This window comes from Nocardioides nitrophenolicus, from assembly GCF_016907515.1.
Lineage (GTDB): Bacteria > Actinomycetota > Actinomycetes > Propionibacteriales > Nocardioidaceae > Nocardioides > Nocardioides nitrophenolicus.
Genome location: NZ_JAFBBY010000001.1, coordinates 4444022 through 4671621, shown reverse-complemented (window position 1 = coordinate 4671621; position 227600 = coordinate 4444022). Strand labels below are relative to the sequence as shown.

Below are 227600 nucleotides of genomic sequence, written 5' to 3'. Positions count from 1 at the left end.
TCACCGCGGGCGGCGTCATAGATCAGCCGCTCGTAGGCCTCCAGCACGGAGCCCGCCCAGGTGGTGTCGGTCATCGCGAACTGCATCGACAGCTTGTCGAGCCTCATCCCCGGGCCAGGTCGCTTGCCGTAGAAGGACAGCGACATCTTCGCCTTGTCGGCGAGGTCGAAGGTGAGGTGGTCGGGGCCGTGGTCGCCGACGCCCGAGTTCTTGGGGAACATCGAGCGGGGTGGCTCCTTGAACGCGATCGAGATGATCCGGGCCCCCTCGGCGAGCCGCTTGCCGGTGCGCAGGTAGAAGGGCACCCCCGCCCAGCGCCAGTTGTCGATGAAGCACTTGAGCGCGATGAAGGTCTCGGTCTCCGACTCGGGCGCGACACCCTCGATGTCGCGATAGCCCTGGTACTGCCCGCGCACCACGTTGGCCGGGTCGATCGGCATCATCGAGCGGAAGACCTTGTTCTTCTCCTCGTTGATGGCGTCGGGATGCAGCGAGGTCGGCGGCTCCATCGCGGTGAACGCGAGCACCTGGAACAGGTGGGTGACGACCATGTCCTTGTAGGCGCCGGTCGACTCGTAGAAGTTGGCGCGCTGCTCGAGCCCGAGCTCCTCGGGTACGTCGATCTGCACGTGGTCGATGTTGTTGCGGTGCCAGATCGGCTCGAAGAGGCCGTTGGCGAAGCGGAAGGCGAGGATGTTCTGCGCGGCCTCCTTCCCGAGGAAGTGGTCGATCCGGTAGATCTGCGACTCCGCGAAGGTCTTGTGGAGCTCGGCGTTGAGCGCCTTCGCCGAGGCGAGGTCGACGCCGAACGGCTTCTCCATGATGATCCGGCTGCCCTCGGCCAGGCCGGCGTCGTCGAGGGTCTTCACGACCGACAGCGCGGCCTTGGGCGGCACGCTCAGGTAGTGGAGCCGCACCCGGTCGCCGGTCCACTCCGACTCCGCCTTCTCCACCGCCGCCCGCAGCCCGGCCGGCCCCTCGGCGCCGGGCGCCCAGTGGAGCAGCCGGGAGAACTCCGGCCACGCCGCCATGTCACCGTCGTCACCGGAGAACTCCTGGACGGCCTCGTGCACGAACTGCACGAAGGAGTCGGTCGTGTGCTCGTCGAGGGAGGTGCCGACGATCTGCAGCTGAGGCAGCAGGCCGGTCTCGAACAGGTGGAGCAGGCCCGGGAGCAGCTTGCGGCGGGCCAGGTCGCCCGTCGCGCCGAAGAGCACGACCGTCACGGGCTTCTGGGTCTTCGGTGCCATGTCGTCCACTGTGCCTCCTCGTCGTTACTGCCACGATAACGAGAGGCGACGAGTGGCGGCTCCCGCGCCGCGCATCTGACGATCGGGTCGCGGATCCGGCGAATCCACGACCCGTTCGTCAGATACGCGGTTCAGACCAGCCGCGCGCGCAGGCCGGAGAGCAGCAGGTCGAGGCCCCGCGCGAAGTCGGGGTCGGTCACGTCCTCGTGAGCCAGGACGTAGCGCAGCAGGGCGCGCGCGCCGACCCGGGCCAGGTCGGCGTCGGCACCGGCCCGCTCGATGGCCTCGCGCAGCGGGCGCTCCAGCGCCTCGGAGTCGGCCCGGTTGACCTGCGCGATGAGGACCGCGCCGTCGCGGTGGCGGCGCATCGCGTCGCGCAGGCCGAGGCAGAGCAGCTGCACCTCGGCGTCCCAGGCCATGATCTCGGCCGGACGCCGGCCGCGGCGCAGGATCTCGTCGGCGATGGCGGCGAGCAGCGCGTCCTTGTTGGTGAAGTGGTGGTAGAGCGCGCCGGGCTGAACACCCAGGTCGCCGGCGAGGCGGCGCATCGACAGCGCGTCGAGGCCGTGGGCGTCGAGGACCTCGATCGCACGGGCGACCACGTCATCCCTCCGGTAGCGCACCCGCTCCTCCTCGTCTCGCCCTCCGGGCCGCGTTGACCCGGATCGGGCACCCAGCCTAACCTGAACACCGTTCAACTGCGCGCCCGCGCTCCCCCGAACCGAGAGTGACCCGATGACCCGCCGCACCCCCACCACCGACGTCGCCCTGATCGCCGGCTTCGCCGCGCTCATCGCGGTGTGCGCCATCCTGCCGGACATCAAGACCGGGATCGGCGTCCCGTACTCGCTGCAGACCTTCGGCGTGCTGCTCACGGGCGCCGCGCTCGGCCCGGTACGCGGGTTCCTGAGCGTGCTGCTCTACCTGGTCGCCGGGCTGGTGCTGCCGATCTACTCCGGCGGCGCGTCCGGCATCTCCCACTACAGCGGCGTCACGGCCGGCTACCTCGTCGCGTTCCCGATCGCGGCCGCGCTGTGCGGCTACCTCGTCTACCGCAACCGCCACGGCGCCACCCAGTTCACCTTCGTCTTCACCTGCGGCCTGCTCAGCAGCTTCCTCGTCGTCCACACCCTCGGCCCGCTGAACCTGGCCTGGCGCGCGGACCTCAGCCTCAAGGAGGCGTTCAGCTTCGACGCCGCGTACTTCCCCGGCGACATCGCCAAGAACGTCGTGATGGCGCTCGTCGCGACCGCCGTGCACCGCGCGTTCCCCGACCTCGCCGCCCGCAAGCGCCCCGCCCGGGTCGAGGAGACCTCCGCGGCGTGAGCCGGATCGAGCTCGACCGGGTCGTCGTCCGGGCCGCGACGCCCGGCGGCCCGGTCCCCGAGGTCACCGTGCTGCGCGAGACGACCCTCGACCTCACCGAGCCGCGGATCGCACTGATCGGCCCCAACGGCTCGGGCAAGTCCACCCTCGCGCGCCTGGTCAACGGCCTGGTCGAGCCGACGACCGGGCGGGTCACCGTCGACGGCCTGGACGTGGCGAGGAAGGGCCGCGAGGTACGCCGCCGGGTCGGCTTCGTGTTCACCGACCCCAGCGCGCAGCTGGTGATGCCGACCGTCGTCGAGGACGTCGCGCTGTCCCTGCGGCACCAGGTGCGCGGGCGCGAGGAGCGGGCCGACGCCGCGCGGGCGGTGCTCGAGACGTACGGACTCGCGGAGCTGGCCGACCGCAGCGTGCACACCCTCTCCGGTGGCCAGCGCCAGCTGCTCGCGCTGGCCGGCGTCCTCGCCACCGATCCCGCGATCCTGGTCGCCGACGAGCCGACCACGCTGCTCGACCTGCGCAATGCCCGGATGATCGGCGACCTGCTGCTCGGCCTGCCGCAGCAGCTGGTGCTCGCCACCCACGACCTCGACCTGGCCCTGCGCTGCGACCGGGCCCTGCTCGTCGACGACGGCGCCGTGGTCGCCGACGGCGCCCCCGCCGAGGTCGTCGACCACTACCGGGCGAGCGCGGGATGAGCGCCGGCCCGCTCGGCGACTACCAGCCGGGCACCTCGGTCTTCCACCGGCTGCCCGTCGGCGCGAAGCTGCTCGGACTGCTGGTGATCAGCGTGGTCGCCGTCGCCTTCCGCGGCGTCGCGACGACGGCGGGCCTGCTCGTGCTGGCGGTGCTGTGCTGCGCGATCGCGAGGGTCCGCCTGGGCCGGGCGCTGCGGGCGCTGCGCGGGGTGCTCGTCGCGATGACCCTGCTGGCGGCGTACCAGACCTGGCAGCGGGGTGCCGAGCACGCCTTCGTCGTCGTCGGCGCCCTGATCGCGCTGCTCCTGCTCGCCACGGTCTTCACCACGACCACCTCCGTCGAGCGGATGGTCGACGCGATCACCCGATGGCTCGGCCCGTGGCGCCGCTTCGGCGTCAACCCGGAGCTGGTCGCGCTCGCCTTCTCGCTCATGATCCGCGGCATCCCGCTCACCCTCGCCATCGCCGGCGAGACCCGTGACGCCGCCCGGGCACGGGGGCTCGAGCGGAACCCGCGGGCCTATCTCACGCCGCTCGTGATCCGGGTCGTCGCGCACGCCCGGGCGACCGGGGACGCGCTGCACGCGCGCGGGCTGGGCGACTGAACCATCTTGGCGCTCGCTGCGTCATTTGGCGCTCGCTGCGCTCGCGCATGTCGGGCGCGCTTTGGCGCGTTGCCTTCCTCCGCTCCGCTCGCTGGCGCTCGCTGCGCTTCGTCCAGGCAACGCGGCGCGCCCGACGAGAAGAGCCCGCGACCCGGCTGCGTCATTTGGCGCTCGCTGCGCTTCGTCCAGGCAACGCGGCGCGCCCGACGAGAAACCCCCGCGGCCCGCGCACGCAGCGGTGCGACCTGGCGCCCGCCGTGCCCCTGCGGCCAGCCGTGGCGGAGCGGCTCGATCCCGGCTATCCTGAGCGACCTGAACACTGTTCAGGTCGGACCCAGGACCCGCACGAGGAGCACCATGACCACGACGACCGCACCGAGCTTCGACGAGCTGGCGACCCGCATCCTCGCCGGCGGGTCCGCCACCGAGGCCGACGCCCTCGCCGTCCTCCAGGCGCCCGACAGCGAGCTGATGGCCCTGGTGGCGGCCGGCGGGCGGCTGCGACGCGCGCACTTCGGCACCACGGTCAAGGTCAACTACCTGGTCAACCTCAAGTCCGGCCTGTGCCCGGAGAACTGCAACTACTGCTCGCAGGCGCTGGGCTCGCAGGCGCCGATCCTCAAGTACTCCTGGCTCTCCAAGGAGGAGACCCTCGCGCAGGCCGGCGCCGGGCTGCGCGGCGGCGCGACCCGGGTCTGCATGGTCTCCTCGGGCCGAGGCCCCTCGGAGCGCGACATCGACCGGGTCGTGGAGATGACCGAGGCTCTCAAGGACGAGTACGACGGCGTCGAGGTCTGCGCGTGTCTCGGGCTGCTCAAGGACGGGCAGGCCGCACGGCTCAAGGCGGCCGGGGTGGACGCCTACAACCACAACATCAACACCGCCGCGTCCCACCACGACAACATCGTCCAGACCCACACCTACGACGACCGGGTCGACACCATCGGCAAGGCCAAGGAGGCCGGGCTCTCGCCGTGCTCGGGGCTGATCGCCGGGCTGGGCGAGACCGACGAGCAGCTGGTCGAGGCCCTGTTCGCACTGAAGGCACTGGACACCGACTCGATCCCGGTCAACTTCCTGATGCCGTTCGACGGGACGCCGTACCAGAACACCTGGGAGCTCTCCCCCCTCCGCTGCGTGAAGATCCTGGCCATGGCGCGGTTCGTGTGCCCCGACAAGGAGATCCGGATCGCGGGCGGGCGCGAGCTGCACCTTCGTACCCTGCAGGCCACCGCGCTGCAGGTCGCGAACTCGATCTTCCTCGGCGACTACCTCACCTCCGAGGGACAGGACGCGCGGGCCGACCTGGAGATGCTGCGCGACAACGGCTTCACCATCCTGGGCCTCGACGCCGCCGCCTTCGACGAGCTGATCGCGGCCCACGACCGCCCGGTGGAGTCCCACGCCTGCGGCGACGGGTGCGGCGGATGCTCCTCCGGGGGCACCTGCGGGCCGCAGATCCGGACCCGCGGCGCGGGCACCGAGGTCCCGGCGAACGCCTGAGATGAGCGTCGCCGAGGCCACCGGGCTGCTCGCGTTCGACCGCGAGCACCTGTGGCATCCCTACACCTCGATGACCGAGCCGACGCCGGTCCGGCTGGTCACCGGCGCCCGCGGCTGCGAGCTGGAGGTCGAAGGCCGCTGGGTGGTCGACGGGATGTCCTCGTGGTGGTCGGCGATCCACGGCTACCGGCACCCCGCGCTCGACGCCGCGCTGGCCGAGCAGGCCGGCCGGTTCAGCCATGTCATGTTCGGCGGGCTCACCCACGAGCCGGCCGTCGAGCTGGGCCGGCGCCTGGTCGCCATCACGCCGGAGCCGCTGGAGCGGGTCTTCCTCGCCGACTCGGGCTCGGTGAGCGTCGAGGTCGCGCTGAAGATGGTGCTCCAGTACCAGCGGGGCGTCGGCCGCCCCGATCGCACCCGGATGCTCACCGTCCGCGGCGGCTACCACGGCGACACCTTCCACCCGATGAGCGTCACCGACCCCGACGGCGGGATGCACAGCCTGTGGGCGGGCACGCTCCCGCGCCAGGTGTTCGCGCCCCAGCCACCGGCGTACGACGCGGGCCCGGCCGCCGTCGCGACCTGGGCCGACGACGTCCGGGAGATCGCCGCCCGCCATGCCCACGAGCTGGCCGGGATCGTCGTCGAGCCGCTGCTGCAGGGCGCGGGCGGGATGCACCCCTACCCCGAGGCGTGCCTCCACCTGCTCCGCGAGGTCGCCGACGACCACGGCCTGCTGCTGGTGTTCGACGAGATCGCCACCGGCTTCGGCCGCACGGGGCACCTGTTCGTCAGCGAGCTGGTCGTCCCCGACGTGCTCTGCGTCGGGAAGGCGCTCACCGGCGGGTACCTCACCCTCGCCGCCGTACTCACGACCGACGCCGTCGCCCGCGGGATCTCCGGCAGCGAGGCCGGCGTGGTCATGCACGGCCCCACCTTCATGGCCAACCCGCTGGCCTGCGCGGTCGCCGGTGCGTCGATCGACCTCCTGCTCGCCTCCGACTGGAGGGCCACGGTCACGGCGATCGGCGAGCGGCTCCGTGTCGGCCTGGGCCCGCTGCGCGACCTCCCGGGCGTCGCCGACGTGCGCACCCTCGGCACGGTGGGCGTCGTCCAGCTCGACCATCCGGTCGACGTGGTCGCGGCGACCGACGCCGCGCTCGCGGCGGGCGTGTGGCTGCGGCCGTTCCGCGACCTGGTGTACGCGATGCCGCCCTACGTCGCCGGGCCGGACGCCATCGACCGCATCGTGGGCGGCATCACGGAGGCGGTGAAGGCCGGATGACCACCTGGGAGCGCTGGCTCGGGGCGCAGGCCGAGCAACGCGAGGCCGCGGGCCTGACCCGCCGGCTGCGACCCCGGGTCGCCGACGACGCGACCGTCGACCTCGCGGGCAACGACTACCTCGGCCTGGCCCGCGACCCCGCCGTCCGACGCGCGGCCGCGGATGCCGCACTGGCGTGGGGATCCAGCGCCAGCGCCTCGCGCCTGGTCACCGGCACCCTCAGCCTCCACGAGGAGCTGGAGCGCGAGCTCGCCGACTATCTCCGGCAGCCCGCCGCGCTGGTCTTCTCGACCGGCTACCACGCCAACCTGGCCGTCGTGGCCGCGCTCGCGGACCGCACCACCCGGATCCTCTCCGACGCGCACGTCCACGCCTCCCTGGTCGACGGGGTCCGGCTCTCCCGGGCCCGGCTCAGCGTCGTACCGCACAGCGACGTCGAGGCCGTCCGCACCGGCCTGGTCGCCGCGGCGGCGGCGGGTGAGCGGGCGCTGGTGCTCGTCGAGTCGGTCTACTCGGTGCTCGGCGACGCGGCGCCGCTGGTCGAGCTGGCCGCGCTGTGCGCGGAGTACGACGCACTGCTGGTCGTCGACGAGGCCCACGCCGTCGGGGTGCACGGCCCGGGCCTGGTGGCCGGCCTGGGACTCGCCGGCCGGCCCCAGGTCGTCGTGACCGCGACGCTGTCGAAGTCGCTCGGCGCGCAGGGCGGCGCCGTCCTCGGCTCCCGGGCGCTGCGTGAGCACCTGGTCAACCGGGCCCGGCCGTTCATCTTCGACACCGGCCTGGCGCCGGCGCCGACCGCGGGCGCCCTGGCCGCGCTGCGCGCGATCCGGGCGCGGCCGGAGCTTGGGGCCACGGTGCGCTCCCGGGTCGCCGCGCTGGCCGACACCCTCGGCGTCGCGGCTCCCGCCGGGGCGGTGCTGTCGGTCCCGATGTCCTCACCCCGGGCCGCCGTCGCCGCGCAGGCGGCTGCCCTGGAGGCCGGGCTGCGGGTGGGCTGCTTCCGCCCGCCGTCGGTTCCCGACGGCATCTCGCGGTTGCGGATCACCGTCACGGCCGGGGTTCCCGAGGACGACTGGGACCGTGCTGTCGTGGTCCTCGCCGACCTCGTGAAGGAGCACCAGTGACCCGGGTCGTCGTGGTGACGGGCACCGACACCGGCGTCGGGAAGACCGTCGCCACGGCAGCACTGGCCGCGACCGCACCCGGACGGGTGCTCGTCGTCAAGCCGGTGCAGACCGGCATCGGCCCGGACAGCGTCGAACTCGCCGACGTGGACACGGTCGCGGCGCTCGCCGGCGTCGACGCGCTCGAGCTCGCGCGCCTGCGCGACCCTCTGGCCCCCGACACCGCGGCCCAGCGCGAGGGCGCGAGCCTGCCGACCGTCCGCGAGCACGTCAGCACGATCCGGGAGCAGCTGTCGTCCTACGACCTCGTGCTCGTCGAGGGCGCGGGCGGCCTGCTGGTCCGCCTCGACCTCGACGGCGGCACCCTGCTCGACCTCGCCGTCGCCCTCGACGCCGAGGTCGTCGTCGTGACCCGAGCCGGGCTCGGCACGCTCAACCACACCGAGCTCACCGTCGCCGCGCTGCGCGCCGCCGCGGTCGAGCCCACCGGGCTCATCATCGGGTCCTGGCCGACCGACCCCGGCCTCGCCGAGGACTGCAACCGCACCGACCTGCCGCACGGCACCGGCGTCCCGCTCCTCGCCGTCATCCCCGAGGGCGCCGGTGCGCTCGCACCCGAGGCGTTCCGGGCGGCGGCGCCCACCTGGTTCGGCTGACCGCTCACCACAGCGGCAGGCGGCGATCCCTCCACGGCGCGGCGGCCTCCACCTGGGCGGCCAACGAGATCAGCAGCTCCTCCTCGGCGGGCCGGGCGGCGAGCATCACGCCGACCGGAAGACCCTCGGGAGTCTGGTGCAGGGGCAGCGAGACGGCGGGCATGCCGGTGACATTCCATGCGGACGTCCACGGCGTGAAGCGCTTCTGCGCCTCGAAGTCGGCGGCCGGGTCCGCGTCGTCGCGGATCGCGCCGACGGGCAGCGGCGGAGTGGCCAGGGTGGGGGTGAGCACGATGTCGTACGGCGCCAGCGCCACCAGCGCGTCAGCGGCGTGCCGCCGCATCGCCCCGATCGCCAGCCCGAACTCGGGGCCCGACACCTGCTCGCCGCGCTCCCCGAGCCAGCGGGTGAGCGGGCGGATGCCGGTGCGCTGCTCGAGAGAGAGCGGCACCGTCGACAGCGCCGTGAGGACAGCCCAGCAGGTCTCGAAGACGCCGACCGCCTCGGGCGGGAGCGGCACCTGGACGTCCTCGATGACGTGACCGAGGGAGGCGAGCAGCCGCGAGGCGTCGTCGTAGGCCCGCTGGACCTCGGGGTGCACCTCGACGTCGGCGATGACCGGCCGGTCGAAGCGTGCGATCCGAAGCCGGCCGGGCTCGCGACCCGCGGCGGACAGGAAGCTGCCGCCCGGCTCCGGCGCCCACGACGGGTCGCCCGCCCGGCGGCCGGCGAGCACGTCGAGCAGTGCGGCGGCGTCGGCGACGGTCCGGGCGATCGGCCCGGCGACGGCCAGTCCGACCGGGTCGCCGTACATCGGGAAGCCGCTGATCCGGCCCCGGCTCGGCTTGAGCCCGACCAGGCCGCAGCAGGAGGCCGGGATCCGGATCGAGCCGCCGCCGTCGGAGCCCTGGGCGACCGGGACCAGGCCGGCGGCCACCGCGGCGGCGGCCCCGCCCGAGGAGCCACCCGCCATCCGGGTGGTGTCCCACGGCGTGACGGCCGGCGGGCGTCCCTCCGGCTCGGTGTAGCAGGGCGAGCCGAACTCGGGCGTGCTCGTCTTCCCGAGGCTCACCATCCCGGCGTCCTCGATCGCCAGCGCGACCCCGTCGGACACGTCGGGGACGTAGCCGTCGAACACCGCCGAGCCGAAGGCCGTGGGCACGCCCCGGGTCAGGTTGAGGTCCTTGATCGCGGTCGGTACGCCGGCCAGCGGCGAGGCGCCCTCCCCCACCGGCCCGACGGCCGCGACCTCCCGCGCCCGGCGCCGCGCGGCGTCCGGGTCGAGGAAGGCGAACGCGCCGTCGACGTACTCCCGAGGGAGACGCGCGGCGCGTTCGAGGTAGTGCTCGGTGAGCTCGACGGGGCTGATCTCGCCGGAGCGGATCAGCGCGCCCTGCTCGAGGGCGGTCAGGTCGTGGAGGTCGGCCACGACCCGACCCTAGCCACCCGGGTTCAGGCGGCGGTCACCTCGGGGGCGAACTCGACCAGGGTGCCCAGAGCGGCGAGCAGCTTGGCGCGCACCTCCGGGTCGGTGGTCGGGTCGACATCGACGGCGGGCTGGGAGACGGTGACGTCCTCGACCACGATCGCACCGGCGATCCCGGCGGAGCGGGCGGTGTCGCCGTGGGCCCACTTGCCGCCGTACGGCGTGGGGGTGGCGCCGATGACGCCGAACGGCTTGCCGACCACGGCGCCGGCGCCGTACGGGCGCGAGATCCAGTCGATGGCGTTGTTGAGGACGGCCGGCATGGTGCCGTTGTACTCGGGGGTCACCGCGAGCACGCGGTCGGCGGCGCCGACCCGCTCGCGCAGCGCGACCGCGGCGGCCGGGGCGTTGGCGCCGTCGATGTCCTCGTTGTAGAACGGGACCTGGTCCAGGCCCTCGACGATGTCCAGCGTGACGCCGGCGGGCGCCTCGTCGCGCAGGATCTCGGCGAGCTTGCGGTTGAGGGAGTCGGCCCGCAGGGAACCGACGAGCACGGCGACGCGAGTGTTCTGGGTGTCAGTCATGAGGGTCGAAACGGACCGTGGTCCGCTTTCATTCCCGGGTCCGGAGAAAGTTTTCGCGAGCGACCGTCGGTGCCGCGACCTAGGGTGGCCTCACCATGTCCAGGGATCTGCCGCTGCTCACCACCGCGCCCGTCGTACGCCGCGACGCCGCGCGCAACCGCGAGGCCCTGCTGCGGGCGGCGGCCGAGCTGATCGAGTCCTGCGGGGTCGACCACCTGACGACCGAGGCGGTCGCGACCCGGGCCGGGGTCGGCAAGGGCACGGTGTTCCGGCGCTTCGGCAGCCGTGAGGGGCTGATGGCCTCGCTGCTCAACCATCGCGAGGAGGAGTGGCAGGCGAGCGTGATCAGCGGGCCCCCGCCGCTCGGCCCCGGCGCGCCGCCGCTGGAGCGGCTGCTCGCGTTCGGCGCGTCCCGGCTGCGCCACCACCGCGAGCAGGCCGCGCTGATCGAGGCGGCCGGCACGACCTGGGGCGAGAACTACGCCGTGCTCGGGTTCGTCGCGCTCCACGTCCGGATGCTGCTGGCCGAGCTCGGCGTCCAGGGCGACCTCGGCTACCTCTCGACCGCCCTGGTCGCCCCGCTGGCCGTCCCGGTGCTGCGCCAGCAGATGGACGCCGGCGGGATGAGCGAGGCGCAGGTCGTCGCCGGGTGGAACGACCTGGTCGCCCGGGTGGTCGCTCCACCCGCGTGAGATCGCGCCTGACCTGCTGTCGGCACGCATCTGGTGCGTGGCACGGGCAGGTGACGTGCTCGACGAGCGCTCCTCCACAGGTACGCCGGCACGCCCTTGAGCCACCCGATCGTCGGTGCCAGCATGCGGCCGTGCCGCGTCATCTCGACTTCTCTCACCCGGAGCTGCAGATCATCCTGCGCCGCGAGCAGGACGGCGTGGTCACCCGCGCACAGCTGCTGGAGCTCGGCGCCACCGATCACGACATCGCCCGGATGACGCGGCGCCGTGAGCTGCGCGCCGTCGAGCCCGGGGTCTACGTCGACCACACCGGCGCGCTGACCCGGCGCCAACGGGAGTGGGTGGCACTGTTCGCGTACGCCCCGGCCGCGCTCTCGCATGAGTCCGCCATGCCGGGAGGCGAACCGCGAGTCGTCCACGTGTGCGTCGGCCCCGACCGCACCCTGCGCCCGATCGCCGGAGTCGTCGTCCACCGCAGCGCACATCTGGCATCCCGGGTCGACTGGCGCCGGCGCCCGCCCCGGACGACTCCGCACCACGCGACCCTCGATGTGATGGAGGACCGGATCCGGGCAGACGACGTCCCAGGGGCGTACGCCGCCCTGACCCAGGCCTGCTTCACCCGTGAGGTCGTCCCTCGCCTGCTGCGCACGGCCCTCGCCGAACGCGCCAGGGTCACCCGTCGTGCCCTGGTCGCCGGCATGATCGACGACGTCGAGCAGGGTGCCAACTCGGTGCTCGAGCGCGGCTACCTCCACCTCGTCGAGCGCGCCCACGGGCTGCCTGCGGGCCGGCGTCAACGCACCAGTCACGCCACGGGGAGGCGGACCGACCAGGATGTCCGGTACGAGGATCTCGGGGTGGTCATCGAGCTCGACGGCCGGGCGTATCACGACGGCTCCCGGGCGCGCGACGCCGATGCGCGGCGCGACCTGGCCGAGGCCGCGTCGAACGACGCGATCACCTTGCGGGTCACCTACGGCCTGGTGTTCGGCGAACCCTGCCGCACCACGCGGTGGGTCGCTCGGGTGCTCCAGCGGCGCGGCTGGTCCGGCGAGCCGCGGTGCTGCCCGCGCTGCGCCGACCCCTGCGCCTGACCTGCTGGCGGCACTCACCGGATGCGTGCCGGCAGCAGGTCTCGCTCAGTTGTGGTGCCGCAGCAGCCCGTAGGTGAGGCTGTCGGCGAGGGCCTCCCACGACGCCTCGATCACGTTCGCGCCGACCCCGACGGTGACCCACGACGACGCGCCGTCGGTGGTCTCGATGAGCACCCGGGTGATCGCGTCGGTGCCGTGCCCCTGGTCGAGGATGCGCACCTTGAAGTCGATCAGCTCGAACTTCGCGATCTCCGGGTACGCCTGCTCGATCGCCGAGCGCAGCGCCTGGTCCAGGGCGTTGACCGGTCCGTTGCCCTCCCCCGTCACCACGTAGCGCACCCCGGCCGCGGTCAGCTTCACGGTGGCCTCGGAGACCGCCTCGTCCCCGGGCCGGGCGTGGGTGAGCGTCTCGGTGATCACCCGCCAGCTCTCGACGTCGAAGTACGACGGCCGGTGGCCGTCGACCTCCTCGGCGAGGAGCAGCTCGAAGGAGGCGTCCGCGGCCTCGAAGGTGTAGCCGCGCAGCTCCAGCTCCTTGACCCGGTTGGTCACCCGGGTCACCAGCTCGGGGTTGTCGGAGAGGTCGAAGCCCAGCTCCTTGCCCTTGAGCTCGATGGTCGCCCGGCCGGCCATGTCGGAGACCAGCAGGCGCATGTCGTTGCCGACGCCGGCGGGGTCCATGTGCTGGTAGAGGTCGGGGTCGACCTTGATCGCGCTGGCGTGCAGGCCGGCCTTGTGGGCGAAGGCCGACGCGCCGACGTAGGGCTGGCGGGCGGCCGGCGGGACGTTGGTGACCTCGGCGACGGCGTGCGCGATCCGGGTGGCCTCGGTGAGCAGGCCCGGCGGGAGCACCTGCTGGTCGAGCTTGAGCTCCAGGTTGGCCACGACGTTGATCAGGTCGGCGTTGCCGGTGCGCTCGCCGTAGCCGTTGATGCAGCCCTGGACGTGGGTCGCGCCCGCCTCCACCGCCGCCAGGGTGTTGGCGACGGCGAGGCCGGTGTCGTTGTGGCAGTGGATGCCGACCCGCACCTGGGTGCTCTCGAGGACGTCGTGGACGACGTCGGAGACCCAGCCCGGCAGCATGCCGCCGTTGGTGTCGCACAGCGCGACCACCTCCGCGCCCGCGTCGTACGCCGTGCGGAGCACCTCGAGCGCATAGGCCCGGTCGAGGCGGTAGCCGTCGAAGAAGTGCTCGGCGTCGAGGAAGACCTGCTGGCCCTCGCCGCGCAGGTGGCTGACGGTGTCGCGGATCATCGCGAGGTTCTCCTCGAGCGTGGTCCGCAGCGCCTTCTCGACGTGGCCGACGTGGGACTTCGCGACCAGGGTGACCACGCCCGCGCCGCTGTCGCGCAGCGCCGCGACCTGCGGGTCGTCGGCGGCGAGCAGGCCGGCGCGGCGGGTGGAGCCGAAGGCGGCGAGCCGCGCGTGCTTGAGATCGAGCTCCTGGGCGGCGCGACGGAAGAACTCGGTGTCCTTGGGGTTCGCACCCGGCCAGCCGCCCTCGATGTAGCCGACGCCGAGCCCGTCCAGGTGTCGCGCGATGGCGAGCTTGTCGGCCACCGTGGGGTTGAGCCCCTCCTGCTGCATGCCGTCGCGCAGGGTGGTGTCGTAGACGTGGAAGGAGCCGTGGAGGTCGAGCTGCTGGGTCATCGGGGATCTCTCGCTGGGTGTCACCTGGGCAAAACAAAAGCCTCCCGACAACGAGAGGCTGGCGCGTCCGACGGGCGTCGGACGCGCTAACTAATGATCGTGGTGAAGGTGCTCACGAGGTCAGTGTGCCACGAACGGCCGAGCATCCCGCCCGGAGTCCACGGGCTCACAGCCCGAAGGGGCCGTCGGTCCACGGGAACCAGGACACGCCGTTGCCGACGACGAGCACGCCGAGCCCGGCGGCGAGCGCCAGCAGCAGGGCGCAGGTGAGCAGCCACGGGACCGGCCGGCGCGACAGCGGGTCGAGCACCCGCGACACCGGCGAGCGGAACCGGCTGCTGCCCGGCCCCGACCACAGCGCGATGCCGAGCACGGTGCCGCCGGCGAGCAGGGTGGTGGGGACGTCGAGCGCCAGCGCGTAGCCGAGCAGCCCGGCCGCCACGCCGAGGCCGGCGCTCCACGACACGAGCACGACGGTTCCGGTCACGGCCCGCACCAGGTGCCACGGGCTGGTGGTGACCCAGCGCAGGCCGTCGTACCACTTCACGCCACGGACCGTACGCCGGCTCGCCACCGCCGACGCGGCCAGCGAGCCCGCGCGCAGCAGCCAGACCGTCAGCACGACCACGACCGCGGCGACCCACGGCGCCGCGGCGAAGCCGGCGCCCAGCCCGGCCGCGCCGAGACCGACCGCGGTCCAGCGCCGCAGCCGCTCGCCCAGCGGCGGCTTCGGCTGCACGACGAACGCCTGCTCGAGATCCCAGGCCTGGTCGAACTGCTGCTCCATCCGCGCCATCGCGGCCGGCGGCGGGGCCGGCGGCAGGGCGGGCGAGGTGGGTCCGGCCGTGGTGGGCGGCGCGGGCGGAGGCGGCGGCACCGGCGCCTCGACGGCGGTCGGCAGCATCTGGGTGCCGGGCGCGGCGGGCTCGGGCACCGTCGGCGGCGTCACCGGGCCGGGCGCGACCGGGGCGCCGGCCTGAGCGGCGAGCGCCAGCGGCAGCGTGAAGTCGTCGGCCACCGGGCCGGCCCCGGTGAAGAGCGCTCCCGGCGGGGGTACCGCCGGCAGCTCGGGGCGGGTGCTCTGCGGGCGCAGCCACGCCAACAGCTCCTCGAGCAGGGGTCGCTCGAGCGGATCCGGGTCGAGCGCGGCGGCGAGCACCTCGGCCAGCGGGCTCTCGATCCCGGCGAGGTCGTGCTGCCCGCGCCGGGTGCGGTCCATGACGGCCATCGCCGGCCCGCGTCCGTACGGCGCCCGCCCGCTCGCGGCGTAGGCGACCGTCGCCGCCCAGGCGTGGACGTCGGCCGCGGGCGTCGCCTCGTCGCCGTACAGGATCTCGGGGGCGAGGTAGCCGGGCGTGCCGAGCAGCCAGCCGGTCTGGGTGAGCCGCACGTCGTCGGCGACCCGGGCCAGCCCGAAGTCGATGAGGATCGGGGTGCGGCCCTCCATCAGCACGTTGCCCGGCTTGACGTCGCGGTGCAGCACGCCGGCCGCATGGACCGCGGCCAGGCCCTCGGCGAGGCAGCCGGCCAGCCAGAGCAGGTCGCGCCCGGAGATCGGGCCCTCGGTGGCGACGTGCTCGTGGAGCGAGAAGCCCGGGACGTAGCGGGTGACGACGTACGGCACCTCGGCCCACGGGTCGGCGTCGAGCATCTCCGCGACCCACGGACTGCGCACCCGGGTCAGCGAGCCGACCTCGCGGGCCAGCCGGTTGCGCGCCTCCTGGTCGCCGACGACCTGCGGGCGCAGCACCTTGAGCGCGACCCGCTGCCCGTCGGGGCCCTGGGCGAGGTGGACGATGCCCATCCCACCCTCCCCCAGCTTGGTGAGCAGCGCGTAGTGGCCCACGTGGGTGGGCGCGCTGCTCTCGGGGCGGAGGGTCACACCCCGAGGCTACCCGCGGGGACGCCCGCGCCTCACCGGACGCGCGGCCGGGCGACGGTGAGCACGCCCACCAGGAGCGCGAGCAGGCCGAGGAAGAGGATGCCCACCCCGGCGAGCGGGATGTCGGCGCCGTCGGAGGGCAGGTTGAGCAGGTAGGCCTCCGCACCCGCGACCGCCAGTCCGCCGGCGGCGGTCACCACGGCGGCGGGCACCCGGGCGGCGCCGCCCCGGACCGCGAGACCGAGGCTCCCCGCCAGGAGCATGGCGACCACGGCCGTGGCGGCGACGGTCACCCGGTCACCGCTGCGGGGCAGCGCGACCACGACGGGGAAGGAGGCGAGGACGAGGACGGCGAGGACACGGACGAGGACGATCAGTCGCTGGGGGGTCATGTCCGGATCGTCGCCGCGCTCGCGCCGGTCCGGCAGAGTGCGGCTACTCAGATCGCGCGTCCAGCTCCGCGAGCAGCCGCTTCGGCGCGACCCGGCGGTACGACGCGTCGGCCAGCTCGGCGATCTCGGTCCAGTCCACCGCGGGGTCGGCGAGGTCGATCGCGCGGCCGCCGTAGGGACCGTAGTAGGCGGGCACGAAGAAGCGCGGGTCCTCGTCGATGGCGGGCAGGTCGACGGCGTCGGGGGTGAAGATGAACGCGCTCGGCACCCTCCGGTGCTCGCCGGGCCGAATCTTCTCGGAGCCGCCGAACGCGGCGAAGATCTTGCCGGCCCGGAAGGTCGGCCGGCCGTGGCTGACGCGCTCCTCGGCGCCGGGGAGGGCCAGGCAGATCGCCCGCAGCTCGGCCAGCCCCGGGTCGTCGTCGCGGAACATGATCGGGTGCGCCATGGCAGCCAGTATCGCCTGCTCACCCACACGACTCGGTCAGTCGATGCGGCGCATCCAGCCGAAGGTGTCCTCGGCGCGGCCCAGCTGGACGCCGACCAGCGCCTCGCGGATCCGCATGGTGAGGTCCTGGCTGGCGGGCGCCGGGATCTCGCCGCCGGCGTACTTCAGCGAGCCGACCGGCGTCACGACGGCGGCGGTGCCGCAGGCGAAGATCTCGGTGATCCGGCCGCTGGCGACCCCGCCGCGCCACTCGTCGATGCCGAACTTCCGCTCGGTGACCTGGTGGCCCATCTTGCCGGCGAGCTCGATGATCGAGGAGCGGGTGATCCCCTCGAGGATGGTGCCGGTCTCGGGGGTCACGATCGAGCCGTCGTCGAAGACGAAGTACATGTTCATCCCGCCGAGCTCCTCGACGTACGTGCCCTCCTGGGCGTCGAGGAAGACCACCTGGTCGCAGCCCTGGGCGTACGCCTCCTGCTGGGCGACCAGGGAGGAGGCGTAGTTGCCGCCGGTCTTGGCCGCGCCCATGCCGCCGCGGCCGGCGCGGGTGTACTCCTCGGTGAGCCACAGCGTGACCGGCTTGATGCCGCCCTTGAAGTAGGCGCCGGCCGGGCTCGCGATCACCATGAAGGTGACGTGCTGCGAGGGCCGCACCCCGAGGAACTTCTCCGAGGCGAACATGAACGGGCGCAGGTAGAGGCTCTTCTCGCCGCCGTCGGGGTTGCCGGGGACGAAGCGCTCGTCGACCTTCACCAGCTCCTCGACGGCCTGGAGGAAGTCGGGCACCTCGAGCACCGGCAGCGCCAGCCGGTGGCTGGAGCGCTTCATCCGCTCGGCGTTGGCCTCGGGGCGGAACAGCCACAGCGAGTCGTCGTCGTGGCGGTAGGCCTTCATCCCCTCGAAGGTCTCCTGCGCGTAGTGCAGGACCGCGGCCGCGGGGTCGAGGGTGATCGGGCCGTACGGCGTGATCCGGGCGTCGTACCAACCCCGCTCCGGCGTCCACTCGACGGTGAACATGTGGTCGGAGAAGTGCACCCCGAAGCCCGGGTTGGCCAGGATCTCGGCCAGCCGGGCGTCGTCGGTCGGGGTCGCAGAGAGGGTGGTGGTGATCTGCATGGTCATCAGGTTAGTCCTCGTTAACGCGGGTCGGGAGTGGGCCGTCTGCCCGCGCTGCCGGGCGAGGTGCCCAGCGCGCGGACTAGCCGGCTACTCGGGCCGCGATGGCGTCGCCCACCTCGGGCGTACGACGCTGCGAGCCCGGCGCACGCGCCTCGAGGTCGGCGAGCACCGCCGCCTCGATCTTCGCCGCGGCCTCCGGGTGGCCGAGGTGGTCGAGCAGGAGCGCGCCGGAGAGGATCGCGGCGGTCGGGTCGGCGATGAGCTGACCGGCGATGTCGGGCGCCGAGCCGTGGACCGGCTCGAACATCGACGGCGCGGTGCGGTCGGGGTTCACGTTGCCCGACGCCGCCAGGCCGATGCCACCGCTGATCGCGGCGGCGAGGTCGGTGACGATGTCGCCGAACAGGTTGTCGGTGACGATCACGTCGAAGCGCTGCGGGTCGGTGGTCAGGTAGATCATCACCGCGTCGATGTGGCTGTAGTCGGTGGTGACGTCCGGGTACTCCTCGGCGACCTGCTGGAACAGCCGCCACCACACCTGGCCGGCGTGCACCAGCACGTTGGTCTTGTGGACCAGGGTGAGCTTCTTGCGGGGGCGCTTGCGGGCGCGCTCGAAGGCGTCGCGGATCACCCGCTCGACGCCGTACGCCGTGTTGACCGACACCTCGGTGGCGACCTCGGCCGGGGTGCCGACCCGCAGCGCGCCGCCGTTGCCGGTGTAGGGACCCTCGGTGCCCTCGCGGACCACGACGAAGTCGACCTCGCCCTTGCTCAGCACCGCCTCGGACAGCGGCGACACCGAGCCCGGGTAGATGCGCGAGGGGCGCAGGTTGACGTAGTGGTCGAGCTCGAAGCGCAGCTTGAGCAGCAGGCCCCGCTCCAGGATGCCCGGGGGCAGGTTCGGGTCGTTGGGCTTGCCGCCGACGGCGCCGAGCAGCAGGGCGTCCTGGCCGCGGATCTCCTCCAGCACGCTGTCGGGCAGCACCTCGCCGGTGCGCAGGTAGCGCTCCGCGCCGAGGTCGTAGGAGGTCTGCGCGAACTTCAGGTCGGCCGGCGCCGCGACCTCGAGGACCTTGAGCGCCTCGGCGGTCACCTCGGGGCCGATCCCGTCACCGGGGATGACGCCGAGAGCGACCTGGCCGGTGGTGACGGGGGCTGCAGCGGAGGAGTCGGTCATGGGAGGAAAACCTAGTTGTCGTCGGGGAGCGCGGCGTCACCGTCTCGCAGGTCAGTCCCCGCGGCGGGCGTGTCGAGCTGGGCGAGGTGGAAGGGGTGCTCCGGGTCGTGCTTGGCCGGACCCCACTCCCGGGCGTCGCGGTAGTGGGTCGAGCGGGAGGTGGTGGTGCTGAACATGGCTGGCGTCCTTCGGAACGTCGGGAACGAGGGAGGGCGGTGCTGACGGGTGCTGGTCAGTCCTGGCCGCTCCCACCGCGACGGGTGGGCGTCAGCTCGTGGATCTCACGGGAGCTCGACTGCGACGGGGATGCGGATCGCGCGATATGCCGATCGGTGGGCCCGCCGCGGTGTACTGCGGAGACGTGCCGGGACTTCAGCTGATCGAGAAGCCCGACGCGGTATCGGGGAACGCCGCGTTCACCGCGGCGAGGTGGCCTCTCTCAGGCCTCGCCGCGGCGCACGATTACGAGAAGGGCGCTCCGCATGATGGGACGACTGTACGGCAGGGCGGGTGGGTGTGTCCGCGGTTCGTCCAGCATGCGAACGCTCGGGTGCAGGAATAACCGGTCAACCGGCGATTCCTGCACCCCGCCCACCCCGCCACGCCCACGATCCGAGACCTGCGTCCCGGTCCTTGACCGCCGGGTGAGACTCAAGACATGAGCGCGCCCCCCGAGCTGCCCGACGTGGTCTACCGCGCGTTCGACGTGTCCCGGCGCGCCGGGTACGTGTCGTTCTGCCGCAACGAGACCGGTCGGCTGCTCGCCGCGCTGGCGGCGACCCGCGAGGGCACCATGGCCGAGTTCGGGACCGGGTGCGGGGTCGGCACCGCCTGGCTGCGCTCAGGCGTGCGCAACGACAAGGCGCGGATCCTCACCGCGGAGCTCGACCCCAAGCTGGCGGCGGCCGCGATCGAGATCTTCGACGACGACCCGCTGGTCGACGTCCTCGAGGCGGACTGGTCGACGCTGATGGACAAGGGCCCGTTCTCGCTGCTGTTCCTCGACTCCGGCGACCGCTCGGCGGTCGGCGTCGACAAGATCGCCGACCTGGTCGAGCCGGGCGGCATCGTGGTGCTCGACGACTTCTTCCCCTGCGAGATGTGGCCGCCGATCACGGGCGGCCGGGTCGACACCCTGCGCGAGGAGTGGCTCACCGACGAGCGGTTCACGACCGTCGAGGTGATGGTCGCGCCCGACGCCTCGGCGCTGATCGCCACCCGTCGCTGACCCCTCCGCGCACGCCGTGAGCCCGCCAGGGGGCGAGCGGTGCGTCGTACCCGGCATGCGGGTCGCGATTCGACCGGAACCGCGACCCATCTGCCGGGTACGACGAGGAGACCCGTCCCGGACGACGAGGAGACCCGTCCCGGACGACGAGCAGACCCGGCCCGGACCCGGAGGCTCAGACCTCGCCGGGCTGGGCCCGCCGGATCACGATCCGGGTCCACGCGCCGAGATAGACCCGCGCGTCGGGCGCGATCTCGCGCTTCTCCCCCGCCGGCAGCGGGTCCTTGGGCAGCGGGCCGACGGCCGAGCCGAGGTAGGTGCCGTTGGACGAGCCGAGGTCCTCGACCCACCAGCGGGTGCCGTCGGTGGTCAGCTGGCAGTGGCGCCGGCTGATGCCGTTGTCGGCGGCGAGGTCGATGTCGGGGTGGATGCCGCGACTGCGGGAGGTGCGGCCGACCAGGACCGACGTCGCGCGCAGGGGTACGACGGTCGGCACCCCCGCGGACGGGAGCGGGTCGGTCGACTCCTGGTCGGCGTACCAGTCGGGGTCGATCCAGACCTCGGCCACCCAGGCCTCGGCGAGCGGCGGCGCGATCGAGGTCCCCGCGGCGGCCGGCTGCTTCGCGTCGGAGGTGCCGGGGTCGTCGACGCCGGCGGGAGCGGCCGGGGCGGACGGGACGCCCGCGCCGAGGTCGAGCACCGACGGCGTGACCGGACGGGGCATCGAGCCGGTGGTGAAGTCGTAGCCGCAGGCCTCGCAGAACAGCGCGTTCGGCGGGTTGGCCGCCTGGCAGTTGGGGCACTCGGCCGTCGAGGGCGCGGCGGGCGCGGGCGGAGCCGCCGGAGCCGCCGGAGCGGCGGGAGCGGCGGGCGCGGCCGGGGCACCCGACCCGTCCGGGGCCGGCGTACCGCCGCCCGCCGGGATCGGCAGGCCGCAGACGTCGCAGTAGTCGTCCGAGGCCGACTCGTGCCCGGACGGGCAGGTGCTCATGCGGTGGGCTCCTTGCGGATCCGCGTGGTCTTGGTGGACGCGGTGTCGAGGGCCATCTCGTCGGCCTTCTCCACGGTGCGCTTGAGCCGGACGGTGCCGGTCTCCTCGTTGTCGACGTCGACGACCTTGCGCAGCTTGGAGGTGGCCTCGTCGTTGCCGGTCTCGGCGGCGAGCTGGACGGCGCGGCCCAGCTTGGTGGTCGCGGTCGCCTCGTCGCCGGCCGCCTTCGCGGCCAGGCCCTCCTGGATCACCTGCGCGAGCTCGGCCTGTCCGGTGTAGTGGGCGACCTGCTGGTCGATGCGGGTGGTGAGCTCGGAGTTGTTGGACCAGGTCGCCTTGACCAGGCCCTGCGCTACCACGTCGCTGCCGAGCGCGAGCTGGACCCGGGCGGCGAGCTGCTCCTGGCCGATCGCCTTGGCCGGCACCCGGACGGCGACGTGGTAGTCGCGGGACTCGTCGGACCAGGCGCCGGTCGGGTAGTCGCCGGTCAGCGGGTTGACCGGCGTACGACGGTTGGTCAGGTCCTCGACGGTCGGCGAGACCTGGCGCACGAAGAGCACCTCGGCACCCTGCGGGGTCCACACCCGCAGGGAGGCGTCGGCGACGCCGCGGGCCATGGCGTTGCGCATGATCTCCTGGAACTGCGCCTTCATCTCGGCCGGGCTCGGGATGATGTCGACGGTGCCGAGCAGGGCCTGCGCGATCCGGCGGATCTCGGCGACCTGCCAGTCGGTGCCGGCTCCGCGGCAGTCGGCCTGGAAGTAGCCGGTGGCGCGGTTGATCGCGTCGTCGAGACGGCCGGGACGCTCGCGGTTCTCTCCGTCGGTGAGCAGCAGCACGTGGCGCTGGGTGACCGCGCTGACCGAGGAGAAGAGCTGGCCGGCGAGGTCGAGCCAGGTGCTGATGGCCGTGCCGCCGCTGCCGACGAAGCGGTCGATCGCCGCGGAGGCCTCCTGGCGGGTGCGGGCGTCCATCGGGACCATGCCGGGGCCGCTGGAGACCTGCGGGTAGGCCAGCATCGCCCGGTCGGCACCGGCGATCACGGCGAAGTAGGTGCCGTCGACGATCTCGGCGAGCGCGGCCTGCGCGCCCTCCTTGGCGGCGGCCATCGTCGCCGGGCCCATCGAGCCCGAGGTGTCGACGATGATGATCTCGCCCGCGCTGCCCGCCCCGGACTGGCCGGCGGTGCCGGCGCCCTGGCAGGTGATCGTGACGATCGCGTTGACGTCGGTCCCGCCGTCGGGCAGGAACTCGTTCTGGTAGACGGCGGCGCTGAACTCAGCCATCGCTCGGCTCTCCTCCTGGGGTCGGCGTCTGGTCATTGTGCCCGAGGCCCGGAATCTCGACCCGGGCCAGGGCGGCGGTGATGTTGTCGTGACCGCCCGCGTCGTTCGCGAACGCGACCAGCGCGAGGGCGAGCTGAAGCGGGTCGGTGGTGGCGGCGGCGCGCACCTGGGCGGCCAGCGCCTCGGGCTCGGAGGCGTAGTTCCACAGCCCGTCGGAGCAGGCCAGCAGCCAGCCGCCGCGGTCCACCTCGAGTGCGCCCACGGTGGGCTTCTGGTCCTCGGAGTCGCGGCCCAGCCACTTGGTGATGGCGTGCGCCTGCGGCCCGGTCTCGGCCACCTCCCGCGCGACGCCGGAGGCGATCTGGGCCTGGGCGACGGAGTCGTCGACGGTGAGCTGGACGGGGGTGCCGTCGTCGGGCAGCCAGTAGGAGCGCGAGTCGCCGATGTTGGCCCAGGTGATCCGCCTGCCCTCGAGGACCGCGGCCGTGAAGGTCGCCGAGGCCGGGTTGGGCGAGTCGGGGTCGGTGACCGCGACGATCGCGGTGTTGGCGGCGGCCGCGGCATCGGTGAACACCTTGCGTACGGCGGCGTCGCGGCTCTCCGGCGTACCCATCCCCGCCGGCAGCGGCATCCGCAGCACCTCCCGCGCGGCGCGCGCGCCGGCCAGCGACGCGACGTCGGAGTCGATGGAGTTGGACACCCCGTCCATCACGATGAGCACGGCCCGCGAGCCGGGCTCGGCGCCGGCGAGCAGCGCCATCGCATCCTCGTTGCGGTTCTTGCGGATCGCCTTGTCGCACACGCCGGCGACCCAGGGGGCGGGCTGCTCCTGGAAGTGGTCGCGCTCGCTGGGCGCCTTGGTGCCGCACTCGAGGCAGTAGAGGTCGGGGCCGACCTCTCCCCCGCACTCCGCGCAGGGACGCCGCCCGGCCGGTGCCGGCGGATCGGGCAGCGCGGCCGCCGGCTTGCGGGTCGGCGCGCTGATCGGCGCGTCGCCGAGCGGGTCGTCGGCGGAGGCCACCGCCGCCGGCACCGGGGCCGCCGCCGCGGCACCCACCTGGGCGCCGCAGTTCTCGCAGAACCGCGCCCCGGGGGCCAGCGCGGCCTGGCAGGAGGGACAGTTCACGTGAGGCTCCAGTTCCTGACGGCGTTGGCCTGGTTGACCAGGGTGACCCGCTCCTTGAGGTCGACCGCGTCGCGCGCGAGCAGCCGCAGCGCGTTCTCGATCCCGTCGCGCACCCCGGCCTCGGTCGCCTCGACGGCGCCGATCCGGGCTCCCGCCGGGACCTTGCCCGCCGTCACGACGGGCAGCGCCTCGCTGAGGATGCGCACGGTGAACCGCTGCCGGGTGGCCTGGTCCACGCTCGAGGAGTCGATGGTGCGCATCGCCTGGTCGAGCACGGTGACGTCCTGGGCGCTGCCGGACAGCAGCACCTCCGCACGCTGCTGGCGGCTCTCGGTGTAGCCCCGGCTCGTGGTCGGCACCAGGTCGAGCGCAGCCACGGCACCCGCGACGTCGTGACGCTCGGCGCGGACCCGGGCCATGCCGAAGGCCGCCGGCGGCACGTACGCCGCATCGGTCGACGCGCAGACGAGGTAGAGCCCCTCGGCCACCTCGGGCAGCCGGCCGCGCTCGCAGGCGAAGGCCAGGGCCAGCTTGGGCGCGAGCTCGCCGGGCACCTGTTGGTAGACCGCGTTGAACGACGCCTTCGCGGTCTCCCAGTCGCCGGCCTGGACCGCGGCCAGGCCCTCGATCCACAGTGCCCGCCACTCCCACGGGTCGTCGGTGAGCAGCCGCTGCGCGTGGCTCTTGGCGAGCACCGGGTCGCCGAGGTCGAGCGCGGCGTGCGCTCGCGCCAGCCACACCTCGGCGGTGTCCTCGGGCGCCGTCTCGAGGTCCTTGAGCCGCTGCTTGGGGTCGTCGTCGGCGATCGTGCTCAGCCAGCCGTACTGCGGGTCGGTGGTGTCGGTGCGCAGGTCGGGCAGCTGGCTCCACTCGGTGATCGGGCGAGCGGTCGCGGGCGACTCGAAGAGGACCGAGGCGGCCGACGTGGTCGCCGTACCCTGCCGCTTGCGGGCCACCACCTCGCGCAGCACGCCCAGCACCTGGGTGCGCATCTCGTCGACCGACGCGAACCGGTCGGCCGGGTCGGGCGCACAGCACTTCGCGATCAGCTGGTAGAGCGAGTCGTACTCCTGGAACAGCGGCGTCGCGTCGACCGGCGGCAGGCTGTGGAGGTAGGTGCCCTGGTAGCCGCGGAACTCCATGCACAGCACCACGAGGGTGCGGCCGATCGTGTAGATGTCGGAGGCGACCGACGGCCCGACCTCGGCGACCTCGGGCGCCTGGTAGCCGACGGTGCCGTAGATCGCCGACTCCTCGTCGTCGATGCGTCGTACGCCGCCGAGGTCGATCAGCTTCATCGCGTCGCCGACCTGGATCATGTTGTCGGGCTTGAAGTCGCAGTAGACCAGGCCGAGGTCGTGGAGGTACTGGAACGCCGGCAGCAGCTCGAGGATGTAGGCCAGCGCCTGGTCGACCGGCAGCGGGTCGTAGGCGCCGTTGTTGGCGACCATCCGCTGCTTGAGGATCTGCTTGAGCGACTTGCCGCCGACGTACTCCATCACGATGTAGCCGGCGCCGTCGTGGGTGACGAAGTTGTAGATCTCGACGATCAGCGGGTGCTCGACCTGGGCGAGGAACTGCTGCTCGGCGATCGCCGCGGCGAGCGCGTCGGGGTCGCCGGAGTTGAGCAGGCCCTTGAGCACGACCCAGCGGTTGGAGACGTTGCGGTCGCGGGCGAGGTAGATCCAGCCGAGTCCGCCGTGGGCGAGCGCGCCCGCGACCTCGTACTGACCGGCGACCAGGTCGCCCTGCTTGAGCTTCGGCGTGAACGAGAACTGCTGGCCGCAGTTGGGGCAGAAGCCCTCGCTGCGCCCGGGCTGGCCGTCGATGCTGCGGCCCACGGCGTTGCCGCACTTGGCGCAGCTGCGCTTGTCCTCCGGCACCTGCGGGTTGGCCATGATCGCCTTCGCGGCGTCGACCGGCGGCGCGGGAGGTACGACGGTCAGCCCGGCGCCGATCCGGGCCGCCCGCATCCGCTGCGAGCCGGTGCGGGTCCGTCGGGTGGAGGTGCTGCCGCTCGCACCGGCGCGCTTGGAGCCGATCGCGGCGGACTGGACCCGGCTGGCGGCGGTGGCGGAGGTGCCCTCGCGCCCCGAGAGCGGCTGCGACTCGGCCAGCGCGGTCACCTCGGCGACCTTCGCGCCGGGGACGGCGGGAGTGCCGCAGACGTCGCAGTAGCCGTCGAGGATGGTGCCGGTGCAGCCGGGCTGCTGGCAGGTCGAGGCCGCGACGCTGGCCGGGTTGCCGGCGACCGCGGCGGCGATCGGGGCCTTGACCGTGCCGGAGTCGGCGATGGGCGAGGCCGCGCCGGGCATGCCGCAGACGTCGCAGTAGCCGTCGACGATGCTGCCCGTGCAGCCGGGTTGGGTGCAGGCACCTGCGCTCATGGCGTCGTCTCCTTGGTCAGCCAGGTCTGGTACGTCGTGACGAGCTGCCGCGCGACCACCATCGGCGTCGGGCGGCGCTCGAGCAGGTCGCGCGCGGACTTCTCGCTCGCGACCAGGTCGGGATGGTCGGCCACGCCCGCGGCGCGCGCCTTGGCGAGGTACGCGTCCAGCAGGGCCACCAGCTGGGAGTGCTCGTCGAGCGCCGCGGCGTAGGCGTGCTGGGCCACCTCGAGGGCCTGCGAAACCCGGTCCAGGCGCTCGCGGTAGGGGCCGATCGCGTCGGGCGTGACCGGCACCGGGCCGAGCGCCGCGACGTCGGGGACGGCGTACCGCGGCGCGGGGTCGACCGTCACCACGCAGGTGCCGGCCAGCTTCTCCAGCGCCGCCGCACGGGCCTCCAGGTCGGCCCGCAGCTCGCGCGCCGAGATCACCTGGTCGCGCGCGTCGCGGCGCCGGGCGTTCCCGACGATCAGGTCGCGCTCGAAGGTGGTCGCCTCGACCTCCAGCGGCCCGAGCATGCCGCCCGCGTCGCCCCCGCGCTCGGCCTTGGCGGTGATCCCCTCGAGCCGCGACATCAGCTCTGCCAGGCGGTTCACGGCGCCGTCACGGGTGAGCGCCGGCTCCAGCCCCACCTGGTCGCGGATCCGCTCCAGCTGCGCCCGCAGCTCCCGGATCCGCGCCGCCTGCTCGTCGGCACCCGGCACCAGCGCCAGCCGGCTGCGCAGCTGCCCGGTCAGCGCGTCGCACAGCCGCCCCGCCTCGGGCAGCGACACCGCCAGCCCACCCGGCAGCTCGGTCGCCCCGTCGAGCCGGCCCCAGATCAGCGCCGAGATCCGCTCCCGCTCCTGCTGGAGCACCCGGCCGCCGTCCCACGTCGCGAAGACCAGCTGGTAGCGGTCCGCGATCGCCTTCCACAGCGCCAGCGCCAGCGACATGTCCCCCGCCAGCTCCCCGCCCCGGCCGACCGCCAGCGCGGCCTGGTCGAGCTCGTCGAGCTCGGAGCGTCGTACGCGCAGCCAGGTGTCGAGCTCGCCCAGGTAGGCCTGGATCACGGCAGGCTCCAACGCGTCCCCGAGCCTGCCGGGGGCGGTGGGTGCCGTGGTGGTCATGGTGGCCTGCACGCTCACCGGCCGTAGACCGGAGTGGGCGGCGTCGCGTCGACCGTCAGCGTGGGCTTGAGCCACTGGTCGTAGATCTCGGTCCAGCGACCGTTCGCGCGCATCTGGTCGAGCACGGAGTTGACGAAGCGGACCAGCGCGACGTCGCCCTTGTTGAACGCCAGGCCGTAGGGCTCGTCGGTGAGCTTCTCCTGCTGCGGGACCGCGGTGTAGGGATCCTGCGCGGCCAGCCCCGCGAGCACGGTGTCGTCGCCCGTGATCGCGTCGACCTCGCTGTTCTGGAACTTGATGAGGCAGCCGGTGTGGGTGCCCGCCTCGACGGCGACCACGTCGGGCTCGATCTTCTTGATGTTGGCAACGCTCGTCGTCGAGGCCGGAGCACAGACCCGCTTGCCGGCGAGGTCCGCGGGGCCGGTGTACGTGTCGGCCTCGTCGCTGCCGACCAGCACCTTCTGGGTCGCGTTGTAGTAGACGGCCGAGAAGGCGACCTGGGTCCAGCGGTCGCAGTTGACCGTCATGTTGCGGGCCACCATGTCGATCCGACCGTCATCGAGCATCGTGATCCGGTCGGAGGCCTGGATCACGCGGTACTCGACCGGGACGCCGAGCGCCTTGCCGATCTCCTCGGCGAAGGCGATGTCGAAACCCTTGAGCTTGCCGTCGGTCGGGTCGGTGAAGCCCATCTTGTACGTGTCGCCGGAGACGCCCACGACCAGCCGGCCCTTGTTGGTGAGCTGCTTGACCGCGGCTGCCTTGTCGCCGCTCGGGTCGTAGGACTGGGTGGGGTTGGTGCACTCGACCGGGGTGGCCGCGGCACCCGGGGCCGCCGGCGTGCTGTTCTCGGCCTTCGGCAGCGGGGTGGCGTCGTAGCCGCACCCCGCGAGCAGGGCGGCCGTCGCGGTCAGCGTGACCGCCAGGACTCGGATCCTCATCAGGAGAACTCCCTCCGTCGCTCGCCGATACCTCGGGCCACGGACAGCGCGGCCGCGACTCCGAGGAGCAGCGTCAGTCCGCTCAGCACCAGCGCGAACCAGCGACCGCTGCGCAGGTCGTCGGTCGCCACCGCACCGTTCTCGTCGATCGCGGCCCGGGTGGCGTCGTCGAAGGGCTGGAACGCCGCGCCGCTCTCGTCGCCGGCCTTCTGGCGGGCCTGCTCCCATTCGCCGGCGTCGTCGAGCGCCACGATCTCGTCGTGGACCTTGGTGTAGGCGTTCCAGTCGCTGCCGGCGCGTGTCCCGGAGGCGTCGACCGCCGCAGCGGCCTCCTTCCACTTGGGCTCGTTGGTCGGTCCCGAGCCGCGTTGGATCAATCGCAGACTCTCGAGCGCCTTCGCGTCGTTGCCGGCGGTCCGCGCGTCGGCCTCGTGGACAGCGGTGGCGAACTCACCGTCGCGCAGACTGTCGTTGGAGCTGTCCCGGATCCAGGCGCCGGCCACGGTCACCAGGGTGACGACGAGGACGATGACGGCCGCGACCGCGATTCCCTTGTTGATCCGCCGGCGGAAGTGGCGGGCCAGCTCTCGGTTGAGCCACACCAGCGCCACCAGGACCACGACGCCGAGCAGGAACAGCCAGATCGGGTGCTGTCCGCCCATCGCATCCTCGGCCCGCTGCTGGTTGGCCTTGATCAGCTCGTCGAGGATCGGCAGGGCGCTCGCGCGCAGCTCGGCACTGGCGGTCTTCAGGTACTCGGCCCCGATCGGGAAGTTCTGCCGGTTGTTGTCACGGCCCTGCGCCACACCGGTGGTGTACTCGGAGATCTCGACGTTGAGCGCCGCGAGCGCCTTGCGGTCCGCGGGCTGCGCCTCGGCCGCGTCGGCGATGTCCTCGAGCACCCCGTCGATCGCGTCGTCGTACTCCTTGCGCTGGGCGGGATCCTCGAGGCCGCCCTTGAGGAAGGCGTTCGTCGCGAGCGCGTCCGCGCGCAGCAACGAGGTCTTGACCTCCTGCACCCGCAGCAGCTGCTCGGTGTCGTCGGCCGCCCGTCCGTCGGACTGCCAGCCCACGAACTGCACGAGCGCACTCACGATGCCGAACACGATCGCCACGCTCATGCCGATCAGCTGCCAGCGGTTGAGCAGCGCCGGCGTGTCGACGTACGACGGCGCGGGCTGGGCGGCCTGGACCGCGGGGACCGCCGCGGCGGGTGCGGGTGCGGCAGCCGGTGGCGGCGGGGCGGCCGCGGGGGTGGCGGTCTGGCTCACGACTCCTCCTCGGGGGTCTCGGCCTGGGGGTCCTTCGGCTTGCGGGCGACGGTGGCGTCGTCGCCGAACGGGTCGACAGGCTCTGCCGGCGGCGCGTCCGCGGGCGGGAGGACCTCGCCCTCGACGGCGGGCTCGGCGGGCCCGGCGGGCTCGGCGTTCGGGTCCACGACGAGGTCCTCGGGCTCGAGGGCGCGCAGCTGCTCCACGGTCGGCTCGGCGATGTCGCGCAGCCGCCAGGCGTGGTGGCCGATCGCGGCCTCCATCAGGTTGCGCACGAACCGGGCGTTGCCGAACGACGGCCCGCGCTCGGTGCCGCCGAGGATCTCGCGCAGCCGCGCCAGCACCGGCTCACCCGCGTCGTAGTCGGCGCCCTTCACCATCGACTCGAAGATCGCGGTGAGCTCGTCGTCGGTGTAGTCGGCGAAGTCGATGGTGGTGCGGAACCGGCTCTCGAGGCCCGGGTTCTCGGAGATGAAGATCGCCATGGGGAGCGGGTATCCGGCGACGATGACGACGAGGTCGTCGCGCTTGTCCTCCATCTCCTTGACCAGCGTGTCGATGGCCTCCTTGCCGTACTGGTCGCCGGAGAGGGAGTACGCCTCGTCGATGAACAGCACACCGCCCTCGGCGGACTTCACCACCTCGGCGGTCTTCGCGGCGGTCTGGCCGAGATACCCGGCCACCAGCTCGGAGCGGTCCACCTCGACCAGCTGGCCCTTGCTGAGCAGGCCGAGCGCGCGGTAGATGCCGGCGACCAGGCGGGCGACGGTGGTCTTGCCGGTGCCGGGGTTGCCGTTGAAGACGAGGTGGCGGGTGATCGTCGGGCTCTCCAGGCCGGCCTTCTTGCGCAGGCCCTCGACCCGCAGCACCGCGGCCTGGCGGTGGATCTCGCCCTTCACGTTGGCCAGCCCGATCAGCCCGTCGAGCTCGGCGAGCAGTTCCTCGACCGTCTTGGTGGGTTGGTCCGGCTCCGGCTCCTCGACGGGCGGGGTCTCCGGCTCTTGAGCCTGGGTCTGCACGCCGGACGAGCCACGTGCTGCCGGGTCAGCAGCGTTCGGCAGGCCACTTTCTGCCGGGTCGGCGCTCAGGGAGGGCGTGGCGTCGTTCAGCGCGCCGAGCTGACGGCGCACCTGCTCGCCCACCCGGCGTACCTGGTCGAGCATCTGGTCCCCGAGGCCGGGCACCGGCTGGCGGGTGGGCAGGTCGAACGCGCCGGGCGCGCTCGACGACGGGGTCAGCCCCGCCGCTCCCCCGCCGAGCTGGGCGGTGGTGACGGTGGTGGCGGCACCGACGGCGTCGGGTCCGGGCTCGCCGAGCGCCGAGCCGGCGAGGGCGACGTCGGCGAGAGCACCGGCGTAGTCGGCCGAGGCGGCGGACTTCTCCAGCAGCAGCTGGGCCATGAGCGGCGTCGGGCCGGCTCGGAACCGGTTGCCTCGCTTGGCGGCCAGCATGTGCTCCTCCGCGGAGCGCTCGCGCCCGGTCTGGGCGCACCAGTCGACGAACGCGCCGCGCGAGCGCTCGGAGACGGTGGCGGCGACCGCCTCGCCCTCGGCGCGGGCGACGGACTCGTCGAGCCCGGCCGCGCGGGCCGTGGCGACGAGGGCGTCGAGGGCTTCGGTGAGCGTCGTCATGGGGTTCCCAGCGTGAGGTCGGGGCCGCCCGAGGAGGAGTGGCCGAACTTGGCGTCGAGGAAGCGGCTGTGGGCGATCAGTGCCTGGGCGTCGGCGCGGTTGGCGGCGTCGAGGATCTGGTCCATCGTCGCGCCGAGCAGCTCGAGGGTCTCGATGAGCACCAGCAGCGCCGTCTTCGGCCCGTCGATCGGCCGGGTGTCGGCCCAGTCGCGGGGCAGCCGGAGATAGGACTGCAGCGCCTCAGGGAGGTAGTCGGTCGCGGTCGCCACCACCGAGTAGCTCTCCTCGCTGCCGAGCCCGAGCTGGCTCAGCCGCGGCAGCGTCTGGTTGATGGTGCGCGCGATCCGCTGCACCCGCGAGACGACCACCGGCGGCGCGTTGTTGTCGGTGAGCATCGCCGCCACCTGGTTGAGCGCGGCGCGGATGTCCTGCTCGGTCGGCGCCGGCGGCACGACGTACGCCGGCTCCTGCGCGGCGCCTCGCGACCTGCGCCACCACGACTTCAGCCCCACCCGGATTGTGTCCTGTCCCCTGTGCTGTCAGCTCAGCCGAGGTCCAGCGTGCCGGCGGCGTTGCGGGCGTCGTGCTGCTGGACCCGGTCGAGGTACGCCTTGGACTTCTGCACCTCGTTCTCCAGCACGCCGATCGTGGTCGACATGTTGTCGAGCGCCTTGAGCTTGAACTCGTCGATCGAGTCCATGGTGGCGTAGATGTTGGCGAACGCCGCCTGCAGCTGCTCGATGCCGATGGTCGAGGACGCGGCCTGCTCCTGGATCGCGGCGGAGTTCTCCTTGAGCATCTCGGAGGTGCGCTGGATCATCGCCGAGGTGGTGGTGTTGAGCGCCGTGATCTGGTCGAGGACCAGCTTCTGGTTGCTCAGCGCCTGGGCGACGATGACCGCCGTACGCAGGGCGGAGATGGTCGTGGTGGTGGCCCGGTCGACGCCCTTGATCAGCTCGATGTTGTTCTTGATGATGATGTCGATCGCGAGATAGGCCTGGATCGACACCGCGAGCTGGGTGAGCAGGTCCTGGTGCTTCTGGCGGACGTAGAACAGCACGTCCTGCGACAGGGTCTTGGCCGTCTCGGGGTCGCTCAGCTCCAGCTCGGCGATCTTGGCCGAGAGCTTCGCGTCGAGCTTCTCGGCGACGTAGATGTACTGGTTGAGCCGGCCCATCACGCCCCAGAGGTTGGTCTTCTCCAGGTTGAGCGCGACGTTGTCGCGGGTCAGCTCGTCCTGCCCGCTGCGCAGCGAGTGGAGGATGCCGTTGAGCTGGCTCTGGGAGGACTGGTACTTGCGGAAGTAGTCCTCGATCTTGTCGTTGAAGGGCAGCTTGTCCCACCACTTCTTCACGCCGGTCGCCTGGCCCGGGTCGAGGTCCTCGACCGTGCGGCGCAGCTCCAGCAGCGTCTTGCCGACCGTCGAGCCCTGGGCGATGCCGCCGGACCGGAGCGCCGTCACCGGCTTGTCGAGCATCCGGTTCGACGTCTCGGCGGCCTTGCGGATGTCGGCGTCGCCCATGGTGCGCACGTTCTCGGCCTGCGCCGCGAACTCCGGGCTGCCGGCCTTGGCCGCCGCGAGCGAGGTCAGGAAGTTGTCGACCTTGGCGTCGAGCTCGGGCACCATCGACGCCTCGACCTGGGGCGCCATCTTGGGCGCCTGGGTCTCCACGACCGGCGCCGGCGCCTCGGGGGCCGTCAGCTGGATGACGGGCTCGGGAGGGGCGAGCGGGGCGGGCTCGGGGGCAGCGGCCTGGGAACCGTCGGTGGTCATGGGAGCGAGCCTATCCAGCCGACCCGACGTTCATGCAGGGTCAGCGGCCAAGTTCAGGGTCCGGCTCAGGGATCCCACCGACCTGCGCGGTACCCGGGAGCTCGACGAGGAACCAGGGCATCATCCACTGCGCGATCGGCCCGATGGTGAGCGCGTAGACGACCGTGCCGATGCCGAGGGTGCCGCCGAGGACCAGGCCGACGAGGACGACGGTGATCTCGATGCCGGTGCGCACCAGCCGGATGGAGAGTCCGCTGCGGCGCACGATCCCGGTCATCAGCCCGTCCCGGGGGCCGCGACCGAGCTGGGCGCCGATGTAGAGCGCGGTGGCGAGGCCGCACAGCACGATGCCGCCGACCATGAGCGCGATCCGGGCGGCCAGGTTGCCGGGCGCGTCGACCATGCCGAGCGTGGCGTCGGCGGCGAGGCCGACCACGATCGCGTTGGAGATCGTGCCGAGGCCGGGCTTCTCGCGCAGCGGGATCCACAGCACCAGCACCACGAAGCTGAACAGGACGACCGCCTGGCCGAGGGTGATGGGGACGTGCCGGATGAAGCCGGAGTGCAGCACGTCCCACGGCGCCAGGCCGATGTCGCCGAGCACCATCAGCGCCAGGCTGACGCCGTAGAGCCACAGGCCGGCGTACAGCTGGACGAGACGGCGCGGCAGCCGCCCGGCGCGGAGCTGGGCGACGGGGCCCAGGTCGGCGAGCTGGACGGCGGCCCGAGGGGCGGACGCGGCGATCGACATGACACCAGGGTGACCGGGATTGGACTGTTCCGAAATAGCCAATCGTGAGAGAGTGGCCTGCATGGTGCAGTCCACTTTGACCGCGACCCGGCTGGCGAGCCTCGTCGGCGGGTTCGACAGGTCGCCGGCGTACGTCGGGCTCGCCGACGCGCTGCGCGAGCTGATCGGCGACGGCCGGATCGGCTACGGCACCCGGCTGCCGAGTGAGCGCGACCTCACCGAGGCGCTCGGGGTGTCGCGGACGACGGTGACCCGGGCCTACGCGCTGCTGCGCGAGTCCTCCTACGCCGAGGCCCGCCAGGGCGCCGGCACCTTCACCCGGCTGCCCGGCGGACGCACCCGCGCGCTCGACCGTGCGCTGTGGCCGAGCGACGTCGGCAACGGCGTCATCGACCTGGTCTGCGCGGCGGCGACCGCTCCCCCGGGCATCGCGGCGGTGTACGCCGAGGCGGCCGCCGACCTGCCCGCGCACCTCGGCGGGCACGGCTACTTCCCCGCGGGGATGCCGGACCTGCAGGCCGCCATCGCCGCGACGTACGACGCCCGCGGGCTGCCGACCGCGCCCGAGCAGATCATCGTCACCCCGGGTGCGCTGGCGGCGACCGCGGTGGTCGGGAGCGCGCTCGCGGGGCCGCGGGACCGGGTGCTGATGGAGTCGCCCACCTATCCGAACGCGGTCCGGGCGCTGCGCGCCGGCGGCGGGCGGCTCACCACGATCCCGCTGGACCCCTCCGGCTGGGACCTCGACGCCGTCGCGGCGACCCTGGCCCGGCAGCGGCCGCGGCTGGTGCACCTGATGCCGGACTTCCACAACCCGACCGGCCTGGTGATGACCGAGGCGGAGCGGGAGACCTACGCCCGGCTGCTCGCGCGGCACGACGCCGTCGCCGTCGTCGACGAGGCGCACTACCTCGTCACCCTCGACGACGGCGCCACCGCCGGCACACCCCTCGCCGCCCTCGCGAAGGACGCGGTCTGCGTCGGCAGCGCGAGCAAGAGCATCTGGGGCGGGCTGCGGCTGGGCTGGATCCGGGCGCCGCACGCCCTCATCGACCGGCTCACCCGCGCCCGGGTGGGGCTCGACCTCGGCGTACCCGTGCTCGAACAGCTGGTGCTGACCCGGCTGCTGTCCGGCGACCTCGAGCCCGTCCTGCGGGTCCAGCGGGCCCGGCTGCGCGAGCAGCGCGACGCGATGGCCGGCGCGCTCGCCGAGCACCTGCCCGACTGGGAGTTCCGGCCACCGGCCGGCGGGATGGTGCTCTGGTGCCACCTGCCCGTCGCCGGCGCGACCGCCCTGTCCACCGAGGCCGAGCGACACGGCGTACTCCTCGCCCCCGGGCCGTCCTTCGCGCCCGAGGGCGGCCTGGACCGCTACGTCCGGCTGCCCTACGCCGTCGCCGCGCCCGACCTGGTCGAGGCCGTACGCCGGATCGCGGACGCCTGGGCGGTCGTCACCTCCGGGCGGGTCGGCGTCGCTGCGCCGCCGACGGGGGCCGAGCCGGTGCTGGTGGCCTGAGGCGTCGTACTTGTCGGGTGTTACTTGCACTTGTCGGGCGTTGCAACGCCCGACAAGTGCCGGAATCGCCGGTCGACCGGCGATTCCTGCAGCCCGCTCAGGCCAGGTCGACCGCCCGGATCGACGTCGCCTCGATCGCGGCCTCGATCTGCGCGAGCGCGTCGGCGGGGATCGCGGAGTCGACGGACAGCGCGACCAGCGCATCGCCGCCCTTGGTCTCCCGGGAGACCTGCATGCCGGCGATGTTGATCTGGGCGTCGCCGAGGATCTGGCCGACGGTGCCGACCATGCCGGGCCGGTCGACGTAGGTGAAGAACGCGAGGTGCTCGGTGGGCTCGATGTCGACGAGGTAGCCGTTCACCTCGACCAGCCGCTCCTTCTGCGCGATGCCGACCAGGGTGCCGCTGACCGAGACCTGGGTGCCGTCGGCGAGGGTGCCGCGCAGGGTGATCAGGTTGCGGTGGTCGCCGCTCTCGCCGTCCATGACCAGGCGGACCACGATCCCGCGCTCGGCCGCGAGCAGGGGCGCGTTGACGTAGGACACCTGGTCCTCGACCACGCCGCTGAACACGCCCTTGAGGGCGGCCAGCTCGAGCACCTTCACGTCGTGGTCGGCGATCTCGCCGCGCACCTCGACGTCGAGCTGCTGGGCGACCTCGCCGGCCACGGCGGTGAAGATCTGGCCGAGCTTCTCGGTGAGCGGGATGCCGGGGCGGACGTCCTCGGCGATCACGCCGCCCTGGACGTTGACCGCGTCGGGCACGAGCTCGCCGGACAGCGCGAGCCGCACCGACTTGGCCACGGCGACGCCGGCCTTCTCCTGGGCCTCGTCGGTGGAGGCGCCGAGGTGGGGCGTGGCGACGACGTTCTCGAGCTCGAAGAGCGGGCTGTCGGTGCACGGCTCCTGGGCGAACACGTCGAGCCCCGCGGCCGCGATCCGGCCGGTCTTGAGGGCGTCGTAGAGCGCGCCCTCGTCGACGATGCCGCCCCGCGCGGCGTTGACCAGCACCAGACTGGGCTTGGCCTTCGCGAGCGCCTCGGCGTCGATCAGCCCGGTCGTCTCGGCGGTCTTGGGCAGGTGGACCGACATGAAGTCCGACTCGGTCATCAGCGTGTCGAGGTCGACCAGACGGACGCCGACCTGGGCGGCGCGGCCGGCCTGGACGTAGGGGTCGTAGGCGATCACGTTCATGCCGAAGGCCGCCAGCCGCTGGGCGACGAGGACGCCGATCCGGCCCAGGCCGACGATGCCGACGGTCTTCTCGAACAGCTCGATCCCGGTGAACTTCGACCGCTTCCACTCGCCGTTGCGCAGTGCGGCGTGCGCCGGCGAGACGTGGCGGGCGGCGGCGAGCATGAGCGCGATCGCCAGCTCGGCCGCGGAGATGATGTTGGACGTCGGGGCGTTCACGACCATCACGCCGGACTGGGTGGCGGCCTTGACGTCGACGTTGTCGAGGCCGACCCCGGCCCGCGCGACGACCTTGAGCCGGGTCCCGGCCGCGAGCGCCTCGGCGTCCATCTTGGTCGCGGAGCGGACCAGGATCGCGTCGGCGTCCGCGATCGCCGCCAGCAGCTCGCCACGGTCCGCGCCGTCGCAGTGCCGGATCTCGAAGTCCGGCCCGAGCGCCTCGACGGTGGCGGGGCTGAGCTCTTCGGCGATGAGGACGACGGGGCGCGCGGTCGGGTCGGTCACAGCGGGTCCTTCGCAGGTGCGGTTCGAGAAGGGGCGCACGGCGCTGTGCGGGCGCGGCCAGCCTACCCCTCGAAGAGCGCCTGTCCGACGTACTCCCCCTCGCCGACACCGGGTGGTACGGCGAACAGCGCCTGGCCGGTGAACCGGAGGTACTCCATGAGCGCGTCGGACTTCGACATCGCCCGCTGCAGCGGGATGAAGTGGGTGCGCGGGTCGCGCAGGTAGGCGATGAAGAACAGCCCGGCGTCGAGGCCGCCGACGTCATTGCTGCCGTCGACGAAGTTGTAGCCACGGCGCAGGATCCGGACCCCGTCGTTGGTGTCCGGGTGGACCACGCGCACGTGGGAGTCGACGGGGATGATCGGCCCGGCGCTGCCCTGCATCGAGAAGTCCGGTTCGGTCATCTCCTCGCCGCCGGAGAGCGGGGCGCCGGTGCCCTTGGTGCGGCCGATGAACTGCTCCTGGGCGTCCAGCGACTGCCGGTCCCAGACCTCGATGGTCATGTTGATCCGGCGGGTCACGAGGTACGAGCCGCCGACCAGCCAGGCCGCCTTGGCGTCGTCCTGCGCGCCGACCCAGACGTGCTGGTCGAGGGCCTCGGTCTCCTCCGCCTTGATGTTGGCGGTGCCGTCCTTGAAGCCGAACAGGTTGCGCGGCGTGGACTGGCTGGTCGAGGTGGTCGAGGTGCGGCCGAAGCCGAGCTGGGACCAGCGCACGGTCGTCGTACCGAAGCCGATCCGGACCAGGTTGCGGATGGCGTGGACGGCGACCTGGGGGTCGTCGGCGCACGCCTGGATGCAGAGGTCGCCGTCGCTGCGGGCGGGATCGAGGACGTCGGCCGAGAACCGCGGCAGCCGCTCCAGCGCCTCGGGGCGGCGCTCCGCCAGTCCGAACCGGTCCTTGCCGTCGGCGTCGACGAACAGGCCCGGGCCGAAGCCGAAGGTGATGGTGAGCCGGCCCGGCGGCAGGTCCAGCGCCTCGCCGGTGTCGTCGGGCGGGGCGTTGCCCGGCCCGTCGACCGCGCCCACCGGCCCGGCCGAGCCACCGCCGGTCATCCGGGCGGCGGCGTCGGTCCACGCCTTCAGCAGCGCGACCAGCTCGTCGCGGTCCTCGGTCGTCACGTCGAGCGCGACGAAGTGGAGCCGATCCTGGGCGGGCGTGACGATGCCCGCCTGGCGCTCGCCGTGGAACGGGTACGACGCGGCCGGCGCCGCGACCCGCTCGGGGTCGGGCGCCGCGAGCCGGCCCGCCGCGAAGGCGCCCGCCACGCCGGCGGCGGCCGCGCCGCCGCCGAGGAGGCCGCGCCTGCTGAGGCGACCCCCGGTCAGGAGGTCACCGCCGCGGTGAGCTTCGAGAGCGGCTCGGACAGCGCGTTGACCGCGTCGGTCATCTTCTTGGTGTCGGCCGGCGTGAGGTCGGTGTAGAGCACGAAGCCGTCGCCGTCGCGGTACTGGTCGAGCACCGACTGCAGCGCCGCGAACTTCGCGGTCAGCTCCTTCGCCAGCTCCGGGTCCTTGCCCTCGAGCAGGCCCTGGACGCCCTCGTAGGCGACCCGGGCGCCGTCGACGTTGGCCTGGAAGTCCCACAGGTCGGTGTGGGACCAGGCCTCCTCCTCACCGGTGATCTTGCCGTTCGCGACCTCCTCGAGCAGGCCGATCGAGCCGTTGGCGATCGCGTCGATCGGGTAGGTCAGCGCGTCGGAGCCGGTGGCCTGGATCCGGCCGTCGAGCTCGGTGACATTGGCGAGCAGGTCGTCGCCGTACGTCGTGCGCTCGGCGCTGGTGAGGGCGGTGTAGCCCTTCGCGTCCTGCGGCCACAGGTCCTTCTCGATCCGGTGCCAGCCGGTCCACTTCTCGCCCGCGGCGAAGTCGACGTCGGCCTCGCGGGCGTCGGTCAGCGGGTCGAGGTCGCCGAACGACTCGGCGACGGTCTCGATCCGCTCCCAGTGCTCCCGCGCCACGGGGTAGAGCGCCCGGGCCTCGTCGTCCTTGCCGCCCTCGTAGAGCTGGACGAACTCCTTGGTCTTCACCAGCAGCTGGGCGGACTGGTCCTGGACGTAGGCCCGGTAGTTGGTCTGCGCCTGGTCGATCAGCTCCTGGTCGGACGCACTGACCGCCTGCTCGTCCTCCGAGTGGGTGACCTTGAACGCGGCCCGGATGCCCTCGCCGACCATGCCCGGCTTGCAGGCCGTGAAGTAGTCGCCCTCGGGCGCGTTGACGGTGAGCTTCTTCGTCAGGTTCGGGCCGATGTTCTCGACCTCGCCCACGATGCGCAGGCCGTCGCTGCCGAGCAGGTAGAACTCGGTGACGTCCGAGCCGGTGTTGGTGACGTCGAAGCTCAAGGTGCCGGCCGGAGCCTCCGTCGCCGACAGCTCGCAGGCATCGGCGCTGGAGCCCACGGTCAGCGCCCGGGCGTCCGCCTTCGCGTCACCGCCGCCGGAGGAGGCGTTCTCGGTGCAGGCGGAGAGCATCGGTACGACGGCCAGGGCGGCCGCCGACGCGAGCAGGGTCTTGATGCGCATGGATCAGTGCTCCTGAAGCTGACGGGTGGGACGGACGAAGCGGGTGCGGAACAGGAAGAGCCCGCCCACGGGGACGACGTACAACAGCCAGGCGGCGGCCTCGAGCCAGGTCGTCGCGGGCGAGAAGTTGAAGACGCCCTTGAGGAGGGTGCCGTACCAGGACGACGGCGGGATCGCGTCGGAGACGTCGAAGGCCAGGGTGTGCAGGCCCGGGAGGATGCCGGCCTCCTGGAGGTCGTGGATGCCGTAGGCGAGCACGCCGCCGGCGACCAGGATCAGGAAGGCGCCGGTCCAGGTGAAGAACACGGTGAGGTTGAGGCGGATCGCGCCGCGGTAGATCAGGTAGCCGAGCGCGACGGCGACCAGGATGCCGAGCAGCGCGCCGACCAGCGGCTCCCAGGTCGGCGTCACCGTGCCGACCGTGTCGCGGGTGCCGGCCTGGGTGGCGGCCCACAGGAAGAGCGCCGTCTCCAGCCCCTCGCGGCCCACGGCCAGCATCGCCACGACCACGAGCGACCAGCGTCCGCCCTCGGCCGCCCGGTCGATCTGGCCGCGCAGCTCGGTGCCGAGGCCGCGCGCCGCGGTCGACATCCAGAAGATCATCCAGGTCACGAACGCGACGGCGACGATCGACAGGGTGCCGCCGATCGCCTCCTGGGCCTCGAAGGTCAGCCCGCGGGGACCGAAGGTCAGCGCCGCCCCGAACGCCAGCGCCACCGCGACCGCGATGCCGACGCCGGCCCAGATCCGCGGCAGCAGCTCACGGCGCTCCGACTTCACCAGATAGGCCACCAGGATGCTGACGACCAGCGCGGCCTCGAGGCCTTCGCGCAGTCCGATCAGGAAGTTGGCGAGCACGAATGTCGAGAGTACTCCGCATGGTTAGCCTTGCCTAATGCGGGGGCGGTGGTCGTCGTACCCGGGGGCGGGTTCGCGCCAGACGCTGCCTGTCGCGGCACCAGGGCTCTAAGGTCGGGAGCACCAGGTTCGCCGTCGACGAAGGAGTCAGGCCATGCGCGTTTTCACGACGTTCGAGGAGCTCACCGAGGCCGCCGGGACCGATCTCGGGTCCAGCGACTGGGTCACCATCGACCAGCGCCGGGTCAACCAGTTCGCCGACGCGACCGGCGACCACCAGTGGATCCACGTCGACCTGGAGCGCGCGAAGGAGGGACCCTTCGGCGGCACCATCGCCCACGGCTACCTGACCCTGTCGCTCGTGCCGTGGCTGGGCTCGCAGGTGTTCACCCTGCGTACCCCCGGCGCCAAGCTCAACTACGGCGTCAACAAGGTCCGCTTCCCCACTCCCCTGCTGGTCGGCAAGCGGATCCGGCTGCACGTCCGGCTGGGCGAGGTCGTCGACATCGCGAGCGGGAAGCAGCTGACCGTCCAGCACACCGTCGAGATCGAGGACGAGGCCAAGCCGGCCTGCGTCGCGGAGACCGTGGTGCTGCTGCTGCCGTAGGGCGTGGTCGGAATCGCCGGTCGACCGGTGATTCCTGCACTTGTCGGCCGTTGCAACGCCCGTCAAGTGCAAGAAACGCAGGACAAGTCAGCCGACCCGCGACTCCCAGGCCTGCGCGAGCGCCTGCTCGAACACCTCGGTGGGCTGCGCGCCCGAAATCCCGAAGCGCCCGTCGAGCACGAAGAACGGCACGCCGCTCGATCCGTACGCGCGCGCCTGCGCGACGTCGGCCATCACCTCGTCGCGGAACTCGTCGCTGCCGAGCACCTCCTCGACCCGCTCGGCGTCCAGCCCCGCCGCGGTGGCGGCGCGACGCAGTACGTCGTGGTCGCCGAGCGACTCCCCGCGGGTGAAGTACGCCGCCAGCACCTGCTCCATCAGCTCGTGCTGCCGGCCCTCGGACGCGGCCAGGTGGAGCAGCCGGTGCGCGGTGAGGGTGCGGGCGTGCAGCGCGTCGGCGTGGGCGAACTCGAGGCCCTCGCCGGCGGCGACCTCGTCGGCGCGGGCCATCATCGCGCGGGTGCCGGCCTCGTCGGAGCCGAACTTGCGGGCCAGCACCTGCACCGTGGTCTCGGTGCCGACCTCGGGCGCGAACGGGTCCAACTCGTAGGAGCGGTAGACCACCTCGACCTCGTCGCGGTGCTCGAAGGATGACAGCGCGCCCTCCAGGCGGCGCTTGCCGATGTAGCACCACGGACACACGACGTCGGCCCAGATCTCGATACGCACGACGGCTCCAACGCGACGTACCCCTGATTGCTTCCCCGGACATCCCCTAGGGGCCCCGGGGGCGAGGTCAGGGAAGGGTCAAGGGATCTGCCCGAAGCGGCGCGGGGCCCGCGGACGACAGGCTTCGGGACATGATCACAGTCGAGTCCCTCAGCAAGTCGTACGGCAGCTTCACCGCCGTCGACGACGTGTCGTTCACCGCCGCACCGGGCCGCGTCACCGGGTTCCTCGGGCCCAACGGAGCCGGCAAGTCCACCACCATGCGGGTCATGGTCGGCCTGACCGCGCCGGGCAGCGGCGAGGTCCGGGTCCTCGGGCGCCGGTTCGCCGACCTGCCCGACCCGGGCCGCGAGGTCGGCGTCCTGCTCGACGCGTCGGCGCAGCACGCCGGTCGCACCGGGCGCGAGATCCTCACCATCGCCGCGCTCACCATGGGCCTGCCGCGCACCCGCGTCGACGAGATGCTCGAGCGGGTCAGCCTGACCCCGGACGAGGCCAGCCGCCGGGTACGCAACTACTCCCTCGGCATGCGCCAGCGCCTGGGCATCGGTACGGCGCTCCTCGGCAACCCCGAGGTGCTGATCCTCGACGAGCCCGCCAACGGTCTCGACCCGGCCGGCATCCGCTGGATGCGCGACCTGCTGCGCGGCTTCGCGGACCAGGGCGGCACCGTCCTGCTGTCCAGCCACCTCCTGCACGAGATCGAGGTGATCGCCGACGACCTGGTCGTCATCGGCAACGGCCGGATCGTCGCCCAGGGCACCAAGGAGGAGCTGCTCGCCGGCGCCGGCACCCTGGTCCGCGCGGCCGACGGCGCCGCCCTCGCCGGGGCGCTCACCGCGGCCGGGATCACCGCCCGGCCCACCTCCGGCGGCGCCGTGCTCGCCGAGGCCGACCTCACCCGGGTCGGCAACGCCGCCTTCGCCGCCGGCATCGCCGTCACCGAGCTGCGCCCCGCCGACGGCGCCGGCCTCGAGGAGATGTTCCTGGCGCTCACCGCCGAGAGCCAGCGCGAGAGCGTCACCCACGCCACCACCACCCAAGGAGCAGCGGCATGACCGCCACGACCGTGTCCAGTCCCGAGACCGTCTCGACGGTCGCCACCGCGGAGCGGAGCCGCCCGGCCCCCGCGCGTACGCCCTTCCGCCGGATCCAGTACGTCGAGCTGCGCAAGATGTTCGACACCCGCTCGGGCTTCTGGCTGATGGCGAGCATCGTGATCACCGCCGCGATCGCCACCACCATCACCCTGCTCGTGGGCGACCGCGACGACCTGACCTTCGAGTCCTTCGCCGCCGCCATCGGCAGCCCGATGTCGGTGATCCTCCCGGTCATCGGCGTCCTCGCCGTCACCAGCGAGTGGAGCCAGCGCACCACGCTGACCACCTTCACCCTGGTGCCGGGTCGCTCCCGGGTGCTGGCGGCCAAGGTGCTCAACACCCTGGCCATCGGCTTCGTCGGCATGCTGATCGCCCTCGGCGTCGGCGCGCTCGGGAACCTGGTCACCTCGATGATCACCGGCGTCGACCCGGTGTGGGACATCTCGGTGTCGTCCTTCGCCCAGATCGTGCTCGCCAACGAGCTCGGCATGCTGGTCGGCTTCGCCCTGGGCCTGCTGTTCCGCAGCTCGCCGGCCGCGATCGTCGGCTACTTCGTGGTCAGCCTGGTGCTGCCCGGCCTGTCCGGCGCCCTCGCCGCCGCCCAGGACTGGTGGGCCGACAACTCCGGCTGGTTCGACCTGAACGAGTCCCGCTTCCTGCTCTTCGACGGCGGCCTCACCGGCCAGGACTGGGCCCAGCTCGGCGTCACCTCCGTGCTGTGGATCGTGCTCCCGCTGCTGATCGGCACCCGGCTCGTCCTGCGCTCCGAGGTCAAGTAGCCGACCCGGCTCGAAAGTGCAGAGAAAACCCGCCGACCCGGCGCGAAGTGACGGCCCCGACGTCACTTCGCGCCGGGTCGGCGCATTTCCCGAGCCAGTTTCTGCCGGGTCGGCGGACAGATGCCCCAAATGGGTGAGTCGCCGGGCTGGGAAAGGTGCGAACGTCGTGCCGTCTCGGCCGAGTCAACTGGGGGAACCGTGCGTCGTGGACATCGTCGGACCGGCATCGTCGTCCTGCTGCTGGCACTGGTTGCCGCGCTGTTCGCCGCCGAGGCCTCCGGGCCAACGGCGCTGGCGGCCCCGGCGCACCAGCGGCTGATCCCGTCGGCGGTGCCGGGACGCACGCCCAACCTCCTGGACGGCCGGACCCTGGCGATCGCCGAGGTCGGGAGCCGGGTGTTCGTCGGCGGCACCTTCACCCTGGCCCAGAACCCGGACACGAGCGCGCAGCTGTCGACGCCGTACCTGCTCGCCTACGACCGCGGCACCGGTGTCGTCGACCAGGCGTTCGCGCCGGCCCTCGACGGCAGCGTGACCGCGATCGTGGCCACGCCCGACGGGAGCGCGCTGTACGTCGCCGGCACCTTCAAGCTGGCCGGCACCACCAAGGTGCGCAACCTGATCAAGATCAGCACCAGCACCGGAGCACTGGTGCCGGGCTTCAAGAACCCCAGCCCCAACGGCAGCGTCCTCGACCTGGCGCTCGTGGGCAGCCGGCTGCTCGTGGCCGGCACGTTCACCACCGTGGCCACCCTGCCGCGGGCCGGCCTGGCGTCGCTCGACGCGACGACCGGCGACGTGGACGAGTACCTGAAGGTCGCCGTCGACACCAACCACAACTGGCCCTCCGGTACGGCGAAGGCCCCCGTCGGCGTCGGCAAGCTGGCCGCCAGCCCCGACGGGACCCGGCTGGTCGCGATCGGCAACTTCAAGCACGCCGACGGCCTGGACCGCGACCAGGTCGTGATGATCCGGCTCGGCGCGGACAGCGCCGTGGTCGACCCCGACTGGAAGACGCTGCGCTACACGCCGGCGTGCAGCAAGAACTCCTTCGACTCCTACGTCCGCGACGTCGACTTCTCCCCTGACGGCTCCTACTTCGTGGTGGCGTCCAGCGGCGCCGGCTACAACGGCACCCTGTGCGACTCAGCCGCACGCTTCGACGTGGCGACGACCGGACAGGACGTGCAGCCGACCTGGCAGGCCGCCACCGGACAGGACTCGCTGCTCTCGGTCTCGATCGCCGACAACGTGGTGTACGTCGGCGGCCACCAGAAGTGGATGAACGCCATCCAGAGCGGCGCCGACGAGCAGGCCGGCCAGGTGCCGCGCCCCGGCCTGGCCGCCCTCGACCCGCAGAACGGCATGCCGTTGAGCTGGAACCCGGGTCGGCACCCGCGCGGGATCGGTGCCGAGGAGCTGCTCGCGACCGACAGCGGCGTGTACGTCGGCAGCGACACCGAGTACATCGGCAATGGCGAGTACCGCCGGGCCCGGCTCGCCTTCTTCCCTGTGGAGGGCGGGTCGGCCCCGGTCACCCAGGCTGACCCGGTGCTGCCGCGCAGCCTCTACCGGCTCTCCGGCACGACCGTCACCACCCGGCAGTTCGCGGGCAGCTCGATCACCGCACCGACCACGGTCACCACGACCGGTGGCGCCAACTGGAACAACGTCCGGGGCGCGTTCATGATCGGCTCCAAGCTGGTCTACGGGTCGACCGACAGCAAGCTGCACTACCGCACCTTCGACGGCGCGGCGTTCGGCCCGGACACCGTCATCGACCCCTACAACGATCCGTACTGGAGCAGTGTCACCACCAGCGGCGGCACCCAGACCTACCGCGGCCGGGTGCCCACCCTCTACGGACAGCTCTCCAACGTCACCGGCATGGCGTACGCCGACGGCCGGATCTACTACACCCGCAGCCTGCAGGGGAAGGTGTTCTGGCGCTGGTTCTCGCCGCAGAGCCTGATCGTCGGGGCCGCCGAGTTCACGGTGCCGTCGTCGAACTTCCCGCTGCTCCAGGACGTGCGCAACCTCGTGTACGCCGACGGCCAGCTGTGGGCGGGCATGTCGACCAACCAGCTGTGGCGCCTGCCCGTGACCGACGGCGTCGCCGGTGGCGCCTGGACCCGGGTGAGCGGCAGCGGCATCGACACCAGCCCGGTGTGGTCGAGCGGCACCATGTTCCTCGGCCCGCTGGCCAACCAGCAGCCCACGGCGGCGTTCACGTCCTCCTGTGCCGGCCAGGCCTGCGCCTTCGACGGCCGCGGCTCGGTCGACGCCGACGGCACGGTCACCTCGTGGGCGTGGACCTTCGGCGACGGCGGGACCGCGACCGGCCCCCAGCCCAGCCACGTGTACGCCGCCCCGGGCAGCTACGACGTGACCCTCACCGTGACCGACGAGAACGGCGGCACCGGCACCACGACGCAGCCCGTGGTGATCCAGGGCGGCACCAGCCAGGTCGGGTACCGCGACTCGACGGGCAAGGCCACCAATGCGACCAGCATCGTCTCGCCCATCCCGGCGACCACCCAGCCCGGCGACGGACTGGTCGCGGTGGTCTCGGCCGCCACGACCGTCGTACCGGCGGCGCCGGCGGGCTGGGTCCAGGTCGGCTCCCCGGTCGCCACCGACGCGATGACCACGGTCGTGTGGCAGCGGGTCGCGGCCGCCGACGACGCCGGGCGCAATGTGACCGTCTCCTTCGGCGCGACCGCGGTCAAGGCGACGCTGAGCGTGCTGGCCTACTCCGGCACCGACCCCGGCGGCCCGGTCGCCGCCGTCGCCGGCTCCGCCGAGACCACTGCGACGACCAGCCATCACAGCCCGCTGGTCACCACGCCCGGCAACTGGGTGGTGACCGTGTGGGCCGACCGCTCCTCGGCGACCACGACCTTCGCCGAGCCCGCGGGCTCCACCGTGCGGCAGCGGCTGATCGGCGTGGGCGGCGCCCACGCGGACCAGCTGGTCGCGGACACCGGAGGACCGGTCGCCGCGGGCCAGTACGGCGACCAGGTCGCCACCGCCGACGCCGCCGCGAAGGGGACCAGCGTGACGATCGCCCTGCACTGAGGCCTGCACGTGCGAGGATCCCGGCATGGAGCTGACCTCGGCCTGGTGGTTCTGGGCTCTGCTGTCCGCGGTCTTCGCCGCGCTCACCGCGATCTTCGCCAAGGTCGGCGTGAAGGAGATCGACTCCGACGTCGCGACCTTCGTGCGGACCGTGGTCATCTTGGTGACCCTCGGCCTGATCCTGCTCGCGCTCGGCAAGTTCCACTCCCCCGGGCCGGTCGGGATCCGGACCTGGGTGTTCCTCGTGCTGTCCGGCCTCGCGACCGGCGCCTCCTGGATCTGCTACTTCCGCGCGCTGAAGGTCGGCGACGCCTCGCTGGTCGCCCCGGTCGACAAGCTGAGCGTCGTGCTGGTCGCGGTGTTCGGGGTGACCCTGCTCGGCGAGCGGCTCTCGGCCCTGCAGTGGGGCGGGGTGGCACTCGTCGGCGCGGGGGCGGTGCTGCTCGTGCTCAGTGGCTGATCAGTGGGTGAACAGGCAGAAGGTGTGCCCGGCCGGGTCGGCGTAGACGCGCAGCGGCTCCTCGGGGTCCTCGGACCGGTCGAGGCGCAGCACGGCACCGAGCTCGAGGGCGCGCCGGTGGCCCTCGTCGAGCTCGTCGTGCCCGTCGACCTGGAAGTCGAGGTGGAGCTGCTGCGGCACCTCGGGGCTCGGCCAGGTCGTCGGCGCCAGCTCGTCGACCTGCTGGAACGAGAGCCGCTCGCCGGACGGTCCGACGATCGAGCGCCAGTCGGTGAACTCGTCGATGTCGTAGCCCTCGGGATAGGACCAGCCGAGCAGGCGGCGGTAGAACTCGGCCAGCGTGGGGACGTCGGTGGTGTCGAGGACGGTGCTGCGCAGTCGTGGGTAGCCCATGGCAGTCACGGTGCCATCAGACGCCGACACCCCCGGACCGCGCGGGTCCGGGGGTGTCGGTCGGGTACGACGCGAGGTCAGCGCGCGGCCGAGCCCTCGGTGTAGTCGTCGTCGCTCTGGGCCCACGAGAAGTGCGAGCGCAGGGTCTTGCCGACGGCCTCGATCGGGTGCTGGGCACCCTTCTCGCGCAGCGCCATGAACTCCGGCGCGCCGGCGTCCTGGTCGGCGATGAACCGCTCCGCGAACGCGCCGCTCTGGATGTCGGCGAGAACGGCCTGCATGTTCTCCTTGACGCGGGCGTCGATGACGCGCGGGCCCGAGACGTAGTCGCCGTACTCGGCCGTGTCGGAGACCGACCAGCGCTGCTTGGCGATGCCGCCCTCCCACATCAGGTCGACGATGAGCTTGAGCTCGTGGAGGACCTCGAAGTAGGCGATCTCGCCCTGGTAGCCGGCCTCGGTGAGGGTCTCGTAGCCGTACTGGATCAGCTGGGAGACGCCACCGCACAGGACGGACTGCTCACCGAACAGGTCGGTCTCGGTCTCCTCGGTGAAGGTGGTCTTGATGACGCCGGCGCGGGTGCCGCCGATGCCCTTCGCGTAGGACTTCGCCAGGTCCCAGGCCTTGCCCGAGGCGTCCTGCTCGACGGCGATGATGTCCGGGATGCCGCGGCCGGCGACGTACTCGCGGCGCACGGTGTGGCCCGGGGCCTTCGGGGCGACCAGGATGACGTCGACACCGGCCGGCGGCTGGATGTAGCCGAAGCGGATGTTGAAGCCGTGGCCGAAGACCAGGGTGTCGCCCTCGGCGAGCGCGGGGGCGATGTCGTCGGCGTACAGGTGACGCTGGACCTGGTCGGGGGCCAGGATGACGATGACGTCGGCCTCCTCCGCGGCCTCGCGCGGGGTGAGGACGCGCAGGCCCTCCTCCTCCGCCTTGGCGCGGCTCTTCGAGCCCTCCTTGAGGCCGACGCGGACGTCGACGCCGGAGTCGCGCAGGTTCAGCGCGTGGGCGTGGCCCTGGCTGCCGTAACCGATGACGGCGACGTGCTTGCCCTGGATGAGGGACAGGTCGGCGTCGTCGTCGTAGTAGATCTCAGCCACGTCGGGCTTCTCCTTGCTGGTTGGTGATGGGGTGGTTTCAGGCGTTGGCGGCAGGCGGCACCGGGACGGCGACGGGCTTGCTGCGCTCCGAGATGGAGCGCGGCCCGCGGCCGATGGCCACCATGCCGGACTGCACGAGCTCGCGGATCCCGAAGGGCTCCAGCACGCGCAGGAAGTCGGCGATCTTGCCGTCGTTGCCGACGATCTGCATCGTGATCGCGTCCGAGGCGACGTCGATGACCTTCGCCCGGAAGAGCTGCACCACGTCGAGGACCTCGCCGCGGGTCTCCGCGGTGGCCGCGACCTTGACCAGGACCAGCTCGCGGTTGACCGAGGCGGCAGCGTCCAGCTCGACGATCTTGATCACCTCGACCAGCTTGTTGAGCTGCTTGGTGACCTGCTCGAGGGGCGAGGACTCGACGTTGACCACGATCGTCATCCGGGAGATCTCGGCGTGCTCGGTCGGGCCGACGGCGAGGGACTCGATGTTGAAGCCACGGCGGCTGAACAGCGCCGAGATCCGCGCCAGGACTCCGGGCTTGTCCTCGACGAGGACCGACAGGGTGTGCTTGGCCATCACAGATCGTCCTCGTCGAACTGGGGCGCGAGGTCGCGCGCGTACTTGATGTCGTCATTGCTCGTGCCGGCCGCGACCATCGGCCACACCATGGCGTCGCGGTGCACCCGGAAGTCGACGACGACGGGCACGTCGTTGATCTCCATCGCCTTCTGGATCGTCGCGTCGACGTCGCCGGGCGTCTCGCAGGACAGGCCGACGCAGCCGTACGCCTCGGCGAGCTTGACGAAGTCGGGGATCCGCTTGGAGTGCAGGTCGGTGTTGGAGTAGCGCTCGTTGTAGAACAGCGTCTGCCACTGCCGGACCATGCCGAGCGACTCGTTGTTGATGATGGCGACCTTGATCGGGATGTCGTTGATCGCGCAGGTGGCGAGCTCCTGGTTGGTCATCTGGAAGCAGCCGTCGCCGTCGACCGACCACACCGTCTGGCCGGGCATCGCGACCTTCGCGCCCATCGCGGCGGGCACCGAGAAGCCCATGGTGCCGAGGCCGCCGGAGTTGATCCAGGTGTTGGGGCGCTCGTAGCCGATGAACTGCGCGGCCCACATCTGGTGCTGCCCCACGCCCGCGGTGTAGATCGTGTCGGGGCCGGAGATGGCGCTGAGCCGCTCCAGGACGTACTGCGGCGCCAGGCCGCCGTCGGCGGGCGTCTCGTAGCCGAGCGCGTACCTGCGCTTCACGCCGGCGCAGAACTCGACCCAGCCCTCGTAGTCGCCGGTGTTGCCGGCCTCCTGCTCGGTGCGCAGGGTGGTGATCAGGTCGACCAGCACCTCGCGGACGTCGCCCACGATGGGCACGTCGGCGTAGCGGTTCTTGCCGATCTCGGCCGGGTCGATGTCGGCGTGGATCACCTTGGCGCCGGGCGCGAAGGAGTCGAGGTTGCCGGTCACCCGGTCGTCGAAGCGGGCGCCGAGGCTGATGATCAGGTCGCTCTTCTGCAGCGCCGCGACCGCCGCGACGGTGCCATGCATGCCGGGCATACCGAGGTGCTGCGGGTGGCTGTCGGGGAACGCGCCGCGCGCCATCAGGGTGGTGATGACGGGGATGCCGGTCAGCTCGGCGAGGGCGAGCAGCTCCTGGGACGCCCCGGAGCGGATCGTGCCGCCGCCGACGTAGAGCACCGGCTTGCGGGACTCCAGCATCAGCCGGGCCGCCTCCCGGATCTGCTTCGCGTGGGGCCGGGTCACCGGCCGGTAGCCCGGCAGGTTGAGCTCGGTCGGCCAGCTGAAGCTCGTGGTCGACTGCAGCGCCGACTTGGTGACGTCGACCAGCACCGGTCCGGGACGACCGGTCGAGGCGATGTGGAAGGCCTCGGCGATCTTGGTGGGGATCTCCGCGGGGTCGGTGACCATGAAGCTGTGCTTGGTGATCGGCATCGTGATGCCGCGGATGTCGGCCTCCTGGAAGGCGTCCGTGCCGATCAGCGAGGCGCCGACCTGGCCGGTGATCGCGACCATCGGGAGGGAGTCCATGTGGGCGTCGGCCAGCGGCGTCACCAGGTTGGTCGCCCCCGGGCCCGAGGTCGCCATGCAGACGCCGACCCGGCCGGACGCCGCGGCGTAGCCCTGCGCGGCGTGTCCGGCACCCTGCTCGTGGCGCACCAGGATGTGGCGGATGCTGCTGTCCATCAGCGGGTCGTACGCCGGGAGGATCGCGCCGCCCGGGATGCCGAAGATGTCGGTGACCCCGGCCGCCTCGAGGGACCGGACCAGGCTCTGTGCTCCGGTGATGCCGTCTGCCTTGGAATCGGCACTCGAGCCCTGCTGCTCACTCATCCGAGTCGTTCCTTGTCTGCTCTGGTGGGGCTGAACTGCTGGTGGCTACTCAACAAAAAACCCCTCGGTTGCTGGGCAACGAGGGGTGGACGCGCTGGCGGGGTGACTGACGGAAGGTCCTGGTCAGGCTCAGCCGGCGCGTCCGGTGCGTACGAGAAGCAGGTCATGCATGGAATCACCGTAGCCGCCGCACGTCGTGCCGTCGAACCAGTGTCGCACACGTCTCATATGGCAAGACTCCGGTCTCAGGATCCGTCGCGCTCACGAAGCACGGCAAGCACCTCCGGCAGCCCCTCGAGCGCCCGGCTCGCGGCCGCCTCCACCCGGGCGACCACCACCGCCGGGGCACCCGCCGACCACAGGTGGCTCGCGAGCAGCAGCGCGTCGCGGTGGTCGCCGAGCCGGCCCTGGACGTCCTTGCCCGCTCGCGCCAGACCGGGGTCCCCCACCGCCTCGGCGACATGGCGCAGCCGGCGCGCGGCCTTGCGCACGTCGTGGGAGGTCTCGCCCTCGGCCGCCCGGTCGAGGACCCTCCGCACCTCGGCACGCAGCACCGCCGCCGTCACCTTGCCGGCCGACCGACCGGCCCGGCCGGTCAGCGGGACGTCGTCGGCCCACCGCGCGAGCAGGCGGTCGAGCATCCCGGCGTCGGGCGACGCGTGCCAGTCACGCAGCACCCGGTGGGCGCCGTCGTGGGCCGCCACGAGCGGCGCCACCAGGACCGGCTCCAGGTCGGAGCGGCCCAGCTCCGCGAGCAACCGGCGGCAGTCCTCGGCCCGCACCTCCAGGTCGCGCCCCGTCCCCAGGAGCGCGCCGTACGACGCCAGGTGGGCGCGCAGCTCCCGCGCCGGCCGACGCTCGACGTAGCGACCGAAGCCCGCCAGCACGTTGCGCAGCCGACGCACCGACGTCCGCAGCAGGTGCACCGCGTCCGGCTCGTCGGCCAGCGCCGGCTCCCGCCCGCCACGGACGTCGGCGACAAGGTCGCCGATCACGCGGGTCAGCAGGTCGCCCGCCGGGGTGTCCGCCACGCCTCCCAGTCTGCCGGACGGACACCCGGTGAGCTCACCGCAGCGAGCCGAGCAGCAGTCGCACCCCCACCGGCATCGACCGACCCCAGTCGCCGTCGAGCGCGGTCACCGGGATGTCGTTGTCGGCCAGCGCCGTGGTGTCGGCGTTGCGGCGGGTCTCCACGGCCGGGGCGCCGGCCGACAGCAGGTAGGTGCCGCCGCTCGCCGGCACCTCTCCCGCGAAGGTCAGGCCCAGGTCGCTGCTGCGCCCCACCTCGGCGTTCACCGCACGGCCGAGCCGCTCGCCGGCACCCACGAACGGGTAGTTGACGTTGAGCACCAGGTCGTCGCGGAGCAGCCCGCGCCGCACCAGGCCACCGAGGAGGCGGACCGCGAAGTCCGCCGCGGCCGCGAACGGCACGTTCGGGATCTGCGCCAGGTCCCGCGGCACCTCCGCGCTCACCGCGACCGCCGGCACGGCGTACTCGTGCGCCGTGATCGCCGCGCCGACCGTGCCCGAGTGATTGAGCGTCGCTCCGATGTTCTGGCCGAAGTTCGTGCCCGACAGCACCACGTCGGGGCCGCCGCTCCAGTAGTTCCTCGCGAACCGGCTCAGCGCGACGTTGACCGCGTCGGCGGGCGAGGCCGACGGGGTCGTGGAGCCGCAGGGGCCGGCCGCGGCACACACGCCGAACACCGCCCCGCCCGCCGCTCCGCCCGCGCAGTCCCCGGCGTACGCCGTCGGCACGCTCACCGCCTGCACCGTCAGCGGCACCGGCGCGAACCCCGGCGTGGTCATCCGCGCCCCCGCGCCGCTCTGCTGGGACCACGGCGCGACCACCAGCACGTCGGCGCCCGCGGCGCACAGCGCCCGCCGCAGCACGTAGAGCCCCTTGCCGTCGGTGCCGAAGCCGGCATCGGCCCCGCGGGCGCTGTCGTCGTTGGTCAGGAGGACCTTCAGGCCGGCCAGGGGCGTGGTGGCGGGCTTCGGGGCGGCCGGCTTCGCGGCGGAGATCGCGAGCGGCGGCGAGGGGGCGGCGGTGACCGGGGCGGCGGCGACGATGCCGGCGACACCGGCCGCCAGGCCGACGCCGATCGCCAGCAGGCGCGGGAGCAGAGGGACGGAGGGGACAGGACGCATCGCGGACTCCTCGTGAGGGGTGGCAACCGAGTGGAACGCGTTCTACATTCGGGGCCCGGGTGGACACCCGTCCAAGACCCGTTCGGCATGGCACCGACCCCCGAGGCGAGATGAACATCCAACAGCTGCGGTACGTCGTCGCGACCGCCGAGCACGGCAGCATGACCGCCGCCGCCGCCGCACTGTTCGTCGCCCAGCCCGCCCTGAGCCGCGCCGTCCGCCAGCTCGAACGCGAGCTCGACCTGGCGCTGTTCGCCCGCGCCGGACGCGGCGTCGCCCTCACCCCGGCCGGCGAGACCTTCGTCCACCGCGCCCGGGCGGCGTTGGGCAGCATCGACCGGCTGCGCACCACCGCCTCGGCCGACCAGGACTCCGCGCCCCTCGTCATCGCCGCCTCGCCGACCCTGCAGGCCGCGCTCGCCATCCCGATCCTCGCCGGGCTGCGTGAGCACGGCGCGCGGATCCACGCCCGCCTGCTCGGCGCCAGCAGCTCGGCCGAGGTCGCCGAGCTGGTCGCCGCCGGACGCGCCGACCTCGGGCTCTGTGACAGCGCGGTCTCCGCCGAGCCGGCCGGCTTGGTCCGGGTCGCGATCGGCCGGGCGGAGGTGCGGCTCTACTCCCCCGCCGGCCTCGACCTGCCGGACCGGGTGACCTTCGCCGACCTGGCCGCAGTGCCGCTGGTGCTGCCGACGGCCGGGTCGGACCGGCGGGCCAGCCTCGACGCCTTCTTCGAGGGCTGCGGGATCACGCCCGAGGTGGCCGTCGAGACCGACGAGCGGCATGCCTGGCTGGCCGCCGTCAGCAGCGGCGTGGCGTCCTGCCTGTGGCACAGCCTCGATCCGCGGCGGGCGCCCCTGCCGGGCGTGGTGTCGCGGGGGTTCGACCCGCCGATGCACCGGACACTGGTCGCGGTGCAGCGGGGAGCCGACGAGCGGGCGGTCTCGCGGCACCTGCTGGAGGTGTTGCGGCAGGTCGGTGAGCTGGTGGCGTGAGTCACGCGGCGGCGTCCGGGCCGGGCGGGCAGGCCGGGCGGGCAGGCCGGGCCGGGCGGGCGCGACGTCCTTCAGGCCTCCACTGTTGAGTTGTGGCCGATCTCGCGGGAACCGGTCAGGGCAGCACCACCTCCCCCACCGGGCCGGGGTTGTAGGCGACTTCCCAGCGGTAGCCGTCGGGGTCGGCGAAGTAGCCGGAGTAGCCGCCCCAGTCACGCTGCACGGCGTCGTGGACGACGGGCGCGCCGGCGGCGCGCGCCGCGTCGAGCACCTCGTCGACGCCGGCGGGGGTGGGCAGGTTGTGGGCGATGGTGATCGGCGCGACGCCGGGGCCGCGCATGGTGACGCCGACCTCGGCCTCGAAGTGGCTGCGCTCCCACAGCGACAGCACGAGCAGCTGACCGGTCTTGAACATGAGCACCTCGCCGGGCACGTCGAGCTCGGGCACCCAGCCGAGGCCGTCGCGGTAGAAGCGCCGGGTGGCGTCGAGGTCGTCGACGGCGAGGGTGATGAAGCTGATCCGCTGATCCATGTCGAGAGCAAAGCACGGACCCCCGACAGATCCCGGGCCGGTGATCCAGAGTGACCGTCGTCACATCGACTCGTTGAGAGGGCATGCTCCCGCGTCGCTTCTCACCCCTGCTCCGCCTGCTCGGCGCGCTCACGCTCGCCGCCCCCGCCCTGGCCGTGAGCGGCCCCGCCCTGGCGGCCGGCTCCCCGACGAGCGACACGTACGACGAGTACGACGAGTACGTCGCGCTGGGCGACTCGTGGTCGGCCGACGTGGTGCTCTTCGACAAGGACGGCCTGCCGGACACGACGTACGTCCCGATCGACTGCGCGCAGTCGCACAGCAACTACCCGAAGCTGGTGGCGCGGCAGCTCGGAGTGACGACCTTCCGGGACGCGACGTGCGGGTCGGCGACGACCGACGACTTCACGCAGCCGCAGCGGCTGCCGCTCGGCGGGGTGAACCCGCCGCAGTTCGACCGGCTCACACCCACGACCGACCTGGTGACGGTGGGCATCGGCGGCAACGACGCGGGGATCGCGAGCGGGGCGATGTCGTGCATCTCGCTCTCGCCGATCGGGATCCCGGCGCCGAGCCTGCCGGTGCCGAACGTGCTGCCCCTCGTCGACCTCGGGCAGCCGCCGCTGGGCGCGTGCAAGGAGCGGTTCACCGCGGGAGGCGTCGACCGGCTGGCACAGAACATCGCGGCGTCCGAGGACAAGGTGGTCGCGGCCCTGCAGGAGATCCACCGCCGCTCGCCCGCCGCCCGGGTGCTGCTGGTCAACTACCTGGACGCGATCCCGGAGCGCGGCTGCTGGCCGGTGGTGCCGATCACGAACCCCGACATGGCCTACCTGCACGACACCTTCGCGAAGCTGAACGCGATGCTCGCCCGGGCGGCCGGTCGCGGCGGCGCCGAGCTGGTCGACACCCACCCGCTGAGCAGCGGACACCACGTGTGCACCGGCCCCCTCACGAGGTACGTCGAGGGCCTGGGCGTGGTCTCGCTCAACGGCCTCGCGGTGGCCGTGCCCGCGCACCCGAACTCCGCGGGAGCCCGAGCGCAGGCTCGGTCGGTGCTGGCCGCGCTGGGACGCTAGCGCGACAGCGGGCTGCGCTGGACGCCCGCGGCGTCGAAGTTCGCCGGGTCCAGCCACCGCTCGTGAGCCGCCCGGACGGCGGGCCACTCGGCGTCGGTGACCGAGAACCAGTCGGTGTCGCGGTTGCGGCCCTGGGTGACCATGTGGTTGCGGAAGCGCCCCTCCTCGACGAACCCGAGGCGCTGCGCGGCCCGCCGCGAGGGCTCGTTGAGGCTGTCGCACTTCCACTCGAAGCGGCGGTAGCCGAGGTCGAAGGCGTGCCTCATCAGCAGGTGGATCGCCTCGGTGGCGGCGCGGGTGCGCTGCAGCGCGCGGCCGAAGAGCACCCCGGCGACCTCGACCTGGCCGTGGCGTGGCTCGATCCGGGTGTAGGACGCGATGCCGGCCGCCGTACCGGCCGCCTCGCCCTCCAGCGGCACCAGCGCGAAGGTCTCCAGGCCGGGATCGTCGAGGTGCGCGGCGAGGTGCATCCACAGCTCGGGGAGGGTGCGCGGCTTCGGGATCGGGCGATAGGTCCACAGGTCGGCGTCCGCCTCGCCGCAGGTGGCGGCGAACAGCTCGGCGTAGCGGGCCGAGCCGAGCGGCTCGACGGTGACATAGCGGCCGGCTAGGACGACCGGGTCGGGCCAGGGACGCGGCTCCCAGTCCGGCACCGGCGCGCCGATCCGCTGACCGTGCTCGTTGGTCTCCATCGCTCGTCCCTCTCCCGATCCGGTCACTGGTAGGACACGAAGCGGACCCGCGGACGGATCTTGTGGACCGCCTTCGCGCCCATCCGGTTGAAGTCCTCGTCGTAGAACAGCTTGAACCCCATCGCGAAGAGGTCGGGGCGCGCGACGGCACGGTAGGTGGCGAGCTTCTGGGCACGGTTGCCGAAGCCGTCGACGTGCTGGACCAGCTGCAGGCCGTCGCGGGCCTTGACCCGGCCGATGTGGCGCACCATCGAGGTGCGGAACTGGTGCACGACGAGCAGCTTCTCCGGGAGGTCGTGCTCGACGACCAGCCGCGAGAGCCAGGCGCTGGTGCGGTTGACCTCACCGGCACCGACGCTGCCGATCACCCGCGCCGGGCGCTGCCCGCGGCGGACTCGCCACTCGGGGTCGATGGCCAGGCTGACATGCGGCTCGAGCAGCGCCCACTCCCAGCGCCGGGCGACCTCGAGGAAGTCCGTGCGCCCGGTCTGGAGGTCGAGCACGAGCAGCGCGCCGAGGTCGCGGGCCGCGTCGACGTACTCCTGGACGGCGGCCCGGCCGACGTCGTGGCTGAAGTCGCGGTCCTTGCCGGGATGGCCGTCGGCGACGCTGACGATCAGCTCGAACACCGGCCGGACCGGGCGGCCGGGCCGCTCGAACGGTGCGGCGGCGCGTTGGAGGCGGCGGAACGCCTTCGCCGGCGAGGTCTCGCCGAGGACGCCGAGGGAGCCGGTGCCGGGGGTGCCGTAGTAGGCGACGAGCATCCCGCGGTCCGGCAGCACCGGCTCGCTCCGCCAGCGCGGGGTGCCGGTCGGGAGCGCCGGCGCCGACGGGGCAGGTGGCTGCGGCCGGGTCGTGGCCTTCGGCGTCGCCGTGGGTACGCCGGCCCGGGGCGCGCGGTCGCGGCTGCCGTGCCCCGGGTCGGTGAACGCGGCCAGCAGCAGGGCCAGCCCCAGGATGAGGACGGCGGCGATGCGGTGCGGTCCGGTCACCAGCGGGCGCGCAGGGCGGCGTCGGTGGCGGAGGACTCCGGGTCGGTGGCGTCGCGCACGAAGACCGCGGTGATCGCGCCGCCGCGCTCGTCGTGCGCCGTGCGCAGCGCCCGCCAGGAGGCGAGGTTGGGATGCTCGACCTCGGTGCAGGCGCTCGCCGGGGCGAGCGCGGTGATCGCCTCGTCGAGCTGCTGACGGCTCAGCTCGAGGGTCGCGGTGGCGCCGTCGTACTTGAGGACGGTCGCGAGGACCACCGCCGCCAGGGCGTGCTGGCCGCCGGGGAGGTTGACGTGGCCGGGCTCGCCGTCGAGCGCCACCGTCCAGGAGTACGGCGCCCGCCAGCCGTCGATCTGGCCGGCCAGCCGCTCCCGGATCCGGCCGAGGCCGGCGAGGGTCGTCCACTCGTCGAGCGGGTCGAAGTCGAAGGCCGGCAGCCCGTCGATGCTGGTGCGGTTCTTGCGGCGGCGGTAGTCGGCCGAGCCCTCGACGCCCTTGCGGCCGAAGTAGCGCGGCAGCAGGTCGCGCTCGCCGACGTAGTCCATCAGCGGGACGCCGTAGCCGCACGCGTCGGAGATCCGCTCGATGTCGACCACGATCACCGCCCGGGCGCCGGGCACGTCCTCGAAGCGGGCGGCCAGGTCGGCGTACTCCTCGTCGTAGCGCGACACCACGCGGCCCCGGCCGTGGAAGCGGACGATGTTGGGCGCGCCGTCGAAGGCACAGAACATGACGACGATCCGCCCGTTCTCACGCAGGTGGGCGATGGTCTCGCTGCCACTGCCCGACGTGTCGACCCAGGCGAAGGTCCGCTCGTCGACGAGCCCGAAGGTGCCGGGGATGCCGCGGGGCGAGACGTTGACGTGACCCTCGGCGGCGAGCGGCGAGGTGCCGACGAAGAACACGTGCTGGCGCTCGACGAACGACCGCAGCCGCCCGTCGACGGTCGCGTAGACCTTGCCCACGGCTCAGTCCGGGACGCGGCGGTACGCGCCGTCGGAGGCCGCGGTGGCCATCGACGCGTAGGCCCGCAGCGCGGCGGAGACGTAGCGGTCGCGGTCGAGCGGGGTGTACGGCTTGTCGCGCTTCTCCTGCAGCACCCGGCGCTCGGCGAGGACGTGGTCGTCGACGTCGAGGTGGATGCTGCGGTTGGGGATGTCGATCGAGATCGGGTCGCCGTCCTCGATGAGCGCGATCACGCCGCCGCCGGCGGCCTCGGGTGAGATGTGGCCGATGGACAGCCCGCTGGTGCCGCCGGAGAACCGGCCGTCGGTGATCAGCGCGCACTTCGCGCCCAAGCCGCGGCCCTTGAGGAAGGCCGTCGGGTAGAGCATCTCCTGCATGCCGGGACCGCCCTTGGGGCCCTCGTAGCGGATGACGACGACGTGCCCGGCCTCGACCTTCTTGCTCAAGATGCCCTCGACGGCGGCGTCCTGGGACTCGAAGACGATCGCGGTGCCGTGGAAGACCAGCGCCTCCTCGGCGACGCCCGCGGTCTTGACGACGCAGCCGTCGACGGCGACGTTGCCGCTGAGGATCGCCAACCCGCCGTCGGCGGAGTAGGCGTGCGCGAAGTCGCGGATGCAGCCCTCGGCCGCGTCGGTGTCGAGCTCGCCCCAGCGGTTCTCGGTGGAGAACGGCTCGGTCGTGCGGACCCCGCCGGGGGCGGCCTGGAACAGCTCGAGCGCCTCGGCCGAGGGGCTCTCGCCGCGGATGTCCCACGCGCCGAGCCAGGTGTCGAGGTCGGGCGAGTGGACCGAGTGGACGTTCTCGTGGAGCGCGCCGCCGCGGCGCAGCTCGCCGAGCAGGGCCGGGATGCCGCCGGCGCGGTGGACGTCCTCCATGTGGAACTTCGGGGAGTTGGGCGCGACCTTGGACAGGCACGGCACCCGGCGCGAGATCGCGTCGATGTCGTGGACGTTGAAGTCGAGCTCGGCCTCGCGGGCCGCGGCCAGCAGGTGCAGCACCGTGTTGGTCGAGCCGCCCATCGCGACGTCGAGCGCGACGGCGTTCTCGAACGCCTCGCGGGTGGCGATGTTGCGCGGCAGGACCGACTCGTCGTCGTTGTCGTAGTAGGCGCGGCACAGGTCCATCACGACCCGCCCGGCCTCCTCGAACAGCGCCCGGCGCTTGGCGTGGGTCGCCAGGGTGGAGCCGTTGCCGGGCAGGGAGAGCCCGATCGCCTCGGTCAGGCAGTTCATCGAGTTGGCCGTGAACATGCCCGAGCAGGACCCGCAGGTCGGGCACGCCGAGCGCTCGATCACGTCGAGCTGCTCGTCGCTGACCGCGTCGTTGGCCGACGCCGACATCGCGTCGACCAGGTCGAGCTTGCTGTGGACGATGCCCTCGATGGCCACCGTCTTGCCGGCCTCCATCGGGCCGCCGGAGACGAAGACGACGGGGATGTTGAGTCGCAGGGCGGCCAGCAGCATGCCGGGCGTGATCTTGTCGCAGTTGGAGATGCACACGATCGCGTCGGCGCAGTGGGCCTGGACCATGTACTCGACCGCGTCGGCGATCAGCTCGCGGCTGGGCAGCGAGTAGAGCATGCCGCCGTGGCCCATCGCGATGCCGTCGTCGACCGCGATCGTGTTGAACTCCTTCGCGACACCGCCGGCGGCGACGACCGACTCCGCGACGATCTTGCCGAGGTCACGCAGGTGGACGTGACCGGGGACGAACTCGGTGAACGAGTTCGCGATGGCGATGATCGGCTTGCCGAAGTCCGAGTCGGTCATGCCGGTCGCGCGCCACAAGGCGCGCGCGCCGGCCATGTTGCGGCCCGAGGTGGACGTCGCGGAACGAAGGGTGGCCATGGCGCAAGGCTACGCCTGTGGGCCATGCCACCCGGACCCGATCTCAGCCTTGGTCCACGCTCAGCCCTGCTCGGCCGCGGCCTTCAGCGAGGCCAGCCCCTTCTCGAAGTCCTTGGCGATCGCCTTGTCGAAGAACAGCCGACCCAGGACGGCGAAGAGCAGGTTGCGCCGACCGCTCATGGTCCACGCCACCCGGGTGGCGTCGCCGACCGGCGTGAGGTCGAAGGTGACCACATTGGTCGCCTTGAAGGGCTTGAGGAACTCCAGGTCGACGACGACCTGCTCGGGGGTGAGGGAGGTGAGCGTCATCCGGCCCTCGCCGGCCTGCTTGTTCCCCGCCCAGGCGTACGTCGACCCGACCCCGGCGCCGTCGTAGGTGCGCCTCAGGTCGGGGTCGAGTCCCTCCCAGGGCGACCACCTCACCCAGGCGCGGAAGTCGTCGATGAGCGCGTGCACGGTGGCGGGCGGCGCGGCGATCGTGGTCTCGTGGGTCTGGGAGAAGGCGGGCACGGCGTCAGCCTAGAAGTCCCCGACCTTGACCGACATCACGTCGGGCAGGTCGGCGGCGATCTGGCGCCACGACTCGCCGTCGTCGGCGGAGGCCCACACCGAGCCGTTGCGGGCGCCGAAGTAGAGCCCGGCGGGGTCGTGGGAGTCGACGCAGAGGGCGTCGCGCATGACGCCGACGTAGAAGGCGTCGGGCAGGCCGGGGCCGTAGGGGGTCCAGCTCTCCCCCGCGTCGTCGGAGCGCCAGACCCGGGCCCGGGCGTCGGGCGGGTAGCGGCGGTCGCCGCCGCCCAGTGGGAACACCCAGATCGTGTCGGGCCGGTGGGGGTGGACCACGATCGGGAACCCGAAGTCGCTGGGCAGGTCGTCGCCGATCGAGGTCCACGAGCCGCCCTCGTCGTCGGAGCGGTAGACGCCACCGTGGTTCTGGGCGTAGAGCCGCTCGGGCCGGCTCGGGTGGCGGGTGACCTTGTGGACGCACTGGCCGAACGCGGGATAGCGCTGGTCCTCGGGCAGGAAGTCGGCACGGATGCCCTGGTTGCGCGGCTCCCACGAGGCGCCGCCGTCGGTGGTGCGGTAGACCCCGCCGGTGGAGATCGCGACGGTCATCGAGGCGGGGTCGGTGGGATGGGGCAGCACGGTGTGGAACGCCTGGCCGCCGAAGCCGGCGCCCCACTCGGGGCGGTGGGGGTGGTTCCACAGCGCCTCCTCGAGCGCGAAGCTGGCGCCGCCGTCGCGGGAGGTGAAGACCGCGCCGGGCTCGGTGCCGGCGTGGAGGACGCCCTCGCCGACGCCGGGGACGACCTGCCAGATCCGCTCGACCGTCGCGCCCGCGCCCTCCGGGAACCGGATCGCGCCGTTGGGGGTCTCCTGCCAGCTCTCGCCGAGGTCGTCGGACCAGCGCAGCTGGGGACCGAGCCAGCTCGACGAGGCGCCGGCGAACAGCCGCGGGGCCGCGCCGCGGGTGTCGACGAGGCAGGAGTAGACCTCCTCCATGTCGTGGTGGGGCCCGGTGAACTCCCAGTCGTCGCGGTCCTCGGACCGGCCCACCCAGAGCCCCTTGCGGGTGCCCGCCATCACGATCGTGGTCATCGTTCCTCCTGGTCTCCGGCGCGGCTCGAGCTCGTCTCCGTCTGCTCCCACCCACTGTGACCCCGACCCCCGACGGAAATCATCGCCACTCGGGAATTTCTTGTGTCCGTACCGGCCACGGATGTAGCCGGACCGGTCCGGCCAGCACGCTGGGCCCATGACGACGCTGCTCGCCACCCTGGTGCTCGTGCCCGACCGCAGCGACGAGGTTCTCACCCGGCTGCGCAGCGAGGTGGCGCCCTGGCTGCGCCGGCTGCCCGGGTTCGTGACCAGCCGGTGGCTGCTGGCCGCCGACCACGATCGCTGCACCGTGCTGGTCGAGCTGGCCGACGCGGCCGCCGTGCCCGACCTCGAGGCGGCGCTCGAGCCGGGCGCCCACGACACCGCCCGGTCGTGGTGGTGCGAGCGGCTGGAGGCGGTGGAGGACCTCGGCCTGGCCGCCCGGCCCGGCATCACGTTGTAGGGGCCTCCAGCTGCGCGGCCAGCTCGCCGCGGTCGGCGCAGCCGGTGCGCTGCAGCAGCCGCGCGACGTGCGTCTCCACGGTGCGCACGGACAGGTAGAGCCGCTCCGCGATCTGCTTGTTCTGCAGCCCCTCGGCGACCAGCCGCAGCACGTCGTGCTCGCGTGCGGTCACCCCCAGCCGGTGCAGGTGGGCGGGCACGGCGGCCGCACCCGCCGCCTTCCGCGGTACGGCGAAGCCCGCCTCGCGCATGGCCACCCGGCATCCCGACGCGGCCTCGGTGAGGTCGTAGCCGACCAGGCCGTCGAGGCAGTGCCGGAACCAGGCCTCGGGACTCCCCCAGCCGTCGCGGGCGGCGGCGACCGCGACGAGCAGCCGCGCGTGCAGCTCGGGCCACGGCTCGCGGCCGGGCAGGCCCCACTCGGCGTCCGCGAACACCCGCTCGGCACCGGCGCGGTCGCCGGCGCGGCCCAGGGCGATCGCGTCGGCGTACCCGAGGGCGAAGGCGTTGTGGGGGCTGTTGGCCTGGGGTCCGGCGCGCACCTCCTCGCGCGCCGCCGTCCCGTCGCCGTGCGCTGTCTCCAGGAGCGCCCAGAAGCCGCGCAGCGAGAACGGCATGCTGGGCGTGCGGCGGTGGTACTCCATGGCGGTCGCGAGCTGGCCCCGCGCGTCGTCGTAGCGCCCGTGGGCGAGGGCGACGAAGGAGCGGACGTGCCCCGGGATCCCCACCAGCCGCAGCGCCTCGTCCATCGGCAGCGCCCCCGCCGTCGCGATGTCGGCCTCCATCTCCTCGGCGCGGCCGGCGAGGCCGTGGGTCGCGGCGCGCAGCAGGTAGGCCATCGGCAGCTCGGGGAGCCGCAGCCGGTCCATCATCGAGATCGCGTTGTCGATCGCGGCCATCGCCTCGTCGAGGTCGAGATAGCGGATCCGCACCAGGTTGAGATCGATCTCGATCCGCGCGGCGACCGCGATCGCGCCCGCGTCGAGCGCGACCCGCCGGGCGGCGACCAACCGCTCCTCGGTGGGGCGCCGCGCGGCCAGGTCGAGGGCGCCGAGGGCCGCGAGCAGCCGGCACCGCCACAACGGCAGGTCGTGGGCGTCGGCGATCCGGTAGCCGGCCTCGAACGCCTCCTCGCCGGCGACGTGGTCGCGGGCCCGGGTGGCGCGGCCGAGCACCTCCCAGGCCTCGCACGCGATCTCCGGACGGTCCTCCCCGACCGCCGCCAGCACCGCGGTGGCCCGCTCGGCCGCGGCCCGGTCGTCCTCGCGGCCCAGCGCGAGCCGCGCGGCCAGCACGTCCTCCTGCACCGGGTCGTGGCCCGCGGCGACGGCCAGCATCGCCTCCGCCTCGTCCCACCGGCCCCCGGCCAGCAGCGCCCGCCCCAACCGGATCCGTACGGCGGCCAGCCGGCCCGGATCGCCGGCCAGCTCCTCGGCGAGCCGCTCCCCCGCCTCCAGCGCGTGGGGGACGTCGCCCGCGAGCGCGTGCACCTCGACCTCGGCCTCGCGCACCCGGCTCTCCGGCTCGGTGCCGGGCGCGCACCCCCGCAGCGCGCGGCGGATCGCCTCCCCGGCACTGACCAGGGCGCCGCGGCCGATGGCGTCGCGCGCCGTCGCCAGCCACAGCTCGACGGCGCGGGCGTCGTCCCCCGCGGCCTCGAACAGCTCGGCGAGCTGGTGGTGGTCGTCCGCGGAGTCGGTCGAGCGGCCGGCCAGCGCGGCTGCGAGCAGCCCGGCCAGGCGGGCCCGCTCGGGCGCGAGCAGCCCGGACAGCACGGCCTCCCGGGTCAGCGCGTGCCGGAAGCCGAACCGGTCGGGCGGGACGGCCACGACCAGCCGCTGGTCGCGCAGCTCCCGGAGCGCGGTCGCGACGTCGGTGTCGGACAGGGCCAGCGCCTCGGCGACCAGCCGCCAGTCGAACTCGGCCCCGAGCATCGCGGCGGCGGTCGCGAGCTCCCGCCCGGCGGGGCCCACCTCGGCGAGCCGGGCCTCGACCGAGCGCGCGAAGGGGCGCGGCACCAGCACCGGGAGCGGTCCGTCGAGCTGCCCGGCGTCGCTGAGGTCGGCGAGCATCTCCTCGACGAAGAGCGGGTACCCGGCGCTGTAGCGCTGCAGCCACGCCACCACCGCGTCGCTGGGCTCGTCGCCGAGACAGGCGCGGGCCAGCGCGGCCACGTCGTCGTCGGCCAGCGGGAGCAGGTCGACGATCTCGGTGGAGTGGCGCCACTGCAGCGCGGTGACCAGCTCGTTGGCGGCGGGCGACTCGTGCAGCCGGCTGGTGACCAGCACCAGCAGCGGCACCTCCCGGGTGTTGTCGGCGAGGTACTCGACCAGGGCCAGCGTCTCCGGGTCGGCCCAGTGCAGGTCCTCGATGAGCAGGAGCAGGCCCCGCGCGGGCACGGTCCGGGCCAGCCGCAGCAGCGCCTCGCCGAGCAGCATGACCGAGGAGGCGGCGTCGGGCGCGACCGGACCGAGCTGCGGCGCGAGCCGCGCGAGGGTGGGCAGGTAGGGCGCCAGCAGCCGGTCGTCGGGCACCTCGTGGGTGCGCAGCCAGCCGAGGAGGGCCTCGCTGAGCGGTCGGAGTGGGGTCGGCGTACCGGAGGGGACGGCGCGACCGGACAGCACCTCGACGCCGGCCTCGGCGGCATCGGCGGCCAGTGCGCTCGCGAGCCGCGACTTCCCGATCCCGGGGTCTCCGCGGAGCACCCACAGCCCGCCCCGGCCCTCGCCGAGCTCGTCGAGCGCACCACGCAGGCGCGCGCGTTCGGCGGTCCGAGACACGAGCACCGGGGAGCGCACGTCGGCATCGTAGGGCGTTCGCTGCGCCTTGGCTCGGTGTTCGCTCCGTGCTGCCCGGCGTTGGTTGCGTGGTGCGCGCGGATGTGGCCGCACCCTCGTCGCGACGAACGTAGGAGTCACCGGGCCACCGGAGCTCCGCGGAGAAAGTCCTCGGAAATCTGCAAGGTCCTGCCGGCGGGTCGCTCCTATCCCCGTCGATTCCCCCCTTCAGCGAAAGGCAGCACCATGCGTACCCACCTTCTCGGTCTCACCACCGCCGCACTCGCCGTCGGCACGCTCGCCCTCACCGGCAGCCCCGCCCAGGCCGTGGACGGCATCGACGGCGGCAACATCAGCGGCTCCGGCGACGTGCCCACCTCGGTCGACGTCGCCGCCTTCGGCTCCGGTGACGCACTGGCCGCCTGGACCAAGGAGGTCGTCGGCGGCACCAAGGTGTACGCCGCCATCGCCACCGACGGCGTCTGGGGCGCCCCCAAGCAGGTCACCGCCGCCGCGGTCACCGACGCCCACGACGTGCACGCCGTCGCCAACGACAACGGGGACCTCGCCGTGGTGTGGAACCAGACGATCGGCGGTGAGCAGAAGGTCCGTGGCTCGCGCTATCTCGCCAACGGCAGCTGGGACGGCTCGACCCTGCTCAGCGCCAGCACCGACATCACCACGATCAACGCCATCGACGCGGGCATCGACGGCAGCGGACGCGTGCACGTCGCCTTCGGCACCGAGCACGTGAACGTGGACCGGGTCCAGACCTCGGCCTGGCCCAAGGGCGGGAGCCCCGTCATCGACACCTTCGGGTTCCACACCTACGACCCGTCGCTGGACGTGAACCCGGCCGGCGACGTGCTGATGTCGTACTACTCGAACGAGGGCGGCCAGGACACGATCCTGGTCACCCGTCGGAACGCCGCGGTGGGCTGGCTCGGCCCGAAGCCGGTGGTCTGGCTCGGCGACACCCAGAACGAGACCCGGGCCGAGCTGGCCGACGACGGCAGCGGAGCGGTGCTGCTCGGCGGCATCGAGGCCGCCAAGACCCGGGCCCTCGTGGTGCGGGTGAGCGCCAACGGCACGCTCGGCAACACCGAGCTGGTCTCGCCGGCCGGAGTGCCCACGTCGCACCGCGACCTCGCCGTCAGCCCCAACGGCACGATGCAGGCGACCTGGAGCGCGTTCGAGAACGGCAACACCTACGTGATCCGCTCCGCCGTGGCCAAGCCCGGCCAGGTCTTCGGCACCGGCGCGCTCGCCGAGCCGAAGACGATCACCAGCCAGGCGCACCGCGGCCTGATCTCCGACCGCGGCCACCAGGTCGTCGTCCACAACGACGCCGACGAGCTCACCCTGCGCTACCGCACCAACCCGGCCTTCCTGTTCAACGAGTACGACGGCGGCGCCGCCGACGGCCCGTTCGCGGCCGACCTGGACCGCGAGGGCAACGCCGTGGCGGTCGGCGTGGTGGAGAACGGCTTCAACTCCTTCGTCCAGGCCGACTTCCTCGACCTGACCGGTCCGGTCGCGACGGTCACCGCCCCCGGTCCGGTCGCCGCCGGCCCCGGCTTCGACGTCGCCTGGACGGTCACCGACTCGCTGTCGGGCGTGAAGAGCACCGACGTGCTGGTCCGCTCCGCGGCCTGGAACGGCGGCTTCGGCCCCCAGCAGGTGATCGCGAACGACGTCACCACGTCCTCGCAGCCCTTCGCCGGCGCCTTCGGCGGCACCTACTGCTTCGAGGCCCAGGGCAGCGACAAGGCCAACAACCTCGGCTTCCGCTCCGCGGAGCGGTGCACCACCGTCCCGCTCGACGACACCGCCCTGGCCGGCAAGAAGTGGAAGCGGGCCGCCCAGGCCGGCGCCTTCAACGGCACCGCCACCAGCACCAAGAAGAAGGGCCGCAAGCTGGTCCTGGCCGGCGTCCAGGCCCGTCAGGTCGACCTGATGGTCGGCACCGCCAAGAAGGGCGGCAAGGTCAAGGTCTACTGGAACGGCAAGGTCGTGAGGACCGTCAGCCTCAAGGGCAAGGCCGGCCGCGCGAACGTGCGGGTGCTGGACCTCGGCAGCGTCCAGACCGGCACCCTCAAGGTCAAGGTCGTCAGCAAGAACGGCCGCAAGGTCACCATCGACGGCGTCGTCGCCGCGAAGTAGTCATCGCATCCAGCAGCACCGCGGGAGCGACGGACCGCCGGCCAGTGGGGGCCGGCGGTTCGTCGCATCCGGCTGAGACGTCCTACCTTTCTCCCGTGCAGACGACGCCCCGCCACGGCCCGCCCCTCGGGCTGGCGATCGGGCTGGTCCTGCTCGGGATCGGGTCGGTGCAGCTCGGAGCCGGATTCGCGAAGCTGCTCTTCGACGACATCGCCCCCAACGGGGTGGTGTGGCTGCGGCTGGCGACCAGCTCGCTGGTGCTGCTGCTGTGGGCCCGGCCCCGGCTGCGCGGACGCAGTCGGGAGGACTGGCTGGTCGCGGCCCGGTACGGCGCCTGCCTGGGGGCGATGAACTGGGGCATCTACCAGTCGTTCTCCAGGATCCCGATCGGCGTCGCGGTCACCATCGAGTTCATCGGCCCCCTGGTCCTCGCCGCGATCGGCTTCCGCCGGCCCCGCGACCTCGGCTGGGTGGTGCTGGCGGCGCTCGGGGTGCTGCTGCTCGGCTTCGAGCGGGGCCACCTCGACCCGCTCGGCGTCCTGTACGCCGTCCTCGCGGGCGCGGCCTGGGCCGGCTACATCCTGTCCAGCGCGGCGACCGGCCGGCGCTGGGAGGGGATCGACGGGCTCGGCGTGGCCAGCCTGGTCGCCGTGCTGCTGCTCACCCCGCTGCTGCTCACCGTCGACACCGCGGACCTGGCCGACCAGCGGGTGCTGCTGCTGGGCGCAGCGGTCGGCCTGCTCAGCTCGGTGGTGCCCTACAGCGCGGAGCTGGCCGCTCTGCGCACCCTGCCGGCCGCCACCTTCGGGGTGCTGATGAGCCTGGAGCCGGCGGCCGCGGCGCTGGCCGGGCTGGCCGTCGTCGGCGAGTCGCTGGCCCCCGTGCAGTGGGCGGCGATCGGGTGCGTGGTGGTCGCCAGCGTGGGCGCGACCCGGGCCACCCGGGCGGAGGTTCATCCAGATGTCACTCCGACGTGACCTCCACCGCCCACCGCGGTCGTAGATTCGGTACTCCGCCGTCCCCCATCCGGAGCTGACACCCCCATGTCACTGCCTGAGCCCCTGACCCGTCTCGTCCACACCTGGTCCGTCGCCCTCCAGCAGCAGGCCCGCCGCAACGCCATGGTCGCGCTCACCGCGTGCACCCAGCGCCGCGCCGAGCGCGAGGACGTCGAGACCTTCCTCGCCGCCCGAGCCGGCGCCCGTCGTACCGTCCTCGGCGAGGGCTCCGTCTCGCTGCACGCCTGACGTCCGCGCTCCCGGGCCCGGGGTCCGGCACAATCGGCGCCATGTCGACCTCCGCTCCCCGGCCCGAGCAGCGCGTTCGGACGGCGTCGATCGCCTTCCGCGACATCCTGTCCGACGACGGGACCCACGTCCGCGCCTGGACCAACGACCCCGACGGGGAGATCGACGGGCCCACCGTCGTGCTCTGCAACGGGCTGGGCACCAACCCCTACCTGTGGCCCTGGCTGCTCGAGCCCGACTGCGGCGTGCGCGTGGTGTCGTGGAACCACCGCGGCGTCGGCGGCTCGGAGCGCCCGGCCGACCCGAAGCACGTCGAGATCGAGCACTTCGTCCAGGACGGGCTCTCCGTCATGGACCACTTCGGCATCGACAGCGCCGTGCTCATGGGCTGGTCGATGGGCGTCAACACCGCCTTCGAGCTGACCTACCGCCACCCCGAGCGGGTCCGCGGCATCTTCGCGATGTGCGGCGTCCCCGGCGACACCTTCGCCACCATGCTCGGCCCGCTGCACCTGCCCCGGCTGATCGCCCGCGCCGTGACCGTCAACGCGTGCCGGGTCGCCCGCCACGCCGGCTGGGCGGTCAACCCGATCGTGCGCAACCTGCCGATGACGCCGGGCGTGGTCCGGCTCCTCGGCCGGACCGGGTTCATGTTCCCGATGGCCGACCCCGAGGCCGCCGCGGTCGGCCTCCAGGAGTTCCTCACCACGCCGGTCGACTGGTACGCCCACCTGGCGATCAGCACCTCCCGGCACCCGCGGGTGCGGCTGAGCCGGATCAACGTGCCGACCATGTTCGTCGCGGCGACCTGGGACGTGCTGGCCGGTGCCCGCGACATGGCCAGCGCGTCCGAGCGACTGACCGAGACCGGCAAGCAGAGCTCGTACGTCGAGCTGCGCGGCTCCCACTTCGTCCAGCTGGAGCAGCCCGAGCGGGTGCACGGCCTGCTGCTGGAGTTCCTGGAGCAGCTGTCGTGAGGCGCCTGGCCGGGGCCGCCGGGCTCGCCGCGCTGGCGGTCCTCGCCGCCGGCTGCGGCCAGGGCGGCAACGTCAGCGAGGTCGACGTGAGCGGCACCGCCACCGCCGCCCCGACCGGGTCGGTCGTCGACGGGAAGGTCATCTTCACCATCGACGGCGTCCCCGACGTCGTCGCCACGGTGGCGAGCGGGCTGGCGACGCCGTGGGGCATCGACTTCCTTCCCGACGGCCGCGGCGTGGTGACCGAGCGCGACAGCGGCCGGGTGCTGCTCGTCACCCCGCCGGCCGTCGCTGGCAACGGCGAGACGACCGAGGACGAGGGCGAGGTGGTCGAGGTCGGCACCATCCCCGAGACCGCACCCGGCGGCGAGGCCGGCCTGCTCGGCGTCGCGGTCTCCCCCGCCTTCGCCTCCGACCACCTGGTCTACTTCTACGTCTGCACCGACGACGACAACCGCGTGGTCCGGGCCACGCTGACCGCGGACGGCCTCGGTCCGGTCGAGCCGGTCCTCACCGGCATCCCCAACGGCCGGATCCACGACGGCGGCCGGCTGGCGTTCGGCCCCGACGGCTTCCTCTACGTCTCCACCGGTGAGACCGGCGACGAGGAGCTCGCCCGCGACCGGAAGTCGTACGCCGGGAAGATCCTGCGGATCACCGCCGACGGGCAGCCCGCCCCCGGCAACCCCTTCGGCGACGCCGTGTGGTCCTGGGGTCATCGCAACGTCCAAGGCCTCGCCTGGGACGACGAGGGCCTGCTCTGGGCCTCCGAGTTCGGCGACGCCGAGGCCGACGAGCTCAACCGGATCGTGCCCGGTGAGGACTACGGCTGGCCGGTCGTCGAGGGCACGGGCGGCCCCGCGAAGTACGCCCAGCCGCTGCTCACCTGGTCTCCCGACGAGGCGTCCCCGTCCGGGCTCGCCTACGCCGGCGGATACCTCTGGATGGCCGCGCTCAACGGCGAGCGACTGTGGCGGATCAAGGTCGCCGACGGCCAGGTGAGCGACCCGACGGCGTACTTCACCGGGGAGGGCGCGAAGGCCGCCGGCGAGTACGGCCGACTGCGGACCGTCGTCCGCGCGCCCGACGGCCGGCTCTGGCTGAGCACCAGCAACGAGGACGGCCGCGGCGAGCCCGGTCCCGACGACGACCGGATCCTGCTCATCGAGCCGTAGGGGTTCCGCTCCGGTCGATCCTGGCCCGGCGGGCCGCGCGGCGCAGGGTGACCAGCACCGCGGGGCCGAGCAGCACGATCGCCAGGGCGTTGGTGACCGCCCGCCCGGTGTCCCAGCCGCCGGTGGAGGTCAGCAGCGTGTAGACGACGAAGTGGTGCAGGTTCTCGAGCACCCCCGCGCCGGGGACGTACGAGATCTCGGTCGAGTCCTGCCCGGGGACCTGGATGCCGGCCATGAACGGCCACCCCTGCAGGTTCATGAGCAGCCCGTAGAGGTACGCCGAGAGCACGCCGTACGCCGCCAGCAGGGCGATCTCCGCGCGCCCGCGGACCCGGCGCGGGAGCAGTCCGGCGCCCATGCCGACCCAGGCCGCGACGAGCATCTGGAAGGGCAGCCAGGGACCGACGCCGGCGGTCATCAGGGCGGAGGCGAACAGCGAGGTGCAGCCGAGCACGAAGCCGAAGCCGGCCCCGAAGACCCGTCCACCGAGGATCAGCAGGAAGAAGACCAGCTCCAGCCCCGCCGTACCGGCGCTGACCAGGCGGAGCACGGCGTTGACCGCGCTGAGGACGCCGAGCACGGCCAGCACCCGGGCGTCCATCCCGCCCTCGCTCATCTCGGCCAGCACCACGCCCAGGATCACCGGCAGGAGGAGCAGGAAGAGGAACGGCGGGTCGACCCGCTCGGCGTCGGCCGGCACGTCGAGCAGCAGCGGCCAGGCCAGCATGAGCAGGCCGATCACCGAGGTGATCGCGAGGACCACGCCGGACCGCAGCCGCAGGGGCACGGCGGCCGTGCGGGTCCGGCTCGTCTGGCTCACCGGGCTCACCGGGCTCACCGGGCGACCTCGGCGGCCAGGCTCGCCGCCACGTCCTCGACCCGCAGCCAGCCGGCGCCGAGCACCTTGGTCACCTGGGGCGCGAACGCCGGCGACTCCAAGACGGTGGGCACCACGGGCCCGGCGGACACCACCTCGCCGTCGGCGAGCACGACCAGGTCGTCGGCGACCTGAGCGACGAACTCGACGTCGTGGGTCGCGACGAGCACGGCCCGGGCCGCCTCCGGCTCCCCCGCGAGCTCGCGCAGCAGCGCCGCGAGAGCGCGCTTGGCCGGGTAGTCGAGGCCACGGGTCGGCTCGTCGAGCAGCAGCACCGGCGGCCGGGAGGTGAGCACGATCGCCACCGCGAGCGCGAGCCGCTGCCCCTCCGAGAGGTCGCGCGGGTGGCGGTCGGGGTCGATGCCGGGGGCGAGGCGGTCGAGCAGGCCGCGACACGTCCCGGCGGCGGCTCCGGCCGACCGGTCGGCCGCGGCGCACTCCTCGGCCACGGTCTCCAGGTAGAGCAGGTCGGCGGGGCTCTGCGGCACCAGGCCGGTGGTACTCCTGCGCTCCTCGGGCCTGAGGGCCGCGGGCTCCCGGCCGGCCACGCGCACCGTGCCGGAGGCGGCGGCGTGGCGGCCCTGCAGCGCCCACAGCAGCGTGGACTTCCCGGCGCCGTTGCGGCCCATCAGGGCGGTGACGGTGCCGGGCCGCAGGCTCAAGTCGACCTCGCGCAGGACCGGGGTGCGGCCGTGGGCGAGCACCAGGCGGCGCACGTCGACGACGGGCTCCGCGGTGCCGGGCTGCTCGCGGTCGGGCGGCGCGCCCAGCCGCTCCCTCAGCGCGGGCGCGCGGCGCCGGGCGTCGCGCACGGTGAGCGGCAGCGGCTCCCAGCCGGCGAGCCGGCCCAGCTCGACGAGCGGCGGCGCGATCGGCGCGTCCCGGAGCACCACGGCGGGCTCGCCGACCTCGACCCGGCCACCCCGGTGGAGCAGGCAGAGCCGATCGGCGAAGGGCACCACCCGCTCGAGGCGGTGCTCGGCGACCAGCACCGAGACGCCGAGGTCGTGGACCAGCCGGGTGAGCGTCGCCAGCACGTCCTCGGCCGCGGTCGGGTCCAGCGCGGAGGTGGGCTCGTCGAGCACCAGCAGCCGGGGATGGGTGGTGAGCACGGCCCCGATCGCGACCCGCTGCTGCTGGCCGCCGGAGAGGGTGCGCAGGTCGCGGTGGCGCAGGTCGGCGATGCCGAGCAGGTCGAGCGTCTCCTCGACCCGGCGGCGCATGGTCGGCGCGGGCAGCCCCAGCTGCTCCATCCCGAACGCCAGCTCCTCCTCCACGGTGTCGGTGACGAACCACGCCGCGGGGTTCTGGCCGACGTACCCGATGGCGTGGGCACGCTCCCGGGCGGGCTGCTCGACGATGCTGGCGCCGTCGAGGAGCACGTCGCCGGTGAGCGTGCCGCCGGAGTACGACGGCACCAGGCCGGCCACGACGCCGAGCAGGGTCGACTTGCCGACCCCGGTCGGGCCGGCCAGGACCACCAGCTCGCCGTCGGCGACGGTCAGGTCGACGCCGTCGAGGACGGTGGCACTCGCGCCCGTCTCGGGGTCGTCGTACGTCAGGGTGATCGCGCGCAGCTCGAGCATCAGGCCAGGGCCTCCTCGCGCCGCCCGGCGGTCACGGGCAGCGGGGCCGCCCAGACCGGCAGGACGGCGACCAGAGCGGCCACCAGGGCGAGCAGCGAGACCTCCGGGCGGACCAGGACGCCGGGGTGCGCGATCGCGCTCTCCCAGCGCTGCAGCGCCCACATCCCCGCGCCCGCGGCGATGCCGGACGCCGCGACCACCAGCTCGGGGAGCCGCCAGCGGTCCGGGCGGTAACGGGTGCGCTGCACCCGCCGGCCCGCCAGCGCGAAGCCACCGAGGGCGAGCAGCATGCCGAGCACCAGCATCGGCAGCGCCAGCAGCCGCGGCGCGGTGCTGTCGAGGAAGGCGTAGACGCCGACGCAGACGCCGATCAGGCCGGCGATGATCAGCGCGCCGGTGGCGCGCCGCTGCCGGGCGCTCAGCTCGCCGGTGCGGCCGTAGCCGCGCGCATCCATCCCGGCCGCGAGGGCGAGGGACCGGTCGAAGGCGTCCTCGAGGATCGGCACCAGCAGCCGCCGAACGCCACGGATCCGCCGCCACCGCCCCGTCGGCCCCCCGCGCAGCTGCTGCGCGGCCCGCACCCGGCGCGCACTGTCGGCGAGCTGCGGGACCACGCTGATGGCGACGGTCATCGCCGTGCCGATCTCGTAGAGGGCGGGCGGCAGCGACTTCATCAGCCGCTTGGGGTTGGCCAGGGCGTTGGCGGCCCCGACCGCGATCAGCAGGGTCGCCAGGCGCAGCCCCTCGTACGTCGCCGCCAGCAGCTCCTCGCGGGTGAACGGCCCGAGGAGGGAGATCCCCGCCGCCCAGTCCGGCAGCGGGATCGTGGGGAGGGTGAACAGCACGTGCCCCGGCGCGTCCCCGCCGAGGAGCACCCGGAACAGGATCCGGACCACCAGCACCACCACCCCCAGCCAGACGTAGAGGCGGAACGAGCGGGCCCACGGCTGGTCGGAGCGGCAGGTCAGCACGACCAGGGTGACGGCGCCGAGCAGGACCAGGAGCAGCAGCGGGTTGGTCGTGCAGGAGGCGGCCACCGCGAGGCCCACCGCCCACACCCACCACGCCACGGGGTGGAGGTCCCGCGCCAGTCTCATCGCCCTCGCCGACGCAGCACGGGTACGGCGCCCGCCGCCCCGAGCACCACCACGACCAGCCCGATCCCGAGCCACGCCGGGAACCCGCCGCCGTCGTCCGTGCCGTCGGTGCTGGCCGCCGTCGCCTCGGGACCGTCGGTGATCTCGTCGATCGACGGCACGTCCGCGGTCGTCGTCGGGGTCGGCACCGCCGACGTCTCGGTCGGCATCTCGGTCGGCTGCTCGCTCGGCTGGTCGCTCGGCAGCTCGGAGGGCGTGGGGGTGCTGCTCGAGGCCGGGCTCGTGGTCGGCGTCGCCGACGTCGGTGCCGCCGACGGCTTGGCGGTGGGCTTCGGCGTGGGCTTGGTGCTCGGCTTCGGCTTCGTCGACTTGGTCGCGCCGGGTGTCGGGCTCGGAGCGACCCGCGGCGTGGGCGTCACGTCGGGCGGGGTGGCGCGACCGCTGCCCTGGTGCCAGGCGAAGGCGACGTAGCCGCCGTCGGGGACGGTGAGGTTCCCGGCCCCGGCGTCGGCGTACCACCAGGTGCCCGACTTGCCGTCGGACCACCAGAGGCTCCAGTAGGCGGTCGCGGGCGGCATGTTCACGCAGCCAGCGTCCTCCGGATAGCCGCTCACCTTGCAGATCGCACCGGCTTCGCCCGTGACGGGACTCAGCTTGTAGCCCGCAGTGTCGAACAGCGTCGCGGCTGTCTTGCCACCGCCGTTGCCGACGCATGCCGCGGAGAGGGATCCGCCGTTGAGCTCGTTGAAGTCGACGACCACGGAGACGCCCGACGAGCCGGCACAGCCTGCGGCGTGGGCCGTTGCCTGGGGAAGAAGTGCCACGGTGGCCGCGACGAGGATCGTCGCGGCCGCCGTGCGCAGTGACCTGATCGGCATCGTCACACGACCCGGGTCGTGGCCTTGCCCTTGCGGTCGGGGAACTGGCCGACGACCTTGACCGCGGCCTTGCCCTTCTTCTTGGCCTTGATCTTCACCTTGGCCACGCCCTTGGCATTGGCCGTTCCGGTGACCTTCTTCTTGCCGATCTTGACCGTCACGGACTCCCCCGCGGCGAGCCCCTTGACCTTGATCGTCGCCTTCTTGTTCGCCTTGAGCTTGGCGGCGACCTTGACCTTGAGCTTCTTGGCGTCGAGGGCCTTCAACGTCGCGGTCGCGCTCCCCCCGGCGTACGTCAGCGTGACGGTGTGGTCGGCGGTACCCGCAGGGACGGTGAGCTTGGCCAGAGCCGGAGAGGTGACGCGCTGAGATGCGCCCAGCCCCGAGACACAGACCTGCTGGCCGGGGTAGGTGCCCTGGATCGGCAGCTGGGCGGTCGTACCGGCGTCCACGAACGTCGTCAGGCTCGGCGAGCTGGACGGCAGGTAGGCAAGCGCGGGCAGGGCCGCTGCGGTCGAGCGGATCCACTGCCCCTCGGCGGTCGCCGTGATGCCGCTGGCCAGCCCCGTGGCGAGGGCGTTGTCGGAGTAGGCAACGGCACCGTTCTCGGCGTCGAGTCCGCTCGCGCAGCCGGCCAACCGGAGCGCCTGGTGAGCGGCGAGCCAGCCAGCGGCACGTGCGGCGGCGTCGGCCTTGCCGGCCTTGCCGAGAGCCCAGCCGGCCAGGCCGGTCTCGTTGGCGTTGGGGCCGAAGAGCCCGGTGGCTCCGAAGCTGCCGTCGGACGCCTGGTTCGCCACCAGCCAGGCGATGCCCTTGGCGATCGCGGCGGTGGTGGGTGCCTGCAGGCCGCTCGACGGCTGGATCTGCTGAAGCTGCAGGATGGCGATGGCCGTCGCGTCGGCCGCCGGGTCGGGCGCGGGCTGAGTGCCGCCGACGAGACGCAGGTCCTGGTTCCAGCTGCCGTCGCCGTTCTGCTGGCCCAGCAGGTAGGTCAGGGCTGCGTCCTCCTCGGGGCTTCCGACCGCGTCCAGCGCACGGACCGCGAAGGCCTGACCGAAGACGTTGGCGTAGTCGCAGTCCGGCCGCGAGACACCACCCTGGGTGGTGGTGTCCGAGATCCGGCCGGCGTCAGCACCGCTGTCGATGGTGATCGTCTCGAGCTGCGCCTCGAGCCCATCGACCGTGGCGCCGCTCCTGCCTGCCGCCTTGAGGCCGGCAAGCGCCTTCGCCGTAGCGTTCGCGTAGTACGTGTCCACCGTCGTGGAGGAGACCGGGCCGTAGGGATACGCGCAGTCGAAGGTCGTCGGGTAGCTGTCGTGAGCGGCGTAGGTCGACGCCTTGGTCTCGACCGCACTGGCGATCTGGCTCACGACCGTCGCGTCCGTGCCGCGCTCGATCAGGTCGAGCATGAGGTCGATCGAGAGTCCGACATCCGTCGACGAGGAGCCGTAGTTCTCGTAGGTGAAGAGGTGCTGGTCGTCGAGCCGGTCCACCAGCCAGGCGGCGGACAGGTCGGCAGGGGCTGTTGAAGCGGCGGCGTGCGCCACCGGCGCCGGCGCGACCGCCAGCAGGCCACCGGCGACGACGGCACCACCGGCGACGGCGGCGACCGCTCGGCGTACGAACGTGGAAGTGGACATGTGGGGCCTTCCCGCTGCAGACGGCGGGCGGGCCCAGAGGGTTCTGTGCCACTGACCCGCTGCTCTCCACGACAGCGTTGTGTCAGGACGCGCCATGACGGGTGCTCCGGCTCACCGCTCCCCGAGGGGCGGTCCACGGTTGCGGGTCAGCGCCGGGATTCGACCGGCTTCCCCCACCACGGGCGTGATCTCGATGTGTCCAGCGGAGTCTAACTCCGCGGATCCGGCTCCTCGTCATCGGGAAGAACCTGCAGGCCGAGGGAGCGGGCGGCGGCGCGCAGGCCGGCGTCGAAGGTGGCGACGGCGGCGCCCGACTGCTGGGCGGTCAGGAGGACACAGCAGTCGGGGATACTCAGCCGGGTCGTCAGGCGAAGGTGTGCGAGACGGGTCGCGGCATCGGCGGGGAAGGCGACCTCCGTGACTCCGATCGCTGACAAGCCCCGCATGAACTCCTCGACTCGTGCCTGCTTCGTCGGACCGACGAGAGCCTCCGCGAGATTCAACGTGCCGATGACCAGCGGTTTGTCGCCGCGACGAGCCATGAGTCCCTTGGCCGCGCGGTGATGGGCGTCGTTCGCGTCACCAACGGCGATCAGCACGCTCGCGTCGAGAGCGATCATTCCGGCCAACCCTCACGGATCTCCTCGAGGTATCCCGGCCAATAGACCCCGGTGAAGGAGCCGGCGAACTCCTCGAGCGCCTGCTGACGCTTGAGGGCGGCTTCGTCGAGCTCGACCTCGATCGTGTGGAAGCCGACGTCGACCAGGCGCGCGAGCAGCCGAGCGGGCCGGTCCCGGTCCTCCGGCCACCTTCGGGCAGCGGCCTCGATCGCAGCCGCGACCGCGGGGGTCTCGGTGATCGCGTGGCGGCGCAGCGTGGTGGGCATGCGCCAAGTGTAACACCGCGAGAACGGTGTCACACCTGGCGCACGACCCGCCTCAGGCGAGCTTCTCCAGGATCAGCTCGCGCACCCGCGCGGCGTCGGCCTGGCCGCGGGTGGCCTTCATGACCGCGCCGATGACGGCACCAGCGGCGGCGTGGTTGCCGCCCCGGATCTTCTCGGCGATGTCGGGCTGGGCGGCCAGCGCCTCGTCGATGGCGGCGAGCAGCGGGCCGTCGTCGGAGACCAGGGCCAGGCCGCGCTTCTCGATCACCTCGGCGGCGGTGCCCTCGCCGGCGATCAGGCCGTCGAAGACCTGGCGGGCGAGCTTGTCGTTGATCGTCTTGGCGTCGACCAGCGCCTGCACCTCGGCGACCTGCTTCGGCGTCACGCCGACCTCGGCCAGCTCGACGCCGGCGTCGTTGGCGCGGCGCAGCAGCTCGGCCACCCACCACTTGCGCGCCGACTGCGGAGCGGTGCCCTCGGCGACCGTGGCCTCGATCAGCGGCAGCGCGCCGGCGGCCCAGACGTCGCGCATCTCGAGGTCGGAGAAGCCGTACTCCTCCTGCAGCCGGGCCCGCTTCTGGGTCGGGTTCTCGGGCAGGGTGCCGCGCAGCTCCTCGACCCACTCGCGCGACGGGGCGACAGGCACCAGGTCGGGCTCGGGGAAGTAGCGGTAGTCCTCGGCGTCGGACTTCTCACGCCCCGAGGAGGTGGTGCCGGTGTCCTCGTGGAAGTGCCGCGTCTCCTGCAGCACGGCGCCCCCGGCGTCGAGGATCCCGGCGTGCCGCGACATCTCGAAGCGGACCGCGCGCTCGACCGAGCGCAGCGAGTTGACGTTCTTCGTCTCCGAGCGGGTGCCGAGCTTGTCGGCACCCTTCGGCGCCAGCGAGAGGTTCACGTCGGCGCGGATCGAGCCCTGGTCCATCCGGGCGTCGGAGACGCCGAGGGCGAGGATCAGGTCGCGGAGCTGACCGACGTACGCGCGGGCCACCGCGGGCGCCTTCTCGGCCGGCACCAGGATCGGGCGGGTGACGATCTCGATCAGCGGGATGCCGGCGCGGTTGTAGTCGACGAGGGAGTACTCCGCGCCGTGGATGCGCCCCGTGGCGCCGCCGACATGGGTGGACTTGCCGGTGTCCTCCTCCATGTGGGCGCGCTCGATCTCGACCCGGAAGGTCTCGCCCTCGACCTCGACGTCGAGCCAGCCGTCGAACGCGATCGGCTCGTCGTACTGGGAGGTCTGGAAGTTCTTCGGCATGTCCGGGTAGAAGTAGTTCTTCCGCGCGAACCGGCACCACTCGGCGATCGAGCAGTTGAGCGCCAGCCCGATCCGGATCGCCGACTCGACGGCCTTGCCGTTGACGACGGGCATCGCGCCGGGCAGGCCCAGGCAGGTCGGGCAGACCTGGGTGTTGGGCTCGCCGCCGAAGACGGTCGGGCAGCCGCAGAACATCTTGGTGTTGGTGTTGAGCTCGACGTGCACCTCGAGGCCGAGGGCGGGGTCGTACTTCGCGATCACCTCGTCGAACGGGACCAGGGTCTCCATCAGATCGCTCCGTTCTGCGCAAGGATCGGACCGCCCCAGCGGGAGGTCAGGGCCGCCTCGACGGCGGCGCCGACGCGGTAGAGCCGGTCGTCGGCGAGCGCCGGCGCCAGCACCTGGAAGCCGACCGGCAGGCCGTCCTCGTCGGCGAGTCCGGCGGGCACCGAGATGCCGGGTACGCCGGCCAGGTTGGCCGGGATGGTGGCGAGGTCCTGCAGGTACATCGCCAGCGGGTCGTCGAGCTTGTCGCCCAGCGGGAACGCGGTCGTCGGCGAGGTCGGCGAGACCAGGACGTCGACGTTCTCGAAGGCTGCGGCGAAGTCGCGCGAGATGAGGGTGCGGACCTTCTGCGCCTGGCCGTAGTAGGCGTCGTAGTAGCCGCTCGACAGCGCGTAGGTGCCGATCATGATCCGGCGCTTGACCTCGTCGCCGAAGCCGGCGTCACGGGTCGCCTTCATCACGGCCTCGGCGCTCGGGTCGCCCTCGGGTACGACGCGCAGGCCGTAGCGCATGGCGTCGAACTTGGCGAGGTTGGAGGAGCACTCCGCCGGCAGGATGAGGTAGTAGGTCGCCATCGCGTGCACGAAGGTCGGGCAGGACACCTCGGTGACCTCGGCGCCCAGCTCCTTCAGCAGGTCGACGGTCTCGGCGAAGCGCTGCATCACGCCGGCCTGCCAGCCGTCGCCGGCCAGCTCCTTGATGACGCCGACGCGCAGGCCGGAGAGGTCGCCGGTCGCACCCTGGCGGGCGGCGTCGTAGAGCGCGCCGACCGGCTCGCGGACCGACGTCGAGTCGAGCGGGTCGTGACCGCCGATCAGCTCGTGGAGCAGCGCCGAGTCGGCGACGGTCCGGGTGACCGGACCGACCTGGTCGAGGCTGTTGGCGAGCGCGACCAGGCCGTGGCGCGAGACCCCGCCGTAGGTCGGCTTCACGCCGACCGTGCCCGTGACCGCGCCGGGCTGGCGGATCGAGCCGCCGGTGTCGGTGCCGAGGGCCAGCGGGGCCTCGAAGGCCGCCACGGCGGCGGCCGAGCCACCGCCGGAGCCGCCCGGGATCCGGGTCTGGTCCCACGGGTTGCGGGTCGGGCCGTACGCCGAGTGCTCGGTCGAGGAGCCCATCGCGAACTCGTCCATGTTGGTCTTGCCGAGGATCGGCAGCCCGGCGGCCTTCACCTTGCGGACCACGGTGGCGTCGTACGGCGGCACCCAGCCCTCGAGGATCTTCGAGCCGCACGTCGTGGGCAGGCCCTGGGTGGCCAGCACGTCCTTGACGGCGATCGGGACGCCGTCGAGGTAGGCCAGCGTCTGGCCCGCGGCGCGGCGGGCGTCGGACTCGGCGGCCTGCGCGAGCGCGCCCTCGGCGTCGACGTGGAGGAAGGCGTGCACGCCGGACTCGGCGTCGCCGTCGACCGCGGCGATCCGGTCGAGGTGCGCCTGGGTGACCTCCACCGAGGTGACCTCGCCGGCACGGAGCGCCTCGGCCAGCTCGACCGCGGTCTTCTTGATCAGCTCGCTCACTGCTCGTCCCCCAGGATCCGCGGCACCCGGAAGCGCTGCTCCTCGGCCTCGGGCGCGCCGGAGAGCGCCTGCTCGGCGGTCAGGCCCGGGACCACGACGTCCTCGCGGAAGACGTTGGTGAGCGGGACCGGGTGGGAGGTCGGCGGCACGTCGTCGCCGGCCACACCGCTGATGGACGCGACCGCCTCGAGGATCACGTTGAGCTGGGGCGCCAGGTGGTCCAGCTCGGCGTCGTCGAGGTCGATCCGGGCGAGGTCGGCCAGGTGGGCCACCTCGTCGCGGGTGAGTTGAGACATGCCCCTGAGTCTAGGCGGGACAAGGGTCCCTAGAATCCGCCGGGTGCACGCCCCCGTCCTCGCTCCGCGCCACCTCCCTCAGCGCGTCGTGGTGGCCGGCACCCCGGGCGACCAGCTGACCGGCTTCCTGGAGCGGCTCGCGGCCACCCTCGACGTCCCCCTCGTCCCGCTCGCCGACCTCTCCGGACCGAGCGAGGTGGCTCGGCTGGCCGCCTTCGACGGCTGGGTGACCACCGCCGAGGATGCCTGGGCCCGGCCGCTGCTCCTCGAGCGCGCCGAGCTGCTGGTGCGGGCCGAGCTGGCCGCGGCGTCCTTCGCCGGGCGGGTACGCCGTACCCTGCGCCGGATCCGCTCCGAGGTCCGCGAGCCCGACCACGGCTGGGTCGACGGCGCGTCCCTGGTCCACCCGCGCCTGGCCGTGGTCCGGCTGCCCGACCCGGCCGCCGCGGAGGCCTGGCTGCGCTCGCTCGAGGGGTAGGAGATCGTGACCGACGTACCCGCCGACTTCCTGAACAGCATGGGCACCGGCCCCTCGCCCTTCGGGGATCTCACGCCGTCGGCCCGACAGCGCCGGGCCATCTCCTTCGACACCGCTGACGCGTGCACCAACCTGCTGGTCAAGGCCGCCACGGCGCTACGGAACGGGGACGAGGTGGCGGCGCAACGTTTCGTACACCGTGCGGCCAGCAAGCCCTTCGACCGGCGAGAGGGTGCGTGGCCGGCCCTCTACGCGGCGCACATGATGATCTTCAACCTGGTGGTCGACGCGCTCGAGGGGTCTGCGCAGGATGACGACAGCTGGCTGGATGTCTGCCTCGCGGTCCTCGAGCGTACCGAGGGCACGGCACGCGACGAGATGAGAAGGGTGCTGGCGATCGTCGGCTCCGACTGCGAGCTGACCCGGCGCGAGCACGACCGCCTGACGTCGGCGCTCGGCACCGCGCCGCTCGTCCACTGGGACGAGGACGCGCAGCTGGACGAGGAGCAGGTGGCCCGGCTCGCCGCCTCCATCGTCGGCCTCTGCCTCGCATTCATCGATGAGGCTGAGGCGGCGGGGCTCGCTCTGCCGATGTAACACGCTGTCCACCCGGCTACCCGCCAGGTGTCAGCGGCAGGTACGGCGTGTCGCCGACGCTACGCGCTGACAAGTGGCGACCAGTGACGCGGACAACGTGTTACAGCCGGCGGCCAGCCGCCCCCGTCAGGCCAGGTGCCGGCGCAGGAACCGCTCGGTGCGCTCCATCGACAGCGCCCACCGCGGCCCGAAGGCGTGCTCCTCGCCGGGATAGGTCCGCAGCGTGACCTCGACCCCCGCCCGTGCCAGCCACCGAGCCGTCGCCCGGCTCCACCGGATCGGGCAGGAGTCGTCGGAGGTGCCGTGATGGATGAGCACCGGCTCGGTGATGTCGTCGAAGTAGGTCCGGGCGCTGATCCCCTGCCAGAACGCCGGCTGCGCCGCGGGCTCGCCGTACTCACGCAGGATCCGGCGCGCCAGGCTCCCCCGGCTCGGGTCGGGCCGGATCCACCGCTCGAAGTTGTCGACCGCGTCGGAGCTGACCGGCGCGAAGACCACCGCCGCGTCGACCAGTCCGGGCCGCGCGACGAGGGCGTTGTAGACGACCCCGCCGCCCATCGACCTGCCCACGAGAGCGATCCGGCCGTCGTCGACGGGTCCGTCCCACGCCCGCAGCGCGAGCACCGCGTTGATCACGTCCTCGGTGTAGCCCAGTCGCATGTCGAGCCCGCCGCTCGGGTCGGGATCGGACTCGGCGTGCCCGCGGTAGTCGACGTGCAGCGCGACATACCCGTGGTCGCCGAACCACGAGCGCTCCCGGGTCATCCCCTGCCCGTTCACGTAGACCGCCGGATCGATGTAGCCATGCGCGAGCACCACCGTCGGGAACGGCCCGGGCCCCTCCGGCACGGCCAGCCGGCCGGACACGGTGAGCTTACCGCTGCGCCAGGTGACGGCGTACTGACGATGGCGGGGCGTCCGCGCGACCTCCTCGCCCAGCCGCAGGCCGCGGCCGTCGAAGTCCTTCTGGGCGAGCGCGGGCAGCGACACCGGGTGGGGTACGGCGGCCGGCGGCTGCGACGACGGTGCGACCGTCCCGGTCGGGCGGCTCGTGGGCGGGTCCGGCCGCTCGGCGCCACTGCATGCCCCGACGAGCAGCGCGAGCAGCGCGACGGGGACGGCGCGACCGAGCAGCCTCACCCGGCCAGTGTGCCAGCCAACCCTTTCGGGACCCCGCCGCATCTAGCAGGGTGACGACGAGAGGATGTCGATGCCGCGAGCACTGAGCGACGACGAGTTCGCCGAGCTGATGCACGGGTGCTGGGCCGGGCTGTACCGGACCGCGTACCTGCTGGTCGGCGACCATGCCGAGGCCGAGGACCTCGTCCAGACCGCGCTGGCGAAGACCTATGCGAACTGGCACCGGGTGCGGAGCCTGGAGTCCGCCGCCGGCTACGCCCGGACCACGCTGGTCAACACGGCGGCGTCGTGGTTCCGCAAGAAGGGCTGGCGCAACGAGCGGCCGACCGATCGGGTGCCCGACGCCCCGGTCCCGAGGTCGATCGGAGCACCCGCCCGGACCTGATGGCCGCGCTCGCCCAGCTGCCGCCGGGCCAGCGGGCGGTCGTGGTGCTCCGGTTCTACGAGGACCAGAGCATCGCCCAGGTCGCCCACGCCCTCGGCGTCACCGAGGGCACCGTCAAGAGCCAGACCTCGCAGGCACTCGCCAAGCTGCGCACCAGCCTCGGCGACGCCGTGATCCCCCAAGGAGCCGACCGTGACTGAACGCCTCGCCGCCCTGCTGCACGAGGAGGCCGAGACCGTTGCCGTGCCGCCGCTGCCCGCCACCGCCGTCGTACGACGGGGGCGCGGCCTGCGCGTCCGGCGCCGGGTCCGGCTCGGCGGGACCGTCCTCGGGGTCGCCGCCGTCGTCGCCGTGACCGTCGCCGGCACCCGGCTCGACGGCGATCAGCGGCCGTCGGGGCGCGACCTCGCGGCCGCCGTACCGGCCACGGACGCCGACTGGGCGGTCGCGCAGGGCTCGACCGTCCACGTCGGCACCGGCGCCACCGCGGACCTGCCCGGCCAGGTCAAGGCGCTCTACTACACCTCCGCCGGCATGCTCGCGCGGATCGGGACGTCGTCCGCCACCGATGCCCCCGACTCGGCGTACTGGCTCGTCGACTCCGACGGATCGTCCTCCGACTTCGACCTGCACCTCGGCGACCGGGTGCCCGGCACCGACCCGACGCTGCCCTATCTCGCCTACGCCACCGCCGGCGACGACGCCGCGCACTGGACGGTCGTGCTGCGCGACGTCCGCACCGGCGAGGTCGCCGCCCGGATCCCGATCGAGGGCGCGTTCACCTGGGGCGGCTGGGTGGCTCCTCCGGTCGCGCTGTCCGGCGACCACGTGTACGTCGGCGTGGACGGCACCCTGCTCGACGTGCGCTGGCGCACCGGCGAGGTGCGCACCACGACGATCCCGACCCACCTGCCGGAGACGGCGGGCGGGCGCGACATCGTGTTCCGCCAGGCGGACAAGGTCGTCGACATCATCGAGACAGCGACCGGAGCGGTCGTCCGGTCCCTGCCCTACGACCCGGAGCACTCCGACGACCCGTGGCCCCGGTTCTCGCCCGACGGCTCGCACGTGCTGCTGCCGCCCACGGGAGTCTGCTCCGCCGACACCGGCCAGTGCCGGTACGACGACCCCGAGACCGTCGTGATCGACCTCGCGACCGGCTCCCGCACCACCTTCGAGCTGGCGTACGGCGGCTACGGCTGGACCGCGACGGGCCGGCTGCTCCTGGTCGACGGCACCACGGTGCGGTCCTGCGACCCCGACACCCGCGCCTGCACGACGACGCCGGTGACCCTCACCGACGACACCGGGCTCAAGGTCAGCGGGAACTCCTACGAGTCCTGATCGTCCCCGGCTTCGTCGGCTTCGTCGGCGGCCGGCGGTCCCTGCGCCAGCAGCCTCTTGAACCCGTCCTCGTCGAGGATCGGGACGCCGAGCTGCTCGGCCTTGTCGGCCTTCGAGCCGGCGTTCTCGCCGATGACCACGAAGTCGGTCTTCTTCGAGACCGAGCCGGCGGCCTTGCCGCCGCGGGACAGGATCGCCTCCTTGGCGGAGTCGCGGGAGAAGTCCTGCAGGGAGCCGGTGACCACGACGGTCAGGCCCTCGAGGGTGCGTGCGACGGACTCGTCGCGCTCGTCGGCCATGGACACCCCGGCGGCGGTCCACTTCTCGACGATCGCGACATGCCACGGCACCTCGAACCACTCGATGACCGCGCGGGCGATCGTGGGGCCGACGCCCTCGGCGGCCGCGAGCTCCTCCTCCGTCGCCGTCCGGATGGCCGCCATCGAGCCGAACTCCTGGGCGAGCGCGCGCGACGCGCTCGGACCGGTGTGGCGGATGGAGAGGGCGACGATCACCCGCCACAGGGGGACGTCCTTGCGGGCGTCGAGGTTGGCGAGCAGCTTGGCACCGTTGGCGGTGAGCTGGGGGCCGTCCTCGTCCTTCTTCGGCGCCCGGGTGAACAGCTCGGTGGCGCGCAGCTGGTCGGCGGTGAGGTCGAAGACGTCGCCCTCGTTGGTGATCACGCCCGCGTCGAGCAGCGCGACCGCGGCCTCGTAGCCCAGGCCCTCGATGTCGAAGGCGCTGCGGCCGGCGACGAAGAACACCCGCTCGCGGACCTGGCCCGGGCACTTCTCGTGGTTGGGGCAGCGCCGGTCCTTGTCGCCCTCCTTCTGCTCCACCAGCTCGGTGCCGCAGGCCGGGCAGGTCGTCGGCGGGACCCACGGCGCCAGTCCCTCGGGCCGCAGCGGCAGCACCGGACCGACGATCTCGGGGATCACGTCGCCGGCCTTGCGCAGGATCACGGTGTCGCCGGGCCGCACGTCCTTGCGCTCGACCTCGTGGAAGTTGTGGAGCGTGGCGTTCTCGACCGTGGAGCCGGCGACCTTGGTCGGCTCCATGATCCCGTAGGGCGTCACCCGGCCCGTGCGGCCGACGTTGACCGCGATGTCGAGGAGCTTGGTGTTGACCTCCTCGGGCGGGTACTTGTAGGCGATCGCCCAGCGCGGCGCGCGGCTCGTGGAGCCCAGCCGGCGTTGCAGGGCGACCTCGTCGACCTTCACCACGACCCCGTCGATCTCGTAGGGGACGATGGTGTGGCGGTTCGCGCCGGCGTTCGCGACGTACTGCTCGACGTCGGCGAGGGTCGGCAGCACCCGGACCTGCTCGGAGACCGGCAGCCCCCAGGCGGCCAGCGCGTCGTAGGCCTGCGACTGGGTCCGGGGCTCGAAGCCCTCGCGGGCGCCGATGCCGTGGCAGACCATCCCGAGCGCACGGGACGCGGTGACCCGGGGGTCCTTCTGGCGCAGCGAGCCGGCGGCGGCGTTGCGCGGGTTGGCGAAGGCGGGCTTGCCGGCCTCGGTCATCGCGACGTTGAGCGCCTCGAAGGCCGCGACCGGGAGGAAGACCTCGCCCCGCACCTCGACCAGCGCCGGCACCGGGAACTCGTCGGTGCCGGTGAGCCGGTGGGGCACGGCGGCGATGGTCTTCACGTTGGGCGTGACGTCCTCGCCCGTGCGCCCGTCGCCGCGGGTCAGCGCCCGGACCAGGCGGCCGTCCTCGTAGAGCAGGTTGATCGCCAGGCCGTCGACCTTGAGCTCGCACAGCAGCGCCGGCGCCTCGACGCCGTCGCGCCCGAGCCGGGCGTACCAGGCGCCGAGATCCTCGAAGGAGAAGGCGTTGTCGAGGCTCTCCATCCGCTGCAGGTGGTCGACGGCCGTGAAGTCGGTGGCCACCGCCCCACCGACCTTCTGGGTCGGCGAGTCGGGGGTGCGCAGTTCGGCGTACGCCTCCTCGAGCTCCTCGAGCCGGCGCATGCGCTGGTCGAAGTCGGCGTCGGAGAGGGTCGGCTGGTCGAGCACGTAGTAGCGCCAGCGCGCCTCCTCGACCTCGTCGACGAGCCGGGCGTGCTCGTCACGGGCCTCGGGCGGGACGGCGGGGAGCTCGGCGGCGTCGGTCATGACCCGCATTCTCCACCGCGGTGCCGACAGCGGGCGGCGCCGGCGCACGGAGCGTGGCGCGCGTCACCAATTCAGGGTCTTGCCATCAGACGAAACGAAACCGTACCGTTTCATCTATGGTCCCCCGTCGCAGCCGCCGTGAGGCGCCGACCCGACCCCGTGTGGAGGGCGACCGGGAGCAGGAGATCCTCGACGCGACGCTGGCCGTGCTGGTCGACGTCGGGTACGACCGCCTCACCATGGACGCGGTCGCCACGAAGGCCAAGGCGTCGAAGGCCACGCTCTACCGCAAGTGGGACGGCAAGGCCGCGCTCGTCATCGACGCGCTCATGTCCCAGAAGACACCGTTGGAGCTGCCCCGAGACACGGGCAGCCTGCGCGGAGACCTGCTCAGCGTGTTCTGCGCGCCGGGTGGGCTCACCGACGAGCACCAGACCGCCATCCTCGGGAGCGTGGTCACCGCGATCGGACGCGACGCCGAGTTCGCCGCCGCGTTCCGGGAGCGGTTCATCGCCCCCAAGGTGGCCATCGCCCAGCAGATCTACGAGCGGGCCCACCAGCGGGGCGAGCTCCGCGACGGCCTCGACCTCGAGATCCTCTCCGCCGCCCTGCCCGGGATCGTGCTCCACCGCATGTTCCTCATCGGCGACCAGCCGACTCCCGACCTGATCGCCCGCGTCGTCGACCAGGTCATCCTCCCGGCCGCCACCCGCGGCTGACCGTTCTCACACAACTCCTCACATCCAAGGAAGCACTGTGGCCGAAATGACCGCCTCCGACCTGCCCGAGAAGGAGCAGGCCGCCCCCGGCTCGAAGCATCTGGGCTGGGCGCTCGTCCTCATCTGCGTGGCGCAGCTGATGGTGGTGCTCGACAGCACCATCGCCAACATCGCCCTGCCCTACATCGGCACCGACCTCAAGATCGACGCCTCCAACCTGTCGTGGGTCGTCACCGGCTACGCGCTCGCCTTCGGCGGCCTGCTGCTGCTCGGCGGCCGCCTCGGTGACCTCTACGGTCGCCGCCGGGTCTTCATGATCGGCGTCGCGCTGTTCGCCGTCGCCTCCGCCCTCGGCGGCATCGCCCAGAACGAGGCCATGCTGCTCGGCTCGCGGGGCCTCCAGGGCCTCGGCGCCGCGCTCGCCTCGCCGACCGCGCTGGCCCTGATCACCACGACCTTCCCGGCCGGCCCGGCCCGCAACCGGGCGTTCTCCGTCTTCGCCATGATGTCCGGCGTCGGCGCCGCGATCGGCCTGATCCTCGGTGGCTGGCTGACCGACCTCGACCCGAACTGGGGCTGGCGGCTGACCTTCCTGATCAACGTCCCGATCGGCCTCGGCGCGGCGTTCTTCGCCCCGCGGCTGCTGCCCGACACCGACCACCACGCCGGCACCCTCGACCTGCCCGGCGCCGTGCTCGGCACCGGCGGCCTGCTCGCGCTGGTCTACGGCATCACCCGCACCAGCAACGTCGACCCCGACACGATCTCCGCGGTCAACCCGAACGGCACCAGCTACGGCTGGGGCGACCCGCTCGCACTGACCGCCATCGCCCTCGGCGTCGTCGCGCTGATCGCGTTCGTCTTCGCCGAGACCCGGGTGAAGAGCCCGCTCATGCCGCTGTCGATCTTCGCCAGCCGCACCCGCGCGGTGGCCTTCGTGTCGATGATGATCACGCCGGCCGCGATGTTCGCGATGTTCTTCTTCCTCTCGCTCTACGTCCAGAACATCATGGGCTACTCGCCGCTCAAGGCCGGCTTCGCGTTCCTGCCGTTCTGCGTCGGCATGGTGTTCGGAGCGACCCTGTCGTCCAAGCTGATCGCCAAGATGGACCCGCGCTTCCTCTCCGGCACCGGCACCCTGATCGCCGGGTTCGCGCTGTTCATGTTCTCCCGCCTCGAGTTCGGCTCGGTGAACTACTGGACCGACATCGCGCCGTACATCGTTCTCATGTCACTCGGCATGGGCCTGACCTTCGTCCCGATGACGCTGGTCGCCGTCCACGGCGTGCGCACCCAGGACGCCGGCATCGGCTCGGGTGTCCTCAACACCATGCAGCAGGTCGGCGGCGCGCTCGGTCTGGCCACCCTCTCGGCCGTGGCCGCGCACTTCACCACCTCGAAGCTGGGTGAGCTGATGACGGCCAACCCGACCAGCCAGCTCAACGGCCCGATGGCCTTCGCCGACGGCGCCACCCACGCCTTCCTGGTCGGCGCGTTCATGATGTGGGCCGCCTCGCTGATCGTGTGGCTGCTGCTGAACGTCAAGCACACCGAGCTCGCGGGCGACGTACCCGAGGGGGTCCACGTCGGCTGACCCCGGCCTCCCCCGCCGACCCGGCGCAAAAGTGCCACTTTTGCGCCGGGTCGGTGCTTTTTTCGAGCCACTTCACGCCGGGTCGGCGCATTTCCGGAGCCAGTTCGCGCCGGGTCGGCGGAATCACCAGGCCGGGACGCCGGCGGCGAACTCCTTGGTCGTGGTCAGCGTGAACGCGGCGAAGCCGTCCGCCAGGGCCAGATAGTCGGCCGCGGCCGCACCACCGGAACGCCGACCGACCGGCCCGTCGATGCCGTCGGCGCGGACGGTGACCAGTACGACGGCGTCGGGGGTCCGGCGGATGGCGATCGCGACGCCCGGCTGCCAGCCCCGTACGACGTCGCGCCGGGTCTCGCAGTGCCAGTCCGCACCGCAGGTCGGCACCGTCGGGCTGTCCTTCGGCACCAGCACCACGCTCGTCGTGTGGTCGCGCGCGGCCAGCTCGGCGCCGACCGCGCCGTCGCCGTACGCGCCGGTGTCGGCGGGGCGCTGGTCCGCGACCTCGCGCACCCCGTCCTCGACCATCCACTGCGCGACGATCTCGGGCGTGGTCGGGACCGGGTCACCGGCCGTGTCGTCCTCCGGCCACTTCGGCAGGTCGGCCTCGACCATCGCCCGGGTGGTGGTCGCGGAGAGGCGGTCGTCGGTGAGCAGCCGCACCAGGTCGCCCTCGACGCTGAGCGGCAGCTCCTGCTCCCGCGGGTCGCCGGTGAGCTGCTCGCCGGCGTAGGTGACGCTGCGCTCCTCCCCCGCGACGCGGAAGGTCAGGGTGAGGATGCCGGGATCCTCCTCGGGCTGCTCCTCCTGCCAGGACAGGTGGAACCGGCCGCCGTGGTCCTCCCAGTCGGCGCACTCGTAGTACTCCCTGCACTCCTCTGCCTGCCCCTCCGGCCGCACCCCGACGTGGAGATAGTGGGAGTCGCCCTCCTCCCCCGGCGGCCGGAAGCGGATCTCGACGCCCAGCGGGTCCGGCGTGTCGTAGGAGGGGTTCACCTCGAAGGACGTGACGCGCAGGTCGAGGACGTCGACGGCCACGGCCGCGATCGCCTTCTTGGTCGCGGGCGCCGGGCCGCCGTCGGGACCGCCGTCGGGACCGTCGTCGGAGCCGGAGAGCCAGCGGCCGAGCGCGGTGACGGCCACGAGCACGCCGAGCACGACGAGTGCGGCGGCCAGGCTCTTGAGCAGGAAGCCCCGAGTGCTGATCACCCGATCAGCCTGACAGAGCGCTCGCAACCCGTCGGGCCAGCTCGAGCGCGCGGCGGGCGTCGGCGGCGGAGCTGCCGGCGAGTCCGCAGGTGGGCGTGACCACCAGGCCGGCGCCGGCCCGCTCCGGGTCGAGGCCCAGCAGGTCCAGCCAGCGCAGCCCCCGCTCCACGAGCGCCTTGTCGCCGGGCAGCGGTCCGGTCGTCGGCACCACGCCGAGTCCGATGGTGTCGCCCGCCTCCAGCGCCTCGGCCGCGGCGTCGTGACCGTCGGCGTCGAGCTGGTCGAGGTCGACCAGCACGCCCCGCGCGCCGGCGCCGCGGAGCAGCGCGATCGGCGCGTCGGCCGCGCAGCAGTGCACCCACGGCGTCGCACCCGCGTCGGCGGCCGCGGCGAGCACCCAGCCCAGTGCCTCGCTCGCCTCGGGCGGATGGACGGCGCGGTGCTTGCCGAACCCCGACGCCGTCGGTACGCCGGCCGCCAGCACCGCGGGCAGCGCCGGTTCGTCGAGCTGGAGCACCAGCTCGGCGGCGTCCGGCAGCCGGCGGCGGACGTCGGCCAGGTGGTCGCCCACCGCGACGGCGAGCGCCTGGGCGAGCTCGCGGCGGGCACCGTGGTCGGCGAGCAGCTTGTCGCCCCGCGGGCGCTCGACGGTGGCGGCGAGGGTCCACGGACCGGCGACCTGCACCTTGACCGGCCCGGCGTGCCCGGCGGCCCGCTCCTCCAGCGCGTCGAGGTCCTGGGCGAGCAGGCTGCGCGCGCGGCGCTGGTCGAGCGCCGGCGCGCCGGAGGTGCCGGTGAGCCGCCAGCCCTCGGGCTGCAGGTCGGCGTCGAGCTCGGTGACCAGGCCCAGGGTGCGGCCGGTCAGCGCGGCTCCGGCGCCGCGGCCGGGCACCTCGGGCACGAAGGCCAGCCCGTGCTCGTCGGAGGCGAGCTCGCCGAGCACCACGGACAGCGCCTCGTCGTAGTCGCGCTGGGTGTCGCCCGGGAAGGAGCCGACGCCGGTGCCCCTCACGCCGCCGCTCACGCCGCCACCCGCCGGGTGCGGGTGATCGCGGCGGAGCCGACGACCCGGGTGCCGTCGTAGACGACGACGGCCTGGCCGGGCGCGATCCCCTCGGCGTGCTCGAGCAGGTCGACGTCCAGCGTGTCGGCGCCGACACGGACGACCGCGCGGTGCTCGGCGCCGTGGGCGCGCAGCTGGACCGTCACCCCGGGGCCGTCGAGGACGCTGCCGGCGTCGAGCGGACGGCCGCACCAGCGCACCCGGTCGCCCTCGACCCGGTCGACCGCGAGCCGCTCGCGCGGCCCGACGGTCACCGTGCCCGAGACCGGCTCGATGTCGAGGACGTAGCGCGGCCGGCCGTCGGCGGCGGGATGCCCGAGCCGCAGCCCCTTGCGCTGCCCGATCGTGAACCCGTAGGTCCCGGTGTGCTCGCCGAGCACCGCCCCGGTGACGTCGTCGACGATCTCGCCGCCGTGGTTGGGCGCGCGGTCGCCGAGCTTCTCGCGCAGCCAGCCGGTGCTGTCGCCGTCGGCGACGAAGCAGATGTCGTGGCTGTCGGGCTTGTCGGCGACCAGCAGCCCACGCGCGGCCGCCTCGGCCCGCACCTGCGGCTTGGGCGTGTCGCCGAGCGGGAAGAGCGAGTGCCGCAGCTGCTGCTCGTCGAGCACCCCGAGCACATAGGACTGGTCCTTGGCCCCGTCGACCGCCCGGTGCAGCTCGACGTCGCCACCGGCCGACGTCCGGACCGTCGCGTAGTGCCCGGTCGCGACGGAGTCGAAGCCCAGCGCGAGCGCCCGGTCGAGGACCGCGGCGAACTTGATCCGCTCGTTGCAGCGCAGGCAGGGGTTGGGCGTCTGCCCGGCCGCGTAGGTGTCCATGAAGTCCTCGACCACGTCGGCGTGGAAGCGGTCGGAGAGGTCCCAGACGTAGAACGGGATGCCGATCACGTCGGCCGCGCGGCGGGCGTCGTTGGCGTCCTCGATGGTGCAGCAGCCGCGGGCACCGGTGCGGTACGACTTCGGGTTGCGCGAGAGGGCCAGGTGGATGCCGGTGACCTCGTGGCCGGCCTCGGCGGCGCGCGCGGCGGCCACCGCGGAGTCCACTCCGCCCGACATGGCGGCGACGACCTTCATCGGCTGCTCACCTCCGGACGTCAGGCACGAGCCGCGCGGGCCCGCTCGACGCAGGCGGCGATCGCCTCGCCGACCGCCTCGACGTCGGCGGACGTGCTGGTGTGGCCCAGGCTGAACCGCAGGGAGCTGCGGGCGCCGTCGCTCGTGCGGCCCATCGCCAGCAGCACGTGGGAGGGCTGGGGCACGCCGGCCGAGCAGGCCGATCCGGTCGAGCACTCGATGCCGCGGGCGTCGAGCAGCATCAGCAGCGAGTCGCCCTCGCAGCCCGGGAAGCTGAGGTGGGCGTTGCCGGGCAGTCGGTCGACCGGGTCGCCGTTGAGCACGGCGTCCGGCACCGCCCGTCGTACGGCGGCGACCAGGTCGTCGCGCAGAGCCGTGAGCCGGGCGGCGTGCTCGCTCTGCTGCTTGACCGCGAGCTCGACCGCGGCGGCGAAGCCCGCGATCGCCGGGACGTCGAGGGTGCCGCTGCGCACGTCGCGCTCCTGCCCGCCGCCGTGGACGAGCGCGGCCAGCTCGACCTCCCGGCGTACGACGAGCGCGCCGACGCCCTGGGGCCCGCCGACCTTGTGTCCGGACAGCGAGAGCGCGTCGACGCCGGAGGCCGCGAAGTCGACGGGGGTCGCGCCGACCGCCTGGACGGCGTCGGTGTGGACGGGGATGCCGTGGGGGTGCGCGAGGGCGACGACGTCGCCGATCGGCTGGAGGGTGCCGACCTCGTTGTTGGCCCACATCACCGTGACCAGCGCGATCGACGCGGGGTCACGCTCGATCGCCGCTCGCAGCGCGGCGACGTCGAGCCGGCCCAGCTCGTCGACGGGCAGCAGCTCGACCTCGGCGCCTTCGTGCTCCTCGAGCCACGCCAGCGCGTCGAGCACGGCGTGGTGCTCGACGGCGGTCGCGAGGATCCGCACCCGGCGGGGGTCGGCGTCGCGGCGCGACCAGTACAGCCCCTTGACGGCGAGGTTGTCGGCCTCGGTGCCGCCGGAGGTGAACACCACCTCGCCGGGACGGCAGCCCAGGGCCTGCGCCACGGTCTCGCGCGACTCCTCGACGACCCGACGGGCCCGGCGGCCGGACGCGTGCAGCGAGCTGGCGTTGCCGACCTCGCGCAGGTGGGCGGTCATCGCCTCCACCGCGACGTCGGTCATCGGCGTCGTCGCGGCGTGGTCGAGGTAGACCGTGCGGGCGTCGTTCATGGCGCCTCCAAGATTAGCCTCCGGTCGTGGCGGGCCAGCTCACGGTCACCTTCCGTTCACGCCGGCTCCCTAGCCTCCAGCCATGCTGCAGGACGTCCGTGCCTACATCGACCGCCTCGGCGTCGAGGGCCACACCATCGGCGACGACCACGACGACGACCCGGTGCTCATCGACCCGGTCGGCCGGGCGGTCGACACCTGGCGGGAGAACTACCCCTACGACGAGCGGCTCCAGCGCGAGGAGTACGACGAGCAGAAGTACCTGCTCCAGGTCGAGCTGCTCAAGTTCCAGGCGTGGGCCCAGGCCCGTGGCTCCAAGCACGTGCTGGTCTTCGAGGGCCGCGACGCCGCCGGCAAGGGCGGCACCATCAAGAGGTTCATGGAGCACCTCAACCCCCGCCACGCGCGCGTGGTCGCGCTGACCAAGCCGAGCGACCGCGAGGCCGGGCAGTGGTACTTCCAGCGCTACGTCCAGCACCTCCCGACCGCCGGCGAGATGGCCCTGTTCGACCGCAGCTGGTACAACCGCGCCGTCGTCGAGCGGGTGATGGGCTTCTGCTCGCCCGACGAGTACGAGACCTTCATGCGGCAGGTGCCCTCCTTCGAGGCGATGCTCGTCGAGTCCGGCATCACGCTCACCAAGTACTGGTTCTCGGTGACCCGCTCGGAGCAGCGCACCCGCTTCATCATCCGCCAGGTCGACCCGGTCCGGCAGTGGAAGCTGTCCCCCATGGACCTGGAGTCCCTCGACCGGTGGGAGGCCTACACCGAGGCCAAGGAGGCGATGATCCGCCGCACCGACACCGACGTGGCGCCGTGGACGACGGTCAAGTCCAACGACAAGAAGCGGGCCCGGATCAACGCGATGCGGCACTTCCTGTCCCGGTTCGACTACGACGGCAGGGACGCCGGCATCGTGGGCGCTCCCGACCCGCTGATCGTCCGGCGCGGGATCGACGCGGTCGGCGACTGAGCGGCTCCGGCCGCTACCGTGGCCGGGTGAGCGAGGAGCTGGTGATCGCCGGGGCCGGCATCGCCGGGCTCGCCCTCGCGGCCGCGCTGCGGCACGCCGGCTCGGCGTGGTCGTGCCGGCTGCTCGACGAGCGACCGGCCCTCGGCAGCACCGGCGGCGCGATCACCCTCTGGCCGCAGGCCCTGGCCGCGCTGGACCGGATCGGCATCGGCGCCGCCGTGCGCGCCGCCGGCCACCCCGTCGGCCCCGGGACGGTCCGCACCCGCTCCGGCCGGGTGCTCCGCACGCTCGACCTGCCGCTGCTCGCCGTCCGCCGCGGGGTGCTCGTCGAGCTGCTGTACGCCGGCCTGGCGCCGGGCAGCGTGACCTTCGGGTGCGCGGTCACCGGCTACCAGCGAGCCGGGGCGGGCGTCCGGGTGCAGACGTCCACCAGGCCCCTCGACGCCGCGGCCCTGGTCGGCGCCGACGGCTTCCGGTCGCGGGTGGCGCGCACCCTGCAGCCCGGCCTGCGGGAGCGGTACGCCGGCTATCCCGCCTGGCGCGGCCTGACCACCGCCCCGGGACTGACCGCAGTGCAGCTGTGGGGTGAGCGTCAGGAGCTCGGGGTGGTGCCGCTGGGCGCGGACCTGGCCTACTGGTTCGCCACCGCCCGCGAGCCCGCCGGCGCCACCGGCCACGGCACCGCGCCGGACCAGCTCGCCCACCTGGCCCGGGCGTTCCGGGACTGGCCGGACCCGGTCGCCCGGGTGCTGGCCGCGACCGACCCGGCGACGGTCAGCCGGGTCGACGTCCTCGACCGCGAGCGGCTGCGCCGCTGGACCGACGGCCCGGTGGTGGTGCTGGGCGACGCCGCGCACCCGATGCGCCCCCACCTCGGCCAGGGCGGCGGTCAGGCGCTGGTCGACGCGGCACTGCTGGCCGGGCTGCTCGGCGTACCGGGGACGCCGGCAGGTCGGCCGGCAGCCGCCTTCGCGGCGTTCGAGCGGCACCGCCGCCGCCCCACCGAACGCGTGGTCCGGGCCTCCCGCGCGGCCAGCCTGCTCGTCGACGCACCGGCCGTCGTACACCGGCTCTCGGCGCTCGTGCCCGACCGATGGGTGCGGCGCGCGCTGCGAGGGTGACCAGGGCCTCGTGGTGGGGTGGGCTGGGGCTGGTCGGGAACCGCTGTAACACGTTGTCCGCCGGCCTACCGGACGTCGGTCGTATGTCCCGGACCCGTACGGACACCGTTTCGCGACGTCCTGGGTCCGGAACAGCAGCGAACTGCGTGTTACAGCGCCGAACGGACCCGCCCACCGGATGGATGCGTCGGGAGGCGCTGTAACACGTTGTCCGCCGGCCTACCCGACCTCGGTCGTATGTCCCGGACCCGTACAGACACCGTTTCGCGACGTCCCGGGTCCGGAACAGCAGCGAACTGCGTGTTACAGCGCGAAGCAGACCCATCCGCTCCCCCCACCCAGCGCCGGGCCACCCGACGACCGCGGGTGTCAGGTGAGCACCACCAGGTCGTCGCGGTGGATGATCTCGCGCTCGTACGCCGCGCCGAGCTCGCGCTTGAGTTCCTTCGACGAGCGCCCGAGCAGGTTCGGCACCTCGGCGGCGTCGAAGTTGACCAGGCCGCGGGCCACGACGGCTCCGTCGGGGTCGAGCAGGTCGACCGGGTCGCCCGCGCTGAAGTCGCCCTGGACGCCGGTCACACCCGCCGCGAGGAGCGAGGCCCGTCGCTCGACCACCGCGCGGACCGCACCGGCGTCGAGCACCAGTGCGCCCTTGGCCTCGGTGGCGTGGCGCAGCCAGAGCAGCCGGGTGGGCCGGCGCTTGCCGGTGGGATGGAACAGCGTCCCGACCGGCTTCCCCGCCAGCGCCTCCCCCGCACGGTCCGCGGAGGTCAGCACCACCGGGATGCCGGAGCCGGTGGCGATCGCGGCGGCGTCGACCTTGGTCACCATGCCGCCGGTGCCGACCCCGGCGGCGCCCACGGAGCCGACGACGACGTCGGCGAGGTCGGCCGAGCCGTGCACGTCGGGGATCAGCCGCGCGCCGGGTCGGCTGGGCGGGCCGTCGTACAGGCCGTCGACGTCGGACAGGAGCACCAGCAGGTCGGCATGGACCAGGTGGGCGACCAGGGCCGCCAGCCGGTCGTTGTCGCCGAACCGGATCTCGGTGGTCGCGACCGTGTCGTTCTCGTTGACGATCGGGATCACACCGAGCTCGAGGAGCTGGGCGAAGGTCTGGTGGGCGTTGCGGTAGTGGGAGCGCCGGGTGACGTCGTCGAGCGTGAGCAGCACCTGCCCGGCGATCAGGCCGTGGCGGGCGAGCTCCTCGGTGTAGCGGTGCACCAGCAGCCCCTGGCCGACGCTGGCGGCGGCCTGCTGGGCGGCCAGGCCGCGCGGGCGCCTGCGCAGGCCCAGCGGAGCCAGGCCGGCGGCGATCGCGCCGGAGGACACCAGGACCACCTCCGCGCCCCGCGCCCGGGCGGCGGCGAGGACGTCGACCAGGGCACTCATCCGCTCCGGAGCGATGCCGCCCGCGGCCGTGGTCAGCGACGACGAGCCGACCTTGACCACGATCCGGCGCGCCCCGGTCACCAGGGCCCGCTCACTCACCGGGGTCGTCCTCCAGCCAGTCGTCGTCGAAGCTCGGCGCCGGCTTCGCGTCGGGGTCCTCCTCGGAGCCGATCTCGAAGGAGCTCGGACCGTAGGCCTCCGGCTGGTCGATGCGGCGCGCGACGTCTGCGCGGGTCTCGCCCTCGGCCCGCTCGTCCATGTGCTCCTGGATCTCGCGACGCCGGGCCGCGGCGGGCCGCTCGGCGTGGAAGCGGTCGTCCTCGCCACGGCGCGACAGGTTCTCGGCGCCGGCGTCGATGCCGGGCTTGAAGTCGAAGACGACGGCGTTCTCGGTCGGCCCGATGAGGACGGCGTCGCCCTCCTCCGCGCCGAGCTCCAGCAGCTTGGTCTCGACGCCGAGCCGGTTGAGCCGGTCGGCGAGGTAGCCGACCGCCTCGTCGTTGCTGAAGTCGGTCTGGCGCACCCAGCGCTCGGGCTTCGCCCCCCGCACCCGCCAGCCGGCGCCGGTGCGCTTGACGGTGAAGCCGTCGTCGTCGACCGCCTTGGGGCGTACGACGATCCGCGCCGGGATCTCGGTCGCCTTGGCGCGGCGGGCCTCGAGCACGATCTCGGCCATCGCGTAGATCAGCTCGCGGGTGCCCTCGCCGGACACCGCGGAGATCTCGAAGACCCGCAGGCCGCGCTCGCGCAGCTCCTCGACGACCAGCTCGGCGATGCCGCGGCCGTCGGGCACGTCCACCTTGTTGAGCGCGACCAGGCGCGGCCGGTCGTCGAGGCCGCCGTAGCGGCGCAGCTCGTCCTCGATCACGTCGAGGTCGTCGAGCGGGTTGCGGCCCGGCTCGAGGGTGGCGGTGTCGAGGACGTGGACGATCGCCGCGCAGCGCTCGATGTGGCGCAGGAAGTCGTGGCCCAGCCCGCGGCCCTCGGCCGCTCCCTCGATCAGGCCGGGCACGTCGGCGACGGTGAACACGGTCTCGCCGGCGGTGACCACGCCGAGATTGGGGACCAGCGTGGTGAACGGGTAGTCGGCGATCTTCGGCCGGGCCCGCGAGATCGCGGCGATCAGGCTGGACTTGCCGGCGCTGGGGTAGCCGACCAGGCCGACGTCGGCGACCACCTTGAGCTCGAGGACCACCTCCAGCTCGTCACCCGGCTCGCCCAGCAGCGCGAACCCGGGCGCCTTGCGGGTCTTGGACGCCAGCGCGGCGTTGCCGAGGCCGCCGCGGCCGCCCTGGGCGACCACCAGCTCGGCGCCGGGCGTCACCAGGTCGGCGATCATCTCGCCGTTGCGCTGCTTGACGACCGTGCCCGCGGGTACGGCGAGCACCAGGTCGGCGCCGTGGGATCCGTTGCGCCGGTCACCGGCGCCGTGGCCGCCGTGCTCTGCCTTGCGGCGCGGGCTGTGGTGGTAGTCGAGCAGCGTCGTCACGTCGGGGTCGACACGCAGGATGACCGAGCCACCCGGACCGCCGTTGCCACCGTCGGGACCGCCGAGCGGCTTGAACTTCTCGCGGTGCACGGACGCGACGCCGTTGCCGCCGCGGCCGGCGGACACGGACAGGACCACGCGGTCGACGAAGGTGGGCACGGCCATGGGATCAGTCTTTCAGTAGAAATGGGCGAAGGGCGCCCCGAACCGGGACGCCCTTCGAAGCCTCAGGTCGGAGTGAGCGTCGCTCACTCACCCGGGACGATGTTGACGACCTTGCGGCCGCGCTTCCGGCCGAACTCGACCGCACCGGGGATCAGCGCGAACAGCGTGTCGTCGCCGCCACGGCCGACGCCGGAGCCCGGGTGGAAGTGGGTGCCACGCTGGCGGACGATGATCTCGCCGGCGTTGACCAGCTGGCCGCCGAAGCGCTTCACGCCGAGGCGCTGGGCGTTGGAGTCGCGGCCGTTCTTGGTGGACGCCGCGCCCTTCTTGTGTGCCATGTTTCAGTCCTTGGGGTGTCGTGCTGACCGGGGGTCAGAGCTTGATGTCGGTGACCTTGACCTGGGTGTACTTCTGGCGGTGACCCTGGCGCTTCTTGTAGCCGGTCTTGTTCTTGTACTTCTGGATGACGATCTTCGGGCCCTTGGCGGCACCGAGGACCTCGACCGTCACGGCCGCCTTGTCGAGGCCGGTGGCCGTCACCTTGTCGCCGTCGACGGCGAGCACGACCGGCAGGGTCAGGGTGTCGCCGACCGGCGTGGAGACCTTGTCGATCTCGATGACGTCGCCGACAGCGACCTTCTCCTGCTTCGCGCCTGCGCGCACGATCGCGTACACCACCGGGCTCCTTCTGGTTCAACGTCTGGGTCTACGGCACACTGCGGATCCTCCCGCGTCGCGATCGCTACGCCTCGCGAGATGCCGGGTGCCAGCAGAACGGAACGCCTCGGCGGCGCACCGACGAACAATGTTACGCAGCCGGGTCGGAATCCGCCAAAACGGGGCCTCCGACCCGGCCGCACGGCGGCTAGCGCTTGCGCGAGCCGCCCTTGCGCTTGATCGGGACGTGCTCGACGTGCGGCTCCTCGGCCTCGGCGTCCGCCCCGGTCTCCGCGGCCGGCTCCGGAGCCGGCTCGGGGGCCTCGGTCGGCGGACCCGCGGGGCGGGTGGCCGCGCGCCGGCGGGTCCGGGTCACCACGGTCGTGGTGGCCACGGGTGCGGGCTCGGGCGCGGGCTCCGGCTCGGGCTCCGGCTCGGGCGTCGGCTCGGGCTCCGGCTCGGGCGTCGGCTCGGGCTCCGGCGTCGGCTCGGGCGCGGCCGCCGGCGGCTCGACGACCGGGGTCTCCACGACCGGGGTGTCCTCGACCACCTCGTCGACGACCGGGGCCTCGGGCTCGTGCTCGTGGTCGGCCGGCTTGGCCATCGCGGCGATGTCCTTCGGCGACGGAACCGCCTTGGGCGTCTCAGCCGGAGCCTCGGCCGACGCGCCGCCCTTGCCCTTGCGGCGGCGGCTGGTGCGGCGGGACTCCTCCTGCTGCTCCCCTCCCCCGCGTTTGGGCTCGACCGGGAGGTCGTGGACCACGATGCCGCGGCCCTGGCAGTGACTGCAGTTCTCGCTGAACGCCTCGAGCAGACCGGTGCCGATCCGCTTGCGGGTCATCTGGACCAGGCCCAGCGAGGTGACCTCGGCGACCTGGTGGCGGGTCCGGTCGCGGCCCAGGCACTCCACCAGCCTGCGCAGCACGAGGTCGCGGTTGGACTCGAGCACCATGTCGATGAAGTCGACGACGATGATGCCGCCGATGTCGCGCAGCCGGAGCTGGCGGACGATCTCCTCGGCGGCCTCGAGGTTGTTCTTGGTGACGGTCTCCTCGAGGTTTCCGCCGGAGCCGGTGAACTTGCCGGTGTTGACGTCGACGACGGTCATCGCCTCGGTGCGGTCGATGATCAGCGAGCCGCCGGAGGGCAGCCAGACCTTGCGGTCCAGGCCCTTGGCGATCTGCTCGTCGATGCGGTACGTCGAGAACAGGTCCGGCGCGCCGTCACCCGGCTGGTGGTGCTCGAGACGCTCGATGAGGTCGGGGGCGACCTGCTCGACGTAGTCCTTGACCATCGACCAGGCGTCGTCGCCCTGGACGACGAGCTTGGCGAAGTCCTCGGTGAACAGGTCACGGACCACCTTGAGGGTGAGGTCCGGCTCGCCGTAGAGCAGCTGGGGGGCGTTGCCCTTGGCGACCTTGCCCTCGATGTCCTCCCAGCGCGCCTTGAGCCGCTCGACGTCGCGGGTCAGCTCCTCCTCCGAGGCGCCCTCGGCGGCGGTGCGCACGATCACGCCAGCGGTGTCGGGGACGATCTCCTTGAGCAGGGTCTTGAGCCGCGAGCGCTCGGTGTCGGGCAGCTTGCGGGAGATGCCGGAGGTGGTGCCGTCGGGCACGTAGACCAGGAACCGGCCCGCGAGGCTGACCTGGCTGGTGAGCCGGGCTCCCTTGTGGCCGATCGGGTCCTTGGTGACCTGCACCAGCACCGTCTGGCCGGACTGCAGGACCGACTCGATCTTGCGCGGCTCGCCGTCCTTGTGGCCCAGCGCGGACCAGTTGACCTCGCCGGCGTACAGCACGGCGTTGCGGCCCTTGCCGATGTCGATGAACGCGGCCTCCATCGAGGGCAGCACGTTCTGGACCCGGCCGAGGTAGACGTTGCCGATGAGCGAGGTCTGCGACTCGCGCGCGACGTAGTGCTCGACGAGCACCTTGTCCTCGAGGACGGCGATCTGGGTCAGGTCCTTGCGCTGCCGGACCGCCATCACCCGCTCGACCGACTCGCGGCGGGCCAGGAACTCGGCCTCGCTCACGATCGGCGCACGTCGGCGGCCGGCCTCGCGGCCCTCGCGCCGGCGCTGCTTCTTGGCCTCGAGGCGGGTCGAGCCGGAGATCGAGGTGATCTCGTCCTCGGACGTGCGTGCCTTGCGGACCCGGGTGACGGTGTTCTCGGGGTCGTCGCCCTCGTTGTCGCCGCCGCCCTCACCGGCCCGACGGCGGCGCCGACGCCGGCGCGACGAGGGAGAGCCGCCGGAGCCCGCGCCGTCGCTGTCCTCACTGTCGTCGCCCTCGGCCGCCGACTGCTCGCCCTCGGCGGGCTGGGCGTCCTGGTCGGACTCGGCGCCGTCGGCGTCGGATCCCTCGGTGGCGTCCTCGCCCTCGGCGGCGGGCTTGCGGCGGCGCCGGCCGCCACGGCGGCGACGGCGGCGCGCGGCGCCGGTGCCCGAGCCGGACTCGTCGCCCTCGGTGTCGTCGGTGTCGTCGGTGTCCTCGGTCTCCTCGTCCGACTTCTCGGCGGCCGGCTCCTCGGCGGCCGGCTCCTCGGCGGCCGGCTCCTCGGCCGGCTCCTCCGGGGCGGCGGGCTCCTCAGCCGGCGCCTCCTCGGCGGCGGGCTCCTCCTCGGCCGGCTCCTCCTCGGCGGCGGGCTCCTCGACGGGCGCGACCGGCGGCTGGAACAGCAGCGCGGTCGCCGGGGCCGCGGCCGTCTCGACGACGGGGGCCGCCACCTCGGGAGCCTCGGCCTCGGGCGTGAGCTCGAGCTGCTCGGAGGTGGGTGCGGGGGCCGCCTTGGCCTTGGCCCGGCTGGCGGTCGTCTTCTTGGCCGCGGTGGTCTTCTTGGCGGTGGTCTTCTTCGCCGCGGTCTTCTTCGCGGCCGTCTTCTTGGCCGCGGTCTTCTTCGCGGCCGTCTTCTTCGCCGCGGTCTTCTTGGCCGCCGCCTTCTTGGCGGGCTTCTTGGCCGCCGCCTTCTCCGCCTTCGGGGACTGCTCGGCCTGCGCCGTCTCCGCGGGCGGCTCGGCCCGCTCGGCGGGAGTCTCGGTCGGGATCTCGGTGGGCGCGTCGGTCATTGCGCTACTCCTCCACCCGGGCGTTCGCGCCCGGGGTGTCATCGGCGCTCGCACGGGGCGGCACCACAAGCCTGCGTGGGACGACACCCTCCGCGGTCGTGCGTCGCCGGAGTCGGGCCCCTCGCCTGCCGCGGTCGCCGTATGCGTCGCGTCGGGCGGTGGTCCGTCTCCACCGTGCCGGGCGGTCAGTCACCTGCCGTCCGGCGAGAACGTCGTCGATCTCTCCGCTCGCCGTCCTGTGGGACGCGCGCGGGTGGAAATCTGTGGCGAGTATCGCACACGGCCCTCACCGAGCCGGCATCCCTGGCGCGTCAGCGGGTCGCGAGCGGGTCGCCGATCGACTCGGTGGCCCGGTCCAGCACGCCCTGGGCGACCCGGGTGAGCAGCCCGGTCGCGCTGACCTCGAGCCCGCTGACCTCGCGCAGGCCGGTGAGCACGTCGTCGGGACGTACGGCGGGCACGGTGTGCTCGAGGAGGAGGTCCAGGTCGCCCTCCGGGGTGACCCGCAGCCGCACCACCGCCGCGCGGCAGTCGAAGGAGCGCAGCCCCTTCTTGGTCATCCGCTCGACCGTCACCGAGTCGGTGGCCAAGAACGCCTCGACCGCGGTGCGGGCCACCTCGGGCGCCGCTCCCCCGAGGTCGATCAGCCAGTGGCTGGCGGTGAGCAGGTCCGCGAGCGAGCCGGCGGTCGTCGCGGCCGCGTCGACCGCGACCACGACGTCGAGCCCGTCGGGCAGCACGGCGTCCAGCGCCGCTCCCACGGCTCCCGGCTCCCGCACCTCGGCCAGGCCCAGCTCGACGTACTCCGACTCGCTGGCGGCGCCGGTCGGCGAGGCGCCGGCGTACGAGATCCGGGGGTGGGGGTGGAAGCCCGAGGAGTACGCCATCGGGATGCCGGCCCGGACGACGGCCCGCTCGATCGCGCGGCTGACGTCGCGGTGGCTGGTGAAGCGCAGCCGACCGCGCTTGGCGTACCGGATCCGGATCCGCTGGACCGGCGGTGCCTGCTGTTCGGGTTGCTGTCGAGCCACGCGGGGAGGCTACCGAGCCGCACGCGCCGCGGCCGAACCGTCGTGACCGGCGCCCCGACGGAGCGCGACGAGTTCACGCTCACTCGCGCGGCCCGTAGACTGCCGCGCGTCCATGGTCCGGCACCTCGGACGCCCCAACGGAACGGAGACCACCTTGCCTCGCGCCCTCATCACCGGAATCACCGGCCAGGACGGCTTGTACCTCGCCGAACTCCTGCTCGAGAAGGGCTACGAGGTCTTCGGCCTCATCCGCGGCCAGAACAACCCGAAGGCCGACCTGGTCAGCCGGACGGTGCCCGGTGTCACCCTGCTGCCCGGCGACCTGACCGACATGTCCAGCCTGCTGCGCGCCCTGCAGACGGCGCAGCCCGACGAGGTCTACAACCTCGGCGCGATCAGCTTCGTCGCCTACTCCTGGGAGCAGGCGGCGCTGACCACCGACGTCACCGCCAAGGGCGTCCTCAACATGCTCGAGGCGATCCGCGTGTGGTCGCAGGGCGACCTCTCCAAGATCCGCTTCTACCAGGCGTCGTCCTCCGAGATGTTCGGTCGCGTCCAGGAGGTCCCGCAGCGGGAGACCACCCTGCTGTGGCCGCGCTCGCCGTACGGCGTCTCCAAGGTCTACGGCCACTACCTCACCATCAACTACCGCGAGTCCTACGGCATGCACGCCTCCAGCGGCATCCTGTTCAACCACGAGTCGCCGCGCCGGGGCCCCGAGTTCGTGACCCGCAAGGTGTCCCTCGCCGTGGCGTCGATCAAGCTCGGCCTGCAGGACAAGATCGTGATGGGCAACCTCGACGCCCAGCGCGACTGGGGCTTCGCGGGCGACTACGTCGAGGCGATGTGGCGCATGCTGCAGCAGCCCACCGCCGACGACTACGTCATCGCGACGGGCGAGACGCACTCCATCAAGGAGCTCCTCGACATCGCGTTCGACAGCGTCGGCATCGCCGACTGGGCTCCGTACGTCGAGCAGAACGAGGCCTTCTTCCGTCCCGCCGAGGTCGACCTCCTCATCGGCGACCCGGCGAAGGCCAAGGAGACCCTGGGCTGGGAGCCCAAGGTCGGCTTCCAGGAGCTCGTCCAGATGATGGTCGAGTCCGACCTGAAGCTGCTGAGCGAGAAGTCCTGACCGATGACCCGCGCCCTGATCACCGGTATCACCGGCCAGGACGGTGGCTATCTGGCGGAGCAGCTCCTCGCTGAGGGCGTCGAGGTCTTCGGCCTCGCCGCCGACGACGGCTGGATCCCCGACGGCGTCCAGCGTCTGCAGGTCGACCTGCGGTCGGGCGAGGACGTCGATCGCGCCGTGGCCGAGGTGGTTCCCGACGAGGTCTACCACCTCGCCGGGCTGTCCTCGGTCGCCCGCTCCTGGGAGGCCACCGAGCTGACCCTGGACATCAACTTCCTCGGTCTGGTCCGGGTCGTCGAGGCGGTGCGTGAGCACGCCCCCAAGGCCCGGATCGTGCACGCCAGCAGCTCGGAGATCTTCACCGAGGACGTGACCCTGCAGGACGAGACCACGCCGATCCGCCCGCGCAACCCGTACGGGCTCTCGAAGGCCGTGGCGCACGAGGCCGTGCAGTTCTACCGCGACCTCGGGGTCTCGATCAGCTCGGTGATCCTGTTCAACCACGAGTCCGTACGACGTCCCGACGTCTTCGTCACCCGGCGGATCACCAAGGCGGTCGCCCAGATCGCCCGCGGCTCGTCCGAGCCACTGACGCTCGGCAACCTCGACGCCCGCCGCGACTGGGGGCACGCCCTCGACGTGGTGCGCGCGCTCCGCCTGGTCGCGCGACACGAGGTCGCCGACGACTTCGTGATCGCCACCGGCACCAGCCGCAGCGTCGCCGACTTCGTGGCCGCGGCGTTCGCCCACGTCGGCATCGAGAACTGGCGCGATCACGTCGAGGTCGACGACGACCTGCTCCGACCGACCGATGCGCCGGACCGGCGCGGCAACGCGGCCAAGGCCGCCGCGGAGCTGGGCTGGGCCCCGGAGATCTCGTTCGAGGACATGGTCGCCGAGATGGTCGACGCCGACCTCGCGCGGCTCGACCAGCAGAGCTGAGCGGAACGACGGACCGTACGCGGCCCCTGCCTCACGACGAGGCGGGGGCCGTCGCCGTCTCCGCCGCGATCTCCGCGAGCCGCGTCGCCATCGCCCGGCCGACCGCGAGCGGGCCGGCGACCTCGCGGATGTGGGTCGCGGCGCGCTCCCCCATCGCCCGGCGCAGGTCCGGGTCGTCGGCGAGCAGCCGCAGCCAGGCTGCGGCCTGGTCGACATCGGGCTCCGCCCACCACCGGCCGGGCCGGTAGACCCGCCGGTAGGCCGGCTGGAGCACGTGGTCGGCCTCGACGATCTCGCGCATGTCGAAGCCGACCAGACCGGCGGTGTCCATCGTCATGAAGGACGTGTTGCCACCGAACGCCGTCGCGACGACCGCCTTGCCGAGACTCATCGCCTCGGCCATCCCGAGGCCGAAGCCCTCGGACCGATGCAGCGAGAGGTAGATGTCGCACGAATCGAGCAGCGCGTCCATCTGGGGCCGCGGCAGGTCGTCGCTGATCAGCGTGCCGGCGACGGAGGCGACGGCCTCGGCCAGCTCGCCGGACAGGCCCGGGTAGTTGTCGCTGGACAGCGCCTTCACGACCAGGTGGGCGCTGCTGCCCCGCTCACCGGGGCCGAACGCGCGCCGGAACGCCTCGACGCACGCGAACGGGTTCTTGCGCGCCACGCTCGAGTTGGCGTCGAAGGTGAAGAGCACCCGCAGCCCGTCGGGAAGACGGGCGATCTCCGGGTCCAGGGGTGGTGCCTCGACCGGCGGGACGACGGCCGGGATCATCCGCACCGGCTTGCTGCCGAGGGCCCGGAAGGTGCCGGCCACCAGGTCCGACGCCGCCCAGACCTCGTCCACGCGGTCGTACTGGGTGAGGTGAGCCGCGTCGAGCTCGAGCAGCTCCCAGTACCACAGGCCGATCGTGTAGCGGTCGAGCTCGGCGTCGGTGAGCGTCTTCATCTCGTTGACGTTGAGCAGCACCAGGTCGATGGGGTGGCGCTTGCCCGTCGGCAGCGCGTCGAGGGCGGCGCTGCGACGGCTGGGGTCGCGAGGGGCTCCACTGCGCGCGTCGACGATCGAGACGTCGACGCCGGCCAGGACGAGCGCGTCGACGACGCGGCGCGACGCCTCGGCGAGGCCGTGGACGGCGCTGAAGTCGCCGACGAGGTTGACCCCGACCGTCACGAGCCGCGGTTCTCCTGAGCAAGCCGGGCGATCTCCAGCTGCAGGGCACTCAGGTCGCGGCGCAGGGCCCCTTCGGTGTCGTAGAGCTGTTCCCGCACCGCGACCGCCCCGCTCTCGCGGTGGGTCGCGGCGTCCTCCTGCTGGGCGCGGGCGAGCTTGTCGAGCCGCTTCTCCAGGCGGCGCACCGCCTCCGCCAGCCCGTCGACGGCCTCCGCGGTCGCCCGGTTGAACTCGACCTGCCGACCGACGAACATCCGCCAGGGCAGGTGCATGAGCGCCCGCCGGAACACCTGCTTGCTCTGATAGGGGAGGCCGAGGTCTGCCCGACCCACCAGGTCGCGTGCTCGCGAAGTCACCGGCTCACCCTACCGAGGCGACCGCGTGCCGCGGCCGTCCTCCTCGACGAGGAAGTCCCAGACCTGCTCGGCGTAGTCGTCCCACGACCCCAGCTCGTGCTTCGCCGTCTCGGCCTTCATCCGGTCGTAGGCCTCACGGTCGGTGAGCATGGTCCGCAGCGCGTCGACGATGGCGTGGTCGTCGCGGGGATCCACGAGCAGCCCGCCCAGCGGTACGCCGTCGGGCGCCAGGATGTCGCGCGTGCTGCCGAAGTTGCTCGTGATGACCGGGGTGCCGGCGGCCAGCGACTCGGCCACAGGGAGGCCGAAGCCCTCGTTGAGCGAGGGGAACACAGTGCAGTGAGCCAGCTCGAGCGCCGCCCAGAGCTGGGTGTCGGGTAGGCCTCGCACCGAGTGGACGGGCCGGCCCGCACCTTGGAGATCGCCGATCACCTCGTAGAACTCCTCTGCCTTCCACGACGCCGCACCGACCAGCGTGAGGGTGAATCGCAGTCCCTCACGCCACAGCAGCTCGGCCGCGTGCAGGATGGCGAGGTGGTTCTTGCGGGGCTCATGGCTGCCGACGACCAGCACCATGGGCGCCGAGGAGAGGCCGAGGGCATGCTCGGTCTCCCGGAGTGCATCCTCCGTCGCGACCTGACCGGTCACCGGCAGAGTGATCCCCTTGACCACCGGGCCGTCCTCTCGGACCCCGGCGAGCATCTCCCGCCAGCCGCCGTACTCGATCGCCGCGGCATCGGAGATCGCTGCGATCCGGTCGACGCTGCGACACGACGCGAGATAGCGGGCGAACATGCCGGTCATGCCGGGTGCCACCGAGCTGGCCGTCGTCAGAGGGATGCAGTCATAGCCGATCAGCCCGACGCGGCACCGCGCATAGCGGCTCAGGGCCATGATCCGCGAGATCCGCTCGGGGGCGCCGGCGAGCTCCGGCACGAGATGGGTGCCGGACCAGGGCACGACCACTTCGACGTTCTCGTCGTCCCGATCCTCGTCGTCGGCGTCGTCCGAGCCGACGACACCCTCGAAGATCCGCGCGTGGTTGACGGCGGAGAGCGACCGCAACGCCTTGAGGTCTGAGGTCCACCCCAGGAACTCGATGCCCTCCTTCTGGGCCCAACGGACGGCAACCGCTCGCACGACCCGTTGAATCCCAGAGACGAAGTCGGTACGCGCCGTGTCATGGATGTCGCAGGTCACAGCGCCGGCGACGACCCGCACCTCGGCGACGGGCGCCTCGCGACGGATACCGCGCAATGCCGGTAGCAGCGCTGCCCAGGGACCGTCCAGCCGGGCTGTACGCAGCGCGGTCGCCATCTGCTCGGCCGTGGGCAGTCGGGCAGCCACCACCGAGCGCGCGAGCCAGAGAGCCTCGGGGTCGCAGTCGGCCAGGGCATCGCCGACCTGGGCCACGAGAGCGCTCTCGTCGGACTCCGGGACGTGTCCCAGCGTCGTGAGGACCAGTCGGAACCGGCTGCGAGCAGCCTGGCGCCGGCGGTCGTCGAGTTTGCCGAGGACGACTGCTGCGCGCTCGCGGCACTCCTCTTCGAGCTGCGCGGCCACGGGATCGAGTCTCCGGCTCATGGAACGAGAACCTCCCACACCTCGGCGGCGTATTCATCCCACGAGCGGGTTGATCGCTGCCGGGCCAGACTGACGAGCTGGGCATGCAGCTCGTCGTCGGTCAACAGGCGGCGCATCGCATCGGCGATGGCGTAGACGTCCTGGGGATCGACCAACAGCGCGCCGTTGCCCTCCGCGATCTCCCGCGTGCTGCCGAAGTCGCTCGTGATGACCGGCACGCCGTACGACAGCGCCTCGGCGACAGGAAGCCCGAAGCCTTCGTGCAGCGACGGGAAGACGACCATCCGAGCGGTGCGGTAGACGGCGTCGAGAATCGCATCCGAGACCTCGCGGTCGAGATAGATCGGCCGGCCGTCCGTGTTGAGCCGTTCGGCAAGCTTCCTCATCTCGTCGGTCTGGCCATGCGACGGTCCGACGAGCCGCAGCTGGAACTTCAGGCCCTCCCGCCACAGGTGCTCCGCCGCCTCGACGAGCGCCATCTGGTTCTTGCGGCGGTCGACCGTGCCGACGCAGATGACCTCGGGAAGTGGTGGACGGGACACGGCATCGCCGCCAGTGACCGTCCCGGCTGTCGGCAGCCCGCACGTGACCACCTGCGGGCCGGTCAGCCCCTGAGCCGGCAACGTGGACGCGAAGCCGCGGAACTCGGCCGCGGCGCTGCCGCTGATCGCCGCGACGACGTCGACGTACTTCACCATCTCGAGATACTCGGCGAACTTCTCGCGGTCCAGCTCGGTCACGAGCTCGGCGCTCACCGCCGGGATGCAGTCATAGCCGATCACTGCCACTCGGTTCGGCGAGAACTCGGCCAGGCTCGCCAGACGCACGCCCTGCTCCGCGACAGGAACCTCGAGCAGCACGACGGGCACCTGCCACGGGATCACCCGCCGACCGTCGGCACTGGGCTCGGCGGCACTCTCCAGCCCCATCACCCGGCGGTGCTCGCGACCGGAGAGGCCGCGCAGCGCCTTGTCGTCGTCCCATCGCACCATCAGCACGTCGTGAGACTGCGCCCACAGGGGAAGCACCCGCCGCACGACCCGTTGAATGCCGGTCGAGAGGTCGCTGCCCGCCGTGAAGTGCACGTCAACGACCGGGCGATCGGTCACCAGCTCCACCTCGGCCGCCGCATCCGCGGATGTCATCACGGCAGCGGACTCGTTCAGGAGCCAGGTCATGGCGTCACGCGTCGAGAGCAGCTCCAGGCGACGACGGGCACGGCGTACGGCGTCGGCCGGGGGCAGTCCAGCCGTCATGGCGGCGAGCAGGAGCCAGACCCGGCTGGAGTCGAGGTCCTGTCGGACGCCGGCCACCAGCGCCTCCATCAGCTCGGCGGCGTCCGTGGCGGGATCGCCGGATGCCTGCGGAGGATCGCTGAGCAACGCCGGCGCGACCGATCGGAGTCGCTGGTCGAGCGCCCGCAGCATTGCCTCCCGAGTCGGCGATGTCACTGACCGGGCGCCTTCGATCGGGCCCATCGCAGCGGCTTGGTGACCCGCCACGATGAGCTGTTCTCGATCCGGCTGATCCGCTCCCGCAGCTCCTTGAGCTCGCGTCGGTGGGCAGCGGATCGGTCGAGATTGCGCTTCTTGACCGCCGTCAGGCGGTTCTCGAGCCGCTCGCGCTCCTTGAATCCCTGAGTCCAGCGGTCGAGGGCCACCGCACGCCAATGGACGAGGTCCTGCCATACCCGAGCGAGCTCCGCGGACACCCGGTCGTGGGCGTCCCGCGCCGCGGCCAGCTCCTCGCCCTGCTCGACCTGGGCGAACGTGGTGTACCGGTCGAAGACGCAGACGGGGTAGCTCAGTGCATCCTTGAGCTCGGGGTGCTCGGCGGCCACGTAGTAGCGGGACAGCCCGTCGAAGATGGCGAACTCGTAGCCGGCCGACAGCAACAGCCCCTCCCACTCCTCGTGGGTCGGCACCGTGGAGTTTGGCCTGGTCGCCTCGACCACGACGACCCACGGTCGGTGCCGCTTGAAGTCCATCGACCGCAGCGCGTCGGCCTCCGCCCCCTCCACGTCGACCTTCAGGAAGTGGATGGTGCCGGCCAGGATCTCCGCATCGCAGACTGCGGCCAGGCTCGTCGTCGGCACGACGACCTCCTCGACCTCGAAGCCCTCCCCGGAGTGCTCGTACGCGATGTCGTCGAGCAGGGTCGACAGGCCTGTGGTGTCGCCGCCGCCATTGGTCGCGACGACCTGGTGCAGCACGAGCTCAGTCGCCTCCTCCGAGGACACCGCGGCCTGGATCACCAGGTCGCCACGGCGCGCGTCGCGGAGCGCATCGGCCAATTGCGGGACCGGCTCGACGTTGACTCCTCGCCATCCCCGGTCGTAGAAGGCCTTGGTCACGGAGTCGCTGACCGGGTCCCAAGCACCGACATCGACGTAGCGACCATGTGGAATGTGTCCGAGAGCCCGCCACAACAGCACGTCCTCGCCGTTTTGGGCATAGGAGACGAAGGTGTCACCGTTCACCCGCGGCATGGTACCGGGGTCCCCACGCTCTTCCCGCTTCGCCGCGGCCCTCACCGGGGCAGTTACGATCTGGGCCGCAGACTGGAGGTTGGATGACGAGCGAGGTTGCCCTGATGGTGCGGCTGCAGGCCGCCGCGGGCCGGCCCGGCACCGCTGCGGCGCGCGCCTACTCGACCTGGGGCGAACATGCGTTCGGCTGGATGGGGCTCGGTCTGGCCGGAGCGCTCGTCGACGCCCGCCGGCGCAGGGACTGGCTGGCCGTCACCGGAGGAGCCTTCCTCGCCCACGGTGGCGCCGTGGTGATCAAGCGAGTGGTCCGCCGTCGTCGCCCCTTCGACCCTCGCGTCGAGGTCCGGGTGCCCACTCCGTCCGACCTGAGCTTCCCGTCGGCCCACACGTCGTCGACGACGGCGGCCGCCGTGGCCCTCGCCCCGATGATCGGTGCGCCGGCGGCCACCGGCCTGGCCGCCACCATGGCCCTGGGCCGGGTCGCACTCGGGGTCCACTACCCGTCGGACGTCCTGACCGGGGTCGCCGTCGGAGTTGCCGCAGGCACGATCGCACGGCGCTGCGTCGAGAGCGCGGACCGGTGAGCGCGTCGAGCGCCGCACGCGGCCTGGTGCGTACCGCCCGGCCCCGCCAGTGGGTGAAGAACGTCCTGGTGGTCGCCGGTCCGCTCGCCGCCGGCAACCTCTTCTCGCCCGACCCGGCCCGGGCGGTGCTGGTCGCCTTCGTCAGCTTCTGCATCGCCGCGTCGTCGGTCTACTTGATCAACGACGCCCTCGACGTCGAGGCGGACCGGGCGCACCCGACCAAGCGCAACCGCCCGATCGCCGCCGGCCTGGTCTCCGTCCGCTCGGCCTACGTCACCGCTGCCGCGCTGATCGTCGTGGTGCTCGCCGCGACCTTCGCGCTCGGCTATGCCGAGCTGACCCTGCTGCTGGCCGTCTACATCGCGCTCCAGCTGGCCTACTGCATCTTCCTCAAGCACCAGCCGGTCCTCGACCTCGCTGTCGTCTCCTCCGGCTTCCTGCTGCGTGCCGTCGCTGGAGGCGTCGCGGCCGACGTCGAGCTGTCGCCCTGGTTCCTCCTGGTCGCCGCGTTCGGCTCGCTCTTCATGGTCGCCGGCAAGCGCTACTCCGAGGTGCACGTCGTCGGCGAGGGCAACGCGACCACCCGCCCGAGCCTGGAGCTCTACTCCCAGAGCTACCTCCGGTTCGTGTGGAGCATCGCGGCGGCCGCGACCGTGGTCTTCTACAGCCTGTGGGCCGTCGGCGGCGAGACCGTCCCGACCACGCTCGCGGAGCTGTCGATCGTCCCGTTCGTGCTCGCGATGCTCAGGTATGCCGTCGACATCGACCGCGGCGCCGCCGGCGAGCCGGAGGCGATCGTCCTCGGCGACCGCGTCCTCCAGTTCCTCGGCGTCCTCTGGCTGGTGGTCTTCGCCGCAGGAGTGCTCACACGTTGACCCCGTCCGACCACGAAGGAGCCACCGTGCCAGACACCCGACACCACGACTACGACGTCGTCGTCGCCCTGAACTACTACACGCCGTACGTCTCCGGCGTCACGGAGGCGGCCAGGGTGACCGCGGAAGGCCTCGCGACCCGGGGTTGGAAGGTCCTCGTGGTCTGCGGACGGCACGAGCCCGGCACCCCCACGCACGAGACCATCAACGGCGTCGACGTGATCCGCACCCGGGTCGCGGCCCGGATCGGCAAGGGCATCATCAGCCCCGGCTTCGTGCCGACCGTCGCCCGTTGGGCGCGACGGGCCCGCCTGGTCCACCTCCACGCCCCCATGCTGGAGGCGGGGGCGATCGCGAAGGCGATCGGCAAGGACGTGCCGCTGGTCGTGACCTACCAGTGCGACGTCGACCTGCCCGACTCGGCCTTCAACCGGTTCCAGGTGCGCGCGCTCGACCGCTCCCACCGGATGGCCGTGCGCCGCTCGGCCACGGTGTGCGTCACGAGCGAGGACTACGCCGAGTCGAGCCGACTCGCCGACGACCTGCGTGGGCGCACGACCGAGCTCCCCGCCCCGTCGCTGCTCCGCACCGGCGGCTCGCCCGCGTACCGCGACGGCGAGGGCCTGCACGTCGGCTTCCTCGGCCGGATCGTCGAGGAGAAGGGGCTCGAGTACCTCGTCCGCGGGTTCCGCGAGCTCGGCCCCGACGCCCGGCTGGTGATCGGCGGCGACTTCGCGAAGGTGGCCGGCGGCAGCGTCGTGGAGAAGGTGCGCGCCGCCATCGACGACGACCCGCGGGTACGGATGCTCGGCTTCGTCCCCAACGAGGCAGTGCCCGACTTCTACGCCTCCATCGACGTCTTCGCGCTCCCCTCGATCAACTCGCTCGAGGCGTTCGGGATCGTGCAGGTGGAGGCCATGATGCTCGGCGTCCCGTCGCTCGCCTCCGACCTGCCCGGCGTGCGGATGCCTGTGCGCCACACCGGCTTCGGTGCGATCGTCCCGCCGCGCGACAGTGGGGCGATCGCCGCGGCCCTTCGCGAGATCGAGGCTGCGGACTTCGACCGCGAGGCCGGAAGCGCGCGGGCTCGCGAGCTGTACCTCGCCGAGAACGTGGTGGAGCGGCACGCCGAGCTGTTCGACCGGATCGCGCCGACGTCGCCCTAGGGACTGGCCGAGCCGCTGAGCTCGGGGATGTCGTAGACCACGACCCCCTCGGTCGCCCGCCCCACGCCGGGGTAGATCTCATCCATGACGCCACGCCAGAACCGGTCCGCGGCGTCGATGAGCACGAGCTCGACCTCGGTCCGCTGGAGGAAGCCAGGCAGGTTCGTCTTCCAGTCGTAGTCGATGGTGGGGTCGAACTGTGCCTGGAACAGTGCCATGCCGGTCGGATCCTCGAGGGCCTCCGGAAGACTCGCACCACCGCCGTTGCCTGTGGGCGTGTTGAACGCGAAGCCGGTCGCCTCGCTCCACCGCAGACCCGGCCCCATCTCGCCGGGCGCGAGCACGAGGACGTTGTCGCCGGCATCGATGTCCTTGCGCCAGTGGCCGTCGGCGAAGTAGGCAGGCACTGAAGTGTCGACGGGGAAGGTCATCGCTGTCAGATTCGGCAGGACGAGGACCACTGCCAAGACTGCGAGGACACCGGTCAGCAGCCTCGGCAGCTGTCGGCTGGTCCAGACCAGGGCGACGAGCAGGGCGGCAGCCATCCAGACGAACGACGAGAACCGGACCGGCAGCGCGTGCTCGATGACGGGTAGATGAGTGGCCACGAGCCACGGCATGTCCACCGTCGGCTTGCCGGCGATGGTCAGCGACGGCCCGAAGCTGCAGACGAGGGCGATCGCCCCGAAGACGAGGAGCGCCACGAGCCGGCGGCTGCCCCGGGCGACCCAGAGCACGCACAACACGAACACGATGAGGGGCACCGTCAGGTAGGCGGTGTTCTCGGCGCCATTGCCCAGCCAGGTGCTGCGTAGGGGGGCGAAGGTCCTGGACCCGAACTCCATGAGCTCCGTCGGTGCCAGCAGGTTCGTCAGGTCCGCCGGATAGCTGCGCACGGGGTTCGCGGCAGTCTCGGGGATTCCCGACCTGAACGAGGCGTAGATGACCGGAGCGCCCAGGACCAGACCGCCGATTCCACCGCACACGGTCGCGATGCCGGCCCGCACCAGTGGCCGCCGGTGGCGCTGCTCGGCGATGACCAGCGCCACCGCCCAAGCAACGAGGCCGAAGGCGATCTGGGTGACGAACAGCTCGGACGACGACGCGAGGGTAAACGCGATCACGACAGCCACCCCGCAGGCGAGCCAGCGTAGGCGAAGGCGGCCGTTGACATGGCGCGCCACCAGCCAAGCGATGGCCGGGAGACCGAAGATCCACATCAGGTTCATGTGACCGAGCCCATGGCCTGCGAAGTACGGCGCCACGACGACCAGGCTGCCGGCCAGGAGCGCGCCGATCCGGTTCGCTCCGAGCTCGATGGCCAGGAGATAGGTCGCCACGGCCGCGAGCACGATGGGCAGGAGGAAGGCGACGTTGTAGCCGGCCGTCCCGCCGAACAGCAGCGTGACCGGGGCCACCAGGAGGGAGGGGCCCGGGATCGAGATCGCGTTGCCGAGGTCCAGGCCCTCGGGCGCGTACATGACGTGGGTGTAGAACGGATCCTGCCCGTTGACGAGGGCGTGCACGTTCCACGCGAGGTAGAACTCGAACGCGTTCGAGTCGCCGGGGTTCGAGAGTCGGAGGTGTCCGAAGCCACCGAGCACCGGACGGGCCCACACTCCTACGGTGAAGACGGCGAGCCACAGCATCGAGAGAAGATGCGCGACTCGAGGACTGGGGCGCCACGTCGGTTTGAACATCGCGGCGGATCCTAGTCGCTGGCCCCGTCGATACCGGCACCGACACGGCCCGCCGAACCGCGGACGCGGCGGCTCGCAGATTAGGGTGGCCCTTCCGCCGTCTAGCTCCAGGAGGTTCCCTTGCTCGCGCTCGAGTGCCCGACCCAGTCCTACGACTGGGGATCGGCCGACGCCATCCCTGGATTCCAGCGGCGCCAGCCCGAGGGCGGGCCCGTGGCCGAGGTGTGGGTCGGCACGCACCCACTCGGCACCGCCCAGTACGTCGACGAGCAGGGCGAGAAGCGCCCGCTCACCGGGCCTGCGGGCGAGCTCGACTTCATGCTCAAGGTCCTCGCCGCCGACCGTCCGCTGTCGATCCAGGCCCACCCCAACGCCGGGCGCGCCCGCGCCGGGTACGAGGCCGAGGAAGCACGCGGGATCCCGATGGACTCTCCCGAGCGGGTGTTCAAGGACCCGTACCCGAAGCCGGAGATGGTCTACGCGCTCTCCACCTTCGACACCCTCGTCGGATTCCGGCCGACCGCCGAGATCCTCCGCGTGCTGATGCCGCTCGGCCACCCCACCGCGAAGGCGCTGACGAAGCAGCTGCGGGACAACCCCGGCTTCGCCGGCATCGTGAAGCTGGTCGAGGGCCTGCTCTCCGATCCCCCGCCGGCCGACGCCGTGGCGGAGATCGTCGACCAGTGTCGTGACGCGCTGGCCGAGGGCATCGACATCAAGCGCGCCTATGCGACAGCGGTCGAGATCGAGGCCTACTACCCCGGCGACGTGGGCGTCGTCGTCTCGCTGCTCCTCAACCGGCTGACGTTGCAGCCCGGCGAGGCGGCGTACCTCGGCACCGGCATCATCCACGCGCACCTGAAGGGCATGTGCCTGGAGGTGATGGTGTCCTCCGACAACGTGCTGCGGGCCGGCCTCACCTCGAAGCACGTCGACGCCGAGGGGCTGGTGCTGTGCCTGGAGGAGGGCATGTCGCGGGTCGCCCGGGTGACGCCCCAGCTCTTCAGCACGTCGACCGACGTGTTCAGCCCCACCCGCGAGTTCGCGCTCTCGGTGACCCAGAGCTCGCAGGCCGACCCGGCCGGCGCGATCCTCCCCCACCGCGGCAAGCGGCTGCTGGTCTGCACGGGTGGCGAGGTCGCCGTGCTCAACGCACGCGACGAGATGCTCCATCTGCGTCGCGGTGATGCCGCCTACGCCGACGACAGCGACGGCGAGCTCCGGATCATCGGCACCGGCGAGGTCGCCCAGGCCTACGTCCCGTCCGGTGCAGCGGGACGCCTCGACGACCTGCTCTGAGCTCAGGCCCAGCGCACGACGAAGAACGACGACTCGCCGCGGCCGGGCTTGAGGAACATCCTCCCGGCGAGGTACTGCGCCGCCATCGGCAGGCCGTAGCGCAGGCCGTCGAGCAGCTTCGGCCAGCTGGAGTAGGGGAAGTTCCACATCCCGTCGGTCGCCTCACGCTCGACGACGAGCCCCTGATCGGTCAGGAACCGCCGCCATTCGTCGTGTGACTTCATGTTGATGTGGGTCGGGTCGCTCAACGCATTCCACGCCGGGCCGTGAATCGCGGCGGCTCGCCCCGCCGGGTCGGGCATGACGATGAACCCGCGCGCACCTGGTGTCGTCGTCTTGCGCAGCTGCTCGATCAGTGCGATGAGCTGCTCGTCGGGAATGTGCTCGAAGACGTGGACCGCCGTGAAACCGTCGTAGGTGGCGGTCGGCAGGTCGTCGCCGGCCTCGTAGACCGTGCTGCCCGGTGAGTTCTCGCGTGCCCGCGCCGCCGACCAGGCCGAGACCTCGTAGCCGTCGGACGGGACCTTCTGCGAGAGGCGGGCGAGCAGCGTGCCGGTGCCACAGCCGACGTCAAGTACGCGCGTGGGCTTGAGATAGCGCTGGACGAGCCGGACGTAGAGCAGCAGTGCGGGCCGATCATCCTGCTGACCGTTCGCGTCGTAGTAGCTCTCGTCGTAGTCCATCGGGGCTCACCTCTCGTACGGGGTCGGGGCGTCAGACCCCCGAGACACTCACCCAGCCCGGAGTGCGGGCTGCCGCGCCGTCCGGTCCTCTCCGAGGGGGTCCGCTGGACGCCGCTGAACCCTACCTCAGGCCGTTCTCCCCCCTTCAGCCCGCGAACGACACTAGGGTGTCGCCCGTGAGCGACCCTTACGGCCAGAACCCGCCGCAGAACCCCTACGGCCAGAACCAGCCGCCGAACCCCTACGGTCAGCCGGCGCCGCCCCCGCCGCCGACCCCGTACGCCTCCGGCTCCGGCGGCGGCTACGGCGCCCCCGGGGCCTTCCCGGGTGGGTCCGACCCGATGCCGCCGAAGACAGACGGGATCTCGATCGCCGCGCTGGTGACCAGCCTGCTGTGCTGCCTGGCGCCGGTGGGCGTGGTCCTCGGCTTCGTGGGGCTCTCGCGGACCAAGGGCGGACAGCGCAAGGGTCGGGGGCTGGCGATCGCCGGCATCGTCATCGGTCTGCTGATGTCGATCGGCTCCGCCGTCGCCGTCGGGGCGCTGTTCCTCTTCGCGGACTCCGTGGTGACGCCGGCCAAGGCCGAGGTCGGGCAGTGCGTCGACATCGACGAGGACGACGGCACGGTGCTCATGCGGAAGAAGGAGTGCACCGAGGAGCACGACGCCGAGATCGTCGGCGTCGCCAAGGTGACCTCCGACAACCTCAGCGAGATCGAGGACGGCATGGCGAGCTACTGCGCGACCGCGATCGACCCCGACGACCTGACCAAGCTGGCGCCGTACATCCAGGACATCAACGCGGTCATCGAGGACCCGGAGAAGGTCGAGGTCGGCGACCACCTGGTCTGCTACGTCGAGCCGGACGACGAGCTGACCAAGCCGCTGCTCTGACCCGGGGATGACCGACCCCAGCGGCGGCTATCCGTCCTACGAGCCGGGCGCCGGCCCGGGGCCGAACCCGTACGGCGGGCAGCCGCCGTACGGGTCCCGGGTGTCCTATGACGGGCTGTCGATCGCGGCGCTGGTGTGCTCACTCACCTGCTGCGCCGCGCCGGTCGGGATCGGGCTGGGCATCGCGGGGATCGTCCGCACCCGCGAGCGGCGGCGCGCCGGCCGGTGGGCGGCCGTCACCGGCGTGGTCGTCGGCGCCCTGGTGCTGGTCCTCGGCGTCGGCTTCTTCGTCTTCGCCGCCGTCATGGGCAGCCGCACCGTCTGGGAGGACGACGCCCGGGTCGGGCAGTGCATCGACCGCGACTTCCTCGACGACCCGATCAAGGCGACCTGCGCCGAGCCACACCTGGGCGAGGTGATCTGGGTCGGCCGGTTCGACGACGACCTGGCCCGGATCTTCCGCGACGTGTCCCGCGCCGAGTTCTGCCACGGCCTCCCCGGCCTGGACCCGGCGTACGCCGCGGCGGTGGAGTCGGGGGACTTCGATGTACGGGTGGAGTCGGACTCGTTCGACGAGAGCGAGCCCGACGACGGCGACGCGTTCTTCTGCTACGTCGAGCGCGGTGACGGCGAGAAGATCACCGGTCGGCTGCGGGACGCGGGGCAGCAGGTGGGCGCGTGAGGCGGGTCATGTTCGTGCAGCTGAAGACCGGCTTCGACACCGACCTCGGCCCGTCGTGGATCGGCTGGGTCGACTTCAACCGGTCGTGGAACACCGCGCGCTTCCACGGCCGTGAGCTCCGGCGGACGCCGGGACTGTGGACCGGGAACTTCGCGGACGTGGAGACCGGCGAGACGTACTGGATCTCCGGGCCCAAGCGGGACCGCACCGACACCCGCTACGGGCCGGCGACCACCACCGTCGACGAGGACGCCGTCGAGCCCTACGAAGCATTTCTCGGCGGGGCGCCGTTGCCCGGTCGCGAGAACGGCTAAGGCGCTCCGACCGGGTCTCGGTAGCATCGGACCATGTCGCCGGAGTCGGACCTTCCGTGGCGGGAGTACTCCAAGACGCGGCTGCCGGCCGGGTTCGCCCACGTCCTGGGGAGGGACACCCTCGAGGCCGTCCTGCGTGAGCATGGCGTCCTCCTCGACTCGCTCTTCTTCGATGCCCCCGGCCCGACGCCCACGACTCGAGGCTCCGGCATCGCCATGGTCTTCGACTTCTACTGGGTCGGCGACGGCCGTACCCAGATCTTCGCGAAGAGCCGTGAGGTGCCCCGGCTCCTGATGCGCTGGAACGCGGTGCGATCAGGCGAGCGGGCCGCGGTCGCGGCGGAGGTCACCGAGCGCTGGCTTCCCGAGGCGTGCCGGTGGGCGGCCGAGGCGCGTCGCGCGGAGAACGTGTGGCGGGCGAACGACCACCGTTGGATGCTCGTTCGCTCGGATAAGGGCCTGGCGGTCTCGATCGACGCGGTTGGCCGCCGCTGAGGCGATCCCGCCTCCGCGACTCAGACGACCGACAGCGGCAGCAGCTTCTGTCCCGTGGGCCCGATCTGGATCTCCGTGCCCATCTCCGGGCACACCCCGCAGTCGTAGCACGGCGTCCAGCGGCAGTCCTCGACCTCGACGTCCGACTCCCCCGAGCCGACGGCGAGGGCGTCCTCCCAGTCGGCCCACAGCCAGTCCTTGTCGAGGCCGGAGTCGAGGTGGTCCCAGGGCAGGACCTCGTCGTACGTCCGCTCGCGCGTCGTGTACCAGTCGAGGTCGACGCCGGTGCCCTCCAGCGCAAGGCGAGCCGAGGCGGCCCAGCGGTCGAAGGAGAAGTGCTCGGACCAGCCGTCGAAGCGGCCGCCGTCGCGCCAGACCTGCTCGATGATCCGCCCGACGCGGCGGTCGCCGCGAGACAGCAGGCCCTCGATGATGCCGGGCTTGCCGTCGTGGTAGCGGAAGCCGATGGCCTTGCCGTAGCGGCGGTCGGCGCGGACGGTGTCGCGCAGCACCTGCAGGCGGTGGTCGGTGGTCTCGGCGTCGAGCTGGGCGGCCCACTGGAAGGGCGTGTGGGGCTTGGGGACGAAGCCGCCGATGGAGACGGTGCAGCGGATGTCGTTGCGCCCGGAGACCTCGCGACCGGTGGCGATCACGCGCTTGGCGAGCTCGGCGATCTGGAGCACGTCCTCGTCGGTCTCGGTGGGCAGGCCGCACATGAAGTAGAGCTTCACCTGCCGCCAGCCGTGGGAGTACGCCGTCGCGACGGTGCGGATCAGGTCGTCCTCGGTGACCATCTTGTTGATCACCTTTCGCATCCGCTCGCTGCCACCCTCGGGCGCGAAGGTGAGGCCGGAGCGCCGGCCGTTGCGGGAGAACTCGTTGGCCAGCGTGATGTTGAACGCGTCGACGCGGGTGGAGGGCAGCGACAGCGAGACGTTGGAGCCCTCGTAGCGGTCGGCGAGGCCGGTGGCGACGTCGCCGATCTCGGTGTGGTCGGCCGAGCTCAGCGAGAGCAGGCCGACCTCCTCGAAGCCGGTCTTCTTGATGCCGTTGTCGACCATGGCGCCGATCGTCTCGATCGAGCGCTCGCGCACCGGGCGGGTGATCATGCCGGCCTGGCAGAACCGGCAGCCGCGGGTGCAGCCGCGGAAGATCTCGACGGAGAACCGCTCGTGGACGGTCTCGGCGAGCGGCACCAGCGGGTTGCGCGGGTAGGGCCACTGGTCGAGGTCCATCAGCGTGTGCTTGCGCACCCGGTCGGGCGCCTCCGGATGGTTGGGTACGACGGCCGCGATCTCCCCGGACGCGGCGTACGTCACGTCGTAGAACCGCGGCACGTAGACCGTGCCCGAGACAGCGAGGCGGCGCAGCAGCTCGAGCCGGCCACCGGGCCGGCCCTCGCCCTTCCACTCGCGCACCAGCTCGGAGATCTTGAGCACGACCTCCTCGCCGTCGCCGAGGACGGCGGCGTCGACGAAGTCGGCGATCGGCTCGGGGTTGAACGCGGCGTGCCCGCCGGCGATCACGACGGGGTGGTCGTCGGAGCGGTCGACGGCGTGCAGCGGGATGCCGGCCAGGTCGAGCGCGGTGAGCAGGTTGGTGTAGCCGAGCTCGGTGGAGAAGCTCACGCCGAACAGGTCGAAGGCGCCGACCGGGCGGTGGCTGTCGACGGTGAACTGCGGGATCTCCTGCTCGCGCAGCACCTTCTCCATGTCGGGCCACACGGCGTAGGTGCGCTCGGCGAGGATCCACTCCCGCTCGTTGAGCACCTCGTAGAGGATCTGGACGCCCTGGTTGGGCAGGCCGACCTCGTAGGCGTCGGGGTACATCAGCACCCAGCGCACCTCGGCGGCGTCCCAGTCCTTCGCGACCATGTTGAGCTCGCCGCCGACGTACTGGATCGGCTTGGAGACCGAGAGCAGGTGGGGCTCCAGCCGGGGGAAGACGGACTCGACGGACATGTCCCCGATTCTACGAGGGCGCGGGAGCCCGGGTGACATCGTCGCGGGCGGCGACACCGGCCCCCGTAGGATCGAGCACCATGAGCGCCTCCACCTCCGGACGACTCGGGTGGACGGTGTTCACGCCGCCCCTCGCCGCCATCGTGCTCGCCGTGAGCTGGGGCACCCACCCCGGCCCCCTCGCGGCCAGCCTGATCGGCGTCGCCCTGATCGGCGCGGTGCTGGCGGCCGTGCACCACGCCGAGGTCGTCGCCCACAAGGTCGGCGAGCCGTTCGGCTCGCTGCTGCTCGCGGTCGCGGTCACGGTGATCGAGGTCGGCCTGATCGTGATGCTGATGGTCTCCGGCAGCGGCGACACCTCGACGCTGGCGCGCGACACGGTCTTCGCGGCGGTGATGATCACGGTCAACGGCATCGTCGGCCTCGCGCTGGTCGTCGGGGCGGTGCGCCACCACCTCGCGATCTTCAACCCCGAGGGCACCGGCTCCGCGCTGGCGACGGTGATCACGCTCGCCGGCCTCACCCTGGTGGTGCCGACCTTCACGGTCAGCGAGTCCGGGCCCGTGCTCTCCGGCACCCAGCTGACCTTCGCGGCGCTCGCCTCGTTGGTGCTCTACGGCTCCTTCGTCTTCACCCAGACCGTGCGTCACCGCGACTTCTTCCTCCCCGGCACGACGTCGACGCCCGGCGGCTGGACGGCCCAGGACGACGCCGACGGCGACACCCACGCCGACCCGCCGACCAACCGCGAGACGTGGATCGCCCTGGCCCTGCTGGTGCTCTCCCTGGTCACCGTGGTCGGGCTGGCGAAGGTCGAGTCCTACTCCATCGAGGACGCCGTCGACTGGCTCGGCTTCCCCCATGCCGTCGTCGGCGTCGTGATCGCGATGCTGGTGCTGGCGCCGGAGACCATCGCCGCCGTCCGCGCCGCCCGCCAGCAGCGGGTGCAGATCAGCCTCAACCTCGCCTACGGATCGGCGATGGCCTCGATCGGACTGACCATCCCCGCGATCGCGGTCGCCTCCATCTGGCTCGAGGGCGACCTCGCGCTGGGCCTCGACCCGCTGCAGCTGGTGCTCCTCGCGCTCTCCTCCGTCGTCGGCATCCTGACCGTCGTCCCGGGACGCGCCAAGCCGCTCAACGGCATCGTCCACCTGCTGCTCCTCGCGGCCTTCCTGCTGCTGACGGTGGCGCCGTGAGCCGTCGTACGTCGACCCTGCTGGCCGCCGCCGCGACCGTCCTCGCGCTCGGCCTGGCCGCCTGCTCCTCCGCCGACGAGCCGGCCGACGACGCGGGCCGGATCACACTGACCCCCGCCAAGGACGGCGGCTCCGGCGCCCAGCCGGTCGGCAACCCGGTCGGCGACGGCACCAGCGCCGAGGTCGAGGGCTACCGGATGACCGACGTCCGGCTGCCGGGCGCCGACGCGACCGGCGACGTCGCGTTCCGGATCCTCGACCCGTCGGGCGCTCCCCTGCTGACTTACACCGAGGAGCAGACCAAGCTGCTCCACCTGTACGTGGTGCGTGACGACCTCGACCAGTTCCGTCATCTCCACCCGACCCTCGCCGAGGACGGCACCTGGACCGCGCGGGTCGACCTCGGCTCCCCCGGCAGGTGGCGGGTGGTCGCGGAGTTCATCCCGGAGGGCGCCAGCAACCCGATCGTCCTCGGTACGACGCTGCGGGTCCCCGGCGACTGGACGCCGGTCGACGTGCCCCGGGGCGAGGCGGCCGAGACCGGCAGCGACGGCGTGGTCGAGGCCACGCTGCGCGCCGCGGGCGAGGTCGGCGCCAACGGACGGCTCCGGCTGCGGCTGACCGATGCCGACGGCGAGCCGGTCGCACTCGGCAGCTATCTCGGCACCAGCGCGCACCTCACCGGCTTCGCGGTCGACTCGCGCGGCTTCGTCCACGTGCACCCCTACGGTGCCCCCGAGGTCACCGACGACGGAACCGTGCTCACCTTCCACACCGTCTTCACCCAGCCCGGCGACTACCGCCTGTTCCTGCAGGTGCGCGTCGACGGCCTGCTCCACCAGCTCGCGGTGACCGCGCCCGTCACCGCCGAGGAGGCATCGTGAACGCTCGCCCCGCCCTCCCCGCCGCCGTCCTGGCGAGCGTGCTGCTCCTGGCCGGCTGCGGCGGTGACGACGAGCCCGCGCCGCGCTCGGCACCGACGAGCACCGCGCCGACGACCGCGCCGACCAGCACCCCGCCGGGGAGCACTCCCACGGCCGACCCGGCGCCGGCGACCGCTCCCGTGGTGCACGAGGTCGCCGAGGCGCTGCGCACCGCCGGCAGCGTGCGGGTGCGCGCCACCCTGGGCGGCGGCCCCGCCCGCGAGCTCACCCTCGACGACACCACCCAGGTCGCGCGTGCGCTGGACTCCGTCGCCGTCGAGCAGCTGGTCCACGTCGGTCCCGAGCAGGTCGACGGCGTGGCGACCGAGCACTACCGGGTGACCCTCGACCCGGCCGCCGCGCTGGCCGGCGTCACGCTGCCCGCCCAGCTCGCGGCGCTGCTCCCCGACTCGCTCGAGGCCGAGGTCTGGCTCGACGCGGAGCACCGGCCGGTCAAGGTCACCGCGGAGCCCGGGATCGTGCTGACCTTCGACGACTGGGGCGTGGCTCGCACGCCGTAGCCGGCCTCAGCCTGGATCCACCGATCTGCCGCGTCGCGAGCGTCACCAGATGGGTGCGGTGGCAAGGCGTCCGGCGCGAAGGCAGCCTGGTTGGCTGTCGAGCGTCGGCAACGCAGCCAACGTGCCCAGCTGGTGGCGCGCAGCAGCGGGAGATCGGTGGATCCGGGCTCAGCTTGGCTCAGATGTAGCCGCGGCGCACGGCGATGACCACCGCGGCGACCGTGTTCGGGGCCCCGAGCCGTTCGCGGATCGACGACATCCGCCGCTCCACGGTGCGCAGGGGCAGGTCCAGCTCGGTCGCGACGGTCTTGCTGAGGGCACCCCGCGCGAAGCCGCGCAGGATCCGGACGTCCACCTGGTCGAGCTCCTCGGTGCGCTGAGACATGATCCTGGGCCCTCTCGTGCCGTGCTGGTTCCACCAGATGCCCAGCATCGCGAGCGCTCCGGGCGAGGCGCATCGGACGAGCGACGTGCTCCGGCGTACGCCGTTCGACGTACGCCAGAGGGGTGGCGCCCTGGCATCATGGGGCGGTGGTGGACGCAGCGGGACCGGTGACGCAGGGGCCGGCCCGTTGGCCGGTGACGGCGTCGAGCGCCGGACTCGTGGCCGTGGTGTGGTGGATCAGCTTCGTCGGTCCCGACGTCGGCAGCGTGACCTGGGCCGACGCCATCGTCTGCTCCACCGCGTCGCTCGGCATCCTGCTGCGCGAGCGCAGCCCGCTGGCCGCGCTGCTGCTGTGCACCGGCTGCGACCTGGCGGCCTCCCTCCTCGGCCTGCAGGGCTTCGGCTACCACTTCGCCGCCTGGGTCGCGGTCTACGCCTTCTCGGTGCGCCACACGATGCCGTGGGCGCTCGCGTGGACGCTGCCGACCATGGGGGCGGTGATCGTCGCGGAGACGGCGGAGAAGGACTGGCGCTGGTTCGCGTTCGGCACCAGCCTGGTCGCCGGTGGTGCGCTGGTGGCGCTGGCGTTCGGGCAGGTGATCCGGCTCCGCGAGGAGCTGCTGGTGTCACTGCGCGAGCGCGCGGAGAGCGCGGAGCACTCGCGGGAGTCCGAGGCGGCCGCGCGGATCGCCGGCGACCGGCTGCGGATCGCGCGCGAGGTGCACGACGTGGTCGCGCACCGGATGGCGATCATCCACCTGCGGGCCGCGGTGTCGCTGCGCACCGACGACGACCTCTCGCCGGCCGGGCGCAGGGCGCTGCGGGAGATCGACGAGGCGGCGACGGCCGCGCTGGGCGACATCGACCAGCTGCTGGCCGACCTGCGCGCCGGCGACTCCTCGGCCGTCCCGGTCGTGGCCGGTCTCGACCTCGACGACCTCGTCTCGGAGTTCCGGGACCACGGCCTCGACGTGGTGCTGACGGGTGGCGGCGTCTCGACGGCGCTCGCCCCGCCGACGGTCGAGGTCGTCCGCCGGGCCGCCCTGGAGGGCCTGACGAACGGGCTCAAGCACGGCGCCGGGGCGCCCGTGCGGATCGCGCTGGACGCCGCCGGGGGCCAGCTCACCCTGACCGTCCGCAACAGGTCGGACGACGGCGCCGCCGAGCTCCGCAGCGGCTGGGGTCTCCGGGGTGTGCGGGAGCGGGTCGAGGAGGCCGGCGGGAGGGTCTGGTTCGGCCCCGAGGGGGGCGACTTCGTCCTCGGCGTACGGGTGCCGATCGGAGGCGGGCAGTGATCCGGGTCCTCGTCGCCGACGACCACGAGCTGATCCGCCGCGCGCTGTGCGACCTGATCGCCAGCGAGCCGGGGCTGGAGGTCGTCGGGGAGGCGGCCGACGGCCTGAGCGCGGAGCGGCTCGCGATCGAGCTGCTGCCCGATGTCGTCCTGATGGACGTCCGGATGCCCGGGATCGACGGCGTGGAGGCGACCCGGCGGATCGTCGCCGATCCCCGGGCCGGCGAGGTGAAGGTGCTCGTGCTGACCACCTTCGAGCAGGACGAGAACGTGCTGCGGAGCATCCGGGCCGGCGCCAGCGGCTTCCTCGGCAAGGGGGCCGACACCGACGCGCTCGTGCACGCCATCCGCACGGTGCACGACGGGGGCAACCTGCTCTCCCCCAAGGCGACCCGGGCGCTCATCGACCACCTGGTCGCCCCCGTCGCGCCCGGTGTCCCCTATCCCGGCATCGAGACGCTCACCGCGCGCGAGCGCGAGGTGCTCGGCCTGATCGGCCAGGGGCTCGGCAACGAGCAGATCGCGGCCCTGCTGCAGATGTCGGCCGCGACCGCGCGTACCCACGTCGGCCGGCTGCTGACCAAGCTCGGCGCACACAGCCGGGCCCAGCTCGTCGTCGTGGCCTATGAGAGCGGGATCCGGGTCCCGGGTGCGGTGCGTCCCGAGCTCGGTTGACCGAGGCGTGGCGGGCGGTGTGGCGGGTCCCCGCCAACTCGTTGCCCCTGTGGCGGTCGTCACGTTACGGTCCCAGGGCGTTTCAGATTGAAACGGTTCAAGTGGAACTGATGGAGCACGTACTCATGACGCGACTTCCCGAACGAGGAAGGAAGGCGGCCCCCTCCCTCGCGGCCGCTCTCGGCCTGGCCCTGACCCTGGGGACGACCGGCGCGGTGGCGACGCCGGCGACCGCGGCGCCCGAGAAGGTGGCGACCAGCGCCGCCACGGCCTCGGTCGCCATCACCGGGCTCGAGGTGAACCACCTCACCGACGACCCGCTCGGCATCGACGACCCCGCGCCGGTCCTGTGCTGGGGCATGGAGTCCAACCTGGTCGGCGCCAAGCAGGTCAGCTACCGCATCGAGGTCGCGCGCGACGCCCGCTTCACCAGCCTGGCCTGGGACAGCGGCGTCGTCGCGTCGGACGAGTCGACCGACATCCGCTACGGCAGCACGGGCGACGCGGCCAAGCTGCGCCCAGAGACCGACTACTGGTGGCGGGTGCGGGTCGTCGACAACCGCGGCGTGGAGACCGTCTCCGACGTGGCCCGCTTCTCGACCGGCCTGATGGACACCAAGATCGGCGCCTGGGACGGCGCCCAGTGGATCGGAAGCACGAAGACCAAGCTCGACGCCAAGTCGCTGTCGATCTTCGACGTCAACGCCGGGTTCACGATCAACGCGGGCGACAACGCCTCGTTCATCTTCGGCGCCGACGACCAGCGCTTCACCAGCGACTTCCGCAACGTCTACGGCGGTCCGGGCGGCGAGAACTTCGTCCGCTTCGAGCTCGACCTGTCCGGCGTCACGAGCGACCCGGCGACCAACACCGGCGGCGTGGTCAACCTGTACCGCAAGGGCTACCACGCCACCGACGACGTGAACGGCGACCCCAACACCGCGCCGTACAAGTCCGTCCGGCTGGTCGACAGCACCAACGCCGCGGTCCGCACGCTGTTCACCCCGGCCAACAAGAACGCGCCCCACACGCTGCGCATCCAGGGCAACGAGAGCGCGATGACCTACACGGTCGACGGCGTCGCCCTCACCGGCTTCACGGCTGCCACGCTCACCCTCGGCGCGGGCCGTCCCGGCGCGCTGAACAACCTGAACGTGTCGCCGAACTCGACCATCGACGGCGCCGGAACCCACACGATGGTCACCGGCGGCAACTACAACACCTTCCCGAACCTGAACTCCGTCGGCTTCTCGGTCAAGAACGTCGGCGACGACGTCACGATCACCGACTACCGCATCGTCGACGTGGGCCAGAGCGCGAAGCGCACCCTCTTCGACGCGACCACCGGCGCCAACTACGGCATCTTCACCTCGCTGCCCAACGCGGGGATCACGGCCACGGGCAACACGATCCGGATCAACCCCACGACGCCCGCCCAGGTCGGACCGCGCTACGCCGACCCGTCGTACGGCGCCCAGACCCAGCTCCGCTCGGAGTTCCGGGTCGACCCGGCCAAGGACATCGCGAAGGCCCGGCTCTACGTCACCGCGCAGGGCGCCTACGAGATGCACATCAACGGCGAGCGGGTCAGCGACGACTACCTCAACCCCGGCATGGCGACCTATGCCAAGACCCTGCCCTACCAGACCTACGACGTGACCGACCTGCTCGCCAACGGCACCAACGCCGTCGGCGCCATGCTCGGCCCCGGCTTCTGGTCCGGGATGATGACCTTCACGGGCAGCAACTACAACATGTTCGGAGACAGCGAGGCCCTGCTCGCCCGCATGGTCATCACCTTCGCCGACGGCTCCACCCAGACCGTCGTCACGAACCCGACGACCTGGAAGGCCTTCAACGACGGCCCGAACCGGTACGCCGACAACTTCCAGGGCGTGCGGTACGACGCCGGCAAGGAGGCCAATGTCGCCAACTGGACCACGACGTCCTACAAGCCGGCGCTGCTCAGCAAGTGGTCGACGCCCGACGTCATCACGATGAAGAGCCAGCTCAACCCCGCCCTCGTCTCCCGTCAGGACCAGCCGGTCCACGAGGTCGAGCGGCTGACCGCGAAGCGCGTGCTGCAGACGCACAGCGAGGACGACACGACCTGGACCTACGACATGGGCGTCAACATGGTCGGCGTCCCGACCATCACGATCCCCAAGGGCTCGCTGCGGGCCGGTGACGAGGTGATCTTCCGCTTCGGCGAGACCATCTACCCCGGCAACAGCGACTCCCCGAACACCACCTGGCCCGGCCCCGACCCGCGGGTCAGCCAGCCCACGCCGTACGCCGATCTCTACGGACCGGACGGCAGCTACCGCCCGGGCGTCGCCGGCCGGATCCTGACCGACACCTACCGCGGTGCGCTCGCCTCGGACACCTACGTCGCCTCGGCCGCCGACGCCGACCGCGACGTCGTGATCACGCCGAACTTCACCTTCCGCGGCTACCAGTACATCGAGATCACGGTGCCCCACCGCACGACCGCGCTGCCGCTGGACGGCGTGCAGGGCATCGTGCTCTCCTCGATCGACCTGCCGGAGAGCGACTACGAGGCGACCACCAGCGACGACAACTACACCGGCCGGCTGGCGACGAAGTTCTTCGACAACGCCCAGCGCAGCCAGCTCGGCAACTTCTTCTCCCTGCCGACCGACTGCCCGCAGCGCAACGAGCGGATGGGCTGGACGGGTGACCTGCAGGCCTACGCCCGCTCGGCGACGTACAACTCCTCCGACACCCAGGCGTTCCTGCGCCAGTGGATGGTGGCGCTGCGCGACGCCCAGGGCTCCAACGGCAGCGTCGGGACCACCGTCCCCGTGATCAGCCTGACCGGCGAGCTCGGCGCCGCCATGCCGGCCACGCCGACCTGGGAGGGTGCGGTCGCCCAGGCGCCGTGGCAGCTCTACACGCAGTACGGCGACACGCAGATCATCGAGGAGAACTTCGCGACGATCCAGAAGTGGCTCAAGGGCTACTCCGACCAGCCGCTGTCGGCGGACTACCCGGGACTCACCGCGGGCACGTCGAGCCATGCCGACCACATCAGCATGGATGCCAACACCGAGGCACACATGGTGAACCAGGCGATGTACCTGTACTTCCTGGACATCTCCGCCAAGATGGCCGACATCATCGGCCGGACCGCGTACGCCGAGACCCTCCGGCAGCGCTACACCCAGGGCGTCGACAGCTTCAACCGCCTCTACGTCGACCCGCAGACCGGGTTCACCCTGAACGCCACCCCCGGGGCCAACCTGGTCGCCGGCCGGACCCTGCAGGACTCGCAGGCGTCGTACGCGACACCGCTGGCGCTGGACCTGTTCAGCGACACGATGACGGTCCAGGCCGGACCCGACGCGGGCAAGACCTACCGGGAGTTCGCCACCGAGCGGCTCGCCGAGCTGATCGCCGACCCGGCGAAGAGCAACGACGGCAACGGCCCGAAGGCGGGCACCGGGATCTTCTCCGGCGGCCAGGCCAGCAACAAGCCCTACACGATCACGACCGGCTTCAACGCCACGCCGAACATCCTGCCGGCGCTGACGAAGACCGGTGAGATCGAGACGGCGTACAAGCTGTTCAGCAACGACGAGTTCGCCAGCTGGCTCTACCCGGTGACGCTGGGCGCGACCTCGATGTGGGAGCTGTGGAACTCCTACGAGCGTGGCTTCGCCCAGGGCGGCAACAGCCAGATGAACTCGCAGAACCACTTCGCGCTGGGGGCCTCCCAGCAGTGGATGTACGAGTACCAGCTCGGCATCACCTCCGACGGCGGCAAGGGCTACCGGGAGTTCGTCCTGCAGCCCGTGCCCGGTGGCGACTTCACCTCGGTCGAGGGCAGCTTCGACTCCAGCTATGGCGTCATCGACTCCCACTGGGAGGCCACCGACGGTGAGCTGACGTCGTACGCCACCACGGTGCCGGCGAACACCACTGCCACGCTCTACCTGCCCGTCCAGGAGGAGGTCACCTCGTTCGAGAACATCCCCGGGGTGTCCTTCGTGGGGATGACGGAGCGCAACGGCCTCGACACCGCGGAGTTCAGGGTCGCGGCCGGCGGCTACGACTTCGAGGTCGACGGGGGCACGGTGACCGCGGAGGTCGACGGGGCATGGGTCGTCGACGACACGGTGGCGGTGACCTCGGTGACGGCCCCGGCGGTCACCGGCACCTACGGTCAGCCCAGCGTCGTCGTCGCCACAGTCACGGGCGAGGCGCCCACCGGCACCGTCACCGTCACCCACGGCACCACTCCGGTCGGCTCCGGCACCGTGGTGGACGGCGCCGCGCGGATCACCCTCGGCGCGCTCCGGCTCGAGGCCGGGACCCACCAGCTGGGCCTGCGCTACGCCGGTGACGACGCGAACGCCGCCTCGGCCGGCTCGGTCGGCGTGACGGTGGCGCAGGCGACCACCTCGCTGTCCGCGAAGGTCCGGCCGAAGCGCCCGAAGGCCGGCACCCGGCCCAAGGTCGTGGTGCGCCTGTCCGCCGACGGCGCCGTCCCGACGGGCGTCGTGAAGGTCAGGAGCGGCGGCAAGGTGATCGGCACCGGCAAGGTCGACGCGACCGGCAAGGTCGTGATCAGGCTGACCCGGCAGCCGGCCGGGGTCCGCACCATCCGCGTCGTCCACGCCGGCAGCCGCAACTTCACGGCCGCTCGCACGGCGCTGAGATTGACGGTCCGCCGCTGACCGCGAGAGTGAGCGACGAGGGGCCGGGCCGTCAGGTCCGGCCCCTCGGTCGTCAGCGCACCCTGAGATCCAGCGTGGTCACCGGACTGGTGAAGGTGTCGACCCGGATGCTGACCTGCAGCTGCCAGCTGCCGGTGTGGGGGAAGACCACGTCGGCGGCATAGGTGCCGGCTCCGCTCGGCACCACCGGGATGGCGCCCAGGTCGACGCTGTCGGAGCGCAGCGCGACCGCGGGCGCCGCGGCCAGGTCGAGCGGGTCGCCCGCGAGGTTCTGCACCTGGACGAGCAGCCGGCGCTGCAGCCCCGGCCCGTGGTCGAGCACGGCGAGCACCTTGAGGTCGTCACCCGCGACGCCGGTCACCACCCCGGTGTCCGCGGTCTGCGCCTGGGCGGGCGCCTCGCCGCGCGGCGGCTTCTGGGTGAGGAAGCCGGTCACGCCGAGGACCGCGACCAGCAGCGCCGCCTCGGCGAGGACGGTGCGCCGCACCAGGCCGGTCGCGGCCCGGCGCTGGTCGTGCCCGTCGTCCCCCGCCACCCGCGGCACCAGCCGGAACCGGTTGTACGCCGCGATCGCGACCACCACCAGCACCAGCGCGACCTTCACCAGCAGCAGGCGGCCCCAGGTCTCCTCGAACAGGGGCGCCCAGGCGCCGACGATGCGCCAGCCGAGGAGCACGCCGGTGACCGCGAGCGCCGCGAGCAGGCCGGCGGCGACCGTCGAGAACCGGGCGATCAGGTGGGCCGCGTCCTTCGGCCGCCCGGCGACGGCCGGCAGCGTCAGCGCCAGACCCGCGAGCCCACCGAGCCAGACCGCGCCGGCGCTGAGGTGGAGGGCGTCGGTGACGACGAGCAGCAGCGTCGGCTCGTAGGCGCGGGTGTGCCCCACCAGCGCGGGTGACCAGACCGCGAGCGCGGTGACCAGGTCGACGACCAGCGACGAGCGAGCCTGGCCGGCGGCCCAGGCCGCGACGCCGAGCCCGGCGAGCTGGAGCGCGAGCACCTGGAGGTCGTCCTGGACCAGGCCGGGATCGAAGGAGGCCGGGTCGAGCACGCCGCCGAGACCGGAGCCGAGCTGGTAGGCCCCCGCCAGTGGTACGGCGAGCGCCGCCGCCAGCACCGCGACCAGCGCGCTGCCCCGGAGCACCCGCACCAGCCGCCGTCGTACGTCGTCGGGGAGGCGCACGCCGCGCGCCGTCCAGCTCAGGAAGATCGCCAGTCCGCCGGCCAGCAGCAGCGCGGCGTAGTCGACACCGTGCACGATCCCCTGGACCGTCGGCACCGCCCCGGGGTCGGCCGGCCCGGTCTGCGGTGGCACCACCTTCGGGCTGGGCGCCCCGACGTGGAAGGTCAGCGAGCCGGCGATGGGATGGCCGTCGGCCGAGACGACGCGCCAGGTGACGACGTACGTGCCGTTCGCGAGGTCGCCCGGCAGTCGGCCGGTGACCTCGACGCCCTTCGCGGACGGCTCCACCTCGATCCGCTTGCCCGCCGCGTCGAAGGCGAGCAGGCCGTCGGGCACGAGCTGCACCGGCTCGTCGAAGGTGAAGGTGACCTGGCTCGGCGCCTCGGGGAGGACCGCGCCCTCGGCGGGGTCGGTGGAGACGAGGGTGGCGTGTGCCGACGCCGGACCCGCCGCCCCGACCACCGTCAGGACGGCGACCAGGACGGCGAGGAGGTACGCCGGCACACGCCGGGCCATCGCGGTGCTCAGGCCTTCTTGCCGGAGCGCGCCAGCGCCAGGCCACCGAGGGCGAGACCGCCGATGCCGGCCACCAGGCCGCCGATCGCCAGGCCGTTGCCGTCACCGTCGTCGTCCTTGGCGTCGGCCTTCTCGGTGGCGGCGTCGTCGGACTTCTCGTCCGACTCCGCGGCGCCGCCGTGGTGGCCCTCGCCGGTCGCCTCGGTGATGGTCACGACCGGTGCGGGATTCGCCAGGGCCTCGGGGTCCTGACCCTCCGCCGCGGTCTCGGTCCAGTCGGTCTTGCCCTTCTCGCAGGTCTGGACCACCGGGAAGGCGAGGGTGTCGCCCACCTCGTCGGGCAGCTGGACGGACAGCTCGACCGTGTCGCGGTACCCGTCGGCCAGCGGCGTCTTCGCGGTGTAGACGACCTGGGCGGTCCGCTCGGTGACCTCGTTGCCGTGCTCGTCGGTGATCGGCTCGGCCAGCTGCTCGCTGACCTTCTCGACGTCCCAGCCGGGGTTGACCGTCGGCGTGACCTCGGGGATCGACTCTGGCATCTGGATGGCGAGGCTGGTGGTCGGCGACCCCTCGCAGCCGTGACCCACACTGAAGGTGAGGACGGCGTAGGCGCCGGCGGCGGTGGTGTTCGGCGTGACGGTGACGTGGGCGCTGGCGGCGCCCGCGGTGAGCGCGACGATGCCGAGCGCCGCGGTGGCGCCGAGGGTGGGCAGGGTGAAGCGTCGGATCTGCATGGATGTCTCTTTCGAATCGACTCGGGTGTTCGGAGGGCGCGGCGAACGGCCCGCTCCCCGAACGGGGAGTCAGGCGATCGCCAGCGAGCCCGCCGGTGGACCGCGGGTCGGCGCGAGCGCGCGGTGCTCGCGCGGGGTGCGCGCCGGGCGCGGGTCCGGGCCGGCAGCCCCCCGCACGGCCGGGACCGGTACGACGCCCGGCTCGGTCCAGCGCAGCAGCACCTCCACCGCACGCCGCCGCAGCACCCACATCGCGCCCGTGACCGTGGCGGCCAGCAGGTGGGCGCCCAGCATCGCCGGGGTCAGGCCGAGGAAGGCCGACGCGGCGTGCTCGTGGCCCGGATGGGCGTGCGGGGCCAGGGCGACCAGCCAGGCGTGCCCGAGCACCTGGGCGGCGAGCAGCGCGGGCAGCACCACGCGGATGCCGGCCCGTTCGCGCAGCACGACCCCGCTGGCGGCGTACACGAGGACCGCGAAGCCCGCCAGCCACCAGGCCGACGGCAGCTCGCCCCCGGCCGCGAGGTGCGCCACCACCAGCGCCGTGACGCTCTCGAGGCTGCCGAGCGTCGCCGAGAGACGCACGCGGGCGCGCGGCGTACGGCGGACGGTCAGCACGGGGCCCATCCTGCCGGATGCGTGGTCGGGATCAGCGACCGGCCGCGTCGAGATCGTCCTGATGGCGATGGACGTAGTCGCTCATGCCCGGCACGGTGTAGGCGACCAGGCCGTGGTCCGGCGCATAGACCAGTCCCTTGTTGATCAGGTTGGCGCGGTACGGACCCAGACTGGTGGGCTTCAGACCCATCCGGTGAGCGATCTCGCTCGACGTCGACGGCCCCTCTCCGTCCTCCGCCATGGCGACCAGCATCCGACGCTCGGACTTCGTAGCCCGGTCCCAGCGGGACCTGAAGAACCCGTCGTCCATCCGCTGGAGCCCGACGACCAGTCCGGCCTGGGCGTCGCCCCATGCGATCACAGGTCCGGGCGCCACATCCCAGACCGCACGGCCATACTCCTGCAGGAAGTAGGGGTAGCCGCCGGATGCCTCCACCAGCAACCCGAGCGCCGCTGGCTCGAAGGTGACATCAGCGGTCCGGGCGGGCTCGACGAGCGCCGCAGCGGATTCGGTCTCCGGCAGCGGCGCGATGGAGCGATAGTCGAAGAGCCGCTCGGCGTACGACCGGACGTCGGCCAGGATCCCCGGAAGGTGCGGCAGGCCGGCACCGATCAGGTAGAAATGCCAGCCGCGCTGGCCCGCCTGGTGCTGGGTGACCAGCAGGGCACGCAGCAGGCTCTCGTCGAGATCCTGCAGTTCGTCGATGAACAAGCCGAAGGATCGGTTGTCCTCGCCGAGTGCGGCGCACAGGTCCTGGACCACCTCGGGCAGGTCGATCTCGATGTCGCCACTGTCGGCGCGGCCTCGCGCGAGCTCGACGCCGAGGTCGATGCCCGACGCCCCCAGCCTGACGTTGAAGGCAGTGATAGACGCCAGGGCGCTCTTCACGCGCTCGCTGACCGCCTCGCGCGGCTTGAGCTTGCGCGCCTCAGCGGTCATGGCCCGCGCGAGGATCTGTCGGGCGCTCGCGCTGCCCGCGCTGTCGGGACGTGCTTCGAGAGAGACCACGAACCAGCCCGCGTCCTCGGCCCGCGAGCGCATCTCGTTCAGGAGAACCGTCTTGCCGACGCCCCGGAGCCCGCTGAGGATCAGGCCGCGGTTCGGCAGACCGTTGCGCGCCCGTTCGAGGGTGACCTCGAGTGCCTCCAACTCTCGGTCACGCCCGACCAGCGCCGGCGGGCGAAGTCCCGAGCCTGGGTTGTAGGGATTGAGGCTGGCCTTCACCTACACAACAATAGGCGACTATTGCGAAATCCGTATTGGGTATAATTTTTGACAATCGCCCGCGCGCTCAGCCCCGGACCAGCACCCGCTGCTGAGGCGCGAGCCGCGAGGCCGGGGCGGAGAGCGCCCGCAGGTGGATGTTCTGGAGCAGCCCGACGGCGAGCATGCCGGCGAACATCGAGGAGCCGCCGTAGGACACGAAGGGCAGGGGCACGCCGGTCACCGGCATGATGCCGAGACACATGCCGATGTTCTGGAATGCCTGGAAGCCGAACCAGCAGGCGATGCCGGCCGCGGCGATCCGGCCGAAGACGTCGTCGGTGCGGGTCGCGATCCGCAGCGCGCGCCACAGCACGACGCCGAGCAGGGCCACGATCAACGCGGCGCCGACCAGGCCGAGCTCCTCGCCGGCGACGGTGAACACGAAGTCGGTGTGCTGCTCGGGGACGAAGCCGGACTGGGTCTGCGAGCCGTGGAACAGGCCCTGCCCGAACAGGCCGCCGTTGCCGACCGCGATCCGCGCCTGCTCGACGTTGTAGCCGGCGCCCTTCGGGTCGAGCGCGGGGTTGGTGAACGCGAGGAAGCGGTCGACCTGGTACTCCTTGAGCATCCCGCTCGACACCGCGACGACCGCGGCGAGCACGCCGCCGCCGGCGAGCAGCGCCAGCCACCGTCGGTGGGCGCCGGACGCGGCGATCACGCCGAACACGGTGGCGGTGAGGACCAGCATGGTGCCGAGGTCCGGCTGGGCGAGGATCAGCACGGCGGGGACGCCGGCGACCAGCAGCATGAGCAGCACGTCGGAGGTGCCGACCCGGTCGCGCCAGCGGCCCTCGCTGCGCTCCGCGACGACCAGCGCCATGCCGACCACGACGGCCAGCTTGGCCAGCTCGGAGGGCTGGAAGGACATCCCGCCGAGGATCAGCCACGAGCGCGAGCCGTTGATGGTCGAGCCCATGACCAGCACGAGCAGCAGCCCGGCGATCGCGAGCAGGTAGCCGATCGGGGCCAGGATCCGCACCCAGCGGTGGTCGGTCACCACCACCAGCAGCATCAGCCCGAGCCCGAGCACGACGTTGACGACCTGCTTGACGAGGAACGCGCGGGTGTCGCCGCCGGTGAGGTCGTCGCGCTCGAGCGTCGCCGACCAGATCAGCAGGCAGCCGAGCAGCGAGAGCACCAGCACCGCGCCGAGCAGGACCAGGTCGAGATCGGCCCACTGGAGGCGGCCGACCCGCCGGGACGCCGTCGTACGCCGGGTGCTGGCCTGGATCCGGTTGCTCATCACTCCCCCTCGGACCGCGCGGGCGGCAGGATCGAGCCGTCGTCGCTGAACGTGGGCAGCTGGGCCGGCGGGGTGACGCCGGGGATGGCCGCCTTGCCGGAGCTGACCTGGTCGCCGTCGACGCCGTACAGCGCCTCCCAGATCGCCCGGATCCCCTCACCGGTCGAGCCCGAGCCGGTGCCGCCCTGGCTCATCATCATCACCACGACGTAGTCCTTGGTGTACGACGCCACCCAGCCGGTCGACTGCTTGCCGTAGACCTCGGCGGAGCCGGTCTTGGCCCGGATCTTGACCTGGTCCAGCGGGAAGCCCTGGAGCTTCCAGCTCATGGTGCCGCGGCTCGCGACACCCTGGAGCGCCTCGTCGAGGTAGCCGAGCACCGAGGCCGGGATCTTGAGCTTGCGCTCCTTCTTCGGCTCGATCTCGCGGATCACCTTGCCGTCGGGCGACACGATCGCCTTGCCGATCCGCGGCTCCCACAGGGTGCCGCCGTTGGAGATGGCGGCGTACCCGCGAGCCAGCTGCAGCGGGGTCACGATGGTGTCGCCCTGGCCGATCGCGAAGTTCGCGGCGTCGGTGATCTTGTACTTCCAGCCCTCGACGCAGAACTCGCGGGCGAACTTGTAGACGAAGTCGGAGGTCTTGGTGTCCTGCGGCTTCTTCGCGATGCCGCAGTAGTAGCCCTTCATCGACTCGTAGTACTTGCGCTTCCACTTGCGGTCCGCGACCCGGCCGGACGCCTCGCCCGGCAGGTCGACGCCGGTGCGCTCGCCGAAGCCGAACCGCTCGGCCTGCTCGACCAGCGGGTCCTTGGCGTCGGCGTCGTCGGGGTCGGAGCCCAGCGTCTGCCAGAAGTGCATGCCGACCTGGAAGAAGAAGGTGTTGCAGGAGACCTCGAGCGCGCGGGCGAAGGTGATCGGTCCGTACGCCGCCGACTCGTGGTTGTGGAAGGCGCGGTTGCCGATCTGGACCGCCGAGGAGCACGGAAGGACCGTCGACGGGGAGTACCCGTGGGTCAGCGCGCCCACGGTCATGAACGGCTTCCAGGTCGAGCCCGGCGCGAACTGGCCCTGGAAGGCGCGCGCCAGCAGCGGCGTCCCGGCCGCCTCGGAGTAGAGGTGCTCGAGCTGCTTGTCGGTGATCCCGCCGACCCACACCGAGGGGTCGTACGTCGGCTGGCTGGCCATCGCCACGATCCGGCCGGTCTTCGCCTCCAGCACCACGGCCGCGCCCGAGTCGGCCTCGAAGTTGCGCTTGGTCACCGGGTCGCGGGTCTGGCGCTGCTTGGCGATCATCGCCGCGAGCTGCTCCTCGACGACGCGCTGCACCTTCGCGTCGATCGAGGTGACCAGGGTGTCGCCGGGCTGGGCCTCCAGGTCGGAGACGTCCTGGCGGACCCGGCCCTTGGAGTCGACCGCCACCTGCTGGTAGCCGGGCTGCCCGCGCAGCCACTCGTCGTACTCCTTCTCGACGCCGGCCCGGCCGACCACCGACGCGCCGTTGACCGAGCTGTCGCCGGTGTCCTCGGCGGACTCGAGCTCGTCCTTGGTGATCGGGCTGAGGTAGCCGAGCACGTGGGCGGCGTTGATGCCGTACGGCGAGGGGTACTCTCGCACGCTCTGCCGGTCGACCACCACGCCGGGGAAGTCCTCGGGCTGCTCGAGGATCCGCAGCGCCGCGCCCTCCTTGACGTCCTGCGCGATCGGGACCGGCTGGTACGGCGAGCCGTTCCAGCACTGGCCGGCCACCGCGCCACTGTCGCCACACAGCAGCAGCTTGGCCTCGATCTTGGCGACCTTGACGCCGATCGCGTCGGAGGTGCGCGCCAGCAGCTCGGCGCGGTCGGCCGCCGACATCCGGCCGATCAGGGTGCGGTCGACCGAGACCACCCAGGTGAGCCGGTTGGTCACCAGCGGGCGGCCCATCGCGTCGACGATCAGCCCGCGCTGGGGCTGCACCACGATCTCGCGGACCGACTGCGACGCGGCCTTGCCCTGGTAGCGCTCGCCCGAGACGACCTGCAGGTAGTAGAGCCGGACGCCGAGGGTGGCGAGCAGGGAGAAGACCAGCGTCTGGATGACGATCAGGCGCAGCCGGCTGCGGTGGGAGGCGGCTGCGGTCACGCGCGCGCCCGGATCCGCTGGGAGGGACGCGGCAGGCCGTCGCGGGTGGCACGGTCGAAGACCCACAGCGTAGCGGGTACGACGACCAGCGCGGCCACCACGTCGAGCACCAGCGCGACCAGCGCGACCTGCAGCGCGTCGCCGATCCCGGCACCCGAGTCGCGCAGCAGCAGCCCGGTGAGCGCGAAGACCGAGGTGCCGACGAAGGAGCCGCCGGCCGCGGCGGCCAGCGCGAGCGGCAGCGGCGGGCGGCGGACGCCCTCGCGGGCGAACCTGCTTCCGGCGCCGACGTCGCCGGCGTTGTCGTGGACCAGGCGGCCCACGACGTACCCGACGATCATCAGGGCCAGCGCCCAGCGCCCGGCGAGATGGTCGGCGGGCGGCGCGATGTCGAGCAGCAGGCCGGCCCAGAAGCCGGTCAGCGTCGCGAACCGGGTGTCGGTGGCGACGGCGGTGGCGACCACGACGAGCAGCACCAGCCCGGGAACGACGCCGAGGCCGCCGACCTCCCAGGCGAAGTGCGGCAGCACCGTCACCTGCAGCAGCAGGGCGGCGAAGACGGCGACGAGGGTGGCGACGAGGCGGCCGCGACGGTTCATGGGCGCAGACTCCCGTCGGCCTCGATGGTGGCGTTGGGCGTGCCGGACGGCACCACGACTCCGACCAGGTCGAGCGCGGTGAAGTCGACCGCGGGGGTGATGACGGCGCGGTACGACGTCTCCCGCAGGGACTCGTAGACCTTGCCGACGGTGCCGATCGGCACCCCGGCGACGTACGGCGAGCCGCCCTCGCTGCCCCACGTGAAGACCGGCTGGCCCATCTTCGGGACGACGTTGTGGTCGGCGAGCTCCAGCTCCAGGCGGTCGTCGGTGCCGAGCGTGCCGTGCCCGCTGACGAAGCCGAGCTCGCTGTTGTCGCCGATCCGGCCGCCCACCCGCGAGCTGTCGTCGACGATGAGCAGCACGGTGGCGGTGTGGGCGGTCACCGAGGTGATCCGGCCGACCAGGCCCTGGGCGGCCACCACCGTCATGTCGGCGCGCAGGCCGGCGTCGGAGCCGGCGTCGAGGGTGACCGTGCTGGAGAAGGACTGGGCCGAGCCGATCGCGATCACCCGGGCCGGCACCAGGGCATAGCCGATGTCGCCGGCGACGGCGCGCAGGCCCTCGAGCTCGGCGAGACGCCGGTCGTCGTAGCCGGCCTTGGCGAGCCGCGTGCGCAGGTCGGCGTTCTCGGCCTCGAGCCGGCTGACGTCGTCGCGCAGCCCGCCGTTGGTGCGCAGCGCGCCCGGCAGGTCGACGAGCGGGCGGACGACGGTCGACACACCGGCCTGGACCGGGCCGACGACCTCACCGACCACCCGGCGGACCGGGTCGAGCGGCGAGCTGTCGCCCCCCGCCTTGTCGACCACCATCAGCGCGGCGCAGGCGAGGACGAGAGCCACCACCAGCGAGCGGGCGGGACGACCGGAGTCGCGCTCGGGGTCGCGGGAGGTGCCGGTCCGGCGTACGGTGCTCGGCCGGGTCGGCCGGGTCGACGGGGGTCGGGTGTCGAGGGCCATCGCTCAGAACCGCCGCTGGTTGGTGACCAGCACCTGCTGGAGGGCCTCGAACTCCTCGACGCAGCGGCCGGCGCCCATCGCGACCGAGACCAGCGGGTCCTCGGCGACGTGCACCGGCATGCCGGTCTCGTGACGGATCCGCTCGTCGAGGCCACGCAGCAGCGCTCCCCCACCGGTGAGCACGATGCCGCGGTCCATGATGTCGCCCGCCAGCTCGGGCGGGGTCTGGTCCAGGGTGACCCGGACCGCGTCGACGATGGCGTGCAGCGGCTCCTCGAGCGCGTGGCGCACGTCGGCGCTGGTCACCTCGACCGTGCGCGGCAGCCCGGTGACCATGTCGCGGCCACGGACCTCGCCCTGCGGCTCGCCGGGGCGCGGGAACGCCGAGCCGAGGGTGATCTTGACGTCCTCGGCGGTGCGCTCGCCGAGCATCACGCCGTGCTCCTTCTTCATCCACGCGATGATCGCGGCGTCGAGGTCGTCGCCGGCCGTGCGGATGGAGAGGGAGGTGACGATGCCGCCGAGCGAGATGACGGCGACCTCCGTCGTACCGCCGCCGACGTCGACGATCATGTTGCCGGTCGCCTCGTGCACCGGCAGCCCGGCGCCGATCGCGGCGGCCATCGGCTCCTCCACGACGTACACGCGGCGGGCGCCGGCCTGGTAGCCGGCCTCCTTGACCGCACGCTGCTCGACCGGCGTGATCGAGCTCGGGACGCAGATGACCATCCGCGGCTTGGCGAAGTAGCGCCGGCGGTGCACGCGCGCGATGAAGTGGCGCAGCATCTGCTCGGTCGCCTCGAAGTCCGCGATCACCCCGTCGCGCAGGGGACGCAGCGCGGTGATGCTGTCCGGCGTACGGCCCAGCATCTGCTTGGCCTGGTGCCCGACCGCGATCACCTCGCCGGTGCCGTCGTTGAGCGCCACCACGCTCGGCTCGTCGAGCAGGACGCCCCGGCCGCGGACGTAGACGAGCGTGTTGGCGGTACCGAGGTCCACGGCCATGTCGCGGCCGATGATGGAGTTCGCCCTCACGCTTCCTCGCAAGACGTCACCGGACCGGCCGAGCGGCAGGTCCGTCCGTGCGCGTCGGGGAAGCCGGCCGATGGAGCGCCGGGGAGACTGCCGAGCGCACGATCCGACGGTCTCCGCTTGCGAGCGTAAGGAACGTCGGCGGCTCAGCCGCGCAGGCACGCCGGTGCGGCGCGCCGGGTCTCAGGAGTCACAGGGGTCACACTGGGCGGGCAAAACTGTCACTTGTCGGGCGTTGCAATGGCCGACAAGTGCCGGAATCGCCGGTCGACCGGCGATTCCTGCAGCCGCCCGCCGCCAGCTCAGCCGAGCCCGGGAAACCAGAGCCCGATCTCCCGCTCCGCCGACTCAGGCGAGTCCGACCCGTGCACCAGGTTCTCCCGGTTGGACAGCGACAGGTCGCCCCGGATCGTGCCGGGGGCGGCCTTGCGGCCGTCGGTGGCGCCGTTGAGCGCGCGGACCACCTCGATCGCCTCGTCGCCCTCGAGCACCAGCGCCACCAGCGGGCCGCTGGTCACGAAGGTGCGCAGCGGCGGGTAGAAGTCGCGCTCGACGTGCTCGGCGTAGTGGGCGTCGGCCGTCTCCGCGTCGATGTGGCGGTGCTCCATGGCGACGATGCGCAGCCCCTTGGCCTCGAACCGGGCCAGCACGTTGCCGACCAGGCCACGGCGGACCGTGTCGGGCTTGAGCAGGACGAGAGTGCGTTGGGTCACGGCGGTGACCTTAGTACGTTCGGCGGATGGGCCGACCATGGGATCCGGGCGCACCACGCGTGGTGACGCTGCCGTCCGGCCGCTCGGTCCGGGGTCGCGGCCTGCGCCGTCCGCTGCCCGACGGCCCGCCCCCGGAGTTCGCGCTCACCCTCCTCGGGCGCCGGCCCGCATCGGCCCCGTGGCCCGGGCGCTGGGTGCGCTGGCCGGACTTCCGGCTGCCGGCCGACCCCGCCGACCTGCGCGCGGCACTCCAGGACGCCCTCGCCCGGGCCGCGACCGAGCGGGTCGAGATCGCGTGCGCGGGCGGGCGTGGGCGCACCGGGACCGCGCTTGCCTGCCTCGCGGTGCTGGACGGCGTACCTCCCGGTGACGCGGTGGCCTGGATCCGGGGGCGGTACGACGCCCGCGCGGTCGAGACGCCCTTCCAGGCCCGGTTCGTGCGCCGGTTCAGCCCCGGTCCAGGGAGCGCGCGATGACCTTGTTGGCCGAGCGCTGGAAGCCGCGCACGATCGCGTCGAGGGTGAGCCGGCGCAGGGTGCCGATGGTGGCCTCGAGCTGCTCGGCGTCGGCGCGCGAGTGGCGGTCGCTGCCCCGGCGCCAGGGCTCGACGACCTCGTCGCGCAGGACGACGGTCAGCTCCTCGGCGAGGGCCGACATGTGGCGCTCGATGGCGTCGCCGGCGGCGCGCATGCCGGCGACGGGGATGTCGACCTGGAGCAGCTGGACCGCGACGTCGAAGCCGTGGACCGGGCTGTAGCGCACCGAGCCGCGCTCGTCGGTGGCGACGCGGAGCAGGCCGAACTCCTCGATCAGGGTCACCTCGTCGTCGCTCAGTCGGCGACCGGCGTGCTGGTCGAGCTGGCGGCGGGTGAGCTCCTGGGGCTCCCCCACCGTCCACGAGGTCAGCATCGCGCGTTGGACGGCGAGGTCCTCGACGCCGGCGTCGGCGGGCAGCGAGGCGAGGTACTTCTCGATCGCCTGGAGGGTGAAGCCGTGGCCCTGCAGCGCGCGGATCATCTCCAGGCGCGCGAGGTGGGTGTCGTCGTACCAGGCCATCCGGCCGCGCCGCGCGGGCGGCGGGAGCAGACCGAGGCTGGCGTAGTAGCGGGTGGTCCGCACGGTCAGGCCCGCGGCGGCTGCCAGCTCGTCGACGGTGCGCAGCGAGCCGCCGTCGTCGGCCTGGGGTGCCGAGTCCACCCCCGCAACAGAACTCATGACTGTCACAGTACGACTGTCATTTCGCCGATGCAACGCGGGGATTCTGGAAAGGGTTGACGTGCGTCACATCGGCGTGGACAGTACGTGTGTGACAGTTCTACTGTCATTGTGCCCCCTCCGAGCCCGTACGACGACAGGAGCGCCATGCCCGCCGACAGCGCCTCGCGGGTCCTCCCGGCCCTCGGCCGGCCGCTGGCGGAGGTCGTCGCGCTGCTCGGGTTCACCCGCCGGGTGCTCACCGCCGCGCTCGACGCGGTCGCGGGGCGCCGGTTCCCGGTGGCGGAGACCGTGGTGCAGACCTGGTACGCGATCCGGGTCTGCACGCTGCCCGCGCTGGCGGTCTCGGTCCCGTTCGGCATCATCCTGGCCCTCCAGGTCGGCGTGCTCGCCCAGGAGGTGGGCGCGGTCGCGTTCACCGGCGCCGGCAACACCCTGGCGGTGGTCCGCCAGGCCTCTCCCCTGATCACCGCGCTGATGCTCTCGGGCGTCGCCGGGTCCGCGATCTGCGCCGACCTCGGCTCGCGCCGGATCCGCGAGGAGATCGACGCGATGGAGGTGATGGGCCTCTCCGTGCTCGAGCGCCTGGTCGTGCCGCGGATGTTCGCGATCGTCGCGGTCGCGGTGCTGCTCAACGGCGTGGTCATGTTCTTCACGATCATCACCACGCTGAGCGTGAGCGTCGTGCTCCAGGACCTGCCGCCCGGCAGCTATCTCGCCTCGGTCACGACACTGGCCCAGCTCTCCGACCTGTGGCTGTCGCTGGCCAAGGCCGCGATCTTCGCGGTGATCTGCGCCCTGGTGGCGTCGTACAAGGGACTGCGCGCCGAGCGCGGCCCCACCGGCGTCGGCGAGGCGGTCACCAGCGCGGTGGTCACGAACTTCGTGCTGCTCTTCGCCGCGAACTTCGTGATCTCCCAGGTCTACAGCACCTTCGCCGGGGGCCCCATCGGATGAGCCACTCCACGATCGAGCGGACCGTCGACCGGGCGGTCGTCGGGCCACTGGCCGGCATCGGCCTGCAGCTGGTGCTGGCCTGGCGGGCGGTCGTGGCGCTCCCGATCGCGCTCACCCGCTACCGCGGCGAGATCCAGCGGGTGCTCGCCGAGGTGACCCTCGGCTCCGGCATCTTCCTCGTCGGCGGCGGCGTGGTCGGCGTGGTGCTGCTGCTCTCGACGCTGACCGGCACCGAGGTCGGCCTCGAGGGCTACCAGGGCCTCGACGTGATCGGCCTGGCCCCGCTCACCGGCTTCATCTCCGGCTACGCCAACACCCGCGAGCTCGCGCCCATGGTCGCCGCCCTCGGCTTCGCGGCGCGGATCGGCTGCGGCTTCACCTCCCGGCTGGGCGCGATGCGGATCAGCGAGGAGATCGACGCGCTGGAGTCGATGGCGATCCGCCCGATCCCCTATCTCGTCTCGACCCGGCTGGTCGCCGCGTGGATCGTGGTGCTGCCGCTCTACCTGATCGGACTGGTCGGCACCTACGTCGCCACGGACCTGATGGTCACCACCTTCTACGGCCAGTCGGCCGGCACCTACGACCACTACTTCCGTACCTTCGTCGCGCCCATCGACGTCATCTACTCGGCGATCAAGGTGGTCGTGCTGACCACGGTCGTCACCCTCGTCCACTGCTACCACGGCTTCACCGCCACCGGCGGTCCCGAGGGCGTCGGCCGCGCGACCGGCCGCGCGATCCGGGCCAGCATCATCTCCCTCACCGTCGTCGACATCCTGCTGACGCTGCTCCTGTGGGGCGCGGACCAGCAGGTGCAGATCTCGGGGTGAGCGGGTGAGCGAGTTCCTGTTCGCCCACACCAAGGCCGACCCGCGTGTCCTGCGGCTGCGACTGGCCGCGGTCGGCGTCCTCGGCCTCCTGCTGCTCGGCGCGCTGACCGGCGTGCTCGGCCTGCAGACCCTCGGCGTCGTCAGCGGCGACGTCCGGGTCACCGTGCGGCTGCCCACCGTCGGCGACACCCTCGGGATCAACTCCGACGTCAAGTACGACGGCCTGCGGGTCGGCCGCGTGGTCGAGGTCGACCCCGCGGGCCCCAGCGCCCAGGTGCTGGTCGCGCCGGAGCACGCCGCGCTCATCCCCGCGAGCGTGGCCGCGCGGGTGCTGCCGGGGACCCTCTTCGGCAACGAGTACGTCGACCTGGTGAGCGGCGAGTCCGCGGCCACCGCGACCGCGCACCTGCGGCCGGGCGCCGTCGTACCCGCCGACACCTCGACGGCGACGCTGCGGCTGATGGACACCTTCTCCGCCACCCAGCGGCTGCTGGCGGCCGTCGACCCGGCGCAGTGGGACGTCGCGCTCTCCCAGCTCGCCGACGCCCTCGACGGGCGCGGCGCCCGGATCGCGGAGCTGGTGCGCGACGGCAACGCCTTCCTGGGCCGCTGGGCCGAGCTCCACCCCCAGGTGCGCCAGGATCTCGACCTGCTCGCCCAGGACGCCGACCTCGCGGCCGACGTCGAGCCGCGGCTGGTCGCCGCGCTGCGCGACACCCGGCCGCTGGCCCGCACCTTCGTCCGGCGGCACGTGGAGATCTCGCGGCTGCTGGCCGACCTGCCCGACCTGCTCGACGGCGAGACCGGCGTCACGACCTTCCTGCGCGACAACGGCGCGGCCACCGCCCGGCTGCTCAACGCCAGCGCCGCCACCCTGGAGGTGTTCGCCGAGCGCTATCCCGCGTTCGCGGAGCTGCTGCGCAAGGTGCCGGTGCTGCTGCGCAACGGCGCCCACGCCGTGAAGGACGGCCGGATCCAGATGGAGGGCGTGCTGGCGCCCCAGCTGCTCGACCCGTACGACGCCACCGACCCGAAGGACTGTCCCACCTATCGCGGGCTCACCGGCCCCTGCGGAGGCACCCGATGAGCCGCCAGCTCAGCGAGCTGCGCCGGCACCGCGGCGCGGTGCTCGGCGTGGCCGTCTTCGCCCTGGTCGCGGTGGTGCTCACCAGCATGGTCGCCGGCACCCTGTCCCGAGCCCAGCGCGGCGACGCGATCACCGTCACCGCGGTGTTCCGCGACGCCACCGGCCTGCGCGCGGGCGACGACGTCCGGATCGCCGGGGTCCGGGTCGGGCGGGTGACCGCGACCCGGCTCGGCACCGGCGACGAGCGCGGGCTGGCGGTGGTGACCATGAGCGTGCGGGCCGACCGGTCGCTCCACGACGACGTGACCGCGTCGGTCGACTACCTCAACCTGATGGGCCAGCGCTACGTCGCCCTGGCCCGGCCCGACCGCGCCGCCGAGGCCGGGCGGCTCGCCGACGGCGCGCGGATCCCGCTCGCCCGCACGCGTCCGGCGCTCGACCTGACCGCGATGTTCAACGCCTTCCGCCCGATCTTCGACCTGCTGCAGCCCGCCGACATCAACCAGCTCGCGACCAATGTCGTCGAGGTGCTGCAGGGCCAGGGGCCCACGATGGCGCACCTGCTGGACCAGACGGCGCGGCTCACCTCCGGGCTCGTGGACCGCGACGCCACCCTCGCGAAGGTCGTCGACAACGTCACCCTGGTCCTCGAGACCACCGACGAGCACCGCACCGAGATCACCCGCCTCGTCGACGGGCTGGCCTCGCTCACCGGCGGCCTCGCCCGCGACCGCGACCGGATCGCGACCAGCCTCGACTCGATCGCCCGGCTCTCGGCCACCACGGCCGACCTGGTCGGCGAGGTCAGCGGCCCGGCCGTCGACGTGGCCGGCCTGAGCGCCCCGTGGTTCCGCTATCTCGCCCAGCGCCGCGACCTGCTCGTGCAGACCGGCGCCGCGGTCCCCCAGCAGCTCGACACCTACCTGCGCACCCTCGGCTACGGCAGCTACCTCAACGTCTACGTGTGCACCCTCGCCGCGGGCGGCGCCGGGGTGCCCGCCACGCTCGACCTCGGGGTCACCGGCGACCGGCACTCGAAGAGGTGCCGCTGATGAGCGCCGTGCTCGGACGTCTCGCCTGGCCGCTGCGCCTGGTCGCCGCCCTGGTCGTGCTCGGCCTGCTGCTGCTCGGCGTGCGCGCGCTGGCCGGCGACCCGGCGTACCACGCGCGCCTGCGGCACGCCGCGGGACTCGAGCCGGGCGACGACGTCCGGATGGCGGGCCTGCGGATCGGCGAGGTCATCGCCGTCACCGCGGACCGCGACCAGGTCGACGTCCGGTTCCGCCTGACCGGCTCCCCCGCCGACCTCGGCGTCACCGAGGACAGCGCGGTGCAGGTCAAGCTGCTCTCCATCCTCGGCGAGCGCTTCCTCTCGCTGGCTCCGGGCACGGGCGCGCCGCTCGGCGACGACAGCACGATCGCGGTCGCGCACGCCGTCGACAGCTACACCATCGAGCGGTTCTGGCTGGAGTCCACGCCCCAGGTCGAGGCGCTCGACCTGGACCGCGTGCGGCAGGCGGTCGGCGTCCTGGCCACCGATGCCGCGATCGACCCGGCCGCGCTGCGCGACGCCCTCGACGGGATCGCCGGGGTGTCGGCGCTCGCCCAGGACCGCGAGCACCAGCTCGACGCGCTGCTCGCCTCGATCCGCAAGGTCACCGACCTGGTGCTCGCCCAGACCGGCCAGCTCGACCGGGTCCTCGCCGACGGCACCACGGTGCTGCTGATGGTGCGGCAGCGCGAGGACACGCTGCGGGCACTGCTCGCCGACGCGCGCCGCTTCGTCACCGGGCTCACCGCGCTGGTCCGCGCCACCGCGCCCCAGCTGAAGCCGGCGCTGCGCGACCTGCGCACGGTGTTGAAGGTCCTCGACGAGCACCGCGCGAAGCTCGACCGGACCATGGAGCTGGCCGGACCCACCATGCGGGTCTTCACCAATGCGACCGGCGACGGACCGTGGCTCGGGGTCAACGCACCCTGGGCGATCGTCCCCGACGACCTGGTCTGCTCGATCACGCCGGAGGACTGCAAGTGAACCGGCAGAAGATCCTCACCGTGGCCGGCGCCGTCGTCGTGCTGGCCCTCGTCCTGTCCGGCGCCCGGCTGCTCGGCTGGCTCGGCGGCGACGACCCCGACGAGCTGGTGGTGACCGCCGACTTCGCCGACACGACGGGCGTCTACGTCGGCAACGACGTCACCTACCTCGGCGTGAAGGTCGGCGAGATCGTCCGGATCGAGCCACGGGGCGCGACCATGCGGGTGGTGATGCACCTCGCGCCCGGCACCCGGGTCCCCCGCGACGCTGGCGCCGAGATCCTGCAGGGCTCCCTCGTCACCGACCGGTACGTCGAGCTCGGCCCGGCCTGGACCGACGGACCCACCCTCGCGTCGGGCGCCCACATCGCCGCCGACCACACCCGGGCGCCGGCGACCGTCGACGAGATCGCGAAGGCGATCGACGACCTGGTGCTCGCCCTCGACGGCGGCCCCGACGGGTCCGGCGTCGGCGGCAAGGGGCTCGGCGACGTGCTCGCCGCGACGGCCAGGACGCTCGACGGCAACGGGCCGCACCTGCGGGCCGCGCTCGCCGAGAGCCGCGACGCGCTGGCGATGCTCAACGCCAAGGACGGCGACCTCACCGCCGTCACCGACCGCCTGGTCGCTCTCGTCGGCACCCTCGCCGAGCGGGACGCGTCGATCCGCGACTTCACCACCGCGGCAGCCGACACCGGGGACCTCCTCGCCGACCAGCGCGAGGAGCTGGTCGCGACCCTCGACGGCCTCGACGACCTGACCCGGCTCGCCAACCGCTTCCTGAAGCAGAACGGCGACGTCCTCGGCGAGGACCTGAAGGGCCTCGCCGACGTCGTCGCACTGGTCCGCACCCGCCAGGACTCGCTGGAGGAGGCCTTCGACACCATGCCGACGATGGCCGAGAACTTCGCGCGCGCCTACGACTGGGACCTGGGCCGGCTGCGCGTGCAGTTCGCGTTCAGCGCCGGCCCCTTCGCGGCGGCCTTCCGCGACCACTCCTGCCGGGTCTTCGCGCAGGCACTGGCCGGCGACACCGGCACCCGGATCTGCGGCCTGCTCTTCACCGGGCAGGGCACCGGGCTGCTCGACCCGATCCTCGACGGCGTCTACGACGGCCTGCCGGGAGGGATCCCGTGACCGGCCTCCGGCGCGCACTCGCCGCGCTCACCCTCCTCGCCGGCGCACTGACCGCCGGTTGCGGACTGACCCTCGAGGACGTGCCGCTGCCCGGCCTGGTCGACGGCCCGACGTACGCGCTCACCGTCGAGTTCGACGACGCGCTCAACCTGCCCGTCGACGCGCCGGTGAAGCTCGACGGCGCCACCGTCGGCCAGGTCACCGCGGTCGAGGCCGGTGACTACGTCGCCGAGGTGGAGCTCGCGCTGTCGACCTCGGTCACCCTGCGCGACTCCTCACGGGCCGAGATCCGGCTCACCTCACCCATGGGGACGGCCTTCGTGCAGCTCTTCCCCGGTGAGACCGGCGGCGTGCTCGCCGACGGCGCGACCCTGCCCGTCTCCGCGACCGGCAGTGCGCCCGACGTGACCGACCTGCTCAGCGCGCTGTCGACGGTCGTGACCGGCGGCAGCTTCGCCGACATCTCCACGATCATCGACCAGCTCAACGTCGCGCTGACCGGCAACGCCGGCGACGTCCGCCGTCTCCTGCGTCGCCTCGACACCGCCGTCACCGACCTGAACGCCGACTTCCCGCGGGTGGACCGGCTGACCGCCTCCCTGGACCGGCTGACGACCCGGCTGGCCGGCGACCTGCCCGAGATCACCCGGTCCCTCACCACACTGAGCGACCTGATCGGCACCTTCGACCAGCAGCGCGAGCAGCTGGTCGCCGCGATGGAGTCGCTGAGCCGCTTCGACGCCGTCGCCACGCCGCTGACGCGGGCGGTGCGGGCGGACCTGGTCGCCCAGCTGAAGGACATGGCGCCGGTGGTTCGCACCCTGCTCGCCGGTCGCGACGACATCGACGGCGTGATGGCGGGCCTGGTGGCCTTCGCCGAGGGCAGCGACCGGGCCGCGCCGGGCGACTTCGCCAACTTCGACCTCACCTTCCTGCTCGACCTGAAGGCACTGACCGCGACGGGAGCCGCCCCGTGAGCCGCCGGCCCGTCGAGGCGGTCGCCGCCAGCGCCCGGATGTGGCGGCGCCGGATCCGGGTCGCCCAGTCGCTGATCCTGGTGATCCTGGTCGGTGGCGTCGTCTACGTCGCCGACACCGTCGTGGGCGGCTCGCTCTTCCGGCACCCCTACGCCGTCAGCGTCGAGTTGCCGCAGGCCGCCGGGCTGCACGAGGGCTCGGTGGTCACCTACCGCGGCCAGCGGATCGGCGAGGTCACCGAGGTCCGGCTCAGCGCGAAGCCCGGCGTCGGCGTGGTGGCCCGGCTCGAGATCGAGTCCGGGGTGCGGGTGCCGCGCGACAGCGCGATGGAGGTCCGCAACCTGTCCGCCGTGGGCGAGCAGTACCTCGACGTGCGCCCCACGACCGACCAGGGTCCCTTCCTCGCCGACGGCGCGACCGTGCCCGTGTCGGCCACCAGCGTGCCGCTCGCCGTCCCCGACGTGCTGGCCCACGCCCAGCGGCTGATGTCGCACCTCGACGTCGCCGACGTGCGGACCATCGCCACCGAGACCGCCGCGATCTTCGGCGACGGCGAGCAGGACGTCGACCTGCGCTCGCTCGCGATCGAGCTGGAGAGCGCGTTCGCGATGCTCCGCCGGCTGGAGCCGGACCTGACCGAGCTGGCGAAGCAGGCGCGGACGCCGCTGACCACGGTCGCCGACCTCTCCCCCGAGATCCGCCGGCTCTCCGCCGACCTCGAGGCCGTCGCCCGGTCGCTCGCGGAGGCGACGCCCGCGATCCGCGACACCGTCACGACCGCGATCGACCTGATGCCGCGCCTGGAGCGCTGGTGGCGGGCCGCAGCGCCCGCGCTGCGCCGGATGCTGCGGGCCGGCGTCCCCCTCACCGAGATGGCCGCCACGCACCTGCGCGGCCTGCAGCACTGGCTGGACTGGGCGCCGGTCCAGGCCGACGTGATGGCCGGCAGCACCCGCGACGGCAGCGGCCGCGTCGTGCTCGTGCCGCGGGTGCTCAAGAACTGCGTCTACGACCGCAGCGTCCAGCGCGACATCCAGGACACCAGCCGTCGCGAGCCGCGCACCGACGTGCGCTGCACCGATCCGCCGAAGGGCACCCAGGGCCGCGGCTCCGCCGAGGTCCCGCAGCAGTAGTCACCCCCACCGAGAGGAACCACGATGAGCACCGACACCCTGACGGTCCGCGCCGAGATCGAGCAGGAGATCGCCGGCCTCACCCTGCCCGTCGCCCTGGCCCGCACCGTCGCGGCCGAGGGCGACCGGCCGGCGTACTCCGACAAGGTCGGGATCGACCTGTCCGCCGGGTACGCGCCCGGCTGGCGGACGGTCGGCTGGACCGAGCTGCGCGAGCAGGCCCTCGACGTGGCCGGCGCGCTGATGGCCGCGGGCGTCGCGGCAGGCGACCGGGTGGCGCTGATGGCGGCCAACCGGATCGAGCACGTCGTCGCCGACCTCGGCGCCGTCCACGCCGCCGGAGTGTCGATGTCGGTCTACAACACGCTCTCGCCCGACCAGGTCGCCTACGTCGCGGGGCATGCCGAGCCGGCCGTCGTCGTTCTGGAGAGCGCCGACCACCTGGCCCGCTGGGAGCGGGCGCTGGCCGAGTCCTCGGCGATCCGCACCGTCGTGCTCATCGACGCCGAGGCCCCGGCGGGCGACGACCGCTTCGTCGGCTGGACCGACTTCGTGGCCGCCGGCGCCGCGTGGCGCGCGGAGCACGCCGCCGAGCTCGACGCGCGCACCGCGGGCATCTCCCCCGACGACCCGCTGACCATCCTCTACACCTCCGGCACCACCGGGAACCCGAAGGGCGTCGTGCTCACCCACCACGCCGTGCTCTACGAGTGCGCCTGCTCGCTGCGGGTCGCCGCGCCCACCCAGCACAACGACTTCATCTCCTACCTGCCGTTCGCGCACATCGCCGAGCGCACTCTCGGCATGTACATCCCGCAGGTCAACGGCGCCCACATCCACCTGATCGCCGACCCCGCGCTGCTGCTCGGCGCGCTCGGCGAGGTGCACCCGACGCGCTTCTTCGGCGTACCGCGGGTCTGGGAGAAGATCAAGACCGGCATCTCCGCCAAGCTCGCCGCCGAGCCCGACGCCGAGAAGCGGGCCCAGGTCGAGGGCGCGCTCGCCATCGGCCTGGAGTACGTCGAGGCGCTGCAGTCCGGCGGCGAGGTCTCCCCCGAGCTCGCGGCCAGGTTCCAGGCCGCCGACGCGGGCCTGCTGTCCTTCCTGCGCGCCCTGCTCGGCCTGGACCGCTGCGAATGGGCGGCGTCCGCGGCCGCACCCATGCCGCTGGAGGTGGCGCGCTTCTTCGCCGGCCTCGGCATGCGCATCTACGACGTCTACGGCATGACCGAGACCTGTGCCGCGGTCACCGCCTGCGGCCCCGACCAGTTCCGGCTCGGCACCGTCGGCAAGGCGCTGCCCGGCATCGAGATCGCCCTCGCCGAGGACGGCGAGATCCTGGCCCGCGGGCCGGTCGCGTCGCAGGGCTACTACAAGCAGGAGGACGCCACCGCCGCGCTGATCGACGCCGACGGCTGGGTGCACACCGGCGACATCGGCGAGCTCGACGAGGACGGCTTCCTCAAGGTCGTCGACCGGAAGAAGGAGATGATCATCACCTCCTCCGGCAAGAACATCGCGCCCTCCAACATCGAGAACTACCTCAAGGAGAGCCCGATCGTCGGCCACGCGCTGGTCTTCGGCGAGGGCCGGCCGTACGTCGTCGCGGTGCTCACCCTCGACGCCGAGATCGCCCCGCTGGTCGGCGCGCAGCTCGGCATCCCCGCCGGCACCTCGCTCGCCGAGCTGGCCCAGCACCCGGCCCTGCTCGCGGTCGCCCAGCAGGCCGTCGACGCCGCCAACGAGCGGCTCTCACGGCCCGAGCAGGTCAAGGCCTGGGAGCTGCTCCCGGTCGAGTGGACCGCCGAGTCCGAGGAGCTCACCCCGACCCTCAAGCTGAAGCGGCGGGTCGTCCACGCCAAGTACGCCGACGTCCTGGAGCGGCTCTACGCCTGACCACGCTCTCCTCGTCGTACCGGACGAGATGGTCGTGAATCCGCCCGATCCGCAGCCATTTCGTCCGGTACGACGAGAGAGCCCGACCCCTCAGAAGGTGACCGCGACCTTGCCGGCCCCTCGCGACGGGTCGCCGGCCAGGTCGAACGCCTCGGCGATGTCGGACAGCCCGAAGCGGTGGGTGATCATCGTCGGCGCGTCGGCGGGCTCGGCGGCGACCAGGTCGACCGCCTCGGCGAACGACGACAGGCCCGGCTCCAGCTGGGCGTTCCAGGTCATCTCGATGCTCGCCCGGCGGCGGAAGACGTCGCGCAGCGGCCAGGTCGCCGGCCCGTCGTCCTCGTAGAGCCCGAACAGGCCGACCCGGCCCTCGTCGCGCACCATCCGCATCGCCTGGTGCCGGGTCGCGTCGGTGCCGGCGGCCTCGATCGCGAGCTCCACGCCCACGCCGTCGGTCAGCGCGTCGACCACCTCGACGACGTCCTCGCCGGGCGCGTGCACCACCCGGGTGGCGCCGTACGCCGTCGCGGTGGCCAGCCGTGCCGGGGACAGGTCGCTCACGATCACGCGCTCGAAGCCCGCGCGGCGCAGCAGCTGGACGAACGCCAACCCGGCCGGCCCGGTGCCGACCACCGCGGCCGTGCGCGGCTCGGCGACGGCGGGCAGCCGCACCGACGGCCAGAACCGCTTCATCGCGAACACGGCGGTGCCGAGCTGCTGGGCCAGGACCAGCCGCTCGGGCGCAGCACCCTCGGGCAGCGGGACGACGGCCGAGGGCGGCAGCACCTGGAGGTCGGCGAAGCAGGCCGCGATCGCGGCGGGTGGGGTGCACAGGACCCGCGTGCCCACAGCCAGAACGGGCGAACGGCTCTCCACGACGACGCCGACCGACTCGTGGCCGGGGCCACCCGGGAGGCCGTTGCCGCCCTCGCCCGCGACGTGGAGGTCGGAGCCGCAGATGGCGGCGACCTCGGTCCGGATCAGCAGCTCCCCGGCCCCCGGCGTCGGGTCCGGCGCATCGACCACCTCGAGCCGGCCGGGCCCGGTGACCAGCGCGGCCCTCACCGCGCACCCTCCAGTCGCTGCTGGCCGATCCGCGCCACCAGCACCCGGCGCTGCACCTGGCCGGTCGCGGCCGTCCGCGGGATCTCCGGTACGCCGACCACCAGCCGCGGGTGCTTGTGCCGGGCCAGCCGCCCGTCGAGCATCCGGCGGACGGTCTCGACATCGGGCGGCGGGGCGCCGTCCCCGCCGGCGAGCACCGCCAGGCAGATCACCTCGCCCCACCGGTCGTCGGGCACCCCGACCACGGCGTAGTCGGCGCAGCCCGGCAGGCCGCGCAGCGCGGCCTCGACCTCGGTCGGCCACACCGTCTCGCCGCCGCTGCGGATCAGCTCGCTCACCCGGCCGGTGATGGTGAGGTAGCCGTCCTCATCGAGCTCGCCGACGTCGCCGGAGTGGTAGACGCCGTCGACCAGCACCCGGGCCGTCTCCTCGGGCCGGTCCAGGTAGCCGGTCATCAAGGTGGGCGAGGCGACCCGGATCTCGCCGTCCTCGGCCGTCCACAGCACCCCGGGCGGGGTGGCCAGGCCGACGCTCCCGGGATGGCTGTCGAGGTGGGCGTGGGCGTCGTGCAGGCGCGCCATCGAGCCGGCCTCGGTGGTGCCGTAGAGGACGGTCGTGGTCGCCCGCGGCACCCGGGTCCGGATCCGCTCCAGCAGGGTCGGCGAGACCCGCGAGGTCCCGGTGTCGGCGTGCAGCAGGGAGCCGAGGTCCGCCGGGACGTCGGTGGCGTCGAGCACCCGCTCCCACACGGCGGGGATCGCGTAGAACGCCGAGGCCCGCCAGCGCTCGACCGCGGTCAGCAGCTCGACCGGGTCGGCGCGGTGCACCAGGTGGATCGCGCGCCCGTTCTGCCAGGCCTCCATCACGTAGTGCCAGCCGCCGTAGTGGAACAGCGGGAAGCCGGTCACCAGCCCGCCCCGGCCGCGCATCGCCCGGCCGAAGGTCCCGCCGCCCGCCGCGGAGCGCAGCCAGCTCGCGCGGTGGCTGACCAGGGCGCCCTTCGGGCGTCCGGTGCTGCCGCTGGTCAGGTAGAGGATGTGCGGCGCCGTGTCGTCGACAGGCACGTCGAGCGGTGCCGCCGCGAGCCGGGCGCACAGCGCGTCGAGGTCCGCACCCGGCACGGTGCCGTCGGCGTCGATGACCGCGAGCGGGAGCTCCCGCTCCCGCGCGACCTGCTCGGCCTCGTCGAGGTGGTCGAGGTCGGTGACGAGCAGGCGCGGCGCGACGTAGTCGAGGACGCCGGCCAGCTCGGCCGGGGGCAGCGCGGGGTTGAGCGGCGCGAAGATCGCGCCGATCCGGCCGGCGCCGAGGAAGCCGTCGAGCGCGCGCAGCGAGGGCGCCGCCCACCAGCCGACGATGTCACCGGCGCCGACGCCCAGCGTCGCGAACGCCCGGGCGGCGCGGTTGCCGCCGTCGTCGAGCTCGGCGAAGCTCACCACGCGCAGGCCGAGGGTGGCGGCGGGCGCGGTGGGCCGGACCCGGGCGAACCGGGCGACGGTGCTGGCGATGTCGAGGGTCACGAGAGCTCCATCTGTGCGGGGTTGATCGCGTCGTACCTGCTCTTGTGCTGGGTGATGTCCATCGCCTCGTGGATGGCGCCCAGTCCCCGCACGGTATGCGTCAGGAGGGCCTCCGGGTCGACCAGGTTCCGTTGGACGAGTCCGAAGCAGTGCTCGAAAACGGTCGCGGCCGAGGCGTAGTCGCCGGCCCCCGAGCGTGGGTGGACCAGGGTCACCGACCGGCTGCGCAGCAGGCCCGTGGGCAGTGGCGCGTGGGCGTCGAGCACCGACACCATCGCGATCCGGCCGCCGCGTCGTACCGCCTGCGCGGCCAGCTCGACGGTGCTCAGCCCGGCCAGCCCGAGGTCGGCACTGCCGCCCGCGGTCTCCACGACCACGTCGAAGCCGATCCCGTCGGTGAGCTCGTCCACCGCCGCGAGCACGTCGCCGCCGGCGGCGATCAGCGCGTCGGCGCCGAACCTCCTGCCGAGCTCGAGCTTGCGCGGGCTGTGCGTGGAGAGCGCCACCAGTCCCGCGTTGCCGTGCCGCGCGACCGCGACGCCCAGCAGGCCCATCACGCCACCGCCGAGGACGAGCACCGACTCCCCCGGCCGTACGTCGAGCGCCGCGTGTGCGTGGACCGCGCCGGCCAGCGGCTGGATCGCCGCCGCGGCCGCGAAGGACACCTCGTCCGGCACCGCCACCACGGCGGAGGCGGGGACGACCAGCCGCTCGGCCAGCGCGCCCGGCCGGGTGAAGCCGATGATCGACGGCGCGACGCAGGCGCTCGGCCAGGCCCGCCGGCAGGCCGCGCAGGTCCCACACGGCAGGGTCTCGACCGCGGTCACCCGCTGCCCGACGCGCGGGCCGCGGACCGCCGCGCCCACCTCGGCGACGACGCCGGCGAACTCGTGCCCGCCGAACTGCACCGGCCCGGCCGCCACCCGACGGGCGAGCTGGTCGCCGAGGGCGACGTCCGCACCGGCCATCAGCATGCACTCGGTGACGCTGAGCTGGACCCGGCGCACCTCGATCACCACCTCGTCGGGTCCGCACACCGGGTCCGGGACCTCGGCGACGTCCACGACGAAGCCCGGCTTCACCACCACTGCCTGCACCAGCGACTCCTCCTCGATCTCCCGTGGTCCGGGTGCCCCGCACCAAGCAAGGGCTTGTGTAACGCACGTCACGGTGATTCAATCACGCTCACTGAATTTTGAATACAAAGTTCAATATTCGAAATCGAGCCAGCTTCTCGGGACGGACAACCGAAAGGTCCACCACAGTGATGCGAGCCAGAGTGACGATCGCCGGCCTCCTGAGCCTCACCCTCGGTGCGGCGCTCACCGGCTGCGGAGGGTCCTCCGCCGGTGACGACGGCGCGGACGCGGTCGTGATCGGCCTCGTCTGCGATACGACGGGCCCGGGCGCGGGCTACGCGACGCCCGCCTGCACGGCGACCAAGGCCACCATCGACCAGGTCAACGCCGACGGCGGGATCGACGGCAAGAAGATCAAGGTCGTCCAGGGCAACGACGAGAGCGACCCGACCAAGACGCCCACCGTGATCCAGAAGCTGGTCAGCCAGGGCGCGGACGCGCTGATCATGCTGACCAGCAGCGCCGGCGTGCTCCAGGCCAAGTCGCTGATCGAGCGCACCAAGATCCCGGTGTTCATGTCGGTGGCGGCCAACCCGCTGGTCACCGAGCCGCCGAGCAACACCTACCTCTACCAGCTCGGCACCCCGACCTCGGACTGGGCGACGGTCTACTGCGAGGCCTTCGCCTCGCTCGGCGCGAAGAAGGTCGCCTTCCTGCAGGACAGCTCCCCGTCCCAGGTGCAGTTCAACCAGGGCCTCATCGACGGCCTCGACTGCGTCGACCTCGAGGTGGTCAACGGCGCCATCGACGCCACGGACCTGAGCCCCGAGGTCGCCAAGATCGAGAAGGCGGGCGCCGACGCGGTGCTGGTCGCCACCCAGAACGCCAACTTCGACGTGCTCGCCCAGAACACCCTGCACCAGCAGCTCCCCGGCGTCCCGCGGTTCACCGAGCTGCTGCTGAGCTCGCTCCCGTCGGCCTGGAAGCAGGCGCAGCCGGGCGCGCTGGAGGGACTGGTCGGCCTGGCCGGTACCACCGACACCAACCCGAAGACCGTCGAGGTGGCGAAGCTCTTCGCCGAGACCGAGGGCGCCGACTTCCAGGTCAACAACTTCTGGACCCAGTCCTACGACGCCGTGCAGCTGCTCAAGCAGGCCGTCGAGGACGCCGGCAGCACCGACGGCACCGAGGTCAACGACGCGCTGCAGCAGATCACCGACTACGAGGCCGCGTCGGGCTACCCGGGCTTCACGCTGTCCTTCGGCAAGGACAAGCACCTCGGCGCCGACGGGATCTGCGGCCTGGTGCTCGTCCAGTGGGGCGCCGACAACACGCTCACCGGGCCCTGGTCGGAGTACGAGCCGGACTGCGCGGCATGACGAACCCGCAGCTGTGGATCGCCGTGGTCGAGAACGGGTGCTTCTTCGCCCTTCTCGGCCTGGCGTTCTACTTCAACCTGACCGGAGCCGGCTTCTTCAACTTCGCGATCGGCGCGATAGCCATGGCGTCCGCCTTCGTCGGGAGCTGGCTGGTGACCGAGCACGGGCTGAGCCGGCCGCTCGCGGGGCTGGTCGGCGTGCTCGGCGCCATCCTGATCGGGGCGGTGATGGAGCTCGCGGTGGTGCGGCCGGTCCAGGCCCGCGGCGAGGGCGAGCTCTCGGCCCTGGTCGCGGTCGGGGCCAGCCTGTTCGCGATCATCCAGCTCTGCGGGCTCTTCCTCGGCCACGAGGCGCGGCCCGGGCAGCCGGTGTGGACCACCCCCCCGTTCTCACTGGGCTCGGCACGGATCGGCTCGACCGTCGTCCCGCTGGTCGCGATCACCGCGGTCCTGTTCACCGCGGCGTATCTCGCCCTCCAGCACACCCGGCTCGGCCGGCTCACCCGGGCGATCGGCAACGACACCGAGGCGGCGCGGGTGCTCGGCCTGCCGATCAACACCGCCCGACTGCTGTCCTTCGCCGCGGCCGGCCTGATCGCCGCCCTGGCCGGCATCACCTTCGCCGGCCGCAGCGGGGTCAGCCCCGACAACGCGCTGCACTGGACGATCACCGGCTTCCTGGCGCTGGTCATCGGCGGCACCGGCACCGTGTGGGCGCCCCTGCTCGGCGGTGCCCTGCTGGCGCTGGCCAATGTCTTCATCCCCTTCTACTTCGGAGGTGACGTGCTCGCCTACGGCCTGGTCGTGGTGGCCCTGCTCTTCTTCGCCTTCCGCCCCGAAGGCGTCTTCGCTCCGCGGGTGCGGGTATGAGCGCCCGGATCCAGAGTGCCGCCGGCATCCTCGGCCTCGCGCTCCTGGTGCTGTGGGCCGGCGAGGACCTGTACCGCAGCAGCCTGCTGGTCACGATGCTCACCTACGCCCTGATCGCGCTCGGGATGTACGTCCCGTTCGTGCTGGCCGGGTCGCTCTCCCTGTCCTACAGCGCCTACGCCGCCACCGGCGGGTACGCCGTCGCGATCGGCTCGGCCCACGCCGGCTGGCCGCTGTGGCTGGGGATGCTCGTCGCCCCGCCGGTCGCGGCCGCGATCGCGGTGGTGCTGGGCGCCGCCACCATCCGGCTGTCCGGCTTCTACCTGGGCGCCGTGACCCTGCTCTTCGCGGAGGCGTTCATCCAGCTGCTCGGCAACCTCGACGTCACCGGCGGCCCGAGCGGCATCATCGGCCTGCCGCTGCTGTCCTTCGGCGGCTGGGAGCCCTCGCCGTTCCAGGTGGTGCTGATGGCGACCGTGCTCACCGGCCTGCTCGCCTTCGCCCTCGACCGGCTGCGTCGCAGCCCGTGGGGCGTGGTGGTCCGCGCGTCGCGCGAGGTGCCGATCGCGGTCGACACCGCCGGGGTCTCGGTCTCGCTGCTCAACCTGGTCGCCCTCGGCGTCGGCGCCGCCATCGCCTCGCTGGGCGGCGCGCTCTTCACGGCGTACGTCGGCGCGGTCAACCCGGAGACGTTCAGCGTGAACGTGATCTTCCTGGCGGTCTTCATGCCGCTGATCGGCGGCATCGGCAGCCCGTGGGGCGCGGTGCTCGGCGCCGTGATCGTGGTGGACCTGACCCTCAACGTCGACGCGCTGTCCTCGAGCGGGACCCTGCTGGTCTCGCTGAGCGTGCTCGTCATCCTCGTGCTCTTCCCGCGCGGTGTGCTCGGCTTCGCCGGCACCCTCGGCCGCGCCGGGACGGCACTGCTCACCAAGCGAGGTGTCCGCGCATGACGACCGACGACCTGCTGCTGAGCGGCACCGGCCTGCGCAAGAGCTACGGCGGCGTGCACGCCGTGAGCGACGTCGCACTGCGGCTGCGGGCCGGCGAGGTGCTCGGCCTGATCGGTCCGAACGGCGCCGGGAAGACCACCCTGGTCGACCTGGTCACCGGCGCCCAGGACGCCGACGGCGGGGAGCTGCTGGTCCGCGGCGAGCCGCTGCGCGGCGGCGCCGCCGCGCGGGCGGCGCAGGGGCTGGCCCGGACCTTCCAGCATCCGCAGCTCGCGCACGACCTCACCGTCGCCGACAACCTGCTGCTCGGCGCCTTCGCCGCCCGGCACCGCGGCCTGGTCCCCCTGCTCACCGGCCTGGTCCGCGGCATCCTCCGGCCGCGGTCCGCGGCCGACCGCGCGTTGGCCGAGCGGCTCGCCGAGGAGGTCGGCCTGGCCGGCCTGGACCGCACGGCGGGCGACCTCACCCTCGGTGAGCAGCGGCTGGTCGAGGTGGGTCGCGCCCTCGGCGCCGATCCCTGCGTGCTGCTCCTCGACGAGCCGTTCGCCGGGGCCGACGCCCACGGCGTCGCCGGCATCACCCGGGTGATCGAGCTGCTCCGCGGCCGCGGCCACGGCGTGATCCTGGTCGACCACAACGTCGACCTGGTCACCGGCCTGGCCGACCGCGTGCTGCTCATGGAGCGCGGCCGGCTGGCCTTCGAGGGCAGTCCGCGGGAGTGCCTCGCCAGCCCGGAGATGCAGCGCGTCTACTTCGGCACCACACCGGAAGGGGTTCCCTCATGACCCGGCTCGACCTCGACGGCCTCACCGTGCGGTACGGCGGCGCGCTCGCCGTCGACGGCCTCTCCCTCTCCGTCCCGGCCGGCCAGGTCACCGCGCTGGTCGGCCCGAACGGCGCCGGAAAGAGCAGTGCCGTGCTCGGGGCGTGCGGCACCGTGCGCGCGAGCGGAGAGGTGCGGCTGGGCGGCGAGCGGATCGACGGCTGGTCCCCCGGCCGTCGTACCCGGGGCGGGCTGGCGCTGGTCCCGCAGGGCCGCCAGCTGTTCTCCCGGCTCACCGTGCGCGAGAACCTGCTGATCGGCGCCGACCAGCTGCGGCTGCCGGCCCGCTCGGTCACTGCCGCCGAGGAGCGCTTCCCCATCCTCGGCGAGCGCCGCGGCAGCCTCGCCGGCGTGCTGAGTGGCGGCGAGCAGCAGATGCTCGCGGTGGCCCGGGCGCTGATGGGCTCGCCCCAGGTGCTGCTCCTCGACGAGCTGGTGACCGGCCTGGCGCCGCTCATCGTCCAGCAGCTCGCGACCACCGTGCGCGAGCTGGCCGACGCGGGCCTCGCCGTCCTGGTGGCGGCCCCGGACCTGGTGGGCCTGCGCGAGGTCGTGGACCGCGGCTACGTGATGGTGCGCGGCCGCGCGGTCGCCGAGGTGGACGGTGGGCACCGGCCGCTGCAGGCGGCGTACGAGCGCTCCCTGGGCCTGGTCGCTCCGGGCTGAGACGTGGCTCACACGCGCACCGCTTGCCCTCGTTCAAGTTGGATAATAAATTCAAAATACAGGAGGTGACGATGACGACCCCCACCCCGGAGCACGCGCTGATGATCACCGGCATCGGCGGCCAAGGCGTCCAGCTGCTGGCCAAGACGCTCGCCCAGGCGCTCACCGCCCAGGGCCGCTACGCGATGCTCGGCGCCGAGTACGGCGGCGAGATGCGCGGCGGACCGACCCAGGCCACCGTCGTGGTCGGCGACGCCCCCCTGCGGGCGCTGCCGATCGTGCCCCGCGCCGAGGCGGCGATCCTCATGCACGACCGCTACAGCGAGAACACCCTGGCCCGGCTGGTCCCCGGCGGGCTGTGCCTGGTCAACTCCTCGGTCGCCCCCGACGGGTTCGCCGCCGAGCGCGACCCGGTCCGGGTCCCGGCCACCGCGCTGGCCCGCGAGGCCGGCGTCGCCCAGGCCGGCAGCTTCGTCATGCTCGGCGCCTACGCCGCGCTCACCGGCGTGGCGACCCGCGACCAGCTGGTCACCGCGATGACCGGCCTGCTGCCGCCGTACCGGCGCCAGCACGCGGAGGGCAACGCCCGCGCCCTCGACCTCGGCATCAGCCAGGTCTCCCCCATCCCCACAGGAGCCCCTTCGTGACCCTCGAGCTGCTGCAGGGCAGTGTCGCCATCACCCGGGCCGCGCTCGCGGCCGACTGCCGGTTCTTCGCCGGCTACCCCATGTCGCCGTTCACGCCGCTGCTGGAGGCGATGTCACGGGAGATGGCCGGCGCGGGCGGGGTGTGCATCAACGCCGAGAGCGAGATCGAGGGCGCCAACATGGCGCTCGGCGCCTCCGCCGCCGGCTTCCGCTCGGCCACCGGCTCCTGCGGCCAGGGCATCGCGCTGATGCAGGAGACCATCGCCGAGGCCGCGCTCAACGAGACCCCGCTCGTCGTCTTCAACATGGCCCGCAACCAGCAGGACTACTACCAGTGCACCCGCGGCGGCGGCTGGGGCGACTACCGCACCATCACGCTGGCCCCCAAGGACATCACCGAGGCCGTCGAGCACACCCAGCTGCTCTTCCACCTCGCCGACAAGTACCGCGCTCCCGTGATCCTGTACGGCGACGACCTGCTCTCGAAGACCCAGGTCGGCGTCCACGTCGCGCCGTTGGACCTGCCCGAGCTGCCCGCCAAGGACTGGGCGCTCGACGGCTCCGCCAGCGGCACCGGGAAGTCGCGCCAGGTGTGGACCTTCGCGATGGGCAAGAAGAACGACCCCGGCCCGGGGCCCGACGGCCAGTGGAAGCGGGTCGCGGCCAAGTTCGCCGAGATCGAGCCGGTCGAGGCACGCCACGAGGGCATCCACGCCGACGACGCCGAGACCCTCGTCGTCGCCTTCGGCTCGGCCGCCAAGTTCGCCGAGTACGTCGTCGAGGAGCTGCGCGGCGAGGGCCACCGGGTGGGCCTGTTCCGCCCGATCACGCTGTGGCCCTTCCCCGGCGCGGCACTGGCTCGCGCGACCCGCGACGTGAAGCGGGTGCTCGTCTTCGAGCTCAACGCCGGGCAGATGATCGACGACGTACGCCAGTGGGCCCACGACCGCGACACGATCCGGTTCATCGGCGGGGTCAGCATCGACGAGCACGGCCTGGCCTACGGGCCGCTGCTCGACGCCCCCGTCATCCGCGAGCGGATCCTCGCCGAGCACGCCGAGCCTGCCGTCGTACCGGCGGGGAGGAGCTGACATGGCCACCACGGACATCACCATCGACACCCGGACGGCGCCACCGCCCCCGAGCACCAAGGCCGCGTCGGCGGCGCCGTCCCTGATCCTCGGCGAGCACCAGCTCTGCCCGGGCTGCGGGGAGCCGGTCGCCCTGCGGCTGCTGCTGGAGACCCTGCAGGACCTCGGCGTGGTCGACCGGTCGATCGGCGTCGTGGGCCACGGCTGCTACGGCAGCTTCGTCAGGATCATGGACATCGACGTCCTACAATGCCTGCACGGCCGCGCCCCCTCCTGTGCCACCGGGATCAAGCGGATGCGACCCGAGTCGGTGGTCTTCACCCTGCAGGGGGACGGTGACATGGTCAACGAGGGCCTCCAGGAGATCCTCCACTCGGCGGCCCGCGGCGAGAACATCACCTGCATCCTGCTCAACAACGGGGTGTTCGGCGACACCGGTGGCCAGCAGACCGCGACCACCGTCCTCGGACAGCGGACCAAGACCAGCCTCGAGGGCCGCAACCCCGAGCAGCACGGCTACCCGATCCCGATCGCCGACCTGGTCGCCTCGCTCCAGGGCAGTGGGTACGTCGCGCGCGGCGCGGTCTCGACGCCCGGTGCGGTGGCGAAGACGAAGCGGATGATCAAGCGGGCCGTCCAGTCCCAGCTGGACGGCCACGGTCTCTCCCTCGTGGAGATCCTCACCATGTGTCCCACCGGCTGGTTCGTGCCGGCCGCGGAAGGCGCCGACTACCAGGGCGCGTCGATGGAGCCGGTCTACCCGATCGGCGAGCTGAAGAGCCAGGAGAACGAGCGTGCTTGAGCGGGCCAACACCAGTCAGGCCGTGGCCGACGTGGTGATCCAGCGGATCATCAGCGGCGAGCTCGCCGCCGGTGACCGGATCGACCTCGAGGCGCTGGGCAAGAGCCTCGGCGTGAGCCGCTCGCCCATCCGCGAGGCGCTGATCCAGCTCGAGCGCGACGGCATGGTCGAGATGCGCTACCACCGCGGCGCGTTCATCGCCGAGATCGGCGTCGCCGACGTACGCGAGGGCTTCTCGCTCTACGCCCTGCTCAGCGCGCTGCCGGCCCGCACCGTCGTCACCCGCCGCGACCCCGAGGTCTGGGCCCAGCTCGCCGAGGCCGCCGAGGCGGCGCTCGCCGCGGGCACCGTCGACGACTTCGAGCGGCACGCCCAGCGCTTCCGCCGCACCATCGCACGCTCCGCCGGCGGTCCCCACCTGCGCTCGCTGCTGCGCACCTTCAACGGCCTGGTGCGGGTCACCTCGCGGCTCTCGATGGAGGACGACCTCGAGCACGAGCGTGCCCTCTTCCGCGCCGAGTACGACGCCTTCCGCGACGACACGCCCGCCGCGGCCGTGGCGGCCACCGTCCGGCACGTCCTCGGCACCGGCGAGCACGCCGTGCGCGTGCTCCGCCGGCGCGGGGTCCTCCCCGACAGCGACGGCCCCGCCCTCGACGTCACCGTCGAGGACCTGCTGACGGTCGGCAACCTGGTCGGCCGCGAGGGGGACGTCTCGTGAGCGCCGGCTCCCCGACCCCCGCCGGGCGGGTCAGCCGCGGGACCCTGGTCATCGACACCGAGCGCTGCAAGGGCTGCGAGCTGTGCATCGCCGCCTGCCCGCCCTCGGTGCTGGAGATGTCGAGCGAGGTCAACGAGATGGGCTATCGCTTCCCGGTGCTCCACGCCGGCTGCACCGGCTGCACCGCCTGCCAGATGGTCTGCCCCGACTACGTGTTCGACGTCTACCGGTTCAAGAAGGAGCGCCCCACCGAGGAGGCCTCGCCATGACCTACGTCATCTCCCCGTCCTGCGTCGACGTCAAGGACCGCGCCTGCGTCGAGGAGTGCCCGGTCGACTGCATCTACGAGGGCGCCCGGATGCTCTACGTCCACCCGGACGAGTGCGTCGACTGCGGCGCCTGCGAGCCGGTCTGCCCGGTCGAGGCGATCTACTACGAGGACGACCTGCCCGACTCCGAGCAGGAGTTCCTGGCCGTCAACGCGGGATTCTTCGACGACCTCGGCTCCCCGGGCGGTGCCGCCCGGGTCGACGTCGCCGACCGGGACCATCCGCTCGTCGCGGCGCTGCCGGTGGCGGGTTGACGCCCCGCACCCGGCAGGTCTGCCGCGATTCGGACTGATCGGCGACCCGGATGCCGGGTACGACGGAACAGGCCACCGGCCGCGGGACGGGGAGCCGTGTCGCTAGCGGCGCCGCCGGTTGACCCCTTCGGTGAACTGGGTCCGCACCACCGAGCCCCGGATCACCTTCTCGTCGGGTCCCGCCGCACCCGAGTCCCACAGGAAGTGCATCATCGCCAGCGACGCCGACCGCGCGGCGGCGGCGTCGCCGGCCTTGATCTGCGCGACGAGGTCACGGTGCATCCCCAGCAGCCGCCGCCGCGACGCGACGTCGATCACGCCGATCGGCGAGCCGTCGGGCCTGATCCGGCTCCCGTGGGAGACGTAGAGCGTCTTCAGCGCTGTCGTCGCGACGCTCAGCGAGGCGTTGCCGCACATGTCGATGACGGCGTCGTGCATCATCGCCGCCAGCCGCGCCAGCTCGGTGAGGTCGTGGATCACCGCGTCGGCCCGGTCCAGCAGGTAGGTCAACGTCGGCACGATGGTGGTCTCACGGTCCGGCCGGGTCGCACAGCCCGCCGCACAGGCCGACTCCAGCTCGGTCACCGCCGACCACAGGTCCGCGGTCTGCTCACCCTGGGCGGCGAGCACCAGGCCCAGTGAGTACGCCACCAGGTCCGTCGTCGGCTTGTGGACGACGGCGCCACCGTGCGCGCCCCGGCGTACCGACAGCAGCCCCTCGGCCTCGAGGACGCGCATCGCCTCACGCAGCGTCGGCCGGCTGACGGGATAGCGCTCGCGCAGCTCCTCCTCGGCGGGCAGCTCCTCGCCGTCCGCCAGGTCGCCGGTGAGGATCTGCATCCGGAGGTCGTCGGCGACCTGCACGGCCAGCCGCGAGAAGCTGCTCGGCCGCGTCTTCGCCTCGCCCACAGATGTCCTCCAGATCGGATCGGTCCCCGCGATCGATCCTAGTGTTGCGCTCACTCCCATCCGCAGCGGAGGTCGATCGGCTCGACGGCGTCGGTCAGCCCGAAGCCGCCGCGGTAGAAGAGCAGCGGCCGGCCGTCGTACGGACCGTCGAGCGCCTCGACCCGGCCCACGACGACGACGTGGTCGCCGGCGTCGACGTGGCGGTCGATGCGCGCGTGGACCCGCGCGAGCACCCCGGGCAGCGAGGGTGTCCCGATCACCGAGCGCTGCCAGCCCGAGCCCTCGAGACGGTACTGGGTAGGTGCCGCAAATCGTCTACACATTTCTTCCTGACGGTGCCCCAGAACGTTGGCAGTGAACCAGCCGGTGTCGCGCAGCCGGACCCAGCTCTCGCTCTCGCTCCGCACGCAGAAGAGCACCAGCGGAGGCTCCAGCGAGACCGAGGCGAAGGACTGGCAGGTGAAGCCCACAGGGCCGGTGGAGTCAAGGCCGGTGATGACCGTGACGCCACTGGCGAAAGCGCCCATGGCCTGCCTCATGGCGGCGGGCGAGACGGACGGGGAGGTGCTGGCTGACATCGGGGTCTCTTTCGGCAGGCGTCCGGAAAATTGTTTAGATGATTCTTGACGATATGACGTAGGTCACGCAAGCATGAGGGCCGCCCGATCCGGGCGACCGCCCCCGCGGGGGCGTCCCACGAGACATCTGAGGAGTCCCCTCCATGCGTGTTCACTCGCTCGGCTACCTGGTCGTCAGCTCGACCGACATCGCCGCCTGGCGCACCTTCGGCACCGAGATCCTCGGCATGATGCGGGGCCGCGAGGACGACGAGCGCCAGCTGTGGCTGCGCACCGACGAACGCTGCCAGCGCCTGGTCGTCGAGGCCGCCGACGTCGACGAGGTCCATGCCATCGGGTGGGAGCTGCGCAGCGACCTCGACCTCGAGGGCCTGATCGCGACCTTCGACGAGCAGGGCATCGGCTGGGAGCGGCCCGAAGGCCTGGCCGCCCGCCGCGGCGTCGAGGACCTCATCCGCGTCGCCGACCCGGCGGGCTACCTACTGGAGTTCTACTGGGGCATGCAGGTGGACCCGTCGGGGTTCGCCTCGCCGGCCGGCGTCAGCGGCTTCGTGACCGGCCGCAGCGGCCTCGGCCACGTCGTGCTCGCGGCCGCACCGTTCGAGGAGTCCGACGCCTTCTACCGCCGCACGCTGGAGTTCGGGCTGACCGACTTCGCGGTGATGGACGGCGTCCGCGCACACTTCCTCCACACCAACGAGCGCCACCACAGCCTGGCGCTGATCGGTGCGCCCAAGGACGCCTGGTTCGTCCGCGGCGGGCTGATCCACCTGATGGTCCAGCTCAACACGATCACCGACGTCGGCCGCGCGCTCGGCCGGGCCGAGGCCGCGGGCTGCTCCTTCTTCGAGACCATCGGCGAGCACGCCAACGACCGGATGACCTCCTTCTACGTCAACTCCCCCGCCGGGTTCCCGATCGAGGTCGGCGCCGGGGCGATCGACATCGACCCCGAGGGCTGGACGGCCGTCAACCTCCCCGCGCCCGACGAGTGGGGCCACAAGATCCTGGGGGCGGACCTGTGAGTGCCACCGCGACGGCTCCCCTGACCACCGCCGAGGTGCTCGCCGGGATCGACGAGGTCGCGCCGCGGCTCGCCGAGCTCGCTCCCGAGGCCGAGCGGCTGCGTCGACTGCCGGACGAGTCCGCGGCGCTGCTGCGTCGTACCGGGCTGATGCGGATGCTGCAGCCCACGGCCTGGGGCGGCGCGGAGGCGCACCCGGTCGACTTCATCGAGGCGACGCTCGCCAACGCCCGCAGCGGCTGTGCCGCGGCCGGCTGGGTCGGCGGCGTGGTCGGCCTGCACCCGTGGGAGCTCGGCGTGATGTCGCCGCAGGCCCAGGAGGACGTGTGGGGGCAGGACCAGGACACCTGGATCGCCTCGCCGTACGTCGCCCTGGGCCGGGCCCGGCGCGTCGACGGCGGCTTCGTGCTCGACGGCCACTGGTTCTTCTCCTCGGGCAGCGACCACGCCGACTGGGCGCACCTGGGCGGCCTGGTCGTCGACGAGGACGGCCAGCCGATCCCCGGCAGCGACCACCACTTCCTGGTGCCCAAGGGCGACTTCGAGATCGTGCCGGACTCCTGGGACACGATCGGGCTGCGCGGCAGCGGGTCCAACGACGTGGTCGTGCGCGAGCGTTTCGTGCCGTCCCACCGGGTGCTGGAGTACGCCACCGTCGTCGACGGCACCGCCGCCGCGGCGGTCGGCAAGCAGGACAGCCCGCTCTACAAGATGCCGTGGTTCGTGCTCTTCGGGAACGCCATCTCCGCGACCGTGGTCGGCATCTGCGAGGCGGCGCTCGACGCGACCCTCGCCTACCAGCGCGACCGCTCCAATGTGTTCGGCACCCGGCAGAGCCAGGACGCCTTCACCCTGCCCAGCATCGGCGAGGCCGCCTCCGACATCCGGGCCAGCCGGCTGCAGGTGATCGACAACGTCCGCCGTGTCCACGAGGTGCTCGAGCGTGGCGAGGTCCCGACCCTGGCCATGCGCGCCGAGGCACGCCGCGACCAGGTGCGCGCTTCCTGGCGGGCGGTGGCCGCGGTCGACCAGCTGTTCGCCCGCGCCGGCGGCAACTCGATCCGCTCCGACCAGGCGCTGCAGCGGCTCTGGCGCGACGCCCACGCCGGGCTCAACCACGCGGTCAACATCCCCGGTGGTGCCTACCAGGCGGCCGCGCTCTCCCAGATGGGCCTCGACCTCGAGGGGGCCGTGCTGTGACCCTGCACTTCCACGACACCGGCGACGGTCCGCCGGTGGTGCTGCTCCATGGCGCCGGCCCCGGCGTCTCCGGCTGGTCCAACTTCGGCGGCAACGTGCCCGCGCTCTCCCGCCACCTGCGCACGATCGTCGTCGACCAGCCGGGCTTCGGGGCCAGTCCGAGCCGCGACTTCACCGGCGACTACTTCACCCACGCCGCCGCCGAGGTCGTCGCCCTGCTCGACGACCTCGGCATCGAGCAGGCGCACCTGGTCGGCAACTCCCTCGGCGGCGGTACGGCGGCCCGGCTCGCCCTCGACCACCCCGACCGGGTCGACCGGCTGGTGCTGATGGGCCCGGGCGGCCTGACCAGCCGGCTGGTCATCCCGGAGCCGACGGTCGGGCACCTGCGGCTCTACGCCTTCTTCGCCGACCCCACCCGCGAACGGCTCGCCGAGTTCATGCGCGGGATGGTCCACGACCCGTCGCTCGTCACCGACGCGATGATCGACGAGCGCTTCGAGCAGTCGCAGCAGCCCGGCGTCGCCGAGTCGTTCGCCCGGTTCCGGGCCAGCTTCACCGACCCCGCCAACGCCGAGCGCGTCGAGCTGTGGCGCTACGCCGAGCGGATCACGCAGCCGTCGCTGGTGCTCTGGGGCCGCGAGGACCTGGTGAACCCATACGACGGCGCGCTGTTCGCGATCGCCCGGATGCCCGACGTCCGGCTGCACCTGATGTCGCGCTGCGGCCACTGGGCTCAGGTCGAGCGGGCCACCGAGTTCAACCGCCTGGTCGTCGGCTTCCTGCTCGACGCCGACGGGGTCGAGGGAGCCGCATGAGTCTCACCTACGAGGCGACCACCCGCGGACCGTCGGCGAGCGACGGCCTCCACTTCCACGAGGCGGGCGCCGGCGTACCCCTGGTGCTGCTGCACGGCTCCGGGCCGGGTGTCTCCGGCTGGTCGAACTTCGCGGCCAACCTGCCCGTGCTCGCCGGCCACTTCCGGACGATCGTCGTCGACCTACCGGGCTTCGGCGCGAGCCCGGACGTCGACTACGACCGGCCGTATCCCGAGATCGCGGCGGAGCACGTCGTACGACTGCTCGACGACCTGGACATCGAGAGGGCCCACCTGCTCGGCAACTCGATGGGCGGCTGGGTCGCCCTGGAGGCCGCGGCGAGCAGTCCCGAGCGGATCGACCGGCTCGTGCTGATGGGCCCGGGCGGCCTCTACGCCCCGCTGCACGGGCCACTGCTGAGCGAGGGTGCCCGCCGGCTGGGCGAGTTCCTCGCCGAACCGACCCGCGCGGCGCTCGAGGCCTGGGTCGAGACGATGGTCCACGACCCGGCGACGATCACGCCCGAGCTCCTCGACGAGCGCTGGGCAAACGCCACCGCACCGCGGGCCATCGACCGGATGCGCGCCGTCATGGCCTCGCTCGCGCTGCCCGGAAAGGCGCCGCTGTGGGCCCGGACCGGCGAGATCCCCCACCGCACGCTCGTGACCTGGGGCCGCGACGACCGGATGCTGCCGCCCGACGGTGCCTTCTTCGCGCTGCGCCGGATGCCCCGGGCGGACCTCCATGTCCTGGGCGAGTGCGGCCACTGGGCACAGGTCGAGCGGAAGCACGACTTCGAGTCCCTCGTCATCGACTTCCTCACCCGCTGAAGGAGCACCCATGCACGTCCAGCACCCCGTCCTCGACGCCATCCACGCCGACGCCGACCGCCTCCGCGCCCTGGAAACCGCCTGCGTCGAGGAGCGTCGGCTCACCGACGAGTCCGCCAAGATCCTGCGCGAGTCCGGCGTCATGCGCCTCCTGCAGCCGCGGCGCTACGGCGGCCACGAGTCCACCCCACAGGTCTTCAACGCCGCGATGCACGACATCGCCCGGCAGTCCAGCTCGGCCGGCTGGGTGACCGGCGTGGTCGGCGTCCACTCCTGGCACCTCGGGCTCTACGACGACCGCGCCCAGCGCGAGGTGTGGGGCGAGGATCCCGACACCTGGATCAGCTCGTCGTACAGCCCGGCGGGGACGGCGCGGCCGGTGCCGGGCGGCTACGAGCTCAACGGTCGCTGGGGCTTCTCCTCGGGCAGCGACCACTGCGGCTGGGTCTTCGTCGGTGCGATGGTCCTCGACGAGGACGGCGCCCGCACCGGGCGGATGCTGCACCTGCTGCTCCCCCGCGGCGACTACACGATCGACGATGTCTGGTTCACGTCCGGCCTGGCCGGGACGGGCAGCAACGACATCGTCGTCGAGGGCGCGTTCGTGCCGCGGCACCGCACGCACGACGTCGCCGACCTGTACGCCGAGCGGTACCCCGGCAACGAGGTGAACACCGCCGGCCTGTTCCGGATGCCGTGGTACACGGTCTTCGTCAACGCCGTCGTCATGCCGCTGGTCGGCATGGCCCGCCGCGTGCACGACGAGGCCCTGGCGATCCACCGCGGCCGTCTCGCCGTCGACCCGAGCAAGCTGCCGCACCCGGCCTCGCTCGCGCTGGTCGCGGAGGCCGACGGCGCGGTGGACACGGCGTACCGGATCCTCCAGGCGAACGCCGTCGAGGCGTTCGAGGCCGTGACCGACGGCGGTCGCGTCTCCCTGGGCACCCGGCAACGGACCCGCCGCGACCATGTCGCGGCGGTCGGCCTGGCGGTCTCGGCGGCCGACAAGTCGTACCAGGTCGGAGGCCCTCGCTCCATCGCGTCGTCCAGTCCGCTCCAGGCGGTCTGGCGCGACGTCCATGCCGGCCAGCACCACGCCGTCAACGTGCCCGACCTCGCCAACCACGAGTACGGCACCTACCTGCTGACCGGAGCCCCCGGAACCATCTACTGACCCTCGAAGGGATCCACCCGATGACGACGATCAACGACCGCGGCGCCAACGCCGCGCCCGACACGGGTGGCTCGGGCCGCCTCTGGACTCCCCGCCTCGCCGCCGTGCTCACCGTGCTGGTGCTCGTCTCCGAGATCATCCCGGTCTCCGCGGTGCTCTCCGGCACGGCGCTGCCGGCGGTCGCCGGGAGGTACGCCACCACGCAGGCCAGCTGGTCGATGACCATCGCGTTCCTGACCGCGGCCGTGGCGATGCCTCTCGTCGGCAAGCTCGCCGACATGTACGGAAAGAAGCGGGTGCTGATGGGCGTGGTGCTCGTCAGCCTCGCCGGCTCCGTGCTCTCGGCGGTCGCCGGCAGCTTCGCGCTGTTCATCATCGGCCGTGGCCTCCAGGGCGCGATCTTCTCGGTGGCCTTCTTGGCCTACTCCCTGGTCCGCGACCTCTTCCCGCCTCGGATGGTGCCGTTCGCGGTCAGCGTGACCATGACCGGCACCGGCGTCGTCGTGGTGCTCCAGCCCTTCCTCGCCGGCTGGCTGATCGACAACCACGGCGTGCCCGGCGTGTACTGGTTCCTCACGGTCCTGACTCTGGTCCTCGGGCTGGCCGCCCTGCTCGTCGTGCCCGAGTCGCCGGTGCGCTCGACCGACTCCCGCCTCGACCTGGTCGGCGCGCTCCTGCTCGGCTGCTCGGTGGCCGCGGTGCTCGTCGGCGTGAGCATGGGGCCGCAGTGGGGCTGGACCGACCTCTCCACCCTCGGCCTGCTCGCCCTCGGCGTCGTCCTGTTCGCCGTCTGGCTGGCTCAGGCCGGGCGCGCGACGCAGCCGCTCATCGACCTGCGTCAGCTGCGCCGTCCCGCCCTGCTGCTGAGCGTGGTCTCCTCCGGCCTCGTCTACGGTGTCGGCGCGACCACCAGCTCCTTCCTCGCCATCATGGCGATGACCCCCCGCGCCCTCGGCCAGGACTACGGCTTCGGCATGACCGCGAGCGAGTACGCGCTGTTCGGCGTCGTCAACGGGATCGGCATCGTCGTCGGTGGGCTGGTCGTCGGGGCGACCGCCCGGCGTACCGGCGCGAAGGTGCACATGGTCGCCGCCGCCGTGCTGATCGCGCTGGGCTGCCTGCTGATGGGCCTGGGACGTGGTGAGCAGTCACTGGTCCTGGTCGGCACCGCCGCCGTCCACCTGGCGATCGGCCTGTCCGGCGCCGCCATCCCGAACCTGGTCATCGCGGCGGTGCCGCCGGAGAGCCAGGTCGTCAGCTCCAGCCTCGCCGAGGTCAGCCGCACCCTGATGGGGGCGGTCGGCACCACCCTCGGCTTCGTGATCCTCAACGGCCACGTGCTCGCCGTTCTGGGCGGCGCGCCGATCTACTCCGGCGGTGGGTTCCTGGGCGCGCTCGGCATGATCGCGGCCTGCTCCGTCGTCGGTGGGGCCGCGGCCGTGTTCCTGCCCCGCGGGCTGGGCCGCTCGGCGGGTACGGCGGACTAGCTCCGGGCGAGCTCGGCGATCAGGGCCGGGGCGAGGTCGCCCTTCGGGGCGACCTCGACCTCGGCCAGCCCCAGCCAGCCGGCCAGCCGGCCGAGCTCGGCGGCCAGCTCGGCCGCGGTCTCGGCCGGCGCGTGCGGCTCGGCCCACGCCGACTGCACCAGCAGCCGCCCGCTCACCCGGTCGGCCTTGAGGTCGACCCGCCCCACGATCCGGTCGCCCAGCAGGAACGGCAGCACGTAGTAGCCGTGCACCCGCCGCTCCGCCGGGGTGTAGATCTCGATCCGGTAGAAGAAGTCGAACAGCGCCTCGGCCCGGTCCCGCTCCCACACCACCGGGTCGAACGGGCTGAGCAGCGCCCGCGCCCCCACCCGCCGCGGCAGCCGCGCCTCGCGGTGCAGGTACGCCGGCCGGTTCCAGCCCTGCACCGCGACCGGCTCCAGCTCACCGGCCGCGACCAGCTCGTCGATCGCGACCCGGGCCTCCCCGACCCGGATCCGGTAGTAGTCGGCCAGGCAGTTGGCCGACGCCACGCCGTGGGACCGGGCCGCTCGACGTACGAGCTCGACGTGGGCGTCCGTCCGGCTCAGCGCCGGCTGCTCCAGGACCGCGGCCGGAAGCACGCGCTCGGGCAGGTCGTAGCGGATCTCGAACTGGCTGTTGCGCCCGGAGATGGCCAGCTCGCCGGTCATGTAGAGGTAGTCGAGCATCCGGCGGGTGCGCGACCAGTTCCAGCCCCAGTGGTCCTTCGTGCGCGGCAGCCCGTCGTCGAGCTCGCGGGCCGTGCTCGCCCCGCGGTCGGTGATCTCGGCGAGCAGCGCCTTCTCCAGCTCGTCGCCCTCCTCGACGGTGAACCACTTGCCGCGCCGCGCGCGGTAGTCGTCCATCCGGTGGCGCATGGCCGGCCACAGCTCGACCGGCATGAACGCCTGCACGTGCGCCCAGTACTCCACCACCCGCCGCGCGCGCCCACTCGCCGCCCGCTGGAGCAGGCCGACGTCGTAGGGACCCATCCGGGAGTAGAGCGGCATGAAGTGGGCGCGCTGCAGCACGTTGACGCTGTCGACCTGGAGCACACCGGTGCGGGCCAGGGTGCGGTCGAAGGTGCGCAGCGTCGGCGCCGCGTGAGCGGGATCCAGGAAGCCCTGCGCGGCCAGCGCGATCCGGCGGGCCTGCGCGAGCGACAGCGACTGGGTGGTGGGCACGGGCTCACCCTAGGAGCAGCCGCCGACAGCCCTGGGGAGACGGATTCATCACGGTATGTAGGCGAATAGCCACTTCTGTAGCGGAGTTCCACTACAGAAGCGCGCACTCACCTACATACCGTGATGAATCCGCACCCTGGTCGAGCTACTCCAGCTCGACCAGCTTGGCCCGCACGGCGTACATGACCGCCTCCATCCGCGAGTGCAGCTGCAGCTTCTCGAGGATGTTGCGCACGTGGTTCTTGACCGTGTTCTCGCTGATCGCGAGCTGCGCGGCCACGTCGCGGTTGCTCAGCCCCCGGGCGACGAACCGGAGCACCTCCAGCTCGCGCTCGGTGAGCTTGAGCGCGGGGCCGGCGTTGCGGTCGGGCTTGGACATCGTCTTGAACTCGTCGATCAGCTTGGCCGCCATCGACGGGCTGATCAGCGACTGGCCGTCGGCGACGACGCGGATGCCCTGGGCCACCTCCTCGATGGACGAGTCCTTGAGGAGGTAGCCCGAGGCACCGCTCTTGACGGCCTCGTAGAGGTCGGCCTCGTCGTCGGAGACGGTCAGCATGATGATCTTCGTCATCGGGACCGCCTCCTTGATCGCGACGCACGCCTCGATCCCGGACTGCTTCGGCATCCGCACGTCCAGCAGCACCACGTCGGGCACGCTGCTGACCACGAGGCTCACGCCGTCGATGCCGTTGCTGGCTTCGCCGACGACCTCGATGCCGTCCTCGATGCCGAGCAGCATGGTCAGCCCACGCCGGAACAGCTCCTGGTCGTCGACGACCACCACACGTACCGGCTCGCTCACGGGCTGTCCCGGTGCTGCGGCCGGCGAAGTACCATCCGCCACGGCGGCATCATGACACGACCTCCCGGTTGTCCGCCGGTCCCGTCCGGATTCAGGCGTCAGCCCTCATCGCTCCCGATGTCCAGCGAGATCACTCCGTAGTCGTACCCGCGACGGCGGTACACAACGGCCGGACGCTCACTCTCCTTGTCGACGTACAGGTAGAAGTCGTGGCCGACCAGCTCCATCTCGTAGAGCGCCTGGTCGAGCGTCATCGGGCTCGCGGCGTGCGTCTTCTCGCGGACGACCAGCGGTCCGTCGCCGGTCACCGTGATCGGTCCGACCTGCCGCTCGATGGCGACCTCGTCCTCTTCCTCCACCACGGCGGTGGGTACGTCGGACAGCGCCTTGCCGACCGAGACCGGCGTCCGGCGTCCGCGGTGCACCCGGCGCCGGTCGGCGGCCTTGCGCATCTGGGCGGCCATCTTGTCGAGGGCCAGGTCGAGCGCTCCCATCTTGTCGTCAGCGGCGGCCTCGGCCCGGATCACCGGTCCCTTGGAGAAGGCCGTGAGCTCGACATGGACAGCCTGGTCGTGCTGTCGCGGGTTGGGTTCGCAGTCCACCTCCACATGCACCCGGATGATCCGGTGATCGTGCTTCTCCAGCTTGGTGAGCTTCTCCGCGGCATGCTCTCGGAACCGGTCCGAGATCTCGCAGTGCCGTCCGGTGACCACAACATCCATCAGTTACCTCCAAGGGTATTTCGGCGTGATGGGTTCTCCTGCCGAGGCAGGGAGCCGGAGTGCTGGCGCGTTTCTCGGCCAGCACGAACTCGAGGGGCCGCATGACGTCGGCCCGCGGGGCGCGCGAGCGCAGCGAGCGTCGCCCCCACCCGTCGGCCGCGCCGCGTTGCCTGGACGCAGCGCAGCGAGCGAGGAACGAGCGAGCGGAGCGGAGGAAGGCAACGCGCGGAAGCGCGGCCGACATGCGCGAGCGGAGCGAGCGCCCAACAAGCATGGAGTCCGCCCGGCCGACCTGGTCTTCGTCCCCACACCCGCCTGCTGGGGCTTCCGCAGCTTGTTGCCACTACCGACCCTCTCCCGGGGCCGGACGCATCTGACGTCCGGTCCGAGGCAGGTCTTACGACTAAGCCGCACCGTGCTCACCGGCCCGGGGGCCGGCTTACGTGGACCGTTTCGCCTGCGACTGGCATCGGCTTGCCGCGCCTGGCTGGGCTCGCGCCCGGCCTGGGCGACGCAACCACGGACCCGGGCGGACTCCATGACCAGACGTTAGTCCGTCGCTGGTGACGACGAAAGGCTTCACCCGAAGTTCAGCGGGTCGGTCCTGCGCCGGGTCGCGGCGACGACCGCGGCGGCGTGCACGGGCAGCCCCACGGCCTCGAGGGCGCGCTGTGCCTCGCGCAGCGTGGCGCCGGTGGTAAGGACGTCGTCGCAGATCACGACGTGGGCGCGGGGGCACACCCGCACCAGCCGTCGTACGCCGGCGGCGGGCACCGTCATCGAGCGGTCGAGGTTGGCGGCGCGGGCGGCGGCGTCGAGCCCGGCCTGGTCGACGACGCCGGGGCGCAGCCGCAGCAGCCGGGCGGCGTGGGCGTCGCCGCCGAGGAGCCGGGCGGCGTGCCGGGTCATGGTCAGGGTGGGGTCGTGGCCGCGCTGCCGCACGCTCGAGGTGCGCGAGGGCACCGGCACCAGCACGAGTGGGCCGGGCGGCGCGGCGGTGGCGACGGCGCCGGCGAGCAGCTCGCCGAGGGGCCGGGCGAGGGCGAGCACCCGGCGCTCCTTGTGGGCCAGGACGAGGGCGCGCAGCACGCCGGCGTACTCCCCCACGGCGTACGGCGGCACCAGCCCCGCGGGGCTCGGCGTCGGCCAGTGTGGGGAGGCGTCCGCGGCCCGCTCCTGGCAGGTGCCGCGGCAGGCCGGGCACAGCGGGCGTCCGGGCCGCTCGCAGCCGACGCAGCGGGAGCCGAGCACCAGGTCGACGAAGCCGTCGACGAGCAGCTGGGCGGTGGCCATCGGCCCACCCCAGCAGGCCGGTCCGGCTCGGGCAAGCAGCCCGGGACGGGCTGTGGAGGACGGCGAGATCAGCCGGCGTAGTCGAGCTGGCTGAGCCCGTCGGGTGCGTCGTGCTTGTCCTGGCGGACCAGGTCGACGAACCGGTCGGCGTACACGGCGTACATCGGCGCGTCCTCGACGGGCGAGGCGGCGAGTCCGAGGACCTCTCCGGTCACGATCGTGGACAGGACGTCGACCCCGACCGTCGCTCCGTCGGCGGGGACGACGTCGACCTCGTAGAGGCTGCCGGGCACGGTCGCGGTGAGCACGGCGACGCGGATCGGGCCGGCCCAGGCGAGGTCGGTGATCGCGCTCCCCTCGGGCGCCCGGACGACGAAGGGGCGCCCGGTGCGGGCCACCTGGCCGCGGCCGTTGAGGAACACCCGCGCGCCGACGACCTGGTCGCCCGCGCGCGGCACCCGGACGACGGCGACCAGGCGGGTGCCGTCGCGGCTGACCACGAGGTGCCGGGCGCGGGTGCCGGTGATGCCGGGGACCCGGACGGTGCGCAGCTCGGTGCCGTCGTACAGCCACACGACGGCGCCGGCGGGCCGCCGCTCGAGCACCCAGAGCCGGCCGGCGTGGTCCCAGGTCGGGCGCGCATAGGTCCCGCCGTCGAGCAGCACCTGGGCCGCGGGCTGCGCCGTCGACTGCTGGACGTGGGCCAGGCGCACCCGGTGGCCGCCGGCGTCGACCCCGGCGGCCTGCTCGTTGTCGGGGCTGACCGCGACGGCGACCAGACCGGCCCCCTCGTCGCCGAGTACGCCGGTCACCGGGTCGAGCCGGGTGTCCTTGCCGCCGGAGACCAGCCGGCCCTGGCTGATGCCGTAGAGCGTCTTGCCGCCGCCGGGCCCCGCGGGACCGAAGGCGGCGGCGGCGTCGACGGAGTACTGCGCGACGCCACCGGGCAGCGGGAGCGGCGTGCCGTCGACGCTGACCCGCAGCGCCGTGACCGACGGGTCCTGGCGCAGCGTCCACGCGAGCTGGGCGAGCATCAGCTCGGCCTGCTCGGAGGTCACCGACTGTGCCTCTCCCACCAGCGCGATGTCGGCGACCCCGGCGTCGCTGACCGGCACGGACAGCCCGACGCTCAGCCCGGCGGGAAGGAACGAGCGCACCACTCCCTGCGCCAACGGCGGCGGCCCCGCCAGCAGGCCCGAGACCAGGCTGGTCGCGAGCTGGTCGCCCTCGGGCACGAACACCGGCTCGGGCACCAGGATCTTGGCGACGGGGTCGAAGTAGTAGAGCGAGACCTGGTGGTAGCGCTGCCGGAACCACGAGGCCGGTACGACGAGCGCGTCCGGCGGGTCGGTGATCCGGTACTCGCCGTCCTGCACCGCCACCCGGAAGTCGAGGGTCAGCTCGTCGATGCCCATCGACCCGCGCCAGGCCCCGACCGCGTCGAGCCGGTCGGCGCCGGTGAGCTGCACCGACACCGAGCCGCCGCTCTCGCGCACCGGCAGCGAGTCGCTGTAGATGATCGTCTCCTGCTCGGGGTTCCACCCCCCGGCGGCCTCGTCGGTGAGGTACTGCTTGGCGACGCTGGTCTGCACCGGCCACGCCGTCATGGCGTCGAGGAAGCCGGTGACCACCTCGGTGCGCGAGGCGCCCGCGACCGGCGGCCGGGCGTCGATGTCGCTGGCCCGGCGGGTGTCGTCGCGGTCGGTGCCACTGCTCTGCACGACCGGGCCGGAGGTCGGGAGCGAGGTGCACCCGCTCAGCACGGCGAGGGCCAGGACCAGCACCACGAGGGCTCGGGATCGCGTCATCACTCCTCCCCCTCCGGTACGACGCCGCCCGGCCCGACCACGACGGCGGCGTCGCTCGACATCGCGTCCACGGGCACCAGGGGCAGCGGGCTGTGCCGCAGCGTGCCGCCGGCGTGCCGCGGCACGGTGAGCCGGAACTGCGCCCCCTGTCCGGTCTTGCCCCACGCCTGCAGCCAGCCGCCGTGCAGGTGGGCGTCCTCCTGGGCGATGGCGAGGCCGAGGCCGGTGCCGCCGCTGGTGCGGGTGCGGGCCGGGTCGGAGCGCCAGAACCGGTTGAACACCATCGACGCCTCGCCCGGAGCCAGCCCGACGCCGTGGTCGCGCACCGTGATCGCCGCCGCCTCCTCGTCGGACTCCAGCCGCACGATCACCGCCTCGGTGGGATCGTCGGCCAGCGCGTGGTCGATGGCGTTGGTGACCAGGTTGCGCACGATCCGCTCGATCCGGCGCACGTCGACGTCGGCCTGGACGGGGTGCGCCGGCTCCTGGACCAGGACCCGGATCCCCCGCTGGTCGGCCAGCGGCTGCGCGGCCTCGACCACCCGTCGTACGAGATCGCCGAGGTTGACGTTCTCGGTGGCGAGGACGGCGGCGCCGGCGTCGAAGCGGCTGATCTCCAGCAGGTCGACGAGCAGGTTCTCGAAACGGTCCAGCTCGGCCTGCATCAGCTCCGCCGAGCGCGCCGTGGCCGGGTCGAAGCTCGCGCGCGCGTCGTGCAGCACGTCGGAGGCCATCCGCACCGTCGTCAGCGGGGTGCGCAGTTCGTGGGACACGTCGGAGACGAACCTGCGCTGCACCCAGCTGAGCTCCTCGAGCTGGCGGATCTGGCGCTGGAGGCTGGTGGCCATCTGGTTGAAGGAGTACGCCAGGCGGGCGATGTCGTCCTCGCCGGTCACCTGCAGCCGCTCCTGCAGCCGCCCGGCCGCGAGCCGCTCGGCGACCCGCCGGGCCAGCCGGATCGGGGTGACGACCTGCCGGGTGACCAGCCAGGTCAGCCCCGCGACCAGCGCCAGCAGCAGCCCGGCGGCGGTCAGCAGCGCCCGGGTCACCAGGTTGAGCGTCTCCTGCTCCTCGGCGAGGGGGAAGAGGAAGTAGAGCGTGTAGGTCTTGCCGTCCGAGGGCAGCTGCACCTGGGAGCCCACCACGATCCCGGGCTCCCGGGTCACGGCGGCGTCGGAGCCGGCGCCGGCCGTGCGCACGATCTCGGTGTAGGTCCAGGCGGTCGCCCGGCGCGGGCCGTCGAAGTGCTCCTCCAGCGAGGCCGGGACGCTGACCAGGTCCAGGCCGCTGGTGTACTCCCCGCCGCCGGTCCGCAGCCCCGGGTCCTCGCCCTCGGGGCCGGCCAGCACCACGGCGTACCCTCGGCTGTCGCCGCGCTCGATGATCGGGTCGACCAGGTCGCGCTGCTGCTGGCTCGCGTTGACCTCGCGGCCCGACGCGGCCTCGAGCCGGTCCTGGGCGTCGGCGACCTCCGCGTCGACCTCGCCGAGGACCACCTCGGCGCGATGGCGGAGCAGGCCGTCGCGGGTCTGCTGGAGCAGGATCCAGCCCACGCCGCTGACCACGACCGCGGACAGCACGACCGTGCTCGCCACGACCCGGGCCTGGATCGAGCGCCGCCAGAAGGTCAGCGCGCGCCGCAGCCGCGGCGCGAGCCACGCCCAGCACCGGCGCAGCCCGTCGAGCGCACGGCGGCCCGGCCCGGCCGCCGCGGGCCTACGCGGAGCCGGCCTTGTACCCGACACCACGCACCGTCAGCACGATCTCGGGATGCTCGGGATCGTGCTCCACCTTGGAGCGCAGCCGCTGCACGTGCACGTTGACCAGGCGGGTGTCCGCGGCGTGCTGATAGCCCCAGACCTCCTCCAGCAGCACCTGCCGGGTGAACACCTGACCCGGCTTGCGGGCCAGGCACAGCAGCAGGTCGAACTCCAGCGGCGTCAGCGAGATCTCCGCGCCGCCCCGGGTCACCGCATGGCCGGCGACGTCGATCTCGACGTCGCGGATGGTGAGCGTCTCCTGCGGGACCGTCTCGGTCCGGCGTACCCGGGCTCGGATCCGCGCGACCAGCTCCTTGGGCTTGAACGGCTTGACGACGTAGTCGTCGGCCCCCGACTCCAGCCCCACGACCACGTCGACGGTGTCGCCCTTGGCCGTCAGCATCACGATCGGCACCCCGGACTCGGCGCGGATCTCCTTGCACACGTCGATGCCGTCCTTGCCCGGCAGCATCAGGTCGAGGAGCACCAGGTCGGGGCGGTACTCGCGGAAGGCCGCCAGCGCCTGGTCGCCGCGCGGGCACACCCGACTCTCGAAGCCCTCCTGCCCCAGCACGATGCCGAGCATCTCCGCGAGCGGGGCGTCGTCGTCGACGACGAGGACGCGTCCCCTCGTGGGGTACGGCGCGCTGCTGGGCGGAGTCACGCGGCAATCCTAGGCGGGAGTACGACACGAGCCCCGCACCCAGGTGGATGCGGGGCTCGTGGCACGTTCGTCCGCGGGTCCGCGATCCTCGCCTGTCTTGCCGCCGGACCAACGCTGGGCCTCGGCAAGACAACTGCGTGCGCGGCAGCGCGGCGCCGCCGACGCCGAGCGCGGGGAGCAGCGGCAACCGAGCGCGGGGAGCGAGGCACGAGCGACCGGAGCGAGGGCGCCGCTCGCGCCAGAGGACCCCGCGCGGCAGCGCGGCGCCGCCAGGGGCGCGCCGCGCAGGCCGGAGGGAGAGCGAGTCGCAGGGAGCGAGGAACGAGCGACCGGAGCGAGCGAGCCCGCCGGCCGGAGCAAGTGCCCCGGCCGGCGGCGACGCGCTCGCGCCAGAGAGCTCAGTAGCGGTAGTGCTCGGACTTGTACGGTCCCTCGACCGGGACGCCGAGGTAGTCGGCCTGCGCCTGGTTGAGCTCGGTCAGCTCGACGCCGATGGCGTCGAGGTGCAGCCGGGCGACCTCCTCGTCGAGGTGCTTGGGCAGCACGTAGACGCCGATCGGGTACTCGTCGGTCTTGGTGAAGATCTCGACCTGCGCGAGAACCTGGTTGGTGAACGAGTTCGACATGACGAACGACGGGTGGCCGGTCGCGTTGCCCAAGTTGAGGAGTCGTCCTTCGGACAGGACGATGACCTTCTTGCCGGCTCCGCCATCAGAAGAGGGGAAGATCCACTGGTGGACCTGGGGCTTGATCTCGTCCTTGACGATGCCCGGGATCTTCGCGAGGCCGGCCATGTCGATCTCGTTGTCGAAGTGGCCGATGTTGCCGACGATGGCCTGGTTCTTCATCCGCTCGAAGTGCTCGACCCGGATGATGTCGAAGTTGCCCGTCGTGGTGATGAAGATGTCGGCGAAGTCGACGACCGACTCGAGGCGCTTGACCTCGTAGCCGTCCATCGCGGCCTGCAGCGCGCAGATCGGGTCGATCTCGGTGATGATCACGCGGGCGCCCTGGCCGCGCAGCGACTCGGCGGAGCCCTTGCCGACGTCGCCGTAGCCGCAGACGACGGCGGTCTTGCCGGCGATCATCACGTCGGTGCCGCGGTTGATGCCGTCGATGAGCGAGTGGCGGCAGCCGTACTTGTTGTCGAACTTCGACTTGGTGACCGAGTCGTTGACGTTGATCGCCGGGAAGAGGAGCGAGCCCTCCTTGAAGCGGTCGTAGAGGCGCAGCACACCGGTGGTGGTCTCCTCGGTGACGCCCTTGATGCCGTTGGCGATGCTGGTCCAGCGCTGGGGGTCGTTGTCGAGCGAGCGCGCGAGGACCCGGAGGACCTCCTTGAACTCCTCGTTGTCGGTGCTGTCCTGCGACGGGACGGCGCCGGCCTTCTCGAACTCCACGCCCTTGTGGACGAGCAGGGTGATGTCACCACCGTCGTCGAGGAGCATGTTGGGGCCGATCTTGTTGCCGTCGGCGTCGGTGAAGTCGAAGACCTTCTCGGCCTCGTCCCAGTACTCCGCCAGGGTCTCGCCCTTCCAGGCGAAGACCGGGGTGCCCTGCGGGTCCTCCGGCGTGCCATTGCCGACGACGACGGCCGCGGCGGCGTGGTCCTGGGTGGAGAAGATGTTGCAGGTGGCCCAGCGGACGTCGGCACCGAGCGCGGTCAGCGTCTCGATGAGGACACCGGTCTGGATCGTCATGTGCAGCGAGCCGGCGATGCGGGCACCCTTGAGCGGCTGCGAGTCCGCGTAGCGTCGGCGCATCTCCATGAGGCCGGGCATCTCGTGCTCGGCGAGGGTGAGCTCCTTGCGGCCGAACTCGGCCAGGCTCAGGTCAGCAACCTTGTAGTCCATGAGTGATCCTCGAGGTTCGAGTGTCGTGTGACAGCTGAGTCCTGCGGCGCATCTGCGCATCGTCGGGATCTCCCGCGCATGACTGAAGACACCCTACAAGCGTGCTCCGAGGGCCGCGGAATCATCGGAGATGTCCCTCGTCTCTCCACAGCCACCCCCTGCTCCCACTTTCTCCACAGCCCCCTTCCCCTCTCCCGGCCTTCCGTCGCCACCCCTCGGTGGAATCGACCCATGACCACTCTTCTCGCCGCCCCTCCCCTCTTCGACCAGCACGATCCCGACGACCTGCTCACCACCATCCGCTCCGGCGTCCGCAGCCGCGAATGCCTCCTCGTCGCCGAGTGGGCGGCCATCGTGCGCTGGGCCGACCACCACGTGCTCACCACCCCGGCCGACGCCCCCACGGTGCGCGACGGCGTGATCGACACCGGGGTCGCCCTGGCCGGCGCCGGCACGCCCCTGATCAGCGACCACCACCTCAGCGAGCTGGTCGCGGCGCTCGGCCGCTCGCCCCAGGCCGGCCGCGCGTTCGTGGGCCGCGTCGTCGAGTGCGCCTGGCGGCTGCCCCGGGTCTACGCCGCCGTCGCCACCGGGCGCCTCGCGCCCTGGCGCGCCGAGCGGATCGCCGACCTCACCCGCCCGCTCAACGTCGAGGCGGTCGCGTACGTCGACCGCTCGCTCCATCCCGCCGCCTCCTGCACCTGGGCCCAGGTCGAGCGGCTGGTCGAGGAGGCCGTGTGCCGCCACGACCCGGAGGCCGCCGAGGCCCGCCGCCGCAAGGCCGCCGACCGCCGACGGCTCAGCGTCGAGCAGCCCGACGCCACCGGTCTGATCGAGGTGCACGGCCTGCTCGACGCGGGAGACGGCCACGACCTCGAGCAGGCGGTCCGGCGCCGCGCCGCCCACCGCGGCCGGCTCGGACACGCCGGGTCGCGCGACGTACGCCGCTCGATCGCGGTCGGCGAGATCGCCCGCCGTGACCTCACCCTCGACCTCGAGGGCCACACCGACGACGGCCAGGAGATCCGCGCGCCCGGCCGCAAGGTCGTGCTCAACCTCCACCTCACCACCGACCCGGCCAACCCGGTGGCCCGGTGGGCCGACGGCTCCTGCCCGCTGAGCGTCGCGCAGGTCCGCGAATGGCTGCAGGTCTCGGGGACCTCGGTGGTGGTCCGGCCCGTGGTGGACCTCGCCGAGCACGTCCCCGTCGACTCCTACGAGATCCCCGACCGGCTGCGCGCCCGGGTCGAGCTGCGCGACCACACCTGCCGCTTCCCCCACTGCCCCATCCGCGCCGACCGCTGCGACCTCGACCACGCGACGCCGCACCGCGACGGCGGCCCGACCTGTCCGTGCAACCTGGTCCCGCTGTGCCGCCAGCACCACCGCGCCAAGACCTTCACCGCCCGGCGCTATCTGCCGCTCTCGCCCGGCACCTATCTCTGGCGCTCACCCCACGACCTGCTGTTCGTGGTCGATCACCGCGGCACCCGCCCCGTCGACGTCGGCCGCCCCATCCCGCCCGACGCCTGGGCCTGCACCCCCACCCGGGCCGATGCCGCCTGACGCAACAGCAGCCCGCCCGCCACCGCACACCCGAGCGCCACCACCGCGCCGGCGAGCACCGCGTGGTGCAGCCCGGCGACGAAGGCGTCGGCGTCGGCGTACGGTCCGGCGGCGGGGACGAAGGTGCCGAGCCAGGCGACCCCGACGGCGAGGCCGGTCTGGCGGAAGGTGTCGTTGGCGCCGGCGGCGAGTCCGCTCTGCTCGGGCGGCAGGGCGGCCAGCGCGAGGGCGCTGCCGGCGGGGTTGAACAGGCCGGTGCCGACGCAGGCGAGCAGGAAGCCGGGCAGGATCGAGGCCCAGCCGGCGTCGGCGTGGGTGGTCGAGGCGAACAGCGCCATGCCGGCGGCGACGAGCAGCAGTCCGGCCACGGCGAGCGCTCCGGGCGCGAAGCGGCTCATCAACCCGGCGGTCATGCCGGAGACCACGAAGACGAGTGCGGTGCCGGGCAGGTAGGCGAGCCCGGTCTGCAGCGGGCTCAGCCCGACGACCCCCTGGAGGTAGAGCGTGACGTAGAGGAAGCCGGCGAAGAAGGACGCCGAGATGCCGACGACCAGGACCTGCGGCGCGCTGAAGGCAGGGCGCCGGAAGTGCGTGAGCGGGAGCATCGGCGCGGGTGAACGGTGCTCGATGACGACGAGGGCGACCAGCGCGACGGCGGCGCCGCCGAGGGAGGCGACGACCGGGCCGCTCCCCCAGCCGTCCTCGTTGCCGCGCAGCAGCGCGAGCACGAGCAGGAAGAGCCCGACGACCAACGCCACCTGCCCCGGTACGTCGAGGCGTCGGGCCCGCGGGTCCCTGCTCTCCCGCACCCGCAGTGCGAGGGCGAGGGTGACCAGGCCGATCGGCACATTGCACCAGAAGATCGCGCGCCACCCGATCGCATCGGTCAGCACTCCGCCCACGAACGGACCGACCGCGAACACGGCGCCGATGGAGGCGCCGTAGACGCCGAGTGCGCGGGCGCGCTCCGCCGCGCTCGGGGTGACCTCGGAGATGAGGGCCAGCGCGGTGGCGAACAGCACCGCCGCGCCGAGTCCCTGGACGGCGCGCGCGGCGACCAGGGTGCCGATGCCGGGGGCGAGGGCGCAGGCCGCGGAGGCGAGGGTGAACAGGACCAGGCCGCCGGCGAACACCCGCTTGCGACCGCAGCGGTCCGCGATCGCGCCGGCCGAGAGGACCACGGCGGCCAGCGGCAGGGTGTAGGCGTCGATCACCCACTGCAGTCCGGTCAGGCCGGTCCCCAGTCCGGCCGCGATGTCCTCGAGCGCGGTGTTGACCACGCTGATGTCGAGCATCAGCATCACCGTCGCCACGCAGGCGACGGCGATGGCGGCCCTCCGCTCCGCAACGGGTACGTCGACCGGCCCGGTCGCGGCGGTCGTGGCAGATGTCGTCGTCATGGCCCCGATGCTGGTCGCCACGCCCGCGCGCCGACCATCCCATCCGGACGGGTTCTCCGGGGCCCAGATCTGCCGTGGTGCCGATGTCCCAGAGATCTGGGGTCGGGTACTCATGCCCTCGCCGGTCCCGCACGCGACCCTCCGAGCATGCCCCTCTCCCCCCACGGCCCGGACGCCCACGTCCCCGACGAGCCGCCCGCCGTCCTGCCCCTCCTCGTCGAGGCGCTCGCCTCGGCGGCGGCCGCCGGGATCGCCCTGTTCCTGCCGCTCCTGCAGTTCGGCGCCTACTTCTGCTTCGGCGGCGGCTGCGGCCCCGATCCCGGGGCGATCCACCTCTACCGCGTCCTGGTCGCGGTCCTGGCCGCGACGGCGGTCACCGCGCTCATCCTGGCGGTACGTCGCCGCGCGCGCGGGATGATCCGCTGGCACGCCGCGATCGCCCTGGCCGGTGCGGCGTCGGCCGTCCTGTTCGCGATCCCGGCGATCGACTGGGCCGAGCTGCGGAGGGACGACCCGCCACCGCTGGACCCGTCGTACGTCCCCTGCTACTCCGGCTCGAACGACTGCGTCGGCGGCTGACCGGCCGGGCCCCGGACAGCCAGGGCCGCCGCCAGGCGGGCAGGCGGACGCGGGGCGGCGGGCGCCCAGTACGCTGCTGCCGTACGTTCTCAGGGCGGGGTGGAACTCCCCACCGGCGGTGAGGGCGTCCCGGCGGATCCGGGGCGGCCGAGCCCGCGAGCGCCGGCCCGGTCTCCGTGACCGGGGCGGGTCAGCAGATCCGGTGCGACTCCGGAGCCGACGGTCACAGTCCGGAGGGAAGAGAACGCGACGGGCCTCGCGCGCGTCGTCACGCCCTGGGTGACACGCGAACAGGAGAACCCATGTCACCCACCGCCACCGCCGGCACCGTCGCGATCGTCGCGGCCCGCTGGCACGCCGACATCGTCGACGTCGCCGTCGACGCCTTCCGCACCGAGCTCAAGTCGCGCGGGTACGCCGTCGAGGTCGTCCACGTGCCCGGCGCCTTCGAGATCCCGCTGCAGGTACGCCGGCTGGCCCGGTCCGGTCGGTACGCCGGCGTCGCCGCGGCCGCCCTGGTCGTCGACGGCGGCATCTACCGCCACGACTTCGTGGCCTCCAGCGTGGTCGACGCCCTGATGCGGATCCAGCTCGAGGCCGACGTCCCGGTGTTCTCGGCGGTGCTCACGCCGCACCACTTCCATGAGCACGACGAGCACACCGGCTACTTCCGCCGCCACTTCGAGACCAAGGGCCGTGAGCTGGCGGCCGCGCTCGACGCGACGGTCCGGCTGCCCGCGCTGCCCGCCGGCTGACCGTCCACGGTCGGGCGGCTCTGCGTCGTACCCGGCAGAACGGTCGTCCTCGAGGCGAGATCGCGACCCATCTGCCGGGTACGACGAGGACCCCGGCCCGACGAGGACCCCGGCCCGACGAGGACCCCGGCCCGAGACCCGCCGCCTCAGTGCGCGACCGGCGCCCCGTCGTCGTAGCGCTCGATCGGGTCCTTGTCACCCGAGAACGGCAGCACCCGGACGATCGCGACCACGATCGAGCCGACGACGAGGCCGATGACGGCGGAGATGCCGGTGTTGGCGAGCCAGGCGAGGGCGCTGCCGACGAAGCCGTGGACGGCGTGCTCGATGTCGTGCTCGATGCCGTGGACCCATTCGTAGGGCGCGTCCCACCACCCGGCCTCGTGCACGTTGACCAGCAGGATGTGGCCGCCGACCCAGAGCATGGCGACGGTGCCGACGATGGAGATGATCGCGAGCAGCCGCGGCATGAACGCGACCAGTCCGCGACCGAGCCGCTGCGCGAGGGCCGAGGAGCGCTGGGCGAGGCTGAGCCCGGCGTCGTCCATCTTCACGATGAGCGCCACGACGCCGTAGACGGCGATGGTGATCACGACTGCGACGACCAGGAGCGTGGCGAGCTTGGTCCAGAAGGTCTCGTCCTCGACCGACGCCAGCGAGATCACCATGATCTCGGCCGAGAGGATCAGGTCGGTGCGGATGGCGCCGGAGATCAGCTCCCGCTCCGCCTCGGGACCGACCTCGGCGACCGGCTTCTCGTGGTCGTCGTGCCCGCTGAACAGGTGCCAGATCTTGTGGGCGCCCTCGTAGGCCAGGAAGGTGCCGCCGACCATCAGGATGATGGGGAGCAGGTCGGGCAGGAACTCGCTCAGCAGCAGCGAGACCGGCAGGATGATGAGCAGCTTGTTGCGGATCGACCCGATCGCGATCTTCTTCACGATCGGGAGCTCCCGGGCTGCGGCGACCCCCTGGACGTACTGCGGCGTCACCGCGGTGTCGTCGATCACCACGCCCGCCGCCTTGGCGGTGGCCTTGCCGGCGGCGGCACTCACGTCGTCCATGGACGCCGCGGCCATCTTGGCGATGGCGGCGACGTCGTCGAGGAGACCGAACAGGCCGGCGCTCATCAGGCCCGGTCCGTGGGGAGAGACATGGCCCGAAGGCTACCGGGCCGAGGTGACCAGTCCCGCCTTCGCGGGCTCCCCCCGTTCCTGCTCGTGGACGACCTCGGTCAGCTGGACCGCCTCGCGGACCCGGCGGTGGGCCACGTCGAACGGGTCGACGACCCGCTCGAGCACCCGGCGAACGGGCGGCGCGGCCAGGCCGAGCGCGATGCCGACGCCGAGGCCGACCGCGGCGAGCAGGCCGAGCCCGGGGTGGGCGTGCGCCCAGTCGACGAACCCGAGGTACTCCAGCTCCTTCACGGCGAAGCCGTGGAACAGGTAGACCACCAGCGTGGCCGAGCCCATCCGGCTGAACCATCCCCCGACCCGCGGGACGACGCTCAACCAGGCGAACGCGCCGGCCACGCCGGCGAGCAGGATCAGCAGCCGGGTGAGGACCGCCGTCGAGGTGGGATCGTCGAGCAGCGACGGGGGACGCTGGTAGAGGTAGTCACGGCTGGCCCAGGTGTCCAGCGAGCCGGCGGCCACCCACAGCACGGCGAAGGTCGCGATCCCGACCAGCGCGGGGAAGCGCCCGCGCAGCCACTCCAAGGTCTCGGGCGTGGCCTTCAGGCCGAGCACGAAGAACGGCAGGAAGCCGACGATCCTCGGGGCGTCCAGCCAGCGGGTCCAGTCCCCCGCGAGGAGGAAGGCTCCGGCGAGCGAGACGCCGACCGCGACGACCACCCCACCGCGCAGCGGTCGGAACAGCGGGGTCGCGAGCCGCCAGGCGACCATGGCGAGCAGGTACCAGAACGGGAAGTGCGGGTCGGTCCACAGGTCCGAGAGCCGCTCGCCCCCGACGTTGATCCGGAACCACCCGAGCGCGCCCTCGAACAGGACGTACGGCACCAGCAGCGTGGTCACCAGCTGCCACAGCCGCGCCGCGGTGTAGGTGAAGCCCCGCGACAGGTAGCCGGACAGGAACACGAACGCCGGCATGTGCCACAGGTAGACGAAGTCGTAGAGGCGCCCGCCGACGCCGTCGGCCGGCAGCAGCGCGAGCAGGTGCCCGACGACGACGAGGGTCACCAGACCCATCTTCGCGTTGTCGAGCCACGGATCCCGAGAGGTGGAGGCCATCACTCCTTGGTACCCGAATCACCTGTGAGGAGACCAAGTGTCAGACAACCTGACGCTGAGCCTGCCCGCGTGACGCCAGCGGAGCCGGGTCAGTCGTCCACGAGACCGAGCCGGAGGTACTCGGCGGCGTAGGTGCCGCTCAGCAACAGCGAGGCGTAGCGGGCCACCTCGCCGGTCGCCTCGGACGAGACGTGCTCGATCCTGACGTCCTTGCTGCGGGCGGCGTCCTCGAGGCGGTGCCGCTGGTCGCGGACCACCGGGTCGTCGACGCCGTCGTCGAGGATGACCAGCACCGGCCGCCGGTCGCCGGTGCCGTCGGCCACCGGGTCGGCGAAGACGTTGCGCGGCCGGGCCGCCTCGACGACGGGGAGCAGGTGCTCGGCGTCACCTGCGAGCGCCGTGCGCCCCGAGGTACGCCGGATCGACTCGGCGATCCGGCGCGCGGCCCGCGCGGCGAGCACCGACCCGCCCCAGACCAGGGGTGCGGCGTCGGCAAGCGAGATGGCCAGCATCTTGGCCGGGTTGATCGAGATGTCGCGGTTCGGCGAGCAGGCGATCGCGACGGCGTCGAGCGCCTCGGAGACGGACTCGGGCTCGGCGCTCGGGCCGAGCTGGACCTGGTCCAGGAAGGAGAGCATCGCGACCGCCGTCGCGAGCTGGTCGCCGGTGCTGGTCGGCAGCAGCGTCGTCCAGCGGCCGGTGGCGTGCTCGGCCACCATCGAGCCGGGTGGTGCGGCCACGACGAGCTGGCAGCCGCGACGCGCGGCTTCGGCCACCGCCAGCGCGGTGCCGGCGTCACCGCCCTCCGGAGCGAGGACGACGACCAGGTCGAGGCTGCCGGCCCAGCCCGGCAACGCCGGCGACGGCCAGGCCACGAAGGGCACCGGGCAGAACGGCTCCAGCACCGCCCGGAGCAGGCGGGAGTCGGGTCCGGCGGCGATCACGGCCCGCGGCCGGGTCTCGATCGAGCGGGACACCGCCTCGGCGATCGCGTCGGCCGCCCCGCCGACCTCCCGGCGTACCCGGGAACCGGACTCGGCCAGCGTGCGCAACCGCAGGTCGGCGCTCGCGAGCGCCGCTTCGTCATCGAGTCGGGACTCGTCGAACCACACCATGTCAGGCGGGCTTACGCGCCTCGTCGACCAGCAGCACCGGGATGCCGTCGCGTACCGGGTACGCGAAGCCGCAGCCCTGGCACACCAGCTCGACCGACTCCCCCGCGGGCGTCACCGTGAGCTCGCCCTTGCACGAGGGGCACACGATGATCGCGAGCAGCTCCGGCGCGATCCCACCCTGCGCCGCGGCGCTCACCGATCGCTCCTGATCGTCGCGAGGACCTCATCACGCATCCGGGCCATGGTCTCCTCGTCCTTCCCTTCGACGTTGAGCCGCAGCAGCGGCTCGGTGTTCGAGGCGCGCACGTTGAACGCCCAGTCGGCGTGAGTGACGCTCAGCCCGTCGAGCTTGTCGACGGTGACCCCGTCCTGCCCGCCGTACGTCGCCTCCAGGTCGGCGAGCACCGCGTCCTGGTCGGCGACGGTGCTGTTGATCTCACCGCTGAGCGGGTAGCGGGCGTAGTCGGCGAGCAGCGCCGACAGCGGCCGGTCGCTCTCGGCGAGCGCGGCCAGGGCGTGCAGCGCGGCCAGCATGCCGGAGTCGGCGCGCCAGAAGTCGCGGAAGTAGAAGTGCCCGCTGTGCTCGCCGCCGAAGATCGCCCCCGTCTCGGCCATGGTGGCCTTGATGAAGGAGTGGCCGACGCGGGTGCGGACCGGCTTGCCGCCCAGCTCGGTCACGATCTCGGGCACCGCCCGCGACGTGATCAGGTTGTGGATCACCGTCGAGCCCGGCTCCTTGGCGAGCTCGCGTGCGGCGATGAGCGCGGTCAGCGTGGACGGCGAGACCAGCTCGCCCCGCTCGTCGACCAGGAAGCAGCGGTCGGCGTCGCCGTCGAAGGCCAGGCCGATGTCGGCCCGCTCCGCGAGGACAGCCTTCTGCAGGTCGACCAGGTTGTCGGGCTCGATCGGGTTCGCCTCGTGGTTGGGGAAGGTGCCGTCGAGCTCGAAGTAGAGCGGCACCATCTCGACCTGGTCGGCGAGCCGGCCGAAGACGGCGGGCGCGGTGTGTCCGGCCATGCCGTTGCCGGCGTCGACGACCACCTTCAGCCGGCGCCCGGCGACCGGGGCCAGGGCGAGCAGGTGGGCGGCGTAGGCCTGGAGCACGTCGTGGGAGGTGATCGAGCCGGTGCGGCCGCCCGCGGCCGGCGGGCCGCCGGCGGCGACCCGGTCGCGGATCTCGGCCAGGCCGCTCTCCATGCCGACCGGCTGCGCCAGCCGGCGGCACAGCTTGATCCCGTTGTACGCCGCCGGGTTGTGGCTCGCGGTGAACATGGCGCCCGGGAGGTCGAGATGGCCCGAGGCGAAGTAGAGCTGGTCGGTCGAGGCGAGGCCGATCATCGTCACGTCCGCGCCGGCCGCCGTCGCACCGTCGGCGAAGGCCCCGGCGAGGGACGGAGAGCTGGGCCGCATGTCGTAGCCGATCACCATCGCGTCGACGCCGAGCACCTCGACGTACGCCGCTCCGGTCGCCCGGGCCAGCTCCTCGTCGAGCTGCTCGCCGACGAGACCGCGCACGTCGTACGCCTTGAAGACCTTGCCGAGGTTGTCAGGACTGGTCGTGGCCATGCCCAGACCCTAGGCCATCTGGGGTCAGTGCACTCAGTCGGTCGTGAGCATCCGCAGGTGCCCCTTGCGGGCCACCTCGCGGCCGGGCTCGCGGGGCGGCTCGACCGGCTCGCGCCGGACGGGGCGGGCGGCCTCGCGGACCGCGTCGGCCAGGGCGAGCAGGTCGTCATTGCTCGGGCCGGGCTGCTGGGTGCCGAGCGAGAGCCGGACCACCTCCCAGCCGCGCGGGGCCGAGAGCCGCTCGCTGTGGACGTCGCACAGGTCGTAGGCGTGGGGCTCGGCATAGGTGGCCAGCGGGCCGAGGACGGCGGTGGAGTCGGCGTACACGTAGGTCAAGGTGGCCACCGCGCGCCGGCCGCAGGCCGTGCGCGAGCAGGTTCGCAGGCTCTGCGGTCCCGCGTTGGCCGTCACACTCACGGCGCAGACGCTACCGTCCCGACCCCCGCCCGGTGGATAGGCTCGCTGATCATGGAGCACGACGAGCTGGTCCCCCGCCGACGCCGCGACCGCCGCGGGCGCGGGATGCGGGGACCGGCCGTGCAGCCGCTGGCGGCGACCGGTCACCGGCCGCCGCTGCCGCGCAGTCGACGCGAGGTCTTCGACAAGATCATGCTCGATGTCGTGACCGACATCGACGCGCGCTGGTCGACGCACCTCGGCCTGGTCGAGTACGCCGTCGAGGACGCCCCCCAGCTGCCCGACGACTGGGACTCGGGCCGGGTGCCGCTGTCCTCGCTGGTGCGCGGGTCGGGGACGACGCCGACCCGGCTGGTGGTGTTCCGCCGGCCGCTGGAGCATCGCGCCGCGGACCGCGCCGACCTGGAGGCGATCGTGCTGGCGATCGTGGTCGAGCAGGTCGCCGAGCTGCTCGGCATCGAGCCCCACGAGGTCGACCCGCGCTACCCGTCCGACCTCGACGACGACTGAGACCCGCCCTACTCCGGTGCGACGACCGGGATCCGCGCATGGGTCTCGGCGGGTCGCAGCCGCAGCGTCGCGAGCCCCGGCTGAGGACCGGTCGCGGGCAGGGTGACCACGCCCGCGATCCGGGTGTTGCGCGGCTCGACGGCGACCAGCACCGCCTCGGTGGGCAGGGCCAGCGAGGCGGCCCGGTCGGGCGCCACCTCGACCTGGTCCTCGCGCAGCATCGCCCCGTCGGGGCCGTACGACGTCACGTGGACCACGCCGGTGCGCAGGGCGTGCCCGAGGAGCAGGCTCTTCTCACCGGCCGGCACCACCGCGGCCGTCGGCTCGCGGACCTCGATCGCGGGCGCCAGCAGCACCAGGTCCCGACGCGAGACCAGCCGGACCGAGGCGACCACGGGATCGGCGGACTCCACGACCACGCCCACCACTCCCGCACCGTTGTCGCCGGACAGCAGCGGGCCGAGGTCGACCTCCTGCAGGGCGTGCGGCCCCACGGCGATCGCGGGCGCGTCGGTCGGGGTGAAGGTCGCCTCGGCGGTCACCAGCCGGACCTGGGCGCGCACCTCGCTGGAGCCGGGGTTGGCCACCATCAGGGTCGCGCCGCGCGCACCCTCGGGCACGCCGAGGATCAGGTTCTCGGTGTCGGGGGCCGCCTGGGTCGGCAGGAAGTCGGTGGTCACCCGGCCGCGGCCGAGCTGGTCGCGGGTGGTGCGCGCGGTGAGCGTCACCCGGCCCCGGGTCACCGTGACATGGGCGGCGGTCAGCTCCCGGCGCGGCGCCGAGGCGGCCAGGTCGATGCGCTGCACACCGTGCGCGGGCACCTGGATGCCTCGCAGCGCGGGCTCCTCGACCGGCCCGTCGGCGCCGAGCAGCGCGACGTCGACGACCGCCTCGCCGTCGTCGGGGTTCACCAGCTCGAGGGTGGTGGCGTAGCGGGCGGTGGCGCCCAGGCCGACCAGCCACTCGTCGTACGCCGGGGACCGGCACTCCGGCACCGCCAGCGGGTCGTCGCGGCCCGCGGTGACGCCCGGCGCGGCGGCACCGGTGGCGTCGAGGACGACCGGCCCCGCGCTGTCGGGCACGACGGCGGTGCCGCCCGCCTCGGCGGTGACCGGGGCACCGGCGACGGCCTCGGCGCCGTCCGGGGGCGCGACCCGCACGGTGAGCTCGCCACCGGCGACCCCGGGCGTGCGGCCGACCCGGGTGGCGCTCGCCGGGCGCACGCCGCCCGGGCACACGACCGTGGCGGAGGTGAGCTCGGAGGTGCTCGGGGGCCGCGGCCCGGCGACCGGGTTCTGCTCGTCGCCGATCGCGCCGAGGGTCAACGTGACCACGGCCGGCAGCAGGATCGCGAGCAGCACCAGGACGTCGAGGCGACGGCGACGGGACACCGACGCGCGGCGGCCGCCGGACTTCGAGGGGCTCTGCTGGGGATCACTCATCGCGGTTCCTTCGCAGCGGCGGGAGGGCGAGCACGATCAGCACCGGGATCGCGACGGCCTGGACCATCAGCAGCAGCCAGCGCAGCCAGGCGTGGTGGCTCGGCAGCGGACCGGGCTCCGGGCTGACCTGCCAGGCGCGGGTGCCGCGCTCGGAGCTGGCCTGGACCAGGCCGGTGGTGGCGTCCAGGCCCGCGGACACCGAGCCGTCGGCGGGCGCGGCCTGGACGATGTAGCGGATGCCGAGGCCGGAGAGGCGGGCCACGGCGTCCGGGTCCGGCGAGGTGACCAGGGAGCGGATGGTGGCGGTGACCTGCTCGTCCTCCGGCGTCAGCGCGGCGATCTCGTCCTCGCCCACGGTCGGGCCGTCGCCGCGGTGGACGTCGTAGGTCAGGCCGGTGTCCTTGCTGCCGCGCAGCACCAGCACGCCGTTCTGCTCGGCCTGCTCGGCGCGCTGCGCCATGTAGACGGGTACGTCGGACGCCGGTGGGTCGTCGAGCTCCTCGGCGCCCCAGCCCGCGAACCAGACCAGGCCGACCAGCGGCGCGACCAGGCCGACGACTCCGGCCAGGGCCAGCCCGGCCTGGGCCGGCTTCACCTGGTCGCCGAGATGGTGCAGGGCGAGGCCGCCGAGCACGATCGCGGTGATCCAGGCGCCCTGCAGCATCAACAGCACGGCGCCGAGGCCGGGCTGCTGGCCGACCGGCCCGGCGATGTCGACCGTCGTCACGGCGAGCGGGACGGCCACCACGGCGGTGACGGCCGCGACCAGCCAGCACACGATCACCGGGATCCGGGTGGCGCGCGGGACCAGCGCGAGCAGCGCGAGCACCGGCAGCACCAGCCCGACCGGGGCCGGGGCGCCGAGACCGCCGAGGCGGCCGGCGAGCAGGTCCCAACCGGAGGTCGCGGCCGTCGGCCAGCGGCCGACGTCGAGCACGGTGCCGGCGAAGCCGCCCTCGAACAGGGCCGGCAGCCACCACGGCAGCAGCACCAGCAGGGGTACGCCGAGCGCCAGCACGGGCGGTCCCCACACCGAGCGCTGACCGAACTCGCGGGGCAGCAGGCGCACGGCGCAGCCCAGCAGCACCCCGATCAGCACCGCGAGCACCGGCCAGGCCGGCGGCGCGACGGCGGTGAGCAGGGCCAGCGCCAGGCCGGTGCGCCAGCCGGCCCGCCACCGGTGGGCGGCGTCGGGATCGGCGAAGCCGAGCGCGGCATGGGCCGACCAGGGCAGCACGGCCGCGGCCACGACGATCCCCCAGCGACCGCCGCCCCAGGCGCCCGCGACCAGCGGCACCAGGGCCCAGGTCACCGAGCCCCACAGCAGCAGCCAGCGCGGGGCGCCGTACGGCGTGACCAGGCGGCCGACCACGCGCAGGAAGCGCCAGGCGCCCCACAGCCCGATCGGCGCGGAGAGCGCCATCAGCAGCGACATCAGCAGCGACGGGCCGAACGGCAGGCCGAGCACCGCCAGGGGTAGGACGTACGGCGGCGCCGGGACGTCGCTGCCGAAGCCGATCGGGTGGTGCCCCTCGACGTGCAGCGCCCACCACGCGCCGACCCCACCGGGCGCGGGCGAGAGCGCGCCGCCGGCGACGCCACCGACCACGTCGCGCACGCCGACGAGCAGCGCGAGCACGGTGACCGCGGTCGCGACCGCGACCGGGTTGGTGAGGAAGCGCACCACGATCCCGGTGTCGGCGAAGTCCTCGTCCTCGTCGCGGTGCCGCGCCGGCGGCGGACCGGCCGCGGCGTCACGCTCGGCGGCCGCGATCCGCCGCCGGTCGGCGACGTCGGCGGCCTGGTTGGTCGCGGCCGCGACCAGGTCGGAGGCGAAGTCGAGGCCGTGCCGGTAGGGCAGCCACCAGGGCGCGAGCAGCCGTCGTACGCGCGCCCGGTCGGTGCCGCCACCGCCCGCCGCGCGCCGCGCCCGGCGGGCCGCGCGGACCTGGCCGGGATGGCGCAGCACCGACACCAGCGCGGCGAGCTCGTCGAGCGCCTCGCCGACGGCCCGGACGCCGAGCAGGCCCAGCACGCGCAGCAGCGAGCCGAGGGTGAGCCGCAGCACCTGCAGCGGGAGCGTGGCTCCGCGACCGTTGGCGAGCAGCGTGAAGAGGGCTGCGCGGCGCTCCTGGAAGTGGGTGTGCCGGCCGGTGAGCGGGGTGCGCCGGATCCCGCGGTGCGCTGCCTCGGCGTGGAAGACGACGGCGTCGGGGACGATCAGCGTGGTGCGGCCGGCCGCCGCCGCGCGCCAGCCCAGGTCGATGTCGTTGCCGAAGATGGGCAGCGCCCGGTCGAAGCCGCCGAGCTCCTCCAGCACCGCGCGACGCACCAGCATGCCCGCGGAGTTGACCGCCAGGACCTCGTGGACCTCGTCGTGCTGGCCCTGGTCGTACTCGCCGCGCTCGAGCCCGGTCTCGCGCCGGCCGGTGCCGCTGATGGTGACGCCGAGCTCGAGCAGCCGCCGCAGCGAGGGCCACTCGCGCAGCTTGGGGCCGAGGATGTCGGCCTCGGGACGGGCGGCGGCGACGGCCAGCAGCGCCGCCAGCGCGTCCGGCGCGGGGTTCGCGTCGTCGTGGAGCAGCCACACCCACTCGGGGGCGGTGCCGGTCTCGGCCAGGACCAGCAGGCCCTCGGCGACGGCGTCGGGGAACCCGGTGCTGCCGGGCAGCGAGCGCTGCTCCAAGGGCAGCCGGTCGGCCAGCGCGGCCCGGACCAGGTCGGCACTGCCGTCCTTGCTGCCGGTGTCGACGGCCACCACGCGCGTGGGGGGCGCGGTCTGCGCGAGCAGTCCGTCGAGCACCGCCGGCAGCCAGGAGCTGCCGTCGTGGCTGACCAGGAGGACAGCCACCTCGGGTTGTTGCGACACGAGGTCAGACCCTACGACCGACGGCCCGAAGGGGGCGAACCGTCAGAGCGGACCGACCGCGCGTCCGGCGCCTCAGACGGCGCGCTTCTTCAGCTTGCGGCGCTCACGCTCCGACATCCCACCCCAGATCCCGAACCGCTCGTCGTTGCCCAACGCAGCCTCGAGGCACTCGATGCGCACCTCACAGGTCTGGCAGACCTTCTTGGCCTCGCGCGTCGATCCTCCCTTCTCCGGGAAGAACGCCTCGGGGTCGGTCTGCGCGCACAGCGCGCGCTCCTGCCACCCCAGCTCGTCGGAATCTGCTTCTACCAGGAACAGTTCCCTCACGATTTCGCCCCTTACGACTCGACCCGATGTCCCGAACGACATCTCTGGAATTACATACGTGTCATACCCAAACAGTCAAGGTTGAGTCTGCTATGGACAACCCCGTGCCCGCTCCGTTTTCCGGGCACGGCACAGTTGACCCCCGTGGACTCGACACCTCACGCGACAGCCGGTGGACCCATCGGCCGACCTGCTCGGAAGCTGACCGTCCTCTCGGGCGGCATGGGCGGGGCCCGGTTCCTGCAGGGCCTGCTCCACGGCATCGCCGCCGGAACCCTACCCGGTGTCGCGCCGGACGCCCACGTGACGGTCGTCGCCAACAACGCCGACGACTGGTGGGTCCACGGCCTCAAGGTGTGCCCCGACCTCGACACCGTGATGTACACCCTCGGTGACGGCATCGACCTCGAGCGCGGCTGGGGACGACGGGCCGAGACCTGGAGCGCCAAGGAGGAGCTCGCGGCGTACGGCGTCGAGCCGACCTGGTTCGGGCTCGGCGACCGCGACATCGCCACCCACCTGGTGCGCACCCAGATGCTCGACGCCGGATACCCGCTCTCCCAGGTCACCGAGGCGCTGTGCCGCCGCTGGTTGACGCCGCGCTACGGCGACCGGCTGACCCTGCTGCCGATGACCGACGACCGCGTGGAGACCCACGTCGCCGTCGCCGACGCCGAGAGCGCCAGCGGCAAGCGGGTCGTGCACTTCCAGGAGTACTGGGTCCGGCTGCGGGCCCAGGTGGCCGCCGAGCAGGTCGTGTTCGTCGGCCTCGACCAGTCCACGCCCGCGCCCGGTGTGCTCGACGCCATCACCGGCGCCGACCTGGTGATCCTCCCGCCGTCCAACCCGGTCGTGTCCGTCGGCACCATCCTCGGCGTCCCCGGCCTGCGCGACGCCGTGCGCGCGAGCGAGGCGGCGGTGGTCGGCCTGTCCCCCATCGTCGGCGACAGCCACGTGCGCGGCATGGCCGAGCAGATGCTGACCTCGATCGGCGTCGAGGTCAGCGCCGCCGGCGTCGGGCTCAACTACGGCGCCCGCTCCGCGGGCGGGGTGCTCGACGGGTGGCTCGTCGACGAGCGCGACGCCGCGCAGGTGGCGCGCCTCGAGGCGGCCGGGATCCGCGCCGCCGCCGTACCGCTGATGATGACCGACCACGACGCCACGGCCGCGATGGCCGCCGCGGCGGTCGAGCTGGTGCGCTGATGCTGAGCGTGACCGCGCCCGACGGCGTCCCCGAGATCCGGCCGGGCGACGACCTCGCCGCCGCCCTGCTCTCCGCCCTCGGTCCCGACGACCTGCGCGACGGCGACGTGCTCGTCGTCACCAGCAAGGTCGTCAGCAAGGCCGAGGGTCGGATCGAGACCGGGGACCGCGAGGCCTGGATCGACGCCGAGACCGACCGCCTGGTCGCGCGCCGCGGCCCCACCCGGATCGTGCGCAACCGCCTCGGCCTGACCATGGCCGCCGCCGGCGTCGACGCGTCCAATGTCACCGCCGGCTCGGTGGTCCTGCTCCCCCTCGACCCCGACGCCTCCGCCCGCGGCCTGCGCGCCGCCGTGGCCGAGCGGCGCGGCGTCAACGTCGGCGTCGTCGTCACCGACACCGCCGGCCGCGCCTGGCGCGAGGGCCAGACCGACATCGCGATCGGGGCCGCCGGGCTCGCCGTCCTCGAGTCCTTCGCCGGCCGGGTCGACGCCCACGGCAACCAGCTCGCCGTCACCGCGCCCGCCGTCGCCGACGAGATCGCCTCCGCCGTCGAGCTCGCCCAGGGCAAGCTCGGCGCCCGCCCCTGCGCCGTGCTCCGCGGGCGCGCGGACCTGGTCCTCGCGCCCGGCGACCACGGCCCCGGCGCCCGCGCCCTGATCCGCGCGGACGGCGCCGACCTGTTCGGGTACGGCGCCCGCGAGGCCGTCATCCAGGCCGTCGCCGGCCGCCCGGAGGCCCGCACGCCCTTCGGCAGCCCCGTCGACGCGGCCGAGCTCGTCGCCGCGCTCGCCCGCGCCGGGATCACCGCCCGCGCCGCGGCCGCCGACGTCGTACGACTGGACGGGGAACGGCGCGCCGCCGCCGACATCGTCGCCTTCGCCCACGGCTGGCAGGTCGACATCGAGCGCAGCGATGTCGACACCGACCTGCGGTTCCGACCGGTGACTCCGTAGACTCACCGCGTTCGCCGCACGGGCGTGCTTCCCGGCATGCCCTTCACGACCAAGACGAGGTACCCCGCCCGTGGCCAAGTCCAGCAAGTCCGAGAAGTCGGAGCGCCGCCAAGTCATCGACGACATCCGGCGCAAGCAGAAGCGTGCCGACAAGCGCCAGGGCATGGCGATCGTCGCCGTCTGCGTCGCGGTCGCGCTCGTCATCATCGGCGCCGCCCTCTACCCGAAGGTCCGCGACATGGTCAACGACCGCAAGTGGAAGGGCAAGAGCGTCGCCGAGATCGGCGCCGCCGCCAGCGTCTGCGGCGACATCACCGAGAAGGAGGCCACGGGCAGCGGCGAGCACGTCCCCGAGGGCCAGCAGGTCGACTACAACGACGCACCCCCCGCCTTCGGCGCGCACTGGAACGTCGCCGGCGTCGCGCCCGCCCCCATCGGCGACCGCTTCTACAACGAGGGCTCCCGCCCCGAGCTCGAGCAGCTCGTGCACAACCTCGAGCACGGCTACACGATCCTGTGGTACGACACCACCGCCAACGACGACTCCGCCGAGATCTCCGCCATGCGCGCCATCGCGAAGATCATGGACGCCAACGACACCAACCAGCGACTGAAGTTCAAGGTCGCCCCGTGGACCAAGGCGGACGAGAAGGAGGTCGGCAAGTTCCCGAAGGGCCAGCACATCGCGTTCACCCACTGGCGCGTCGACCCCGACACCCAGAAGCAGTACGGCGCCTGGCAGTACTGCACCGACGTGAGCGGCGCGGCCCTGAGCACGTTCATGGACAAGTACCCGTTCACGGACGCCCCGGAGCCCTACGCGTATTAGTTTGGCGCTCGCTGCGCTCGCGCATGTCGCGCGCGCTTTGACGCGTTGCCTTCCTCCGCTCCGCTCGCTGGCGCTCGCTGCGCTCCGTCCAGGCAACGCGGCGCGCGCGACGAGCTCGGCTGAATGACCTTCCAATGCGCACGACCTTCCGCTGAACCCGGCGGGGCCGATGCGCTGCGCAACCGACTCACGGTGTTGGTTTGGCTCGCTTCGCTCGCATGTCGCGCGCGCTTTTGACGCGTTGCCTTCCTCCGCTCCGCTCGCTGGCGCTCGCTGCGCTCCGTCCAGGCAACGCGGCGCGCGCGACGAGACTCAGCTGAATGACCTTCGCATGCGCACGACACTCGGCTGAGCCTGGCGGGGCCGCCGCGCTGAGCCTCCGGGGCTCACACCAGGTCGGTGCGCCCCTGCTCCTTCAGCGCGGCCACCACGTTCTTGACCTCCTGCGCCCGGGCCCGGGTGGTGACGAGCAGCGCGTCGGGGGTGTCGACGACGACGACGTCGTCGAGGCCGATGACGGCGACGGTCCGCCCGGAGCCGGGGACGACGATGCCGCTGGCGCCGATCAGCTGGGTGAGGGCGGGGTCGCCGAGGATGCTGCAGGCGTCGTCGTCGCCGAGCAGGCTGGCGAGGGAGTCGAAGTCGCCGATGTCGTCCCAGGCGAAGGTGCCGGGGATGGTGACCACCTTGCCGGCGGCGGCCGCGGGCTCGGCGACGGCGTGGTCGATGGCGATCTTGGGGAGCGTGTCCCAGAGCTCGCCGAGGCGGTGCGGCTCGGCGGCGATGGCGCGCAGGGTGGCGGTGAAGGTCTCGTCCTGCTCGGCCAGCAGGTCGAGCAGCACCGTCGGCCGGACGACGAACATGCCGGCGTTCCACCGGTACTGACCGGTCGCGAGGTACTCCTCGGCCACCGACACCGACGGCTTCTCCACGAACTCCAGGACCCGGCGTGCCGAGGGGTGTCCGGGGAGCGGCTCCCCCTGGCGGATGTAGCCGAACGCGGCGGAGGGGAAGGTCGGCTGGATGCCGATGGTGACCAGCCAGCCGTCGCGGGCGGCGGCGACGGCTTCGGCGACCGAGGCGCCGAAGCGCTCGGGCTCGGGGATCACGTGGTCGGCGGCGAAGGAGCCCATCACCTCGGCGCCGCGTCGCTCGAGGACGGCGGCGGCGAGACCGATGGCGGCCATCGAGTCGCGCGCGGACGGCTCGGCGACGACGGCGTCGTCGGGCAGCACGGGGAGCTGGTCGCGGATGGCCCCGCGGTGCACCTCTCCCGTGACGACCAGGACCCGGTCACCCACCAGCGGAGCGAGCCGGTCGTGGGTCTGCTCGAGCAGGGTGCGGCCGGCGCCGGTGAGGTCGTGGAGGAACTTGGGCGCGCGGGTGCGCGACAGCGGCCAGAGCCGGGTGCCGGCGCCGCCGGCGGGGACCACGGCCCAGAAGCCGGGGATCTCGTCGAGAGCCATGGCCGCACCCTACGGGCCGGCTCCGGCACGGGCACACCGAGGGCGGCTCGCCCGGGTGCGACACCCTAGGCTCGGCCCGTGACGACGCCGACCACCTTCCCCGCCGTTCTGGCGGCCCGCCTGCGCACCGACCCGGGCCGGCCGCTGGTGACCTTCTACGACGACGCGACGGGTGAGCGGGTCGAGCTGTCGGTGACGACCTGGGCGAACTGGGTCGCGAAGGCGAGCTCGCTGCTCGTCGACGAGCTGGGGCTGGAGCGCGGTGACCGGATCGCCGTCGACCTGCCGCCGCACTGGCTCGGCACGGTGTTCCTGGGCGCGGCCTGGAACTGCGGGCTGGCGGTCGTCGGCGCCGACGATGCTGACCTGGCGGCCGTCGTCTGCGGACCCGACACCCTGGCCGGCTGGGCCGACCGGGCTAGCGAACTGGCGGTGCTGGCGTGCGCGCTGCTGCCGCTCGGCGTGCGTTTCGCCGAGCCGGTGCCCGCGGGCGTGACCGACGTCGGCATCGACATCTGGTCCCAGCCGGACGCCTTCCAGGCCTGGGACCCGCCGCAGCCCGACGACCTCGCCCTGGACGTCGCGGGACGGACCCTGAGCCAGGCCGAGCTGTGGAGCGAGGCGGCCGCCACCGGTCTGGTCGGCGACGGCCGCCTGCTCGCGGTCGCCGACCCCGTGACGGAGCCGGCGATCCTCTGCGAACCGCTCCTCGCGGGCGGTTCGCTCGTCCTGGTCGCCCGGGCCGAGCCGGAGCGGCTCGAGGCGACGTACGTCGCCGAGCACGCCACGGCCCGCTTCCCCGCCTGAACGACCAGGACGGATCGGTTCGCAGGGGCTAGCCCGCGAGGTCGAACTTCTTGCGCTTCTTCAGGAAGATCGGTGCACCGAGCTTCTTGGCCTTGGCCTTCTCGAGGGCGTACACCGAGCCGGTGGCCTTGCTGCGGACCACGACGACCTTGCCGCCGCTGGCCATCGGGCCGAGACCGACGATCCAGTCGTAGCCGCTGAGCCCGGTCTTCATCGCCTTCGCCGGCGCCCAGCCGCCCGGCAGGATGCCGGTGTAGAGCGAGAGCGAGGTGCCCGCCCGGACCAGTGCGTCCGGGGTGCCGTCCTTGTTCCAGCGCCCCATCGGCACCAGCCGCGTGCCCGGCACCTGGCCCGCTGCGGCGACCGGCGCGAGGAAGCCACTGACTCCGTTGCCCGGGTAGACCTGCATCTGCCCGCCCTTCGGCTGGCCCATCAGGTCGGGCCGGTCGTCGCCGGTCACGTCACCGACGGCGGCGAGCATCTTGACGCCCGCGAAGCTGCCCGGCAGGACCTGCTCCGGCTGGAACATCCCGCCGCCCGCGCCGCGGAACAGCACCGCCGCCTTGTCGCTCTTGCGGATCGCGATGAGGTCGTTGATCCCGTCGCCGTCCCAGTCGCCGACGCGCAGGACCTGCTTGGCCCAGGGCGCCCAGACGTTCGTCTTCACCGCCGGGCCGAGGGTCCACCGGCCACCGACCTTGTCGAGGTCGTGCAGCATCAGCCGGCCGGTCGACGCCTTGCGTACGACGATGTCCGGGTTGGCCGAGCCGACGTAGTTGCCGTTCAGCTGGCCGAGCGAGGCGCCCTGCTGGATCTGGGCGGCGAGCGCCCGGATCGTCGGCAGCTGCGCGTAGAGGTACTTGCCGGGGCAGGCCGTCTTGCCGGCGTCACGGTGCCCGCTGATCGCGGCGAAGGTGCCCTTGCCGACCTTCTGGCTCGGCGAGGAGGCGTCGACGCCGGAGAGGGACAGCTTCCAGGCGAACAGGGCACCGTACGCGTTGATCATCTCGGGCGTCGGCTGCGCGGTCTCGTAGTTGCCGATCGCGGACATCGCGAAGGAGTAGTCGTTGTAGCCCAGGGTGTGGGCGCCGACGACGGGCTTGTCGACGCCGCCGGCCCGGCCCTCCCAGATCCGGCCGAACCGGTCGACGAGGAAGTTGTAGCCGATGTCGCTCCAGCCACGCGTCTTGACGTGGTACTTCCAGATGCCGCGGAGGATCGCCGGGACGTCCTCGGGCCGGTAGTCGTTGGCGTTCACGGTGTGGTGCACGAAGCCGGCGCTGATCGAGCCGTACTTGGGCTTGTAGCTCGGGTCCTCCGGGGCGCCCCACTGGGCCCGCGAGTAGATCTGCGGCTGCGGGGCACCGGTCGTGGCGGCCCGCATCGCGATCGCGCCGTCGGTACCGGTGCTCGCGCTCGGGTCGCCCGAGGTGGCCGGGTTCGAGCCCGAGGAGATCGCGGGGCCCTCCTCGGCGGTGGCGGTCGGCGTACCGGGGTCGATGACGGCGACCTGGAGGTCGGCCGGCGCCGCGTCGGTCGTCTCGACCTTGACCTGGACCTGGTCGACGTTCCCGACGAGGACCGCCTCGGTGCCGGGGCGCGAGCGCTGCCCCTCGGCGCTGTCGGGGTCGGGACCGTGCTCGTCGTGGTACTCGGCCGTGGTCCACTCGCTCCAGCTGTCGCCGGTGCGGGTGCGGATGTCGACGGTGATGCCGTCCTCCGCGAGCTCGGTGCCGTGCGCCCAGGTGACGCCGACGGTGCCGAAGCCCTCGACCGGCAGCGCCTCGCTGGTGACCTTGTCACCGCCGTCCGCCAGCGGCTTCACGCTGCCGCGCAGCGCGACGCGACCGTTGACGCCCTGCGGCGACGGCGTGAGCGCGTACGACGTGACGGTCGGGTCGACCGTGCCGGTCGGCACCGTGACGGGCGTCGTCGCGGCCTGCAGGCTGACGGCACTCGGCGCCGGCGAGCCGCCGGGCTCGGCGGGGCGGACCTCCATGGTCACGGTGCGGGCCGCGGGCGTGAGGACGGCGACGACGACGGCGAGGGCCAGCGCCTGCTGGCACAGCGTCACGAACCGGCTCCGCCGGGTGTGCTCGGGGATCTCCGTGGGGTACGGCGACATGGTTCTGCTCCAGACGTGTGTGCGGGGAAGGTGTCACACGAGTAGCAACTTTCACATGCGTCACACGCGTCTGTGAAGGGATCGTGAGTAACTACAATCGTGTAATTTCCACTCGACACGCCGATGGCATGCAAATTTGTAGTTCGGCCCGCGGCAGGGGTATCTGAGCGCGCAGACGCCGAACGCCCGCGGCCACCTGGGGGTGGCCACGAGCGTTCGGAGGGACGGCTGCGGAACGTGCGACGCGCTCGCGCACCTCCCCTCCCTGTCGGTCGTCGCGGGAAGCCACGTCGACGGAGCGCAGCGAGCGAGGAACGAGCGACCGGAGCGCAGGAGGCGAGCCTTTCCGCGAGCCGACCGGCCGGCCGCCAGACCAACCGATCGACGACGAGAGCCAACCGCGTGCGAGGCAGCGCGGCGCGAGGAACGAGCGACGCGCTCGCGCCCCCTCCCCTCCCTGTCGGTCGTCGCGGGAAGCCACGCCGACGGAGCGCAGCGAGCGAGGAACGAGCGACCGGAGCGCAGGAGGCGAGCCTTTCCGCGAGCCGACCGGCCGGCCGCCAGACCAACCGATCGACTACGAGAGCCAACCGCGTGCGAGGCAGCGCGGCGCGAGGAACGAGCGACGCGCTCGCGCCATCCAGCTCAGATGTCGTTGGCGAGCTCGTCGTCGATGTCGTCGCCCTCGTCGTAGTGGAGGTAGCGCACGGCCTCCTCGGGGTCGCCGTCGAAGCCGAGGCGCCCCTTCTCCAGCACCAGGACGCGGTTGCACATCTTGATGACCGACTCCGGCGAGTGGCTGACGTAGAAGAGGGTGCGGTCACCGCTGTTGCGGATCTGGCGCATCTTCTTCATGCACTTGACCCGGAACGGCTTGTCGCCGACGGCGAGGACCTCGTCGGCGAGGAAGATGTCGGAGTCGACGTGGATCGCGATCGCGAAGCCCAGGCGGGCCTTCTGGCCGGAGGAGTAGTGTCCGACCGGTCCGTCGAGGGTGGCGCCGAGGTCGGCGAACTCGACGATGTCGTCGAACTTGCGGGCGATCTCCTGCCCGGTCATGCCGAGGATGGCGGCGTTGAGGTAGAGGTTCTCGCGGCCGGTGAGCTGGTTGTGGAAGCCGGCGCCGGTGGCGATCAGGCCGGCGATGCGGCCGCGGGTCAGGATCGAGCCCTCGTCGGGCCGCATGACGCCGTTGATCATCTTGAGCAGGGTGCTCTTGCCGGAGCCGTTGAGGCCCATGATCCCGACGGACTCCCCCATCTCGACGCTGAACGACACGTCGTCGACGGCCCGGAACGTCTCGGTGGTCTGGCGGCCCTTGGCCTTCGCGACCGCGACCTCCTTGAAGGTGCGGTGGTAGCGAAGCGTGAAGTACTTGGTGGCGTTCTCCACCACGATGGACTTGGCCATGTCAGAGGCGCTCCGGGATCTTGTTCTCGAGCCTGCTGAAGACGAACTGGGCGAGGCACAGGATCAGTGCCGCGACGAGCACGATCACCGCACCGTTGAGCAGCAGGTGCTCGGGCATCGCGGCGACCGCCACGTGCTTCTGGTCGTCGACCGTGCCGACCCAGAACGCCCGCTGGAAGAGCAGGACGGCGTCGGCGAGCGGGTTGTAGAGGTAGTACTGGGCGAACCGGCCGAACCGGTCGTCGACCATGGCGTAGGAGTACATCATCGGCACGCCCCAGCGCACGAAGTTGTTGAAGACGCTGACGATGTTGCCGAAGTCGCTGAAGAACACATTGGCCGCGCTGAAGAACAGCGCGCCGGCCAGCCCGAGCAGTCCGCAGATCAGCAGACCGAGCACGAGCGCGACCAGGTCGACCGCCTCGGGGGTCCAGCCCGACATCAGCGACGCGGCGATCAGGATCACGATCTGCGGGAGCACGTGGTAGAGCGAGACCAGCATGGTCGCGACCGGGAACATCTCGCGCGGCATCGCCATCTTCACCACGAGGGCCCGGTTGCGCACGATCGAGCGGGTGCCGGCGCCGAAGGTCTCGGTGAAGAAGTGCACGACCGTGAGCCCGGCGAACAGGTGGATCGCGAAGTTCGGGATGTCGGCGTGCAGGTTGAAGATGAAGCCGACGACGAAGTAGTAGATGAGGAACTGCGTCAGCGGGTTGATGTAGGACCACAGCAGGCCCAGGAAGGAGCCCTGGTAGCGGGCGCTGATCTCGCGCCGCACCAGCAGCTGCAGCAGGTAGCGCCGCCGCAGCACGCCGATCAGGCCGTTGTCGGCCGACGGCGGCCGAAGCGGCGGAAGTCCGCTCTCGTCGGTGCTCACGTCGCTCATCGCTCCCCCTCGGTCCACGGCGCGAAGGTCTTCTCCCAGGTCTCCGGCGACGTGATGTCGCCGAGCGCCGCGCGGTACTGCGCGGCGATCTCGTCCCAGTCGCGCCGGAACCGGTTGTGGAGCTGGACGGTACGCCGGACCAGCGCCTTGTAGCGCTCGCGGTCGCGCTGGTAGAGCGCCGCGGAGGTGCCGTCGTTCATGGAGACGATCGCGGAGTCGAAGCCCGCGATCCGATACCACTTGGCGTCCATCGCCCGGATCTCGACCTCGGGGAACTCCCTGGACAGCTCGCGCGGCTGCTTCAGCTGGCGGATCGGCGCGAGGCCCGCGGTGACCAGCTTGGACAGCCGGCCGGGGACGTCGCTGAGGTCCTTGCCCTTGCGGGGCGGCTTCTCGCGTCGTACGGGCGGGAAGTCGTCGGGGTCGGCGTGCAGCTGGGCGTCGGTGAACTGCTTGCGGAAGGCGTTCACCTCGCCGAGGCGGGTGCCGAGCATCCCGTGCAGTCCCTGCGGGCCGGCGAGCACGTCCTCGAGCGCCTGGATCCGCAGCTCGACGGTGGAGTACTGCATCGAGACCAGGTGGGCCAGGTCGAAGGCGAAGCTCTCCTGGAGCAGCCGGCCGCCACGCGGGTAGCCGGAGTGCAGCAGGGCCGCCACGAACCGGTTGCGCTGGTGGAAGTAGGCCTGCCAGTCGAGGGCGTCGTTCTTGTCGGTCCACGGGACGTGCCAGACCGCGGCGCCCGGGAAGGTGACGGTGGGTACGCCGGCCGCCTTGGCCCGCAGGCCGTACTCGGAGTCGTCCCACTTGATGAACAGCGGCAGCGAGAGGCCGATGTCCTCGAGCACCTGGCGCGGGATCATGCACATGAACCAGCCGTTGAAGTCGACGTCCTGGCGCTTGTGGAGCCAGCGCGCCGAGCGCAGGTTGCGGGCGCCGAAGTCCCAGTCCTGGAAGCCGTCGCGCGGCGACATCCACCAGAACCGGTAGGGCTGGACGATCTCGCCGAAGCTGTGCAGCCGGCTCTTGGCGTACAGGCTGAACATGTGGCCGCCGACGATGGTCGGGCGCTTGGCGAGGTCGCCGAAGGTGACCGCGCGGATGATGCCCTCGGGCTCGCAGACGACGTCGTCGTCCATCATCATCGCGTAGGTCGCGGTGCCCTTGCGGACCGACTCGAGCTGCCCGCGGGCGTAGCCGCCCGAGCCGCCGAGGTTGCCCTGCTGGAGCACCTTGAGCCGACCCTCGAGACCGGCCTCGGCGCCCGGGAAGAACTCGCTGTCGCGGACCAGCTGGGTGCCCTGCTCCATCACGAAGACGGTGTCGAGGTAGGGCAGCAGCTCGGGGGCGCTGAGCTGGGCGAGCAGCTTGGCGCAGAAGTCGGGCCGGTTCATCGTGGTGATCGCCAGGTCGACGGTGCCGTGGTCGGCCCGGTCGGCGGGCACGCTGGCGGTCCATTCGGCGGACTCGACGGTCACGTCGCCGTGGCCGGCCACGACGTCGTACCAGTACCAGCCGCCGTCGATGAACGGCCCGAGCGGCAGCTCGAAGGTCAGCGTGGTCGGTCCCTCGGCCTCGGTGACCCCGCTGTCGACCTTCTGCTGGCGACCGTTGGCCATCGACTTGGTGACGATCACGGTCGCGCCGGAGCCGCGCACCGTGACGGTCAGGGTGACCGCGTCCACGACGGTCCAGCGCCGCCAGTAGCTGGCGGGGAAGGCGTTGAAGTAGGTGCCGAAGGAGACCTTCTCGCCCGACTCCACGAGGACGGCGGTGCGGGAGAGCACCTGGTCGGGCCGCACCCCGCGCCCGGTCGAGGTCTTCTGCCGGATCGAGGCGTTGTTGAGTTCCTTGGCCGCCCGGGAGCCGCCGACGACGTACTTGTCCTCGTCGAGGTTCGGCTCCTCGCAGTCGAGGTAGAGCGGCAGGACGTCGGGATCGGTGTCGAGCGGCAGGATCTGGCGCTGCAGCAGGCGCTGCACCGCTCTCGTGTCGACCGTGCTCACGCGTCCACCCCGCCACTCTTGAGCTCGGCGCCCTCGGCGAAGTGCGGGCGCAGCCGGTTGTCGTACATGGACAGCGCCGAGGCGATGGCCATGTGCATGTCGAGGTACTTGTAGGTGCCGAGGCGGCCGCCGAAGAGCACCATCGGCTCCCGCTCGGCCAGGTCGCGGTACTTCATGAGCTTCTCGCGGTCCTCGGCGGTGTTGACCGGGTAGTAGGGCTCGTCGGTCTCCTCGGCGAACCGGCTGTACTCCCGGACGATGACGGTCTTGCCCTCGGGGTAGTCGCGCTCGGGGTGGAAGTGCTTGAACTCGTGGATCCGGGTGAAGTCGACGTCGGGGTCGGGATAGTTCATCACCGAGCAGCCCTGGAAGTCGTCGACGTCGAGGACCTCGGGCACCAGGTCGACGGTGCGCCAGGACAGGCGACCCTCGCTGTTGCCGAAGTACTCGTCGACCGGACCGGTGTAGACGATCGGGACCTTGCCCTTGTAGCGCTCGGCGACGCCGTCGGCGAGGAAGTCGGTGTCGAGCACCACCTCGATGCCGGGATGGTCGGCCATCCTGGCCAGCCAGGCGGCGTACCCGTCGGTGGGGAGGCCCTCGTACTTGTCGTTGAAGTAGCGGTTGTCGTAGGTGTAGCGCACCGGGAGCCGGCTGATGATGTCGGCCGACAGCTCCTCGGGCGCGGTCTGCCACTGCTTGGCGGTGTAGTGGGCGATGAACGCCTCGTAGAGCGGGCGGCCGATGAGCGAGATGCCCTTCTCGACGAAGTTCTCCGGCTCCTTGTCGCCCAGCTCGCCGGCCTGCTCCTTGATCAGCGCGCGTGCCTGCGCCGGGGTGTACGCCGCGTCGAAGAACTGGTTGATCGTGCCGAGGTTGATCGGCAGCGGGTAGACCTGCTGGTCGTGGGTCGAGTACACCCGGTGCTGGTAGCCGGTGAAGGTCGTGAACCGGTTGACGTACTCCCACACCCGCTCGTTGCTGGTGTGGAAGAGGTGGGCGCCGTACTTGTGCACCTCGATGCCGGTCTCCGGCTCCGGCTCGCTGTAGGCGTTCCCGCCCAGGTGGGAGCGGCGCTCGACGACCAGCACCTTGAGCCCGAGGTCGTTGGCGCAGCGCTCGGCAACGGTCAGACCGAAGAATCCGGAGCCGACGACGACCAGGTCGGGGAGGTCGGGGCTCGACGAGGAGAGAGACACGTTCGGGGAGTTTACGGACCCGTCGCCCCGTTCCCCATTCGGACGCGCGGCCATGCCCTGTTCACCCTCGGGGGGAGGTGACGAATATCCTGTTCTGGTGTATACCCACCAGTCGACCGGACGCGGCGCGCCATCGTTTGCTCTTGCCTGGCTCGCCGGCATCGGTCTGGCGGTCGCGACGGTGGTGTTCTCCAAGCTCGAGGACATCCCGATCGAGGACCCCGACAGCCTGATCCCGGGCTACATCCGGTTCCCCGCGATCGTTCTCGGCGCGATCGCGATCGACGTGGTGCCCCGCACCTTCCTCGCCGCGGGCCGCCCCAGCGGCGGCTGGCCGGGGCGGGTCCGCGCCGCCTTCCGCACGGTGATGCGGGAGCGCTGGCCGCTCTCGCACTGGAAGTTCGCGCTCAACGGCGTCATCGCCTGGTACCTGTGCTACGCCGCCTTCCGCAACGTCAAGAGCATGGCCCCGTTCGTCCACGAGAAGATCTACGACGACCCGCTGGCCCAGATCGACAAGTTCCTGTTCGCGGGCCACGACCCGGCCGCCGTGCTGCACGCCTGGTTCGGCACCGGCCTGGCCGCCCACTTCTTCTCCTCGGTCTACATCGTGTGGATCGCGCTGGTCCCGGTCTCGATCGCGATCGCCCTGGTCTGGACCCGCCAGACCCGCGCCGGTGAGTGGTACGTCACGGCCGTCGCCGTCGACTGGGCCCTGGGCGCGCTGCTCTACGTGCTGGTCCCGACCGTCGGACCGATCTACTCCGACAGCAGCACCTTCGCCGCGCTGCCCGAGACCTACGTCAGCAAGCTCGCCGACTCGATGTGGGACGACCGGGTCAACACCCTGGCCACCCACGGCGAGTCCGGCCTGCAGACCATCGCCGCGTTCGCGTCCCTCCACGTCGGCATCATGATGACGATCTGCCTGGTGGTGCAGGCGGTCAAGCTGGCCCGTTGGGTCCGGATCAGCGCCTGGACCTTCTTCGGCCTGACCGTGCTGGCCACGGTCTACCTCGGCTGGCACTTCTTCGTCGACGTGATCGCCGGCGCCGCGCTGGGCGCGTTCGCGGTGTGGATCGCCGGCATCGCCACCGGCAACCGGGTCGGCCTGCGGGCCCGGCTGGTGCCGGACCCCGACCCGGAGGTCAACGAGCCGGGCGGGCCCGCATCCGCCAGCCATCCCGAAGCGCTCGCGTCACGTTCGCTGCCTCGGCCCGACCACCCCGCAGTGGACTGAGCAGGACCACGACCAGCGCGATCAGGGCCGGCTTGAGCCGCACGAGCGGGTTCTCGCCGTACCGGAAGTGCACGACGAACAGGTTGCGGTACATGTAGTACCCCTTCCAGCCGGCGAGGTCGTGCTGCTGGTCGAAGTCGAGCTGGCGCACCAGCACCGCGTCGCGCACCGCGCGGATCGCGAAGCCGGCGCGGCGCGCCCGGATCGCGAAGTCGACGTCGTCGTAGAAGATGAAGAAGGACGCGTCCGGGAGCCCGATCCGGTCGATGACCTCGCGGCGGACCAGGAAGCCCTCGAAGGCGACGTTCTCGACCTCGACCGTCGCCGGCATCGCCTCCCGGGAGGCGTACGTCGAGTCGACGCTGGCCGTCTTGGGCCGGATCGCGAGCGGGTTGCGCAGGTCGAAGCGCAGCGCGGCCTTCTCCACCAGCGCCCCCGCGCGGTCCTCGCGGACGGCGATCAGGCAGCTGCCGTCGGCCTCGAGCAGCCGGGTCAGGCAGTCGGGGGCCGGGACCACGTCGTCGTCCATCAGCCACATGACGTCGTGGCCGTCGTCGTACGCGCGCTTCAGGCCGAGGTGGAAGCCGCCCGCGCCGCCGAGGTTGTCGGCGCTGCGCACCACGACCAGTCCGGCGAGCGTGCTCTCCCCCAGCACCTGGGCCGTGTGGTCGGTGCTCGCGTTGTCGACGACGTAGACCGCGTCGGGCGCACGGTCGAGGGCGGCGAGGCCCGCCAGCATGCCGCGGAGCAGGTCGGCCCGGTTGTAGGTGACCACGACGACCGCGACCGTCTCGGTCGGCCCGGCGCTCACCGCAGGTACCTCCGGTGGCCGGTGAAGTCGCCCCTGAGCCCGGCGGCGGCCGCCCGCGCGCTGAGCGGGATCCGGGCCGGCTGCGGCTTGGTCAGCAGGTAGAACCACACGGTCTTGAGCCAGAACAGCAGGACGTGGAGCCAGCCGCGGTAGGCGCGCAGGTTGAGCGTGTTGTTGCGGGCCATGCAGTAGTGCTTGAGGTCGCTGGCCGTGTGGTTGTAGGTCGTGCGCCCGAACATCATCGGCGTCCCCAGGTCGTCGGTGGCCGGGTGCAGGAAGTGGGCGTCGACGACGGTCGCGATCCGGGCACCCGCCGCCTGGGCGCGCCACAGGTACTCGACGTCGTCGCCCCAGATGAAGAACTCCTCGCGCGGCAGGCCGATCCGCTCGACCAGGTCGCGGGTGACCAGGACCCCGTTGAACGGGATCACCACGTCGTCGATCAGCCCGTCGCGCGCCGCGGCCTCGACCGCCGCCATCTCGTGCACCACCCGGGTGCCGCCCGGCAGCCGGATCGGGAAGCACAGCCGCGAGGGATCCTGCTCGGCCAGCACCGCCGGCCCGCAGAAGTCAAGGCCGTCGCGCCGCTGGCGCTCGAGCAGCAGGTCGAGGCAGTCGAGCTCCGGCAGCCCGTCGTCGTCCATCAGCCAGACCAGGTCGGCGCCCTCGCGCACCGCCCAGCCCAGGCCGTGGTGGAATCCGCCGGCGCCGCCGCTGTTGGTGGCGAGGGTCTCGTGCCGCACCCGCGGGTCGTCCAGGCCGCCGAGCCACTCCCCCGTCCCGTCGGTCGAGGCGTTGTCGACGACCAGGATCCGCTCCAGGGCGGGGATCTCGAGCAGGCGCGGGACCAGGCGCCGCAGCATCGTCACCCGGTTGAAGGTCACCACGACGGCCTGCACGCGCACGGGGCAGACCCTACTGGCCGGCCCGGCGCGGTCAGGATTCCTCGGTGAGCAGCGCGTCCGGGTCCAGCCGCGGCGGGATCGCGGCGAGCGCGGCCTGCACCAGCGCGGTGCGCGCCTTCACCTCGACCGCGCGCCGCAGCCGGCCCCGGCCACCCTGCGCCAGACCCTCGACCACCTCGGCGACCTGCCGGTCGTCGTACGTTGGACGGGTGCCGGGGGCGACCTCGACGTCGGGCAGCGCGACGAGCACCGGCAGCACCTGGTCGCCGAGGGCGTCGAGCACCTTGAACCGCTGGTAGCGGTCCATCTGGTCCCAGGCGGTGTCGACGTCGACGCCGCGCTTGCGGAACCGGCGGTCCGCGGCCAGCACGACCTTGGCCGCGCCGGCGAGTGCTGCGGTCAGCTCGTGCTCGGTGAAGCGCATGGGCCTACCCAACCTCACGAGGCCGGGCGCTGTCCCGTTACCGTGAGCACCGTGGACACCGCCGCCGTGCTGACCCTGCTCCAGGACGTCGCCGCGGAGGTGATCAACCCCCGGTTCCGCTCGCTCTCCGACGAGCAGGTCACCGAGAAGAACCCCGGTGACCTGGTCACCGTCGCCGACCACGAGTCCGAGGCGCTGATCACCGCCGCCCTGCGCGCGGCCTACCCGGACGCCCTCGTGCTCGGCGAGGAGGCGATGGCCGCCGACCCCGGCCTGCTGGAACGGTTCGCCACGGCCGACCACGCCTTCACCGTCGACCCCGTCGACGGCACCAAGAACTTCGTCAACGGCTCCCCCGACCACGCCGTGATGGTGGCCGAGGTACGCGGTGGCGCGGTGACCCGCGGTTGGATCTGGCAGCCCCAGCACGAGACGTCGTACGTCGCCGAGCTCGGCGCGGGCGCCTGGCGCAACGGCGCCCGGCTGTCCGTCACGGCCGCCGAGGACCGCGTGCCCTTCCGCACCGCCCGGCGCGCCTGGGTCGGCCAGGAGCTCGGCGACCTCGGCACCCTCGAGCTGACCTGGGCCTGCTGCGGCGTCGACTACCCGCACCTCATCGCCGGCGACGCCCGTGCCCTCGTCTACAGCCGCAGCATGCCCTGGGACCACCTCCCCGGCTCGCTGATCCTCACCGAGGCGGGCGGCGTCATCGGCCAGCACGACGGCTCCGCGATGCGGCCGCAGCAGCTCGCCGGCGGGCTGGTCGCCGCCCCCGACCGGGCGACGTACGACGCGGTGGTGGCGGCGCTGCCGCTCTAGGAGCGGCGGAGCCTGCCGCTCAGCAGGCCGCCGCGACGTCGTCGGTCTCGTTGGCCTGGTAGCCCTCGTTCCGCGAGCCGAGCGAGCCGCCGGTGACGGTGCCGGACTGCTGGGCCGGCTGCTCGGTGGCCTGGTCCCCGCCCTGGTCGCCCTCGCCCGCGTCCCCGCTCGGGGTGGCGGCGTCCTCGGCCGGGGTCGTGGCCTTCTTGGCGGCCTTGCGGTCGCCCTCGGCGCGGTCGACGGCGTTGCGGATCATCTTCTGCACCAGGTCGATGTCGGGGTCGGCGGTGTTGATCCGCGGGGGGACCAGGGAGACCGAGGAGATCTTCTGGGTCCGGGCGCGCAGGGCGAGCTGGACGAAGTCGCCGAGCGCGCCGCCGGGGATGTTGGTCTGGATCATCGCGCTGGACGCCTTGGCGATCTCCTGGAAGTTGGTGAGCGCCTGGGCGGGGCTGACCTGGGAGACGAGGGCGGAGAACACGCACTTCTGGCGGGCCATCCGCGAGTAGTCGTCGGACCCCTCGCGGGCCCGGGCGTACCAGAGCGCGTCGTGGCCGTTGAGCTTGCGCTTGCCGGGCTCGATGTAGCCGGTGACGTCCTTGCCGAGGCCGCCGACCGGGATCCGCTGGCGCACGTTGAGGGTCACCCCGCCGAAGGCGTTGACCAGGCGCTCGAAGCCGCGCATGTTGACCATCACCCAGTAGTTGATGTCGAGGTCGGTGATCCCCTCGATGGCCGACACCGTGGCGTCGATGCCGGGGTTCTTCGAGTCCTGGAACAGCTGGGTGTGGTCGCCGACCCAGGTGCTGACGCCGTTGAGGTAGCAGCCGTCGCAGTCGAATCCCTTGGGGAACTGCTCGGCCATCACGCTGCCCTTGCGGAACGGGAAGTTCTGCATGTTGCGGGGCAGGCCGATCATCACGGTGCGGCCGGTGGTGGCGTCGACCGAGGCGACGGTCATCGAGTCGGTCCGCAGTCCCCAGCGGTCGTTGCCGGAGTCACCGCCGATGAGCAGGATGTTGTAGCGCCCGTTGTGGGCGGCGCCGAGGTCGCCGTCGGCGAACATGGTCAGCCACTCGCGCTGGGCGGCGGCGAGGTGGGCGCCGAAGAGCATGGTGCCGGCGACCGAGAAGCACAGCACGCCGTTGACGCCGACGACCGCGCGCCGGTGCGGCATCCGCAGGCTGAGCGGCTGGCCGATCCGCCACGCGTCGACGAAGAGCGCGGCCCAGCCGAGGGCGCCGGCGATGAGGTAGAGCCTGATCACCAGCATCGCGGTCGGGCTGAACGCCAGGCTGAGCGCGAAGCCCTTGTCGTGCCAGCTCCAGGCCGCGACGGCGAGCAGGGTGGCGAGCGAGAACAGCCAGATCCGCAGGGCGAGCCTGCCGATCGCCCGGTTGCCGGCGATCAGCTGCGCCGAGCCGGGGACGACGAGCGTGAACGCCATCAGGGTCAGGGCCCGGCGGAAGCGCACCCGCGCGGCGCGTTCGTCGACGGGAAGCTGAGGCACCCGCCCAGTATCACCAGTCACACGCGCCACTCCGGTGACGACGCGCCGCGAGCGGCCAGGCGGCGACCAACCCCTCGGCCCGACTCAGGCCGCGGCGACCGAGCCGGCCAGCCTGGCGATCTCGTCGGCGGAGGCGTTCGCGCCGGTGCAGACCACCGCGACCGGCCCCTCCGTCCCGGCGGCGGGCGTCGCGACCGCGGCGGCGAGCGCGGCGGCGCCGGCGCCCTCGGCGAGGGTGTGCGCACAGGTCGCGAGCAGTCCGGCGGCCGCGTCGATCGCGTCGTCGTCGACGAGCACGAAGTCGTCGAGCCGGGCACGCAGGATCTCCTGGGTGCGCGGGTACCCGGTCGTCGTGGCGAGCCCGGCCGCGCGGGTCCGCGCGGGAGCGGCCTCGATCCGCCCCGTGCGCCAGGAGTGCCAGCCGGCCGGCGCGGCAGCCGACTGGACGCCGACCACCCGGCACCCCGGGGCCAGCGCGTCGCGGACCAGGCAGGCGCCGGCCGCGCCGGTGCCGCTGCCGATCGGGACGAACAGGGTGCCGAGCTCGGGCGCCTGCCCGAACAGCTCCAGGTACGCCGTCGCGTGCCCCAGCACGATCCGCGGGTCGGTCGGGCAGACGAAGGACGCCCCCGTCTCGGCCGCCAGGGCGCGGGCGTGCTCGCCCGCCTCGCCGAGGCTGGCGCCGACGAGGGCCACCTCGGCGCCGAGCGCCCGGACCGCGTCGCGCTTGGCCGCGGGGGCGCTCGCCGGCATCACGATCGTCGCGCGGACCCCGGCCAGGCGGGCGCCGTACGCCACCGACTGGGCGTGGTTCCCGGTCGAGCAGGTGACCAGGCCGTGCGCGCGCTCGGCGGCGGTGAGGGTGGCGGCGAGGTGGACGCCGCCGCGGACCTTGAAGGCGCCGGTGGGCTGGACGTTCTCGTGCTTGACCAGGACCGGGCGACCCAGCGCCTGGTCGAGCAGCGGGTGCGCCTGCAGCGGGGTGGGCGGCAGGTGCGCGCCGACGACCTCGGCGGCGGCGAGGACGTCGTCGAAGGTCAGCATGGGTCCATCGTCGCGGAGCGCGTACCCATCGGTCCAATAGTTCCTTTCGACGACATTGATCGACATCATCGATATACGATGCCCACCGTGATCGACCTGCGCCGCCTCGAGGCCCTCGTCGCCGTGCACCGCACCGGCTCGGTGTCCGCGGCCGCCGCCCAGCTCCACTACGGACAGCCGACGATCTCCCACCACCTGCGCCGGCTGGAGGCCGAGACCGGCGCCGTCCTGCTGCAGCGGGTCGGCCGGGGCGTGCGGCTCACAGCCGAGGGCGAGCGCCTGGCCCGCCGCGGCGAGGAGATCCTCGGCCTGCTCGCCCGGGCCGAGGCCGAGCTCGCCGCCGCCACCAGCCTCCAGTCCGGCCGGGTCCGGCTCGCCGCCTTCCCCTCCGGCGCGGCCACCCTGGTGCCCGACGCTCTGGCCCTGCTCGCCACCCGCCACCCCGGCATCCAGCTCGACCTCGTCGAGGCCGAGCCACCCGAGGCCCACGAGCTGCTGCGCGCCGGCGAGGTCGACCTGGCCCTCACCTTCGCCTATCCCGACCAGCCCGAGCCCGACCAGATCTCCTCGGTGCCGGTCGTCGACGACCCCCTGTACCTGGTCGCGCCCGCCGACGCCGCGCCGCCCGAGGGCGCCGTCGACCTCGGGAGGTACGCCGAGTCCGGCTGGATCACCGGGTGCGAGCGGTGCCGCCGCGAGCTGCTCAGCCTGTGCGCCGACGCCGGCTTCACCCCCGCGATCGCGTTCGCGAGCGACGACTACGTCGCCGTGCAGTCCCTGGTCGCGAGCGGGCTGGGCGTCACGGTGCTGCCCGGCCTGGCCCTGCGCGCGCACCAGCACCGTGCCGTCGTCCGCCGCCCGCTCGCCGCGCACCGCCGGGTCCAGCTCTCGACGTACGGCGCTCCCCCGCGGCCCGCCGCCGTCGACGCGGTGGCCGCGGCGATCACCGAGGTCAGCGGCGAGGTCAGCGGCGAGGTCAGCGGCTGAGCCGTCCCGCCTCGATCTCCTGCCGGCGCGCCAGCCGGTGCGCCCGCCGGATCTGGGCCTCCCGCAGCCGGCGGTGGTCCTCCTCGGTCTCCGGCTCGAGCGCCGGCACCGGCCGGCCCCGGCCCGCGGAGTCGACGGCGACGAACACGAAGTACGCCGAGCCGACATGCAGGGTGCGGCCGGCCGCGTCCCACGGCTCGGTCTCGATCCGTACGCCGATCTCCATCGATGACGTACCGACCCAGTTGACCTGGCCGTAGGTGCGGATGATGTCGCCGACCCGCACCGGCTCCAGGAAGGCCATCTCGTCGAGCGCCGCCGTCACCGCCGGCCCGCCGCTGTGTCGCTGCGCCACCACGCCCGCGGTCGAGTCGGCCAGCTTGACCACCTCGCCGCCGTGGATGTTGCCGAGCAGGTTGGCCTGCGCGCGGGAGGTGAGCGTGGCCAGCTCGATGCGGGAGTACGACGGCGTGCGTGCCGCGACGATGTCTGTCACTGGTGGCTACCTCCGGAGGTTGTTCGATGGGGGCCCGTGCGCCGGGTGCGTGCATGGCAAGGCGGCGGAGCGAAGCCGTACTGGGTCGTCCTGCGAGCGACGCCAACGCAGCCAGGTGCGTGCCCGGGGCGCGGGACACGCGAACACCCTCCGGAGGTAGCCACCTGCTGACGGTAGCGTCATGGCCATGGCAGGGCGTGGCAACGGCACCGGGGGCTCCGGCGACGACTTCGACTGGGTCTACGGACCCGGCTCCTCCGACGGCGCACGCCCGTCCTCCGACCCCGAGCCGACCCGCCGGATCCCGGTCCAGCGGCGCCCGGGCGCCACACCGCCGCCACCCCCGACCCGGCTGCCTCCCGCGGAGCAGTACGCCGGCACGCCGCCGTCCGGCCGCCGCCCCGCCCCCGCGTCGCCTCCTCCGCCGGCGGCGCCGCCGGCGCGCGGCCCCAGCGGCCGCGGCCGCTGGTCCCGGCCGCGCACCTACGTCCGGCTGGTCCTGCTCGTCCTGGTGCTGTGGCTGGTCTTCCTGGTCGCCGTCCCGCTCATCGCGTGGAACAAGGTCGACAAGGTCGACTTCGAGCCGAGCGCGGACCGTCCGGCCCAGCAGCCCGGCACCACCTACCTGCTCGTCGGCAGCGACTCCCGGGCGGGCCTCTCGCCCGAGGAGCGCAAGCGGCTCCACACCGGCGACGCCGCCTCCGAGCTGACCGACACGATCCTGCTGCTCCACACCGGCGACGGCCCGACCACGCTGGTGTCGATCCCGCGCGACTCGCCGCTCGACATCCCGGGCTTCGGGCGGAGCAAGGTCAACTCGGCGTACGCCAAGGGCGGCACGCCGCTGCTGGTCCAGACCCTCGAGCAGGCCACCGGGCTGCGCGTCGACCAGTACGTCGAGATCGGCTTCGGCGGCCTGGTGGGGGTCGTCGACGCGGTCGGCGGGATCGAGATCTGCCCCAAGCAGCGGATCAAGGACAAGGACTCCGGCCTCAATGTCAAGAAGGGCTGCCAGGAGGTCGACGGCGCCACCGCGCTGGCGTACTCGCGGGCTCGCAAGTACAGCCCGATCTCGGACCTGGCGCGGGTCCAGCAGCAGCGCGAGGTGATCGCCGCGGTCGGCGACAAGGTGCTGTCGCCGTGGTCGGTGCTCAACCCGGTGCGCTGGTGGCAGCTCAACGGCGCCGTCCCCGACTTCTTCCGCTTCGGCGACACCACCGGCCCGGTCGCCGCCGGGAAGTGGGCGCTGGCCATGACCAAGGTCGAGAAGTCGTGCACCGTCCCGCTCGCGCGGGCCGACACCACGTGGGACACCAAGCGCGCGCAGCAGCTCTTCGGCAAGATCGCCTCGGACCGGACCGACGAGATCACCGACGACCTCTGCACGGCCACCGGCCTCGCCCGCTGACCGCACCCCCACGGAGGACCTCGTGTACGAGACCCTGACCTGGCACGTCGACGACGACGGCATCGCGACGCTCACCCTGCACCGGCCCGACGCGCTCAACGCGTTCGACCTGACCATGGCCCGCGAGCTGCTCCAGGTGTTCCTCACCGACGCCCGCGACGACGCCGTGCGCGCGGTCGTCGTCACCGGCTCCGGGCGCGCCTTCTGCGCCGGTATGGACCTGTCGGCCGACGGCAACGTGTTCGGGCTCGACGAGTCCCTCGCCCCGACGCCCGAGGACTTCCGGGCGGCCTACGACGAGGCGCCGTACGCCGACGGCGTCCGCGACACCGGCGGCAAGATCACCCTCGCGATCCACGCGCTGCCCAAGCCGGTCATCGCCGCGATCAACGGCCCGGCGGTCGGGATCGGCGCCACCATGACCCTGGCCATGGACCTGCGCCTGGCCTCCACGAAGGCCCGGATCGGCTTCGTCTTCGGCCGGCTCGGGATCGTGCCGGAGGCCTGCTCGAGCTGGTTCCTGCCCCGCATCGTCGGCATCCAGCAGGCTCTCGAGTGGGTCTACTCCGCCGACATCCTCACCGCCGAGCAGGCCCTCGCCGGCCGGCTGGTGCGCAGCGTCCACGAGCCCGACGAGCTGCTTCCGGCGGCGTACGAGCTGGCCCGCTCGTTCGTCACCGACCGCTCGCCGGTCGCGCTGGGCCTGGCCAAGCAGCTGCTCTACCGCAACAGCGCGGCCGCCGACCCGCTCGAGGCGCACCTCACCGACTCGCTCGCCATGTTCTGGACGTCGATCGGCGACGGCAAGGAGGGCGTCGCGGCCTTCCTCGAGAAGCGCGCGCCGCGCTTCACCGGCAAGGCCTCGGAGCTGCCCCGGATCGTGTGACTCGCGGAGTCACATCGCCATGAACAGGATCTCCTCGCGGCTGTACTCCCGCCCCGGGTGCTCGGCCGCGAGGTGCTCCTGCACCTTGGCGACGAGCTCGTCGTCGGTGTCGGCGCGCAAGGTGGTGTCGCAGGGGCAGCGCAGCGAGGGCATCGGGACCTCCGGGGACGACGGACGGGAACGCGTTCCAGTCTAGGACTCTGCGGACTTCGGGACGAGGGGCGCGTCGGGTTAGCCTCGACCGCGATGCAGCCGATCCCCCGCCGCCGCGCCCGCCATGCCCTCGCCTCCCTCGCCCTGACCGCGACCGTGGCCCTGGCCGGGTGCAGCGAGCAGGAGCCGGTCCCCGCGGAGCCGGCGGCCGACGTACCGGCGACGACGGCGAGCACCCCCACGCCCCCTCCCGCCCCGACGCCCACGCCGGCGCCGCCGGCGGCCGAGGGACCGAAGACGGCGATCCCCCACGTCCAGCGAACCCAGCGGCCGTACGTCAAGGACAAGGAGGTCTGGGAGAAGGCGCAGCCGGCCCACCTGCAGAACCTGAAGAACCCGCTGGCCGAGCGGCGCTGGGGCGTCTACAAGGGCGACCTCGAGCAGACCTGGCGGGCCTACGAGTCAGCCGGCGGCGACGCCAAGCAGCAGCTCGGCAAGATCGCGCTGCGGCCCAAGGCGCTGTGGCTCGGCGACTGGAGCGGCTCCCCCGAGCAGATCGGCTCCGTGGTCCGTGACTACGTCGAGAACGCCTCCGGCGGCGACCCCAAGGTGCTCGTCCAGCTCGCCATCTTCCGGATGAACCCCTGGGAGCACGCCGTCTGCGGCGGCCGCGCCCCCTCCCCCGGCGCCCAGGACGCCTACCGGCGCTGGATCGCCAACGCCGCCCGCGCCCTCGGCCGGCAGCACGCCGCGATCATCCTGCAGCCCGACCTGCCGTTCTGGTGGTGCTCGAACCGCGCCGTGACCAGCTCGCTGATCACCTACGCCGTCAAGACCTTCTCCGCCCAGCCTCACACGAGCGTCTACCTCGACGCCGGCGCCGCCGACTGGAGCAGCACTCCCCAGGTCGGCGCCCCGCGCGCCTCCCAGGCCGCCGACCTGCTGCTCGCCAACGGCATCGAGCACGCCCGCGGCTTCGCCCTCAACGCCACCCACTACGTCGGCACCGAGGAGTCCGTCGCCTACGGCGCCGAGCTGGTCCGGATCCTGCGCGAGCGCGGCGTCAAGGGCGTCCACTTCGTCGTCGACACCGCCCAGAACGGCAACGGGATGACCTGGCCCGAGGTCGAGGCCCAGGGCAGCCGGGTCAACGACAACGCCCGCGTCTGCGGCTCCACCTCCGACCGCCGCGGCTGCGTCACCCTCGGCATCCCCCCGACGTCCCGGGTCGGCGACGAGCGGTGGGGCCTGTCGGAGGAGACCGGCCGGGAGGCCAAGAAGCACGTCGACGGCTTCCTCTGGTTCGCCCGCCCCTGGCTGTTCATGCAGGCCAACTGGCGTGGCGCCGACCGCGCCCTCGGCATGGCCCGCAGCACCACCTGGTTCGCGCCGTAGCCCCGGGCCCGGTCGGCCGGGGGGCACGCGGGGTGGTGCTTGCGCTGTAACACGGAGTTCGCTGCTCTTCCCGACCCAAGACGTCGCGGAGAGGACAGAGCCCCGCGGGGTGGTGGGCTTTGAGGTGATCCTCGGTGCCTACTCGCCGCTATCGATCGCGGCGATGGGTCCAGTATCGCTGTCGGGGTAGAGCAGCGCCATGGATCCTTCGGACAGGTAGCGCCGATCGCCGGCTTGCCACTCGTCGTGCATGTCGGCCAGGACCGCTCCGACGAGCCTGATCACCGCGGCGGGGTTGGGGAAGATCCCGACCACGCGGGCGCGGCGCTTGATCTCCTTATTGACCCGCTCGAGTGGATTGGTCGACCAGATCTTCTGCCAGTGCGCGCGCGGGAACGTGGCGAAGGCGAGGACTTCCGGCTTGGCCTCGTCCATCAACGGCCCGATCTTGGGGAACGACTTCGCGAGCTGGTCACGGACCTCGTCCCACGCGGTGGCGACCGCGTCAGCATCGGGTTGCGCGAACGCGGTGCGGAACACCGCGGCGACCATGTCGACGTGTGACTTGGGCACGTGGGCCAGCAGGTTGCGTGCGAAGTGCACCCGGCAGCGTTGGTGGCCGGCGCCTTGGAACGACCGCTTGAGTGCCTTGACCAGGCCGGCGTGCTGGTCACTGATGACCAGCCGCACGCCGTGCAGGCCGCGTTGCTTGAGGCTGGTCAGGAACCCGCGCCAGAACGTCTCGTCCTCGCTATCGCCGACATCAAGGCCGAGAACCTCGCGTGAGCCGTCAGCGGCGATCCCGGTGGCGACCACCACCGCCATGGACACCACTTGGGAGGTGGTGTTGCGGACGTTGAGGTAGGTCGCGTCCAGGTAGACGTAGGGGAACTCGATGTGGTCCAGCGGCCGGGTCCGGAACGCGCCGACCTGCTCGTCCAGCCCGGCGCAGATCCGAGATACCTCCGATTTGGAGATCCCCGAATCGGAGCCCATCGCTTCGACCAGGTCGTCGACGCTCCTCGTGCTGACGCCGTGGACGTAGGCCTCCATCACGACCGCGTACAGGGCCTGGTCGATGCGCCGGCGGGGTTCGAGGATCACGGGCAGGAAAGAGCCCTTGCGCAGTTTGGGGATACGCAGCTCGACGTCGCCGGCCTTGGTGGTCAGCATCCGTGGCCGGTGGCCGTTGCGATCAGTGACACGCTCAGGCGTGCGTTCGTAGGGTGCGGCGCCGATGCGTTCGGTTGCCTCGATCTCGATCAGTTCCTGCAGCGCGACGCGGACCGACTCACGGATCAGGTCCACGCCGTCGCCGGTGCGGAACGCCTCGAGGAGCTCGGACAGGGCAGACTGGGGCAAGGCCATCGGTGGTTCTCCTTCAGTGCGTGCTTAGCCGTTACACACCGAAGATCCCGCCGATGGCCGCCTACGTCAGACAGCCCCGCCGTGGTCCCTCAAACCCCACCACTCCCAGGGACTCTTACGCGGAGAGGGGTCCGTACGGGTCGCGTACAGCCGACATGAGCCCCGGAGAGCGGCGAACTCCGTGTTACAGCCCACGCCACACCCACGCCACACCCGCCCGGGAAAACGACCACCGGCCACCCCCGAAGGGGCAGCCAGTGAGAGCACGAGCCGGGGGTGGTGCTTGCGCTGTAACACGGAGTTCGCTGCTCTTCCCGACCCGAGACGTCGCGGAGAGGGGTCCGTACGGGTCGCGTACAGCCGACACGAGCCCCGGAGAGCGGCGAACTCCGTGTTACAGCCCACGCCACACCCACGCCGCACCCACCCCACACCCACCCGGGAAAACGACCACCGGCCACCCCCGAAGAGGCGGCCGGTGGGAGGACGAGCGGGTCAGGCGGCAGCGGGAGCCCGGCGCCGGCCGTAGCCGACGCCACCGGCGCCGGCGGCGACCAGGGCGCCGCCGAGGAGCAGCCACATCAGGTCGGGGCCGCCGGTGTTGGGCAGCGCGCCGCTCTTGTCGCCGCCGCCGTCGACCGAGCCGATCCGGAACCGGGTGGTGTCGGAGGACGGGAGGAACTTCGCCGTGTCGTCGGGGCTCAGCGCCGCGCGGGCGAGGTAGCCGCCCTTGGGCAGGCGGGGACCGGTGACCCGGACGGGCTGGTCGGTGAAGTGCACGGTGGTCGTGAAGACCGCCGGGGCGGCGACCCGGGCACCGCGTGCGGCGGAGCCGCCCGAGGTGACGGTGATCGCGATGTTGCCGGCCGGCGGCGTCGGGTTGGCCGCGCTCGCGCTGACCTGCAGCACGATCGGCTCACCCGGCTCCGCGGAGATCACCTTGATGTGGGTCGCGGTCGGGATCTTGGCGGTGTATCCCTGATCGGCACCCGCGGGCGCCGACGGCGCGACGGCGAATGCGAGAGCAAGCGTGGCGAGCGCAGCCAGCTTCTTCAGCACGTGTCCTCCTTGAACTTCCCCATGCAACGACCCGGCGTGTTCAAGGTGACGGGCAGTGCGCGGCAAGCCTAGTGCACCGCGGCCGCCCGCGTCAGCCGGCGGCCGAGTCCGCGGTGGGCTGCGTCTCGACGAGGTGGCCGAAGACGACCGACCGGTTGTCGGTGTGGAAGATCTCGGAGCAGGTCAGCAGCGTGATCAGGTGGTCCCCCGCGTCGTCGGGCGGCTGGGTGCCGCCGGCGGGGTTCACCGGATCGGGGTCGAGGACCCAGGTCTGGGTGAACGGGATGACCAGGTCCTCGCCGCCGGTGTCGAGGACATAGGTGTACGTCGCGGCGCGGGTCTCGACGATGACCTCGTCGCCGGGCTTCAGCGACGGCAGGTCGGCGAAGGGCTCGCCGTGGGTCACCCGGTGCCCGGCGAGCACGTAGTTGCCGACCGCGCCCGCCTCGGCGGTGTCGGCCATGTGCCCGAGGCCCGCGGCGAGCACCTCCTGGCTCGAGCCCACGAGGACCGGGACGGCGTAGTCCTTGCCGAACTTGGGGATCCGCACGATCGCGGTGGCGTTGCCGAAGTCGGTGCGGACGACGTCCTGACCCTCGCCCCAGCCGGAGTGCAGCGCCCGGCGTACGTCGTCCTGGCGCTGCCCGGACTGCCAGTTGGTGCCCCAGAACTGCCACGCGACCCAGCCGAGCACGGCGAGGCCGGCGAGGATCAGTCCGCAACCGGCCCAGAAGGTGATCCGCCGGCCGGTCGACGCCGGTGACTTGCCGGCGGCGGCGTCCGCGGGACGGGACCGGCGTCGGCGTACCCGTCGGGGCGCGGCGTCGGTGCCGTCGGGCCGATCGGTCTGGGTCATGGGGCGTGCCTCCTCGCAGGGCACCGCGTCGGATGGCCCCACCCCATCCAACGCGGTCCGGACCCGCGTGTCACGTCCGGCGGCCCCGCTCGACGAGACCGCCGCCGGCCGCCACGAGCCCGATCCCGGCGATGAGGAAGCCGAGGTGCGGACCGCCCGTGTTGGGCAGCGCGCCGTGGCCTCCGCCGCGCTGGGCGGCGCCGACGTCGAACTTCACCGCGTCCTTGCAGCTCATCAGCTTCTTGGGGTCGTCGGGGGTGAACAGAGCGGTCGCCTTGTGCTGGCCGCGCTGCACCCGGGGCCCCTCGACCTCGACCGCGAGGCCGTCGTAGCGCACGGTCTTCTCGAAGTCGCCGTCGACACCGACGGTCACCTTCCCGACCGGCTGCACGCCTGCGGCGCTCACCCGGACCCGCAGCACGACCCGCTCGCCCACCGACGCCGCGGGTACGACGACCCGGCACGACGTGGGCACCGCCGGCGAGTACGGGTCGGCGGACGCGGCGCCCGCGAGGCCGATCAGGAACGCCACGGGTGCCAGCACGACTGACCCCAGGACCAGGTAACGACGCATCGAGCCCTCA

General features: G+C 72.7%; 213 protein-coding genes and 2 riboswitches (1 of these 215 cut by a window edge). Of the genes, 90 read left to right on the top strand and 123 right to left on the bottom strand.

The genetic code is table 11. The annotated features are described in order from the left end of the window. Together zwf and JOD66_RS22450 are read right to left on the bottom strand one after the other, a co-directional pair. Window positions 1-1250 carry the 5' portion of a glucose-6-phosphate dehydrogenase gene (gene zwf / locus JOD66_RS22455; protein WP_204839038.1) on the bottom strand. It extends 199 nt beyond the left edge of the window, so only the first 1250 of its 1449 coding nucleotides appear in the window; its start codon is at window positions 1248-1250; its stop codon lies off the left edge, out of view. A gap of 131 nt (window positions 1251-1381) precedes the next feature. Beyond that, entirely contained in the window at window positions 1382-1873 is a 492-nt protein-coding gene (locus JOD66_RS22450) for a TetR family transcriptional regulator (protein WP_204839037.1), read from the bottom strand. Between the two features lie 112 nt (window positions 1874-1985). Here JOD66_RS22450 and JOD66_RS22445 point away from each other — a divergent pair, with 112 nt between their 5' ends. The 7 genes from JOD66_RS22445 (at window position 1986) to bioD (ending at window position 8447) form a co-directional block, all read left to right on the top strand. Next, the gene (locus tag JOD66_RS22445) at window positions 1986-2576 is read left to right on the top strand and encodes a biotin transporter BioY (protein WP_204839036.1); all 591 of its coding nucleotides are present in this window, start codon (window positions 1986-1988) and stop codon (window positions 2574-2576) included. Beyond that, on the top strand, window positions 2573-3274 hold the full coding sequence (locus tag JOD66_RS22440) for an energy-coupling factor ABC transporter ATP-binding protein (protein WP_307823660.1): 702 nt from the start codon (window positions 2573-2575) through the stop codon (window positions 3272-3274). The genes JOD66_RS22445 and JOD66_RS22440 overlap by 4 nt, the downstream gene beginning before the upstream one ends. After that, window positions 3271-3879: an energy-coupling factor transporter transmembrane component T family protein gene (locus JOD66_RS22435; RefSeq protein ID WP_204839035.1), complete on the top strand. Its 609-nt coding sequence runs from the start codon at window positions 3271-3273 to the stop codon at window positions 3877-3879. The genes JOD66_RS22440 and JOD66_RS22435 overlap by 4 nt, the downstream gene beginning before the upstream one ends. Window positions 3880-4236: 357 nt before the next feature. Continuing rightward, the gene (bioB, locus tag JOD66_RS22430) at window positions 4237-5382 is read left to right on the top strand and encodes a biotin synthase BioB (protein ID WP_204839034.1); all 1146 of its coding nucleotides are present in this window, start codon (window positions 4237-4239) and stop codon (window positions 5380-5382) included. A gap of 1 nt (window position 5383) precedes the next feature. Continuing rightward, window positions 5384-6667, top strand: a complete 1284-nt coding sequence (locus JOD66_RS22425; protein ID WP_204839033.1) for an adenosylmethionine--8-amino-7-oxononanoate transaminase — start codon at window positions 5384-5386, stop codon at window positions 6665-6667. Continuing rightward, window positions 6664-7791 carry an 8-amino-7-oxononanoate synthase gene (locus tag JOD66_RS22420; RefSeq protein WP_204839032.1) on the top strand — a complete coding sequence of 376 codons (1128 nt, stop codon included), beginning with the start codon at window positions 6664-6666 and terminating at the stop codon, window positions 7789-7791. The genes JOD66_RS22425 and JOD66_RS22420 overlap by 4 nt, the downstream gene beginning before the upstream one ends. After that, window positions 7788-8447 (top strand): dethiobiotin synthase, encoded by a 660-nt coding sequence (bioD, locus tag JOD66_RS22415; protein ID WP_204839031.1) that lies wholly within the window; start codon window positions 7788-7790, stop codon window positions 8445-8447. The genes JOD66_RS22420 and bioD overlap by 4 nt, the downstream gene beginning before the upstream one ends. A 4-nt stretch (window positions 8448-8451) precedes the next feature. Here bioD and JOD66_RS22410 read toward each other — a convergent pair whose 3' ends face one another. Both JOD66_RS22410 and JOD66_RS22405 read right to left on the bottom strand, forming a co-directional pair. Further along, the gene (locus tag JOD66_RS22410) at window positions 8452-9876 is read right to left on the bottom strand and encodes an amidase (RefSeq protein ID WP_204839030.1); all 1425 of its coding nucleotides are present in this window, start codon (window positions 9874-9876) and stop codon (window positions 8452-8454) included. Between the two features lie 23 nt (window positions 9877-9899). Beyond that, the gene (locus JOD66_RS22405; protein ID WP_204839029.1) at window positions 9900-10457 is read right to left on the bottom strand and encodes an NAD(P)H-dependent oxidoreductase; all 558 of its coding nucleotides are present in this window, start codon (window positions 10455-10457) and stop codon (window positions 9900-9902) included. A gap of 95 nt (window positions 10458-10552) precedes the next feature. Here JOD66_RS22405 and JOD66_RS22400 point away from each other — a divergent pair, with 95 nt between their 5' ends. Next, a complete protein-coding gene (locus JOD66_RS22400) occupies window positions 10553-11149 on the top strand; it encodes a TetR/AcrR family transcriptional regulator (RefSeq protein WP_204839028.1) in 597 nt (198 codons plus the stop codon). A 131-nt stretch (window positions 11150-11280) separates the two neighbouring features. After that, window positions 11281-12246 (top strand): type IV toxin-antitoxin system AbiEi family antitoxin domain-containing protein, encoded by a 966-nt coding sequence (locus JOD66_RS22395; protein ID WP_204839027.1) that lies wholly within the window; start codon window positions 11281-11283, stop codon window positions 12244-12246. A gap of 45 nt (window positions 12247-12291) precedes the next feature. On the opposite strand, the gene cimA is transcribed toward JOD66_RS22395, so the two are convergent. The 7 genes from cimA to JOD66_RS22360 form a co-directional block, all read right to left on the bottom strand. After that, window positions 12292-13896: a citramalate synthase gene (gene cimA / locus JOD66_RS22390; RefSeq protein WP_204839026.1), complete on the bottom strand. Its 1605-nt coding sequence runs from the start codon at window positions 13894-13896 to the stop codon at window positions 12292-12294. A 166-nt stretch (window positions 13897-14062) separates the two neighbouring features. Continuing rightward, window positions 14063-15778: a protein kinase domain-containing protein gene (locus tag JOD66_RS22385; protein WP_204839025.1), complete on the bottom strand. Its 1716-nt coding sequence runs from the start codon at window positions 15776-15778 to the stop codon at window positions 14063-14065. A 32-nt stretch (window positions 15779-15810) separates the two neighbouring features. Beyond that, the gene (locus tag JOD66_RS22380) at window positions 15811-16170 is read right to left on the bottom strand and encodes a hypothetical protein (protein WP_204839024.1); all 360 of its coding nucleotides are present in this window, start codon (window positions 16168-16170) and stop codon (window positions 15811-15813) included. A 43-nt stretch (window positions 16171-16213) separates the two neighbouring features. Beyond that, entirely contained in the window at window positions 16214-16618 is a 405-nt protein-coding gene (locus JOD66_RS22375; RefSeq protein WP_204839023.1) for an MmcQ/YjbR family DNA-binding protein, read from the bottom strand. Window positions 16619-16654: 36 nt separating this feature from the next. Then, window positions 16655-17734, bottom strand: coding sequence for a branched-chain amino acid aminotransferase (locus JOD66_RS22370; protein WP_205126511.1), 1080 nt, complete (start codon window positions 17732-17734; stop codon window positions 16655-16657). A gap of 82 nt (window positions 17735-17816) precedes the next feature. Beyond that, window positions 17817-18914 (bottom strand): 3-isopropylmalate dehydrogenase, encoded by a 1098-nt coding sequence (locus JOD66_RS22365; RefSeq protein ID WP_204839022.1) that lies wholly within the window; start codon window positions 18912-18914, stop codon window positions 17817-17819. 11 nt (window positions 18915-18925) lie between these two features. Further along, window positions 18926-19090, bottom strand: coding sequence for a hypothetical protein (locus tag JOD66_RS22360; RefSeq protein ID WP_204839021.1), 165 nt, complete (start codon window positions 19088-19090; stop codon window positions 18926-18928). A 482-nt stretch (window positions 19091-19572) separates the two neighbouring features. On the opposite strand from JOD66_RS22360, the gene JOD66_RS22355 reads away from it, so the two are divergent. Further along, a complete protein-coding gene (locus JOD66_RS22355; RefSeq protein WP_204839020.1) occupies window positions 19573-20142 on the top strand; it encodes an O-methyltransferase in 570 nt (189 codons plus the stop codon). Between the two features lie 175 nt (window positions 20143-20317). Here the strand turns inward: JOD66_RS22355 and JOD66_RS22350 are convergent, their stop codons facing one another. From JOD66_RS22350 to yczE, 11 genes are read right to left on the bottom strand one after another with little or no spacing between them, the layout of a single operon-like run. Continuing rightward, window positions 20318-21133, bottom strand: a complete 816-nt coding sequence (locus JOD66_RS22350) for a double zinc ribbon and FHA domain-containing protein (RefSeq protein ID WP_204839019.1) — start codon at window positions 21131-21133, stop codon at window positions 20318-20320. After that, window positions 21130-22419 carry a vWA domain-containing protein gene (locus JOD66_RS22345; RefSeq protein WP_204839018.1) on the bottom strand — a complete coding sequence of 430 codons (1290 nt, stop codon included), beginning with the start codon at window positions 22417-22419 and terminating at the stop codon, window positions 21130-21132. The genes JOD66_RS22350 and JOD66_RS22345 overlap by 4 nt, the downstream gene beginning before the upstream one ends. Continuing rightward, the gene (locus JOD66_RS22340; RefSeq protein WP_307823659.1) at window positions 22412-23545 is read right to left on the bottom strand and encodes a PP2C family protein-serine/threonine phosphatase; all 1134 of its coding nucleotides are present in this window, start codon (window positions 23543-23545) and stop codon (window positions 22412-22414) included. Before JOD66_RS22340 ends, JOD66_RS22345 begins: the two co-directional genes overlap by 8 nt. Next, on the bottom strand, window positions 23542-25932 hold the full coding sequence (locus JOD66_RS22335) for a serine/threonine-protein kinase (RefSeq protein WP_204839017.1): 2391 nt from the start codon (window positions 25930-25932) through the stop codon (window positions 23542-23544). Before JOD66_RS22335 ends, JOD66_RS22340 begins: the two co-directional genes overlap by 4 nt. Beyond that, window positions 25929-27041 (bottom strand): hypothetical protein, encoded by a 1113-nt coding sequence (locus tag JOD66_RS22330; RefSeq protein WP_204839016.1) that lies wholly within the window; start codon window positions 27039-27041, stop codon window positions 25929-25931. Before JOD66_RS22330 ends, JOD66_RS22335 begins: the two co-directional genes overlap by 4 nt. Window positions 27042-27055: 14 nt before the next feature. Then, window positions 27056-27982: a glutamate ABC transporter substrate-binding protein gene (locus tag JOD66_RS22325; protein ID WP_204839015.1), complete on the bottom strand. Its 927-nt coding sequence runs from the start codon at window positions 27980-27982 to the stop codon at window positions 27056-27058. Beyond that, window positions 27982-29253: a GlnX family signal transduction membrane protein gene (locus JOD66_RS22320; RefSeq protein WP_204839014.1), complete on the bottom strand. Its 1272-nt coding sequence runs from the start codon at window positions 29251-29253 to the stop codon at window positions 27982-27984. Before JOD66_RS22320 ends, JOD66_RS22325 begins: the two co-directional genes overlap by 1 nt. Further along, a complete protein-coding gene (locus tag JOD66_RS22315) occupies window positions 29250-30884 on the bottom strand; it encodes an AAA family ATPase (RefSeq protein WP_204839013.1) in 1635 nt (544 codons plus the stop codon). Before JOD66_RS22315 ends, JOD66_RS22320 begins: the two co-directional genes overlap by 4 nt. After that, a complete protein-coding gene (locus tag JOD66_RS22310; RefSeq protein ID WP_204839012.1) occupies window positions 30881-31396 on the bottom strand; it encodes a hypothetical protein in 516 nt (171 codons plus the stop codon). Before JOD66_RS22310 ends, JOD66_RS22315 begins: the two co-directional genes overlap by 4 nt. A gap of 32 nt (window positions 31397-31428) precedes the next feature. Next, a complete protein-coding gene (locus JOD66_RS22305) occupies window positions 31429-32658 on the bottom strand; it encodes a toxic anion resistance protein (protein ID WP_204839011.1) in 1230 nt (409 codons plus the stop codon). A 40-nt stretch (window positions 32659-32698) separates the two neighbouring features. Further along, window positions 32699-33409: a membrane protein YczE gene (gene yczE / locus JOD66_RS22300; protein WP_204839010.1), complete on the bottom strand. Its 711-nt coding sequence runs from the start codon at window positions 33407-33409 to the stop codon at window positions 32699-32701. A 61-nt stretch (window positions 33410-33470) separates the two neighbouring features. Here yczE and yczR point away from each other — a divergent pair, with 61 nt between their 5' ends. Beyond that, a complete protein-coding gene (gene yczR / locus JOD66_RS22295; protein ID WP_239545391.1) occupies window positions 33471-34925 on the top strand; it encodes a MocR-like transcription factor YczR in 1455 nt (484 codons plus the stop codon). Window positions 34926-35022: 97 nt separating this feature from the next. Here the strand turns inward: yczR and serA are convergent, their stop codons facing one another. The 4 genes from serA to efeU all read right to left on the bottom strand — a co-directional run bounded on the left by serA (window position 35023) and on the right by efeU (window position 40000). Further along, the gene (gene serA / locus JOD66_RS22290; protein ID WP_204839009.1) at window positions 35023-36621 is read right to left on the bottom strand and encodes a phosphoglycerate dehydrogenase; all 1599 of its coding nucleotides are present in this window, start codon (window positions 36619-36621) and stop codon (window positions 35023-35025) included. Between the two features lie 62 nt (window positions 36622-36683). Further along, window positions 36684-37949 carry an iron uptake transporter deferrochelatase/peroxidase subunit gene (efeB, locus tag JOD66_RS22285; protein ID WP_205126508.1) on the bottom strand — a complete coding sequence of 422 codons (1266 nt, stop codon included), beginning with the start codon at window positions 37947-37949 and terminating at the stop codon, window positions 36684-36686. Then, complete coding sequence (gene efeO, locus JOD66_RS22280; RefSeq protein WP_204839008.1) at window positions 37946-39142, bottom strand: iron uptake system protein EfeO; 1197 nt, start codon at window positions 39140-39142, stop codon at window positions 37946-37948. Before efeO ends, efeB begins: the two co-directional genes overlap by 4 nt. A 3-nt stretch (window positions 39143-39145) precedes the next feature. Beyond that, on the bottom strand, window positions 39146-40000 hold the full coding sequence (efeU, locus tag JOD66_RS22275) for an iron uptake transporter permease EfeU (RefSeq protein ID WP_204839007.1): 855 nt from the start codon (window positions 39998-40000) through the stop codon (window positions 39146-39148). A 154-nt stretch (window positions 40001-40154) separates the two neighbouring features. On the opposite strand from efeU, the gene JOD66_RS22270 reads away from it, so the two are divergent. Beyond that, window positions 40155-40607 carry a MaoC family dehydratase gene (locus JOD66_RS22270; RefSeq protein ID WP_204839006.1) on the top strand — a complete coding sequence of 151 codons (453 nt, stop codon included), beginning with the start codon at window positions 40155-40157 and terminating at the stop codon, window positions 40605-40607. Between the two features lie 87 nt (window positions 40608-40694). On the opposite strand, the gene JOD66_RS22265 is transcribed toward JOD66_RS22270, so the two are convergent. After that, window positions 40695-41336: a DsbA family oxidoreductase gene (locus JOD66_RS22265; protein WP_204839005.1), complete on the bottom strand. Its 642-nt coding sequence runs from the start codon at window positions 41334-41336 to the stop codon at window positions 40695-40697. A gap of 131 nt (window positions 41337-41467) precedes the next feature. Between JOD66_RS22265 and JOD66_RS22260 the strand changes: the two genes are divergently transcribed. The 4 genes from JOD66_RS22260 to JOD66_RS22245 all read left to right on the top strand — a co-directional run bounded on the left by JOD66_RS22260 (window position 41468) and on the right by JOD66_RS22245 (window position 46753). Beyond that, complete coding sequence (locus tag JOD66_RS22260; protein WP_204839004.1) at window positions 41468-42394, top strand: ABC transporter ATP-binding protein; 927 nt, start codon at window positions 41468-41470, stop codon at window positions 42392-42394. Then, window positions 42391-43215 carry an ABC-2 transporter permease gene (locus tag JOD66_RS22255; protein WP_204839003.1) on the top strand — a complete coding sequence of 275 codons (825 nt, stop codon included), beginning with the start codon at window positions 42391-42393 and terminating at the stop codon, window positions 43213-43215. The genes JOD66_RS22260 and JOD66_RS22255 overlap by 4 nt, the downstream gene beginning before the upstream one ends. A 198-nt stretch (window positions 43216-43413) precedes the next feature. Beyond that, window positions 43414-46293 carry a PKD domain-containing protein gene (locus JOD66_RS29640; RefSeq protein ID WP_204839002.1) on the top strand — a complete coding sequence of 960 codons (2880 nt, stop codon included), beginning with the start codon at window positions 43414-43416 and terminating at the stop codon, window positions 46291-46293. A gap of 25 nt (window positions 46294-46318) precedes the next feature. Continuing rightward, window positions 46319-46753 (top strand): EamA family transporter, encoded by a 435-nt coding sequence (locus tag JOD66_RS22245; protein WP_239545389.1) that lies wholly within the window; start codon window positions 46319-46321, stop codon window positions 46751-46753. Here the strand turns inward: JOD66_RS22245 and JOD66_RS22240 are convergent, their stop codons facing one another. The 6 genes from JOD66_RS22240 to JOD66_RS22215 all read right to left on the bottom strand — a co-directional run bounded on the left by JOD66_RS22240 (window position 46754) and on the right by JOD66_RS22215 (window position 52752). Further along, entirely contained in the window at window positions 46754-47146 is a 393-nt protein-coding gene (locus JOD66_RS22240; protein ID WP_204839001.1) for a VOC family protein, read from the bottom strand. Between the two features lie 77 nt (window positions 47147-47223). Continuing rightward, window positions 47224-48249, bottom strand: a complete 1026-nt coding sequence (gene ilvC, locus JOD66_RS22235; RefSeq protein WP_204839000.1) for a ketol-acid reductoisomerase — start codon at window positions 48247-48249, stop codon at window positions 47224-47226. A 37-nt stretch (window positions 48250-48286) separates the two neighbouring features. Continuing rightward, window positions 48287-48826 (bottom strand): acetolactate synthase small subunit, encoded by a 540-nt coding sequence (gene ilvN, locus JOD66_RS22230; protein ID WP_204838999.1) that lies wholly within the window; start codon window positions 48824-48826, stop codon window positions 48287-48289. Further along, window positions 48826-50601: an acetolactate synthase large subunit gene (locus JOD66_RS22225; protein WP_204838998.1), complete on the bottom strand. Its 1776-nt coding sequence runs from the start codon at window positions 50599-50601 to the stop codon at window positions 48826-48828. The genes ilvN and JOD66_RS22225 overlap by 1 nt, the downstream gene beginning before the upstream one ends. A 245-nt stretch (window positions 50602-50846) precedes the next feature. Beyond that, complete coding sequence (locus JOD66_RS22220) at window positions 50847-51632, bottom strand: CHAD domain-containing protein (protein WP_204838997.1); 786 nt, start codon at window positions 51630-51632, stop codon at window positions 50847-50849. 34 nt (window positions 51633-51666) lie between these two features. Then, the gene (locus JOD66_RS22215; protein WP_204838996.1) at window positions 51667-52752 is read right to left on the bottom strand and encodes a 5'/3'-nucleotidase SurE; all 1086 of its coding nucleotides are present in this window, start codon (window positions 52750-52752) and stop codon (window positions 51667-51669) included. Window positions 52753-52862: 110 nt separating this feature from the next. Between JOD66_RS22215 and JOD66_RS22210 the strand changes: the two genes are divergently transcribed. After that, a complete protein-coding gene (locus JOD66_RS22210; protein WP_204838995.1) occupies window positions 52863-53744 on the top strand; it encodes a LysR family transcriptional regulator in 882 nt (293 codons plus the stop codon). A 115-nt stretch (window positions 53745-53859) separates the two neighbouring features. Here JOD66_RS22210 and JOD66_RS22205 read toward each other — a convergent pair whose 3' ends face one another. Continuing rightward, entirely contained in the window at window positions 53860-54276 is a 417-nt protein-coding gene (locus tag JOD66_RS22205) for a VOC family protein (protein WP_204838994.1), read from the bottom strand. Window positions 54277-54359: 83 nt separating this feature from the next. On the opposite strand from JOD66_RS22205, the gene JOD66_RS22200 reads away from it, so the two are divergent. After that, window positions 54360-55355 (top strand): SGNH/GDSL hydrolase family protein, encoded by a 996-nt coding sequence (locus JOD66_RS22200; protein ID WP_204838993.1) that lies wholly within the window; start codon window positions 54360-54362, stop codon window positions 55353-55355. Here JOD66_RS22200 and JOD66_RS22195 read toward each other — a convergent pair. From JOD66_RS22195 to JOD66_RS22170, 6 genes are read right to left on the bottom strand one after another with little or no spacing between them, the layout of a single operon-like run. After that, a complete protein-coding gene (locus tag JOD66_RS22195) occupies window positions 55352-56047 on the bottom strand; it encodes a GNAT family N-acetyltransferase (RefSeq protein ID WP_204838992.1) in 696 nt (231 codons plus the stop codon). The two genes, JOD66_RS22200 and JOD66_RS22195, sit on opposite strands and share 4 nt — an antisense overlap. Before the next feature lie 23 nt (window positions 56048-56070). After that, window positions 56071-57039 carry a hypothetical protein gene (locus JOD66_RS22190; RefSeq protein WP_204838991.1) on the bottom strand — a complete coding sequence of 323 codons (969 nt, stop codon included), beginning with the start codon at window positions 57037-57039 and terminating at the stop codon, window positions 56071-56073. Beyond that, window positions 57036-58001, bottom strand: coding sequence for a pyridoxamine 5'-phosphate oxidase family protein (locus JOD66_RS28685; protein WP_307823658.1), 966 nt, complete (start codon window positions 57999-58001; stop codon window positions 57036-57038). Before JOD66_RS28685 ends, JOD66_RS22190 begins: the two co-directional genes overlap by 4 nt. 3 nt (window positions 58002-58004) lie before the next feature. Beyond that, complete coding sequence (gene ilvD / locus JOD66_RS22180; RefSeq protein ID WP_204838990.1) at window positions 58005-59852, bottom strand: dihydroxy-acid dehydratase; 1848 nt, start codon at window positions 59850-59852, stop codon at window positions 58005-58007. A 60-nt stretch (window positions 59853-59912) separates the two neighbouring features. After that, complete coding sequence (locus tag JOD66_RS22175) at window positions 59913-60362, bottom strand: SRPBCC family protein (RefSeq protein ID WP_204838989.1); 450 nt, start codon at window positions 60360-60362, stop codon at window positions 59913-59915. 9 nt (window positions 60363-60371) lie between these two features. Further along, window positions 60372-61451 carry a WD40/YVTN/BNR-like repeat-containing protein gene (locus JOD66_RS22170; RefSeq protein WP_204838988.1) on the bottom strand — a complete coding sequence of 360 codons (1080 nt, stop codon included), beginning with the start codon at window positions 61449-61451 and terminating at the stop codon, window positions 60372-60374. A gap of 157 nt (window positions 61452-61608) precedes the next feature. On the opposite strand from JOD66_RS22170, the gene JOD66_RS22165 reads away from it, so the two are divergent. Next, on the top strand, window positions 61609-61914 hold the full coding sequence (locus JOD66_RS22165; protein ID WP_204838987.1) for a hypothetical protein: 306 nt from the start codon (window positions 61609-61611) through the stop codon (window positions 61912-61914). On the opposite strand, the gene JOD66_RS29635 is transcribed toward JOD66_RS22165, so the two are convergent. Then, window positions 61904-64711, bottom strand: coding sequence for an ATP-binding protein (locus tag JOD66_RS29635; RefSeq protein WP_204838986.1), 2808 nt, complete (start codon window positions 64709-64711; stop codon window positions 61904-61906). The two genes, JOD66_RS22165 and JOD66_RS29635, sit on opposite strands and share 11 nt — an antisense overlap. A gap of 225 nt (window positions 64712-64936) precedes the next feature. On the opposite strand from JOD66_RS29635, the gene JOD66_RS22155 reads away from it, so the two are divergent. The 5 genes from JOD66_RS22155 (at window position 64937) to JOD66_RS22135 (ending at window position 70252) form a co-directional block, all read left to right on the top strand. Further along, window positions 64937-66853: a hypothetical protein gene (locus JOD66_RS22155; RefSeq protein ID WP_204838985.1), complete on the top strand. Its 1917-nt coding sequence runs from the start codon at window positions 64937-64939 to the stop codon at window positions 66851-66853. 95 nt (window positions 66854-66948) lie between these two features. Further along, complete coding sequence (locus JOD66_RS22150; RefSeq protein ID WP_307823657.1) at window positions 66949-67830, top strand: EamA family transporter; 882 nt, start codon at window positions 66949-66951, stop codon at window positions 67828-67830. A 66-nt stretch (window positions 67831-67896) separates the two neighbouring features. After that, the gene (locus JOD66_RS22145; protein WP_204838984.1) at window positions 67897-68100 is read left to right on the top strand and encodes a hypothetical protein; all 204 of its coding nucleotides are present in this window, start codon (window positions 67897-67899) and stop codon (window positions 68098-68100) included. Window positions 68101-68141: 41 nt separating this feature from the next. Next, window positions 68142-69077 (top strand): alpha/beta fold hydrolase, encoded by a 936-nt coding sequence (locus JOD66_RS22140; protein WP_204838983.1) that lies wholly within the window; start codon window positions 68142-68144, stop codon window positions 69075-69077. Beyond that, the gene (locus JOD66_RS22135) at window positions 69074-70252 is read left to right on the top strand and encodes a PQQ-dependent sugar dehydrogenase (protein WP_204838982.1); all 1179 of its coding nucleotides are present in this window, start codon (window positions 69074-69076) and stop codon (window positions 70250-70252) included. The genes JOD66_RS22140 and JOD66_RS22135 overlap by 4 nt, the downstream gene beginning before the upstream one ends. Here JOD66_RS22135 and JOD66_RS22130 read toward each other — a convergent pair. From JOD66_RS22130 to gatC, 10 genes are all read right to left on the bottom strand, one after another. After that, window positions 70239-71072, bottom strand: a complete 834-nt coding sequence (locus tag JOD66_RS22130; RefSeq protein ID WP_372442702.1) for an ECF transporter S component — start codon at window positions 71070-71072, stop codon at window positions 70239-70241. The genes JOD66_RS22135 and JOD66_RS22130 overlap by 14 nt on opposite strands. A 14-nt stretch (window positions 71073-71086) precedes the next feature. Further along, the gene (locus tag JOD66_RS22125; protein ID WP_204838981.1) at window positions 71087-72715 is read right to left on the bottom strand and encodes an ABC transporter ATP-binding protein; all 1629 of its coding nucleotides are present in this window, start codon (window positions 72713-72715) and stop codon (window positions 71087-71089) included. After that, window positions 72715-73812: an energy-coupling factor transporter transmembrane component T gene (locus JOD66_RS22120; protein WP_204838980.1), complete on the bottom strand. Its 1098-nt coding sequence runs from the start codon at window positions 73810-73812 to the stop codon at window positions 72715-72717. Before JOD66_RS22120 ends, JOD66_RS22125 begins: the two co-directional genes overlap by 1 nt. Beyond that, entirely contained in the window at window positions 73809-74696 is an 888-nt protein-coding gene (locus JOD66_RS22115) for a hypothetical protein (protein WP_204838979.1), read from the bottom strand. The genes JOD66_RS22120 and JOD66_RS22115 overlap by 4 nt, the downstream gene beginning before the upstream one ends. After that, complete coding sequence (locus JOD66_RS22110) at window positions 74693-76330, bottom strand: hypothetical protein (RefSeq protein WP_204838978.1); 1638 nt, start codon at window positions 76328-76330, stop codon at window positions 74693-74695. The genes JOD66_RS22115 and JOD66_RS22110 overlap by 4 nt, the downstream gene beginning before the upstream one ends. Window positions 76331-76409: 79 nt before the next feature. Beyond that, a riboswitch (cobalamin riboswitch) is annotated at window positions 76410-76538 on the bottom strand. 1 nt (window position 76539) lies between these two features. Then, complete coding sequence (locus JOD66_RS22105) at window positions 76540-76950, bottom strand: type II toxin-antitoxin system VapC family toxin (RefSeq protein WP_204838977.1); 411 nt, start codon at window positions 76948-76950, stop codon at window positions 76540-76542. Further along, a complete protein-coding gene (locus tag JOD66_RS22100) occupies window positions 76947-77216 on the bottom strand; it encodes a hypothetical protein (RefSeq protein WP_204838976.1) in 270 nt (89 codons plus the stop codon). The genes JOD66_RS22105 and JOD66_RS22100 overlap by 4 nt, the downstream gene beginning before the upstream one ends. A gap of 52 nt (window positions 77217-77268) precedes the next feature. Next, window positions 77269-78762, bottom strand: a complete 1494-nt coding sequence (gene gatB, locus JOD66_RS22095) for an Asp-tRNA(Asn)/Glu-tRNA(Gln) amidotransferase subunit GatB (protein ID WP_239546852.1) — start codon at window positions 78760-78762, stop codon at window positions 77269-77271. After that, window positions 78759-80273: an Asp-tRNA(Asn)/Glu-tRNA(Gln) amidotransferase subunit GatA gene (gatA, locus tag JOD66_RS22090; protein ID WP_204838974.1), complete on the bottom strand. Its 1515-nt coding sequence runs from the start codon at window positions 80271-80273 to the stop codon at window positions 78759-78761. Before gatA ends, gatB begins: the two co-directional genes overlap by 4 nt. Continuing rightward, entirely contained in the window at window positions 80270-80569 is a 300-nt protein-coding gene (gatC, locus tag JOD66_RS22085) for an Asp-tRNA(Asn)/Glu-tRNA(Gln) amidotransferase subunit GatC (protein WP_204838973.1), read from the bottom strand. The genes gatA and gatC overlap by 4 nt, the downstream gene beginning before the upstream one ends. Before the next feature lie 43 nt (window positions 80570-80612). Here gatC and JOD66_RS22080 point away from each other — a divergent pair, with 43 nt between their 5' ends. After that, window positions 80613-81047 (top strand): hypothetical protein, encoded by a 435-nt coding sequence (locus tag JOD66_RS22080; protein ID WP_204838972.1) that lies wholly within the window; start codon window positions 80613-80615, stop codon window positions 81045-81047. A gap of 6 nt (window positions 81048-81053) precedes the next feature. Continuing rightward, complete coding sequence (locus tag JOD66_RS22075) at window positions 81054-81644, top strand: hypothetical protein (protein WP_204838971.1); 591 nt, start codon at window positions 81054-81056, stop codon at window positions 81642-81644. Between the two features lie 126 nt (window positions 81645-81770). Here JOD66_RS22075 and JOD66_RS22070 read toward each other — a convergent pair whose 3' ends face one another. Then, the gene (locus JOD66_RS22070; protein WP_307823656.1) at window positions 81771-82784 is read right to left on the bottom strand and encodes an alpha/beta fold hydrolase; all 1014 of its coding nucleotides are present in this window, start codon (window positions 82782-82784) and stop codon (window positions 81771-81773) included. Window positions 82785-82854: 70 nt separating this feature from the next. On the opposite strand from JOD66_RS22070, the gene JOD66_RS28680 reads away from it, so the two are divergent. From JOD66_RS28680 to JOD66_RS22060, 3 genes are read left to right on the top strand one after another with little or no spacing between them, the layout of a single operon-like run. Then, on the top strand, window positions 82855-83169 hold the full coding sequence (locus JOD66_RS28680; protein WP_239545387.1) for a sigma factor: 315 nt from the start codon (window positions 82855-82857) through the stop codon (window positions 83167-83169). Then, window positions 83169-83369 (top strand): RNA polymerase sigma factor, encoded by a 201-nt coding sequence (locus JOD66_RS28675; protein ID WP_239545385.1) that lies wholly within the window; start codon window positions 83169-83171, stop codon window positions 83367-83369. Before JOD66_RS28680 ends, JOD66_RS28675 begins: the two co-directional genes overlap by 1 nt. Beyond that, on the top strand, window positions 83362-84513 hold the full coding sequence (locus JOD66_RS22060) for a YncE family protein (protein WP_204838969.1): 1152 nt from the start codon (window positions 83362-83364) through the stop codon (window positions 84511-84513). Before JOD66_RS28675 ends, JOD66_RS22060 begins: the two co-directional genes overlap by 8 nt. Here the strand turns inward: JOD66_RS22060 and ligA are convergent. Next, window positions 84501-86639, bottom strand: a complete 2139-nt coding sequence (ligA, locus tag JOD66_RS22055; protein WP_443678794.1) for an NAD-dependent DNA ligase LigA — start codon at window positions 86637-86639, stop codon at window positions 84501-84503. The two genes, JOD66_RS22060 and ligA, sit on opposite strands and share 13 nt — an antisense overlap. A gap of 107 nt (window positions 86640-86746) precedes the next feature. On the opposite strand from ligA, the gene JOD66_RS22050 reads away from it, so the two are divergent. Both JOD66_RS22050 and JOD66_RS22045 read left to right on the top strand, forming a co-directional pair. Further along, window positions 86747-87349, top strand: coding sequence for a TetR/AcrR family transcriptional regulator (locus JOD66_RS22050; RefSeq protein WP_204838967.1), 603 nt, complete (start codon window positions 86747-86749; stop codon window positions 87347-87349). 46 nt (window positions 87350-87395) lie between these two features. Continuing rightward, the gene (locus JOD66_RS22045) at window positions 87396-88943 is read left to right on the top strand and encodes an MFS transporter (RefSeq protein ID WP_204838966.1); all 1548 of its coding nucleotides are present in this window, start codon (window positions 87396-87398) and stop codon (window positions 88941-88943) included. A 123-nt stretch (window positions 88944-89066) separates the two neighbouring features. On the opposite strand, the gene JOD66_RS22040 is transcribed toward JOD66_RS22045, so the two are convergent. The 4 genes from JOD66_RS22040 to JOD66_RS22025 are packed head-to-tail and all read right to left on the bottom strand — an operon-like array spanning window position 89067 to window position 93481. Next, entirely contained in the window at window positions 89067-90149 is a 1083-nt protein-coding gene (locus JOD66_RS22040) for a hypothetical protein (RefSeq protein WP_204838965.1), read from the bottom strand. Window positions 90150-90153: 4 nt separating this feature from the next. After that, window positions 90154-91173, bottom strand: coding sequence for a uroporphyrinogen decarboxylase/cobalamine-independent methonine synthase family protein (locus tag JOD66_RS22035; protein WP_307823655.1), 1020 nt, complete (start codon window positions 91171-91173; stop codon window positions 90154-90156). Next, the gene (mnmA, locus tag JOD66_RS22030) at window positions 91170-92285 is read right to left on the bottom strand and encodes a tRNA 2-thiouridine(34) synthase MnmA (RefSeq protein WP_204838964.1); all 1116 of its coding nucleotides are present in this window, start codon (window positions 92283-92285) and stop codon (window positions 91170-91172) included. Before mnmA ends, JOD66_RS22035 begins: the two co-directional genes overlap by 4 nt. Before the next feature lie 20 nt (window positions 92286-92305). Next, complete coding sequence (locus JOD66_RS22025; protein ID WP_204838963.1) at window positions 92306-93481, bottom strand: cysteine desulfurase family protein; 1176 nt, start codon at window positions 93479-93481, stop codon at window positions 92306-92308. 82 nt (window positions 93482-93563) lie between these two features. Here JOD66_RS22025 and ppk2 point away from each other — a divergent pair, with 82 nt between their 5' ends. Together ppk2 and JOD66_RS22015 are read left to right on the top strand one after the other, a co-directional pair. Next, a complete protein-coding gene (gene ppk2 / locus JOD66_RS22020) occupies window positions 93564-94454 on the top strand; it encodes a polyphosphate kinase 2 (protein WP_204838962.1) in 891 nt (296 codons plus the stop codon). A gap of 26 nt (window positions 94455-94480) precedes the next feature. Then, window positions 94481-95575, top strand: coding sequence for an FAD-dependent monooxygenase (locus JOD66_RS22015; RefSeq protein ID WP_204838961.1), 1095 nt, complete (start codon window positions 94481-94483; stop codon window positions 95573-95575). Window positions 95576-95944: 369 nt separating this feature from the next. Here JOD66_RS22015 and proB read toward each other — a convergent pair whose 3' ends face one another. The 6 genes from proB to JOD66_RS21985 form a co-directional block, all read right to left on the bottom strand. Beyond that, entirely contained in the window at window positions 95945-97063 is a 1119-nt protein-coding gene (proB, locus tag JOD66_RS22010; protein WP_204838960.1) for a glutamate 5-kinase, read from the bottom strand. Further along, window positions 97056-98618: a GTPase ObgE gene (obgE, locus tag JOD66_RS22005; RefSeq protein ID WP_239545383.1), complete on the bottom strand. Its 1563-nt coding sequence runs from the start codon at window positions 98616-98618 to the stop codon at window positions 97056-97058. Before obgE ends, proB begins: the two co-directional genes overlap by 8 nt. Window positions 98619-98701: 83 nt before the next feature. Then, window positions 98702-98956 (bottom strand): 50S ribosomal protein L27, encoded by a 255-nt coding sequence (gene rpmA / locus JOD66_RS22000; RefSeq protein WP_204838959.1) that lies wholly within the window; start codon window positions 98954-98956, stop codon window positions 98702-98704. Window positions 98957-98990: 34 nt separating this feature from the next. Beyond that, the gene (gene rplU, locus JOD66_RS21995; RefSeq protein ID WP_179724571.1) at window positions 98991-99293 is read right to left on the bottom strand and encodes a 50S ribosomal protein L21; all 303 of its coding nucleotides are present in this window, start codon (window positions 99291-99293) and stop codon (window positions 98991-98993) included. Between the two features lie 190 nt (window positions 99294-99483). Continuing rightward, window positions 99484-102339 carry an Rne/Rng family ribonuclease gene (locus tag JOD66_RS21990; RefSeq protein WP_239545381.1) on the bottom strand — a complete coding sequence of 952 codons (2856 nt, stop codon included), beginning with the start codon at window positions 102337-102339 and terminating at the stop codon, window positions 99484-99486. 311 nt (window positions 102340-102650) lie between these two features. Continuing rightward, entirely contained in the window at window positions 102651-103370 is a 720-nt protein-coding gene (locus JOD66_RS21985; RefSeq protein WP_204838957.1) for a TIGR03936 family radical SAM-associated protein, read from the bottom strand. A gap of 154 nt (window positions 103371-103524) precedes the next feature. Between JOD66_RS21985 and JOD66_RS21980 the strand changes: the two genes are divergently transcribed. Further along, window positions 103525-104505, top strand: coding sequence for a GDP-mannose 4,6-dehydratase (locus JOD66_RS21980; RefSeq protein ID WP_204838956.1), 981 nt, complete (start codon window positions 103525-103527; stop codon window positions 104503-104505). Window positions 104506-104508: 3 nt separating this feature from the next. Further along, window positions 104509-105447, top strand: a complete 939-nt coding sequence (locus JOD66_RS21975; protein ID WP_204838955.1) for a GDP-mannose 4,6-dehydratase — start codon at window positions 104509-104511, stop codon at window positions 105445-105447. A 31-nt stretch (window positions 105448-105478) separates the two neighbouring features. On the opposite strand, the gene JOD66_RS29265 is transcribed toward JOD66_RS21975, so the two are convergent. Genes JOD66_RS29265 through JOD66_RS21950 form a run of 5 tightly spaced genes read right to left on the bottom strand, consistent with a single transcriptional unit; the run spans window position 105479 to window position 111040 of the window. Next, complete coding sequence (locus JOD66_RS29265) at window positions 105479-106621, bottom strand: glycosyltransferase family 4 protein (RefSeq protein ID WP_204838954.1); 1143 nt, start codon at window positions 106619-106621, stop codon at window positions 105479-105481. Beyond that, window positions 106618-106977, bottom strand: coding sequence for a hypothetical protein (locus JOD66_RS21965; protein WP_204838953.1), 360 nt, complete (start codon window positions 106975-106977; stop codon window positions 106618-106620). The genes JOD66_RS29265 and JOD66_RS21965 overlap by 4 nt, the downstream gene beginning before the upstream one ends. Before the next feature lie 9 nt (window positions 106978-106986). Next, a complete protein-coding gene (locus JOD66_RS21960) occupies window positions 106987-108561 on the bottom strand; it encodes a glycosyltransferase (RefSeq protein WP_204838952.1) in 1575 nt (524 codons plus the stop codon). Further along, window positions 108558-110039 (bottom strand): glycosyltransferase family 4 protein, encoded by a 1482-nt coding sequence (locus JOD66_RS21955; protein WP_204838951.1) that lies wholly within the window; start codon window positions 110037-110039, stop codon window positions 108558-108560. Before JOD66_RS21955 ends, JOD66_RS21960 begins: the two co-directional genes overlap by 4 nt. After that, window positions 110009-111040 carry an FkbM family methyltransferase gene (locus JOD66_RS21950; RefSeq protein WP_204838950.1) on the bottom strand — a complete coding sequence of 344 codons (1032 nt, stop codon included), beginning with the start codon at window positions 111038-111040 and terminating at the stop codon, window positions 110009-110011. The genes JOD66_RS21955 and JOD66_RS21950 overlap by 31 nt, the downstream gene beginning before the upstream one ends. Before the next feature lie 92 nt (window positions 111041-111132). Between JOD66_RS21950 and JOD66_RS21945 the strand changes: the two genes are divergently transcribed. Genes JOD66_RS21945 through JOD66_RS21935 form a run of 3 tightly spaced genes read left to right on the top strand, consistent with a single transcriptional unit; the run spans window position 111133 to window position 113674 of the window. After that, on the top strand, window positions 111133-111633 hold the full coding sequence (locus tag JOD66_RS21945; RefSeq protein ID WP_204838949.1) for a phosphatase PAP2 family protein: 501 nt from the start codon (window positions 111133-111135) through the stop codon (window positions 111631-111633). Beyond that, the gene (locus JOD66_RS21940) at window positions 111630-112508 is read left to right on the top strand and encodes a decaprenyl-phosphate phosphoribosyltransferase (RefSeq protein ID WP_204838948.1); all 879 of its coding nucleotides are present in this window, start codon (window positions 111630-111632) and stop codon (window positions 112506-112508) included. The genes JOD66_RS21945 and JOD66_RS21940 overlap by 4 nt, the downstream gene beginning before the upstream one ends. Before the next feature lie 26 nt (window positions 112509-112534). Continuing rightward, on the top strand, window positions 112535-113674 hold the full coding sequence (locus JOD66_RS21935) for a glycosyltransferase family 4 protein (RefSeq protein WP_204838947.1): 1140 nt from the start codon (window positions 112535-112537) through the stop codon (window positions 113672-113674). Here JOD66_RS21935 and JOD66_RS21930 read toward each other — a convergent pair. Continuing rightward, on the bottom strand, window positions 113671-115323 hold the full coding sequence (locus JOD66_RS21930; RefSeq protein WP_204838946.1) for a DUF6311 domain-containing protein: 1653 nt from the start codon (window positions 115321-115323) through the stop codon (window positions 113671-113673). The genes JOD66_RS21935 and JOD66_RS21930 overlap by 4 nt on opposite strands. Window positions 115324-115494: 171 nt before the next feature. On the opposite strand from JOD66_RS21930, the gene manA reads away from it, so the two are divergent. Beyond that, the gene (manA, locus tag JOD66_RS21925) at window positions 115495-116673 is read left to right on the top strand and encodes a mannose-6-phosphate isomerase, class I (RefSeq protein WP_204838945.1); all 1179 of its coding nucleotides are present in this window, start codon (window positions 115495-115497) and stop codon (window positions 116671-116673) included. Between the two features lie 2 nt (window positions 116674-116675). Here manA and JOD66_RS21920 read toward each other — a convergent pair whose 3' ends face one another. Next, window positions 116676-117356 carry a class I SAM-dependent methyltransferase gene (locus tag JOD66_RS21920; protein WP_204838944.1) on the bottom strand — a complete coding sequence of 227 codons (681 nt, stop codon included), beginning with the start codon at window positions 117354-117356 and terminating at the stop codon, window positions 116676-116678. 176 nt (window positions 117357-117532) lie between these two features. Here JOD66_RS21920 and JOD66_RS21915 point away from each other — a divergent pair, with 176 nt between their 5' ends. From JOD66_RS21915 to JOD66_RS21900, 4 genes are read left to right on the top strand one after another with little or no spacing between them, the layout of a single operon-like run. Further along, window positions 117533-118249: a DUF4190 domain-containing protein gene (locus tag JOD66_RS21915; protein ID WP_204838943.1), complete on the top strand. Its 717-nt coding sequence runs from the start codon at window positions 117533-117535 to the stop codon at window positions 118247-118249. 7 nt (window positions 118250-118256) lie between these two features. Beyond that, on the top strand, window positions 118257-118931 hold the full coding sequence (locus tag JOD66_RS21910; RefSeq protein ID WP_204838942.1) for a DUF4190 domain-containing protein: 675 nt from the start codon (window positions 118257-118259) through the stop codon (window positions 118929-118931). Beyond that, a complete protein-coding gene (locus tag JOD66_RS21905) occupies window positions 118928-119245 on the top strand; it encodes a hypothetical protein (RefSeq protein ID WP_307823653.1) in 318 nt (105 codons plus the stop codon). The genes JOD66_RS21910 and JOD66_RS21905 overlap by 4 nt, the downstream gene beginning before the upstream one ends. A gap of 33 nt (window positions 119246-119278) precedes the next feature. Beyond that, on the top strand, window positions 119279-119740 hold the full coding sequence (locus tag JOD66_RS21900; RefSeq protein WP_204838941.1) for a hypothetical protein: 462 nt from the start codon (window positions 119279-119281) through the stop codon (window positions 119738-119740). A gap of 20 nt (window positions 119741-119760) precedes the next feature. On the opposite strand, the gene JOD66_RS21895 is transcribed toward JOD66_RS21900, so the two are convergent. Further along, complete coding sequence (locus JOD66_RS21895) at window positions 119761-121701, bottom strand: TIGR03960 family B12-binding radical SAM protein (RefSeq protein ID WP_204838940.1); 1941 nt, start codon at window positions 121699-121701, stop codon at window positions 119761-119763. Between the two features lie 80 nt (window positions 121702-121781). Here JOD66_RS21895 and JOD66_RS21890 point away from each other — a divergent pair, with 80 nt between their 5' ends. Genes JOD66_RS21890 through JOD66_RS21880 form a run of 3 tightly spaced genes read left to right on the top strand, consistent with a single transcriptional unit; the run spans window position 121782 to window position 124344 of the window. Then, window positions 121782-122900, top strand: coding sequence for a calcium:cation antiporter (locus JOD66_RS21890; RefSeq protein WP_204838939.1), 1119 nt, complete (start codon window positions 121782-121784; stop codon window positions 122898-122900). Beyond that, window positions 122897-123784 (top strand): DUF8832 domain-containing protein, encoded by an 888-nt coding sequence (locus JOD66_RS21885; protein ID WP_204838938.1) that lies wholly within the window; start codon window positions 122897-122899, stop codon window positions 123782-123784. The genes JOD66_RS21890 and JOD66_RS21885 overlap by 4 nt, the downstream gene beginning before the upstream one ends. Then, window positions 123781-124344: a LolA-like protein gene (locus JOD66_RS21880; RefSeq protein ID WP_204838937.1), complete on the top strand. Its 564-nt coding sequence runs from the start codon at window positions 123781-123783 to the stop codon at window positions 124342-124344. Before JOD66_RS21885 ends, JOD66_RS21880 begins: the two co-directional genes overlap by 4 nt. Window positions 124345-124522: 178 nt before the next feature. On the opposite strand, the gene JOD66_RS21875 is transcribed toward JOD66_RS21880, so the two are convergent. Continuing rightward, complete coding sequence (locus JOD66_RS21875; RefSeq protein WP_204838936.1) at window positions 124523-124729, bottom strand: LuxR C-terminal-related transcriptional regulator; 207 nt, start codon at window positions 124727-124729, stop codon at window positions 124523-124525. A gap of 146 nt (window positions 124730-124875) precedes the next feature. Here JOD66_RS21875 and JOD66_RS28665 point away from each other — a divergent pair, with 146 nt between their 5' ends. From JOD66_RS28665 to JOD66_RS21860, 3 genes are all read left to right on the top strand, one after another. Next, window positions 124876-126024, top strand: a complete 1149-nt coding sequence (locus JOD66_RS28665; protein WP_204838935.1) for a sensor histidine kinase — start codon at window positions 124876-124878, stop codon at window positions 126022-126024. Next, a complete protein-coding gene (locus JOD66_RS21865; RefSeq protein WP_204838934.1) occupies window positions 126021-126698 on the top strand; it encodes a response regulator transcription factor in 678 nt (225 codons plus the stop codon). Before JOD66_RS28665 ends, JOD66_RS21865 begins: the two co-directional genes overlap by 4 nt. Window positions 126699-126823: 125 nt before the next feature. Then, window positions 126824-131398: a family 78 glycoside hydrolase catalytic domain gene (locus JOD66_RS21860; RefSeq protein ID WP_204838933.1), complete on the top strand. Its 4575-nt coding sequence runs from the start codon at window positions 126824-126826 to the stop codon at window positions 131396-131398. 52 nt (window positions 131399-131450) lie between these two features. On the opposite strand, the gene JOD66_RS21855 is transcribed toward JOD66_RS21860, so the two are convergent. The 10 genes from JOD66_RS21855 to ndk form a co-directional block, all read right to left on the bottom strand. Then, window positions 131451-133097 (bottom strand): copper resistance CopC/CopD family protein, encoded by a 1647-nt coding sequence (locus JOD66_RS21855; protein WP_204838932.1) that lies wholly within the window; start codon window positions 133095-133097, stop codon window positions 131451-131453. 8 nt (window positions 133098-133105) lie between these two features. Continuing rightward, window positions 133106-133831 (bottom strand): YcnI family copper-binding membrane protein, encoded by a 726-nt coding sequence (locus JOD66_RS21850; protein ID WP_204838931.1) that lies wholly within the window; start codon window positions 133829-133831, stop codon window positions 133106-133108. A 69-nt stretch (window positions 133832-133900) separates the two neighbouring features. Continuing rightward, the gene (locus JOD66_RS21845; protein WP_204838930.1) at window positions 133901-134446 is read right to left on the bottom strand and encodes a hypothetical protein; all 546 of its coding nucleotides are present in this window, start codon (window positions 134444-134446) and stop codon (window positions 133901-133903) included. A 31-nt stretch (window positions 134447-134477) separates the two neighbouring features. Next, window positions 134478-135671, bottom strand: coding sequence for an ATP-binding protein (locus tag JOD66_RS21840; RefSeq protein WP_204838929.1), 1194 nt, complete (start codon window positions 135669-135671; stop codon window positions 134478-134480). Between the two features lie 67 nt (window positions 135672-135738). Further along, window positions 135739-136956 carry a rod shape-determining protein RodA gene (gene rodA, locus JOD66_RS21835; protein WP_204838928.1) on the bottom strand — a complete coding sequence of 406 codons (1218 nt, stop codon included), beginning with the start codon at window positions 136954-136956 and terminating at the stop codon, window positions 135739-135741. Beyond that, window positions 136956-139079: a penicillin-binding protein 2 gene (gene mrdA / locus JOD66_RS21830; RefSeq protein ID WP_204838927.1), complete on the bottom strand. Its 2124-nt coding sequence runs from the start codon at window positions 139077-139079 to the stop codon at window positions 136956-136958. The genes rodA and mrdA overlap by 1 nt, the downstream gene beginning before the upstream one ends. After that, entirely contained in the window at window positions 139076-139678 is a 603-nt protein-coding gene (gene mreD, locus JOD66_RS21825) for a rod shape-determining protein MreD (RefSeq protein WP_204838926.1), read from the bottom strand. Before mreD ends, mrdA begins: the two co-directional genes overlap by 4 nt. After that, window positions 139675-140637 (bottom strand): rod shape-determining protein MreC, encoded by a 963-nt coding sequence (gene mreC, locus JOD66_RS21820; protein WP_204838925.1) that lies wholly within the window; start codon window positions 140635-140637, stop codon window positions 139675-139677. The genes mreD and mreC overlap by 4 nt, the downstream gene beginning before the upstream one ends. Before the next feature lie 3 nt (window positions 140638-140640). Continuing rightward, the gene (locus JOD66_RS21815) at window positions 140641-141672 is read right to left on the bottom strand and encodes a rod shape-determining protein (RefSeq protein WP_307823652.1); all 1032 of its coding nucleotides are present in this window, start codon (window positions 141670-141672) and stop codon (window positions 140641-140643) included. 299 nt (window positions 141673-141971) lie between these two features. After that, window positions 141972-142382: a nucleoside-diphosphate kinase gene (gene ndk / locus JOD66_RS21810; RefSeq protein ID WP_204838924.1), complete on the bottom strand. Its 411-nt coding sequence runs from the start codon at window positions 142380-142382 to the stop codon at window positions 141972-141974. Between the two features lie 26 nt (window positions 142383-142408). Between ndk and JOD66_RS21805 the strand changes: the two genes are divergently transcribed. Continuing rightward, window positions 142409-142858 (top strand): protein-tyrosine phosphatase family protein, encoded by a 450-nt coding sequence (locus tag JOD66_RS21805; protein ID WP_204838923.1) that lies wholly within the window; start codon window positions 142409-142411, stop codon window positions 142856-142858. Here JOD66_RS21805 and JOD66_RS21800 read toward each other — a convergent pair. Continuing rightward, window positions 142830-143597 (bottom strand): MerR family transcriptional regulator, encoded by a 768-nt coding sequence (locus JOD66_RS21800; RefSeq protein WP_204838922.1) that lies wholly within the window; start codon window positions 143595-143597, stop codon window positions 142830-142832. The two genes, JOD66_RS21805 and JOD66_RS21800, sit on opposite strands and share 29 nt — an antisense overlap. Before the next feature lie 147 nt (window positions 143598-143744). On the opposite strand from JOD66_RS21800, the gene JOD66_RS21795 reads away from it, so the two are divergent. Genes JOD66_RS21795 through JOD66_RS21755 form a run of 9 tightly spaced genes read left to right on the top strand, consistent with a single transcriptional unit; the run spans window position 143745 to window position 153651 of the window. Beyond that, window positions 143745-144554, top strand: coding sequence for an MlaE family ABC transporter permease (locus JOD66_RS21795; protein WP_204838921.1), 810 nt, complete (start codon window positions 143745-143747; stop codon window positions 144552-144554). Beyond that, complete coding sequence (locus JOD66_RS21790; RefSeq protein WP_204838920.1) at window positions 144551-145387, top strand: MlaE family ABC transporter permease; 837 nt, start codon at window positions 144551-144553, stop codon at window positions 145385-145387. The genes JOD66_RS21795 and JOD66_RS21790 overlap by 4 nt, the downstream gene beginning before the upstream one ends. 4 nt (window positions 145388-145391) lie before the next feature. Further along, window positions 145392-146474: an MCE family protein gene (locus JOD66_RS21785; RefSeq protein WP_204838919.1), complete on the top strand. Its 1083-nt coding sequence runs from the start codon at window positions 145392-145394 to the stop codon at window positions 146472-146474. Beyond that, complete coding sequence (locus JOD66_RS21780; RefSeq protein ID WP_204838918.1) at window positions 146471-147526, top strand: MCE family protein; 1056 nt, start codon at window positions 146471-146473, stop codon at window positions 147524-147526. Before JOD66_RS21785 ends, JOD66_RS21780 begins: the two co-directional genes overlap by 4 nt. Continuing rightward, window positions 147526-148509, top strand: a complete 984-nt coding sequence (locus JOD66_RS21775; protein WP_204838917.1) for an MCE family protein — start codon at window positions 147526-147528, stop codon at window positions 148507-148509. Before JOD66_RS21780 ends, JOD66_RS21775 begins: the two co-directional genes overlap by 1 nt. Continuing rightward, the gene (locus JOD66_RS21770; protein WP_204838916.1) at window positions 148506-149645 is read left to right on the top strand and encodes an MCE family protein; all 1140 of its coding nucleotides are present in this window, start codon (window positions 148506-148508) and stop codon (window positions 149643-149645) included. The genes JOD66_RS21775 and JOD66_RS21770 overlap by 4 nt, the downstream gene beginning before the upstream one ends. Beyond that, window positions 149642-150622, top strand: a complete 981-nt coding sequence (locus JOD66_RS21765) for an MCE family protein (protein ID WP_204838915.1) — start codon at window positions 149642-149644, stop codon at window positions 150620-150622. The genes JOD66_RS21770 and JOD66_RS21765 overlap by 4 nt, the downstream gene beginning before the upstream one ends. Next, entirely contained in the window at window positions 150619-151755 is a 1137-nt protein-coding gene (locus JOD66_RS21760) for an MlaD family protein (protein ID WP_204838914.1), read from the top strand. The genes JOD66_RS21765 and JOD66_RS21760 overlap by 4 nt, the downstream gene beginning before the upstream one ends. Window positions 151756-151779: 24 nt before the next feature. Continuing rightward, complete coding sequence (locus tag JOD66_RS21755) at window positions 151780-153651, top strand: AMP-dependent synthetase/ligase (protein WP_204838913.1); 1872 nt, start codon at window positions 151780-151782, stop codon at window positions 153649-153651. 90 nt (window positions 153652-153741) lie between these two features. Here JOD66_RS21755 and JOD66_RS21750 read toward each other — a convergent pair whose 3' ends face one another. Genes JOD66_RS21750 through JOD66_RS21740 form a run of 3 tightly spaced genes read right to left on the bottom strand, consistent with a single transcriptional unit; the run spans window position 153742 to window position 157333 of the window. After that, entirely contained in the window at window positions 153742-154716 is a 975-nt protein-coding gene (locus JOD66_RS21750; protein ID WP_204838912.1) for a zinc-dependent alcohol dehydrogenase, read from the bottom strand. Continuing rightward, entirely contained in the window at window positions 154713-156236 is a 1524-nt protein-coding gene (locus JOD66_RS21745) for a class I adenylate-forming enzyme family protein (RefSeq protein WP_204838911.1), read from the bottom strand. Before JOD66_RS21745 ends, JOD66_RS21750 begins: the two co-directional genes overlap by 4 nt. Further along, complete coding sequence (locus JOD66_RS21740) at window positions 156233-157333, bottom strand: zinc-dependent alcohol dehydrogenase (protein WP_204838910.1); 1101 nt, start codon at window positions 157331-157333, stop codon at window positions 156233-156235. The genes JOD66_RS21745 and JOD66_RS21740 overlap by 4 nt, the downstream gene beginning before the upstream one ends. 182 nt (window positions 157334-157515) lie before the next feature. Between JOD66_RS21740 and JOD66_RS21735 the strand changes: the two genes are divergently transcribed. The 11 genes from JOD66_RS21735 (at window position 157516) to fdxA (ending at window position 165849) form a co-directional block, all read left to right on the top strand. Further along, window positions 157516-158694, top strand: a complete 1179-nt coding sequence (locus tag JOD66_RS21735) for an ABC transporter substrate-binding protein (RefSeq protein WP_204838909.1) — start codon at window positions 157516-157518, stop codon at window positions 158692-158694. Continuing rightward, window positions 158691-159563, top strand: a complete 873-nt coding sequence (locus JOD66_RS21730) for a branched-chain amino acid ABC transporter permease (RefSeq protein ID WP_204838908.1) — start codon at window positions 158691-158693, stop codon at window positions 159561-159563. The genes JOD66_RS21735 and JOD66_RS21730 overlap by 4 nt, the downstream gene beginning before the upstream one ends. Further along, entirely contained in the window at window positions 159560-160516 is a 957-nt protein-coding gene (locus JOD66_RS21725) for a branched-chain amino acid ABC transporter permease (RefSeq protein WP_204838907.1), read from the top strand. Before JOD66_RS21730 ends, JOD66_RS21725 begins: the two co-directional genes overlap by 4 nt. Then, entirely contained in the window at window positions 160513-161301 is a 789-nt protein-coding gene (locus JOD66_RS21720) for an ABC transporter ATP-binding protein (protein WP_204838906.1), read from the top strand. Before JOD66_RS21725 ends, JOD66_RS21720 begins: the two co-directional genes overlap by 4 nt. Further along, window positions 161298-162005 carry an ABC transporter ATP-binding protein gene (locus JOD66_RS21715; protein WP_204838905.1) on the top strand — a complete coding sequence of 236 codons (708 nt, stop codon included), beginning with the start codon at window positions 161298-161300 and terminating at the stop codon, window positions 162003-162005. Before JOD66_RS21720 ends, JOD66_RS21715 begins: the two co-directional genes overlap by 4 nt. Window positions 162006-162076: 71 nt before the next feature. Further along, window positions 162077-162652, top strand: coding sequence for a 2-oxoacid:ferredoxin oxidoreductase subunit gamma family protein (locus tag JOD66_RS21710; RefSeq protein ID WP_204838904.1), 576 nt, complete (start codon window positions 162077-162079; stop codon window positions 162650-162652). Then, window positions 162649-163743, top strand: coding sequence for a hypothetical protein (locus tag JOD66_RS21705; RefSeq protein ID WP_204838903.1), 1095 nt, complete (start codon window positions 162649-162651; stop codon window positions 163741-163743). Before JOD66_RS21710 ends, JOD66_RS21705 begins: the two co-directional genes overlap by 4 nt. A 1-nt stretch (window position 163744) precedes the next feature. Beyond that, entirely contained in the window at window positions 163745-164545 is an 801-nt protein-coding gene (locus tag JOD66_RS21700) for a thiamine pyrophosphate-dependent enzyme (protein ID WP_204838902.1), read from the top strand. Then, complete coding sequence (locus tag JOD66_RS21695; RefSeq protein WP_204838901.1) at window positions 164538-165266, top strand: GntR family transcriptional regulator; 729 nt, start codon at window positions 164538-164540, stop codon at window positions 165264-165266. The genes JOD66_RS21700 and JOD66_RS21695 overlap by 8 nt, the downstream gene beginning before the upstream one ends. Continuing rightward, window positions 165263-165535, top strand: a complete 273-nt coding sequence (locus JOD66_RS21690) for a 4Fe-4S dicluster domain-containing protein (RefSeq protein WP_204838900.1) — start codon at window positions 165263-165265, stop codon at window positions 165533-165535. Before JOD66_RS21695 ends, JOD66_RS21690 begins: the two co-directional genes overlap by 4 nt. Beyond that, a complete protein-coding gene (fdxA, locus tag JOD66_RS21685; RefSeq protein WP_204838899.1) occupies window positions 165532-165849 on the top strand; it encodes a ferredoxin in 318 nt (105 codons plus the stop codon). Before JOD66_RS21690 ends, fdxA begins: the two co-directional genes overlap by 4 nt. Before the next feature lie 102 nt (window positions 165850-165951). Here the strand turns inward: fdxA and JOD66_RS21680 are convergent, their stop codons facing one another. Together JOD66_RS21680 and JOD66_RS21675 are read right to left on the bottom strand one after the other, a co-directional pair. Beyond that, complete coding sequence (locus JOD66_RS21680; RefSeq protein WP_204838898.1) at window positions 165952-166758, bottom strand: FadR/GntR family transcriptional regulator; 807 nt, start codon at window positions 166756-166758, stop codon at window positions 165952-165954. 50 nt (window positions 166759-166808) lie between these two features. Beyond that, complete coding sequence (locus JOD66_RS21675; protein ID WP_204838897.1) at window positions 166809-167285, bottom strand: flavin reductase family protein; 477 nt, start codon at window positions 167283-167285, stop codon at window positions 166809-166811. 194 nt (window positions 167286-167479) lie between these two features. Here JOD66_RS21675 and JOD66_RS21670 point away from each other — a divergent pair, with 194 nt between their 5' ends. Genes JOD66_RS21670 through JOD66_RS21645 form a run of 6 tightly spaced genes read left to right on the top strand, consistent with a single transcriptional unit; the run spans window position 167480 to window position 173869 of the window. After that, the gene (locus JOD66_RS21670; protein WP_204838896.1) at window positions 167480-168361 is read left to right on the top strand and encodes a VOC family protein; all 882 of its coding nucleotides are present in this window, start codon (window positions 167480-167482) and stop codon (window positions 168359-168361) included. Beyond that, window positions 168358-169560 (top strand): acyl-CoA dehydrogenase family protein, encoded by a 1203-nt coding sequence (locus JOD66_RS29630; RefSeq protein WP_204838895.1) that lies wholly within the window; start codon window positions 168358-168360, stop codon window positions 169558-169560. Before JOD66_RS21670 ends, JOD66_RS29630 begins: the two co-directional genes overlap by 4 nt. Further along, window positions 169557-170378, top strand: coding sequence for an alpha/beta fold hydrolase (locus JOD66_RS21660; RefSeq protein WP_204838894.1), 822 nt, complete (start codon window positions 169557-169559; stop codon window positions 170376-170378). The genes JOD66_RS29630 and JOD66_RS21660 overlap by 4 nt, the downstream gene beginning before the upstream one ends. Then, a complete protein-coding gene (locus JOD66_RS21655; protein ID WP_204838893.1) occupies window positions 170375-171208 on the top strand; it encodes an alpha/beta fold hydrolase in 834 nt (277 codons plus the stop codon). The genes JOD66_RS21660 and JOD66_RS21655 overlap by 4 nt, the downstream gene beginning before the upstream one ends. A gap of 10 nt (window positions 171209-171218) precedes the next feature. Then, window positions 171219-172382 (top strand): acyl-CoA dehydrogenase family protein, encoded by a 1164-nt coding sequence (locus JOD66_RS21650; RefSeq protein ID WP_204838892.1) that lies wholly within the window; start codon window positions 171219-171221, stop codon window positions 172380-172382. Window positions 172383-172402: 20 nt separating this feature from the next. Next, window positions 172403-173869 (top strand): MFS transporter, encoded by a 1467-nt coding sequence (locus tag JOD66_RS21645; RefSeq protein WP_204838891.1) that lies wholly within the window; start codon window positions 172403-172405, stop codon window positions 173867-173869. On the opposite strand, the gene JOD66_RS21640 is transcribed toward JOD66_RS21645, so the two are convergent. The 8 genes from JOD66_RS21640 to ahcY form a co-directional block, all read right to left on the bottom strand. Further along, window positions 173866-175071, bottom strand: coding sequence for a winged helix-turn-helix domain-containing protein (locus JOD66_RS21640; RefSeq protein WP_204838890.1), 1206 nt, complete (start codon window positions 175069-175071; stop codon window positions 173866-173868). The two genes, JOD66_RS21645 and JOD66_RS21640, sit on opposite strands and share 4 nt — an antisense overlap. A gap of 145 nt (window positions 175072-175216) precedes the next feature. Further along, window positions 175217-175876, bottom strand: coding sequence for a response regulator (locus JOD66_RS21635; protein WP_307823650.1), 660 nt, complete (start codon window positions 175874-175876; stop codon window positions 175217-175219). Window positions 175877-175974: 98 nt separating this feature from the next. Continuing rightward, window positions 175975-176598, bottom strand: a complete 624-nt coding sequence (hpf, locus tag JOD66_RS21630) for a ribosome hibernation-promoting factor, HPF/YfiA family (RefSeq protein WP_204838889.1) — start codon at window positions 176596-176598, stop codon at window positions 175975-175977. 579 nt (window positions 176599-177177) lie between these two features. Further along, on the bottom strand, window positions 177178-177891 hold the full coding sequence (locus JOD66_RS21625) for a ComF family protein (protein ID WP_204838888.1): 714 nt from the start codon (window positions 177889-177891) through the stop codon (window positions 177178-177180). Window positions 177892-177959: 68 nt separating this feature from the next. Next, the gene (locus JOD66_RS21620) at window positions 177960-179699 is read right to left on the bottom strand and encodes an LpqB family beta-propeller domain-containing protein (RefSeq protein WP_204838887.1); all 1740 of its coding nucleotides are present in this window, start codon (window positions 179697-179699) and stop codon (window positions 177960-177962) included. After that, window positions 179699-181444, bottom strand: a complete 1746-nt coding sequence (mtrB, locus tag JOD66_RS21615) for an MtrAB system histidine kinase MtrB (RefSeq protein ID WP_307823649.1) — start codon at window positions 181442-181444, stop codon at window positions 179699-179701. Before mtrB ends, JOD66_RS21620 begins: the two co-directional genes overlap by 1 nt. Continuing rightward, entirely contained in the window at window positions 181416-182123 is a 708-nt protein-coding gene (mtrA, locus tag JOD66_RS21610) for an MtrAB system response regulator MtrA (protein ID WP_307823648.1), read from the bottom strand. The genes mtrB and mtrA overlap by 29 nt, the downstream gene beginning before the upstream one ends. Before the next feature lie 398 nt (window positions 182124-182521). Further along, on the bottom strand, window positions 182522-183976 hold the full coding sequence (gene ahcY, locus JOD66_RS21605) for an adenosylhomocysteinase (RefSeq protein ID WP_204838886.1): 1455 nt from the start codon (window positions 183974-183976) through the stop codon (window positions 182522-182524). Between the two features lie 231 nt (window positions 183977-184207). On the opposite strand from ahcY, the gene JOD66_RS21600 reads away from it, so the two are divergent. Beyond that, window positions 184208-185542 (top strand): HNH endonuclease signature motif containing protein, encoded by a 1335-nt coding sequence (locus JOD66_RS21600; protein ID WP_204838885.1) that lies wholly within the window; start codon window positions 184208-184210, stop codon window positions 185540-185542. Here the strand turns inward: JOD66_RS21600 and JOD66_RS21595 are convergent. Beyond that, window positions 185455-186942, bottom strand: a complete 1488-nt coding sequence (locus JOD66_RS21595) for an MFS transporter (protein WP_204838884.1) — start codon at window positions 186940-186942, stop codon at window positions 185455-185457. The two genes, JOD66_RS21600 and JOD66_RS21595, sit on opposite strands and share 88 nt — an antisense overlap. A 147-nt stretch (window positions 186943-187089) precedes the next feature. On the opposite strand from JOD66_RS21595, the gene JOD66_RS21590 reads away from it, so the two are divergent. After that, window positions 187090-187521 carry a DUF6234 family protein gene (locus tag JOD66_RS21590; protein WP_204838883.1) on the top strand — a complete coding sequence of 144 codons (432 nt, stop codon included), beginning with the start codon at window positions 187090-187092 and terminating at the stop codon, window positions 187519-187521. Window positions 187522-187602: 81 nt separating this feature from the next. Further along, a riboswitch (FMN riboswitch) is annotated at window positions 187603-187771 on the top strand. 52 nt (window positions 187772-187823) lie between these two features. After that, the gene (locus JOD66_RS21585) at window positions 187824-188276 is read left to right on the top strand and encodes a 6,7-dimethyl-8-ribityllumazine synthase (RefSeq protein WP_204838882.1); all 453 of its coding nucleotides are present in this window, start codon (window positions 187824-187826) and stop codon (window positions 188274-188276) included. A gap of 146 nt (window positions 188277-188422) precedes the next feature. Here JOD66_RS21585 and JOD66_RS21580 read toward each other — a convergent pair whose 3' ends face one another. The 6 genes from JOD66_RS21580 to JOD66_RS21555 form a co-directional block, all read right to left on the bottom strand. Continuing rightward, the gene (locus JOD66_RS21580; protein ID WP_204838881.1) at window positions 188423-189403 is read right to left on the bottom strand and encodes a DUF808 domain-containing protein; all 981 of its coding nucleotides are present in this window, start codon (window positions 189401-189403) and stop codon (window positions 188423-188425) included. Between the two features lie 36 nt (window positions 189404-189439). Next, window positions 189440-190522 carry an acyltransferase family protein gene (locus JOD66_RS21575; protein ID WP_204838880.1) on the bottom strand — a complete coding sequence of 361 codons (1083 nt, stop codon included), beginning with the start codon at window positions 190520-190522 and terminating at the stop codon, window positions 189440-189442. Window positions 190523-190611: 89 nt separating this feature from the next. Next, the gene (locus JOD66_RS21570) at window positions 190612-191637 is read right to left on the bottom strand and encodes an SIS domain-containing protein (protein ID WP_204838879.1); all 1026 of its coding nucleotides are present in this window, start codon (window positions 191635-191637) and stop codon (window positions 190612-190614) included. A 1-nt stretch (window position 191638) separates the two neighbouring features. Further along, a complete protein-coding gene (locus JOD66_RS21565) occupies window positions 191639-191833 on the bottom strand; it encodes a Trm112 family protein (RefSeq protein WP_307823647.1) in 195 nt (64 codons plus the stop codon). Further along, on the bottom strand, window positions 191830-193203 hold the full coding sequence (locus JOD66_RS21560; RefSeq protein ID WP_204838878.1) for a phosphomannomutase/phosphoglucomutase: 1374 nt from the start codon (window positions 193201-193203) through the stop codon (window positions 191830-191832). Before JOD66_RS21560 ends, JOD66_RS21565 begins: the two co-directional genes overlap by 4 nt. A gap of 33 nt (window positions 193204-193236) precedes the next feature. After that, the gene (locus JOD66_RS21555; RefSeq protein WP_204838877.1) at window positions 193237-193620 is read right to left on the bottom strand and encodes a DUF3499 domain-containing protein; all 384 of its coding nucleotides are present in this window, start codon (window positions 193618-193620) and stop codon (window positions 193237-193239) included. Window positions 193621-193671: 51 nt separating this feature from the next. Between JOD66_RS21555 and JOD66_RS21550 the strand changes: the two genes are divergently transcribed. After that, window positions 193672-194130: a metallopeptidase family protein gene (locus JOD66_RS21550; RefSeq protein ID WP_239545375.1), complete on the top strand. Its 459-nt coding sequence runs from the start codon at window positions 193672-193674 to the stop codon at window positions 194128-194130. Window positions 194131-194138: 8 nt separating this feature from the next. Here JOD66_RS21550 and JOD66_RS21545 read toward each other — a convergent pair whose 3' ends face one another. The 3 genes from JOD66_RS21545 to JOD66_RS21535 all read right to left on the bottom strand — a co-directional run bounded on the left by JOD66_RS21545 (window position 194139) and on the right by JOD66_RS21535 (window position 198768). After that, window positions 194139-195572, bottom strand: a complete 1434-nt coding sequence (locus tag JOD66_RS21545; protein WP_204838876.1) for a DUF5719 family protein — start codon at window positions 195570-195572, stop codon at window positions 194139-194141. Further along, window positions 195565-198423, bottom strand: a complete 2859-nt coding sequence (locus JOD66_RS21540) for a glycosyltransferase family 2 protein (RefSeq protein WP_204838875.1) — start codon at window positions 198421-198423, stop codon at window positions 195565-195567. Before JOD66_RS21540 ends, JOD66_RS21545 begins: the two co-directional genes overlap by 8 nt. Window positions 198424-198513: 90 nt before the next feature. Continuing rightward, window positions 198514-198768 (bottom strand): WhiB family transcriptional regulator, encoded by a 255-nt coding sequence (locus JOD66_RS21535; protein ID WP_307823646.1) that lies wholly within the window; start codon window positions 198766-198768, stop codon window positions 198514-198516. Window positions 198769-198912: 144 nt separating this feature from the next. On the opposite strand from JOD66_RS21535, the gene cofD reads away from it, so the two are divergent. The 3 genes from cofD to JOD66_RS21520 all read left to right on the top strand — a co-directional run bounded on the left by cofD (window position 198913) and on the right by JOD66_RS21520 (window position 201756). After that, a complete protein-coding gene (gene cofD / locus JOD66_RS21530; RefSeq protein ID WP_443678791.1) occupies window positions 198913-199971 on the top strand; it encodes a 2-phospho-L-lactate transferase in 1059 nt (352 codons plus the stop codon). Continuing rightward, window positions 199971-200927, top strand: a complete 957-nt coding sequence (gene cofE / locus JOD66_RS21525) for a coenzyme F420-0:L-glutamate ligase (protein WP_204838873.1) — start codon at window positions 199971-199973, stop codon at window positions 200925-200927. Before cofD ends, cofE begins: the two co-directional genes overlap by 1 nt. Before the next feature lie 70 nt (window positions 200928-200997). Continuing rightward, window positions 200998-201756: a DUF3105 domain-containing protein gene (locus JOD66_RS21520; protein ID WP_307823645.1), complete on the top strand. Its 759-nt coding sequence runs from the start codon at window positions 200998-201000 to the stop codon at window positions 201754-201756. A 386-nt stretch (window positions 201757-202142) separates the two neighbouring features. On the opposite strand, the gene JOD66_RS21515 is transcribed toward JOD66_RS21520, so the two are convergent. Then, the gene (locus JOD66_RS21515; protein ID WP_204838872.1) at window positions 202143-203222 is read right to left on the bottom strand and encodes a mannose-1-phosphate guanylyltransferase; all 1080 of its coding nucleotides are present in this window, start codon (window positions 203220-203222) and stop codon (window positions 202143-202145) included. Window positions 203223-203300: 78 nt separating this feature from the next. Here JOD66_RS21515 and JOD66_RS21510 point away from each other — a divergent pair, with 78 nt between their 5' ends. Continuing rightward, the gene (locus tag JOD66_RS21510; protein ID WP_204838871.1) at window positions 203301-204029 is read left to right on the top strand and encodes a TIGR03089 family protein; all 729 of its coding nucleotides are present in this window, start codon (window positions 203301-203303) and stop codon (window positions 204027-204029) included. Window positions 204030-204057: 28 nt separating this feature from the next. On the opposite strand, the gene JOD66_RS21505 is transcribed toward JOD66_RS21510, so the two are convergent. From JOD66_RS21505 to glf, 5 genes are all read right to left on the bottom strand, one after another. Further along, on the bottom strand, window positions 204058-206154 hold the full coding sequence (locus JOD66_RS21505; RefSeq protein ID WP_204838870.1) for an N-acetylmuramoyl-L-alanine amidase: 2097 nt from the start codon (window positions 206152-206154) through the stop codon (window positions 204058-204060). 645 nt (window positions 206155-206799) lie between these two features. Continuing rightward, the gene (locus JOD66_RS21500) at window positions 206800-207564 is read right to left on the bottom strand and encodes an ABC transporter ATP-binding protein (RefSeq protein ID WP_204838869.1); all 765 of its coding nucleotides are present in this window, start codon (window positions 207562-207564) and stop codon (window positions 206800-206802) included. 1 nt (window position 207565) lies between these two features. Next, a complete protein-coding gene (locus JOD66_RS21495) occupies window positions 207566-208453 on the bottom strand; it encodes an ABC transporter permease (protein WP_204838868.1) in 888 nt (295 codons plus the stop codon). Beyond that, window positions 208450-210456 carry a glycosyltransferase gene (locus JOD66_RS21490; protein ID WP_204838867.1) on the bottom strand — a complete coding sequence of 669 codons (2007 nt, stop codon included), beginning with the start codon at window positions 210454-210456 and terminating at the stop codon, window positions 208450-208452. Before JOD66_RS21490 ends, JOD66_RS21495 begins: the two co-directional genes overlap by 4 nt. Then, entirely contained in the window at window positions 210453-211655 is a 1203-nt protein-coding gene (gene glf, locus JOD66_RS21485; protein ID WP_307823644.1) for a UDP-galactopyranose mutase, read from the bottom strand. The genes JOD66_RS21490 and glf overlap by 4 nt, the downstream gene beginning before the upstream one ends. Before the next feature lie 97 nt (window positions 211656-211752). Between glf and JOD66_RS21480 the strand changes: the two genes are divergently transcribed. Further along, on the top strand, window positions 211753-212895 hold the full coding sequence (locus JOD66_RS21480) for a phosphatase PAP2 family protein (protein ID WP_204838865.1): 1143 nt from the start codon (window positions 211753-211755) through the stop codon (window positions 212893-212895). Here JOD66_RS21480 and JOD66_RS21475 read toward each other — a convergent pair. From JOD66_RS21475 to JOD66_RS21465, 3 genes are read right to left on the bottom strand one after another with little or no spacing between them, the layout of a single operon-like run. Further along, the gene (locus JOD66_RS21475) at window positions 212804-213706 is read right to left on the bottom strand and encodes a glycosyltransferase family 2 protein (RefSeq protein WP_204838864.1); all 903 of its coding nucleotides are present in this window, start codon (window positions 213704-213706) and stop codon (window positions 212804-212806) included. The two genes, JOD66_RS21480 and JOD66_RS21475, sit on opposite strands and share 92 nt — an antisense overlap. Beyond that, complete coding sequence (locus JOD66_RS21470) at window positions 213703-214611, bottom strand: glycosyltransferase (protein WP_307823643.1); 909 nt, start codon at window positions 214609-214611, stop codon at window positions 213703-213705. Before JOD66_RS21470 ends, JOD66_RS21475 begins: the two co-directional genes overlap by 4 nt. Before the next feature lie 31 nt (window positions 214612-214642). Continuing rightward, a complete protein-coding gene (locus JOD66_RS21465; RefSeq protein WP_204838863.1) occupies window positions 214643-215035 on the bottom strand; it encodes a hypothetical protein in 393 nt (130 codons plus the stop codon). Between the two features lie 51 nt (window positions 215036-215086). Between JOD66_RS21465 and JOD66_RS21460 the strand changes: the two genes are divergently transcribed. Further along, on the top strand, window positions 215087-215854 hold the full coding sequence (locus JOD66_RS21460; protein WP_204838861.1) for an inositol monophosphatase family protein: 768 nt from the start codon (window positions 215087-215089) through the stop codon (window positions 215852-215854). A 19-nt stretch (window positions 215855-215873) separates the two neighbouring features. Here the strand turns inward: JOD66_RS21460 and JOD66_RS21455 are convergent, their stop codons facing one another. Continuing rightward, window positions 215874-217364: an LCP family protein gene (locus JOD66_RS21455; protein ID WP_307823642.1), complete on the bottom strand. Its 1491-nt coding sequence runs from the start codon at window positions 217362-217364 to the stop codon at window positions 215874-215876. Between the two features lie 84 nt (window positions 217365-217448). Beyond that, a complete protein-coding gene (locus JOD66_RS21450; protein ID WP_204838859.1) occupies window positions 217449-218408 on the bottom strand; it encodes a threonine ammonia-lyase in 960 nt (319 codons plus the stop codon). An 87-nt stretch (window positions 218409-218495) separates the two neighbouring features. On the opposite strand from JOD66_RS21450, the gene JOD66_RS21445 reads away from it, so the two are divergent. Beyond that, window positions 218496-219395 (top strand): LysR family transcriptional regulator, encoded by a 900-nt coding sequence (locus JOD66_RS21445; protein WP_204838857.1) that lies wholly within the window; start codon window positions 218496-218498, stop codon window positions 219393-219395. Here the strand turns inward: JOD66_RS21445 and JOD66_RS21440 are convergent. Next, window positions 219385-219891, bottom strand: a complete 507-nt coding sequence (locus tag JOD66_RS21440; RefSeq protein WP_204838850.1) for an acyl-CoA thioesterase — start codon at window positions 219889-219891, stop codon at window positions 219385-219387. The genes JOD66_RS21445 and JOD66_RS21440 overlap by 11 nt on opposite strands. A 187-nt stretch (window positions 219892-220078) precedes the next feature. Between JOD66_RS21440 and JOD66_RS21435 the strand changes: the two genes are divergently transcribed. Both JOD66_RS21435 and JOD66_RS21430 read left to right on the top strand, forming a co-directional pair. Then, window positions 220079-221299, top strand: a complete 1221-nt coding sequence (locus tag JOD66_RS21435; protein WP_275579836.1) for an LCP family protein — start codon at window positions 220079-220081, stop codon at window positions 221297-221299. A gap of 22 nt (window positions 221300-221321) precedes the next feature. Then, complete coding sequence (locus JOD66_RS21430; RefSeq protein ID WP_204838847.1) at window positions 221322-222185, top strand: crotonase/enoyl-CoA hydratase family protein; 864 nt, start codon at window positions 221322-221324, stop codon at window positions 222183-222185. Window positions 222186-222194: 9 nt separating this feature from the next. Here the strand turns inward: JOD66_RS21430 and JOD66_RS21425 are convergent, their stop codons facing one another. After that, a complete protein-coding gene (locus JOD66_RS21425) occupies window positions 222195-222338 on the bottom strand; it encodes a DUF1059 domain-containing protein (protein WP_204838845.1) in 144 nt (47 codons plus the stop codon). 93 nt (window positions 222339-222431) lie between these two features. Between JOD66_RS21425 and JOD66_RS21420 the strand changes: the two genes are divergently transcribed. After that, entirely contained in the window at window positions 222432-223733 is a 1302-nt protein-coding gene (locus JOD66_RS21420; protein ID WP_204838844.1) for a glycoside hydrolase family 6 protein, read from the top strand. Window positions 223734-223871: 138 nt separating this feature from the next. Here JOD66_RS21420 and JOD66_RS21415 read toward each other — a convergent pair whose 3' ends face one another. The 4 genes from JOD66_RS21415 to JOD66_RS21400 all read right to left on the bottom strand — a co-directional run bounded on the left by JOD66_RS21415 (window position 223872) and on the right by JOD66_RS21400 (window position 227590). Then, the gene (locus JOD66_RS21415; protein ID WP_204838074.1) at window positions 223872-225101 is read right to left on the bottom strand and encodes an IS256 family transposase; all 1230 of its coding nucleotides are present in this window, start codon (window positions 225099-225101) and stop codon (window positions 223872-223874) included. Between the two features lie 495 nt (window positions 225102-225596). After that, complete coding sequence (locus JOD66_RS21410; RefSeq protein WP_204838843.1) at window positions 225597-226160, bottom strand: LPXTG cell wall anchor domain-containing protein; 564 nt, start codon at window positions 226158-226160, stop codon at window positions 225597-225599. A gap of 91 nt (window positions 226161-226251) precedes the next feature. Further along, entirely contained in the window at window positions 226252-227016 is a 765-nt protein-coding gene (locus JOD66_RS21405; protein ID WP_204838841.1) for a class E sortase, read from the bottom strand. Between the two features lie 70 nt (window positions 227017-227086). Beyond that, the gene (locus JOD66_RS21400) at window positions 227087-227590 is read right to left on the bottom strand and encodes an LPXTG cell wall anchor domain-containing protein (RefSeq protein WP_204838840.1); all 504 of its coding nucleotides are present in this window, start codon (window positions 227588-227590) and stop codon (window positions 227087-227089) included. Window positions 227591-227600: the final 10 nt, after the last annotated feature.

Coding starts and splice junctions, on each gene's coding strand:
- JOD66_RS22445 (WP_204839036.1), top strand. CDS start 1,986: ATGACCCGCCGCACCCCCACCACCGACGTCGCCCTGATCGCCGGCTTC.
- JOD66_RS22435 (WP_204839035.1), top strand. CDS start 3,271: ATGAGCGCCGGCCCGCTCGGCGACTACCAGCCGGGCACCTCGGTCTTC.
- bioB (WP_204839034.1), top strand. CDS start 4,237: ATGACCACGACGACCGCACCGAGCTTCGACGAGCTGGCGACCCGCATC.
- JOD66_RS22425 (WP_204839033.1), top strand. CDS start 5,384: ATGAGCGTCGCCGAGGCCACCGGGCTGCTCGCGTTCGACCGCGAGCAC.
- JOD66_RS22420 (WP_204839032.1), top strand. CDS start 6,664: ATGACCACCTGGGAGCGCTGGCTCGGGGCGCAGGCCGAGCAACGCGAG.
- JOD66_RS22405 (WP_204839029.1), bottom strand. CDS start 10,457: ATGACTGACACCCAGAACACTCGCGTCGCCGTGCTCGTCGGTTCCCTG.
- JOD66_RS22400 (WP_204839028.1), top strand. CDS start 10,553: ATGTCCAGGGATCTGCCGCTGCTCACCACCGCGCCCGTCGTACGCCGC.
- cimA (WP_204839026.1), bottom strand. CDS start 13,896: ATGACCCAGCAGCTCGACCTCCACGGCTCCTTCCACGTCTACGACACC.
- JOD66_RS22380 (WP_204839024.1), bottom strand. CDS start 16,170: ATGACCCCCCAGCGACTGATCGTCCTCGTCCGTGTCCTCGCCGTCCTC.
- JOD66_RS22375 (WP_204839023.1), bottom strand. CDS start 16,618: ATGGCGCACCCGATCATGTTCCGCGACGACGACCCGGGGCTGGCCGAG.
- JOD66_RS22370 (WP_205126511.1), bottom strand. CDS start 17,734: ATGCAGATCACCACCACCCTCTCTGCGACCCCGACCGACGACGCCCGG.
- JOD66_RS22365 (WP_204839022.1), bottom strand. CDS start 18,914: ATGACCGACTCCTCCGCTGCAGCCCCCGTCACCACCGGCCAGGTCGCT.
- JOD66_RS22360 (WP_204839021.1), bottom strand. CDS start 19,090: ATGTTCAGCACCACCACCTCCCGCTCGACCCACTACCGCGACGCCCGG.
- JOD66_RS22355 (WP_204839020.1), top strand. CDS start 19,573: ATGAGCGCGCCCCCCGAGCTGCCCGACGTGGTCTACCGCGCGTTCGAC.
- JOD66_RS22350 (WP_204839019.1), bottom strand. CDS start 21,133: ATGAGCACCTGCCCGTCCGGGCACGAGTCGGCCTCGGACGACTACTGC.
- JOD66_RS22345 (WP_204839018.1), bottom strand. CDS start 22,419: ATGGCTGAGTTCAGCGCCGCCGTCTACCAGAACGAGTTCCTGCCCGAC.
- JOD66_RS22335 (WP_204839017.1), bottom strand. CDS start 25,932: ATGAGCGCAGGTGCCTGCACCCAACCCGGCTGCACGGGCAGCATCGTC.
- JOD66_RS22330 (WP_204839016.1), bottom strand. CDS start 27,041: ATGACCACCACGGCACCCACCGCCCCCGGCAGGCTCGGGGACGCGTTG.
- JOD66_RS22325 (WP_204839015.1), bottom strand. CDS start 27,982: ATGAGGATCCGAGTCCTGGCGGTCACGCTGACCGCGACGGCCGCCCTG.
- JOD66_RS22315 (WP_204839013.1), bottom strand. CDS start 30,884: ATGACGACGCTCACCGAAGCCCTCGACGCCCTCGTCGCCACGGCCCGC.
- JOD66_RS22305 (WP_204839011.1), bottom strand. CDS start 32,658: ATGACCACCGACGGTTCCCAGGCCGCTGCCCCCGAGCCCGCCCCGCTC.
- yczE (WP_204839010.1), bottom strand. CDS start 33,409: ATGTCGATCGCCGCGTCCGCCCCTCGGGCCGCCGTCCAGCTCGCCGAC.
- yczR (WP_239545391.1), top strand. CDS start 33,471: ATGGTGCAGTCCACTTTGACCGCGACCCGGCTGGCGAGCCTCGTCGGC.
- efeO (WP_204839008.1), bottom strand. CDS start 39,142: ATGCGCATCAAGACCCTGCTCGCGTCGGCGGCCGCCCTGGCCGTCGTA.
- JOD66_RS22270 (WP_204839006.1), top strand. CDS start 40,155: ATGCGCGTTTTCACGACGTTCGAGGAGCTCACCGAGGCCGCCGGGACC.
- JOD66_RS22260 (WP_204839004.1), top strand. CDS start 41,468: ATGATCACAGTCGAGTCCCTCAGCAAGTCGTACGGCAGCTTCACCGCC.
- JOD66_RS22255 (WP_204839003.1), top strand. CDS start 42,391: ATGACCGCCACGACCGTGTCCAGTCCCGAGACCGTCTCGACGGTCGCC.
- JOD66_RS22245 (WP_239545389.1), top strand. CDS start 46,319: ATGGAGCTGACCTCGGCCTGGTGGTTCTGGGCTCTGCTGTCCGCGGTC.
- JOD66_RS22240 (WP_204839001.1), bottom strand. CDS start 47,146: ATGGGCTACCCACGACTGCGCAGCACCGTCCTCGACACCACCGACGTC.
- ilvN (WP_204838999.1), bottom strand. CDS start 48,826: ATGGCCAAGCACACCCTGTCGGTCCTCGTCGAGGACAAGCCCGGAGTC.
- JOD66_RS22225 (WP_204838998.1), bottom strand. CDS start 50,601: ATGAGTGAGCAGCAGGGCTCGAGTGCCGATTCCAAGGCAGACGGCATC.
- JOD66_RS22215 (WP_204838996.1), bottom strand. CDS start 52,752: ATGCGTCCTGTCCCCTCCGTCCCTCTGCTCCCGCGCCTGCTGGCGATC.
- JOD66_RS22210 (WP_204838995.1), top strand. CDS start 52,863: ATGAACATCCAACAGCTGCGGTACGTCGTCGCGACCGCCGAGCACGGC.
- JOD66_RS22205 (WP_204838994.1), bottom strand. CDS start 54,276: ATGGATCAGCGGATCAGCTTCATCACCCTCGCCGTCGACGACCTCGAC.
- JOD66_RS22200 (WP_204838993.1), top strand. CDS start 54,360: ATGCTCCCGCGTCGCTTCTCACCCCTGCTCCGCCTGCTCGGCGCGCTC.
- JOD66_RS22195 (WP_204838992.1), bottom strand. CDS start 56,047: ATGGAGACCAACGAGCACGGTCAGCGGATCGGCGCGCCGGTGCCGGAC.
- ilvD (WP_204838990.1), bottom strand. CDS start 59,852: ATGGCCACCCTTCGTTCCGCGACGTCCACCTCGGGCCGCAACATGGCC.
- JOD66_RS22170 (WP_204838988.1), bottom strand. CDS start 61,451: ATGACCACGATCGTGATGGCGGGCACCCGCAAGGGGCTCTGGGTGGGC.
- JOD66_RS22165 (WP_204838987.1), top strand. CDS start 61,609: ATGACGACGCTGCTCGCCACCCTGGTGCTCGTGCCCGACCGCAGCGAC.
- JOD66_RS22155 (WP_204838985.1), top strand. CDS start 64,937: ATGCGTACCCACCTTCTCGGTCTCACCACCGCCGCACTCGCCGTCGGC.
- JOD66_RS22145 (WP_204838984.1), top strand. CDS start 67,897: ATGTCACTGCCTGAGCCCCTGACCCGTCTCGTCCACACCTGGTCCGTC.
- JOD66_RS22140 (WP_204838983.1), top strand. CDS start 68,142: ATGTCGACCTCCGCTCCCCGGCCCGAGCAGCGCGTTCGGACGGCGTCG.
- JOD66_RS22125 (WP_204838981.1), bottom strand. CDS start 72,715: ATGCTCGAGCTGCGCGCGATCACCCTGACGTACGACGACCCCGAGACG.
- JOD66_RS22120 (WP_204838980.1), bottom strand. CDS start 73,812: ATGAGACTGGCGCGGGACCTCCACCCCGTGGCGTGGTGGGTGTGGGCG.
- JOD66_RS22110 (WP_204838978.1), bottom strand. CDS start 76,330: ATGTCCACTTCCACGTTCGTACGCCGAGCGGTCGCCGCCGTCGCCGGT.
- JOD66_RS22105 (WP_204838977.1), bottom strand. CDS start 76,950: ATGATCGCTCTCGACGCGAGCGTGCTGATCGCCGTTGGTGACGCGAAC.
- JOD66_RS22100 (WP_204838976.1), bottom strand. CDS start 77,216: ATGCCCACCACGCTGCGCCGCCACGCGATCACCGAGACCCCCGCGGTC.
- gatC (WP_204838973.1), bottom strand. CDS start 80,569: ATGTCTCAACTCACCCGCGACGAGGTGGCCCACCTGGCCGACCTCGCC.
- JOD66_RS28680 (WP_239545387.1), top strand. CDS start 82,855: ATGCCGCGAGCACTGAGCGACGACGAGTTCGCCGAGCTGATGCACGGG.
- JOD66_RS28675 (WP_239545385.1), top strand. CDS start 83,169: ATGGCCGCGCTCGCCCAGCTGCCGCCGGGCCAGCGGGCGGTCGTGGTG.
- ligA (WP_443678794.1), bottom strand. CDS start 86,639: ATGCGGGTCATGACCGACGCCGCCGAGCTCCCCGCCGTCCCGCCCGAG.
- JOD66_RS22050 (WP_204838967.1), top strand. CDS start 86,747: ATGGTCCCCCGTCGCAGCCGCCGTGAGGCGCCGACCCGACCCCGTGTG.
- JOD66_RS22045 (WP_204838966.1), top strand. CDS start 87,396: ATGACCGCCTCCGACCTGCCCGAGAAGGAGCAGGCCGCCCCCGGCTCG.
- mnmA (WP_204838964.1), bottom strand. CDS start 92,285: ATGAAGGTCGTCGCCGCCATGTCGGGCGGAGTGGACTCCGCGGTGGCC.
- JOD66_RS22025 (WP_204838963.1), bottom strand. CDS start 93,481: ATGAACGACGCCCGCACGGTCTACCTCGACCACGCCGCGACGACGCCG.
- ppk2 (WP_204838962.1), top strand. CDS start 93,564: ATGCTGCAGGACGTCCGTGCCTACATCGACCGCCTCGGCGTCGAGGGC.
- obgE (WP_239545383.1), bottom strand. CDS start 98,618: ATGGCCGTGCCCACCTTCGTCGACCGCGTGGTCCTGTCCGTGTCCGCC.
- rpmA (WP_204838959.1), bottom strand. CDS start 98,956: ATGGCACACAAGAAGGGCGCGGCGTCCACCAAGAACGGCCGCGACTCC.
- JOD66_RS21990 (WP_239545381.1), bottom strand. CDS start 102,339: ATGACCGACGCGCCCACCGAGATCCCGACCGAGACTCCCGCCGAGCGG.
- JOD66_RS21975 (WP_204838955.1), top strand. CDS start 104,509: ATGACCCGCGCCCTGATCACCGGTATCACCGGCCAGGACGGTGGCTAT.
- JOD66_RS21960 (WP_204838952.1), bottom strand. CDS start 108,561: ATGAGCCGGAGACTCGATCCCGTGGCCGCGCAGCTCGAAGAGGAGTGC.
- JOD66_RS21955 (WP_204838951.1), bottom strand. CDS start 110,039: ATGGGCCCGATCGAAGGCGCCCGGTCAGTGACATCGCCGACTCGGGAG.
- JOD66_RS21945 (WP_204838949.1), top strand. CDS start 111,133: ATGACGAGCGAGGTTGCCCTGATGGTGCGGCTGCAGGCCGCCGCGGGC.
- JOD66_RS21930 (WP_204838946.1), bottom strand. CDS start 115,323: ATGCTGTGGCTCGCCGTCTTCACCGTAGGAGTGTGGGCCCGTCCGGTG.
- JOD66_RS21920 (WP_204838944.1), bottom strand. CDS start 117,356: ATGGACTACGACGAGAGCTACTACGACGCGAACGGTCAGCAGGATGAT.
- JOD66_RS21910 (WP_204838942.1), top strand. CDS start 118,257: ATGACCGACCCCAGCGGCGGCTATCCGTCCTACGAGCCGGGCGCCGGC.
- JOD66_RS21900 (WP_204838941.1), top strand. CDS start 119,279: ATGTCGCCGGAGTCGGACCTTCCGTGGCGGGAGTACTCCAAGACGCGG.
- JOD66_RS21895 (WP_204838940.1), bottom strand. CDS start 121,701: ATGTCCGTCGAGTCCGTCTTCCCCCGGCTGGAGCCCCACCTGCTCTCG.
- JOD66_RS21890 (WP_204838939.1), top strand. CDS start 121,782: ATGAGCGCCTCCACCTCCGGACGACTCGGGTGGACGGTGTTCACGCCG.
- JOD66_RS21875 (WP_204838936.1), bottom strand. CDS start 124,729: ATGTCTCAGCGCACCGAGGAGCTCGACCAGGTGGACGTCCGGATCCTG.
- JOD66_RS21860 (WP_204838933.1), top strand. CDS start 126,824: ATGACGCGACTTCCCGAACGAGGAAGGAAGGCGGCCCCCTCCCTCGCG.
- JOD66_RS21855 (WP_204838932.1), bottom strand. CDS start 133,097: ATGGCCCGGCGTGTGCCGGCGTACCTCCTCGCCGTCCTGGTCGCCGTC.
- JOD66_RS21850 (WP_204838931.1), bottom strand. CDS start 133,831: ATGCAGATCCGACGCTTCACCCTGCCCACCCTCGGCGCCACCGCGGCG.
- rodA (WP_204838928.1), bottom strand. CDS start 136,956: ATGAGCAACCGGATCCAGGCCAGCACCCGGCGTACGACGGCGTCCCGG.
- mreD (WP_204838926.1), bottom strand. CDS start 139,678: ATGAACCGTCGCGGCCGCCTCGTCGCCACCCTCGTCGCCGTCTTCGCC.
- mreC (WP_204838925.1), bottom strand. CDS start 140,637: ATGGCCCTCGACACCCGACCCCCGTCGACCCGGCCGACCCGGCCGAGC.
- JOD66_RS21805 (WP_204838923.1), top strand. CDS start 142,409: ATGGGCCGACCATGGGATCCGGGCGCACCACGCGTGGTGACGCTGCCG.
- JOD66_RS21800 (WP_204838922.1), bottom strand. CDS start 143,597: ATGAGTTCTGTTGCGGGGGTGGACTCGGCACCCCAGGCCGACGACGGC.
- JOD66_RS21795 (WP_204838921.1), top strand. CDS start 143,745: ATGCCCGCCGACAGCGCCTCGCGGGTCCTCCCGGCCCTCGGCCGGCCG.
- JOD66_RS21790 (WP_204838920.1), top strand. CDS start 144,551: ATGAGCCACTCCACGATCGAGCGGACCGTCGACCGGGCGGTCGTCGGG.
- JOD66_RS21780 (WP_204838918.1), top strand. CDS start 146,471: ATGAGCCGCCAGCTCAGCGAGCTGCGCCGGCACCGCGGCGCGGTGCTC.
- JOD66_RS21775 (WP_204838917.1), top strand. CDS start 147,526: ATGAGCGCCGTGCTCGGACGTCTCGCCTGGCCGCTGCGCCTGGTCGCC.
- JOD66_RS21755 (WP_204838913.1), top strand. CDS start 151,780: ATGAGCACCGACACCCTGACGGTCCGCGCCGAGATCGAGCAGGAGATC.
- JOD66_RS21730 (WP_204838908.1), top strand. CDS start 158,691: ATGACGAACCCGCAGCTGTGGATCGCCGTGGTCGAGAACGGGTGCTTC.
- JOD66_RS21725 (WP_204838907.1), top strand. CDS start 159,560: ATGAGCGCCCGGATCCAGAGTGCCGCCGGCATCCTCGGCCTCGCGCTC.
- JOD66_RS21720 (WP_204838906.1), top strand. CDS start 160,513: ATGACGACCGACGACCTGCTGCTGAGCGGCACCGGCCTGCGCAAGAGC.
- JOD66_RS21715 (WP_204838905.1), top strand. CDS start 161,298: ATGACCCGGCTCGACCTCGACGGCCTCACCGTGCGGTACGGCGGCGCG.
- JOD66_RS21710 (WP_204838904.1), top strand. CDS start 162,077: ATGACGACCCCCACCCCGGAGCACGCGCTGATGATCACCGGCATCGGC.
- JOD66_RS21700 (WP_204838902.1), top strand. CDS start 163,745: ATGGCCACCACGGACATCACCATCGACACCCGGACGGCGCCACCGCCC.
- fdxA (WP_204838899.1), top strand. CDS start 165,532: ATGACCTACGTCATCTCCCCGTCCTGCGTCGACGTCAAGGACCGCGCC.
- JOD66_RS21675 (WP_204838897.1), bottom strand. CDS start 167,285: ATGGGCGCTTTCGCCAGTGGCGTCACGGTCATCACCGGCCTTGACTCC.
- JOD66_RS21670 (WP_204838896.1), top strand. CDS start 167,480: ATGCGTGTTCACTCGCTCGGCTACCTGGTCGTCAGCTCGACCGACATC.
- JOD66_RS21655 (WP_204838893.1), top strand. CDS start 170,375: ATGAGTCTCACCTACGAGGCGACCACCCGCGGACCGTCGGCGAGCGAC.
- JOD66_RS21650 (WP_204838892.1), top strand. CDS start 171,219: ATGCACGTCCAGCACCCCGTCCTCGACGCCATCCACGCCGACGCCGAC.
- JOD66_RS21645 (WP_204838891.1), top strand. CDS start 172,403: ATGACGACGATCAACGACCGCGGCGCCAACGCCGCGCCCGACACGGGT.
- hpf (WP_204838889.1), bottom strand. CDS start 176,598: ATGGATGTTGTGGTCACCGGACGGCACTGCGAGATCTCGGACCGGTTC.
- JOD66_RS21625 (WP_204838888.1), bottom strand. CDS start 177,891: ATGGCCACCGCCCAGCTGCTCGTCGACGGCTTCGTCGACCTGGTGCTC.
- JOD66_RS21620 (WP_204838887.1), bottom strand. CDS start 179,699: ATGACGCGATCCCGAGCCCTCGTGGTGCTGGTCCTGGCCCTCGCCGTG.
- ahcY (WP_204838886.1), bottom strand. CDS start 183,976: ATGGACTACAAGGTTGCTGACCTGAGCCTGGCCGAGTTCGGCCGCAAG.
- JOD66_RS21600 (WP_204838885.1), top strand. CDS start 184,208: ATGACCACTCTTCTCGCCGCCCCTCCCCTCTTCGACCAGCACGATCCC.
- JOD66_RS21595 (WP_204838884.1), bottom strand. CDS start 186,942: ATGACGACGACATCTGCCACGACCGCCGCGACCGGGCCGGTCGACGTA.
- JOD66_RS21590 (WP_204838883.1), top strand. CDS start 187,090: ATGCCCCTCTCCCCCCACGGCCCGGACGCCCACGTCCCCGACGAGCCG.
- JOD66_RS21585 (WP_204838882.1), top strand. CDS start 187,824: ATGTCACCCACCGCCACCGCCGGCACCGTCGCGATCGTCGCGGCCCGC.
- JOD66_RS21580 (WP_204838881.1), bottom strand. CDS start 189,403: ATGAGCGCCGGCCTGTTCGGTCTCCTCGACGACGTCGCCGCCATCGCC.
- JOD66_RS21575 (WP_204838880.1), bottom strand. CDS start 190,522: ATGGCCTCCACCTCTCGGGATCCGTGGCTCGACAACGCGAAGATGGGT.
- JOD66_RS21570 (WP_204838879.1), bottom strand. CDS start 191,637: ATGGTGTGGTTCGACGAGTCCCGACTCGATGACGAAGCGGCGCTCGCG.
- JOD66_RS21560 (WP_204838878.1), bottom strand. CDS start 193,203: ATGGCCACGACCAGTCCTGACAACCTCGGCAAGGTCTTCAAGGCGTAC.
- JOD66_RS21550 (WP_239545375.1), top strand. CDS start 193,672: ATGGAGCACGACGAGCTGGTCCCCCGCCGACGCCGCGACCGCCGCGGG.
- JOD66_RS21545 (WP_204838876.1), bottom strand. CDS start 195,572: ATGAGTGATCCCCAGCAGAGCCCCTCGAAGTCCGGCGGCCGCCGCGCG.
- cofE (WP_204838873.1), top strand. CDS start 199,971: ATGCTGAGCGTGACCGCGCCCGACGGCGTCCCCGAGATCCGGCCGGGC.
- JOD66_RS21515 (WP_204838872.1), bottom strand. CDS start 203,222: ATGGCTCTCGACGAGATCCCCGGCTTCTGGGCCGTGGTCCCCGCCGGC.
- JOD66_RS21505 (WP_204838870.1), bottom strand. CDS start 206,154: ATGTCGCCGTACCCCACGGAGATCCCCGAGCACACCCGGCGGAGCCGG.
- JOD66_RS21500 (WP_204838869.1), bottom strand. CDS start 207,564: ATGGCCAAGTCCATCGTGGTGGAGAACGCCACCAAGTACTTCACGCTT.
- JOD66_RS21495 (WP_204838868.1), bottom strand. CDS start 208,453: ATGAGCGACGTGAGCACCGACGAGAGCGGACTTCCGCCGCTTCGGCCG.
- JOD66_RS21465 (WP_204838863.1), bottom strand. CDS start 215,035: ATGCGCTTCACCGAGCACGAGCTGACCGCAGCACTCGCCGGCGCGGCC.
- JOD66_RS21450 (WP_204838859.1), bottom strand. CDS start 218,408: ATGCTGACCTTCGACGACGTCCTCGCCGCCGCCGAGGTCGTCGGCGCG.
- JOD66_RS21435 (WP_275579836.1), top strand. CDS start 220,079: ATGGCAGGGCGTGGCAACGGCACCGGGGGCTCCGGCGACGACTTCGAC.
- JOD66_RS21425 (WP_204838845.1), bottom strand. CDS start 222,338: ATGCCCTCGCTGCGCTGCCCCTGCGACACCACCTTGCGCGCCGACACC.
- JOD66_RS21420 (WP_204838844.1), top strand. CDS start 222,432: ATGCAGCCGATCCCCCGCCGCCGCGCCCGCCATGCCCTCGCCTCCCTC.
- JOD66_RS21415 (WP_204838074.1), bottom strand. CDS start 225,101: ATGGCCTTGCCCCAGTCTGCCCTGTCCGAGCTCCTCGAGGCGTTCCGC.
- JOD66_RS21405 (WP_204838841.1), bottom strand. CDS start 227,016: ATGACCCAGACCGATCGGCCCGACGGCACCGACGCCGCGCCCCGACGG.
- JOD66_RS21400 (WP_204838840.1), bottom strand. CDS start 227,590: ATGCGTCGTTACCTGGTCCTGGGGTCAGTCGTGCTGGCACCCGTGGCG.